Genomic DNA, 230,686 nt, shown 5'->3' with positions numbered 1-230,686 from the left:
CCAGATCTCGAAGAATGGTCGCTATCCGTTCCTGTTCGGTGCGCAGGAAGGCGCCGAACTCGTCACCGGTCAGGAAGGATTCGTCCCAGCGGTTGCGGTCGACGGCGCTGCGCCACTGCTCGGTGGCCACCATCTCGGTGACGATGTCGATGAGTTCCTGTTGTTCGCCCGGGTCGAGACCGGGTGGGGCGACATAACCGCGCCAGTTGACCAGGTCCACCTCGGGATAACCGGCCTCCTCGGCGGTGGGTGCCTCCAGCCCCTCGAGGCGCTGCGGCGCCACCACCATCAGCGGGCGGAGTCGGCCTTCGATGAGCAGGTCGCGAAAGTCGTTGTAGCCGCTGATACCGACGCTGGGGGTGCCGGGGGCGGTGGAGAGCAGGTTGATGGTGAGCTCGCCCCCACCGGCGTAGGCCGCATAGCGGATCTGGGCCGGATCGACGCCGGCGGCCAGCGCCAGCTGTGCGGCGACCATGTGGTCGATGCCGCCGGCGGATCCACCGCCGATGGGCAGCGCCGCGGGGTCGGCCCGCCATGCCTGCAGGAAGTCGTCGATGGTCCGGAACGGCGAATCCGCCTGCACGGTGATGACTTCGAAGTCCTCGGCGAGGCGCGCCACCGGCGTCATGGTGGACAGGTCGACGGGGGAGTCGTTGCGGATGATGCCGCCGAGCATCACGGTTCCGGTGACCATCATCGTGGTGGGGTCACTGTCGAGCCGGGACAGTTGGCTCAGGCCGATGGTTCCGGCGGCGCCCGGGACGTTGACCACCTGCACGTTGTTGACGATCCCGTCGCTGCGCAGGGCCTGCTGTGACTCCCGCGCTACGAGGTCCCAGCCGCCGCCGGCAGCGGCCGGCGCGATGAGTGTGAGTTTCGCGCGGGCGTTGGCTCCGGCGCCGGTTCGGCTGGCGTCGATGCCGGCGGCCACCACCAGAGCGCCGACGCAGAGGAGGGCAACCGTCCAGCGCAGCGCTGCTTTGATCTGCACCTTCGTTCCTTTCGGTGTGTTCTGTGCAGATCATCACGCACTGATGTGACCCAAGTCACTCTTGTGGCCGTAATGGAGGTTGTGGTCGTTGTGGTCGCGTCAAGCACTCATGCGATTGCGGCCCCCACCAGATGACCGATCGCGTAGGTGATCGTCAACGCCAGCCCACCGCCGATGAGGTTGCGCAGTACGGCCCGCTGCTTCGGGGCGCCACCCAGGGCCGCGGACACGGCTCCGGTGATCACCAACGCCACCAGGACGGCGACCACGGTGACGGGGACCCGCCACGTGGTCGGGGGCACAAGGATGGCGATCAGGGGCAGCAGCGCGCCGACCGTGAACGCCAGCGCCGACGACAGCGCCGCCTGCCACGGATTCGTCAGCTCGCCCGGGGTGATGCCGAGTTCGATCTCGGCGTGCGCGGAGAAGGCGTCGCGCGCCGTGAGCTCCTCGGCGACGGTGCGCGCGGTGCGGCGCGTCAGCCCCTTGCCTTCGTAGAGCGCGGCCAGCTCGTCGAGTTCGGCGTCGGGGTCCTCCCGGAGCTCTCGGCGTTCCTTGCTCAGTAGTGCCTTCTCGGTGTCGCGCTGGGTGCTGACAGAGACGTATTCGCCCAACGCCATCGACACCGCCCCGGCGGCGAGGCCGGCGATGCCCGCGGTCAGGATCGGGCCGCGCTCGGCGGTCGCCGCGGCCACGCCGACCACGATGCCTGCGGTCGACACGATGCCGTCGTTGGCGCCGAGAACCCCGGCGCGCAGCCAGTTGAGTTTGGCGGCCACGGAGCCGGTGTGCGGCTCGGCCGGATGGGACGGTGTGGTCACGGCGTCACGGTAGTCAGCGCCGAGCCTGCCCGGCTAGCAAGAGCAGGCTGCCCAAACCTGCGTGCGGCGGGCCGTGCCGCCCGCCGCAGGAGGTATTACGACCCTTGTGTCCCGTGGTTGCCGGTGATCGACTTGTGCCATGTTCACCAGTGGTGTGCGCGCCGGGGTGGGGCGAGCGCTGCACCGGATGCGCGCCGGGGTGGAGCCGGCCTTGGTGGTGCTCACGGTCGGAGCGCTGCTCGTCGGCGGTGTCGCTCGGCTTCTCGGGGCCCACGCCGTCGCGGACAGGTGCTGGATGGCGGGCACCATCGTCGCCATCCTGCCCGCCGTGGTGTGGGTGGTCGTCGCGCTGCGCGACCGACGGGCGGGAGTCGACCTGATTGCGGTGCTGTCCCTGGCCGGCACCTTGATCGTGGGTGAATACCTCGCCGGTGCGCTGATCGCGGTGATGCTGGCAAGCGGACGGGCGTTGGACGCCGCTGCCACTCGCCGCGCCGCCCGTGACCTCACCGCGTTGCTGCAGCGCGCCCCGCGCTTCGCGCGTCTGCGTGACGGCGATGAGGTCCGCGTGGTCACCGTCGCCGAGATCGACGTCGATGACGTCCTCATCGTCGCCTCCGGTGATGTGGTCCCGGTGGACGGACGCGTCGTCGAGGGTGACGCGGTGTTGGACGAGTCGGCTCTGACCGGGGAGCCGTTGCAGGTGGACCGATCCGTCGGTGACCTCGTGCGCAGCGGTGTGGTCAATGCCGGCAGCGTGTTCGCGCTGCGCGCCGAGGCGCGGGCCGAGGACAGCACGTATGCCGGCATCGTGCGGCTCGCACAACAGGCGGGTGCGGAGAGCGCACCGGTGGTGCGGTTGGCCGACCGCTATGCGGCGTATTTCTTACCCGTGACGCTCCTGGTGGCGGGGGCAGCGTGGCTGGCCAGCGGCTCGGCGGTCCGCGCCGTGGCGGTGTTGGTCGTGGCCACCCCGTGTCCGCTTCTGCTGGCGGCGCCGGTGGCCATCGTCTCGGGGCTGTCCCGGGCCTCACGGGTCGGGGTGGTGGTCCGGAGCGGAGGTGCGCTGGAGAACCTCGGTCACGCAACGACTTTGGTGATGGACAAGACAGGCACCTTGACGATGGGCCGGCCGCGTGTGGTCGACGTCGTCGCGGCGCCCGGTATCGACGCGGCAGAAGTCTTGCGTCTGGCCGCATCGGTCGACCAGGTTTCGCCGCACGTGCTGGCCGAAGCGATCGTGGCCGAAGCGCTCGGCCGCGGCCTGCAGCTTTCCCTGCCCGCCGACGTGACCGAGGAGCCCGGCTGGGGCGTCAGCGCGGTCCTCGACAACCGGCGGGTCAGCGTGGGGAAGACGGCCGGTGACAGCGCCGCCGTCGGTTGGACCGAGGGGGCGCTGAACCGCGCCCGGTTGGACAGCGCTGCGGTGGCGTGGGTTTGCGTCGAGCAGGACCCTGTCGGTGCGGTCTTGTTACGGGATCCGCTACGGCGTCAGGCTCCCCGAACGATGCGACGACTCCGTGAGGCCGGGTTCACCCGGCTGGTGATGCTCACCGGTGACCGTCCGGAGCCGGCGCGGGAAGTGGGCACCGTTCTGGGACTCGACGAGGTGTACGCCCGGCAGACACCGGCCGACAAGGTCGCCGCGGTGCGCGCCGAACGGGAACGAGCGGTGACTGTGATGGTCGGCGACGGCATCAACGACGCACCCGCCTTGGCGGCCGCGACGGTCGGCGTGGCGATGGGCGCGCGCGGAGCCACGGCGTCGTCCGAGGCGGCCGACATCGTGCTGACCACGGACCGCCTCGACCGCCTGGCCGATGCCATGGACACCGCGCGCTGGTCGCGTCGCATCGCGGTGCAGAGCGCAGGCGTCGGCATGGGGTTGTCTCTGCTGGCGATGGGGATTGCCGCGGTGGGTTGGCTCGCCCCCGCTCCGGGGGCGCTGCTGCAGGAGGCCATCGACGTGGCGGTCATCCTCAACGCGCTGCGCGCTCTCGGCGGCAGTCCGGATGCTCAGGTTCGGGTGTCGGCGGATACCGAGCGTCTGCTGGACCGATTCGCCACCGAGCACGACGAGTTGCGGCAGGCAGTGCAGACGATCCGCGACACTGCAGATCGGTTGGTCCACAGCGCCGATGCCGATTCGCTGCAGGCCGTGCGAGCGGCCCATGCCTTGCTCGAGGCACGGATACTGCCGCACGAGCGGGCTGAGGAGAACGAGCTGTATCCGGCACTGGCCGAACCGCTCCACAGCGCCGAAGCCACGGCAACGATGAGTCGCACGCATGTCGAGATCGCGCGGCTCTCCGATCGGATCGGCACGCACATCCAGGTCGCAGACGCAGCCGGTGGCATCCAGCCCTACCAAGTCGACGATCTGCTCGCCTGCCTCTACGGGTTGCATGCGTTGCTGCGCTTGCACTTCGTGCAAGAAGAAGAGAATTACTTCACCCTCTCGCAGCAGGACGCGGACGGCGGGCCGACGAGGGTGCCCGGGTCTCGGTCACCACTCAGCACCTCGCCCGACGACCCGACACAAGGCGTGCCGCTGCCCTCCAGCCGACCCGCGAAGGACGGCACATGACCGTCGACGAGATGGGTTGGTACATGAATTGCCGCGTGGACGAATCTGTCGCAACATCCTGTTAACGGCTTGCCCGCGACAGTGGGTATGCGCTGAGTTACCGTTCGGTTGTCGTCAGCGGAGGAGAGCCGCCCGGCCTTGCGGTGCTCATGCCCAGCCAGCGCTGTGCACACCCGGCAGACCGCTTTCCGGATCCGTGACGCCGCAGTAGATGGCGGGGGTCAGGAAAGGGCGATTCGAAGCGCATGGCCGACGAATTCAGGCATGACCACGACGAGGTGGCGCCGGACGATGCATGGGCGGAAGCCACGGCGAGTGGGCCGCGCACCGTCGTCTTCGCGCTCTACAACAAGGTGACGTTGCAGGATGTCGCGGCGCCGCTGGAGATCTTCGCCCGCGCCAACGACTTCGGGGCGAACTACCGGGTGCTGCTGGCCTCGCCGACCGGGCAGCCGGTGGGCACCACGGCCTACGCGAAGCTCGACGTCGATGTCGCGCTGGCTGAGGTGCCCCGCGAGATCGACACGCTGCTGGTCCCCGGTGGGGTTCCGGCGGACTTCACCTTCACCCCCGGCCTGCACGACATCCCCGAGGAGCCGACGCCGGACTGCGTCCCGGACGCGATGAAGATGGTGGCCGAGCTGGCCCCGCGAGCGCGCAGGGTCGCCTCGGTGTGCACGGGGTCGTTCGTACTCGCTGCGCTGGGACTGCTCGACGGGCGCCGGGCCACCACACACTGGGCACACTGCCAGACGCTGGGCCGCAGCTATCCCCAGGTCGAGGTGGATCCCGACTCGCTGTTCGTCCAGGACGGCCGCTACATCACCGGGGCCGGCATCACCGCCGGTATCGACCTGGCGCTCGCCCTGGTGGAAAGTGACTACGGCCCGAACGTGGCTCGCCGGGTGGCCCGGTGGATGGTGGTGTTCCTGCAGCGGCCCGGCGGTCAGGCCCAGTTCAGCGTCTGGGCCGAGGCGGCCCGGCCGGTCTCCGGAGGCCTGCGCGACATCCTGGACTCGGTCGTCGCCGACCCGGGCGGCGACCATTCGACGGCCGCCATGGCCGGTCGGGCGGTGGTCAGCGAGCGGCACCTGGTCCGGATGTTCCGCGACCAGGTCGGGATGACACCGGCCCGTTTCGTCGAGAAGGCGCGGCTCGAAGCTGCCAAGGTGCTGCTGGCGACGAGCGACCACAGCCAGGACGCGGTGGCCCGACGCGCCGGGTTCGGCACGTCGGACACGTTGCGGCGCACCTTCCGTCGCAATTTGGGGGTCTCACCCGGGGTATACCGGAACCGCTTCCGCACCACCGGAATCGACCAGTGACTCGCGTGCGCCGACCGGCCGCGCGCAGTGCGCGGCGAGGTAGTCGCGCACCTGGGCGCCGTAGCGCAGGCCGCTTCTCTGAGACGCCGCATGGAAGGACTCCCCGGCGAGCACCAGTCCCACCGCGTTCTCCAGCCGGACCTCGTGGACGTACTCGCGCAGCGACATGCCGACCTGGGCTTTGAAGACTCTGGCGAGATGCCGTGCACTCAACCCCACTCGAGCGGCGACGGTGTCGAGGTCGTAACGTCCGGCCGGGTCGGCGTTCACGGTGGCCATCAGACGTTCCAGCTCGGGGTGTTGGGGTCTGGGTGTTCGTGCGGCCACCGAAATCTGGGGATGGCCCTCCATTCGCCGGCCCATGATGACCAATTCCTTGGCGATCTGCTGTGCGGCGCCGGAGCCGTGGTCGTCGGCGACGAGCGCCAGCGCCAGGTCGATGCCGGCCGCGACGCCCGCCGACGTCCACAGCTCCCCGTCGCGGGTGTACACCGAATCCCGCTCCACGACGGTCGAGGGGTGGCGCGCTGCGAAGCTGTCGAGGTGGCGCCAGTGGGTGGTGGCCCGGCGTCCCTCCAGCAGGCCTGCCGCGCCGAGTGCGAAGGCTCCGGCGCAGACCGAGGCCACCCGCCGTGCGGCCGGCGCATGCGTGCGGAGCAATTGCTGCAGGTCCTGGGGGACACCGTCGCTGACGAAAGCCGCGCCACCGGGTACGAGCAGGGTGTCGATCTCCGGGGGCAGCTCAGCAGCGGGACGCGTCTCGAACGACAGGCCCGACGAACATCGGACGCTGCGCGACGTACCGCACGAGTACAACGCGACCGGGTACGCACATCCGAGAGTGCGGGCGACGTCGAAAACCTCCAGCGGACCGGTCACATCCAGGGTGCGTACGCCGTCGAAAACCAGCACCGCGATGCGGCGCGGGCGGCGTTTGTGGCACATTGAATCATGGTTGGCGCGTCCGCATCGCCGCGCGCGCCGATGTCCGGATTTTCGCCTGTTCTGTCCGTCTCGGCCGGCCCAGATCTGCGATGTCTGCTTCTGCGCACGAGATGTCCACCCTCGTCAGCAACCGAAAAGCCTCGTTCACCAATCGGAAACACCTCCCACTCAACGTGGTTCCCGGATCCAGCGTCGACACGCGGCGTTGGGCACACCGGACAGACAACCGAACGAGGTGCAACTTCATGGATTCGCGATCTGCGTTGACGCTGAGCATCGGCGTCCTCGGCGGCGTGGCGGTGGCGTTCACCGCCACCGTGATCACGGTGCCGATCTGGGTGGTGTTCCTGGCATGGGCATCGTTCTACTTCGTCGGCGGCGGCCCGGCCGGTTGGGTGCGCTCGGTGGCGTCCAACCTGGTCGGCGTCGTCATCGCGGTGGCCAGCCTCTACGCCGCATACCTGCTCGGCGGCAGCCTGACCGCCACCGCCATCGCAGTGGGCGTCGGGAGCGCGCTGATGGTCCAGGCGTCCTGGGTCGGTCTGCTGTCGACGACCCCGGCGGTGGTGGTCGGCTTCGCCTCCACGGTGTCCACGGTCGCCGGAACCGGGGCGCTGGTCCACGAGACCAGCATCTCCCATCCCGGCCTGGTCGCGGCATGCGCCTGCGTGCTGGGCGCAACGTTCGGCATCGCCTCGGAATACCTGGCGAACGTGATGACCAAGACGGCGCCGGCGCAGCGCCCCGACACGAAAGGTGCCACCGCATGAAGTTGCAGCATTACCTGGGCGGCCTGGAGGGCCTTCCCGAACCGCTGAACCTCGAGAAGCGGGTCTTCGTCGAGGACTGGGAGAAACGGATCTTCGGCATCCACGTCGCGATGATGGGTCTGAGTAACCATCTGGGATCGGCGTTGCCCGAATACCCGATCGCCGACGTGCCCACCGCGTTCCGGGACGAATGGACGTGGGCGAGCTTGCGTACGGGCGCGGAAGGCATGAACCCGTTCGACTACTTCAAGTTCCGTTACTACGAGAAATGGCTCGGTGGGATCACCCAGTTCTTCATCGACAACGGTTACGTCACCGAGGACGAGATCGCGGCCAGGGCCGGGGAGCCCTGGTCGGCCGAGGGCGGTGACACCGCCATCGACGATCAGGTGATCGACTACCTGCGCCGCGGCGACAGCCCTCGTCGCGACACCGCGCACCCGAAGTTCGCGGTCGGCGATGCCGTACGCATCGCCGACGTCCCGGCCGGCGACCACACCCGGCTGCCGGGCTACCTGCGGGACCGGATCGGCACGGTGACACGCATCTTCGAAGGCGATTACGGCTATTTCGTGCACACCGGCGACGGCATCGGCGATCCCATGCCGATCTACATCGTCGAATTCACTCCCGGGGAACTGTGGGGTGTTCGTGCCGAGCCCGGGGCCAACACCCTGTACGCCGAGCTGTTCGAGGCCTACCTTCAACCCGCCGAGGAGATCCAGTGACCGATCAGTTTGCCTATCCCTCCGACCGCGAACAGGCCAGCGCCGACAAGGTATCCGCGTTGGAGCGCCTGCTGATCGAGAAGGGAGTGATCACCAGCGCCACCGTCGACAAGGTGCTGGCCTACTTCGAATCCGAGATGACACCGCTGAACGGGAAGAAGATCGTCGTGAAGGCGTGGACCGACCCGGACTTCGCCACGCGCGTCGTCGGCGACACGCCCGCGGCGATCGCCGAACTGGAACTGCCCGAGGGAATGGCGGGTGCCGAGGGTGAACACCTGCAGGCGGTCGCCAACGGCCCCGGTGTGCACAACCTGGTCATCTGCACACTGTGCTCGTGCTTCCCATGGCCCGTGCTCGGCCTGCCGCCCTACTGGTACAAAGACCCGGTGTTCCGCGCCCGCGCCGCGCGCGAGCCGCGCACCGTGCTCGCCGAGATCGGTGTCGAGTTGCCCGAGGACACCGAGATCAAGGTCTGGGATTCCAGCGGTCACTCCCGGTGGTTCGTCATTCCGGAACGGCCCTCGGGCACCGAGGATTTCAGCGACGAGCAGCTGATGGATCTCGTGACCACCGAGTCGATGATGGGCGTCGCGTTGGCGGGGCAGGCATGAAACTGCACAGCACCTGCACCACCGATCAGGCGGCACCCCAGTTCGACCACGAGTGGCAGCGGCGGGCATTCGGTCTGGCGTTGGCGCTGTCCGAGTTCGGGCACTATCCGTGGAGTGAGTTCCAGCAGAGCCTGATCGACACGATCGGGGCCTGGGAACAAGCCCCCGGCGACACCCGTGGCGAGTGGGAGTACTACGACCACTGGGTCGCCGCGCTGGAATCCGTTGTCGACCAACATGGAATCCTTCATCTCCCGGTCGCCGTCGACGACGGCGGCCATGCCGCAGCCGAGCACGACCACTGATCACACAAAGGAACAGCGATGCACATCGAACCCGGAATCGTCGAAGGTTCCAAGATCGTTCTGAGTTACCTCACCGCCGGTGGTGCCGGCGCCTATGCTGTGACCGCGGCGTGGAAGCACGTCAAGGAACGGGGCGCAGCGTCACTGCTGTTCGGCGCCTTCGCGACGACGGCGCTGACGCTGGTCTTCTTCCAGGTCTTCCCGCACTTCCCGGTCGGGGTGTCCGAGGTGCACCTGATCCTGGGCTCCACCTTGTTCCTGGTGTTCGGCGCGGCTCCGGCGGCGTTCGGGCTTGCCACCGGCCTGCTGCTGCAGGGTGTCCTGGTCGCGCCTTTCGACCTGCCGCAGTACGGCATGAATGTCACCACGCTGCTGGTCCCGCTGTTCGCCCTGCAGTATGTCGCGCAGCGGACCGTCGCACCGGACACCGCCTACGTCGACCTGAAATACCGCCAGGTGCTGGCGATGTCGACGACCTATCAGGCCGGCATCGTGTCGTGGGTGACGTTCTGGGCGCTCTACGGTGAGGGTTTCTCGATGGCGACGCTCGCCAGCATCGCCACCTTCGGGGTGGCCTATCTGACCGTGATCGCGCTCGAACCGTTGGCCGACCTGGCCGTCTTGGCCGGAGCGAAAGCGTTGCGGCAAGCCAGGACCGGTGCGTGGCTGGAGCCGAGGCTGTTCAACCCCGCCTGACCGCGATCGGACGCCGCGGCCGTCTCCCCGTTGTGCGGGGAGGCGGCCGTCAGCGGCGTTGCAGCGTGATGATGGTGATGTCGTCGTCGCTGTCGTCGGTGCGGGTGCTGTCCCAGATCAGCGCCGCCGGGGTTTCCCCGACCCGGCCGAGAACTCGAGCCAACCGGTCGATTCCATCGTCGATCGCCTCGCCGCGCCGCTCGACCAGACCGTCGGAGAACATCACCAGACCGTGACCGTGTTCGATGCCGAATGTGCTGAGCCGGTAGGTCGCCCCGCGCGCACCGATGGGTGGCGACAACCGGATCGACGCCTGCCACGCCTGCCCGGAGCTGGTCAGGTACGGCATCAGGTGACCGGCGGACGCGGCCTCCACGTCACCGGTGTCCAGGTCGACGCGGGCCACGATCACCGTGGCGAACACCCCGGGCAGCATGTGCAGGCAGAACGCGTTGAGCTGGTGCAGCGCCTCCGCCGGCGTCGCGCCGGTGAACAGCTGCGCGCGCAATGCGTTCCGCAGCTGGGCCATGGTTCCGGCTACCGTGATGCCGTGGCCGGCGACGTCGCCGAGCAGCATGACCAGCCGGCCGTCGGGGAGTTCGAACGCGTCGTACCAGTCGCCGCCGACACGCCCACCGGCGGCGGGCTCGTACTGCGCTGACAGCTGCCAGTTCTCGAGCGTGGGAATGGACTGCGGCATCAGGCTGCGATGCATGACCTCAGCCACCCGGAGCGCGCCCCGCGTCCGCCGATACAGCGACTCCACCAGATGCCTGCGCAGCGCCGCCGCGGACTCCGTCTCGCTGGGCGTCCAGGGTTCACCGCGGCGGCGCACGACCTCACGCCACCGCTCGAACGACTTGCGGGGGCTCAGCCGTACCTCGTCACCTTCGGCGACCGCGATGGCCTTGTTGTGGGGGTCCCCACCCCAATCCACCGATCGGAGCACCTCACGCCGGAACCAGGCGACGTACTGACCGTCGGGCAGGTTGAGCACCAGCGTGCCGGCGGCCACGGCCGGATCCAGGTCGACGTCGGGCAGCTCGTGGGCCAGCCGGTCGGTGGCGGCGATCTCGTCGTGCCCGATGCGCGCCCACCCGACGACGTCCTTGACCGTGTCCTGTGCGGGCACCATGCCGCGTGCCACGGTCTGCCCCTCGAGTTCGACGACGACGCCATCGGCGGGTACCAGGTCGAGCAGGCTCGGCGCGTCGAGCAGCGTCGTGACCAGCGGGGTGTCGTCGTCGAGCGTCGCGACGATCAACTCGCCCAGGACCTCCTGCGCAGCCAGCCGCTTCTGCAGCTCGTCCTCTTCGTACTGGTCGACCAGCCGCAACGACAGTGTCGAGCCCAGGAACTCGGCGGCGGCGCGGCTGCCGAACGGCGGCAGGTGCGGGCCCGAATAGTGGTGGCACGCGATGAGCCCCCACAACCGTCCGTGGCGCAGCAGCGAAATCGACATCGAGGCACGCACACCCATGTTCTTCAGATACTCGATGTGGATCGGGGAGACACTGCGCAGCGTGGCATAGGTCAGATCCAGCGGAAGGCCGGTCGCCGCATCGGTCCCCGGCACCAGGGGCGCCGGCGTGTAGTCGACGTCGGAGATGAGCCGGATCCAGTTCTTCTCGTACAGCGCGCGCGCCTGCGCGGGGATGTCGGTGGACGGATAGTGCAGGCCCAGGAAGGAATTCAGGTCGGCGCGTTTCGACTCGGCTACCACCTCGCCGTTGAAGTCGTCGTCGTAGCGGTACACCATGACGCGGTCGAAGCCGGTCAGGTCGCGCACCGCGCGGGCGGTGGTGTCGTAGAGCTCTGACAGCGTGCTGGCGCGGTTCAGGTCCTCCACCGAGCTGCGCACCGCTTGATAGGTGTTGGGAAACGAGTACGGCCGCTCGCCGTGGGCGATCTCGAGTTCGACCAGCAGCCCACCTGGATCCCGGTGCAGGATCGCGTCGAACTCCTTGGCCTCACCCGCGACGTCGATGACGCACTCCACCGGGTTGCGTTGACGCAGGTCGCCGAAGTTCGCGCTCGCCTGCTCGAGGATCGCGGCCTGGTCGGCACCGATCAGACTGGAGAGGTGGCGTCCGAGAACCGCGTCGACAGCGCGGTCCAGCAGGTCGGCGACGTTCGCGCTGACGTGGCGCACCGTGAAGTCGTGCTCGTCGACGACCGCGAGCACTCCGCGGGGTTGGATGCTGCCCGGAATGTGGATCGGCTCGCGGGCGCAATTGTCCAGGTCGATCGGCGTGCCGGGCGGGAGAAGGCCCTCGCCGGGCGAGTTCGTGGCGCCGGACGCCTCAGGTGCCATCGGGCATCGCCCTCTCCGGGGAGAACTGATTCACCTGCATACGCATGTGTCTGGTGAGGATCCTTCGCCAACTCGTCGGACAAATCGCGACATTCGCCATGCTAACCAGACGGTCCGACACCGGACGGCGCTGCTACTATCTGCGTATGAATGCAGATAATAGGGAAATGGAAGGGAGGCTGCCCGAAGAACAGGCGGTGCTGATCGTCGAGGTGTTTCGCATGCTCGCTGACCCGACCCGAATCCAGATCCTGTGGGCGCTGGTGTCCAGCGAGCGGTCGGTCAACGACCTCGCCGACCACGTCGGCAAGCCGGCGCCGTCCATCTCGCAGCATCTGGCGAAGCTGCGGATGGCGCGACTGGTCCGCACGCGCCGCGAAGGCACGTCGGTGTTCTACCGACTGGAGAACGACCACGTCCGTCAACTCGTCCTCGATGCGGTGTTCAACGCCGAGCATGCCGGTCCGGGAGTGCCCGGACACCACCAGCAGGACAGAGCGGTGAAACCGTTACCGGGTTCGGCGTGAACCCGGCCGACCGAAGGGAATCAGACATGAGCGAAGGCAACATCGATACAAGCGGTCGCCGGGCCGATGGGGTCCACACCCACGAGCACGCGCACGGCTCCACCAGCCACACCCACGCCCACGTGGGGCACGACCATGAGCACGTCGAACACGAGCACAGCCACGTGCACGACGGCGCCGAGCACAGCCATCGGCACGTGCACGACAGTGGCGTGACCGGGGACCATTCCCACGCGCACGCCTGAGCGGTCACCGCGAGGCGCGCCGCCAGGCCCGTCCACTCAGCAGCCTCAGCCCGTTGAGCGCGACGAGGATCGTCGAGCCCTCGTGGCCTGCCACGCCCAACGGCAGCGGCAAGTGGCCGACGAGATCCCAGGTGACCAGCACGACGATGATGCCGGCGGCGATGACGAGGTTGGCCACGACGACGCGTCGGGCGCGGCGGGCCAGCGCCACCACCGTGGCGATCGTGGCCAGGTCGTCGCGCACGGTCACGGCGTCGGCGGTGTCGAGCGTGAGATCGGCACCGGAGCGGCCCATCGCCACCGACGTGTGTGCAGCCGCCATGGCCGGGGCGTCGTTGACCCCGTCCCCGGCGACCAGGACGTGATGACCGCGGTCGCGCAACTCGTCCACGACGTCGACCTTCTGCTCGGGCAACAACTCGGCGCGTACATCGGCGATGCCGACACGGTTGGCGAGAAGCTCTGCCGCCGTGCGATTGTCGCCGGTGAGCAGAACCGGCGACGCCTTGGTGAGCGCAGTCATCGCGCGGACCGCCTCGACGGCTTCGGCGCGGAGGTGATCGCGGATCTGCAATACCCCGACGGGATGGCCGTCGTGCAGGACGAGCACCGCGGTGCCGCCGTCGGCCTCGGTCCGCGACACCGCGTCGGGACGCAGTTCCCCGGGGCTGACGACTTCGACGACACGACCGTCGATCTCGGCCCGGACGCCGCGACCGGGCAGGGCCTGGAACCCTCGAGCCGACGCTATCCGCAGCCCGCGGGCGCGGGCCTCGGCCACCACCGCGCGCCCGAGGGGATGCTCACTTCCACTCTCGGCCGCGGCCGCCAGTGCGAGGACGGCGTCTTCGGTCATGTCGGCGGCGAGGGTGACCACCCCGGTGACCTCCGGGGCGCCGGTGGTCAAGGTGCCCGTCTTGTCCAGTGCGATGAGGTCGGTTCCGGCCAGACGTTCCAGCGCCAGAGCCGATTTGATCAGTACGCCGTGGCGTCCGGCGTTGGCGATGGCCGACAGCATCGGCGGCATCGTCGACAGCACCACCGCGCACGGAGATGCCACGATCATGAATGTCATCGCGCGCAGCAGAGTGGACTGCAGGTCAGCGCCGGCAGCGAGCGGAATCGCGAACAACGCCACCGTCGCGACGACCACCACCGCCGAGTAGCGCTGCTCGATGGTCTCGATGAACAACTGGGTCTTGGCTTTGGTCGCCGAGGCCTCGGCGACCATCGCCACGATGCGCGCCACCACGGTCTCCGAGGGATCGCGGGTAGCCCGAATCCGCAGTGCCCCTGACCCGTTGACGGTGCCGGCGAAAGTTTCGTCGCCGACGGTCTTGACTGCGGGGAGGGGTTCGCCGGTGATGGTGGACTGGTCGACCTCCGAGGTGCCCTCGACGACCACGCCGTCGGCGGACACCCGCTCACCGGGTCGCACCACGACCACGTCGCCGATCTGAACCTGCCGGGCCGCGACCGTCCGCTCTGTGCCGGACTCATCCAGCACCACCGCCTCCTGAGGGGACAGTTCCAGCAGGCCGTTGACCGAGTCCTGGGTGCGTGTGGTCGCCACGTCCTCCAGGGCGCCGGAGGTGGCGAAGATGATGATCAGCAATGCGCCGTCGAAGACCTGGCCGATGGCGGCCGCCCCGACTGCCGCGAGCACCATCAGCAGGTCGACGTCGAGCGTCTTGTCGCGCAGAGCGAGCAGGCCGTCCCGTGCCGGTGCCCACCCCCCGGCGGCGTAGCACGTCAGATACAGCGCCCACCAAAGCCACTGCGGCCCATCGAGAACCTGCATAGCGGCGCCCGCGACGAACAGACCCACCGACAGCGCCGCCCAGCGCACCGAGGAGACCGCCCACGCCGCCGCCACGGCACGTCGTCGTGGCGAGGTGTGGTGGCGGGCGTTCTCGCGGTCGGTCGCAGGCGACCGAACTTCGATACTCACGTAGACCTATATACATGTAGAACTCTACATATGTAACCCCTTTGCCCCGATGCGTGCTTGAATGGTCCGCATGGGACATGGTGTCGAGGGCCGTTCCACGCCCCCTGCCACCCTCGATGCGACCTCGGCGTTGACGGTGGCCGAAACGCTGCAAGCGCTGGCCTCCCCGAAGCGGCTGTTGATCCTGACCCGCCTGCGCCACGCGCCCTGCACGGTCACCGAACTGTCCGCCGACGTGGGCATGGAGCAGCCCGCGGTGTCGCACCAACTGCGGTTACTGCGCGCGTTGGGCCTGGTCGCCGGAGACCGCACCGGGCGCAACATCGTCTACCGGCTCTACGACAACCACGTCGCCCAATTGCTCGACGAGGCGATCTACCACATCGAACACCTCCGGTTGGGCGCGCGCGACACCACCGCGTGAGGCGTCTTGACCAAATCTTGAACAAAGGGCTAGAAGAACCACATCCGGTGTCGACAGGCTCGATGCTGTGATCGACCAACCGAAACCCACCAAGCCCAACCCGTTCGTCCTCGTCGCCGCGGCGGCGATCGTGGGCGTCACACTCACGGCCTGCGGCAGCTCCGGCGACGACCAAGCGGCCCCGGCGGCTCAGAGCGGCGGCTCCACCACGTCGGCCGCCCCCGCGCCGGCAGCCCGGGACGAGCACAACCAGTCCGACGTCATGTTCGCCCAGCACATGATCCCGCACCACCAACAGGCCATCGAGATGAGCGACATGCTGCTCGCCAAGGACGGCATCGACGAGCGGGTGGTGGACCTGGCAGGCCAGATCAAGGGTGAGCAGGCGCCGGAGATCGAGGAGATGCGCAGCTGGCTCGACCAGTGGGGGATCGCGGAAATGCCGATGGCGGGCACCGACATGCCCGCCCATGACATGCCGGGCCACGGCGGCGGTGCGGGCAATGGGATGGGTCCCGACGGCTCGATGATGCCCGGTATGGGTGCGATGCCGATGGAAGGCATGATGTCCGCGGCGGACATGGCCGAGCTGCAGAACGCGCAGGGTGTCGACGCCGCGAAACTGTTCCTGGAGCAGATGATCCGCCACCACGAGGGCGCGATCACCATGGCCCGCAACGAGATCGACAGCGGAAGCTATCCCGCCGCGATCGAGCTCTCCGAGCGCATCGCCGTCGACCAGCAGCGCGAGATCGACACGATGAGGCAGATCCTGGCCACACTCTGACCCGTCACCGGCCGTTGCCGATGCGGTATCCCACCCCGCGCACCGTGATGATGTAGCGCGGCCGGCTGGCGTCCTCACCGAGTTTTCGGCGCAGATGGCCGATGTGGACGTCGATCAGGTGGTCGTCGCCGAACCACGGGTCGTCACGGACGATCTCCAGCAGCTGCCGACGGCCCAGCACGACCCCGGGTCGGGCCGACAGCGCGTCGAGCAGGTCGAACTCGGTGCGGGTGAGCAGGATCGGGGTGTCGTCGAGGAACACCTCGCGGGCGGCCACATCGACGGTCAACGCGCCGATGCTCCGCGTCGAGGGCTGCCCACCCGGTGCTGCTTGCGCGTGCAGCCGGCGCGGCCGCCGCTGCATGGCCCGGATGCGGGCGACGAGCTCGCGCGGGCTGAACGGTTTGGTCACGTAATCGTCGGCGCCCACCGTCAGACCCAGCACCGTGTCCATCTCGGTGTCGCGGGCGGTGAGCATGACCACGTAGGCGTCGGAGAACGTGCGCAGCTGGCGGCACACCTCCAAGCCGTCGGTGCCGGGCAGCCCGACATCGAGGATGACGACGTCGGGGTCGAACTCGCGGGCCAGCGCGATCGCCGCGTCCCCGTCGGTCGCGACGGCCGCATCGAACTGCTCACGCTGCAGGTAGCTGACCACCACGTCGGCCAATGGCGCCTCGTCGTCGACGACCAGCGCCCGATACCCCGGCGATGCGGTTCCGCGCCTGCTGTCCATCACCACATAGTGCCCGGGTCCGCACGGTGTCGATGGGTTCGGGGAACTATCGGCGGGGGATACGCGACGATTACAGCGTGAACTGTGACGTGGCTCGGGAGGCGCTGTCGGCCCGCATCGACGGCGAGCGGGAACCGGTGCCCGCTGCGAGGGTCGACGAACACCTCGAGGGGTGTGCCGAGTGCCGCGCCTGGCGCGACGGGGTGACGGCACAAGCCGCCGTGCTACGTGGCCTGGCCAGTCCGGCTCCGGTCGCCGCCGTCGGGGCCGGATCCTCCCGCCGGGCGCGGGGACCGCTCGCCGGCATCGGCTGGCAGCGGTGGGCGCTGTTGGCCGTCGGGCTGGCCCAGAGCGCCGTCGGCGCCGCGCAGGCGGTCGGCCTTCAGCTCGGGCTGCACCCGGGCCCCCACACCGGCGGTGGCCATCTTCTCAACGAATCCACGGCGTGGACGCTCGCCATCGGTCTGGTGATGGTCGCCGCGGCGCTGCGGCCCGGCCTCGCCGCCGGACTGACGGTCGTGCTGTCGGCGTTCGCCGTCGTGCTCGCGGGCTATGTCGTCGCCGACGCGCTCGCCGGAGCAGTCACGCCCGAGCGGGTGATGAGTCACCTGCCGATCCTGCTCGGGGCGGTGTTCGCGGCGCTGGTCTGGCGGCATGAGGCGTCGTCACCACCCTCGCCCGACCACGCGCAGCGACAACTCGAGATCGACCTGCCGCCGAACGCGTCACACGGCCGTCGCCGGGGGCATCTGTGGCCCACCGACGGCTCGGCGGCCTGACGGCACACCTCAGCGCATCACCGCGAACATGATCGCCATGCCGGCGGCCATGGTGACCTGGCCTGCGATCCCGAAGAACCAGGTCGTGGGTCTGGCGGGCTCGCCACGCCGGCCGGCGAAGTACACGTACAGCCAGACCACCGCGGCGATCGCGAAGCCGACGGTGAACACCCAGTTCAGCCCTGTGACGAACGGCGGCGTCGCAGCGCTTGGTGACGCCATGTCCACATCGGGCATGGCGTGGCCACCGTGATGATGACCGCCGTGGCCCCCGGCGGGAACCGAGCCCGCGGCCGGCGCGGGCGCCAGATCCCCGCTCATCACCGCGTACATCCAGGCCATGGCCAGCATCATCGCGGCGTGATAGGCGTTCGCCATGCGGTGGCCGGCCTGGGCGAACACGATGATGACGAAGTACACCGTCGCGAGAAGGAAGAACACCATCGGGCCGGTCGTCGGCAGTGCGGCGCTCTGTGGCCAGGCCATGGCGATCATCGCCACCGCCATCACGATGTGCAGCGCGCCGCTGACCACGTAGCCGGCCGTGCGTCGGTGCACCCAACTCGCGATGGCGAACATGACGGCGGTCGCGACGAACAGCGCGGTGACCACCCCGCGCAACAGCAGATCGTCGATCATCGGGCGAGCTTCTTCGGCACGAGGGCACAGCTTCCGTCGTGGGACAAGGGTTCGAGTGCAATGGTCGGCGCACGACACCGAAAAGTTCCGCCGCGCCGTCATCGCCTACGACCGGCGGTCGTAGACTGGTCGGATCACGTGATGTCGGTGAGAAGGTTCCCAAGCGACGATGCAGACCACTCGAGCGGATAGGCCGGCGACAGCTCGGCAGACGCTGGCGCCGGTGCTGCTGTCGTTCGGTGCGGTGACCGCGGCGCTGCTCTGGTACGCCGCCACCTCGCGCGCCCAGGTCTACGCCGTCACGGGCAACTCGTATCCCGGGGCGGTGACCGCGGTCGCCGAGCCACTCGGCTTCTTCGTCGCGTCGCTGCTGGGGGCGTTGTCGATCGCCGGACTGACCTATGTCGTGATCTCCGCGCGCCCCGACAACAGCGGTGTCATCGACGAGCGGTCCTTTCTCGTGCACGTCCTCGTCGAGCGGACCGCGGCGCTGTGGGCCGTCGCCGCCACCGCGATGATCGTCATCCAGGCGGCCAGTGACGCCGGGGTGTCGATGAGGCAGGTGCTCGCGGGTCCCTTCCTGCTCGACGCGGTGCTGGCCTCCGAGATGGCACGGGCGTGGATCGCGGTCGCGATCGCAGCGGCGGTGGTCGCGGTCACCGTGCGGCTCTCGGTGCGGTGGACCGCGCATGCGGTGCTGCTGATCCCCGCGCTGATCGGCGTCGTCGCGGTCCCCGTCAACGGCAACGCCGCCCAGGGCCCCGACCACGACTACGCCACCAGCGCGGCGATCGTCTTCGCCGCGGCGCTGGCGGTGCTTGCCGGCCTGTGGCTGGTCGCCGCGCTGGCACGGCCCGACGAAGCAATGCTGTGGCGGGTCCTGGTCGTCCGGACAGCGCTCGGGGCCGTGGTGCTGGGCTACGGCGCCGCGCTGCTGGGGGTGCTGCTGGGCCCCGCCGGTCCGACGGGGTCGGGGTACGGCCGGGCCGGTACGGCGGCGGCGCTGCTACTGATGCTGATGTGGGCCCTCGACGTCGTCGCGGTGTCGTGGCGGGGTCCGTTCGGGCTGTCCCGGGTGGCCGGCGTGTTCGGCGCCGCGGGTGCCCTGGCTGTGATGGCCCTGGTGGCGGTGATGGCGACCCAGCCGGCCGCGCGGTTCCTCACCCACGAATTCACCACCTGGGACATCTTCCTGGGATACGAGCTGCCCGCGCCGCCGAGCGTGGTGACCATGCTGACCGTCTGGCGGTTCGACACGTTCCTCGGCGTCGGAGCGCTGGTGCTGGCCGCGCTCTACACGCTGGGCTATGTGCGGCTGCGCCGCCGGGGTGACACGTGGCCGGTCGGGCGGCTGATCGCCTGGTGGGCCGGGTGCCTGGTGCTGCTGGTCACCACGAGTTCGGGGGTCAAGGCCTACGGGTCGGCGATGTTCAGCGTGCACATGGCCGAGCACATGACGCTGAACATGTTCGTCCCGGTGCTGCTGGTGCTCGGTGGCCCCGTCACGCTGGCCTTGCGTGCGCTGCCCGCCCACCGACCCGACCAGCCGCCCGGCCCACGGGAATGGCTGCTGTGGCTGGTGCATTCGAAGTTCACCTCGTTCCTGGCCCATCCGATCACCGCGTTCGTGCTGTTCGTCGGCTCGCTGTACGCGGTGTACTTCACGCCGTTGTTCGGCGCGTTCGTCCGGTACCACTGGGGCCACGAGTTCATGAGCCTGCATTTCCTGCTCGTGGGCTACCTGTTCTTCTGGGGGATCATCGGTATCGACCCGGGACCCCGGAAGCTGCCCTTCCTCGGGCGGCTGGGGCTGTTGTTCGCGGTCATGCCTTTTCACGCGTTCTTCGGCATTGCCACGATGACGATGACCGAGATCATCGGCGGGCAGTTCTACCGGTCGGTGGACCTGCCGTGGTTGGCCAGCCTCGCCGACGACCAGAACGTCGGCGGCGCCATCGCCTGGGGATCCAGCGAGCTACCGGTCATCATTGTCGTGGTGGCGCTGGTGGTGCAGTGGGCCCGCCAGGACCGCCGCGCGGCGACGCGGTCTGACCGCCACGCCGATTCGTCCTACGCTGACGACGAGCTCGAGGCATACAACGCGATGCTGCGGGAACTCGCCCGGCAGCGTCAGTAACCGCACGACATGCCGGGAACGATTGCCGGTTGCCCGACGACCATGACAGCGAGGGCCGGCATCGTCCGTCGGCCGGAGGGAGATGGTCAGTGCTGAGACATCGGTCCGAACCAGTGGAGCGGATGCTGCGCCACCTCGAGCGCCGCGTGCTCGACGACGTCTGGCTGGATCGGCTGCGGTCGACCGCGATCGGTGTGCTCGCTCCGGTGCTCGCGGTGACGGCGACGGTGTGGTGGATCGACCTGTTCGTCGACCCGCCGGCAGGGATGTCGCTGGTCGTTCCCACCGTGGTGCTGATGATTCTCGCCCTGGCCGCGGGCACCTCACTGATCGCCCGGGCGACCAGACGGTTCCGGTGGTGTTGTGCCGCCGCCTATCTGTGCGGTCTGGGCACCGTCGTGGGTCTGGGGGGTTTCTGGTGGGTGCGCACCGGCGCGACCGGCCCCAACCTGAGCTGGTTGGTCGGGGCTGCCGACGTCGCAGTGCTGTGCCTGGCCGTCGCCTGGCTGACGCTGCTCGCCGCGCCGGTGCACCGCACCCACCCCGACATGCGTGGCTAGACCAGCGTTGAGCGCGCCGTCAGGTGCGTTGAGGCTGCGCTCAGCGCGGAAAAGTTCGAGTGGGGGCCGCAGCTGACGCAGTCTCAACGGTGCCGCCGCAACCGGTTTCGGCGCTCAGGAACCTCATGCGCCTCGTCGTCGACTACTAGAGGGAAGGCCGCCACCCGCGGCACCGTCGAACAAGAGGCCTGATGTCGACCATCGAGAATGACGCCACCGAGGCGACCGACCTGATCGAAGCGCCGCCCGCCACGAATGACAGAAGGCCAGGCGCCTACCGGTCGTTCTTCCTTCGTCTGCACTTCTACGCCGGGCTGTTCGTCGGCCCGTTCCTGCTGGTGGCTGCCATCACAGGGGGCCTCTATGCCCTCGCGCCGAGCCTGGAGCAGTGGATCTACCGCGATTATCTGCACTCCGACACCCGCGGCGAGTTCCAACCCGTGGCCGACCAGATCCGGGCAGCCCAGCAGGTACGACCCGATCTGACGGTCACCGCGGTACGCCCGGCCGCCGAGCTCGGTGACACCACGCGGGTCATGTTCACCGACGCCACCCTCAGCTCGTCCTCAGAGCGGCGGGGCGTGTTCGTCGACCCGGTCACCGCCGAACCGGTCGGCGAACTCACCGTGTACGGCAGCAGCGGGGCGCTGCCCGTGCGCACCTGGCTGTCCAACCTGCATCGCAGCCTGCTGATCGGCGAGCCTGGCCGGGTGTACAGCGAACTGGCCGCGTCGTGGCTGTGGCTCATCGCCGTCGGCGGTGCGGTGTTGTGGGTCGGCCGGTACCGGCAGATGAGGAAGCGGGGCAGCAGTCGGGCACGGTTGTTCGGCGTCGACCGGTCGCTGCTCGGACGGGCCCGCACCCTCAACTGGCATGGCGCGGCCGGGATTTGGATCGCGGCGGGGCTGTTGTTCCTTTCGGCGACTGGGCTGACCTGGTCGAAGTATGCCGGCGATCACGTCTCCGAGATCAGGACGGCACTGTCCTGGACCACCCCCGCGGTGGCCACGGATCTGGCGCCGGCGGAGCCGGCGGCCGAACACGGCGACCACGCCGGCCACGGGCACGGCGGAGCGCCCGCGACCACACCCGACGCGGACGCAGCGGTGACGGCCACCTCTGTCGGCCAGGTCGACGGCGCCCTCGCGGCGGCCCGCGCCGCCGGAGTCGGCGGCAAGGTCGAGGTGAGCGTCCCGGCCACGGCTGACACCGCGTTCACCGTGGCCCAGACCCGTCAGCCTTGGGTGCTGTCGAACAACTCGGTGGCCGTCGACGGCGCGACGGGCACGATCACCGACGAATCCTGGTTCGCCGATTGGCCGCTGGCGGCCAAGCTGTCCGCGTGGGGGATCCAGCTACACATGGGCACCCTGTTCGGGCTGCCCAACCAGCTGGTCCTGCTCGGGCTGGCCGCGGTGCTGGTCACCGTCATCGTCCGCGGATATGTGATGTGGTGGCGGCGACGCCCGGTCACCGGCGCGCGCCGGGTGGGTCGGCCGCCGGCACGCGGGGTGCTCACCGGGCTTCCGCCCGCGGCCGCCGTCGCCGTGGTGATCACCGCGGCAGGTGTCGGCTTTTTCATGCCGCTGCTGGGTCTGAGCCTGCTGGCGTTCCTGGGCGTCGACGTCGTCGTCGGTGCGGTGCAGCAGAGGCGCGCCGAAATGCGTTGAGGCTGCGCTCAGCGCGGAAAAGTTCGAGTGGGGGCCGCAGCTGACGCAGTCTCAACGTCTCATTCGCGGCTGATCAGGTTCTCCTTCAGCTTCGCAATGGCGAAACCCCACCCTTGCTCGACCGTGGGCTTGGGCGGGATCGAGATCTCCTCGGGGTTGGTCCGGAAATCCAGCAACACCGGACCGTCGTGTTCGAGCGCCTCGGCAACGGCTTCTGCGACGTCGTCGGCATGGGTGACCGTTCGTGCGCGCAAGCCGCAGGCGGTGGCGACCGCGGCAAGGTCAGGATTGTCGAGCTCGGTGCCGTATTCGGGCAATCCGCTCTGTTCCTGCTCGAGTTTGACCATGCCGAGCCGACCGTTGTTGAACACGACGAACGTGACGGGCAGGCGGTAGGTGACCGCTGTGCGCAGGTCCCCCAGCAGCATCATCAGACCGCCGTCGCCGCAGAACGCGATGACCTGGCGGTCCCGGTCGAGCGCGGAAGCGCCCAGCGCCTGGGGCATGGCATTGGCCATCGAACCCAGGTTGTAGGACCCCAACAGCCGCCGCCGGCCGCGCATCTCGACGAATCGGGACAGCCACACCGTCGACATCCCCGTGTCGGAGGTGAAGATGGCGTCCTCGGCAGCGGCGGCGTCGATCGCCGCGGCCACCACCTCCGGGCGGATCAGCTCGTCGGGGTTGTCGAGCTTCTTGCGGATCCGGCCCAGCAGCTTGCGGTCGTGGTCGGGGTCGGTGAGTCGGCGCTGGGCGGCGTGCCACAGGTCGAACTCGTGCCGGTGGTGGTCGAGAAACGCGGTGTCCGATCGACGCTGGAGCTGGGGAAGCAGCTGAGCCAGTGTTCCTTTCGCGTCGCCGATGAGCGCCGCGGTGACGGGCAGCCGTCGGCCGACGTGCTCTGGTCTGGTGTCGAGCTGCACCACCTTCTTGTCCTGTGGCAGCCAGTCTCGGTACGGGAAATCTGTTCCCACCAGCAGCAGAGCGTCGGCCTGGTGCAGAGCCAGGTGAGCGGCCGGATTGCCGATCAGACCGGACTGGCCCACCTGGTACGGGTTGTCGCCTTCCAACCCTTCCTTGCCCTTCAAGGTCAGCACCATTGGCGCGGCAAGCGATTTCGCCACCGCCAGGACCTCGTCGCGGGCGGTGCGCGCGCCGCAGCCGACGAGCATCGTCACCTTCTCGGCGTCATTGAGCAGCGCGGCGGCAGCCTCGACGTCGGCGGGTGCGGCGACCTGACCGGAGTGCGGTAACGCGAACGACACGTGATGGTCGGGGACGTCTTGATCGCCGATGTCGCCAGGAACAGTCAGGACGGCCACCCCGCGGCGGGCCAGCGCCGTGTTGACGGCCTGCTGCAGCAGATAGGGCAGCTGTCCCGGGGCGGTGACCGTGGCGTGGTAGACCGCCACGTCGGCGAAGACAGCGTCGTTGTCGACCTCTTGGAAGAAGTTGCTCCACATCTCTGACGTCGGTACCTGACCGCAGATCGCCAGCACTGGGGCGTGGGATTTCTTGGCGTCGTAGAGCCCGTTGAGCAGGTGCAGCGAGCCCGGCCCGACGGTGCCCATGCAAACCCCCAGCGAGCCGGTCAGCTGGGCTTGGGCGCCAGCGGCGAACGCTGCCGCCTCCTCGTGACGGACTCCGATCCACTCCAGCGTGTCTTGGCGTCGGATGGCGTCGGTGATGGGATTGAGCGCGTCGCCGACAACGCCCCACACCTGTCGGACGCCGAGTTCGTCGAGTGCCGAGACGAGCGTCGAGGCAACGGTGGGCATGATTCTCCTCCTGAGTGGGCGATCGCGGTCACAGACGTTGCAGGCGCGCGGGGGCGAACGAGTCCGGGTCGGCGGCCTCCCAGTCGGCTCGCCACGACGGCGGCGGATCGTCGAGCAGGACCTTGCCGGGCAGCCATTCGTAGATTTCGGCGTAGGAACGTTGCTCGGTGGGCGACAACCGCTTCCGCAACAGGTGCGCCGACAGATCAGCTGGATCCGACACACCCATCGACCCCATCAGACGCATCGCCTCGGCGACCGTTGCTTGCTGATAGCGGTAGACGCGTTCACTCTTGTCGGCGACGTCGAGGGCCCGTGCCCGACGTGGATCCTGGGTTGCCACACCGACAGGGCACTTGTTGGTGTGGCAGCGCTGGGACTGGATGCAGCCGGTGGCCATCATCATCGAGCGGGCGGCGTTGGTGTAGTCGGCGCCCTGGATCAGGCGCTTGACGATGTCGGTTCCGGTGGCCACCTTGCCGCTGGCGCCGATCCGGATGCAGTCCCGCAGTCCCGTGCCGACCAACGCGTTGTGCACGGTCATCAGTCCGTCGGTCAAGGGCAGGCCGACGTGGTCCTCGTACTCCAACGGTGCTGCGGCGGTTCCCCCCTCGGCACCGTCGACGATGATGAAGTCGGGGGTGATGCCCTCGCTGAGCATTGCTTTACAGATCGCCAGGACGTCGGTGCGCGACCCCACGCAGAGCTTGAAGCCGACAGGCTTCCCCTCGGCGAGGTCTCGCAGCCGAGCGATGAAGCCCACCAGCTCACGCGGGGTGTGGAACGCGCTGTGAGCTGCCGGGCTGACACACTTCTGGCCCGCGGGCACCCCGCGGTAGCGGGCGATCTCCTCGCTGACCTTGGCGGCCGGTAACACGCCCCCCACACCGGGTTTGGCGCCCTGGCTCAACTTGATCGAGATGCACTTGACGGCCTCGTGGGCGGCCTTGTCAGCGAACTGCTCAGGGTCGAAGTGACCGTCCTCGGTGCGGGTACCGAAGTAGCCGGAACCGATCTCCCACACCACGTCCGCGCCGCCCAGGTGGTACGGCGTCAGCCCCCCTTCACCGGTGTCGTGGGCGAACCGCCCCTTCTTGGCACCGTTGTTCAACGCGCGCAGGGCATTGCCCGACAACGACCCGAAGCTCATCGACGAGACGTTCATCAACGCCATGTCGTAGGGCTGTCGGCAGTCCGGACCTCCGATGCGGACTCGGTACGGTGACGGCGGCTGCTCGATGGGGGCGGTCGAGTGAACCAGGTACTCGTATCCGGTGTCACCGATGTCTCTTTCGGTACCGAACGACAACTCCGAGGCCGTGCCCTTCGCGCGCTCGTAGATCAACGAGCGGACGTCGCGGTCGTAGGGCCGGCCGTCGAAGTTGCGTTCGATGAAATACTGCTGCAGCTCGGGGCGCAGAGCTTCGAGCAGATACCGCATGTGCCCCAGCACCGGATAGTTCCGCAACACTGCGTGCCGCCGCTGGAGCAGGTCGTAAACCCCCACCGCGGTCAGTGCAGTGAACACTGCCGCGGGAACCCACCAGAGCCAGGACCACGCAACGGCCGCAGCTATCAGTGCAACCGACAGCGCGCCAAGTGCCGTGACCACCCCGACCCGGACCATGCTGCGCCTCGCTTTCCGGGCTGAGCGCCCGTCGCACCCACCAACGGCCGGATCTCGGCTACCCGAAACTGTCGGCGGCCATCCGTCCAGCTGTGACTGCACAGCAAGATTTCAGGCTCTTCTTAAACTTGTGCCCAGCGACGAATGCAGGGATACGTTGAGACTGCGCTCAGCGCGGAAAAGTTCGAGTGGAGGCCGCAGCAGACGCAGTCTCAACGTCTCATTCTCAACGTCTCATTCTCAACGTCTCATTCTCAACGTCTCATTCTCAACGTCTCATTCTCAACGGGTTTCGGCGCCCACGGGGACCTCCGCGTCGTCGGCGTCGACGCGTCGACGACGACGCCGGGCCAGCACGGCCTCGACGGCGAGCACGACCAGCAGCGACACCCCGAACGCCGGGTAAATCACCCCGAGCACCACCGCGGCCACCGTCACCGTCACAAGCGCCTTCTTCGGGGTGGCGGCCCGAGTCGCGTCACTGGCCGGCGCCGGCAGCCCGGAACTGCCGGCCGGGCGTCGCGTCCACCACATCAGCAAACCTGTTGCCACACTGAGCAATACGCCCAGGCAGGCGGCGGTCGCGACGACCCGGGTCACCAGGCCGAACTGGTTACCCATGTGCATCGCGATGCCGAAGCTGGTCAGCCGCGACAGCGCACCGTCCTGCGCAGCGGTGGCGTCGGTGATCGTCTGGCCGGTGAACTGGTCGAGGTACAGCGTGCGCTGCTCGGAGAGCTTCTGCGGCCAGGCGTTGACCACCGCGTAGCTGCCGTACACGATTCCGCCGTCGACGACGGAGTCCGCCGGCGCGATGATCGCGTAACCGGTCACCATGCCCTCGTCCTCGGCGATCTGGTCGATGTCGGCGTAGCTCAGAGGTGCGGCGCTCGGGCCGGCCGGCTGCGACGCCGGGATGGGTTCGTCGACGGCCGCCCAGGCCACGCGCCGGCCGAGCCGGTCGTAGTCACCGAGTTGCGCCGGCGTGGAGGCGGCCTCGACCTCGGTCGACGGCGCGACCTGCGCCGAGAACGCCCGCCAGTTCTCACCCCAGTACCGCGACCAGGTCAAGCCCGACAGGATGTAGCCGATCAGCACGACCGCCAGTACCACGCCGGTCAGCGCGTGCAGGTCCCGCCAGCGGATGCGGCCACCCTTGCCCCAGCGCACCGTCAGCAGGGGCTTGGTGCTCTCGATGGCCCGCGGCCACCACAGGTAGATCCCGCTGGCCAGCAGCACCAGGATCCAGACCGCGGTGACCTCCATCCACAGGTTGGCGATGCCCACCGGGATCGTCGCCTCGGGATACGACGACGGCGCGATGAGGTGGCCCAGCGATGGCAGGTGCACCTGCGGGCCGTCGTTGCCGAACATCCGGTGCACCTGGTTGGCGAACCCGACCAGTCCGGAGAGTTGGTCGCGTTGGCCCAGGTACTGCCCGGTGTAGGGGTCGACGAAGACCTGGGTGAGGTTCGCTTCGCCGTCGGGGTAGGTGGGCGCGGTCGGGTCGACGAGGTCGACGCGGGTGGAGCGATCCGGCCCGCTGGGCGGTGTGACCGCGTCGACCTCGTAGCTGTCCGGAACGTGTTGCAGGGCAGCGGCGACCTGCGCGTCGAGCGGCACGGTGTCGGGCCCCGGCGTCACCGTGACGAGGTCCCGGGACAGCCAGCTGTCCAGCGGCTGGCTGTAGAGGATCACCAGACCTGACAGGGCCAGCACGATCAGGACGGGCGCGGCGAACAGCCCGATCCAGAAATGCAGTCGCCAGATCCGTCGCAGCACTGCGGCATCGGCTCGGCGGGTGGAGCTCAGTGTCGTCGTCACGCACAGATAGTCGGGAGAGGGTGCAGTTTGGTTCCCGCCCAACCCCGTTGAGACTGCGTCCACTGCGCCAAAGTGCGAGTGAACCCCGCAGCTACCGCAGTCTCAACGCCGGTCGGGGGCGGAGCCGAAATTGCGCAGCCGCAAACTGTTCGAGACGACGAAGAACGACGAGAACGCCATCGCCGCGCCGGCGATCAACGGGTTCAGCAGACCGGCCGCGGCGATCGGGATCGCGGCCACGTTGTAGCCGAACGCCCAGATCAGGTTGACCTTGATCGTGCGCATCGTGGCCGCGGCCAGGCCCAGCGCGACCGGCACGGTGGTCAGGTCGTCGCGCACCAGCACGACGTCGGCGGCGCTGATCGCCACGTCGGTGCCACGCCCGATGGCCATGCCGAGATCGGCGCAGGCCAGGGCGGGGCCGTCGTTGATGCCGTCGCCGACCATCGCGACCACCCGGCCCTGCTCGCGGAGCTGTTCGATGACGTCGACCTTGCCGTCGGGCAGTACGTCGGCGATCACCTCGTCGATACCCACCCGGGCGGCCACCGCCCCCGCGGACGCGGCGTTGTCTCCGGTCAACAGCACCGTGCGCAGGCCGCGGGCGTGCAGCGTGGCGATCGCGTCTGCGGCCGAATCCTTGACAGTGTCCGACACCGCGACGGCGCCGCAGGGCTGCCCGTCCACCTCGACGAACACCACCGTCTCACCGCGCGACTCGGCGGTGCGCCGGGCGGCGGTCAACGTCGGTGACAGCCCCGACGACGCGATCCATGCCGGTTTGCCGACGCGCACCGTGCGCCCGCCGACGCGCACCGTGCGCCCGCCGACGCGCACCGTGCGCCCCCCGACGACGCCGGAGACGCCGCGGCCGGGAACCGACCGGAAGTCGTCGACCTCACCGTGGTGGGGTGCCGATGCGCTTATGGCCAGCGCCACGGCGTGCTCGGAAGCGGCTTCCACGGCGGCCGCGAGGGCAAGCACCTCTTCGCCGTCCCAGCCCTGCTCGGCGGTGACGGCGCTGACCGTCAGCCGACCGGTGGTCAGCGTGCCGGTCTTGTCGAACACGACGGTGTCCACCGCCCGTGTCGCCTCCAGCGCGCGATGGCCCTTCAGGAAGATACCCAGCTGAGCGCCGCGCCCGGAGGCCACCATCATCGCGGTCGGGGTGGCCAGACCCAGCGCGCACGGGCAGGCGATGACGAGCACCGCCAGCGCCGCGGACACGGCCTGGTTGGCACCGCCTCCGGCGAGCAGCCAGCCGACGGCGGTCAGCGCCGCGATCACGAAGACGCACGGCACGAACACCGCCGATACCCGGTCGGCGAGTCGCTGCGCGTCGGCTTTCTGCGCCTGCGCCTCCTCGACCAGGCGCACCATCCCCGCGAAGCGGGTGTCGGCGCCGACGGCCGCCGCCTCGACGACGAGCCGACCGTCCAGCACGATCGTGCCGCCGATCACCTGGTCACCCGGATGCACCCGCTGGGGCTTCGCCTCACCGGTCATCGCGCTCATGTCCACCGCCGCCGACCCGTCGACGACCAGGCCGTCGGCGGCGATTGTCTGGCCGGGGCGGACCACGAACCGGTGCTGCTCGGCGAGTTCGTCGGCCGGGATCACCAGCTCGGAACCGTCGGCCAACAGCAGCGTCACGTCCTTGGCGCTGAGCTCGGCCAGCGCGCGCAGCGCACTGCCGGCCTTCGATTTGGCGCGGGCCTCGAAATACCGGCCGGCCAGCACGAACACCGTCACGCCGGCGGCGACCTCGAAGTAGATGGCGTCACTGCCGACCAGGGCCTGCCAGATGCCGGTCGCGGTGACGGAATGGTCACTGCTGAACACCGTGTACAGCGACCACACCGAGGCCGACAGGATGCCCACCGAGATCAGCGTCTCCATCGACGCGCCGCCGTGGCGGGCCATCCGCAAGGCCTTCTGGTGGAATGGCCACGCCGCCCACAGCACCACCGGCGCGGCCAGCGCTGTCAACACCCACTGCCAGCCGGTGAACCGGGTGCTGGGGACCACGGCGAACATCACCGACAGGTCGGCCAGCGGCACGAACAGCACCGCGGCCACCGCGAGCCGCAACATCAGGGCCCGGGCGTGCTCGGCGTCGGGATCATCGACCCGGGCCGTGCCGGACTCGCGAGGGGACGCGTCGCAGCCGGCTTTGCGCACGACATCGCACAACACCGTGTCGTCGATGCCCGCAGGCGCCTCGATGGTCGCCACCCGGGTGCCGAAGTTCACCGAGGCCCGCACCTCGGGCAGCTTGTTCAGCGCGGTCTGCACCCGGGCCGCGCAGGACGCGCACGACATGCCCGACACGTCGAGCTGCACCCGCGCGCGGTCCATCGTGGCAACCGGCACGTCGTTGCCGGCCGGGGTCTGTGTCGACGTCGTGGTGCCCACCTCCTGCGGTTACCTGGCCTGTCCAAGTAGTCGTGCCGATGCGGCGAAGAGTTCCGCCCGGCCATCGCTTACTCTTTCCTGGTGGCGACCGCCGGCGACGAAGACCAAGTTACTCAGCTCGCCAAATCGGCCGGTCGGGGCGACCGGGTGGCGCTCACCCAGTTCATCGAGGCCACCCGCCGTGACGTGTGGCGCACGGTCGCCTATCTGGCCGATCCGGCCAGCGCAGACGACCTCACCCAGGAGACGTACCTGCGCGCGATCAAGTCGCTGCCGCGGTTCAGTGGCCGCTCGACCGCCAAGACCTGGCTGTTGTCCATCGCCCGACGCGTCGTCGTCGACCAGATCCGGTACAACACGTCACGCCCGCGCCCGGCCTACGTCGTCGACCTCGACGACGTCACCGCGGGCGGCGGGCGAATCGAGAACATGGTCGAGATCCGAATCCTGCTCGACGGGCTGGACCCCGAGCGGCGGGAGGCGCTGGTGCTGACCCAGGTGCTGGGGATGACCTACGCCGAGGCCGCCGAGGTCTGCGGGTGCCCGGTCGGCACCATCCGGTCCCGGGTGGCCCGGGCCCGCGACGACTTGCTGCGTGCGGCCGCCGAGGACGACCGCGCCGGGTAGCCGATTCGGGGACCGATGCGCATCGCCCTGTTCGTCACCTGCCTGGCCGACGCGCTGTTCCCGCAGGCGGCCATCGCCACCGTCGAACTGCTCGAGCGGCTGGGGCACGACGTGCTGTTCCCGCCGGGCCAGACGTGCTGCGGACAGATGCACGTCAACACCGGCTACCTCACCGAGGCCACCGCATTGGTGCGCCGCCACGTCGAGGAGTTCGACAACGCCGGGTATGACGCCGTGGTTGCCCCGTCGGGGTCCTGCGTTGGCTCGGTGCGCCACCAGCACGCGATGGTCGCCCGCCGCGCCGGGGATTCCGGCCTGGCCGAGCGGGCCGCCGCCCTGGCCGCACGGACGTGGGAACTCTCGGAGTTCCTCGTCGACGTCCTCGGTGTCGACGACGTCGGCGCCTACTATCCGCACCGGGTGACCTACCACCCGACCTGCCATTCGCTGCGGCTGCTGCGTGTCGGCGACAAACCGCTGCGCCTGTTGCGCAACGTGCGCGGCCTCACCCTGGTCGAGCTTCCGGATGCCGAGTCGTGCTGCGGATTCGGCGGCACGTTCGCGCTGAAGAACGCCGACACGTCCACCGCGATGCTGGCGGACAAGATGGCGCACATCATGGCGACCGGCGCGGAAGTGTGCAGTGCCGGTGACTCGTCATGCCTGATGCACATCGGGGGCGGCCTCTCGCGGATCCGGTCCGGGGTGCGGACGGTGCACCTGGCCGAGATCCTGGCCGCGACCGAGACGGTGAGTCCGCGATGACGTTCCTGGGCATGCCCGGCAGCGGCAATCTCCGCGGCGACGAGCCGTTCCCCGAGGCCGCGCGCCGGGCACTGCGGGACACCCAGATGCGGCGCAACGTCGGTCATGCCACCCACACGATTCGTACCAAAAGGCTTGGCGCAGTAGGCGAGTGTGCCGACTGGGAAGAGCTGCGCGAGGCCGGCAGTGCGATCAAGGCCGACGTGCTGGCCCGGCTGCCCGAGCTGCTCGAAGAACTCGAGGCCAACGTGACCGCGCGTGGGGGAGTGGTCCACTGGGCGCGAGACGCCGACGAGGCGAACGCGATCGTCACCTCCCTGGTCCGCGCCGCCGGCGCCGACGAGGTGGTCAAGGTCAAATCCATGGCCACCCAGGAGATCGGCCTCAACGAGCACCTCGAAGCGCACGGCATCACCGCCGTGGAGACGGATCTGGCCGAGCTGATCGTGCAGCTCGGGCACGACAAGCCCAGCCACATCCTGGTTCCGGCGATCCACCGCAACCGCGCCGAGATCCGCGAGATCTTCACGCGGCAGATGCCTGATGCCGGCGAACTGACCGACGACCCCCGAGTGCTGGCGATGGCCGCTCGGCGTCACCTGCGCCGAAAATTCCTCTCGGCCAAGGTCGCGGTCAGCGGCGCCAACTTCGGGGTCGCCGAGACCGGCACGCTGGCGGTGGTCGAGTCCGAGGGCAACGGCCGGATGTGCCTGACGCTGCCGCACACGCTGATCACCGTGATGGGGATCGAGAAGGTGGTGCCCACGTTCGCCGACCTCGAGGTGTTCATGCAGCTGCTACCCCGCTCGTCGACCGCAGAGCGGATGAACCCGTACACCTCGATGTGGACCGGCGTGCATCCCGGCGACGGTCCGGCCGAGTTCCACCTGGTGCTGCTCGACAACGGCCGCACCAGAGTGCTCGCCGACCAGGTGGGTCGCGACGCGCTCAAGTGCATCCGCTGCAGCGCCTGCCTGAATGTGTGTCCGGTGTACGAGCGCACCGGCGGGCACGCCTACGGGTCGATCTACCCCGGCCCGATCGGCGCCATCCTGAGTCCGCAGCTGACCGGCACCACCGGTCCCCACGACCCGAACGCGTCGCTGCCGTACGCGTCGTCGCTGTGCGGGGCGTGTTTCGACGCGTGCCCGGTGCGCATCGACATCCCGTCGATCCTGGTACATCTGCGGGCGGCTCAGGTCGACAGCGAACGCGGCGGCCTACCGGGCGGCCAGCACGCCGCGATGACGGCGGCGGCGTGGGCGATGTCGTCGCCGCGACGGTTCGCGCTCGCCGAGAAAGCGCTGTCGGCCGGCCGGATGGTGGCCGGCAGCGACCACCGGATCACCGCCCTGCCGTGGCCGGCCTCCCGCTGGACCGCCAGCCGCGACCTCCCCGAACCCCCACCCGAGACCTTCCGGCAGTGGTGGGCCCGCACCCGGGGACGGTCTTCGGGATGAGCAACGGTGACGCGAAAACGGTGATCCTGCAGCGTGTTCGTGCTGCCCTGGCCGAATCCGGCTCGGCGTCGGGCGACGTGCAGCGCCGCTACGACCGTCGACCCCTGCGCGGGAGCGGCGATGTCGACCGGTTCACCGAGACCGTCGACGAGTACCGCGCCCGGGTGCACCGGATCGACGAATCCGGCATCGCCGCCACCATCGCCGGCCTGCTCGCGCCCGGCGGACACGTCCTCGCACCGGCCGACCTGCCCCGGCGGTGGGTCGACGGACTCCAGGTGGCGTTCGACGACCCGGCCGACCCGCTACCGGTCGGACGTCTCGACGAGGTGGACGCCGTCGTGACCGGCTGCGCGCTCGGCATCGCCGCCACCGGCACCATCGTCCTCGACGGCGGAGTCGCCCAGGGCAGACGGGCCCTGACGCTGGTTCCCGACCACCACATCTGTGTCGTCCGTGCCGATCAGGTGGTCGACACCGTGCCGCAGGGTTTCTCCGCGTTGGATCCGCACCGTCCGCTGACGTTCATCTCCGGCCCCAGCGCCACCAGCGACATCGAGCTGAACCGTGTCGAGGGCGTGCACGGACCGCGCACCCTCGATGTCCTCGTCATCGGGTGAGCCTGCCCGGAGGGTTCTCGTCTGCGAGCGGAACGCCTGACGCCTGTGGTAATTTCGCGAGCACGCCACAGGTTGCTCTCGGGTGATCGGGAAGCCCCGAACAGTGCGCGCCGCCGAGGTCGTGCCGTTCGCCCATCGTCCCGCGGCGACCGCATCGAACCGCACGGGTGGGTGGTACTGCCACGATGACGACCGACATCGCAGCCATGCTCGACGCCCACGGCCGCGACCGCACCGGCCTGCTGGACATGCTGTGGGAGGTGCAGCGGCGCACCGGATACATCCCGGCCGAAGCCGCGGCGACGATCGCCGACCGGCTCGCGATCTCCGTCGAGGACGTGCTGGAGACCGCGACGTTCTACCACTTCTTCCACAACGCGCCGGCCGGCCGCCACCGAATTTATTTGAGCAACACGGTCATTGCCAAAATGCACGGGTATGACGAGGTGTATGCGGCGCTGGAACGCGAGACCGGTGTCCGGTTCGGCGAACCCGCCTCAGCGGAGTTCGGGTTGTTCGAGACCGCGTGCATCGGGCTCAGCGACCAGGAACCGGCGATGCTCATCGACGGAGTCGTGTTCACCGACCTGACCCCCGAGTCCGTCGGCGAGATCGTTGCCGGCCTCAGGGGCGGCAGCACCCCCGAGGAGCTGGCCAACCCGCGAGGGCTGGCCCGAGATCACCGCGCTTACGTCGAGGCGCTGTCGGGCAGCGCCGTGCACACCACCGGCCCGGTGTTCTTCCGCGGCGAGACCGACCACGAAAGGTTGCTGGCACGATGCCGGGCGCAGTCCTCCGACGAGGTGATCGCCACCATCACCGCGTCCGGCTTGCGGGGCAGGGGAGGAGCGGGATTTCCCACCGGCACCAAGTGGCAGACCTGCCGGGCGGCGCCGGGGGCGACCAAATACATCATCTGCAACGCCGACGAAGGTGAACCGGGAACCTTCAAGGACCGGGCGCTGCTGACGCACGAACCCGACACGGTGTTCGCCGGGATGGCCATCGCCGCGCACGCCGTCGGTGCAGCCGGTTCAGACAGTGCCGCCGTGCCTGTCCAGGGGATCGTCTACCTGCGGGCCGAATACGCCTACCTCGTCGCCTACCTCGAGGGTCGGCTCGCCGCGCTCCGGGAACGCGGCGTGCTGGGTCATGGCTCCGGCGGCTTCGACATCCGGATCCAACTGGGAGCCGGCGCCTACATCTGCGGAGACGAATCCGCACTCATCGAGTCGTGCGAAGGCAAGCGAGGCACTCCCCGGCTCAAACCGCCGTTCCCCGTCCAGCGCGGCTACCTGGGAATGCCGACGGTGGTGAACAACGTCGAGACCTTCGCCGCCGCGGGCCACATCATGGACCACGGAGCGGACTGGTTCGCCGCGGTGGGTGCCCCGGGCTCGACCGGCACGCGGCTGCTCAGCGTGTCCGGCGATTGCGCCGCACCCGGCATCTACGAAGTCGAGTGGGGCACCACGCTGCGCGCGGTCCTCGACATGATCGGCGCGCACGATGCGCGCGCGGTGCAGATCAGCGGCCCGTCCGGGGAGATGCTGTCCGTCGCCGCCGACGCGGACCGCGCGCTCGGCTACGACGACCTGTCCTGCAACGGCTCCTTCATGGTGTTCAACGGTGACCGCGATCTGCTCGACGTGGTGGGTGACTTCATGCAGTTCTTCGTCGACGAGTCGTGCGGCATCTGTGTCCCGTGCCGGGCCGGCAACGTGCTGCTGCGGCAGAAGGTCGCGCTGGTGGCAGACGGGCAGGCGACGTCGTCGGACCTCGACGAGATGGTGGCCTGGGGCGGGGTGGTGGCGCACACCAGCCGCTGCGGGCTGGGCGCGACGTCGCCCAATCCGATCCTGACGACGCTGACCAAGTTCCCCGAGATCTACCCGGTGCGGCCCCGCGCGACGGTCGCGGACCTGTTGCCCTCCTTCGACCCGGAGGCCGAACTGACCGATCACGGTGCCGCAGTCGCGCAACTCGCCCCCCAGGAGTCAGTGTGAGCATTCAGATCGAGATCGACGGCGTCACCGTGACCGCCGACGAAGGCGCGACGCTCGTCGACGCCGCGGCCGCTGCCGGGGTGTACATCCCCACCTTGTGCTACCTCCCCGACCACCCCGCCCTGGGGACGTGCCGGGTGTGTTCGGTCAAGGTCGACGGCCGGGTGATGGCGGCCTGCACGGTGACCGTCACCGACGGGATGCGAGTCGAGGTCGCCGAACCCGAGACCAGCGCCGCACGCAAGGCGCTGGTGGAGATGTTGTTCTCCGAGGGCACGCACAACTGCCCCAGCTGCGAGAAGTCCGGCCGGTGCACGCTGCAGGCCGTCGGCTACGAAGTGGACATGGTGGTCTCCCCGTTCCCCTACCAGTTCCCCCGCCGGGTCAATGACCATGCTGCGCAGTCGATCTGGCTGGAGCGAGACCGGTGCATCTTCTGTCAACGCTGCGTGGAGTTCATCCGCGACCGCGACACCGGCAAGAAGATCTTCTCCATCAGCGGCCGCGGCACCCACGCCCGCATCGAGATCGACGCCGAGCTGGCCGACAAGATGCCGCCCGAGCAGATCCAGCAGGCCGTCGACATCTGTCCGGTGGGCACGATCCTGCACAAGGGCGTGGGCTACGACCAGCCGATCGGCCGTCGGCGTTACGACGTCGAATCGGTCAAAGACCGGGCCCTCGACGCTGCGCGAGGAGCCGACCGGTGACCGCGTCGGAACCGATCGAGGTAGCCTCCCACGAACTTCCGGCGACGGCACTGGATCCCGAGATCGCCGCCGCCAGGGCCGGAAAGATCAAGGTGTCGATGATCAGCCTCTGCGGCTGTTGGGGATGCAGCCTGTCGCTGCTCGACATCGACGAGCGGATGATCGATCTGCTCGACAAGATCACCATTCTGCGTTCGTCCTTCACCGACATCAAGCGCATCCCGCAGCGCTGCGCCATCGGCTTCATCGAGGGTGGGGTCGCCAACGACGAGAACATCGAGACGCTGCGGCACTTCCGGGAGAACTGCGATGTGCTGATCTCGGTGGGCGCCTGCGCGATCTGGGGTGGCGTGCCGTCGCTGCGCAACCCGGTCGGCCTCACAGACTGTCTGGCCGAGGCCTACCCGCGGTCGCCGACCGCGCCCCCCGACGCGATGCCGGTGGTGCCCTACCACCGCCGGATACCCGTGCTGACGAACAACGTCCACCCCTGTCACGAGGTCGTGCACATGGACTACTTCATCCCGGGCTGCCCGCCGAGCGCCGACGCCATCCTCACCGTGCTCGAGGACCTGGTGCACGGCCGCCCCGTCGACCTGCCCACCTCGCTCAACCACTTCGAGTGAACGGGGATCGATGACCATGTCCTCCCGCAAGACCATCGTGATCGATCCGGTCACCCGAATCGAGGGGCACGGCAAGGTCGTGGTCGAACTCGACGACAACCACAACGTCGTCGACGCCAAGCTCCACGTCGTGGAGTTCCGCGGCTATGAGCGCTTCATCCAGGGGCACCCGTACTGGGAGGCGCCGGTGTTGATGCAACGCATCTGCGGAATCTGCTTCGTCAGTCACCACCTCGCCGGCGCCAAGGCACTCGATGACATGATCGGGGTCGGGCCGGCGTCGGGGACCGCGCTGACCCCCACCGCGGTCAAGATGCGCCGGCTCGGGCACTACGCGCAGATGCTGCAGTCGCACGTGACGGCCTACTTCTACCTGGTGGTGCCCGAAATGTTGTTCGGCATCGACGCCGCACCCGAACAACGCAACTTCATCGGACTGATCGAAGCCAATCCAGAACTGGTCAAACGTGTTGTCCGGCTGCGTAAATGGGGCCAGGAGGTCATCGAGGCGGTCTTCGGCAAGCGGATGCACGGCATTTCGTCGGTTCCCGGTGGGGTCAACAAGTGTCTGACCGCGGCCGAGGTCGAGCGGTTCCTGCACGGCGACGACGGGCTGCCATCGGTCGATCAGGTCATCGACGACGCCCAGCTGGGCCTGCAGATGTTCCACGACTTCCACGACGCGCACCGCGCACAGGTCGACCGGTTCGCCACTGTGCCCGCCCTGAACATGTGCCTGGTCGACGACGCCGGCAACGTCGACTACTACGACGGGCACCTGCGCGTGGTCGACGGGAACAGGGACGTCATCCGGGAATTCGATTACCGCGACTATCTGGCGCACTTCTCCGAGCGGGTGGAGCAGTGGAGCTACATGAAATTCCCCTATCTGACCGAACTCGGGCCTGACGCGGGTTCGGTGCGGGTCGGTCCGCTGGCGCGGATGAACGTCACCGACACGCTGCCGACCCCGCTGGCCGCCGAAGCCCTGCAGCGGTTCCGTGCCTACACCGACGGGTCGGCCAACTCCATGACCCTGCACACCAACTGGGCCCGCACCATCGAGATCATCCACGCCGCCGAAGTCGTCAAAGACCTGCTCAACGACCCCGACATCGTCGCCGGCGACCTGGTCGTGTCGCCGGGCGAGCACGCCTGGGTGGGCGAGGGGGTCGGTGTCGTCGAAGCCCCGCGCGGCACACTGGTGCACCATTATCGCGCCGACCGCGGCGGCAACGTGACCTTCGCCAACCTGATCGTGGCCACCACCCAGAACAACCACGTGCTCAACGAGACCGTGCGCAGCGTGGCCGAGGCTTATCTGGGCGGGCAGGCCGAGATCACCGAGGGCATGATGAACGCGATCGAGGTGGGCATCCGGGCCTATGACCCCTGCTTGAGCTGCGCCACGCACGCGCTGGGACAGATGCCGCTGTCGGTGTCGCTGGTCGACTCGGGGGGCCACGTCATCGATCACCGCGTCCGCTGAAGGCCCCATGTCCGCTGAAACTCTCTGCCTACCCAGGGATCTGCTGTCCTGCGAGTCCTCGCTCGTGCTCGGGATCGGTAACGCAGGGCGCCAGGACGACGGACTCGGCTGGGCCTACGTCGACGGCCTGCAAGCACGCCTGGCCGCGCGTGGTGGCCCGACGCCGCAGCTGCGGCACACCTATCAGCTCAACCTCGAAGATGCCGATCTGATCCACCACTACCGGCGCGTGCTGTTCGTCGACGCCACCAAGGACAGCGCCGTCGACACGTTCGCCGTGACCAGGCCGCAGGCGAAGATGGATCTCACGTTCACCTCGCACGCCATCTCGGTGCCGGCCATCCTGGCCACCGCGCGGCAGTGTTTCGACTCCGTGCCCGAGGCGTACCTGCTGGCGATACGCGGCTATCAGTGGGAGCTCGCGCAGGGATTGAGTGACGCCGCCCTGCACAACCTGGGGGCGGCGCTGCACGCCACGGTGGACACAGTCGACACGGCTGCCGTCGACAGGTGACCTTAGCCCCTCCCGCGCAGTTGCTACCCGCCGTAGTACTAGAGGTATGAGCAACACAACGGATGCGCAGCCTGTCTTCGACGTCGACGTCACCTCGCACGGGGAATTCCCCGGCGCGGCCGACTACGCGCGGACCAAGATCGGCGAGCTGGGGCGGCTGGCCCACCGACCGGTGCTGTATGCGCGGGTGAAGTTGGCCCGCCACCACGACCCGGCGGTGCAGAACCCCGTGGTCGCGCAGGGAAACCTGGACGTCAGCGGACGGGTCGTGCGGGCACAGGTGCACGGGGCGAGCGCCCGAGAGGCCATCGACCGGCTCGAAGCTGCCCTGCAGCGCCAACTGGAACACCTCGCCGAGCACTGGGAGCTACCCAAGAAGGGTGCACGGGCACCGCGGCGCCCCTGGGCGGAAGAGCATCGGCCCGGGCATCCGATCCGATCGGCGGACGAGGCGGAAGTCATCCGGCGCAAGACGTTCGCGATGGCGCCCTGCACCGCGGACGAAGCGGCCGACGAGATGGATCTGCTCGACTACGACTTCCATCTGTTCACCGAGAAGGCCACCGGCGCCGTCGGAGTCATCTACCGCGCAGGCTCCACCGGTTACCGGTTGGCGATGGTGGCGCCGGATCTCGCCGAGGGGTTGGGCGAGTTCCACCGGCCGGTCACCGTCAGTGATGCGGCGCCGCCCTGTCTGCGCGAGCAGGACGCCGTGGAACGGCTCGCCCTTCTCGCTCTGCCGTTCCTGTTCTACATCGATGCCGCCCAGGGCCGTGCCAGCGTGCTCTACCGTCGCATCGACGGCAACTACGGCGTGATCACCCCGGCCGTCGACTCGGCGTGAACGTCCCGGGTGCGCGCTCGATCCGGGACTTTGTGCCCTAGCGCGAAGGACCCGGCGCGGCGTGTGGTTGAGCAAGATCCTGCCGTCCGAGCGAGGTGAACATGAGTGTCGCGCATGAAGTCGACGAACCGACTCGTCGGTTCGCCCGTGTTCTCGGTCCCTATTTCCTGGTGCTCTCGGTGGTGGTGGCGGTCCGGGCGCCGGACATGTCCGCGCTGCTGGAGGAGTTCGCCGCCTCGACGCTGTGGCCTTTCGTGATGGGGGCTTTCGCGCTGCTGGGGGGCATCGCGATCGTGGCGTTCCATCAGCGCTGGCACGGTGCCCCGGCGATCATCGTGTCGCTGGTCGGTTGGCTGCTGGTGGCGCGCGGGCTGTTCCTGTTGGCCTTCCCGGACACCGCGGCCGCGCTCGCGCAGCGCCTCGTCGACATGCCCCCGATCTGGCTGCCGGCCTATGCCGTGATGGCGGTACTGGGCCTGTATCTGACGTTCGCGGGGTATCGTCGCGTGCCAAAAATTCTGCAGCACAACCCGTCCGGGGCCGCCGCAGCACCTTCGCGCGCGACATGACCGACGGTCACGGCATCGTCGTCGCGGTCGACGGCTCGCCGTCTTCCGACGCAGCCGTCGACTGGGCGGCACGTGACGCCGCACTGCGGCACGTACCGCTGACCATCGTGCACGTGCAGCCCGCCGACGAGGTCGGGCCCTGGCTGGATTTCCCGGTCGCGTTACCGCAGGAGTACCTGGCCGAGCGCGACCGCCGGTCCCAGGAGATCGTCGACGACGCGTTGGGGGTGGTCGTCGACGCCGTCTCGGAATCCCGCGAGTTCCCGGTGCACACCACGGTGCTCACGGGTGCCAGGATGCCCGCACTGATCGAGGTGTCCACTGGGGCCGACATGATCGTGCTCGGGCGCCGGGGCGTGGGCGGATTACGGGGACTGCTGCTGGGCTCGACCAGTTCGACGTTGGTGCAGCACGCGCATTGCCCGGTCGCGGTCATCCACGCCGACCGGCCCGACGGGGGTTTTTCTGCGACCGCGCCTGTCATCGTCGGTGTCGACGGTTCACCGGCCTCGGAATCCGCCACGGCGATCGCCTTCGACGAGGCCTCGCGCCGCGGCGTCGACCTCACGGCGGTGCACACGTGGATGAACAGCGCAGACTTCCCGTTCGACGTGCCGACCGACGAACTGGCGACCCAGGCCGACGAGGAATTGGCGCAGCGTCTCGCCGGGTGGTGCGAGCGCTACCCGGACGTGACCGTGCACAGGGTCGTGGGTCAGGACAATCCGGCGCACCGGTTGATCGAGGAGTCGCAGACCGCCCAGCTGTTGGTGGTGGGAAGTCATGGCCGCGGCGGCTTCGCCGGGCTGCTTCTGGGGTCGGTCGGCTCGGCGGTCGCGCACGCGGCGCGAATACCGGTCATCGTCGCACGTCGGCCCTGAGCAGGTCGGCCGCACCGCCGCCCTGAGTCGGTCGGCCACGCCGCCGGCGCGACGCCGGAGGGCCTTCCGGCCCTTTCGCCCGAACGCGTTTCGCGGCAGGGTGGCGCACATGACCGGCACGCCACCCTGGACCACGCCTGGAAACCTCAGCGCCGAGGTGCACGAGACGCACACCGGTCTGGTGGCGCTGATCGGTGACCGGGCCTACAAGACCAAGAAGGCTGTCGTCACCGACTTCCTCGATTTCAGCAGTGTGGCACGCCGCGAACAATCCTGCGCTCGTGAGGTCGAGCTCAACCGCAGACTGGCTCCGGACAGCTATCTGGGCATCGGCCGTTTCGACAGCCCGGAGGGGCCGTCCGAACCGGTCATCGTGATGCGGCGCTATCCCGAGGCCGCCCGCTTGGCCGTCCTCGTCCGCTCGGGCGTACCGGTGCACGCCGAACTCCGCGCCATCGCCGCCGTGCTGGCGCGATTTCACGCCACCGCCGAGCGTGGCGGGGCGGTCGACGCCGAGGCCACCGTGGCTGCGCTGACCGAGCGGTGGCAGGAGAATCTGACCGAACTACGGCGCCACGCCGGTGCCGTACTGGCCGAGGCGACACTGGCCGACGTCACCCGGCTGGCCACCCGCTTCCTGGCCGGCCGCGGCGGGCTCTACGCCTCGCGCATCGCCGGGCGCCGGGTCGTCGACGGCCACGGTGACCTGCTGGCCCAGGACATCTTCTGTATGCCCGAGGGTCCGGTCCTGCTCGACTGCCTCGAATTCGACGACCGCCTCCGGTATGTCGACGGGGTGGACGACGCCGCCTTCCTGGCCATGGATCTCGAATACCTGGGCCGGGCGGATCTCGGCGAGTTCTTTCTCGACGAATACCTGTGCAGCGCCGACGATCCGGCTCCGCGATCGCTGCGCGACTTCTGCGTCGCCTACCGCGCGGTGGTGCGGGCGAAGGTCGACTGCGTGCGGGTCACCCAGGGTCACCACGACGCCGCGGCCGACGCCCGCGCCCATCTGGACATCGCGCTGGCGCATCTGCAGCGGGCGACGGTACCGCTGGTGATCATCGGCGGCGGACCCGGAACCGGCAAGACCACACTGGCTCATGCGCTGGCCCCGCGCCTCGACGCCGTGGTGATCTCCACCGACGACGTGCGGCGTGAGCTGCGCGAAGCCGGCACCATCTCAGGTGCGGTCGGTGACCTGCACAGCGGGCTCTACGCACCACAGAACGTCACCGCGGTGTACGACGCAGTGCTGCGACGTGCGCACGCAGCACTCGGAACCGGACGGGCGGTCATCGTCGACGGTACGTGGCGCGACCGGCGGCACCGCGACCAGGCGCGGTCTGTCGGCGCCGAATGTCATTCGCCGGTAGTCGAATTCGCCTGCACAGTACCGATTTCTGAGGCTGTGCAGCGAATCTCGACGCGTACTGCGACCACCTCCGACGCCACCCCGGAAATCGCCACCGCGCTCGGCGAGGGTGAGCAGCGGTGGCCGGAAGCCCTGCCGGTCGACACGTCGGTGCCGGTGTCCGACACGGCGGCCGAGCTGGAGCGGGTGTGTCGGCTCGCCGGGTGAGGGGCACGTCCGATCGCCGAATGAGCCTTGGTCATCGTGCCTGCAGCTGCTCACACACCGAAGCCACCCACGATGCGACGTGCTCCGGGTCACGCCAGTCGCCGGCTCGGGTCTTGGCCATGGCGTGTGCCAGCAGCCCCCGAGCTCCCGGCTGCAACCGCCCGCCGAACGTCACCTGACCGCGGGCATCGACCAGCGCCGACAACCTGGCGATCTGCTTGGTGGGCGGAATCTTCTCGCGCGCAGCGGAATCGTCCAACGGTCCGCTGCACACCAGCCAGACCGGCAGCGTCTGCAGCACGGCTGCGTTGCGGCGCACGAAGCGACTCGCGTGGCGATGCCACCGGCTGTTGTACAGCGATCCCGCGACGATCACCGCGTCGATCTCGTAGAAGTCGGCCACCCCATCGGCCGGAGAGATGATCACACTGCACCCCTCGGCCTCCAGGGCATCGCCGATCATGTCCACCAAACCCGCCGTGCCGCCACGACGGGACGCGAACACGATCAGCACCCGCGGGCGCGACCCGGTCACGATTGCCGTTGGGGTGCCGTCATGACCGGACCACCAGGGCCGACGAGTGTGCGTGCCGAAACACCGGATGACCGTGCGGACCGACGATCTGGGCCAGTTCGTCGGTCCCGTCACTGCCGATCACCGCCAGCTGCACCCGCTCGTCGTGCTTTTTCAGGAAGTGCGCGATGTCCCCCTCGTCGGCGATCGGGTAGACGTGTACACCGGGGTAACGCTGCTGCCAGGTGGTCACCTGATCGTCACCCAACGCCAGCACCGGCGCATGACGCAATTCGGCTTCCTGCATGGCCCGCTCCACGACGACGGTGTGTTCGGGACGTCCGTCCAGCGTGACGACGATCCAGTCGATGTCGTGGTCTGCTTCGTCGTCCTGCGGCCGGATCACGGCGACCGGACACTGCGCATTCTCCGCGATCTCGGTCGCGGTGGAACCGAGGATCGAACGCGCATAGCGGTCGATCCCGACGGTGCCGACACAGATCAACTCGGCCTGCGCAGACCGCTCCACCAACGCGACCGCGGCTGGGCCGTCGACGAGGTCAGTCCGGACGTCCACCGCCTTGCCGGTCGCTTCGACGGCGGCACAGGCGGATTGCAGTGCTTCGCGTCCGCGATGGACGTCGGCGTTGTAGTCGTCGGTGCCCAGGTGCTTCGGCTTCGTCGCGTACAGCAGCTGCAGAGGCACTCCGCGAGCGAGCGCTTCGTCCACCGCCCACAGCGCGGCGTTCACTGCTGCGTCGGACCCGTCGATCCCCACGATCACCGGTGATGTCGTCGTCGTCATCATCCGCTCCCTGTCAGCTGCGTATTTCCGTTCACGCTATGACGATGGCGGGCAACGCCGTAGGGCCCTTCGTCACCTGTGGCACGTGGCGGCAGGGTTAACGTCGCTGCGGGGTTGGTGTTCACCGGCAGGTAACCGGCGGGCGTTAGGGTGCTGCGACGATGGAGGAGATCAGCGCTGGGGCAAGCCCGTGACCGCATACCGCCACACGCCTGCGCTCATGGCCGACGACACCCGCGCGGAACTGTTCGGGTTGCTCGACGGTATCGACGGCCTGCTGCAGCGGCTGGAGCAGGCGGGTGAGACCTGGTCGCACTGGATCGACGCCGTCGACGTAGATTACCGGGCGAGCGCGCGCAACCTCGCCCATTACTGGGCCATGCGTGGCGTGGATCTGCGGGACCTGCAGCAGCGGCTGGCCGCATTCGGGCTGTCGTCGCTGGGTCGCAGCGAGCCCCACGTGGAGGCGACGCTGCGGCTGGTGCGCTCGGCGGTGGCGGCCATGATCGAGGACAGCTGGTGTCCACCGCCGCCCTGTGCGGTCGGCGCCGAGGAGAGCCGGGCGGTGCTGGACCGTCGAACGGTCGAACTGCTCGGCGCGGCGCCACCCGGTCGCTCGACACGCATCATGGTGACGTTGCCGTCGGAAGCCGCCACGGATTCACAGCTGGTTCACCGCCTCGTGGAACGGGGGATGAACGTCGCCCGGATCAACTGTGCGCACGACGACCCCGAAGCCTGGCGGGCGATGGCGCGGCACGTGCGCGCGGCCGCCGAGCAGACGTCACGCAGCTGCCTGATCGCCATGGACCTCGCGGGTCCGAAGCTGCGCACCGGCCCGATTGCGCCCGGGCCGCGCGTGGTCAAACTGCGGCCCCACCGCGACGACCTCGGCCACGTCATGGCGCCCGCCCGCGCCTGGCTGACCTCCCAGTCGTCCCCGGCTCCACCCCCGGAGCCCGGAATGGTGACGCTGCCGGTCCCCACAGAGTGGCTCGCGCGCCGGACGGACACGGATGTCCTCGCGCTCTACGACACCCGCGGGGCGAAGCGCACCCTGTTGACGTCGCAGCGCGGTGTCGGCGGCATCGTCGTCAGCACCGACAAGACCTCCTATGTGGCCAGCGGGACGGTGTTGCGCGTCTACGGCGCCGACGATGCCGCCGAAGTCGGTCCGCTGCCGCAACACGAGCAGAGCCTGGTGCTGCGTCCGGGCGACACCCTGCGGCTCACCCGGGACTGCTCGCCGGTCTCGCCCGAGCCTGCGGGCACGCCGAGCATCGGGTGCACGCTGGCTGAGGTGTTCGATCACGCTCGGGTGGGCGAGAAGGTGTTCTTCGACGACGGCCGGATCGGCGGTGACGTGGTCGCTGTCGATCCCGACGTGGTGGAGGTGAGGATCGGGCGGGCGGCGCCGGAGGGCACGAAACTGCGTGCCGCCAAGGGCATCAACCTCCCCGATACCGCGCTGCCGGTGCCGGCGCTGACCGTTAAGGACATCGACGATCTGCGTACTGTCGCCGAGATCGCCGACGTCGTCCAGATGTCGTTCGTCCAACACCCGTCCGACGTGGTTCGGCTGCACGACGAGCTGGGACGGCTCGGGGGCGACGGGGTCGGTGTCGTCCTGAAGATCGAGACGCGCCGCGCCTTCGAGCGACTTCCGCACCTGCTCCTGACCGCGATGCGCCGTCCCCGGGTCGGGGTGATGATCGCGCGCGGTGACCTGGCCGTCGAGGTCGGCTACCAGCGGCTGGCCGAGGTGCAGGAGGAGACGCTGTGGTTGTGTGAGGCCGCCCATCTGCCGGTGATCTGGGCGACCCAGGTCCTCGATCAGATGTCCAAGAGCGGTCTGCCGTCCCGGGCCGAGATCAGCGACGCCGCGATGGGGGAGCGCGCCGAGTGCGTCATGCTGAACAAGGGGCCCCACATCGACGACGCCGTGGAGGTGCTCGACGACATCCTCACGCGGATGGCCGACCACCACTACAAGAAGACCGCCCTGCTGTCTCAGCTGCACTCGTGGTACCGCGATCCAGCCACCGCCGACGTGCCGTGAGCTCCCCTCAGGGTTCCAGGCGGATCTTGAGATGGTCGTCGGCGCGAGCCAGGGCGGCGGCGTAGGCCTGCGGTGCTGAGGCCAGCGGCATTGCCGCAGTGAAAATCCCGTCTACGCAGAGCCGGCCCGACTGCAGCAGCGGGATCAGCTCGGGCCAGGTCTGCTGGACCGGTGCGGTGGTCATCCGCAAGGTCAGGCTGCGCAGCAGGCACATCAGTGCAGGCAACGGGTAGGGCGTCAGGTCGTGGACGCCGATCACCGAGACCGTGCCGCCGGTGCGGACACAGGACAGGGCGTCGTCGAGGGAGCCGTCGGTGCCCACGGCGTCGATCACGCTGTGGGCGCCGAGTCCGTCGGTGGCCTCGAGGACGGCGTGCGCGCCAGGAGGGGCGACCGCGTGCCCACCTGCCACGGTCGCCTGCTGGCATCGCCAGGCGACCGGGTCGACCACGAAAACACGTGCGGCACCCAGCGCATAGCTGCTGCGCAGCGCGCACTGACCGACCGCACCCGCTCCGATGACCGCCACCGTCCCGCCGATCGGGATGTCGGCGCGCTTGGCGCCGGCCCATCCGGTGGCCAGGTTGTCGGTCAACAACAGGGCCTGATCAACGGTGATGCCGTCCGGCATCGCCAACAGCTGGAAGTCGGCGTCGGGTACCGCGAGCAGATCCGACTGCGCGCCACCCAGCAGGCCCGACCCGAAGATCTGCGGACCCCGCACACAGGCCACCGGATCCCTGGTCCGGCAGCCCGCACAGCGGCCGCAGCCGGCGACCGAGGACACCAGGACGCGGTCCCCGGGCCTGAAAGACTGGACTGCCGAGCCGGTTTCGACCACCACGCCGATCGCCTCGTGGCCCAGTGCCACGGGTTCGGTGACCGGATAGTGCCCCTCCAGGAAATGCAGGTCCGAACCGCAGATGGCGGTCGCGGTGACCTCGACGACGGCGCCGTCGGGCCCGGGAAGCGCGGGGTCGGGGCGCTGCTCGACGCTGACTCGACCGGACCCGTCGACCACCACCGACCGCACGTCAGACCGTCTCGTCGGCGCGGACGTGGAATTGGGACCAGTCCGGGTTCTGGAGGAACGCGCGGTACTCGCACAGTCGCCAGGGGCTGACCGTGTGGATCTCGCCGTCGGCATTCTTGAAGTAGGAGTGCGCGATCGACGGGTGGGCCCACACCGTTTTGGCGATCTGCTCCTGAGTGCGCCGGTGCCACTCCTCGGTGGGCCCGGGCAGCGGCTCCATCGCGCGCGCCCCAGCCCCGATCAGGTGCTCGAGACAGGAGTTGATGTAGGCCATCTGCAGTTCGGAGTGCATGATGAGGCTTCCGCCGTGCGCCAGATGGGTCCCGGGCCCGTACATCATGAACAGGTTCGGGAACTCGGGCACGGTGACGCCGAGGTAGGCGTAGGGCCGCCGACCCCATTCGGCGTGCAGATCGGCGCCGTCGCGGCCGGTGATGGTCAGGGGGGCCAGCAGTTCGGTGGCGCGGAACCCGGTGGCGTAGACGATGACGTCGGCGTCGTGTGCCTCACCGTCGACGGTCACCACACCGCTCGGCGTGATCCGCTCGATCGGGGTGCGCACCAGACGCACGTCGGGCCGCTTGAGCGTGGTCAGCCAACTCCCGTTGTCCTGCAGCGTGCGTTTTCCGGTGGCCGGGTAGTCGGGCAGAACCCGGGCCAGTAGGTCCGCGTCGTCACCGACCTGGCTGGTGATCCACTCGGTGAACATCATCCGCGCCAGGGCATTGACCTCGCTGACCGCGTTGGCCTGGTCGGGGTAGTCCGGATCGACGCGTGCCGCGTCCAGCCCCTTGTCCGCGCCGGGCCACAACAGCAGGAAGCGGTACCAGCGGGCGTAGAACGGGAGATGGTCCATCGCCCATCTCGCGCCGTCGGGCACCCGGTCGTGGTACATCGGGTTCGGGAACATCCACTGGGCGGTCCGTTGGAAGACGTCGAGGTGGGCGACCTGCTCGGCGATCGCCGGCGCGATCTGGAAGCCGCTGGCCCCCGCCCCCACCAGGGCGACCCGTTTGCCGGTCAGGTCGACCTCGTGGTCCCAGCGGGCCGAGTGAAAAGACGGCCCGCCGAACGTGTCCCGGCCCGGCAGGTCCGGCAGCTGGGGTCGGTTGAGTTGTCCGACCGCGGTGATGACCGCGTTGGCGGTCTGCGTCCGGGTCCCGTCGGCGGTGCGCACCGTGAGCGTCCAGACTGCCTTGTCGTCGTCCCAGACCGCGGAGACGACCTCGGTGTTCCACTGGACGTGTGGCTCCAGCTCGTGACGGCGCATCACGTCGTCGAAATAGGCCGCGAGCTCGGGTTGCTCGGCGAAGAAGTGCTCCCAGTGGTTGCTGGGTTCGAAGCTGTAGCAGTAGAGGTGGTTGGCCACATCGACGCGAGCGCCGGGATAGCTGTTCTCCCACCATGTTCCGCCCGGGCCGCCGTTTTTCTCCAGGATCACGAATGGAATCCCGGCCTGGCGGAGACGGATCCCAGCGAGGAGGCCGGATTCGCCGCACCCGATGACGGCGACGCGGAAATCCTGCGTGTGGGCGGGGTCCAGCGCCGCGGGTCGGCGCGGGTCGGCGGCGTCGAGGTCGAGTTCCTCGAGAACCAGCGCCAGGTTGTCCTCGTCCACCGGTTCGGCGGCCGCCCAGTCCAGCATCTCCTTGACCAGCGCAGCCGGCAGGGGTTCCGGGACTGGGCAGCCGCGGTCGCGATACTGCACGATCGCCGGCAGGGCGGCCGCGCGAGCCCGGGCCTTGTCCTCCTCGCTCATGAAGCCCTGGATCTCGTTGAGGAACAGGCCGGCCTGCGCGAAGTCGCGGACGAAGCTCGGGTCACCGGTCAGATGCACCATCGACAGCAACAGGGTGGGAATGCTGACCTCCTCCAATGCCGCGGCGATCTCGCTCGTCGGCGTGGAGAAGGGGCGTGCGGAGTGAAACGACCTCGTCACGGGCGACCTCTCAATATTTCGCTACGAAAAGTAGCGTAACGGGAGCGGGTGGTGCGGCTCAAGACCCGGACCATCGGCCCGCCGCGGGGGGACCTTTGCCCCTGTGCCCGCGACCGGAGGCCGATGAGAATCGAACACGATCATCCGGATCGTCACCACGGTCCCGGTCTACCTGTACACGGAGTCGGCAATGCAGACCTTCACGCTCGGATTCGGCGTCTGGTTTCAGCGACTGGTCGCCCGAAACCCCCTGGTGCGCAGCAGCGACCGCGTCGAGACCATCGCTGTGCTGCTGATCGTCGCGCTGGCCGTCCTGGCCATCCCGGTGGCGGGCGCTGCCGGAACCGCGCTGCACGACGATCTGGCGCGGCAGTTCGCCGCTCAGCGCAGCGAGCGCACCGAACTGCGGGCGACAGCGGTCAGCGACAGCACATCCGTCTCCCAGGCTTCCGGGACATCCTTTCGTACCCGGATCCAGTGGCAGTTCGTAGGCATCACCCGCACCGACTCGGTCCGAACTGCCGAGCTGCATGCCGGCGACCCCGTCGACATCTGGGTCGACAGAGACGGTCAACGGGTGCCTGCGCCGCTGACCGACGACGAAGCGGTGAGCCAGGCCGTGGTGGCAGCGCTCACGGGGTGGTTGACGGTCGCGGGAACCGGCGTCGGAGCCTGGGCGCTGCTGCGCCACCGACTCGACCGGGCCCGGTACACCGAGTGGGACCGCGCGCTCGACGACCTGGCCGGCAACGACGACGGCCGAACCAATCGGGCCGGTTAGGAGAAGTGCTGTGCCGGCCTGGACATCAGTGACGCCGCCACGCGGTCCTGTAGTGGTCGGTGTCGACGGGTCGCGCTCGGCGCTCAACGCGGTGACCTGGGCAGTCGCCGAAGCCGTGGACCGCGACGTGCCGCTGCGGATCGTGCACGCGCTCGCCGCGGAGCCCGAATCCCGACCCGGGGACATCGCCGTCGTTTCGGCCGTCCTCGCCCGAGCCGAAGACGCCGCGCACCAGGCGGACGATTCAGTGTCCACGGAGGTGGTGACGTTGCCGGGCCGCGCGGGTGACGTGCTGGTCTGCGAGTCGCGGCGGGCGTCGCTGATCTGTGTCGGGTCCCACCCCCGGCCCTGCGACGAGTCAGCACTGTTCAGTCCGACCGTGGCGCGGCTGGCGCAGCGGGCCGCCTGCCCCGTGGCGATCATTCGCAGCCGGCGGGACGGCACGCCCCAGACCGACGGTGTGATCACTGTGGTGCTGTCCGACGAGCCCGCCAACGACGACGTCGTGCGGGCCGCGATGCACGAGGGCAGATTGCGCGGCGCCACCGTGCGCCAGATCGACCAGCGGACCGACAGCTGGGTTCGCCGATATCCCGACGTGCACGTCGAGATCGTCACCGACGCCGCAGGATTGCGGTCCCACGTTGACAACACCGAGTCCGACCCGCGGATCGGACTGGCGGTGGTGGGCCCGGCCGACACCGAGGCGTTGGGGTCGCTGACGATCCCCAACAGCCACCCCATCCACGGATTTCCCGACTGCTCGGTGCTGGTCGTCCGAGGCTGAGTAGGCCTCTGAGCGAGTCTCGAGCTGTGCGGATCTCGACCTGAGCGGGGCTCACGCGGTGAACTCGAGCACTTCGTCGAGCGGGCGCCGTGGCGTGGCCGGCCCGGGATCGTCGACACCCGGGGCGAGCCCGACCCGGATCAGCACCTGCGGGGCGGCGTGCCGGTCCACCAGCGTCGTCACGATCTGCCGGCTCGCCGGCACCTCGGTGATGTGGGTCAGCGTGCAGGTCGCCATCCCGGCCATCGTTGCGTCCAGCAGTGTCGCGGACAGCGCCTCGCCGCAGCGCAGCATCGCCTCGCGGTTGTCGTCATAGGTCGACAACACCAACACCTTGGCGTGGTCGGTGGCCACCTCGACTCGCCGGTCACCGGAAGAGACCTTCGGGAAATCCTGCCGGCCGAGTTCGACGCGTTCGTTCTCGGCGGCCGAGATCAGCGCGGCCACCGGAATGCCCTCGCTGACACCGACATCGGTCGTCCAGCCGACCAGCTCAGCGTGATAGGGCGAATCGTAGAGGCGAAGCTCCTCGGTCATCCGCGACGCCTCGGCCAGCTGCGGGCGGAACTCGTCGGCGATGACATCGACGCGCACCCACACCGAGTTCGCGGTGTCGGTCAGCCGCTGCAGGAACGACTGCCAGTCCGGCGGTGTCGCGAACGGCAGTCGATCGGTGCGGCGCTGCCGGATCGCCTCGGCGCGACGGCGGTGACCGTCGGTGACGAAGTCCATCGGGCTGAAGCTCAGCGACGCCAGATGCTCGGGATTGTTGGGGTTGGGAAATCGCTCCACATGGGCTCGCCATCCGGCGGCGGCCATCGCGACGCGGAGGTGGTCGAGTACCGCCCCGCAGCTGATCAGCGCCTCCCGTCCGGTGGTGTCCGTGTGCCGGGGCGCGCGGTCCGGATCGAGGAACAGGTGCACGGCCTGGCCGTCGACACCGTCGACGATGAACCGCCACGGCTGGCTGTTGTGCAGCGACGGCGCGCGGCACGCCAGCTCCACGGCATCCGAGATGACCTCGGTGTCCACGACGGCAAAACCCATGTCGACCTCCTCGACTCACTACCAGTGTGACCCGGAGCAGCAGTCGGTGACCAGGGCCAATGGTCCCCAGCGGAAGGTCTGGGTGATCTGCGTCGTCGAGGTGGCGACTACGAGTCGGGTGCGCCGCGGACCACCACCACCGGCGCCGGTGAGAACTCGACCACCGCGGTGGACACCGAGCCCAGCAGCATGCCGGCGATACCGCCCCGGCCACGACTCCCGACGACCACCAACTGCGCGTTCTTCGACTCGTCGATGAGCCAGCGCGCGGGCCGGTCGCACACCAGGTGGCGACGGACCTCGACGTCGGGGTAGGTCTCCTGCCAGCCCGCCAGGCGTTCGGCCAGAAGCTCGTGGCCCTGGTCCTCGTGGGCTGCCCAGTCGGCTCCCAGTGTGCCGAAGACGCCGAGATCACACCAGGCGTGCAACGCGACCAGCGGTACCCCGCGGCGGGAGGCCGCATCGAACGCGAACGCCGTGGCCGTCTCCGACGCCGGTGACCCGTCGACACCCAGCAGGACTGGCCGCGCCCCGTCCTCACGGCCTCGGGCCGGACCCGCCTTGATCACCGCGACCGGGCAGTGCGCGTGCTGCAGCAGGCTTCGGCTGACCGAGCCCAGCACCGCGCCGCCGATCGGGCCCAACCCGCGGTTGCCCACCACCACGAGCGACGAATCCGCCGACGCCGCAGCCAGTTCGGGCACGATGCCGTCGTGGCTGATATGAGCGCGGACACGGGGCGGTTCGGCGTCACCGAGGGCGGCGTGCAGTGCCTGCTGTGCCCGCTCGATGACCGTCTGGGCATTGGTGTCCTGCCACTCGGCGTAGGCGTACTCCAGGGACTGGATGGGCCAGGTGACCACCATCGGCGAGATCACGTGCATCAGCGTGATCGCCGTGGCGCGCAGCACCGCCTCTTCTGCCGCCCACGCGACCGCGGCCAGCGACTCGTCGGAGCCGTCGACGCCGACGAGGATCCCGTGTCCGGCCGAGAGCTTCGTCGCGCTCGACGTCGTGTCCGGTGCCATGCTCAACTCCTGTGCAGCGGGGCAGGCGAACGCGCCGACAGCTACGAGCGAGTCGGCAAGCGGCGGGCACCCTCCCTGGCCACACTGTATCCCGTTGACGAACCTGCAAACACGGCATTACGGGAATCTCGGGCGAGCGCGCTCAGCGAACGGACTCGAGCAGCACCCTGCGTTCGGCGGCCGCGATGACCCGCCGGGTGGTGCCCGCCGCGTCCGGGTTCACCGACACCGACGTGATCCCCATCCGCACCAGGTGCTCGGCGAACGCGGGATTGGTCGAGGGTGCCTGACCACACAGCGACGACGTGATCCCCATTCTGCGCGCGGTGCCGACGATCTGACCGATGGCGTCGAGCACCGCGGCGTCGGACTCGTCGAACAACTCGGCGCACACATCGGAGTCGCGGTCCACGCCGAGCACCAGCTGGGTCAGGTCATTGCTGCCGATGGACACCCCGTCGACACCCATTCCGATGTACTCGGGCAGCCAGTGCACGACGGAGGGGACCTCAGCCATCACCCAGCGGTGCAGCCCCCGCTGCCGGCCCAACGGGCTGGCGTCGACCAGCGACAGACATTCCTCCAACTCCCAGCGGGTGCGCACGAACGGGATCATCAAGGTGACGTTCGGCGACTGCTCGCGCACCCGCGCCAGGGCCTCCAGTTCGAGGGCGAACAGGTCGGGTTCCTTGACGTAGCGGTAGCACCCGCGGTAACCGATCATCGGATTGTGTTCGACAGGCTCGTACACCTCGCCGCCGGCCAGGCCGCGGAACTCGTTGCTGCGGAAGTCGGTCGCCCGGTAGACCACCGGCCGCGGCGCGAAGGCCGCGGCGATCCGTCCGACGGAGGCGACCATCTTGTCGACGAGCTGGCCCTGTTCGCCATGGGCGATGAGGTCGCGCGGGTGGCGTCCGCCGAGCGCCTCGGTCAGCATGAATTCCGCGCGGAGCAGACCGACGCCGTCGACATCCTGTGCCGCAACGGTTTCAGCGGTCTCGGGCATGGCCAGGTTGACGTACACCCGGGTGCCGGTGGCCGGCGATGACGGCGCCGCTGCGGCGCCGTCCGCCGACATCGGGCCGCGCGCGGTCACCGAAACCGTCGGCGCCTCGACCACTCCTGAGACCACCTCGCCGCGTGCTCCGTTCACTGTGACCACGGTGCTGTCGTGCAGGTCGCGGGTGGCGGTGCGGGCGCCCACCACACAGGGGACCCCCAGTTCGCGGGCCACGATGGCGGCGTGACAGGTCATCCCGCCGGTGTCGGTCACCAGCGCCGCGGCCCGCCGAATGGTGGGCAACCAGTCCGGGTTGGTCATCTGCGCGACCAGGATCTCGCCTTCCTGCAACCGATGTCCCTCATCGGGCGATTGCAGCACCCGCACCTTGCCCGATGCCGTGCCGGGTGCTGCGGCCAGGCCCCGGGCCAGCACGATGTGCTCCTCGGTGGCCGGTGGTGCGGTGTGGCCCAACGTCGTGATGGGCCGGGCCTGGACCAGGTAGGTGCGCCCCGCGGAGATCGCCCACTCGGTGTCCTGCGGGCAGCCGTTGTGCCGCTCGGCCGCGACGGCCAACTCGGCGATCGCGCGCAGTTCCGACTCGTCGAGAACACGCGAGTCGGCGGTGGCGTCGTCGAGGTCGACGTTGGCGTCGTGCCCGTCGCCACCCCGGACGATCTTGAAAGCCTTGTGGCCGATACGGATGTCGAGCGGCGCGAGCGTTTCTTTGGCGACGATGTAGGTGTCGGGCTCGACCTCGCCGGAGACCACCACCTCGCCCAGCCCGTAGGCACCCTCGATCACCACCCGGTCGCGGGCACCGGTGCTCGGGTCTGCGGTGAAGGCGACACCGGCCTTCTCGGAGTTCACCATCTGCTGCACGACCACCGCCATCGCGGGGTCGGCGGTGAAGCCACGGGTGGCGCGGTAGGTGATGACCCTGGGGCTGAACAGCGACATCCAGCAGCGGTTCACGGCCTCGAGCAGATTTTCCTCGCCGGCCACGTTGGTGATGGTGGCGTTCATCCCCGCGAACGACGCGTCCGCACCGTCCTCACCGGTGGCCGACGAGCGCACCGCCACGACGACCTCACCGCCGGCGGATGCCCCGAGCTCGCGGTACGCCTCGAGAACCAGCTCGCGAACCGCGTCGTCGACACCGGCTTTCTGCACCAGGCTCTGCATCTGTTCGCAGAGCTGATTCAGCCGGCCGGTGTCCGATCCGGTGTCGAGTGCCTCACGGTGCAACGCACTGAGGTCGGCGGCCACGCCACCGGAGCTCATGGAGTCCCGGTAGCAGTCCCGCAGCAACACGAACCCGGGCGGCACCGGGAGCCCGGCGGCGACGAGTTCACCCATGTTCGCACCCTTGCCGCCGGCCTCTTCGGCGTCGTCGATCGTCAGCGCCGAGATGTCGCGGACGTAAGCGTCTTTGCTTCGAATGTCCATGGCTTCACCCTGTTCCTCGGCGTGGGTCCGGCGTACCGTCAGAGGACCACAGCGTGCCCGCCGAAGGTCCCCGTTGCCCAGGGCACAAGGTCCCTGTTCGGTGCCCGGTGGGTACGAGTGACTTCTGTCCCTTTCGTTTTCCGGCCCGCCTCGGTGGTATTGGACGGCGGAAGCAGAGGAGGACAGCAATGAAGCTGCCGGTCTTCGTGGACTCGCGCTATCACGACGCGGTGATCTTCGATGTCGAGGGTGTCGTGGCGGACACCGCAGCGCTGCACACGGCAGCGTGGAAGGCGACGCTCAACGACTTCCTGGCGCGCAGGGCCGTCGCCGAGGGCGCACCGCCTGCGATGTTCACCGACGCCGACTACCACAAATACCTGGGGCACCGCTCGGAGGCTGCAGGTGTCACCGACTTCCTTGTCACACAGGGTATCTCTCTGCCGACGGGTCAGCCCGGTGATCACGCCGAGGGGACCGTGTGGGCGCTGGTGAACCGGACGTCGCAGTTGTGTGCGGACATGCTCGCCGACGGAGTGCGCGTGTTCGAGTCGACGGTCGAATTCGTGCACCAGCTGCAGGCAGCGGGCATCGCCACGGCCGTGTTCGCCTCACGGTGCGACTGCGCCCGCATCCTTGACGCCGCCGGACTCTCGGATCTGTTCGCCGTCCGCGTGGACGGACCCGCCACGCGGGAAACGGCGGCCGGGGCGCCCATCCGGACCGACACCCTGCAACGCATCCTGCACGACGCCGCGGACCGGCTGGCGGTCAGTCCGCGACGCTGCGTCGTCATCGGCGACACCGCCGCGGGCGTCACCGCTGGACGCGACGGTGGCTTCGGTCTGGTCATCGGAGTGGACCGCGACGGCGATGCCGACGAACTGAGCCGCTGCGGCGCCGACGTCGTGGTCGGTGATCTGGTGGCGCTGACGGTGCGCGACAGCCATCAACGGGTGTCGGATCTGCCCGACGCCCTCGAGTCCTACACCGACATCGCGCCGCTGGCCGAAACGCGCAGGCCGGTGGTGCTGCTGGACTTCGACGGAACGGTGTCCGACATCGTCGCCGATCCGAATGCCGCAACGCTGTTGCCCGGCGCGGGCGACACACTGGCCGCGCTGGCTGCGCACTGTCCCGTCGCCGTGGTGAGCGGCCGCAGCCTGGCCGACATCCGGCAGCGCATCGGGGTGCCCGGACTGTGGTACGCCGGCAGCCACGGCTTCGAACTGGTGTCCCCGGACGGCGCCCACCACCAGAACGAGGCCGGGCTCCAGGCCGTCGATCTTCTGCAGAGCGCCGTCGCGGCGCTGCACGAGCGGCTGGACGGTATCGACGGCGTGCTGATCGAGGACAAGCGGTTCTCCGTGGCGGTGCACTATCGCAACGTCGACGACGACCGGGTCGACGAGGTGATCGCCACCGTGCGCATCATCGGCCAACGTGACGGCCTGCGGGTCACCGGAGGGCGCAAGGTCGTCGAACTGCGACCCGACGTCGATTGGGACAAGGGCAGGACCGTGAACTGGATCCTGGCTCAGATCGACGGCGCCGATCTGCAGTTGCCCATCTACCTGGGCGACGACCTGACCGACGAGGACGCCTTCGACGCGATCCGGCAGAAAGGTGTCGGGATCGCCGTGCGCAGTGCCGAATCGGGTGACCGGCGGACCGCGGCGCGGTTCGCCCTCGAGGATCCCGACGCGGTGTGCCGCTTCCTGACCCGTCTCGCCGAGCAGCTGGCCAGCGCGCAGGACAGCACCAACGATCCGTGGACGTTGATCTTCGGTGGTTATCAGCGCGATGACGAGAGACTGCGTGAAGCGCTGTGCACGATGGGCAACGGATACATGGCGGTACGGGGTGCGGCGCCCGAGTGCGCCGCCGGCGAATTCCACTATCCGGCCACCTACGTCGCCGGTGTCTACAACCGGCTCACCGATGAGATCGCCGGTGTCACCATCGACAACGAAAGCCTGGTCAACCTGCCGAACTGGCTGCCGGTGCAGTTCCGGATCGACGGCGGACCCTGGTTCGACATCGACAGCGCCGACATCTCGGCGTATCGGGCCACCGTGGATCTGCGCCGTGCGACATTCACCCGCGAATTCGTGTGGCGTGATCCGCAGGGGCGCGCCACCCTGGTCACACAGCGGCGGTTGGTCGCCATGCACCAACCGCACGTGGCTGCGCTGGAAACCACTCTGCAGGCCCAGAACTGGGCCGGCCGGGTCGAGATGCGCTCGACCGTCGACGGTGACGTCACCAACAGCGGCGTGGAACGCTACCGCCAGCTCGCGTCTCGGCATCTGAGGATTCTCGACGTGCACACCCTGTCGGACGACGCGGTGGCGCTGGCTGCCGAGACCGTCGAGTCCACGATTCAGATCGCCGTGGCGGTGCGGCATACGGTTCGCCACGCAGTGCACGGTGCCACCGCGCCGGTCACCCAGATCACGCCGGTCGTCGAGGACCGGCGGGCGGGCCATGACGTGGTGGCCGACCTCGGCCAGGGTGGGGCGGTGACTCTGGAGAAGGTCGCGGCGGTGTTCACCAGCCGCGATCACGCGATCTCGGGACCGGCGGTCGCCGCCGAACGGGAGCTGCGCCGCACCGGCGACTTCGCCGAGATCGAACGGGGACACCGGCTGGCCTGGGCGCACCTGTGGGAGCGGTTCAGCATCGACATGGGCCACGACCCCGACCTGTTGCGCCTCATCCGGCTGCACCAGCTGCACCTGCTCAACACGGTGTCCCCGCACACCGCAGACCTCGACGTGGGGGTGCCCGCCCGGGGGCTGCACGGGGAGGCCTACCGCGGCCACGTGTTCTGGGACGAGTTGTTCGTCTTCCCGGTGACGAATCTGCGGCTGCCGAAGGTGACCCGCGCGCTGTTGATGTACCGCTTCCGGCGGCTGCCGGAAGCGCGGCGTGCGGCGGCAGAAGCGGGATACGCCGGCGCCATGTATCCCTGGCAGTCGGGCAGCGACGGTCGCGAGGAAAGCCAACGCCTGCACCTGAATCCGCGGTCAGGGCGCTGGAATCCCGACGCGAGCGCCCGCGCCCACCACATCGGCCTCGCGATCGGCTTCAATGTCTGGCAGCACTACCAGGTCACCGGTGACATCGGGTTCCTGATCGACTACGGCGCCGAGATGCTCGCCGACATCGCCCGGTTCTGGGTCAGCCTGGCCGAATTCGACACCGCCCGCGACCGGTATGTGATCAAGGGCGTCATCGGACCCGACGAGTTCCATTCCGGCTACCCCGGCCGCGACTACGACGGCGTCGACAACAACGCCTACACCAATGTGATGGCGGTGTGGGTGATCGTGCGGGCGCTCGAGGCGCTGGACCGGATGCCGATGTACTACCGCTTGGCGCTGCTGGAGTCGCTGGGAGTCGACGACGAAGAGTTGGTGCGGTGGGAAGACGTCAGCCGCCGCATGTACGTCCCGTTCCACGACGGTGTGATCAGCCAGTTCGAAGGCTACGCCGACCTCCAGGAACTCGACTGGGACGGCTACCGTGCCCGCTACGACAACCTGCAGCGGCTCGACCGGATCCTGGAGGCGGAGGACGACAGCGTCAACAGGTACAAGGCGGCCAAACAGGCCGACGTGCTGATGCTGTTCTACCTGCTCTCGGCTGACGAACTCTACGAACTGTTCGACCGTCTGGGGTATCGATTCACCCCCGAGCAGATCCCGAGAACCATCGACTACTACCACCGGCGAACCTCGCACGGCTCGACACTGAGCAACGTCGTGCATGCCTGGGTGATGGCCCGAGGCAACCGCCACCAGGCCATGGAGTACTTCGCGCAGGCGCTGGCATCCGACATCGTCGACATCCAGCGCGGCACAACGGCGGAAGGCATCCACCTCGCCGCGATGGCCGGCAGCATCGACCTGCTGCAGCGATGCTTCACCGGCCTGGAGATCCGATCCGACCGCATCGTCATCGGTCCGCTGTGGCCCAAATCCCTTGGTCCGCTGGAGTTCACCTTCCGCTATCGCGGACACCGGCTGCGGCTGCAGGTGGCCGGACGCGGCGCCACCCTGCGCGCCGAGCCCGGTGACGCCGCACCGGTGACCGTGGAATGCCGCGGCGAGATCCAGGTGCTCGACGCGGGCGCCGCGGTGTCCTTCAGCGGAGCGGCCCCACCGCCCTGATGCCCTGCAGGAAATGACCGTGAAGGGTGACGGCGCAGAAAGTGACGGCGCAGAAAGTGACTTTGTGCCACATCGGGTCACGTGGCCGGCGGGTTATCGTCAGCTCATGACCGATGACGTTCACCCGATCTCCATCATGTCGGAGACCGAATGCTGGAATCACATGGCCGGAGTGAGCCTGGGCCGACTCGTCACCAGTGTCGACGGGCAACCCGAGATCTTCCCGGTCAACTTCGCCGTGCAGGGCCGCAGCATCCTGTTCCGTACTGCCGAGGGCACCAAGCTGATCAGTACCGCGATCAACAACCACGTGCTGTTCGAGGTGGACGACCACACCGTCGTCACCGGCTGGAGCGTCATCGTCAAGGGTGTGGCGCGCTCGCTGCGCAGCGACGAGGACATCGCCGAGGCCGAACGCGCGCAGCTGCTGCCGTGGACGTCGACGGACAAGCCGCATTTCGTGCGGATCAAGCCGCTGAGTGTCACCGGGAGGCGGTTCGCGTTCGGCTCGGAACCGAATCGGGCGACCAGCACGGTCTGACCTGTGCCGCCACGGGTAGGGACCTCGGTCCCTACCGGCGTCGGCCCCGGTGTAGTGCGATGAGGAGAGCAAGGCGCCGCGTCCACCGGTGAACGGAGTACCTCGATGACCACAGCGAGACGGGCATCCCACACCCCGAAACGGCAGATCTACCGGAATCGACGGGAAGCAGGACGGGTGCTCGCCGGCCTGCTCGGCGCCTACCGCGGGCGGGAGGGCGTCATCGTTCTCGGGCTGGCCCGCGGCGGCGTGCCGGTGGCCTGGGAGGTGGCCGCGTCACTCGGCGCCCCGCTGGACGCCTTCATCGTGCGCAAACTCGGTGCGCCCGGGCATGAGGAGTTCGCGGTCGGTGCGCTGGCCAGCGGCGGCCGGGTCGTCGTCAACGACGACGTGGTACGGGCTTTGCGTGTGACGCCCCAACAGTTGCGCGAGGCGGCCGAACGCGAGGGTCGCGAACTGCAGCGTCGCGAAGCGGCTTACCGCGGCGGGCGCGCACCGTTGGAGTTGGCCGGCCGCACGGTGATCCTGGTCGACGACGGGCTCGCCACCGGCGCCAGCATGTTCGCGGCGGTCCAGGCGCTGCGCGACATGTCGCCCGCCGAGATCGTCGTGGCAGTACCCGCCGCGCCGGAGTCGACATGCCGCGAATTCGCCGGCCTGGTCGACGATGTCGTGTGTGCGTCGATGCCCACCCCGTTCCTCGCGGTGGGGGAGTCGTTCTGGGATTTCACCCAGGTCAGTGACGACGAGGTGCGCCAGCTGCTGGCCACGCCGACGGTGGGCATCGCGACCGCGAGGATCCGCATCGCCGAGACACCCGCCGAGGTTGTCGAGCGGTGCGCCGTCGACGCGCCCGCCGGAGTGCCACCTGCCGAAGCGCTCGAGGAGATCATCGGTGACGCGCGCGTCGTGCTGATCGGCGAGAGTTCGCATGGCACAGCCGAGTTCTACCGGGCACGGGCGGAGATCACGAAGTGGCTGATCGAGGAGAAGGATTTCTGCGCGGTGGCCGCCGAGGCCGACTGGCCGGACGCCTATCGGGTCAACCGCTACGTGCGGGGCCTCGGACACGACGCCTCGCCCGAGGAGGCGTTGCGCGGGTTCGAGCGCTTTCCGGCATGGATGTGGCGAAACACGGTGGTGCGCGACTTCGTGGACTGGCTGCACGCGCACAACTCCCGGCAGCGAGGGGAGGGCCGACGCCAGACGGGTTTCTACGGACTCGACCTCTACAGCCTGCACCGGTCGATGCGTGAGGTGATCGACTATCTGGACACCATGGACCCGGTCGCGGCGGCGCGGGCCAGACAACGCTACGCGTGCTTCGATCACACCAGCGCCGACGACGGTCAGACCTACGGCTACGCCGCAGCGTTCGGTGCGGGCCTGTCCTGCGAGCGAGAAGCGATCGAGCAATTGGTCGAGCTCCAACGCAACGCTGTGGAATATGCCCGCCGAGACGGCCTGCTCGCCGAAGACGAGTTGTTCTATGCCCAGCAGAACGCCCAGACCGTGCGCAATGCCGAGGGCTACTACCGCGCGATGTTCGGCGCCCGCGTCACGTCCTGGAATCTGCGCGACCGCCATATGGCCCAGACCCTCGACGCGCTGCTGGCCCACCTCGACCGTCATCAGGATGCCCCGCCGGCACGAATTGTTGTGTGGGCGCACAACTCCCACGTCGGAGACGCTCGAGCGACCGAGGTGGGGGCCGACGGCCAGCTCACACTGGGTCAACTCGCCCGTGAGCACCACGGTTCGGCGGTCCGGCTGATCGGTTTCACGACCTATACGGGCACGGTGACTGCCGCCAGCCGGTGGGGCGGGATCGCCGAACGAAAAATCGTGCGTCCCGCGCTCAACGGCAGCGTCGAGGAGCTGTTCCACGAGGTCGAGCGGTCGGAGTTCCTCATCTCGCCCATGCTCAGCCGCGCCGCCGCCGAACCGCTCGACGTGGTGCGGCTGGGCCGCGCGATCGGGGTCATCTACCTCCCCGACACCGAACGGCAGAGCCACTACTACCACGTTCGTCCGGGCGAGCAGTTCGACGCGCTCATCCATCTGGACCGGACGACGGCGCTGGAGCCGCTGGAAGCCGGCAGCGTGTGGAGCGCCGGGGAAACCTCCGAGACCTATCCGACCGGTCTGTGACGCACGTGAGCAAAGGAAACGAGGTCTCATGAGCCGGTCTCCGCTGACCGTCCGCGCGTCGATCGTCACGCTGACGATGAACCCGGCTCTGGACGTCACCGCCGACGCCGAGGAGGTGCGCCACACCAGCAAGATCCGTTGCGGCGACGAGCGCTACGACGCGGGTGGGGGCGGGGTCAACGTCGCGCGCTTCGTGCACGCACTGGGCGGTTCGGTGGCGGCGGTGTTCTCGGCAGGCGGATTGACCGGCTCACGCCTGATCGATCTGGTCGACGAGGCCGGTGTGCCCAACATCCCTGTGCCCGTTGCCGGGTCGACACGGGAGAGCTTCACGGTCAACGAGCGCAGCACCGGCAAGCAGTACCGGTTCGTGCTGCCGGGGCCCCGGCTGACCGCCGACGAGCAGAAGCGTTGCCTGGACGTGCTGCGCGCGACCGCCGCCACGGCGCAGTACATCGTGGCCAGTGGCAGTCTGCCGCCCGGGGTTGCCCCCGACTTCTATGCCCGTGTCGCCGACGTCTGCGCCGGGTCGGGCTGTCGGTTGATCCTGGACACCTCCGGCGGCGGGCTCAGCCACGTCACGTCCGGGGTGCATCTGCTCAAGCCCAGTGTGCGCGAGCTACGCGAGTGTATGGGGCGGGCGCTGTCGACCGAAGGCGATCAGGTGGCCGCCGCGCGGGAACTCGTTCACCGCGGCCTCGCCCAGGCGGTGGTCGTGTCACTGGGTCCGGACGGAGCACTGCTGGTGACCGACGACGACAGTCACCGGTTCCCGGCGCTTCCGGTGCAGGTGGTCAGCGGCGTGGGCGCCGGCGATGCGATGGTCGCCGGCATCACCGTGGCCCTGAGCCGGGGATGGTCACTGACCGAGGCGGTGCGGTACGGCATCGCCGCGTCGGCCGCAAAACTGCTGACGCCGGGCACGTCGTGCTTCACCGCGGCCGATGTCGACCGATTCTTCGGACGCGTGGCGGGACCCGCCAGTGCCGTGCGCGTGACGGCTCTGGCTGACTGAAGAACGAACAGCGCCGACCGGACGACAGCGCCGACCGGACGACCGCGCCGACCGGACGACCGCGCCGACCGGACGACCGCGCCGACCGGACGACGGCGCCGACCGAAGGTCCAGTGCGGCCCCGAGGGCAGTGCTGCCCCGAAAGCGGTGAAGCCGGCAGCCCGTAGGGGCCACCGGCTTCGGTGTGTGGGATCGCCACGTCAGCGATGAAGGTCCTCGTGGCGCTGTGCGATCGCGAGCAGCTCGTCGCGAACCGTGGATTCCGGCAGGGCGTAGATCCGCGCGTAGAGCCGTCGCCGGTTCACGGCACGCTTCACGTCTGCGCGAAACTGACCGAAGGACATGTCTATTCACTCCTGTGCTGGTTTCCGGATAGCGGAAACATGTTTGCTGTCTGGCGCCCTCCAGTTGAGGATCACCCAATGGAGGAACGCCAAGATCGTCCTTGTTAATTCTGCGTAAATCAACTTTCCAGGTGTGATTTTGGCGACAGAAGCGCATGAACTGCGCCTCTGGAGGGGCGCCGACGCCGTCGTTGTGATCCGGGTGACACCGCGGGCTCCACGCTCGAGTGGGTTTGCTGGGCGACGCGGCTTCGCTGCGTTGGGCCACCACGCATCTGCGGATCACCTCGCCCGCCGACGGGGTGATCTGCGACGGCCGCGCCACAGCCCGACCGCACCGTGACCGAAGTAGTGCGATGAGCCGTTCGTGCCACGGTGCTGCGGTACGCTCACGCCATGGAGGTACTACGGTCTGTAGTTGTCCTGTTGCACATCGTCGGTTTCGCGATCACCTTCGGCGCTTGGGTCGCCGAAGCCGCGGCGGGCAGATTCCGCACCACCAGGGTGATGGACTACGGCTTGCTCGTGTCGTTGGTCACCGGGCTCGCGCTGGCAGCCCCGTGGCCGGCCGGAATCGAGCTGAACTATCCGAAGATCGGGGTGAAGCTGGTGATCCTGGTGGTCATCGGCGGACTGCTGGGCATGGGCAACGCCAAACAGCGGCGCACCGGCGAGGCGGTGCCGCGCGGAGTGTTCGCCGCCGTGGGGGTGTTGACGTTGGCCGCGGCCGCTGTCGCGGTGCTGTGGTGATCACTGTTCGCCCAACCCCAGGAGTTCGGTGACCTGGTGGTCGCGTCCGGCCGTGTAACCGCCGTCGACCGCGATCGCCTGGCCGCTGACGAAACTCGCGTCCCCCGACACCAGGAATGCCGCTAACGCCGCCACCTCCTCGGGTCGGCCGAACCGCCGCAGCTTGTGTTCGTGTCGGAGGCCCTCGCGTGGCCCGTCCATCCCTGGCAGACCCATGACCGATTCGAACAGTGGCGTCTCGATGAAGCCGGGGCAGATGGCGTTGACCCGGATTCCGCTGGGGCCGTAGTCGATCGCGGCGTTCTTCGTCAGCAGCACGACGCCGCCCTTGGAGGCGTTGTAGGCGCTGCCGCCCGCGGTGCCCTCGAGTCCCTCGACGCTGGCCAGCGTGACGATGGAGCCACGCTCGCCGTCGACTCTGCTCTGGTTCAGCATCTGTGCGAGGGCCGCGCGCATCACGACGAACGTGCCCTTCAGGTTGATGTCGACGACCCGGTCCCACTCGTCGTCGCCCAGCAGGTGCATCGGTCCGCCTCCGCCCACCCCGGCCGAATGGACCACGGCGTCGAGGCGACCGGCGGCGTCGACCACCGCGCGCACCGCGTCCTCGACGGTGGCGGCGTCGAGGACATCGCCGCGCCGGTAGCGTCCTTCAGCGAGGTGCGGCGGCGCCTCACCGGCCACATCGACACCGACGACGTCGGCGCCCTCGGCGGCGAGCCGGGCCACGGTGGCTGCGCCGATACCCGAGGCTGCGCCGGTCACGAGCACACCCTTGCCGCGAAGTCCGTTCACGCCTCGCAGTATGGCCCACCCGATCATCGGGTGCGGCCGGGTTCATACCATCGACAGATGGGGTCTCCACCGTCGCCGCACGTGCCGTTCACGACCCACGGGCACAAGGGTGTGCGCATCGCCGCCGACCGGCACGGCGACCCGGCCGCCCGGGCGGTGGTGTTCCTGCACGGGGGAGGACAGACCCGGCGGTCCTGGGGCCGGGCGGCCGGCGCGGTGGCCGAACGCGGATGGCAGGCGGTCACCGTCGACCTGCGCGGACACGGCGAGTCCGACTGGGCCGCCGACGGTGACTATCGGGTGGCCAGTTTCGCCGCCGACGTCCGGGAGATCCTCGAGCAGTTGCCGCCGCATCCCGTCCTGGTCGGCGCCTCCCTCGGCGGGCTGACCTCGATGCTGTTGGCCGGTGAACTCTGCCGCGGAATCGCCTCGGCCGTGGTGCTGGTCGACATCGTGCCCGACATGGATCCCTCGGGCGCGGAACGGATCCATGCGTTCATGGCCGACAAGATGGTCGACGGTTTCGGGTCCCTCGGCGAGGTGGCCGACATGATCGCCGAGTTCAACCCCCACCGGCCGCGGCCGACCGACCTCGACGGCCTGCGAAACAACCTGCGCCGACGGGGCGGTCGCTGGTATTGGCATTGGGATCCACGGTTCATCGACGGTACGGCGGCGCATCCGCCGCGCGAGGTGGAGGACACCGACCGCCTGCACCGCGCGGTCGCGGCGATCCTGGCCGACGCGGTGCCGATGCTGCTGGTGCGCGGGCAGGTCAGCGACCTCGTCAGCCGAGATCGCGCCGACGACTTCCTGGTCCGGTTTCCGCAGGTCGAGTTCGTCGACGTGGAAGGAGCAGGACACATGGTGGCGGGGGACCGCAACGACCTGTTCGCCGATGCCGTGCTGGCCTTCCTCGACCGCCACCGCCCACCGGAGAGGTGACCTCCGGCGACGCCGCGGCGCTAGGGTGTGACCGGAGCCACACCCGCGGCCGCATCGAACAGGCCGCCACGACAGGAGGATTGATGACTGCACGGTTGGCCGGCAAGGTAGCTCTCGTCAGCGGCGCCGCCCGGGGGATGGGGGCTTCGCATGCCCGCGAGATGGTCGCGCACGGCGCGCGCGTGGTCTGCGGTGACATCCTCGATGCCGAAGGCGAACGGGTCGCCGAGGATCTGGGTGACGCGGCCCGCTACATCCACCTCGACGTCACCAGCCCCGACGACTGGGAACGCGCGGTGGCCGTCGCCCTCGCCGAGTTCGGCGGCCTCGACATCCTGGTGAACAACGCCGGCATTCTCAACATCGGCACCGTGGAGGACTTCCCGCTCTCGGAATGGCAGCGCATCCTCGACATCAATCTGACCGGTGTCTTCCTCGGCATTCGCGCCGTCACACCGGCCATGAAGGCCGCAGGCCGAGGCTCGATCATCAACATCTCGTCCATCGAGGGGATGGCGGGCACGGTGGCGTGTCACGGCTACACCGCCACCAAGTTCGCCGTGCGCGGGCTCACCAAATCGACCGCTCTGGAGCTGGGCGCGTTCGGGATCCGGGTCAACTCGGTGCATCCCGGCCTGGTGAAAACGCCCATGGCCGATTGGGTTCCGGAGGACATCTTCTCCAGCGCGCTGGGCCGCATCGCCCAGCCGCGCGAGGTCAGCAACCTGGTGGTGTACCTGGCCAGTGACGACTCGAGCTATTCGACCGGCTCCGAGTTCGTCGTCGACGGGGGCACCATCGCGGGCCTGCCCCACAAGGACTTCTCGGCCGTCGACGTCGATCAGCAACCGGAATGGATCACCTAAGCAGAGTCGTCGCCGCCCTGGTCCATCCGCCTGCCCAGCTCCGCGCGCGAACTGATCTGGAGCTTGCGGTAGATCTTGGTCAGGTTGTGCTCCACCGTCTTGGCGCTGATGAACATCGCTGCGGCGATGTCCTTGTTGGTCGCCCCTGACGCCGCCATCTCGGCGACCCGCTGCTCGGACGGCGTCAATTGGCTCAGATCCTCCGACGGCGCCACCACGGTACGCGCCAGCTCGGCCTCGGCGCGGCGCGCCCACAACGGTGTGCCCAGCCGCTCGAACACCTCGCGCGCCTCGGCCAGATTGGTTGCCGCCGTGTTCTTCTGGCGTAGCCTGCGCTGCAGCTGACCCAGGATCAGCTGCGTCCTGGCCCGCTCGAACGGCATCGGCAACGACTCGTGCTCGGCCAACGCGCGGTGTGCGGTCTCCTCGGCGGCGGTCACATCGCCACGCGCCGCCAGCAGCATCGCCCGGCACCGCGCCCCGACCGACTTCATCCAGGCACGGTCGTGCCGCGCCCCGTTCTGTTCCAGCGCGCGGGTGAGCGTCTCGGCATCGTCGAGCCGGCCCACTCCCACCATCGCCTCGATCACGTCGGGCAAATGCCAGGCATACATCTGCTCGGTGCAGGGCATCTGGTCCGCCAGGAAAGCCGGATCCAGCGCGTCGAGCGCTTCCCGGTGGTTTCCCAGCGACTCCTCGAGAAAGCACAGCGTCATGCCCGGCCAGTCGGCGATGTGCGACGAGCTGCGATTCCGCATCGCGGTCAGCACCCAGCGGGCGTCGGCGCGGGCAGCGTCCTCACGGCCGGCGTAGGCGGCCACCGCAGCGCGCACCGTCATCGGGATGATCAGCACATCGTCGCCGCCGAGCTGCTCGGCCCGCTCCACCGCCTCCGCCGCCTCGACGGCGGCCTCAGCGACCTGCCCACGCCAGATGTGGTTGATCGCCAGAAACCCTGCGATGGCCATCATGTCGCTCTCGGCGCCGCGCTCGATGCAGACGCTGCGGACCGCGGTCAACTCGTCATGCGCCTGCTCGAGCCGGCCGGTCCACGACAGCGCCAAGGCGTGGACGAAGGGCGCCCGGAAGATGATCGGCACATCCAGCGCGCTGTCATAGGACTGCATCGCCCGGTCCAATGAGTCCTCGTCCAAGCCGCGGCCGCACTGGAAGTTCACATGCACCGACCAGGCCAACGCGGCGCTGGTGATCGCCGGCACCCCGAGCTCCTCGGCCAGCTTGACCGCATCGCGGACGTGCCGGCGTGCATCGTCGAGCTCGCCGATGCTGTTCAACGCGAAGGACAGTCGCAGCAGCACCTGCACCATGAGCGCCGGGATCCCCGCGGCGTCGTCGAGCGCGCTGCGCAGCAGTTCGACTGCCTCGGCGTGTTCGTTCTCGTACATCCGCACGGTGGCCAGCAGGCTCGTCGCCATGGCGCGCAGCATGCCCGGTTCCATCGTCGCGGCGTCGTCGAGCAGCGCCCCGGCCCTGGCGGTGTTGCCGGCCAGGAAGTGGTTCTCCGCCGACTTCATTCGGCGCAGCACCGTGTCTCCGCCGAGCCCCAGAGCCAGGTCGACGAGCTCAGCGGCCGCCGCCGGCGCTCCGCGCGACCGTGCGGAGTCCGCAGCCTGGTCGAGCGCCGTGAGGATCTCCTCGTCGCCGTGCGCCGACGCCAGCGCCAGATGACGGGCTCTGAGCTCGGGCTGGGTTTCCAGCGCGGCCAGCGTGCGGTGCATCGCGCGGCGCGCCGGCGGGCCTGCGTCGCTGTAGACACCGCTGGCCAACAGCGGGTGGGTGAACCGCACCCGGTGACCGTCGAGGCTGAGAATGCCGGCCGCCTCGGCGCGCTCCACGCGGCGCGCCAGCTCGTCGGCATCGACGTCATTGGCCTTCGCGAGCAACTCGATCGTCGGCTCGGCGACGCAGGCCACGCTCAGCAACAGCGCGCGCTCGGCGTCATCGAGCGCCGCAATGCGCCGCCGGACCAGATCGGTGAGCGTGGCGGGGAGCGGCTGCTCGGGGCCGGCCTGGTCGTCCTGCAACGCACGCGCGAGTTCCAGGGCGAAAAACGGGTTGCCGCCGGAGGTTTCGGCGATCCGCAACACCGTCGGTCGGGAGAACGTGCGGCCCAGGCGATCGGAGATCACCGCGTGCAACTCCCGGGTGTCCATCGGCTGCACCGCCACCCGGCCCAGCCGGTCGGGCCGGTCGAGCTGCAGCCACCGTGCCACCTGGCTGTCCCCGGCGGTGCACCGCTCGGTCATCAACACACCGAAAGCGCCGTTGAGCCGGCGCGCCGCGAACTCGACGGCGGTGCGGCTGGAGCTGTCCAGCCACTGCGCGTCGTCGATCGCCAGCAGCACCGGGGTCCGGTCGTCGGACCGGTGCATCTGATCGAGAACCGAGACGAACGCTGCGGCCACCACCCGCTGGTCGGTCGGGGGGCCTTCGGCGCCTGCGCGCAGCAGCACCCGGTCCAAGGCCAGGCGCTGCAGCGCCGGCAGGTTCGCAAAGTGCTCGGCGTCCACCTCGCTGAGCAGATCGGCCAGCGCGGCGAACGCCATCACCGTTTCGGCCTGGCCGACCCGCGCGGTCAACACGCGGAAGCCGCGGGCGCGCGCCTGGCGCAGCAGCGACAGCCACAGGGTGGTCTTTCCGATGCCGGCCTCGCCCTCGATCACCAGCGCGGTGGGCCCGTCCGTCACCGCATCCAGGAATCCAGCAACCTGGGGATCCTCGACCGGGCGCAGGCTAGCGGTGGGCACGGCACTCATCATCGCAGCCGGCAAAGACCCTTGCATTCAATCGGACATTCTGGGGTCGCAGCCCGCCGATCCGCTCAGCGCAGCGAGACGACAACCTTGCCCCTCGCTGTCCGGTCCTCCAGCGAGGCGATCGCCGCGGCGGCATCCTCGAGCGGAAACACCACCGGTTCCGGGGCGCCGACCCGACCGGACGCGAGCAGCGGAAGCAGTTCTGCCCACTGCTGCTGCAGGTAGCCGGGATGGCGCATCGTCCACGCGCCCCACCCGACGCCGACCACGTCGACGTTGTTCAACAGCAGCCGGTTCACCTTCACGGTCGGGATGTCGCCGCCGGTGAACCCGACCACCAGGAGGCGTCCACCCGGCGACAGCGAACGCAGCGAGTCGGTGAAACGATCACCGCCCACCGGGTCGACCACGATGTCCACCCCGCGGCCCTCGGTCAACTCCTTGACCGCGTCCTTGAACCCGTCGGCCAGCACGACGTCGGAGGCGCCGGCCGCCCGGGCGACATCCGCCTTCTCCTCGCTGCTGACCACCGCAATGGTGCGGGCGGCGCCGAATGCCGGCGCCAGCCGTAACGTCGACGTGCCGATCCCACCCGCGGCGCCGTGTACGAGCACCGTGTCGCCGTTGCTCAATCGGCCGCGGGTCCGAAGCGCGAAGTGCACCGTGAGGTCGTTGAACAGGACGCCGGCGCCGGCTTCGAACGACACCGAGTCCGGCAGCCTGAACAAGCGCTCCGGCGGCAGGGTCACGACTTCGGCCATCGCGCCGCACAGCATCGTCAGCCCCGCGACCCGATCGCCGGGGCGGACGTGGGCCTCTTCGGGGGCGCTGCGTACCACCCCGGCGATCTCGGCACCAGGGATGTAGGGCATCTCGGGCTTGTACTGGTAGAGCCCGCGGGACTGCAGGGCGTCGGGGTAGGCCACCCCGGCGGCGTGCACGTCGACGACGACCACATCGTCACCGCCGGCGGGTTCGTCGATCTCGACGACGTGGGCGGCCTGCGGTCCGTCGAGCCGGGCTATCTGTATCGCACGCATCCGACCATTTAACGCCCCCGTGGCTCACCGTCGGCGACGGTGTCCGCCGGTACAGTCTGGTCCACCGACGCCGTCGGTTGGTCCACCGACGCCGGCCGGCGTGGTTCGATCTCGCCACCGGCGTGGTTCGATTTCGCCACCGGCGTGGGGCACGGCAACGTTGCTGGAACCGAGGAGCATGCGCATGGCACGAGGCGGCACCAGGGTGCGCGGCGGTGGTTACGCCGCCGACGGGCTTCCCCCCGGACGGTTCGTCGACGTGCGATCGGTCGACGGCGTGCGGCTGCACACCGAGGTCTTCGGCCCCGAGGACGGCTATCCGGTCGTGTTGGCCCACGGCATCACCTGCGCCCTGCGGGTGTGGGCGCACCAGATCTCCGAGCTGGCCCGGCACCATCGGGTCATCGCCTTCGACCATCGCGGTCACGGACGCAGCGGGGTGCCGCCGCGGCGTGGCGGCTACAGCCTCGACCACCTCGCCGCCGACCTAGACGCGGTGCTGGCCGCCACGCTGCAGCCCGGCGAGCGCGCGGTGGTGGCCGGGCACTCGATGGGCGGCATCGCCATCACCTCCTGGGCCGAGCGTCATCCGGACCGCGTGTCCGAGCGCGCCGACGCCGTCGCGCTGATCAACACCACGACCGGCGACCTGCTTCGCAACATCAACCTCCTGCCGGTGCCCGCGCAGTTCTCCGAGGCCCGGGTGCGCGCGGCCGGCACCCTGCTCAAAGCGTTCGGCGGGGCGCCGCTGGTCCGTGCGGCCGACCGGCCCAGCCGCCGTTTCGTGTCCTCGATCGCCGTCGGCCGCGACGCCGACCCGGCGGTCACGGATCTCGTCTACCAGTTGTTCAACGCCACTCCGGCGGCCGGGCGCGGCGGCTGGGCCCGGGTGCTGGTCGACCATCTCGGACCGCGGCACATCGGCCTGAAGAACCTGACGGTGCCGACGCTGGTGATCGGCAGCAGCCAAGATCGCCTGTTGCCGATGGTGTCGTCCAGGCGGATCGCCGCGACCGCACCGAACCTGGCGCGTTTCGTCGAACTCGATGGCGGCCACTGCGCGATCCTGGAACGTCCCGCCGACGTCAACGCGCAACTGCAGTGGCTGATCGACTCTGTCCGTCAGGAAGGCCGCGCGAGCTCCTGATGCGCCTCGGCGGCCGCGCGCAGACCTGAACGCACCGCCCCGTCGAGGAACCCCGTCCAGACGTCGGCGGTCTCGGTGCCGGCCCAGAAGATGCCGCCGCAGGCGCGTCGCAACCACCGGCCGTGCGCCGTCCACGCCCCCGGCGGGACCGCTGCGGTCGGCCCGCCCGGCGCGAAGTCCTCGGCGCTCCAGCAGTGATCGAGATAGTCGACCGGCCGGGTCGCGGGCGGGCCGAACAGCGACGCGAAACCCGCGAGCGCGACCTCACGCCGATCCGCCGGCGGCAACGGGTCGAAGCTGCGCGCGTCGGTGAACCCCAGCAGGATGCCCGGCCCCGCGTCGCCGTCGCCGCTGACGTCGGGGCTGACGTCGAAGGTGATGAAGACGGGCCCCTCGTCGGAGAGCGCCTCACCCGAGTAACCGTCGGCCCGCCAGAACGGGGTCTCGTACGCGGCGTAGGCCTTGCTCAGGTTGCCCTGCGGCCAGCTCCGGATCAGCGCGGCCTGCTCGGGTGGCAGCGGCGGGTCGAACTCGATGCCGCCGCGATGCGCGGGCGGGACGGCGACGACGACAGCGCGGGCGGTGACCTCGCCGCCCCGGCAGCTGACGGTCAGCGTCGTGTCAGGGTTACGCGCGATACGGCCGACCGGCGCGTCGAGCCTCACCCGCTCGCCGAGCGCATCGGCCATCCTGATGGCGATCTGCTGAGTGCCGCCCGGATACCGGTCCTGCTGGGCTCCGCCCTCGACGTCGAGCATCCTGTTCAGTCCACCCGCGGCCTTGACGTAGCGCACCGCGTGCAACATCGACACCGCGTCGGGTTCGGCGCCCCAGGTCACCCGCGACATGATCGCCATCAGGTCACGCGTGGACGCGCCCGCGTGCACCGAGCGCAGCCACTGCTCCAGCGACACCCGGTCCAGTTCCTCGGCGACGGGGGACGCCCACGGCTCCGCGACACTCACCCTGCGGCTGATGCGATCGAATCTCCACTGGATGCGTGAGACGTCGAGCAACTCGAGGATGGACAGCCGAGGGATCGTGCTGCGATAGGAACGCACCTTGCCGCGCCAACGGATCAGGTTCTTGCCACGTCCGTAGGTGGGCACCGAGTCACAGCCCAGCTCGGCGGCCAGAGCCAGCACGGCGTCCTGCGTGGGCCCGACGAATGTCGCACCCAGGTCGACCGGGGCGCCGGCCAGCATCGCGGTGAAGGAGCGGCCCCCGACCCGGTCACGGCCCTCCAGCACGAGCACGTCGTGTCCCAGCCGGCTCAGCTCCCGCGCAGCAGACAGCCCGGCGAACCCCGCCCCGACGACGACGACATCCACGACCTCACCCGCGCCTGCATCCACGTCCCCATCCTCGCGTATTCGATGCGGCCGTCGGGGCAGAGCGTTGAACTCTCGTCCGATTCATTGAGCCGGATTGTCGACGCGTGCGGTCCCGGACCCATATCGTGGTACGTGGCGGGACCAAAGGAGGTTGCGGGTGCATCAGGTCAGTCCGGCGGCAGACGACTTCTCCGACGTCTTGATCATCGGAGCGGGCATCTCCGGGATCGGTGCGGCGTACCGGATCCAGGAGCGCAACCCACAGCTGAGTTACACCATCCTGGAGCGACGGTCGGCCATCGGGGGCACCTGGGACCTGCACCGCTATCCCGGTATCCGCTCCGACAGCGACATCTTCACGCTGTCGTTCCCGTGGGAGCCGTGGACCCGGCCGGAGAACGTCGCCGACGGCGAGGACATCCGCACCTATCTGGTCGACGCCGCGCACAAGCACGACATCGACCGTCACATCCAGTTCGACACCCGGGTGCTCTCGGCGGACTGGGACTCGTCGACCGACATGTGGACCGTGCAGACCACCCATGACGGTGCCGCCCGCACCTACCGGGCGCGGTTCCTGTTCTTCGGCACCGGCTACTACGACTACGACGAGCCCTATCGACCGGACTTCGCCGGCATCGAGAACTTCGCCGGGCCGGTGGTGCATCCCCAGCTGTGGCCCGAGTCGTTGGATTACACCGGCAAACGGGTCGTGGTGATCGGCAGCGGCGCGACCGCGATCAGCATGATCCCCGCGGTGGCGCGCAAAGCCGGCCATGTCACGATGCTGCAGCGCTCACCGACCTATCTGCTGTCGGGCCAACGCATCAACCCCGTGGTCAACCTGCTGCGCAAGGTGCCCCCGCGCAGACTCGGTTACCGGCTGGCCTGGTTGTACAACGTGCTGTTCATCGTCGCCGTCTACGGCATCGCGCGCAAAGCTCCGGGATTCAGCCGGAAGGCGATCCGCGCTGTGGCCAAGCACTACCTGCCCGAGAACTATCCCGTGGACACGCATTTCAAGCCGACCTACGATCCGTGGGACCAGCGGCTGTGCCTGATCCTGTCCGGTGATTTCTACGATGCGATCGCCGAAGGGCGAGCCGAGGTGGTGACCGACGAGATCGACCACATCGACGAGTCCGGCGTGGTGTGCAAGTCCGGCACACGGATCGACGCCGACGTGCTCGTCACCGCCACCGGGCTACGGCTGCAGGCACTCGGCGGTGTCGCGCTCAGTGTCGACGGGGCGGAGGTCCAGCCCGCTGACCGGTTCGTCTACAAAGAGCATCTGCTCGAAGACGTTCCCAATCTCGCCTGGTGCGTCGGCTACATCAACGCCTCGTGGACGCTGCGGGCCGACCTGACCGCTCGGGCGGTGGCGAAACTGTTGGCCTACATGGACTCCCACGGTTACACACACGCCTATCCGCACCTCGGTCGCACGCCGATGGAGGAGAAACCGGCGTGGGACATCAACGCCGGCTATGTGCGCCGTGCCGTGCACGTACTGCCCAAGTCGGGCACCCACCGGCCCTGGAATGTGCGGCACAACTACGTCCTCGACGCGATCGACCACCGCCTGGACCGGGTCGAGGAATCGATGGTGTTCGGCCGGGCCGCGGTGCGGGCGGTCAAGACAGCGTAAGGAGTAGGCCATGGCCGGCAGCGAAGCCACCGGCAGCGACGGCGGCCTCGACACCGACCGCCTCGACGCTGACCGACGTCACGCAGAACATGCCGACGTCATCATCATCGGTGCCGGAATCTCCGGAATCGACGCCGCGTACCGCATCCGGGAGAAGAACCCGGACCTGACCTACCTCATCCTGGAGCGGCGCGAACGGCTCGGCGGGACCTGGGATCTGTTTCAGTATCCCGGAATCCGTTCCGACAGTGACATCTTCACCTTGTCGTTTCCATGGGAGCCCTGGAAACGCGAGGAGATGATCGCCGACGGCGGACACATCTGGCAGTACCTGGCAGACACGGCGCACAAGCACGGCATCGACGACCACATCCGGTTCAACACCCTTGTCCAGTCGGCGGATTGGGACTGGACCACGCACACCTGGACCCTTCGCGCCGACCGGGGCGGGACGGCGGCGGTGTACACGACCGGCTTCGTGGTGTTCGCGAGCGGATATTACGACTACGACGAACCGTACGTGCCGAGCTTCACCGGAATCGAGGACTTCGCCGGCGAGGTCATCCATCCGCAACACTGGCCGCGCGGGCTCGACTACACCGGCAAGCGCGTGGTGGTCATCGGCAGCGGCGCCACCGCCGTCAGCATGATCCCGGCGCTCACCGAACGCGCCGCACACGTGACGATGCTGCAGCGCACCCCCTCGTACATGTTCTCGGTCAGCCGAGTGGTCCCGCCGATCAACGCGATCCGGCGGATGTTGCCGGCGAGGGCGGGGGCTTGGGTGGCCCGGTGGATACTGGCCCTGTTCGGCTCGTTGATCTGGCTCGTCTCACGCACCGCACCGGGCCTGAGCAAGCGGCTGCTGCGTCGCACCGCGTCTCGGTCACTTCCCCCCGGGTACGCCGTCGACACGCACTTCAATCCGCCCTACAACCCCTGGGACCAGCGGCTGTGTTTCATCCTGGACTCCGATCTGTACAAGGCGGTGGCCGCCGGGGACGTCGAGATGATCACCGATCACATCGACCACTTCGATCGTGACGGCATCGTGCTCGCGTCCGGGCGCCGGGTCGACGCCGACGTCGTCGTCACCGCGACCGGCCTGCAGTTGCAGGCGCTGGGCGGGGTGGCGGTCAGCGTCGACGGTGAGAAGGTCGCGCCCAACGAGCGGTTCATCTACCGGAGGCACATGCTCGAGGACGTCCCGAACGCGGCGTGGTCGCTGGGCTACACCAACGCCTCGTGGACGTTGGGCGCCGACCTGACCGCGCGGTCGGTGGCAGACCTGTTGGCCTACATGCGGTCCCGCGGCTACACCTACGCCTATCCGCATCTGGGGGACGCCCACATGCCGGAGCAGCCGGCATTCAACCTGCAGGCCGGTTACGTGCTGCGCGGCGCCGACGCGTTACCGAAATCGGGCACCCGCAGGCCGTGGATGCTGACGCACAGCTATCTGCGGGACGTGCTGAACCACCGGCTCGGCGACTCCGACCGGTCGTTGGTGTTCGGGCGTGCCGGCACACCGCAGTCCAGGAGCGCGTGACCCGGCTCGAACGTCACGGCGCGACGGACAACCAGTCGGCGAAGCCTGACGGGTCGTGGCGGCCCAGGGCGCCGTGCTCGAACAGTCCCCACCCTTCACGCTCGACACCGTCGGCGTCGCGGCACACCGCCCGGCCGACGTGATCGATGACCCCGAAACCCGCCCGCCCGATGACGGCGGGATCGGTCATGTCGTAGGTGAGGCGTTCGGTGAACGCCGCTCCCTTCCACATCCCGTGCAGCCAGTCGGAGTCGCCGCCGTATCCACCACCGACATGGATCGGCACGGCGAGCTTCGACTCGACGTCGAAGTGCACCGGGCTGCCGTCGGATGCGGTGGCGTCGATGGACGCACCGGTGGGGATGCGGGTGCCCGAGCGGTAGCTGACGGTCACTCTCGGCCAGCCCAGCTGTTCGACGCGGCCGTCCTTCCAGATGCGGGTGCAGTCGTTGAGCGAGCGGAACCCGTGCGGATCCTCCTGGATGATCAGCACGATGCCGAAGTCGTCGAACGCCATCGGTACGTAGAGCCACCACATGCCTTCGAACGGCGGATCGTCTGGCCGGCCGGCGGGCTCGGCCTCGCCGACCGGGCGGATGCCCCACGACCGGTCGCGGGTGCCGATCCAGCGGGTCGGGTCGACCTCGATCTCCTGGCCGTCGATCAGCAGTCGGCCGCTCCAGGTGCCGGCCTGGGCGAACCGCTGGGCGTCGAGCGTGATGCGGTTGCCGCGCCGCATGATGTGCGGCTGCTCCTGTACCGCGTCGAACAGGCCCTCCCAGGTCAGGTCCGCGGCGATGCCGTCGGTCTCGTCGAGCACGATGCGGAGCTTGCGCAGCGGCTCGATGACCTCGACGCGGTAGGCGCCCACGTGCTGGTTGAGTCGGTCCTGGTCGATCGCGTCGGACAGGTGTACTGCGGTCTGGGTGTCGCCGCCTCCGCCGTATTTGCCGCTGTCGCGGCGTGAGACCAACAGGAACGCGTCCTTGACCCCGAGGTTGGGGTAGTACCCGATGCCGGTGATGACGAAGATGTCGCCGCTGCGGTCGTGGGCGTTGAAGTAGGAGCGGTCGTAGAAGTTGCGGTCCGAGGATCCCGGCCACGCGATGGGCTGGGGGAGTTGGTGGACCGGGTATTCGTCCATGGGTCCGAGCATCAGCCGGCCTCCCCGATCATGCGCTTGAGCAACGGCGCGTGGTAGAACAGCGTCTCGATGTCGTCCGGTTTCTCGATCTCCCCGAAGTGCACCCGGCGCGCTCCGGTGCGCATGAAGACGCAGGCCCACACCACCCCGGAATAGACGTAGAACCAATCCAGGTCGCCGACGTCGACACCGGTCAACTCCCGGTATGTGGCCCGGACATCGTCCTCACGCAGGAAGTCCGGCATGCCCGGCAGTCCCGCGAGGCCGGTGAGTTCCTGAAAGACCATGTGCGCGTAGCTGATCCAGGCCAGATCGAACTCGCGCGGGCCCACGGTGGCCATTTCCCAGTCGAGCACCGCGACCGGGCTGAAGTCGCGGTACATCACGTTGCCGATCCGGGAATCGCCCCAGACCAGCACGGGTTCCTGCGCCGCCACGTCGGCCGGGAAATGCTCCTCCAGCCAGTCCAGCGCGCGCTCCACGAGGGGTGAGCGGCCGATGTCCGGGACGCTGAACGCATACCAGTTCTTCAGCCACCCGAAGTGGCGGTGCAACGCCGTCTCGCCCGGCGGGTCGACGTCCTGGAGGAAGCCGAACACCTGACGGGCGTTGGGGATCGAATGCAAGGTCGCCAGGATCTCGACAGTGTTGTCCTGGAGCCGGCGTTGCTGCTCGGGGCTGGCGTCGTAGAGCCAGTTGTCTCCGAATGTGTAGGGCATGACGTCCGGGGGGACCTCCCCGTCGATGCGGTCCATCAGGAAGAACGGCCGTCCCAGGACCGTGCCGGTGTCTTCGAGCCAGCGCACCGGCGGCACCGCGACGTCGGTCAACTCACCGACCAGGCGCATCACTTCGTGCTGATGGTCGAGGCGGTAGTGGTCGAAAACCGGCACGTCGGCCTCGGTGGGCGCGACGCGGGCAACCCAGCGCTGCTCCACCGGTCGTCCGCCGTGCGTCCAGCGCCCCGACAGTAAGATGGTCTCCGAGGACATGCCGTTGGAATCCACGCCGCTTTCCACGGTGATCTCGGGTGTGGTGTTCGGTAGTACAGTGGATAACCACTGCGAAAGAGCCGCAGGGACATTCGTCAGGTCACGACTGGACCGCTGGAGCCGTTCGACGTCCTCAACGGCTGGATCACTGGGCACAGACCGGTCCTTCCGCCACAGTTACGATACCGGGGGTAGCGATATGAAAGCAGACCCGTTGTCGGCTGGCAAGCCCCCGGGTGCAGGCCGTCCCCGCGACCCTCGTATCGACGCTGCCATATTGCGCGCCACCGCGGATCTACTTGTCGAAATCGGCTATTCCAACGTCACCATGGCCGCCGTCGCCGATCGGGCCGGAACCACCAAGACCGCGCTGTATCGCCGGTGGTCGAGCAAAGCGGAATTGGTGCACGAGGCGGCGTTCCCGGTGACTCCGTCGGCGATGCAGGCCCCGCCCGGTGACATCGCCGCCGACCTGCGCGCGATGATCGAGGCCGCCCGCGACGTGTTCACCAGCCCGGTCGTGCGGGCGGCGCTGCCCGGGCTCATCACCGACATGACCGCTGACGCGGCGCTCAGCGGGAGGGTCAGCGCCCGCTTCACCGAACTGTTCGCCGCGGTGCGGGATAGGCTCCGCGATGCCGTCGACCGCGGTGAGGTCCGCGCCGAGATCGACCCCGACCGGCTCGTCGACCTGATCGGCGGCGCCACGCTGCTGACGGTGATCCAGTCGCCGGACACCCTGCCCTCCGCGCGGTGGGTCGACGACGTCACCTCGATCCTGCTGCACGGGGTGCTCGCCGGACCCACGACGTAACCGATTTGTCGCCGTCCCCCGAAGACCGGCGCGCCCCCGGCTGTCGTTTGGGTTCACCCGGTCACAACAGCCACTGAGCCAGTGGGTGGACCAGGTAACGCAGCGAGAACGCTTCGTACACCGCGCCGATGATCAGCAGAACCGCCGCGAGCACAGCAAGCCGGCCGAGTTGTCGCAGCCCGTAGAGGTAGCCGCCGCGTCGGTTGTCCGCACCGGCGGTGGCGGGCCGGATCCAGTGCCTGCCGAGCAGGTACACACCCAGCAGCAGCACGAGGTACGCCTGGAACTCGATGACCAGTGTCAGGGAGTGGGGGATGAGTGCGACCCATCCCAGGTCGCTGGCCGGAACCAGCGTGATCCCCGTGGTGAAGGCCCAGTAGGCGAACAGTGCGAGCCCGGCAAACGGCACGACCAGGGACGGCAGAACGATGGTCAACACGCTCATCCTGATGACGTTCACGCCCAGAATGGTCACGGCGAACAGCCAGGGACGGTCGATCAGCGACTGCACCAGATCCGTGGTGCCGTTGTCGTCGAGGCGGGTCGCCTGCGCTCGGCTGAGGTGCGGGAAGGTCAGGCCGACGATGAAGCCGGCCAGGAACAATCCGTACACGGCCACATTCAGAGCCAGGTAAGCCCGGAAGTTGTCCGCCACGATGGCGACACCCGGCCACCGCAGGAGCCGACTGGTGACCTGCTGGTCAGATGTCATCGCTTGCCTTTCGATTTCCGTGGTCGGGTCCCGCGCGGCGTCGCCGTTCATCGCCCAGCCGCACGAGGATACGATCACTAGTACGCTGTGTTAGACCGACACTAACACAGTGTGTTAGTGAAGCCTTGTCGGTCGGTGACAGCAAAGGAATCGCCCTTGCACACGCGGGAGAAGATCCTCAAAGCGGCGGCAGAGATGATCGCCGAAGACGTCACGACGACACTCAGTGTCCGAGCGGTGGCGGCGCGGGCCGGCGTGAGTACGGGCTCGTTGCGGTTTCACTTCCCGACCCAGCGAGCGCTGCAGGACGAGTTGCTGACGCGGATCTACGAGCACTTCATCCCCGACGACCCGATCCGGGATCCGTCCCGCCCCGCGCGTGACCGGTTGGTGGAGTGCCTGCGCCAGGTGCTCGCTCCCGCCGGGGTCGGGATGGAGGCGCGACAAGCCTGGGCGACCATGTATCAGAACTTCATTGCAGCGGAGCCGACCGAGAAGGTCCGCGCGGCGTATCAAGCCTTCGATCGCACGTCGGCACGACGCGTCGAATACTGGTTGAGCGTGCTCGCCGACGAAGGGGTGCTTCGCACCGGGGACCGCACCCTGCAGGCGCGATTCCTGCTCACCGTTCTCAACGGCCTGGCTCTGGAGCGTGCACTACCCAGCGGCGACTCGGTCTTGCACACCGAAACCGAGACGCTCTACACCGCCGTGGACGCCGTGCTCGAGCCGGGCGCACCGTGACCGTGCATGCCGGCAAGCAGGTGTCAGCCGGGGTTCATCTGCTCCTTGTTGCGCTGTGTCACCGCGCGGAACGTTGCGTCGAGAGCGTCGAAGTCGCGGTGCTGGGCGACCGCGATCGCCGCTTCGGCCGCCAGCGCGGGGTCGGTCACCGCTGCTGAGCCGGTGGTGTAGATCTGCTTGAGGCTGCGCATCGTCGAACGGGGGACGTCGGCGATCTGGGTGGCCAGCTCGACAGCGCGGTGCAGCAGCGTTTCATGGGCGACCACCTCGGTGACCAGTCCGATCCGTTCGGCCCGCACGGCATCGACGACCTCGCCGGTCATCGACAACCGCCGTGCCATCGCAGCGCCCACCAGCTGCGGCAGCCGCGCGGTCATCCCGCCACCGGGCAGGATGCCGACCCGGGCGTGGGTGTCGGCGAACACGGCGCGCTCGGAAGCGATGAGAAAGTCGCAACCCAGGGCGATCTCGAGTCCGCCGGTGAAGGTGGCCCCGTTGATGGCGCCCACGATCGGGGTGTGCGTCGCCGCCACCGCCGCGATGGAACTGTGTGACTGGAATTCCTCGAAATAGCGCAAGCCGTCGCGCGCGGCCTCCTTCAGGTCGACACCGGCGCAGAACGCCGGGTCGGTCCCGGTCAGCACTACCGCGGACACCGCTTCGTCGGCGTCGGCGTCGGTCAGCGTGGCGTAGAGGGCGCGGTTCAGAGCGCCGCTGAGCGCGTTGCGGGCCGCGGGGCGGTTGAGGGTGATGACCCGCACGGGGCCACGGTCCGCGGCGCGGACGGTTTGGCCTGGGTCCGCGGTGCGGACGGTTTGGCCTGAGTCCGCGGTGCGGACGGGTTGGCCTGGGTCCGCGGTGCGGACGGGTTGGTGCTCGGTCACGTCGCAGTCGTATCAGAGGAAGCGGTTGGCGGCATTGGCCAGGTCGAGCAGCGGTTGGGGCAGCGCGCCGAGAAGGAAGGTGACGGCGGCCGTGACGGCGATGACGCCACTGGTCAACACGCTGGGTACCACGACCTCCGGCGCGTCGTCCGGACGCTCGGTGAAGAACATCAGCACGATGACGCGCACGTAGAAGTAAGCGGCGATCGCACTGGCGATCACGCCGACGACCACCAGTGCGATGGCCCCACTTTCACCCGCCGCCTTGAACACCGCGAACTTGCTGACGAAGCCGCTGGTCAACGGGATTCCGGCGAAGGCCAGCAAGAACAACGAGAACACGAGGCCCGCCGCGGGATAACGCCTTCCCAGCCCGGCCCACCGGGAGATGTCGGTGTCCTCCTTGCCCATGCGGTCGCGGACGAGACCGACCACCGCGAACGCGCCGACGGTGGAAAAGCCGTAGGCGAATAGATAGAACAGCGTCGCAGACAACCCGGCCGGGGTGCCTGCGACCACGCCGGTGAGGATGAACCCGGTATGTGCGACTGCCGAATACGCCAGAATCCGTTTCACGTCGGCCTGGGTGACGGCGGTGATCGTGCCGACCAGCATCGTCAGGATCGCCACGGCCCACAACACCGGCTGCCAGTCGTCGCGCAGCTCTGGCAACGCCACGTAGAACACCCGCAGCAGTGCTCCGAACGCGGCGATCTTGGTGGCCGCCGCCATGAACGCGGTGATCGGGGTAGGCGCTCCCTGGTACACGTCGGGAATCCACGAATGAAACGGCACCGCACCGACTTTGAACAACACCCCGACCAACACCAGTCCGGCCCCGATGAGCGCCAGCGCGGGCTTTCCCGTACCCGACGTGACCGCATCGGCGATCCCGTCGAAGCGCAGAGTGCGCGCGTAGCCGTACAGCATCGCCGAGCCGTAGAGGAAGAATGCTGACGCAAACGCGCCCAGCAGGAAGTACTTCATCGCCGCTTCCTGTGACAGCAAGCGGCGGCGGCGGGCCAGACCGCAGAGCAGATACAACGGCAGCGACAACACCTCCAGCGCGACGAACATCGTCAGCAGGTCGTTGGCGGCGGGGAACAACAGCATTCCACCGACCGCGAACAGTGTCAGCGGGAACACCTCGGTCTGGATCAGTCCCGCCCGGGTGTCCTGCTTCTCGGCCACGCCGCCGGGGACCACCGAGGCTTGCGGCGTGAACGCATCCAAGCCGCCCGACTGCCCGTCGGCGGGATCGCAATCGCCAGAACGGATCCGGCGCTCGCCGATGAGCAGTATTCCGAGCACGCCGACCAGCAGAATGGTGCCCTGCAGCAGCAGGGCCGGCCGGTCGACGGCCACCGCGCCCAGCATCGCCGTAGCGCCGTTGCCGTCGCCGAGGTCGCCCGCCAGCACGACGACGGCGACCAACGCGGCGACGAGGGCCGCCAGGCTGACCCCGATCTGCACCTGGTAGCGAAGGCGGCGCGGCACGAACGCCTCGATCAGCACACCGAGCACCGCCGAACCCAGCACGATCAGCATCGGGGACAGCAGGCCGTACTCGATCGACGGCGTAGGGATGGTCATCTCGGGAACCCCTCTGCGATCGCAGGACTCGGGTCTCGCTGATCGATCGAGGTCAGCGTGTGCGACACCGCCGGATCGATCACGTCGAGCGCAGGCTTGGGATAGACCCCGAGCACCAGCAGCAACGCGATGAGCGGTGCGACCACGACGATCTCGCGAGGCACCAGATCGGGAAGCTTTGACTCACCGTCGGCGAGGTCACGGGGCAGGGGACCCGTCATCATCCGCTGGTACATCCACAGGATGTAGATCGCAGACAGCACCAGAGCGGTGGCGGCGAGCACACCGAACACGGGATAGCGGGTGAAGGTGCCGATGAGCACCAGGAACTCACTGATGAACGGCGCCAGCCCGGGCAGCGACAGCGTCGCCAACCCGGCCACCAGGAACGTGCCCGCCAGGACGGGCGCGACCTTCTGCACGCCGCCGTAGGCGCTGATGAGACGCGAACCGCGGCGCGACACCAGGAACCCCGCGATCAGGAACAGTGCGGCGGTCGAGATGCCGTGGTTGACCATGTACAGCGTGGAGCCGGCCTGTCCCTGGCTGGTCATCACGAAGATGCCCAGGATGATGAACCCGAAATGCGAGATCGAGGTGTACGCGATCAGGCGCATGACGTCGGTCTGGCCGATCGCGACCACAGCGCCGTAGATGATCCCGATCACCGACAGCGTGATGATCACCGGTGCGAACAGCGCGGCCGAGTCGCCGAACAGCGGTAGACAGTATCGGATCATGCCGAACGTGCCCACCTTGTCCATGATGGCCATCATCAGCACCGCGCTGGCCGGGGTGGCCTGCACCGCGGAGTCGGGCAACCACCGGTGCAACGGCCACAGCGGCGCTTTGATCGCGAACGCGAACATGAAGCCACCGAAGAGCAGATGCATCACCATGGGGTTCAGCGCGAAGTCGCCGTCGGCGATCGCGGCGACGATCGCGCGGAAATCGAACGTGCCGCCCTCGAACGCGTCGCTTCCCGCGGTCGCGACGTAGAGGCCGACCACGGCGGCGAGCATGATCAGCCCACCGAACAGGTTGTAGAGCAAGAACTTGACCGCCGCGGCGCCGCGTTGCGCACCACCGAACCCGCCGATCAGAAAGTACATCGGGATGAGCATCGCCTCGAAGAACACGTAGAACAGCAGAATGTCCAACGCCATCAACGAGATCAGGACCATGCCTTCCACGGCCAGCATCAGCGCGAAGTACACGTGCACCGACCGGCCGCCCCAGCTGATGTCGTCGCGGGTGTCGTTCCATCCGGCGACGATCAGGATCGGCATCAGCACGGCGGTGAGCACCACCAGGGCCAGCGCGATCCCGTCGACACCGAGTTGGTAACCGGTGCCGAACGACGGTATCCAGCGGTGGGATTCGACGAACTGGAACTGCGCCCCCGCCGGGTCGAAGCCGACGGCCACTACCGCCGTGACGGCCAGCACCGCCAGCGAGACCCCCAACGCCACCCACTTGACCAGGTCCCGCTGTGCGGCGGGCAGAACCATCACCGCGACCGCGCCGACCATCGGGACGGCCCACAGCACAGTCAGCCAGGGAATCGAGCTCACCACAGGTTCACCGCCAGGATCGTCGCGACCACCAGCGTGGCGCCTACCAGCATCGACAACGCATACGATCGGGCAAAGCCGGTCTGCGTGTTCCGCAACCCTCGGGATATCCGCGACACCCCGCCCGCCAGGCCTCCGGCCACGCCGTCGACCACTTCGTCATCGATCTCGACCAGTTCCTCGGTGAAGACCCGACCCGGTCGCATCAACACTTTCTCGTTGAATGCGTCGCCGTAGAGATCCTGGCGCGCAGCGGCGGTCAGCGCCGAACCGGTGGGCGGCTGCTCGGCGACCGGTCGGGAGCCGTACATCCGGTAGGCGATCACGATGCCGACTGCGACGACCGACAACACGATCACGGTGACCACCCACACCGGCAGCACGTGGTGGACTTCATGAGCGCCCACCACCGGCTCCAGCCAGTGCTCGAGCGTGCCTCCGACGGCGAGCGCCGCGCCCGCAGTCACCGACCCGACCGCCAGCAGAATCATCGGCCAGGTCATCACCGACGGCGCCTCGTGCGGATGCGATGTCTCGGCCCAACGCTTCTCGCCGAAGAACGTCATCAGCATCACCCGTGTCATGTAGAAGGCCGTGATGCCGGCGCCGAGGATGGTCACCGCGCCCAGCACGACCCCCTTGACGCCGCCGGCGCCCAGCGCGGCCTCGATGATGCCGTCTTTGGAGAAGAAGCCGGCCAGCGGTGGGATGCCGATGATCGCCAGGTACCCCAGTCCGAACGTCACGAATGTGACCGGAAGCGCTGTGCGCAGCCCGCCGTAGCGCCGCATGTTCACCTCGTCGTCCATCGCATGCATCACCGACCCGGCGCCGAGGAACAGACCCGCTTTGAAGAACCCGTGGGTCAGCAGGTGCATGATCGCGACCGCGTAGCCGACCGGCCCGAGTCCGGCTGCGAGCACCATGTAGCCGATCTGGCTCATCGTCGATGCGGCCAGCGCCTTCTTGATGTCGTCCTTGGCGCAGCCGATCACCGCACCGAACAGCAACGTGACCGCGCCGACGACGACCACCGCGGTCTGGGCGTGCGGCGCGAGGTCGAACACCGGGCCCGACCGCACGATCAGGTAGACACCGGCGGTGACCATCGTCGCGGCGTGGATGAGCGCCGACACCGGCGTGGGACCTTCCATGGCGTCACCGAGCCACGACTGCAACGGCACCTGGGCGGACTTGCCGCAGGCCGCCAACAGCAGCATCAAGCCGATCAGCGTCAGCATGGACTCGCTCAACTGCGGTGCCGCGTCGAACACACCGTTGAACGACACCGACCCCACCGCGGAGAACATCAGCATCAACGCCACCGCCAACCCGATGTCACCGACCCGGTTGACGACGAACGCCTTCTTGGCCGCCGTCGCTGCCGACGGCTTGTGCGACCAGAACCCGATCAGCAGATAGGACGCCAGGCCCACGCCCTCCCAGCCCATGTACAGACCGAGGTAGTTGTCGGCGAGCACCAGCAGCAGCATGGCCGCGAGGAACAAGTTGAGATACCCGAAGAACTTCCTGCGCTCGGGATCCTCGGCCATGTAGCCGATGGAGTAGATGTGGATCAGAGACCCGACCCCGGTGATCAGCAACACGAAGCACATCGACAGCTGGTCCAGGTGCAGGCCGAAGTCCACCTGCAACTCTCCGACGGGAACCCACGAGAACAGCGTCTCCGTGATGCGGCGGTCCTCGGCGGGTCGGCTGACCATGTCGGCGAACAACACTGCGGCGCAGACGAACGAGGCCAGCGACGCGGCGGTTCCCACCCGATGGCCCCACGGGTTGCTCCGCCGGCCGGACAGCAACAACACCATCGCCCCGCCGAGGGGGAGCGCGATCAGCAGCCACACGGGTACGGTCATCGGCGCCTCAGTGTTTTTTCTTCTTCGCGCAAGCGCTCATCAGGTGTTTTTTCTTCTTCGCGCAAGCGCTCATCAGGTGTCCTCTGTTCTTCGCGCAAGCGCTCATCAGGGTTCTCTCTTCTTCGCGCAAGCGCTCATCAGGGTTCTCTGTTCTTCGCGCAAGCGCTCATCAGTGCCTTCTCTTCTTCGCGCAAGCGCTCATCAGTGCTTCAGCAGGTTCGCCGCGTCGACATTGGCAGAGCGGCGCGACCGGAAGATGGTCATGATGATGGCCAGCCCGATCACGACTTCACAGGCAGCGACCACCATGGTGAAGAAGGCCACCACTTGTCCGTCCAGCTGGCCGTGCATCCGCGAGAACGTGACGAAGGCGAGGTTGGCGGCGTTGAGCATCAACTCGACACACATGAACATGACGATGGCGTTGCGACGCAACAACACTCCGGCGGCGCCGATGGTGAACAGCAGCGCCGACAGATACAGGTAGTAGTCAGGACTCATCGATCACGCCCGCGCGAGTTGTCGTCCTGGCCCTCCGTGGGCACCCGCCGCACCTGCAGAGTCGCGCTGACCGACAACGAGGATGCCGAGCCGTCGGGCAGACGGGCCGGGACGTCGACCGCGTTGTGGCGGGCGTAGACACCCGGGTTGGGCAGCGTGGTCGGATACCCACCAGGGGCGAAACGCTCGATCGCCAGCTCGCGCTGGGTTTTACGTCGCTCGGTGCGTTCACGGTGGGCCAGCAGCATCGCGCCCAGCGTTGCGGTGATCAGCAGCGCGCCGGTCAGCTCGAACGCCCACAGGTATTGCGTGAAGATCAGCGCGGCCAGACCCTCGACGTTGCCGTTCTGGTTCGCGGCGTCCAGGCCCACGAAGCCCGCGACTGCGACGTTGCCGATACCGGCGATCAGCAGGACCCCGAAACCGATACCGATGCAGATCGCCGCGAGCCGCTGTCCACGAAGGGTTTCCACCAGCGACTCCGACGAATCCACCCCGATCAGCATGAGCACGAACAGGAACAGCATCATGACCGCTCCGGTGTAGACGACCACCTGAACCACCCCCAGAAACGGGGCATCCTGCGCAATGTAGATCACCGCGAGCGCAATCATCGTGGTGGCCAGCGAGATCGCCGAATAAACCGCCTTGGGAGCGGCGACCACCCCGATCGCCCCTACCACGGCCACCAGGGCCAGCACCCAGAACAACACGGCTTCACCCATTGGTGCTCCTTACGTGCGCGACGCCATTGTTGTCCGTTACGTGCGTGACGCCATTGTTGTCCGTTACGTGCGTGACGCCATTGTTGTCCGTTACGTGCGTGACGCCATTGTTGTCCGTTACGTGCGTGACGCCATTGTTGTCCGTTACGTGCGCGGCGCCATTGCTGTCCCGTCGGTGTGCGGTGCTCTGACGGGTGATGTTGCCGAGGTAATAGTCCTCATCGGTGCTGCCCGGGGCCATCGGGTGCGGCGGTTGCTGCATCCCCGGCTCGAGCGGCGCCAACAACTTGTCCTTGCCGTAGATCAGGTCCGCGCGATTGTCATCGGCCATCTCGTAGTCGTTGGTCATCGTCAGCGCCCGGGTAGGGCAGGCCTCGATGCACAGGCCGCAGCCGATGCACCTCAAGTAGTTGATCTGATAGACGCGCCCGTAACGCTCGCCGGGGGAATACCGTTCGGCGTCGGTGTTGTCGGCGCCCTCGACGTAGATGGCGTCTGCCGGGCAGGCCCAGGCGCAGAGTTCGCAGCCGATGCACTTCTCCAGGCCGTCGGCGTAGCGGTTGAGTTGGTGCCGTCCGTGGTAGCGCCGGGCCACCCGGCCGGGCTTTTCCGGATACTCCTCGGTGATCGGCTTCTTGAACATCGACCCGAACGTGACGGCGAATCCTGCAAGCGCATCGAGGAATTTAGGCATGTGATTGCTCCTTGGTCGTGTGCGCCGCCGGCAGGGGAGGCACCGGGAAGGCGCCGGCCTGCGCCCCGGCGGCCGGGGTTGCGGGCGCCGGGGGCGGGCTCTCGGTCCGCGGGTTGCTGCGGATGTTGAGGAGCACCACCATGACGGCCAACCCGGCGACCCCCACCAGCGCGGTCACCCAGTCCCGCACGCCGGGCTCGACCAGCGTATGGATGACGGCGACGATCATGATCCAGCCCAGCGCCACCGGGATGAGCAATTTCCATCCCAGCACCATGAACTGGTCGTAACGCAGTCGGGGCAGCGTCGCACGCAGCCACATGAAGATGAACAGGAACAGCCATACCTTCGCGGTGAACCACAACAGCGGCCACCACCCGGCGTTCGCCCCTTCCCAGATGCTCAGCGGCCACGGCGCCCGCCATCCGCCGAGGAAGAGGGTGGTGGCCAGCGCCGATACGGTGGTCATGTTGACGTACTCGGCCAACATGAACATCGCGAACTTCAGCGACGAGTACTCGGTGTGGAACCCGCCGACCAGCTCACCTTCGGCTTCGGGCAGATCGAAAGGCGCACGGTTGGTCTCGCCGACCATCGACGTCAAATACACCACGAACGAGGGCAGCAGCAGGAAGACGAACCAGGTGCGATCCTGCGCCGCCACGATGCCCGAGGTGGACATCGTGCCCGAGTAGATGAACACCGTCGCGAAGGACAGCGCCATCGCGATCTCGTAGGAGACCACCTGAGCCGACGACCGCAGTCCGCCGAGCAGTGGATACACCGAGCCGGAGGCCCAGCCTGCCAGCACGATTCCGTACACCCCGATGGACGTCACCGCCAGGATGTAGAGCACCGCGACCGGCAGGTCGGTCAACTGCAAGGCGGTGCGGTGACCGAATATCGACACCTCACCGCCCAACGGGATCACCGCGAACGCCATGAACGCCGGGATCACCGAGATGACCGGCGCGGCAAGATAGATCCACTTGTCCACCCCGGCGGGTACGAGTCCCTCCTTCAGGGCAAGCTTGATCCCGTCGGCCAGCGACTGCAGCAACCCGTGCGGACCGACCCGGTTAGGCCCGAACCTCATCTGCATGCGGCCGAGTAGCTTGCGCTCGATCAAGATTGCCGACAACACCGTCAGCACCAGGAACGCGAACACACCGAGCGCCTTGGCAAGGATCAACCACCAGGGATCGTGACCGAACAAGGCCGGATCTGGATAGGTCGCCGCGTGTGGATAGGTCGCCGCGTGTGGATAGGTCGCCGCGTGTGGATAGGTCGCCGCGTTTATATAGGTCATTGCGTCACCCGCGCGATCGCCACCGGTTGGCCGACGGTCACCCCGAGGGTGGCGTGAACGGCGCTGCCCGCGGAGTTCAGTGGCAGCCACACCACCCCATCGACCATGTCGGTGATCTCGACGGGAAGTGTCACCGCGCCACGTTCGGTGCTGACGGTCACCGGCTCACCGGCGGCGACGCCCACGTCACTGGCCGTCGCGGCGGACAGTCGTGCCACAGCCGGTCGGGCTGTGCCCGCGAGGTGCGGCTCACCGTCCTGCAGGCGACCGGCATCGAGCAGCATCCGCCATCCGGCCAACACCACCTGACCCGCATGCGGGCGAGCCGGTTCGGGGGAGATCTGCGGTGCCGCCACCCGCTGCCCGGACCACAGACCCAGGCGGGCCCGATCGGCGTCGGCGGCGTCGGCAGTGGGCAGTCCGAGGTCGACTCCGACCTCGTCGGCCAGGAAGTTCAGCACCCGCGAGTCGGGGATCGCGTTGGTGCGCAGTGCCGCCTCGAAGCGACGCCGGCGGCCCTCCCAGTTGAGGTACGAGCCGGTCTTCTCCACGGCCGGCGCGACGGGGAACACCACGTCGGCGCGCTGCGTGATGTCGCTTTCCCGGAGCTCCAGGCTGACGACGAACGGCGCGGCCTGGACCGCGGCCAGCGCTGCCGCGGGATCGGGTAGGTCGGCGAGTTCGACACCGCCGACCAACAGTGCCTGAAGTTCGCTGGCGCGGGCGGCGGCCAGAATGGCTTCGGTGTCGCGCCCCACGGTGTCGGGCAGACGGTCCACGCCCCACGCCGCTGCTGTGGCGGCGCGGGCTCGCTCATCGGCCACAGGTCGCCCCCCCGGCAACAGGTTCGGCAGCGCGCCGGCTTCCAGTGCGCCGCGCTCCCCGGCGCGGCGCGGGACCCAGGCCAGTCGCGCGCCGGTGGACTCAGCGAGCCGGCCGGCCGCCGACAGGGCGCCCGGCGACGTCGCGAGGCGTTCACCGACCAGGATGAGCGCTCCGGGCATCGAGAGCAGCTCGTCGCGCTCGAGCTCGGACAACGCGCCCGCCTCTTCGCCGGGACGTGCGCTGATCAAGGTTCCGGCCAGCTTCTCGAGACCCCGGGACGCGAACGGGGCGATCGACAAGACCCGGAGAGCATTGCGCCGCAAGGCTTTCCGCAGCCGCAGGAACACGATCGGTGACTCCTCTTCCGGTTCGAACCCGGCGAGGAGCACGGCGGGGGCCTTCTCCACGTCGGAGTAGGTGACCGTCATCGGCGACCCGGCGACATGGTGGGCCAGGAACTCGGCCTCCTCGTGGCTGTGCGGTCGCGCTCGGAAGTCGATATCGTTGCTGTTCAGCACGATGCGGCTGAATTTGGCGTACGCGTAGGCGTCCTCGACGGTGGTTCTGCCGCCGACGAGCACGCCTGTTCGTCCCCGTGCCGACGCCAGACCTGCGGCAGCGACGCCGAGCGCCTCGGACCAGGAGGCGGCCCGCAGTTCGCCGCCGTCGCGCACCAGTGGAGTGGTGAGGCGATCGCCCACACCGGTGTAGGTGAACGCCCATCGGCCCTTGTCGCAGTTCCACTCCTCGTTGACCTCGGGGTCGTCGCCGGCCAGTCGGCGCAGCACCGCGCCGCGCCGGTGGTCGGTGCGCTGCGCACAGCCCGAGGAACAGTGTTCGCACACACTCGGGCTGGACACCAGGTCGAACGGCCGGGCCCGGAACCGGTAGGCGGTCCCGGTCAGTGCGCCCACCGGGCAGATCTGCACGGTGTTGCCCGAGAAGTACGACTGGAACGGCTCTCCGGGCGCGATACCGACCTGTTGCTGCGCGCCGCGCTCGAGCAGGTCGATGAAGCGGTCCCCGGCGATCTGGTCGGAGAAACGGGTGCATCGGGCGCACAGCACGCAGCGCTCGCGGTCCAGCAGCACCTGTGACGAGACCGCGATCGGCTTCGGGAACGTCCGTTTGACGTCCTCGAACCGGGTTTCCGCGCGGCCGTTGGACATCGCCTGATTCTGCAGCGGGCACTCACCGCCTTTGTCGCACACCGGACAGTCCAGGGGGTGGTTGATCAGCAGCAGCTCCATCACACCCTGCTGCGCCCGGTCGGCGGCCTCGGACGTGAACTGGGTGCGCACCACCATGTCGGGGGCGACGGTGGTGGTGCACGAGGCCAGCGGCTTTCGCTGGCCCTCGACGTCCACCAGACACTGACGGCAGGCGCCGACCGGCTCGAGCAGCGGATGATCGCAGAACCTCGGTATCTGCACTCCCATGAGTTCGGCGGCCCGGATCACCAACGTGCCCTTGGGCACGCTTACTTCGGTGCCGTCGATCGTCAACGTCACCATCTCGACCGGCGGTGCGTCGTGGCTGTGTTCGGCGAGCGTCATACCCCGACCCCTTCCGGCGCGGACAGCATGGAGGCGTGCGGGTCGAAGGGACAACCCCCGTCGAGGTGGGTCTCGTACTCGGCGCGAAAATACTTCAGCGACGAGATGATCGGGCTGGCCGCACCGTCTCCGAGCGCGCAGAAAGATTTGCCCAGGATGGCGTCGGAGATGTCGAGGAGCTTGTCCAGGTCGGCTTCGGTGCCGGCGCCTTCCTCGAGGCGCCGGTAGATCTGTGCCAACCAGAAGGTGCCTTCGCGGCACGGGGTGCACTTGCCACAGGACTCGTGTGCGTAGAACTGTGTCCAGCGGCGCACCGCGCGAACCACGCACGTGGTCTCGTCGAAGATCTGCAGCGCCTTGGTGCCCAGCATCGACCCAGCGCCGGCCATCCCCTCGTAATCCAGTGGTACGTCGAGATGTTCGTCGGTCAGCAGCGGTGTCGACGACCCGCCCGGGGTCCAGAACTTCAGCCGGTGTCCGGCACGCACACCGCCGGCGTAGTCGAGCAGTTCGCGCAGCGTGATACCCAGTGGCGCCTCGTACTGCCCGGGGTTGGTCACGTGCCCCGACAGCGAATAGAGCGTGAAACCGGGTGATTTGTCCGAGCCCATCGACCGGAACCAGTCGACACCGTGGAGCAGAATCGGCGGCACGCTGGCGATGGATTCGACATTGTTGACCACCGTCGGACAGGCGTACAGGCCGGCCACCGCGGGGAACGGCGGCCGTAGCCGAGGTTGCCCGCGGCGCCCTTCGAGCGAGTCCAGGAGCGCGGTCTCCTCACCGCAGATATAGGCCCCCGCACCGGCGTGCACGACGAGTTCCAGGTCGAACCCCGACCCGTGGATATCGGTGCCCAGGTGACCGGCGGCGTAGGCCTCGGCCACCGCCTCCTGCAGACGTCGCAGTACCGGTACCACCTCGCCGCGCACATAGATGAACGCGTGGTGTGCCCGGATGGCATACGCCGCGATGATGGCACCCTCGATGAGGAAGTGCGGGGTGGTCAACATCAGCGGGATGTCTTTGCAGGTGCCGGGTTCGGATTCGTCGGCGTTGATCACCAGGTAGTGCGGCTTGGCGGCGGCGTCCTCCTGGCCGGGGGCCTTCTGGTCGGTCCGCGGGCTGCGCACCTGCGGGATGAAGGACCACTTGGTGCCGGTGGGAAACCCTGCGCCGCCGCGGCCGCGCAGGCCCGCGTCTTTGACGGTGGTGATGACGTCGTCGGGACTCATCGCCATGGCGCGCTGCAGCGCCTGGTAGCCGCCGTGGCGCAGATAGGTCTGCAACGACCACGGCTCGGGGTCATCCCAGAACCGGCTCAGCACGGGCGTGAGGGGGGTGTGTGCAGTCACTGCGAGTCGGCCGCCTTCGGATCGGTCTCGGGCGTGGCCGGTCGGGCCGGCACGTCGGCGGACGGCGCGGGCGCCGGCTGATCCCGCACCGCTTCGGCGGCTTCGGCTTGATCACTTCCGGGGTCGCCGGACACGCTGTCGGTCGCCGGCCGGTCGGGCGGCGGTGCAGCCATCCCGCGTTCGTGAGCGCAGCGCAGGCCGGCCAGGGTGGCCGGGCCGGCGGGCGCCGCGGTGTCCGGACTCCCGGAGTGAGACAGGCCCGCAAGAGTTCTCGCGGTTTCGCGGAACGTGCACAGTGCTGGGCTGCGCGAGGGTACGGGCGGGTTGCCCGAGCGCAGGGCGTCGACGAGGTCACGGGCGGACGACGGGGTCTGGTTGTCGAAGAACTCCCAGTTGACCATCACCACGGGTGCGTAGTCGCACGCCGCGTTGCACTCGACGTGCTCGAGGGTGACGACGCCGTCGTCGGTGGTCTCGCCTGGGCGGACGCCGAGGTGGTCGGTGAGCGTCTCCAGGATCGCGTCACCACCCATGATGGCGCACAACGTGTTGGTGCACACCCCGACCAGGTAGTCGCCGGTGGGGGTGCGCCGGTACATCGAGTAGAACGTCGCCACCGCGGTGACCTCGGCGTCGGTCAGCCCCAGTTCGGCGGCGCAGAAGGCGATTCCGGCCGGGGTCAGACAGCCGTCTTCGGCCTGCACCAGATGCAGCAACGGCAGCAGGGCCGAGCGTGGATGGGGGTAGCGGCCGATCACGGTCGCCGCATCTGCGCGTAGCCGAGTGGTCACCTCGTCCGGATAGCGGGCGGGGCCGTGGATCGGCGGGCCGGGCTCGTCAGGCTGCTGGCCGAGTTCGAGAAAGATAGTCACCTGTCCACCCCGCCCATCACCGGGTCGATCGACGCCACCGCCGAAATCGCGTCGGCAACGAGTCCGCCCTCGCACATCGCCGCCACCGCCTGGAGATTGGTGAACGAGGGATCCCGGTAGTGCACCCGGTACGGTCGGGTGCCGCCATCGGAAACCATGTGGACACCGAGTTCCCCGCGCGGCGATTCCACCGCGACGTAGACCTGACCCGCCGGCACCCGTATTCCCTCGGTGACGATCTTGAAATGGTGGATCAGCCCCTCCATCGAGTGACCCATGATCTTGGCGATGTGCTCGGCGGAGTTGCCCAACCCGTCCGGTCCGAGTTTGAGGTCGGCGGGCCACGCGAGCTTCTTGTCGGTGATCATCACGGGTGCACCGCTGCTCTGTTCGAGTCGCTGAATGCACTGCTCGACGATGCGTAACGACTCGCGCATCTCCTTGACCCGGATCAGGTACCGCCCGTAGGCGTCGCAGCGGTCATCGGTGATGACGTCGAAATCGTATGTCTCGTAACCACAATAGGGTTGTGACTTACGCAGGTCGTGGGGCAGTCCGGTGGATCGCAGAACCGGGCCGGTCACCCCCAGCGCCATGCAGCCGGTCAGGTCGAGGTAGCCGACACCTTGGGTACGGGCCTTCCAGATGTAGTTCTCGTTGAGTAGGTCCTCGAGATCGCGCAGGCGTCTGGGCAGCAGGTCCATCAGTTCGTGCAGCTGCGGCAGCGCCTCGACCGGAAGATCGACTGCCACCCCACCGGGACGGATGTAGGCGTGGTTCATCCGCAGCCCGGTGATCGTCTCGAAGATCGACAGGACGAGCTCGCGTTCGCGGAACCCGAGGAACATCGCGGTCATGGCGCCCAACTCCATGCCGCCGGTGGCCAGTGCCACCAGGTGGCTGGAGATCCGGTTGAGCTCCATCAACATCACGCGGATCACCGAAGCGCGCTCCGGGATCGCGTCGGTGATGCCCAGCAGCGCCTCCACCCCCAGGCAGTAGGCGGTCTCGTTGAAAAACGGTGACAGATAGTCCATTCGGGTCACGAACGTCACGCCCTGCGTCCAGGTGCGGTACTCCAGGTTCTTCTCGATGCCGGTGTGCAGATACCCGATCCCGCAACGTGCCTCGACGATCGTCTCGCCCTCGATCTCCAGGATCAGGCGCAGCACGCCGTGTGTGGACGGATGCTGGGGGCCCATGTTGACGACCAGACGCTCGCCGGCGTGCTCCCCGGCGTTCTGCCTCGCCGCGGTGACGACCTGATCCCAATCTTGACCGCCGACGACGACCACCCGCTCGGGTGGGTTCTTCGATGTGGTCATCAGTTGTAAGCCCTCCGCTCGTCGGGCGGAGGAATCTCGGCTCCGTGGTACTCCACCGGTATGCCGCCCAGCGGGTAGTCCTTGCGTTGGGGGTGTCCCACCCAGTCGTCGGGCATCTCGATGCGCGTCAAAGAGGGATGGCCGTCGAAGATGACGCCGAAGAAGTCATAGGTTTCGCGTTCGTGCCAGTCGGTGGTCGGATACACCCCGTACAGCGACGGGATGTGCGGGTCGGAGTCGGGTGCCGTCACCTCGAGGCAGATCCGGCGGTTGTGCGTGATGGAGCGCAACGGGTAGACGGCGTGCAACTCACGTCCCTCGTCGTCGGGGTAGTGCACACCGCTGACACCCAGGCACAGCTCGAATCGCAGATCGGGATGGTCGCGTAGCTGCTGGGCCACTGTGACGAGGTGCTCGCGGCGGATCTCCAGAGTCAGCTGGTCGCGGTGGACCACCACCCGCTCGACGGCATCGGAGAGCGGCACCGTCGCCTCCAGCGCAGCGCCCAGTGTGTCGACGACGTCGTCGAAGTAGCCCCCGTAGGGACGCGGTGAGCCGCCGGGCAGGGCCACCGGTCGCACCAGACGTCCATAACCCGACGTGTCGCCGCTTCCTCGGGCCCCGAACATGCCGCGGCGCACGCCGATGACCTCCGGCCGGGTTTCACCGCTGTCCTCGCCGCTCACCTGAGCAGCCCCTTCAGCTCGATGGTCGGCGGTATCGCCAGCGCGGCCTGCTCGGCTTCCCGGATCGCCTCCTCGCGATTGACGCCCAGCGGCATCTGCTGGATCTTGTCGTGGAGTTTCAGAATGGCGTGCAGCAGCATCTCCGGCCGCGGTGGGCACCCGGGAAGGTAGATGTCGACCGGAACCACATGGTCGACGCCCTGGACGACCGCGTAGTTGTTGAACATCCCACCCGAGGATGCGCAGACCCCCATGGCCAGCACCCATTTGGGCTCGGCCATCTGGTCGTAGATCTGGCGCAGCACCGGCGCCATCTTCTGGCTGACCCGCCCGGCCACGATCATCAGATCGGCCTGCCTCGGCGTCGCCGAGAAGCGTTCCATGCCGAACCGGGAGATGTCGAAGCGCGGCCCGGCGGTGGCCATCATCTCGATTGCGCAGCAAGCCAGGCCGAACGTCGCCGGCCACAGCGACCCTTTGCGCACGTATCCGGCGACCTTCTCCACGGTCGACAGCAGGATGCCGCCGGGCAGTTGTTCCTCTAGTCCCATACCAGCCCTCCGCGCCGCCACTCGTAGGCGTACGCCACCGAGACGTTGAACAGAAACAGGCCCACCGCGACGACGCCGAAGGCGCCCAGATCGTCGAACGCCACCGCCCACGGGTAGAGGAACACGATCTCGATGTCGAAAATGATGAACAACATCGCGGTCAGGTAGTACTTGATCGGCATCTTCTGCTGGGTCGCTCCGCCGGCGCCGCTCCGCAGTTGCCCGGCCGCCGCAGGCGAGGACGTGGCCATCGGCTCGATGCCGCACTCGTAAGCCTCGAGCTTCGCGCGGTTGTACCGCTTGGGTCCGATGAGCAGGGCAATGCCTACCGACCCCACGGCGAAGACAGCGGCTATCGCACCAAGCACCAGTATCGGCGTGTACAGGCTCATACTGCGCAGGCGCTCCTCGGGGCTGTCGATGTGAGCTAGCCCACAGCGTAGCCCTGTTTCGGATGCCTGCCACTCATTTTGGTTAGTATCGCTATTGGCGCCCTTCGGCGATGCCTCCTTGTCTCGAATAGGTAAGTGGGCCAGTCACTTTCATGTTCAGTGCGCGGGCAGGTCCCGAATTCGGCGCGGCTGGGCGGCGTGTTCGACGCCCGGCTGGGCCGCATGTTCCACGCCCGGGCGCACCTCTGTCTGCGCGCGGCTGGGTCACCTGTTCCACGCGCGGTCGAGTCGCGGTTTGCGGTCAGGCCGTGGTCCGCAGAAGCGCCGCCACCGCGTCACCCAACCGGATCGGGTCGATGGGGTGCGGGACGGCTGCTTCGGCGCGCGACCACCGGGCCAGCCAGGCGTCGTCGGGCCGGCCCGTCAGCACCAGCACGGGCGGGCAGTCGGCAAGCTCGTCCTTGAGTTGCTTGGCGATGCCCATGCCGCCGACCGGGGTGGCCTCCCCGTCCAGGATGGCGAGGTCGATGCCGCCGGCGTCCATGTGCCGAACCACCATCGGGCCGGTGGCGACGTCGAGATAGGTCAGCTCAGGCAGTTCAGGGTGTATGCGTTTGCCGAGTGCGAGGCGAACCTGCTCCCGGATTCGCGGGTTGTCGCTGTAGACCAGAATCCGCAGCGGCGGCCCGGAGGGCCCGCGGGACGGCACTGCCATGCGCGTGATGGTAGCCGCGGGTGAGCACGGCGTCTGCCGAAACGGCTGCCTGACCGCCGTGCCCGCCCGGCGGGGCGTCCTCAGGCTGAATCCCGTACCAGCGGCGCAAGCTCGGCCGGATCGAAATACTCGTCGATGCGGCTGATCAGACCATCTGCGTCGATCTTGATGACGATGCACACCCGCATCGCGAGGACGCCGCCGCGGTGGGTGGTGGCGTGCAGGATGTGCTGCTGGACGAAGCCGCCGGGGAACAGCTGGCGGTCGAGGATCTGATAGCGCCGCTCGACGGTGCTGTCGATGAACCAGCTGATGATCCGCAGCGAGCGGTCGCGGTCGTTGTCCCGACGGTCACCGCTCTTCCACACCCGCACATCGGTACCGAACAGCTGCGTCACCGCGGCGACGTCGCTGCGTTCGATGGCGCCGAACAGCTGCTCGGCGAGTCCTAGGACGGCGGGTTCACCGGTGGTTGACATGACGCTTGACCTCAACTCCCGTTCAGGTTGAACACTGGCAGGCATGGATCAGAGCCCCACACTGTCCCGATTCGACGAGTTCTACAAGCACCGGACACCACCGTGGGTGATCGGCGAGCCCCAACCCGCCGTCGTCGCGCTCGCCGACGCCGGGCAGATCGGCGGGCGGGTGCTCGACATCGGATGCGGAACCGGCGAGCACACCATCCTGCTGGCCGGCGCCGGACATGACGTCGTCGGCCTCGACGGCGCCCCCACAGCGGTGGACCAAGCCAGACGCAACGCCGCAGCAAAGGGCGTGGCGGCGCGCTTCGACGTGGCCGACGCGTTGAACCTCGGCGCCGAGCCCACCTACGACACCATCATCGACTCGGCGTTGTTCCACGTGTTCGACGACGCCGACCGAGCGCGCTACGTCACGAGCCTGCAGGAGGCGACCCGACCGGGGTCGGTCGTGCACCTGCTGGCTCTGTCCGACGCCGGGCGCGGGTTCGGTCCCCAGGTGGCGGAAGCGACGATCCGCGACGCGTTCCGTGACGGCTGGGTGGTCGAGGAGCTCAGCACGACCAGCTACCGCGGCGTCGTGACCGACCTTCATGCCGACATGCTCGATCTGCCCCTCGGCAGCACGGTGGACGAACCGGCGTGGCTGGCCCGCATCCGGCGCCTGTGATCGGGTCAGTCCGCGTCGGCGTAGCCGGGGTGGTCGAACGACAGGCGGTGGCGAACCAGCAGCTGCAAGACGGCGACAACCTCGTCGCCCCGGTCGTCCATCCGCCCCGCGCGGATCGCATCGGCCAGCGCCGCCTCGTCGGTGAAGCCCAGTTCTGCCAGCGCATCACGCACCGGTCCGGCGTTCTCGCCGCTCAGCTCACGCTGCACCGTGCGCAGCACGTTCACCGCCACCCGGACGTGGAAACCCACCGACCCCGAGCAGGCGTCGCGTACCTCGGCATCGAGAAAGTCGGCGACGGCGCCGACCAGCTCCGCGGCGGTGGGTCGCCCCGACAGCGACGCGCTCATCGCGGACCCCCTCCGGTCAGCAGGTCGAGAAGGTCCCATTCGGTCTCGCTGACCCGTCGGCCGATCGCGGCGAGCTCCACCGACTTCGTCTGTCCGGACAGGTGCCGCTCGGCCTGGTAGCGGCAGATCACACCCCAGCGCAACGTGGCCACTGCCAGCCACCACCGGAACGTGTCCCGGTCCACCGCGGTGCCGGCGGCTTCTTCGTAGGACACCAGGAACGTCTCGACGCCGCCGAGCCCGCCGGCGCCGAGGGACGAGGGCGCACCGAAGCGCCACGCCCGCACGCAGAACCAGGCCAGATCTTCGTACACCTCGCCGAGGTGCGTCAGCTCCCAATCCAGCACCGCCGCAAGACCCGAATCGTCGACGATGAGGTTGCCCATCCGGAAGTCTCCGTGCACCAACCTCGTCGGCGAGGGGGCGGGCCGGCTCTTCTCGAGCTCTCGGAACGTCCATTCGAACGTCGCGGTCGTGTCGCCCATCTCGTCGAGTCGTTGACGCCAGTCGGTGAGTTCATCGACACGGCTCAGCCCGATGCCGTCGAAGTCCGCGCGGTGAACGGCGGCCAGCGCCTGCGCGCACTGCCGCAGCAGTCGTGCGCGGCGGACGTCGTCGAGGCCGCGGTAGATGCGGCGCACGATCGTCTCCCCGGAGACGGCTGCACAGATCAGATACGGGTTGCCCAGCGCGGCAGCAGAATTGTCGGCGGCCAGGATGCGCGGAACCGGAGCGCCGGCTGCGGCGGCGCGCTGCTGGACTGCGGCTTCCAGTTCCATCGAGGCGTGCATGTCGTCGGGTGGGCCGGTCCGCAGGATGAGAGCGGGGGCGTCGGCGGAGCTGGTCGAGAACGCCCACGTCGTTCGGCTCGCGCCACCGGTGAGCCGCTGCAGATCTGAGACCTCGACCTCGCCGAGCGCAGGCGCGAGGACTTGTTGCAGGCTTGCGGCCAGGTCGTGGCTCACCTGGCTGCTCGCCCGAACCCGAAGAGCCGCTGCGCCACCCGGCGGATCTGGATCTCCTCGGCGCCCTCGGTGATCCGATAGCGGCGGTGGTGGCGATAGATGTGCTCGAACGGTTCGTGGCGGCTGTAGCCCACCCCGCCGAACACCTGCATGGCCCGGTCGGCGGCTTCACACACGAGGCGGTTGGCCCGGTAGTTCGCCATCGACACCTTGTCCGACACTTCCATGTGATGGTTCGCGTCGAGGTGGCTGGCGGCGTAGTAGACGAGCAGCCGCACCATCTGCGCCTCGGTCTGTAGTTCGACCAGCGGCCACTGCACGGCCTGGTTGACCGCCAACGGCTTTCCGAAGACCGAGCGTTCACCGGCGTAGGCGACGGCGCGGTCGATGCAGTACTGGGCCGCTCCCAGGCTGCTGGCGGCCTGCCGGATCCTGTTCTCGTGCAGAAACGTCTGACCGACCTCGAGGCCGCGGTCGAGTTCGCCGAGAACCGCGTCGGCGGGGACCCGGACGTTGTCGAGTTCGACCTCGCCGTGGTCGGTGGGCATGTTGAACGTCCACCAGTAATAGGGCACCGAGAAGCCCGGGGCGTCGGTCGGTACCAGAAAGGCGGTGATGCCCCGGGCCTGACCGGGCTCGCCCGAGGTGCGCGCGAACACCAGGTCATGGGTGGCTCGGTGGACGCCGGTGTTGAACCGCTTGGTGCCGTTGATGATCCACCCGTCGCCGTCGCGCTCGGCGCGGGTCTCCAGCCACGTGGCATCCGAGCCGTGGTTCGGCTCGGTCAGGCCGAACGCCATCGAGCGCTCACCGGTGATCAGCGCTTCGGTCCACTCCTTCCTCTGCGCGTCGGTGCCGAACCGGTCCATCATGATGACCTGGGGAAAGTTGCCGACGATCGAGGACTCGTCCTGCAGGTCGTTGTGCAGCCCGAGGCCCTTGTGGGCCAGATGCTCGCGGATGATCGCCATGTCGATGTTGCTGCCGTCGCGCCCACCGAATTGCGACGGGAGTCCGTAGCGTAGCCAGCCGGCAGCGTCGGCACGGCGGCGCATCTCGCCGAGCAGCTCCTCCCACTCCCGCCGGGGAACCCCGCCGTTGTCCCAATCGGTGCGGGCGTGCTCGCGGCGGTGGTCGAAGTACTGGATGTGCTCACGCTCGAGCGGTTTGATCTCCACCTCGATGAACTCGTCCATGTCGGCGAGTACGCCGGGGAGATGGTCGGGAAGGCTGAAATCCACGTTGACTCCTCGTTGTTCTTAGAGTGCGATGCCCTTGCAGTTCAACACCCGTACAGTGTTTTCTTCCAGATGCGCGACAGCGTCGCGATGGCGTTCTCGTCGTCGATGTCCAGCCCCAGCTCCGAGTTGCCGGCGACGACGGTCGTGAAGTTCTCGAACAGCAGGGCGATCGCCGCGGCGGTCCACTCCGGATTCAACTCGCCTCCGTAGCCCTGCTCCTGGGCGCGTCGCACCGAAGCCGCGATGATGTCCATTCCGAATCGGCGGAACTCGTTCTGTACCTCGGCGAAACGCGACTGCGTGGCTGCGAGCTGCGCCACGGCGATCATGATGCCGATGTTCTCTGTGAACATCGTCCAGTATCCCGACACCACCGTGGTGAAGAACGCGTCGTCGTCGGCTGAGGTGGGCAACGCGAGGCGCAACCCCGACGGTGTGACGACGTCGTGCAGGAATGACTCGGCCAGCGCGGCGAGCAGATCCTCCTTGTCGGTGAAGTACCGGTAGAACACCGCCGGCGATTTGCCGGCCGCCGAGGTGATGTCGCCGAGAGTGGTCCCGTGAAAGCCACGCTCGGCGAACAGTGTGCGGGCCGCCTGCGCGATCGCCTCCCGGGTCTGGCGTCCCTTCGCGCTGAGGTTCCCCGGATCGGGCACCGTGTTCAGTCCAGGATCCGGTCGCCGGCTCGCAGCAAGGCGCTCGGCAGTTCGTGGCCGACCGCCCGCTGCGCTACCTGGGCGGCTGTGATCGCTGCGTCGAGGTCCACGTCGACGTGAACGCCGCTGTCACGCAACAGGTATGCGAGGTCTTCGGTGGCGATGTTGCCGCTGGCCCCCGGCGCGAACGGGCATCCGCCGAGGCCGCCGATCGAGGCGTCGAGCCGGGTGACGCCGGCGCTGACGGCGGCGTACGCGCTGGCCAGGCCGGCGCCGCGGGTGTTGTGGAAGTGTGCGCCCAGGGGGACCTCGGCGATGCGCGGGCGCAGCGTGTCGATCAAGTCGGCGACCCGGCGGGGAGTGGCCGTGCCGATGGTGTCGGCGATGGCCAGGCGGTCGGCGCCGGCGTCGACCGCCGCAGAGATGACGTCGAGTACCCGTTGAGGGGGTGTCGGTCCGTCGAAGGGGCAGTCCCAGGCGGTCGCGATGATGACCTCGACGGCGACATCGCTGTCGTGGGCGATCGCGACGATCTCAGGGATCTGTGCGGTCGCCTCCGCCGATGAGCGACCGACGTTGGCGCGGCTGTGTCCGTCGGCCGCGGAGACGACGTACTCGATGGAGCCCAATCCGGCCGCGATCGCTCGTTTGGCCCCGTTGGGGCTGGCCACCAGCGCGGAGAATTCGATGTCGGGGAACTGTGGCAGCTCGGCGGCGAGCTCGGCGGCATCCGCCAGAGCGGGCACCTTCGACGGGGAGACGAACGCCGTCGCCTCCATCTCCCGCACCCCGGTGGCCGCCACCGCGGCGAGCAGTTCCAGTTTGGCGGCCAGCGGGATGGGCCGCTCGATCTGCAGGCCGTCCCGCAGGGACACATCGCGGATGTCGACGTGGACGGGTAACTCCGCGCGTTGACTCACAGCACGCCCTCCGTTCGCAGCTGGTGCAACTCGGCCTCGGTGTGGCCGAGCAGATCACCGAAGATCTCGTCGTTGTGCTGGCCGGGATGAGCTGAGCCGGCTCGGCGGATCGTGCCGGGCGTCTCGGTCAACACCGGTATGACGCCGGGGCCCTTGACGTTTCGACCGATGCGTTCGTCCCAGTGGTCGGCGATCATGCCGCGAGCCAGCAGTTGGGGATCTTCGACCACTTCGGCGACGGTGTTGATCGGTCCGGCGATCACGCCGGCCTGAGACAGCGTGGCGATGATGTCACCCGGCTCCCGGCTGCCGGCCCAGGCGCCGATGATCTTGTCCAGTTCGTCCTGGTTGCGCCCGCGCGCACCGTGATCGGCGAACCGCTCGTCGGCGGCCAGCTCGGGTTGTCCCATTGCCTGGCACAGGCGGCGGAAGACGGTGTCCTGGTTGGCGGCGATGACCACCCAGCTGCCGTCGGCGGTGGGGTAGATGTTCGACGGCGCGATACCTTCCAGCCGAGTACCGGACGGCCCCCGCACGACACCGCCGACGTCGTAGTCGGGGATGGTCGATTCCTGCACGGCCAGGCATGCTTCGGTCAGCGCCGCGTCGACCACCTGCCCGTCGCCGGTCACCGTGCGCCGGTACAGCGCCGCCAAAGCGCCCTGCGCGGCGAACATTCCGGCGAGGCTGTCGCCGAGCGACAGCGCCAGCCGTGGCGGCGGCCCGCCGGGGAAGCCGTTCATGTGACGCAAGCCGCTGGCCGCCTCGGCGACCGAGGCGTAGCCGGCCTTGTGCGCGTCGGGTCCGGTCTGGCCGTATCCGGATACCCGGACCAGGATGATGCCGCGGTTGCGTTCGCGCAGCACGTCGTAACCCAGGCCCCATTTTTCGAGCGTTCCCGGGCGGAAGTTCTCGACGACGATGTCGGATTTCTCGACCAGCTCGAGGAACAGGTCCCGGCCACGGGGCACCCGGAGGTCGAGCGTGACCGCCTTCTTGTTGCGCGCGTGCACCGTCCAGAAGAAGTGATGACCGTCCAGTTCGGCCTGACCCCAGGTGCGCAGCGGATCCGGCGCCCCCGGTGGCTCGATCTTGATGACCTCGGCGCCCATGTCGCCGAGCAGGCGGCCGGCGAACGGTCCGGAGATCAGGGTGCCGACCTCGAGGACCCTGATCCCATCGAGCGGACCGGTGGGCGGCGACATTGCGCTCACTGCGGCCTCGCGAACTGGTGCCGCACGAGCCAGTCGGTGACGATCCCGACCGCTTGGCGCAGCTTGTCGCGCTGGTCGGCGCCGGCGTAATAGTGGTTGGCGCCGGGGATCTCGAACATCTCCTTGTCGTCGTGGCCGATCGCCTCGAAGATCCGGCGGGTGTGGCTGGGTGTACAGGCATCGTCGGCGAGGTTGCCGATCACCAGCGCCGGAACCGCGATGTCCGGGCCGCACTTGACGGCGTCGCCGTGTGCGTCGTCGTAGCTCCACTGCGAGAGCCAGCTGCGCAGCGTGCAGAATCTGGCGAGGCCGACCGGACTCATGTTCACCACTCGAGGATCACCCAGATAGCAGGTTCCCGGTGTGCGTTCGTTGGGATCGACCAGCGGATCCAGCCAGCGGGGATCGGCCATCGTGCCGTGCACCACGAACGCGAACTCGTCCTGCGGAGGACCGGCCGTCCGCAGCTCGGCCAGTTTGTCCTTGACCCAGCCGGTGATCCGCCGGTTGCGTGCGATCTGGGCGGAGCGGTAGCGCTCCAGGAACTCCGCCGTGTAGGGCGGCTGGTTGGGGTTGGCCGGGTCGTACAGGTCCAGCTCCGGGTCACGTCTGGTGGGATCGGACTCGTCGAGGATCGACGCATCCAACCACTCGGTCATGGTTCCGTGTCTGCTGATGTGCGCCGCGAGCAGCATGATCCCGTCGGCGGGGATCAGACCGAGTTGAGTCAGGTCAGGGCCGTCACCCGACGGGCTGGCCGTGACGGTCGGCCGCTGCGCCTGCTGCTGGTAGAACGCCGACAGCGAGCCGCCGCCGCTCCAGCCCGCCAGAACGACCTTGGTGTAGCCCAGGCGTTCCTTGGCGTCTCGGATGCATTCGCCGAGGTCTTCGACCACTTTCTCCATCAGCAACGCGGAGTCGGTGCCCCGGAACCGGCTGTTGCAGTAGATGACGTGGTGCCCGGCGCGGGCGAGCGCATTGATCATGGGCAGGTACGCGCCGCCTCCGATCGGGTGCATGAACACCAGCACGGTGTCCGACGCGCGGTGCCGGGGTTTGAGCAGATAGCTCTCCAGCACCACCAGCTCGGCGATACCGCCGTAGACGTCTCGTACTGCTGAGTTGTTCTGATAGGCAACCAGATACGGGATCCGGTCGTAATCGTGTCTGGCCGGAGCGGGACGCTCGGTGGTGGGGGCGCTCATCAGGTTCCTCGCTTCTTCGCGCAAGCGCTCATCAGGTTTGTCGCTTCTTCGCGCAAGCGCTCATCAGTGCTGCCCGACGTCGTTGGCCAGGATCTCCGCTGACGGGATCAGGCGGCGACGTGTGTCGATGGCGATCACCTGCCAATCCACGGAGTGGAACTCGTCGAACTTGCGGCGCGCCCGTTCCCGCGCCTTCTCCGGGGCGCCGTGGTGGACGCCCTGCGGCGCGTGGGACACCAGTCCCGGTGGCATCGGGATCCCGTAGAGCGAGCCGCCGTGGAAGAACGCGATCTCGTCGAAATCCACGTTGCGGTGATACCACGGAGTGCGCTCGGTGCCGGGCACACCTTCGGCGGGTTTGGGCAGAAAGTTCATCACATAAACCCCGGTGGCCTGCATGAACAGGTGCACCGTCGGCGGCAGGTGCACGCTGTCGGAGGTCACGACGTTGTAGTCGTCGATGTTGAACGTGAACGCGAAGTTGTCGCCGCGCCATCCTTCGACGTCGAGGGGATGGTGCTGGTAGTACAGCGTCGTCGTGTCGACGCCGTCGACGGGGGAGTGCCTCAAACGGACTTCGTATTCGCCCTCGACGTGCGGTCCGTCTCCGTCCTCGCAGGGTCGGGGCTCGGGGATGACCACCTGGGACGGATCGAACGGGAAGTGGCGTCCGAGGTTTCCGGGGGGCGGCACCCGGAACTCGTCGGTCGCCTGGATCATCAGCCATGTCGAGGGTTCGGCGGGAACCTGACGCCAGGTGCACGCCTTGGGCAGGTAGATCCAGTCGCCCTTGCGGTAGTGCAGGGGGCCGAACTCCGTCTCGAGGCGACCGGTGCCCTCGTGGACGAAAGCCAGCAGGTCGCCGTCGATGTGGCGGACGAAGAACGGCATCGCTTCGGAGCGCCGCGACAGCAGCACCTGACAATCGGCGTTGGAGAACATCAGCAGGGGGGCGCCGTGCGCGTCGGTGGCGTCGGAGGGCTTCAGTTCACTGGACAGCACGTCGAGTGGCCGCAGCGGTCCGACGGTGCGGTAGGCGGTCGGATCGTGGCGGCGATACAGGTTGGCGGTGCGCCCCGTGAAGCCGCCGCGACCCAGTTCGTCGTCCTTGAGACCGTCGAGGTCGGCGTGCAGGCGCCGCGGTGTCTTCCCCTTGCGCAGGTGAACGAACGATTCCATGACCCTCCTCCATCAAAGTAAAACTGAAATTACTTTTGTTTTTTCTGCGGGTCAATGGCGTTGTCGGCTCCTCAGTCCATGAGGTCCACTCGGACGGTGAGGTGGTTGGTCCCGAAGGTGCGCACCCCGATGCTGTTGAACTGCGGCAGCTCACGCAGTCGCGCCTCGGTGTCGTCGTCGGGGAGCAGGTGCGCCGTGCCACGGTGCCAGCGTCCGTTGACCCGCACCCGCACCCGGGGGTCGGCCATGATGTTGCGCACGTAGTGCGATCTCTCGCCGAATTCGGAGACGAACCAGAACGAGTCGCCGACGCGCCGCCCACCCACCGGTGTCCTGCGCGGCTCACCGGATTTGCGCCCCGTCGTCTCGAGCAGGGTCTGGAACGGCATTCGTCTCATCACCTGATTGGCGACGTTCTTCTGGAAGAACCGGGTGATGCGGTCCCGGACGGTGTCGGCCATGACAGGCCCCTTCGTGCTCGGTACGGTCGTTCACACCATTGCGGTGCGCGGAATCGGCACCCCTATTGTCAGCGCTCCGGCGAGCTCTCGGCTGGTGTCGTAGTCGAACACCACATGCCCGGCGATCACGTCGACGTCGCGTTTGATGCGCTGCAGCGGATTGTCCAGGAAATGAGCACTCGCCCCGGATGCCCCGAGGAGGTCGGCGATCACCGACCGTGACTCGTGGACCACGTGGGCCGCGGCGAGCCTGGCCTGGCCACGCACCTCACGTGCGACCGGCTCGTCCGCGTCGACGAGCTCGTCGATCCGCGCGACGGTGTCGGCGACCAGTGCGCGCAACGCCCGCAGCCGCACCTGCGCATGCCCCAGGTGGGCGGTGGCGATCGGTTTGTCCTTCTGCATGACGCCCTCATAAGCCAGGAAGCGCTCGGCGAGGCGTTCGGCATAGATCTCGGTCGCGCGCTCGGCGCTGCCCAGTGCGGGCATCGCGGCCAGCAGGGCCAGCGCCGGCACCATCGGCCAGCGGTAGGTCGGGCAGTCGTGCACCGCAGCCCCGGGGGCCGCGCCGGAGTAGATGTCGGCCACCGAGACGATGCGGTGCTCGGGGACGAAGGCGTCGTCGATCACGACGTCGTTGGAGCCCGTCGCGCGCATCCCGTCGGTGTGCCAGACATCCTCGATCCGCGCGTGGGCCATCGGCAGGAGCGCCAGGACAGGCCGGATGCCGTCGCGGTCCTCGCGCAGCACGCCCACCATGATCCACTTGCCGTCCATCACACCCGTCGCCCACGACCACCGCCCCGTCAACCGCATGCCGCCGTCGCACGCGGTGCCGTGACCAGTCGGGGCCAGCGGGGCGGGTGCGAGGAAGGGCCGGGTCGCGAAGGCTTCCGCCTGCGCCTGCTCACTGAACAGCGCCAGCATCCAGTTGTGCAGGGCGTAGAACCCGATGGTCCATGCGCTCGAGGCGCACCCGTGTGCCATCTGGCGGACGGGTTGCAGGATCTCCCGAAACGGCGCTTGGGTGCCCCCGTAGCGCGCGGGAACCAACAGCTCGACGAAGGCGGCGACAGCGGGGTCGGACACCGTGTCGGGCGGTAGTCGCCGAAGCCGCTCGCCTTCAGCGGCCCGTTCGGCCAGGCGGGTGACGAAATCCGGCGTGAACGCAGCGCAGGCGACCGACGAGAGCATGCGCAGAACGTACCATACTGTTTGGTATGGAAAGCGTCATTGTGTGAGCATCAGGTCCAGAAAACGCTGCCGTTGATCTGTGAGCCGCTCGTCGGGCGGGGCGGCGAAGATGTGCAGAAACCCGATGCCGGCTGCGAACGTCGCGTTGGCCCGCAGGTCGGCGTCCGCCGCGGAGAAGCCGGCGTCGACAAAGGCTTGCCGCACCGCCATCAGTACCCGCTGGTCAGCGGCATGGACGCTGTCGGCAGCCGCCCGGTCGGTCCGGGCCCATTCGCGCATGGCCCGTTCGAGGTTCCATTGCCGCAGTCCGGTCAGCGAGGCCATCATCCTGCTCAACCGCTCGCGGGGGGCCAGATCGGCCAGCGCGCCGAAATCGCTGCGATCCCGATCGCGAAGCTCGGCCCACGCATGCACGACAGCGGTGCGATAACTGGCCATGTCTTTGAAATGCCAATAAAAGCTGCCCTTCGTGACCCCCAATCGGGCGCACAACCGGTCGATCTTGAGCGCCTCGAGACCGTCCTCGGCCAGAATGGAGAAACCCGCCTGAATCCAGTCGTCGACGGACAATCTGCCGGAGTTGGAGGGGCTGCTCGCCATCAGCGGAGCCTACTGAACGCGCGAGGGCCGAACTGTGGTCACCGTTTCGTCAGTCCGCCACCTGGCAGCCTTTCGACCGGTCCATTTGCCCGGTCGTCAAATTGGCTTCATGCGTCAGAATTGCAGCGTTGGGCGTGGCCGGGCTTTATCCCGTCCAATTCTCATGTTTTACTGCAATCGCGACAACTGAAGATTCTCGACCCCTCCGCACGCTATTCGGCAGATTCGGAGTGGTCAGACGGCGCGGTGAACCCATTGCTGTACCGTCGGCGACCAGGTCGGGATCCCAGGACAACCCGCTCCAGGCGGTACCGGAAGATGGATGGATTGACGGTATGAGACTTCTTGACAGGATTGCTGGGCGCTGGGCGCGCCGGCTCGGTGTGGCGGCCATGGCCGCGGCCCTGCTGCCCGGCTTGGTCGGCGTGGTCGGCGGTTCGGCCACCGCCGGGGCGTTCTCCCGGCCGGGTCTGCCGGTGGAGTACCTGATGGTGCCGTCGCCCTCGATGGGGCGCGACATCAAGGTGCAGTTCCAGAGCGGCGGCCCGAACTCGCCCGCGCTCTACCTGCTCGACGGCCTCCGCGCGCAGGACGACTTCAACGGTTGGGACATCAACACCCAGGCGTTCGAGTGGTACCTCGACTCCGGGATCTCGGTCGTGATGCCGGTGGGCGGGCAGTCCAGCTTCTACTCGAACTGGTACAAGCCGGCCTGCGGCAACAACGGCTGCCTGACCTACAACTGGGAGACGTTCCTGACCCAGGAGCTGCCCGGCTGGCTGCAGGCAAACCGGGAGGTCAAGCCCACCGGTACCGCCGCGGTCGGTCTGTCGATGGCAGGCGGCTCCGCTCTGGTGCTCGCTGCCCACCACCCGGACCAGTTCACCTACGCCGGCTCGATGTCGGGCTTCCTGAACCCGTCCGAGGGCTGGTGGCCTTTCCTGATCAACATCTCGATGGGTGACGCCGGCGGCTACAGCTCCGACGACATGTGGGGTCCGGCCGAGACCGATCCGGCCTGGCAGTACAACGACCCGATGGTGCAGATCCCGCGGCTGGTCGCCAACAACACCCGCATCTGGGTGTACTGCGGCAACGGCCAGCCCAACGAGCTCGGCGGCGGCGACCTGCCCGCCACGTTCCTCGAGGGACTGACGATCCGCACGAATGAGACCTTCCGCGACAACTACATCGCGGCGGGCGGCAACAACGGCGTGTTCAACTTCCCGAACAGTGGCACCCACAACTGGGCGTACTGGGGAGCGGAGCTGCAGGCCATGAAGCCGGACCTGCAGGCTCATCTGCTCTGATCCCCACGACGAACAGAAGCCCTCGGCCCCACGGCCGGGGGCTTCTTTCGTGCGAGGCTACTGTGGCGGTCATGGCGGAATTCAACGCGATGGTGGCCCATGAGGATGCCGAGGGCGGCATCGTGCTGCGCGCGGAGGTGCTCGACGAATCCTTCCTGCCCGACGGTGACGTCGAGATCGCCGTGGAGTACTCGTCGGTCAACTACAAGGACGCCCTGGCGGTCACGCCCAAGGGCGGCGTGGCACGGTCTTATCCGCTGATCCCCGGCATCGACCTGGCGGGAACGGTGAGCGCGAGTTCCTCGCCGGACTTCGCGGTGGGAGACCGGATCGTCGCTCACGGCTACGACATCGGCACCGCCCGGCACGGCGGCTACGCCGAGAAGGCCCGGCTGCCCGGCGATCACGTGGTGCGCCTCGATGCGCTGAGCACCGGGGAGGCCGCGGCCATCGGTACCGCCGGATTCACTGCTGCGATGAGCGTCAACGCGCTGCGCACCGGGGGTGTCTCACCTGCCGACGGTCCGGTGCTGGTCACCGGCGCCACCGGCGGGGTGGGCAGCGTCAGCGTGGACCTGTTGGCCGGACTCGGCTACGAGGTGGTGGCCTCGACCGGCAAGACCGATTCCCATGACTGGCTGATGGACCTGGGCGCCACTGAGGTGATCGGGAGACTGCCCGGGGAGGGGGAGAAGGTCCGCCCGCTGGGCAAGTCCCGATGGGCCGGGGTGGTGGACAGCGTCGGCGGTGACACCCTGGCTTACGCGCTGAGCACGCTCAATTACGGCGGCGTGGCGGCGATCTCGGGTCTGGCGCGCTCGGCCGACCTGCCGACGACGGTCATGCCGTTCATCCTGCGCGGAGTGACGCTCGCCGGCATCGACTCGGTGCAGTTGCCGATCGCCGCGCGCAGGCAGGTGTGGGGCCAGCTCGAGGGTGAGCTCAAGCCCCGCCATCTCGACCGGCTCACCACGGACATCTCGATCCGTGATCTTCCCGATGTGCTCTCGACCTTCATCGGGGGCAGCGTCACCGGCCGCACCCGCGTCATCGTCAAGGGCGAGTTGGGCTAGCGCGCAGACTACTTCAGCTGCGCCGAGGTCAGGTTGAGCAGCCGGCGGGCGACCACCAGCTGCTGAATCTGCTGGGTGCCTTCGAAGATGTCGAGGATCTTCGAATCGCGGGCCCACTTCTCGAGTAGCGCCTGCTCGGAATACCCTGTGGTGCCGGCCATCTCGACTGCCTTCAGGGTGATGTCACTGCCCACGCGCGCGGCCTTGGCCTTGCCCATGGAAGCTTCCTTCGAGTTCGGGATCTTGTTGTCGGCCTGCCACGCCGAACGCACCGTCAACAGGTAGCCGGCCTCCCAGTCGGCCTCCATCCGCAGGAATTCCGCCGCCGGCGCGCTCTGGGCGTGGGCCGGCTTGTCGTAGGAGATTTCGATGCCGGCGTCGGTGAGGATCTTGCGGAGCTCCTCCAGCGCGGCACGCGCCACGCCGACGGCCATCGCGGCGACGATCGGGCGGGTGTTGTCGAAGGTCTCCATGACGCCGGCGAAGCCCTTCTCGACATTGATGTCGGGGCTGCCCAGCAGGTTGTCCTTTGGTACGCGCACATTGTCGAATCGGATGGCCGCGGTGTCGGAAGCCTTGATGCCGAGCTTGTTCTCGAGTCGCTCGACGGTGACGCCGGGGTAGTCGCGCGGCACGATGAACGATTTGATCGCGGCCCGGCCCTTGGTCTTGTCCAGCGTCGCCCACACCACGATGTGGCTGGCCCGAGAACCTGCGGTGACGTAGATCTTCTCGCCGTTGATGACGTAGTCGTCGCCGTCGAGAACAGCGGTGGTGCTCACCGCGGCCGAGTCCGAGCCGAAACCCGGCTCGGTGATCGCCATCGCCGCCCACACGTCCTTGCCGAGCTTCTCCAGCTGTTCGGGGGTCGCCACCGACGAGATCGCCGCGTTGCCAAGCCCCTGGCGGGGCACCGACAGCAGCAACGCCACGTCGCCCCAACTCACTTCGAGCGCATTGAGCAACGCCGACATGTTGGCGCCGTTGATGTTGCCCTTCGGCCCGTCTGCGCCACGGAATGCATCGGTGCCGGCGAACGAGATGGTCTTGGCCTCGGAGATGCCTTCGAACAGGTCGGCCAGCGTGTCGAGTTCGACGGGGTAGGCATGCTCTTTGAGGTCGTACTTGCGCGAGATCGGCCGCAGCATCTCCGCCGCGCCCTGGTGGCCCTTTTCGATGACCGCCTGCAGCTTTTTCGGCATCTCGAGATTGATTGCCATATCAGGTCTCCTTACGGACTGCCGGGGTTGAAGAACGCTGTTGTTGATGGATGCCGTTGTTGATGGATGCCATTGTCGGAGAACGTCGTAGAACGCCGAAGAACGCCGGCGCCAAACACCGGTGTCACAGAACGAGGACGCCTTCGGCGACGCCGATGGCCCGCAGGTCGCGGTACCAGCGCTCGACCGGATGTTCCTTGGTGTAGCCGTGGCCACCGAGCAGCTGCACCCCGTCGAGGCCGATCTGCATGCCCTTGTCGCTGCCGAGCTTCTTGGCCAGCGCAGCCTCGCGGGCGAACGACATGCCCTGTTCGGCGCGGGCGGCGCCGCGCCAGGTGATGAGCCGCAGCCCGTCGAGTTCGATCGCGATGTTGGCGCACATGAACGCGACCGACTGGCGGTGCGCGATCGGCTCGCCGAAGGCTTCCCGCTCCTTGACGTAGGGGACGACGTAGTCGAGCACGGCGTGCGAGGTGCCGACGGCCAGCGCCGCCCAGCCCAGCCGGGACAGCGCGATCGCCTCCGAATAGATCCGCGCGGAGTCGTCGGCACCGGCGTCGTCCTCGCCGAGGCGCGCGCTCAGCGGAACCATGACCTTCTCGAGCTTGACGCGACCGAGCGCGGCCGCCCGGATACCCATGCTCGGATCGGCCTGCACGGTGAGCCCGTCGGTGTCGGCCTCGACGATGAACAGCGTCGGCTTACCGTTGAGCTGTGCGGCGACGATGAAGATCTCGGCGTCGGCGGCCGCGGGGACCAGCGACTTCTCCCCGTCGAGGCGGTAACCGCTGGGGGTGCGCACCGCCGTGGTCTTCAGCGCGGTCGGGTCGAACAGGGGATGCGGCTCGGCGATCGCGACACACGCCTGCGGCACGTTCTCGCCGGCGAACTCCCGCAGATAGGTGGCCTGCTGGTCGGCGCTGCCCCAATGCGTCAGCGCGGACGCGACGCCGCCGGGCGCCAGGATCGGCAGTGCCAGACCCATGTCGCCGTAAGCGAGGGCTTCGGCGACCAGCGCGTTGGTGACCGTGCTGCGGTGTTCGGCGATTCCCTCGAAGTCCTCAGGGACGTTGATGGCCGTGATGCCGAGCTCGGCGGCTTTCGCGATGAGGTCGGGCGGGTAGACGGCCGCCTCGTCGGCGTCGTGAGCGGCGGGCCGCAGGATCTCCTCGGCGAACTCGTTGACCGTCTCGACGATCATCTTCTGGTCGTCGTCGGGTGTCAGGTCGAAATAGTCCGAACCGCTCGCGGGCCGCGGTGCGCCGAGCCGGGTCGGCGGCTTTGCCAGACCCTGAACGCGTTTGAACTGCCGCGTCGATGCGCCGGCCGCGGAGAACACGGTTCGCACTCCGTACCGGAGGCCGCGGTTGAGTGGATCGCGCAGGTTGTACTTGTCCAGGAACTCCTGCCCCAGCAGCGGAGTGATCAGGGCCAACCCGATGTCGGTGGCGGAGCGCTTGTGCTTCTGCAGGCCCACGGCGCTCTCGGCGCCGGTCCGCTTGGACGGGAGGGTGTTCGTCATGGTCAGCTGCCCTCGTGTGGTGGTCCGCGCTGCGCGGTCTGCGCAACTGACTCCAGAGTAAGGTACGCGATCTGACCGTCCAGTAAGTTGCGTGCAGGTGTAACGCACTTCACAGTGAATCTCGCTCTTGGGCTGCCCGTGTGCGAAGGGGGTCCCGGAACGGCCGGCGCACGACCACGACCGGGAACCGCCCGTCGCCGCCACCGACCCGCGATTACCGTGCCGGCGCTGCCACCGACCCCGCGATCACCGGGCCCGCGCTGCCGCCGGTCCGTCGCCGTCAGCGCGTCAACGCCGCCAGCACCGCCTCGTGCAAGGCGCCGTTGGTGGCCACCGCGCTTCCGCCGTGCGGGCCAGGCCGTCCCGCCAGATCCGTGAACGCGCCCCCGGCCTCGCGGACCAGGATGTCGAGCGGCGCGAGATCCCACAGCTTGACCTCCGGCTCCACCGCGACGTCCACCGCGCCCTCGGCGACCAGGCAGTACGACCAGAAATCCCCGTAGCCGCGGACGCGCCACACTGCGTCGGTGAGCTCGACGAACCGTGAGCGGGCGTCCTCCCACCCGGTGGTCAGGTCCGAGTAGGACAGGCTCGCCGCGTCGAGAGAGGTGACCTCCGACACCGACAGCCGCCGCGTCGAGTCGCCGAACGAGGCGAACGCGCCCCGACCTTCGGCGGCCCACCAGCGCCGCCCCAGGGCCGGGGCGCTGATGACACCGACCGCCGGCACGCCGTCGACGAGCAGCGCGATCAGCGTCGCCCACACCGGCACCCCGCGGACGAAATTCTTCGTGCCATCGATCGGGTCGACGACCCACTGTCTGCCGCGGAACTCGCGGGTGCCGCCGAACTCCTCACCGAACACCGAGTCGTCCGGCCGGAGCTCGGCGAGCCGTGCGCGGAGCAGCTTCTCGGCGTCCAGGTCGGCGTCGGTCGCCGGCGTCATGTCCGGTTTGGTCTGCACGCGCAGGTCCACCGCGCCGAATCGCTGCATCGTCAACGCGTCGGCCTCGGCGGCCAGCTCGAGAGCGAGCGTCAGGTCATCAGACGCGGAGCTCTCGGGGGTCGGGGAGGTCTCGGGGGTCGGGGAGGTCATAGCAGTGGTCCTACCATGTCGGGTGTGGCGGAAATCGCGGTCATGCTGCTCATCATCGGTGCCATCGCGCTCCTGGCTGCCCCCTGGATCATGCGGCGGCGTGGCGCGGGCAGCGACTGGGTCCCCGGCACGCTGCTGGTGACCGGCGTCAGCCCGCGCCCTGACGGTGTCACCGGCGAGCAGTACGTCACCATCACCGGAGTCATCAACGGTCCGACGGTCGACGAGTACGTCGTCTACGCGCGACTGGCCGTCGACGTGAACGAGTGGCCGACGATGGGCGCATTGATGGACGTCATGTACTCGCCGAAGAATCCGGAGAAGTGGGGCTTCGGCCGGCCGCCAGAGCCGCTGCCGCCGAACGAGCCGCGCGGGCCCGAAAGCTGATCGCCGCGGCGGCGTCGTCAGCCATGCCCGATCCGTAACAGCTCCGCCAGACTCGTCAACTTGACCCGCGGGCGGCCCGTGGGTTCACCGGCGGAGCGTTCGTGGGCATCGATGAGCTGCCAGTGGTCGTCGGTGACCAGCTTGGGCTGGCGCTGCAGCAGCCACCGCTCCAGCTGCTCGGCGTGATCGTCGGGACGTTCGACCGGCTGGCCGTCCTGCAGATCGGCGACCAGCGTGTCGACGGTGTCCTGGGAGTCCTTCTTGTTGCTCCCGATCACGCCGGACGGTCCGCGCTTGATCCATCCCACGACGTACTCGTTGCGGCTGCCCTGTACCCGCCCGTCCTCGTGCGGGATCGTGCCGGAGCGCTCGTCGAACGGCAGCCCCGGCGTGGGTAGGCCCCGGTATCCGACCGCGCGCACGACCAGCTGTGCGGGCACCTCCTCGCGCTCACCGGTGTCTTTCGCGGTCACCCGGCCGTCGGCGCCGCTGATCAGCTCGTTGCGGCCCAACACGATCGAAGCCACCCGCGGTTCGGTTCCGTCGCCGGCCTTGATCTCGATCGGCGAGGTGCGGAAACGGAAGACGATGCGGCGCTTGGCTCCCCGCGGACCCCGCTCGGCGTAACCCCGCAGCACCTTGACGTTGTTGCGGACCGTCTTGCCGGCGGCCTCGAGATCCTCCTCGGTGATGTCGGCCAGGTCCGCCGGGTCGACCACGACGTCGACGTCGCCCAGCGCGTCCATCTGATCGAGTTCGCGCAGTTCCATCGTCGTGAAGGGAGCCTGCAGCGGACCGCGTCGGCCGACCACGAGGACTTCTTCGACGCCCCGGTCGTGCAGCGAATCGAGCGCGTGGTCGGCGATGTCGGTGGCCGCCAGCATGTCGGGGTCACTGACCAGGATGCGGGCCACGTCGAGGGCCACGTTGCCGTTGCCGACCACCACCGCGCGTCCGCTGGACAGATCCGGGGTGATCTCACCGAAGTGCGGATGGGCGTTGTACCACCCGACGAAGTCGACGGCGGCCACGCTTCCCGGCAGATCTTCACCGGGGATGCCGAGCAGCCGGTCGGACTGGGCGCCGACGGCATAGATGACGGCGTCGTACCGTTCGGCGAGTTCGCTCGGCTGGACGTGCTCGCCCACCTTGACGTTGCCGAAGAACCGGAAGCGCGGGTCGGCGCTCGTCTTGTCGAACTGCGCGCTGATCGACTTGATCTTCGGATGGTCGGGGGCCACCCCGGATCGAACCAGCCCCCACGGCGTGGGCAGCATCTCCAGCATGTCGACGCGCACATCGCGTTCCGACTCGGGCGCCGAGCCGAACCTCAGCAGGGACGCCGCGGCGAAATAACCCGAGGGTCCGGAGCCGACGATCGCCACATGGTAGGGGCGCAGTGAGGGCATTGGGGCTGCCTTCCGTCGCTGCCCGGCCGCGGCGCAAGGGGCTGTCGCGACGCTGCCGGACGGGGTTCAGCTCCGATGCTAGATCGCACCCCACGCTGTTGACGGCGGTCACGAAGAATCCGGCGCGTCTCCGGGCGGGCAGCGGGGGCGGCGCGGGCTGCATGAGTGAGTACGCTGAATTCCCGTGGATCCAGACCGCCAAGCCGACATCGCTGCCCTCGACTCCACGCTCACCACCGTGGAGCGTGTGCTCGACGTCGAGGGTCTCCGCGGTCGCATCGAGAAACTCGAACACGAAGCGTCCGACCCCAGCCTGTGGGACGACCAGGCCCGGGGGCAGAGCGTCACCAGCGAGCTGTCCCACGCCCAGAACGAGCTCCGCCGCGTCGAGGACCTGCGTCGACGTCTCGAGGACCTTCCGGTGCTGTATGAGCTCGCGGCCGAGGAGGGCGGCGCGGACGAACTCGCCGAGGCCGACTCCGAGCGGGCCCAGCTTCGCGAGGACATCGCCGCGATGGAGGTGCGCACACTGCTGTCCGGTGAATACGACGAGCGCGAGGCGCTGGTCAGCATCCGCTCCGGCGCGGGCGGTGTCGACGCCGCCGACTGGGCCGAGATGCTGATGCGGATGTACATCCGGTGGGCCGAGCAGCACGACTATCCCGTCGAGGTGTTCGACACCTCGTACGCCGAGGAAGCCGGCATCAAATCCGCCACCTTCGCGGTGCACGCACCGTTCGCCTACGGCACGCTCTCGGTGGAGCAGGGCACCCATCGCCTGGTGCGGATCAGCCCGTTCGACAACCAGGGCCGCCGCCAGACCTCGTTCGCCGAGGTCGAGGTGCTTCCCGTCACCGAAACCACCGACCACATCGACATTCCCGAAGGCGATGTCCGCGTCGACGTCTACCGCTCCAGTGGTCCCGGCGGTCAGTCGGTGAACACCACCGACTCGGCGGTCCGTTTGACCCACATCCCGACGGGCATAGTCGTGACATGCCAGAACGAGAAATCGCAGCTGCAGAACAAGATCTCGGCGATGCGCGTTCTGCAGGCCAAGCTGCTGGAACGCAAGCGGCAGGAAGAACGCGCCGAGATGGACGCCCTCAAGAGCGACGGCGGCAGCTCATGGGGCAACCAGATGCGCTCCTACGTCCTGCACCCCTACCAGATGGTGAAGGATCTGCGCACCGAGTACGAGGTCGGCAACCCCACTGCGGTGCTCGACGGGGACATCGACGGTTTCCTGGAGGCCGGTATCCGATGGCGCAACCGCCGCGATGACGACTGACACGGTGGTCGCGCTCGGGTTCGCCGAGGCCTGGCGCGGCTTCTGGACCGGCGACACCGGCCTGTGGATCCTCGGCCGCGGAGTACCGATCGCGCTGCTCCTGATCGGAGGGCTGCTGGCCGCCCGGTTCATCAACTGGACCGCCCAGCGGGTCACCCGGCGCATCGACGCGCAGTATCAGGAAAGCGATCAGCTGGTCCGCACCGAGAGCGCCAAGCACCGTCAGGCCGTGGCGTCGGTGATCTCGTGGGTCTCGGTGGCGTTGCTGTTCGTCATGGTCGGCGTCCAGATCACCGACATCCTGGCCATTCCCATCAGCTCGCTGGTCGCGCCGGCCGCGGTGATCGGTGCCGCACTCGGCTTCGGCGCCCAGAAGCTGGTGCAGGATCTGCTCGCCGGGTTCTTCATCATCACCGAGCGCCAGTACGGCTTCGGTGACCTGGTCCAGGTGAACATGCTCGGCGCACCCAACGAGGCCGAGGGCACCGTCGAGGAGGTCACGCTGCGTGTGACCAAGCTGCGCACCAGCGAAGGCGAGGTGTGGACCGTTCCCAACGGCAACATCGTGCGGTCGCTGAACATGTCAAAGGACTGGGCGCGTGCCGTCGTCGACATCCCGGTGCCGACCACCGCCGACCTCAATCACGTCAACGAGGTGTTGCACGGGGTGGGGGAGCGCGCGATGGAGGACGACGAGCTGCGGGCCCTGCTGCTGGACACGCCTCAGCTGATGGGTGTGGAGAGCATCGAGCTCGACACCGTGAACCTGCGCATGGTCGCGCGCACACTGCCGGGCAAGCAGTTCGAGGTGGGTCGCCGGCTGCGAATCCTGATCATCGCGGCCCTGGCCACCGCGGGCATCGCGACCAAGGACCACACTCCGACGGTGAGCAACATCAGTCCCACCGGTGAGGAAACCGCCGTCGACGGCGGTGCAACCGAGCGCGCGGAGCAGAGATCGTGAAACCGCCCGCTTTCCTGACCAAACTGGTGAAACGGTCTGACCGTCATTCGCACGCCCACCTCATCGGCGGCCGGGTCCGGATCTCGACCGTCGGGCTGATCATCGCGTTCGTCGCGTTGTTCTGGGTCTACGACAACTACTCGGCCCCGTTGCAGACGCCGGCCGAGCCCACCAACCAGGTGGTGCCGCCCGGGTTCGTGCCCGACCCCGAATACACCTGGGTGCCGCGCACCAACGTCGCGCCCCGAACCACCGAACCCACCACGACGACCACCACGACCACGACGACCACCACGACCACGACGACGCCGTCGGAAGAGACCACCGGCCCGGGCGACACGACATCGCCGACATCGCCCACGGCGCCAGAGGGCCCCAATCCGGCCGGGCCGACGACCACGGTCATCGATCCCGACGGAACCGGACCGTCGGATGCCCAGACGTTCACGCAGGTGCCGCCGGAGACGCCGACGCCGGCTCCCGCGACGCAGCCGACACCGTAGCTCCAGGTTGTTCCGATGCCACCCCGCTACACTGGCGTGCCGTGATGATCACCCTCGACCGTGTGTCAAAGCAGTACAAGTCGTCCGCCCGCCCAGCGCTCGACAACGTCTCGGTCAAGATCGACAAGGGTGAGTTCGTGTTCCTCATCGGGCCATCCGGGTCGGGCAAATCGACGTTCATGCGTCTGCTGCTGGCCGAGGACCAGCCCTCGTCGGGCGACATCCAGGTGTCGAAGTTCCACGTGAACAAGCTGTCCGGGCGCCACATCCCCGGCTTGCGGCAGGTGATCGGGGTCGTGTTCCAGGACTTCCGGTTGCTGCAGCAGAAGACCGTGTTCGAAAACGTCGCGTTCGCCCTCGAGGTGATCGGTAAGCGCTCCGACACGATCAACCGGGTGGTGCCCGACGTGCTGGAGATGGTCGGCCTGTCCGGCAAGGCAAACCGGATGCCGGCAGAGCTGTCCGGGGGTGAGCAGCAGCGCGTCGCGATCGCGCGGGCGTTCGTCAACCGGCCGCTGGTGCTGCTGGCCGACGAACCGACCGGCAACCTCGACCCGGAAACCAGCAAGGACATCATGGATCTGCTGGAGCGGATCAACCGCACAGGAACCACGGTGGTGATGGCCACCCATGACCATCACATCGTCGACTCGATGCGCCAGCGCGTCGTCGAACTCGAACTCGGCCGGCTGATTCGCGACGAGCAGCGCGGCGTCTACGGAATGGATCGTTAAGTGCGCTTCGGCTTTCTCATCAACGAGGTCGTCACCGGCCTTCGTCGCAACGTGACGATGACGGTCGCGATGATCCTCACCACCGCGATCTCCATAGGCCTGTTCGGCGGCGGTCTGCTGGTGGTGCGGCTGGCCGACCAGTCACGCGAGATCTATCTGGACCGGGTGGAGAGCCAGGTCTTCCTCACCAACGATGTGTCGGCCAACGACCCGTCCTGCGACGCCGACCCGTGCAAGGCGTTGCGCTCGCAGATCGAGGCGCGTGACGACGTGCGGTCGGTCCGGTTCCTCAACCAGGAGCAGGCCTACGAGGACGCCATCGCGAAGTTCCCGCAGTACAAGGACGTCGCCGGCAAGGACGCCTTTCCCGCGTCGTTCGTCGTCAAGCTCGAGAACCCCGAGCAGCACCAGCAATTCGACGAGGCGATGGTCGGCCAGCCCGGGGTGCTCAACGTACTGAACCAGAAGGAACTGATCGACCGACTTTTCGCGGTACTCGACGGCATCAGCAGCGCGGCGTTCGCGGTGGCACTGGTCCAGGCCATCGGTGCGGTGTTGTTGATCGCCAACATGGTCCAGGTCGCCGCGTACACCCGAAGAACCGAGATCGGCATCATGCGACTGGTCGGTGCGACGCGCTGGTACACCCAGCTGCCGTTCCTGCTGGAGGCCATGCTGGCCGCGTTCATCGGCGTGGTCATCGCGATCGTCGGATTGATCGCGGTGCGGGCTCTGTTCCTCGAGAACGCGCTCGACCAGTTCTATCAGGCAAACCTGATCGCCAAGATCGACTACGCCGACGTGCTCTACTACAGCGCGCCGTGGATGTTGTTCCTGGGGCTGGCGATGTCGGGCATCACCGCCTACGTCACGCTACGGCTGTACGTGCGAAGGTAGCCGATGGCGAAAAAAGCCAAGTCCGTCAAGGACAGCAACAACCAGGTGGTGGCGACCAACCGCAGGGCGCGGCACAACTACGCGATCCTGGAGACGTTCGAAGCCGGGGTGGCGTTGATGGGCACCGAGGTCAAGAGCCTGCGCGAGGGGCAGGCGTCGCTGGCTGATGCGTTCGCCACCGTCGACGACGGTGAGATCTGGCTGCGCAACCTGCACATCCCCGAATATCACCACGGCACGTGGACCAACCATGCGCCGCGGCGCAATCGCAAACTGCTGCTGCACCGGCGGCAGATCGACACCCTCGTCGGCAGGATCCGCGACGGGAACCTGACGCTGGTGCCGTTGTCGCTGTACTTCACCGGCGGCAAGGTCAAGGTCGAGTTGGCGCTGGCACGGGGCAAGCAAGCACACGACAAACGTCAGGACATCGCGCGCCGCGACGCAGAGCGCGAGATCACCCGTGAGATGGGGCGCCGCGCCAAGGGCATGACCTGATCGGCGTCGTCGCCGCGCTCGTCGCCGCCATGGGCTACGGCGTCAGCGACTTCGTCGGCGGCATCGCATCACGCCGGGTCGCCGCGCTGCGGGTCGTGATCGTCTCCTACCCGGTGGCGCTGGTGGTTCTGGTCGCCGCAGCCGCGCCACTCGGCGGCACCATGAGCACCGCCGCGGTGGTGTGGGGTCTGCTGTCGGGTGTCGGGCAGGCATTCGGGGTGTGGTGGTTCTACGCCGCACTCGGTTCGGGCCCGATCTCGGTGGTGTCTCCGTTGACGGCGATCCTGGTGGCCGGACTGCCCGTCGGGGTGGGGCTGACGTTGGGGGAGCGGCCCAGCGCGCTGGCCGGGGTCGGCGTGGTGCTGGCGCTGATCGCGGTGGTGTTGGTGAGCCGGGAGGCCTCCGATGAGCCGCTTGCGCGAAGAGAATTCGGACCCGATGAGCCGCTTGCGCGAAGAGAATTCGGGCCCGATGAGCCGCTTGCGCGAAGAGAATTCGGGCCCGATGAGCCGCTTGCGCGAAGAGAGTTCGGCCCCGATGAGGATGCTCGCCCCCACCGCTTCACCATGAAGGTGGCGTGGCTGACCGTCGGCGCCGGGGTGGCCTTCGGCATGAACTTCGTGATCCTGGACCAGATCCCCGTCGAGGCGAATTTGTGGCCGTTGGTGCTGGGCCGGGTCGCAGCGACGGTGGTCGTGCTGGTTGCTGCCCTGGCCACCGCCAATCTCGCGCGGATCCGGGGAGTGCCGCTGCGGTTGGCGCTGCTGGCGGGCGTACTCGATGCGGTCGCGACGGTGACGTCGTTGCTGGCCCTGCAGGCGTCCCTGCTGTCCCTGGCGGGGGTGTTGATCGCGCTCTATCCCGCGGCGACCGTCCTGTTGGCGATCGTGGTGCTCCGCGAGCGGGTCACGTCGTGGCAGGCCACCGGCATGGTGCTCGCTCTGTTGGCTGTCGCGCTGATCACTGCCGGTTAGTTACCGTCTCTGATGCGGGGCATCACCGAGGGGAGTCGGTGGCTGCAACGGAGGAGGTGGGGTCGTCACAGGCTACCGAGCACGGGGTGCACTGGTCATCATCGCGGTTGCGTTGGTGGTGGCCAACGTGCTCGTGTTCGGTGACAGCGAGACCGGGCGCTGGATTGCGTTGGGGATGCGGTCGGCGGCGAGCGCGGCCGCGATCGGCTACGGGGTGATCGTGGCGCGCCGGGCGACCGGCGCGAACCGCTGGTGGCGGTTGCTGGCGGTGGCGGCGGTCGCGAGCCTGTGGATCGGTGAACTCGAATGGCTGCTGAACGGAGGACGGTCCAGTTGGTGGGCGGCCGCCGCCTACTTCGCGTTCCTGGCGTTCGCGTTGGCGGCGGTGCTGGCCCTCGCCCACGGCTGTGGTGACGTGATCCGGCGGTGGGTGCGCACCGACGTCTCCAGCATCGTCACCACCGTGCTCGACGGTCTGGTGGCCGCCATCTCGTTCACCGTGCTGGTGTTGCTCGGAAACCTCGGGGCGCAGTCGAGCGCGTCGCTGCCGCGATCGGGCTCCCCCGGGATCGAGGCGGTGTTCGCCATCCTCGAGCTCACGGTGGTGGTCATCGCCGCCGTCGTCGGAATGGTCTACGAGCCAGATCAGCCAGGCCGGTCGAACTACCTGCTGCTCGGATCCGGGGTGGTGCTGATCGGCTCAGCCGATCGCATCGTGGCCTACTTCGCCGCCGCGGATCCGTCCCGTGGCGCGATCACAGCGGGACTCGGATTCGTACTGGGACCGTTGCTCATCGCTTACTCCCTGCGCGACGGCCAGGACGAGCGACCGGGGGCTTCCGAGCTCCGGCCGATGGACTGGGCTCAACTGACCCTGCCCTACGCCGGGTTCCTCGGCGTGACGGTTTTGCTCGCCGCCCATCTGCTCACCGGCCACCAACTGAGTCCGGGCGAAATCGCTGCCACCGTGACGATGGTGATCTTCGTGGCCGTCCGCCAGGTGCTCGTCACCGGCGCTCAGCGGGTGCTCACCCGTCGGCTCTACGAGGCCCAGCACACGCTCGCCCATCAGGTGCTGCACGACCCGCTGACCGGTCTGCCCAACCGGTTGTTCTTCGCGCAGCGGCTCGATGAGGCGATGCACGACCGCCGCTTCGTGCTGATCTTCGTCGACCTCGACGACTTCAAGGAGGTCAACGACCGTTTCGGGCATGCGGCTGGTGACGACCTGCTGTGCGCGGTCGGCGAGCGGCTGGCGCGCTGCGTCGGGGACGGCGACATGTTGGCCCGGATCGGCGGAGACGAGTTCGCGATCCTGATCGGCGGGGGGTCGGAGTCCCCCGACGTGGTGGCTGAACGGCTCCGGGTGGCGCTGCGTGAACCCTTTCCCGTGCACGGGTCGTCGGTGCGGGTGCGGGCCAGCATGGGACTGGTCCGTCCAGGGCTGGACGGGGCGCCGCAGACCTCCGACGACCTGCTGCGCCAAGCTGACGTCTCGATGTACGCGGGCAAGCGGCTCGGCAAGGACACCGCCATCGTCTATCAACCGTCGGCGGGGGTCCACGCCGACTTCCCGACTGCCCTGCGTGCGGCGTCCGGTGGGGTACCGACCGGTTTCAGCCTCGCCTATCAGCCGATCGTGTCGGTGCCCGACCAGGTTGTGGTCGCCGTCGAGGCACTTGCCCGCTGGACCGCCCCCAACGGCATCCACATCCCGCCCCAGACGTTCGTCGCGGTCGCCGAGTCCGCGGGTCTGGGAGCGGTGCTCGATGCCCTCGTGCTCGACCTCGCCTGTCGCGAGGTGCAGGCGGCCGGCCTGGGCGCCGACATCCACGTCAACATCGGCGCGGCCCGGCTGGGAAACATCGATTTCGAGCGGCGGCTGCGGCACACGCTGGACCGGTACCAGGTCGCGCCCGAGCGGTTGGTCGTCGAGATCACCGAGACGGTGCCGATCGTGGACCTGCCGGACGCCGCAGCCCAGATCGCCCGGCTGCACGCGGGCGGTGTGCGCGTCGCCCTGGACGATTTCGGCGCCGGTTACAACTCGCTGACCTATCTGCACGCATTACCCGTCCACGTCGTCAAGCTGGACCGCAGCCTGGCCGTGGTCGCCGATCGCGCTCGCGATCTGGCGCTGTACCGCTCGGTCATCGGACTGTGCGCCGACCTCGGTATCGACGTCATCGCCGAGGGCATCGAGTCGACCGAGCAACTCGCGACCATCGCCACCGCCGGGTGCCGGATGGCGCAGGGGCGGCTGTTCGGGTGGCCTGCGCCGATGACCCAATTCGCCGCGCAATGGCAGGGCCGGCTGACCGGCAGCGGAGCCGATTCGCCGGAGATCTCGCAGAAAGGGGACTAAGTTTCGGGCCGTGAACAGCACCGACCGCCCCGTCACCGTCCTGCCCAAAGCCGAGGTGCTTTCGGGTCTCTTCGCCGTCTGGGCAGACCTCGAGAAGTTGCTTGCCGACCTGTCGGACAGCCAGTGGAAGACGGCGACGGCGCTGCCGGGGTGGACCGTGCAGGACGTGGTCTCCCACATCATCGGGACCGAGTCGTTCCTGCAGGGGCTGCCCGCACCGGACATCGACATCGACGTCTCCGCTCTCGGACACGTCCGCAACGAGATCGGGGCGATGAACGAATCCTGGGTTCACTCGATGCGCGCGCACAGCCCCGAACAGATGCGGGACGAATTGAAGGCCATTCTGCAAGCGCGGCGCACGGCGCTCGAGGATATGAGCGAACAGGTCTGGAACGAGGTCACCTTCACCCCGGCCGGGCCGGACAGCTACGGCCGGTTCATGCGGATACGCATCTTCGACTGCTGGATGCACGAGCACGACATCCGCGACGCGATCGGCACGCCCGCCTCCGACCGCGAGCTGGCCACCACCACGGCCCGGCTGTCCCTCGACGAGATGGCGGGCAGCATGGGCTTCGTGGTCGGCAAGCGTGCCGGTGCGCCCGACGGGTCGCGGGTGGCGATCGAGTTGACCGGTCCGCTGCAGCGCACGATCAAGGTGCAGGTCGACGGGCGCGCCAAGCTCGTCGAGGACTTCGGCGGGGCGGATCCGACCACGACGATCACGATCGACGGCCTGCTGTTCACCCGGCTTGCCGGCGGCCGAACACCGGCAGCGGAGCACGAGGCCGACATCGAATTCGACGGTGATGACACTGTCGGCCGGCGCGTCGTCGAGAACCTGAACTACGTGATCTGAGCGGGCCGGTCCGCGCGGTTCCTGAGCTGCCTCGGCGAGCCGCGCTGCTTCTGGCAGTTCTCGTGCCGTGCCGCTCCTCGCGCTCCCTTGCCGAGCCGCCGTGTTGCCTCGCGCTCCCTTGCCGAGCCGCCGTGTTGCCTCGCGCTCCCGTGCCGAGCCGCCCTGGTCCTCGCGCTTCCTTGCCGAGCCGCCGTGATGCCTGGCGCTCCCGTGCCGAGCCGCCCTGGTCCTCGCCGAGTGTGAATCCTTTGCGAATCCGCCCGGCCGTTTTTCGCACTGGTTTCACTCTCGGCGGGGTGGGGCGCGCGGGAACAGGTACTCGGTCGGCGAGTGGGGCGCCGCGGGAACAGGTCCTCGGTCAGCGAGTGGGGCGCGCGGCGGGAGCCAATCGGTCGACGAGTCGGGCGCGCGGCGGGAACCAATCGGTCGGCGGATGGGCGCGCGGGAACAGTTAATCGGTTGGCGGTGTTGGATTCGTCGGTAGTATGGAGTGTCCGCCGACGGTCGGCGGGTGTGCCGAAGTTTTCACAGACAAGGGGCTGAACGGTTTCGACTTCGCGCATCGAATCAAGGGAAGCGTGCCGGTGCAGGCAATTGACCACCGTTAAGCGTCGTTGCAACCAATTAAGCGCCGATTCCAATCAGCGCGACTACGCTCTCGCTGCCTAAGCGACAGCTAGTCCGTCAGACCGGGTAATCCCTCGACCCGGATCCTGGCGTCATCTAGAGGGATCAACCGTTGAGTCCGGTCGCGGGACTCATCGGGACACCAAACAGCGACTGGGATCGTCATCCTGACTTGTTCGCGTGATCAGGGGATCCGAGTAGAGGCATAGCGAACTGCGCACGGAGAAGCCTTGAGGGAATGCCGTAGGACCCGGGTTCGATTCCCGGCAGCTCCACAAAGAAGGGGCCGCAGAGATGCGGCCCCTTCAGTCTGTCCGGCTCCGGACGGCGGCCGAAGCGATGACGATCGAGTCGGTGGGGGCTGTTCGTCGACGTGCGTCCGGAGCACGGCGAGGCGTGTACGGGTCGCCCAACCCGGTGAGGCGGTATCCCCGCGGAGTCATACTGCGCCGGCAGTTGCCACGCCGCGCGGACGGCCGCGCCGGACCCAGGTCCGCCACAGATACGCCGCCACCGCCGCGGAGGCGGCGAGGGCGATCATCCCGTCCAGGCGGGTGGCGTTGATCACGAGAATCATCGCGACGAGGACCGCCGCCACGACGTTGAGCAACAAGGTCACCCGCCGTCCTTCCCGATAGGAGAGGCGGGCGCAGGCGATCGTGGCCGCCAGAAAACTCGCGAAGACGGCCACCGCGTAGAAACCGACGAGATTCTGCTCGCGTCCGCTGGCGGCCACCAGAATCGCCGCGGCGACCAACACGAGTCCCACACCCCATTCCGGTATGAGGAAGCGGTTGATTCGACCGAATCGGGGTGGCACCAGCCCCGGGCCGTTCTCGCCGATGGTCGCCAGTGCCTTGAGGACTCCCGACCCCGCGAGATACGACGACGCGGCGGCGGACAACAGCAACAGCGCGCTGCTGGCTTGGAAGGCCACGAACAACGGTCCACCTCCGGTGGCCTGCCGGGCCACCTCGGCGATCAGCGTCGAATCCGCCGGCGGCAGGCCGGTGCCGAGGTACACCGTGAGCGCGGTGAAGGCGATTGTCAGCGTGCCGACGATTCCGACCATTGCCCACAGGGTGAGGCGCCCGAGCCGCCGCCGGCCTCGGTCGTGGAGTTGAGGCACTTGAGCGATCGCGTTCGACGGGGCCTCGACACCCGTTGCCAACGCCATTCCGAGCGGGATGGCGAGCAGCACCGGGCCCAGCCCGGCGCCGACCAGAAGCGGTGTCTGTCCCACCGAGGTGTGGCCCGGGTTGGCGGCATGCGCTGAAGTGCCGACGACGCCCGAGGCGATGACACCGATCGACAACGCGATGAACGCAACGGTGGCGGTGGCGAAGACGACGCGTCCGACTTGGCCGAGCAATACGGTGCCGGCGACGAGGACGACGAGGCCGAGTCCGAGGGGTGTCCGCCACGACTCCAATGCCGGCAGGTAGGCGATCAGCGCCGACGCCCCGGCCGCACAGCTCACCGCCACCGTGAGTGTGAAGTCGATCAGCAGCGCACCCAGTGGGATGAACGCCCAGCCTTCGCCGAAGGCGTGCGCGACGCCCTCTGGGCCGCCACCCCCGCTGGGGAACCGGCCGATCAGATAGTGATAGGTCGCCGAGATCACCGCGATGATGGCGATGACCGCTGCCATCGCTGGAAGCAGGCTGCTGAGATTTCCGTGCAGACCTCGCAGTGCCGCCTCGATTGCGTAGGCGACGGACGAAACCGGATCTGCCATCACGGTGAACGCGAACGCGAGTGTCAGCGCTGTCCCGCCGGTCCGCTGTGCCACAACGAGGATTGTCGATGCTTGGTCAAGCCCGCGCTCAGGCGGTGCTCACGTTGTCGGCGAGGTGGCCGGCGGCGGAGGGCGCAGCGCTGTCGGCTGCTGGCCCCGCGATGCGGGTGCAGAGCAGTCTGCGTCGACGCCAGGATGCCAAGATGGACGAGTGGCTGCCCGTGACCGCGACGAAACCGGTCGCCCGCGCAACGACCGTCCGCGCGATGCGCTGGGCCGTCCGCTCCCGCACGGCAGCACCGGTGTCGCCCGGATACCTGAGGACCTCGAACTGGCGCCGCACGATTCGCTGAGCTACGCCCAGCGACTCCTTGACCAGGGCTTCCCGTTCCACGCCCACGATGTGCTCGAGGCGGCCTGGAAGACAGGGCCGGACAGCGAGAAGCATCTGTGGAAGGCGCTTGCGCAGCTCGCGGTGGGTGTCACCCACATCCAGCGGGGCAACGCCAAGGGTGCGATCACTCTCCTTCGGCGCGCATCGGACGGCCTCTCGGCCGGCGGAGAGGCCCCCTACGGCATCGACGCCGCCGGGCTGGCGGCCCACGCCACGGCGCTGAGCGAGGACCTCGCCGCGGGAGCCGATGTCGCTCCGCAGCGCTTGAAACCCCGTCTGGTGGCCGGGCCGGGGTAGCCATGTGCTCAACTCAGCCCGCCGCCGGCGCACATCGCGCACCATGGAAGCGGTGGGGAACCGGCGACAGATGACGAGCACGGCACCCGAGCCCGACCCGACGAGACACACCGTCCTGCCCGAGGCCGACGGCGGTTCCTACCGTTCGCTGCGTCGGCGGCCGGTCACCCGTGCCGAGCGGTACGCCCTCGGTAAGAGCCTGCGCAAGCGTGTGAAACGCCGGACACTGGCCGACTGGGCCGCGCAGCCGGACCGGCCCGACCCGGTCCGTCTGATCGAACTGAACCACCAGGGCCGGCTGCCCTCGCTGATCCCGATCCGGGTGGGTCGCATGATCGCCTCCCCGTACGGCTTCCTGCGGGGCACCGCGGTGGTGATGGCCGATGACGTAGCACATCTCCCGTCGACGGGCATCACCCCCGTGGTCTGCGGCGACTCCCATCTCGGCAATTTCGGTTTCTACGCCTCCCCGGAACGCGACCTGGTGATCGACCTCAACGACTTCGACGAAGCGCACCCGGGCGGTTGGGAATGGGATCTGCGGCGGTTGGTGGCCAGCATCTGGGTCGCCGGACGGCACAACGGCACTTCCGAGGATGACTGCGGTGCCGCGGTGCACTCCTGTGTGACGGCCTACCGTCGGGAGTTGCGTCGCCTGGCCGACGAGCCGCTGTTCTCGCGGTCGTTCACCCGGCTGGATGTCGACCGGTTGGCGGGGCAGGCGGCCGGCCCGCTCGCCGACCAGGTGCAGCGGTCGGCCAAACGGGCACGCAACCGCACCAGCGACCGTGCGCTGCCCCGGTTCACCCAGGAGGTCGACGGCCAGCGCAGGATCGTCGAGGAGCCTCCGCTGATCACCCGCCTTCCGCAACGCGAAGCCGACGCGTTGGCGGTGGCGCTCGACGACTACCTGCCCACACTGTCCACCCACTGGCGCCGGGTCCTGGGCGGCTACACCCTGCTCGACGTCGCGCAGAAGGTGGTCGGCGTGGGCAGTGTCGGACTGCGCGCCTACGTCGCGCTGCTGGAGGGATCGTCGTCCGAAGACGTCGTTTTCCTGCAGCTCAAGCAGGCGCGCCGATCCGTGCTGGCGCGCTATGTACACGGCGAATCCGCCTGGCACGCCCACCAGGGGCAGCGGGTGGTCGAGTACCAGCAGGCGTTGCAGACCGTCAGCGACCCGCTGCTGGGCTGGACCACGATGGGCGGCGTGCAGTTCTACGTCCGGCAGTTCCGGAACATGAAGGGCACCATCCCGTTGGACGCGATGGACTCGACGGCGCTGGTCGACTACACCGCCGTGGTGGGCCAGCTGCTCGCCAAGGGGCATGCCCGCACCAGCGGGGCGTCGATGATCGCCGGCTACCTGGGGCGCTCGGACCGGGTCGCCGACGCGCTCAGTGGGTTCGCCCGGCGGTACGCCGACCAGACCGAAGCCGACCACGCGGCGCTGGTCGAGGCTGTGAACAGTGGCCGGTTGCCGGTCGAGCGCGGGGTGTAGCGCATGACGGTGCCGGCGCGTCCGGACGGCATCACAGCTGAGGTGTTCCGACAGCTGACCGGCAACGCCGCCGTGACGGGTGTCAAGGTCATCCACGCCGATCACGGCACCGCGGTTCGCGCCCGCCTGGAGGTGACTGGGCCAGCGGGAACACCGGCGCGGGTGTTCGCCAAACTGACTCCGACCCGGCCGGTGGAACGGTTGTTCAACGTCGCGATGCGGCTGGGGCGCAACGAAGTCGAGGTCTACCGCCGGGTGGGCGCGGAGCTCGGTGAGGTCGCGCCTGTGGTGTATGGAGCGGCCTCCGCGCGGGGCCGTTCGCTGGTGCTGATGGAGGACCTGGCGTCGCGCGGGGCGCGCTTCGGCGACGTCGCCGGCTCCTGCGCGCCCGACCAGGCGCGCGCTGTGGCCAGGGCGCTGGCGCGATTCCACGCCGCCTTCTGGGAATCGCCGCGTTTCACCACCGATCTCGCCGTCTTCGCGCCGCCGGCGGCCCGCTCGGTGACGTGGGGACCGCGAACCTGGCGACTGCTGGCCGCGATCCCGCGCCGCTATCACGACCTGCTACCGCAGGAGGTGCGCGCCGAGGCCCACCTCCTGCGTCGGCGACGGCGCGCTGTCGCCGAGGTCATGCGGGAGCTTCCGTTGACTCTCGTGCACGGCGACACCCACCGCGGCAACATCTGTTTCGTCGGTGATCGCCCGATCCTGTTCGACTGGCAGGTGGCAGCTCAGGGGCCCGGTGTCAAAGATCTCGCCTATTTCGCTGTCACCTCGCTGGACACCGACGTGCGGCGCCAGATCGAAAGGGAGCTGCTCGCAGAGTATCTCGAGACGCTGCGGGTGCACGGTGGTCCCCGGTTGGCGCCTGAGCCGACCTGGGCCGACTATCGGATGCTCGCCGTGACCGCTTTCATCGCAGCCGGGGTCACCGCCGCGTTCGGGGCGCGCCTACAGGGTGAGGCCGTCACCCGCACCGGCCTGGACCGCGCCGTGTGCGCGGTGCAGGACCTCGGGTCGTTCAACGAACTGTGGCGACGTGTTAGTCGACGCTGATCCGTCAGTGGTGCGCGGCGTCGGCGCGCTCGGCGTGTGCGCGAACCAGACGGGGGTAGCGGGCGCGGTCCGGCCGGAAGATGTCATGCGGCGACTCGTCGAACTCGACCAACTCGGCCTCGGGGAACAGCTCGCGATACCGGGCCCAGTCGCCGTCGCCGACCAGCACGCTGCCACCGCTGCGCACCGCGAGCAGCGGGATGCCGTTGTGTGCCAACGCCGTCCACAGCGATTGCGGTCGTGCCGCCTCGAACGTCAGCTGCGCGGCCGCGACGTCGAGGCGGTCCGCGACGGCTGAACCACGCCAGCGCCCGGTGAGCAGCCGGTGTGCCTGGTCGGCGGTGAGCACCTTTTCTTCGGGTACGTAGTCGCCGATCGACACCGAGCGCACCCGGTGGGGGTGCGCGAGTGCCCATCCGATTCCGTAGGTGGTGCCGCGGGAGAACGTCACGAGGTGCACGTCGCCGTCGGTGACGGCATCGACCACGGCGCCCACGTCGTCACGCAGGGTCGCGAAGTCGTAGCCGACGGCCGGTGCACTGCTGCGGCCGTGGCCGCGTAGTTCCACCACCACCGTGCGGCGCCCGAACAGCGGCAGCACCGCGCGGTAGTCCTCGGCGGTGTCGGTCATGCCGGGGACGAAAACGATTGGTGCACCGAGATCGTCCCCGCCGGAGTCCATGAAGTGCAGGCGCGCGTCCCCGTGCCGGGTGTAACGGGAGGTGACCGCGAATGCGTCGCCGCTCACCGTGGGGCGTGCCTCGACTCCCGCTCGGCGGCGTGGTCGTCGATCGCCTTGCCGATCGCGTGCGCGGCCCGGTCGACGAACTCGGTTCCGCTGGCGGTGACCCAGTCGCACGACGCTGCCGGTGCGGTGAGCTGGCCGGTGAAGTGCGGCATCACGTACTGGGCGAACAGTTCGTAGCTGTGCATCTTGGCGGCGGGGGGCGCCCAGTCGTGGTCGAAGAGCAGGAAAGCGCCGAAGCCGCCGTCGCTCGCCTCGACGAGTTCGGAGATCTTGGCGACCGCGTCCTCCGGTGTGCCGATGACCGCGAACCCGGATTCCCGGTTGTTGGCGATGATCTCGGCCGGGGTGTCGCCCTGCACCGGTCCGGCGGGCAGGATGTGGCTGAAGTAGCGGGAGAATTCGGCGATACCGTATTCGACATCCCGCTCAGCCTGCTCGCGGGTGTCGGCCAGATGCATCGGTCCGACCAGGCGCCATTTGGAGCGGTCGGCGACGTGCCCGTGTTCGAACGCGACCTCTTCCCACGTCGACCAGTGTTGGGCGAGCAGGTCCATGCCCTGTTTGGCGGTGGCCGCAATCGAGAGCATGCCGATGCCGTGCCGGCCGGCCCCGCGCGGACCCGTCGGTGAAAAGGACGCTGCTACAGCGACATCGAAGCACGGGTCGCTATAGGGTTTCAGTTGCAGGCGGGCGTCCTGCAGTGTGAATCCGTCGGTGTGCATCGTGACGGTCTCGCCGCGCAGCAGCCGCATGATGGCATCGAGGCACTGCTCCATGCGCGGGCGCTGTTCGTCGGCGGGGATGCCCAGCATGTGCGCATCGGAGGTGAGTTGCCCGGGACCGCAGCCGAGCATCACCCGGCCCCGGGTGAGGTGGTCGAGCAGCACCATGCGGTCGGCCAGCATCAGGGGGTGGTGGTAGGGCAGCGAGCTCACTCCGGTGCCCAGCTTGATGTGCTTGGTGCGTTCGGCGGCCACGCCGATGACCACCTCGGGGGAGGCGATGATCTCGAAACCCGCCGAGTGGTGCTCGCCGATCCACGCCTCGTGGAAGCCGAGGCGGTCCATCGCCACGATCAGGTCGAGGTCACGCTCGATGGCGAGGGTCGGATTCTGTCCGACGGGGTGGAAGGGGGCCATGAAGTTTCCGAAGCGCATGCGACGATTCTGGCCTGCAGTCGCGGCTCGTCGGTCCGGATTGCGGCGATCTCACCGAAGCGGCCGCAGCACCACGATGCCCGGCACGGTCGCGACGTAGTCGAGCAATGGCGTGTCCACCACCTGCTGATCCCTGCTCAGCGACGACGCGTTGCGCAGCACCGGCCCGTCCGGGCCTGTCAGGAACAGCCCGACGTGCGTGACGTCGAGGCCGCCGTCCTCGGCGTATGCGCCGATGTAGTCACCGGGCCGCAACTGGGCCAGTACCGCGCCGTCGACACGTTCGGCCGGAATGTAGGTGACCTCGCGGCGCGTCACCGGCAGCCCGGGCAGATAGGTGCCGCCGTCGTCACGCCGGTTCAGGTTCTTGGTCACCGTGACCGCGTCGCCGCTGACGTCGGCGGTGACGTCGGTCGCGATCGGCGGTGAACCGGCCGACCAGTCGGTGAAGAAGTGTCTGCGGGTGGCGAACCCGACGAGCCCGTCCTGGTAGCGCACCGCGGTGAGGGCATCGATGAACTGGTCTCGGTTCTCGGCGCGTTTGAGGGCCTCGACGTAGTCGGCCAGCGTGAAACAGTCCACCCTCTCGAGGTCGATGACGAGCTGCTCGGGTACTCCCTGCGAACCGACGAGAGTGTTTGCGCCGTAAGCGGTGCCGAGGAAACGCTGGGACAGCACGGCTGCCGGCGGTGGCGCCCCGGCCGCGCCGGGCGTTTCGCGTCGGACGTCCAGCAGCCGGTCGAGGATCTCGGCGCTGCGGGGTGACATCCGGACCTCGGCCGAGGTGGGTGTGTAGGGCTCGGTGTTCGAGCCGGTGTACTCGGAGACAGGAACGGGCGCATCCTGCGAGTAGCCGACGGGCAGCAGCATGTCACCGGAGGTGGTGTTGTAGTACACGCTCCACCGGTGGTAGGCGTCCAGCGCCCTGGGGTGGGCCGCGATGACGGCGGCGTAGTCGTGCACGGCGCGCACGTAGTTCTGAGAGTTGTTGTACCGGTACAGCGCGTGGTCGGGGTCGCGGTCGAAGCCGTTGGCGGCGAGGTAGCGGCCGGCGGCCATGATGCTGTCGCGTGGTGCGAGGATGTCGCCGCCGGCGCCGTAGGCCGCGAACGTGGCGGGCATGAACTGCATCGGTCCCTGGGCTCCCGCCGTGCTGACGCCTGCCACCCGCCCGAACGCGGTCTCGATGAAGTTGATCGCCGCCAGGTAGTTCCAGCCGACGCCGAACTCCGACTGCGCCTCGCGGTAGTAGCCGATCAGCTCCTGCGCCGGACGCGGCTCGACGATGCGCCAGGCGGGCAGCGTGTCCTTCGGGCGACCCATCGCCGACAGCTGGCGCCGCGCGTCGATGTTGCGGTCGACGACCTGGTGCAGTCCTGCCGGGATGTGAGGACGGATCAGGGAATCCCATTCGGGATGGCGGCCGAGTATCCGATAGGCCGCCTGTTGTCGATGTGCCGCCGCGGCCAGCAGATCGTCCGGCGACGCCGGATCCCGCAGCGCGAACTCGTCGGCGACCAGGTCGGCGGCGATCTGGGCGGGTTCGGCCGCCAGCGGCCGGTCCTGCGTGACCGTCGACGGCGGCGCGGCCGCACGTGTTTCGGCGGTGGGCGCGGTACGAGTCGGCGCGCCCGCGCAGCCGGCAAGCGACAGCGCGACGACGACGAGAATCAGCGCGACGCGGAGCATCGCCGGAGATGCTACCGCCGCGTCCTGAACGTCAACTGTCGTCGAAGGCCTAGCTGCCGGACTTCTTAGTCAACGCCTCGGGTTTGTGCACGGCGTCGTTGCCGCTCTTGTCGCTGCGCACCAGGTACTGGGGTTCGTCCTGCGAGGCGCGAACCGTGCGGCCGGCGGCCTCGGTATCGGACGTGATCTTCTTCTGCACGGTCCCCTCGGCGGTACTGCCGTGGCTCTGCCAGGTGACCTTGTCACCCTTCTTGAACTGTTCGGTCATGGCGCGGGGATACCCAGAGCACGACCGTTTCACCGGTTCGGCGTCGGCGCGGCAGAAGGGCGCCCGAACGGCTTTCATCGCCGAATGTGTTTCCGTGCCGGACCAGGGTGGAATAATGCGGAGATGCCGGATCCGGTTCGCGCCTCCGCCCCTCGGGCCGGGGAGGCCGTCGCCTCCGCCGCCCTCGACGTCGGCGGCTTCCGTTTCTGGTTTGTCGGTCAGCGCTGGGAATGGTCCGATGAGCTGGCCAGGATGCACGGCTACGAACCGGGCGCGGTCACGCCCACCACCGAGTTGGTGCTCTCGCACAAACACCCGGACGACCGCCGACACGTCCAGGAGTTGCTCGACCACGCGCTGCACCACGGTGGTTCGTTCTCCAGCCGCCACCGGTTTCTCGACACCCACGGACGCGAACACAGCGTTCTCGTCATCGGCGACCGGATGTGCGACGACCGGGGGGCCGTGATCGGCACCGAGGGTTACTACCTCGACCTGAGCGGCACCCTGGACCGCGCCCGCAAAGACGTCCTCGACGAGTCGCTGCCCGACCTGTTCGCCGCGCGGGCCGCCATCGAACAGGCCAAGGGCGCGCTGATGCTGGTCTATCAGGTCGACGCCGATCAGGCGTTCAAGCTGTTGCAGTGGCGGTCCCAGCAGACCAACACCAAGTTGCGGGCGCTGGCTGCGCAGATCGTCGCCGAGCTGACATCGGTCGACTCGTCGTTGGACGCCCTCCGGCGCGAGTTCGACCATGTGCTGTTGTCCGTCCATCAGCGGATCGGCAGCTGAGGTGGGTCTTCTCGACATCACGCAGGACGTCAGCGACAGCGCTGTCGTCGTGCACGCCCGCGGTGAAGTCGACTCGGGCACAGTGGATCTGCTCGGTGAGGCGCTGGCCGCCGGGCTTGCCGCCGCCGGCGCGCCGCCCGCCCGGATGCTGGTGCTCCAACTCGACGACGTCACCTACTTCGGAAGCGCCGGCCTCAACGCCGTGCTCAGCTGCTACGAGCAGGGCGTCTCCGACGGGGTGGCGGTGCGGGTGGTCGCCACCAACGCCGAAGTGGTCAGGCCCATCGAGGTGACCAAACTCGACGGTCTCCTCCGCCCTTATCCCACTGTGACAGACGCGTTGATGTCGGGCTCCGGGTGACCGGCCGGCAAGCCGGGGACGGCGCGCTGCCCGATTTCTTCGCGGTGGGCGGCGACGTCGGGCGCGAGCACGCCCGCGTCGACTGGGCGGCAACACCGCTCGGTCCGGTCGAGGGATGGCCGCAGAGTCTGCAGACGTCGGTGAGCGTGATGCTCTCATCGAAGTTCTCGATGTGGATGGCCTGGGGGCCGGACCTGACCTTCTTCTGCAACGACGCGTATCGGCGTGACACGTTGGGTCGTAAGTACCCGTGGGCGTTGGGTCAGCCGTTCCGGGTGGTGTGGCATGAGGTGTGGAACGAGGTTGAACTCCGTATCCGGCGGGTGCTCTCGACCGGGGAGGCGACCTGGGACGAGTCGCTGTTGTTGTTCCTCGAGCGGTCCGGTTACCCCGAGGAGACCTATCACACCTTCTCCTACAGTCCGTTGCGTGACGACGACGGCCATGTCGTCGGATTGCTCTGTGTGGTCAGCGAAGACACCGTGCAGGTGATCGGCGAACGGCGGATGGCCACGTTGCGCGATCTCGGGTCCGCCCCGAGCGCCGCACGGAACGAGCAGCAGATCGTCGGCTTCATCGACGGCCAACTCGCCCGTAACGCGCGAGATCTGCCGTTCACGCTGACCTACCTGTTCGATGCCGGCGGAGCGGCACGACTGGCCGGTTCGAGCGGGTTCGACGGGGAGCACGCAGCGGCGCCGGCGGTTCTGGCCGAGGACGGAGCGTGGCCGCTGAGCGAGCTCCGCCGCGGCGAGATCGTCACGGTCGAACTCAGCGGCGACGCGTATCCGACTCTGCCGACCGGCGATTGGCGGGAGCCGCCGGTGCAGGCGCTGGCCGTGCCGTTGCTGCAGCAGGGTGAGTCGCCGATGGGGTTCCTGGTTTCAGGCCTGAACCGGTACCGCCCTCTGGACGAGGGGTACCGCGGCTTCGTCTCCCTGGTGGCTGCGCGCATTGCCGCCGACATCGGGCTGGCCCGCAGCTACCGTGCCGAACAGTTGCGGGCTGAGCAGCTCGCCGAGCTGGACCGCGCGAAGACCGCCTTCTTCTCCAACGCCAGCCACGAGTTGCGTACTCCGCTCACGCTGATTTTGGACCCGGTCGACACTCTGCGACGAGACGACCGATTCGACGAGGACACCCGCCATGAACTGGACATCATCTGGCGCAGCGCTTTACGGCTGAGCAAGCTGGTCAACGCGCTGTTGGATTTCTCCCGAATCGAGGCTGGCCGCGCCCAAGTCCGTTACCAGCCGGTCGATCTCGGCGTACTCACTGCCGAGCTCGCCAGCGTCTTCCGGTCGGCCGTCGAGCGGGCGGGTCTGTTGCTGGTCGTGGATTGCGCACCGCTGGCCGAGCCGGTCTATGTCGATCCCGACATGTGGGAGAAGGTGCTGTTCAACCTGCTGTCGAACGCACTGAAGTTCACCTTCGACGGCACGATCTCGGTGCGGGTGGGCCGAGAAGGTGATCAGGCCACGGTCGTCGTCGCCGACACCGGTGTCGGGGTCCCCGCCGACGAAGTTGCGCGTCTGTTCGAACGGTTTCACCGGATCGAGAACACGCGGTCGCGCTCCCACGAGGGCAGCGGGATCGGCCTGGCTCTGGTCAAGGAACTCATCGGATTGCACGGCGGCTCGATCGACGTCGACAGCGTCGAGGGGGAGGGCACCGTCTTCACGATCCGGCTTCCGTTGGGTTCCGCGCACCTGCCTGCCGACGCTGTCGCTGTGGGGTCCACGGTGCGTGCCGCGCAGGGCGGGGACGCTTTTGTCCAGGAGGCGTTGAGCTGGTCACCCGAGTCAGCCACGCACCCCGGAGCCGACCTCTCCTCGACGCCGGGACATGACGTGCAGGGACCGCCGATGCGCGTGCTGGTCGCCGACGACAACGCCGACATGCGTGACTATCTGAGCCGGCTGCTGCGCTCCGACGGTTACGTCGTCGAATCGGTCGCCGACGGCGGCACGGCACTGAAGGCGGTGCGAGCGGCCGCGCCGGACCTGGTCATCAGCGATGTGATGATGCCGGTACTGGACGGCCTGGGGCTGGTCGCGGCGCTGCGGGCGGACCGGCGGACCGCGTCGGTGCCGGTGCTGTTGCTCTCGGCTCGTGCCGGGCCGGAGGCGTCGGTCACCGGGCTGCGCGCCGGTGCCGACGACTATCTGGTCAAGCCGTTCGCCGCCACCGAACTGTTGGCCCGGGTGCGGACCAACATCGTGCTGGCACGGATGCGTGACCACCACGCCCGCTGGCGTACGGCGCTCATCGACTCGTTGCAGGAGGCGTTGTTCGTCTGCGACGAGACGGGCGCGGTGACCGAGATCAACACGACCTTCGCCGACATGCTCGGTTACGACAGCGCCGGCCTGCCCTATCCGCCGGCCTACCCGTGGTGGCCGTCGGCAGAAAGTGATCCGGACGCCCACCGCGAGGTTTCCGACGCGTTCGCAAGTCTGATGCACAAGTCGCACGGGACGCTGTCCGCGGTTCCGGTGACCCACCGTGACGGCCATCGGCTGTGGGTGACGGCGACGTTCACCCACGCCGAGGATCCCGACACGGGCCGCAAGGTGATCGTCGGGACGTTGCGCGACGTCACCGCGGAGCACTACGTCGTGCTGCGGGAGACCGCGCTGGCAGCGCTGAACGAGGAGCTGGCTCAGGCGGACACCCTCGCCGACGCGGTGGCCGCCGCGGCCGAACAGTTGCGTGCGGTCTGGCGCGCGCGTCGGGTCGTGGCCGCGACGTGGCGCGGCGGGGAGGCGGATGTGCCGACGCTGGTGTGTGCGGGGGAGGCCGCAGAGTGGGGGGCCCTGTCGGACGAGCACCGCGGGCAGATCGCGGCGCTGCACGATCGTGAGCTGCTCGAACCCGAGTCCTTCGAACCGGGGGAGGCCGGTATCGCTCTGCAGCATCCCCAGGGCGTCCTGGTCATCCACCTCGAGTTGACTGAGCGGCGACACTTCACCGCGGATGACTGCACACTGTTGACGGTGCTTGCCGGCCGGCTCGGCCAGGGTTTGCAGCGGGTGCACCAGATCGATCAGCAACGCGAGACCGCGCTGGCGCTTCAGCACGCGATACTCGGCCCCCCCACGTCCGACGGATTCGCGGTGCGGTACCAGCCGGCGACCCGGCCGCTGCAGGTCGGCGGCGACTGGTACGACGTGGTCGACCTCGACGACGGCCGGATCGGGTTGATCGTCGGTGACTGCGTCGGGCACGGCTTGTCGGCGGCCACCGTGATGGGGCAGCTGCGCAGCGCGTGCCGGGCTCTGCTGCTGGAGAACCCGAGCCCGGCGGCGGTGCTCTCGGCGCTGGACCGCTTCGCGACGCGGCTGCCCGGAGCGCGGTGCACCACCGCGTTCTGTGCGGTGTTGAGCCCCGGGTCGGGGGAGCTGGCCTATTCCTGCGCCGGACAGCCGCCGCCGATTCTCGTCGACGGTGGTGGCGCTGTGGCTCTGCTGGACAGCGCGCGAGCCACGCCGCTCGGGGTGACCGCTCACGGTGCCCGGCCGGAGACTCACACGGTGCTCCCGGCCGGGGCGACCCTGCTGCTCTACACCGACGGACTGGTCGAGCGCCGACGTCTGTCGATCGACGAAGGCATCGACCGCGCGGGCGACCTTGTGTCACAGCATCGCGGCGACGCGCTCGACGCTCTGGCCGACCGGTTGATGACGACGCTGGCGCCACCAGGCGGGTACCGCGACGACGTCGCGGTACTCGTCTACCGGCAGCCCGCCGCGCTGGATCTGGAGCTCGGCGCCGACGTGGGGGAACTCGCCCAGAGCAGACACGCCCTGCGCGACTGGCTCGACGAGGCCGGCGCGGGCGCCGACGAAGCTCTCGATGTGCTGATCGCGGTGGGGGAGGCGTTGGCCAACGCGATCGAGCACGGACACCGCGACCATCGGGAGGGCACCGTGTACCTGCACGCGGTAGTCGTGGCCGAGCGGGTCTACGTCACCGTCACCGACACCGGGTCGTGGAAGACACCGCAGGCGGTGCCCGCCCGGCATCGAGGTCGGGGGCTGGAACTGATGCGGGCGTTGATGCAGGACGTCACGATCGAGTCCCGGCCCGCCGGCACGACCGTGCAGATGCACCGCAAGATCGCCTGATTCAGTCCTGCCGCTCGTCCCGGCGCTGCCGGGCGCGACGTTTGCCTTCGTGCATCGCGGCGACCCGGGCGACCGGGATGCGGTGTCCCTCGTCGACGAGGTCCTCGGGCAGCCGCTGCGGCGCCGGCATCGTCTCGGCCCACGGGTCCCCACCCGACAGCAGACCCGGCGCCGTGTGCACGGTGAACTCACGCGGGTCGGCGCGGTCCAGATCTGACCACGCCAACGGGAAGGACACCGGGGTGCCCGGCCGTAATCGCGGGCTGTACACCGCGGCGACCGTCGCGCCGCCGGCGCGGGTGGCATCGACGAAGACCTTGCCGGCGCGCTCCTCGACGAGAAACGCGGTGGTGGCGGCGGACCGGTCGAGAGCCTCGCTGCGCGCGGCCAACGCACGTGTCGCGGCGGCGACGTCGTCGGCCGCGGCGCCGCCGGCGACCGGAACGACGATGTGCAGGCCGCGGGAGCCGCTGGTCTTCACCGCCCCGGAGAGCCCGCAGGCGGTGAGCGCGGTGTGCACCTGATTCGCCACCGCCACGACTGCGGCGAACGGAGCGCGCGCCGGCGGATCGAGGTCGAGGACCAGATGTGTTGGCCGGTAGATGTTCTCGGCCGGGCCCAGTGTCGGGTGGTATTCGACGGCGCGTTGGTTGGCCAGCCACAGCAGTGTCCGTCGATCGTCGCACAGCGCATAGCGGATCGATCGTCGCGACGCCTCGGCCCAGATCTCGACGGTGCGCACCCAGTCCGGCGTGTACTTGGGCACGTTCTTCTGCATGAACGGGGCCCGCCCCCGCAACGCCCGCAGCACGGTCAGCGGGCGACCGGCAAGGGCGGGCAGGATTCGGTCGGCTACGGCATCGAGGTAGTCGACGAGGTCCCGCTTGGTCGCGTCGGCGTCGGGACCGAGCGGCTGGTCGAGATTGGTCAGGTCGACTCCGGCCCGCTGCTCTCCGGCGCTCATCGGTCCAGCCTAGGTTCCGGCACACGGCAGAAGCTGTGAAACGCCTGTCAGAACGGCCTGCGGCGCGCCGTTGACAGCCGATGCTTTGACGGGCTAGATGTATGACACGCGACACACGTTGTGTCACGCCGGCAGCGTCGTTGCGGGGTGAGGCCCGCGCCTGAGCAGGGGGCAGTGCACGTGGCGAAGTCGACTGCCGGCCGATCGGGCGTGGCCCGAGCGATCCGCGTTTTGGCGGTGCCGATCATTCTGGGCTGGGTGCTGCTGACCGTCGTCACCAACGTCGCCGTGCCCCCTCTGGAGAAGGTCGGCGAAGAACACACCGTCGGGTTGAGCGCCCAGGATGCGCCGTCGATGGTGTCGATGAAGCGGATCGGGGCCGACTTCGAGGAATTCGACTCCGACAGCAACGCGATGATCGTGTTGGAGGGCGAGCAGCCCCTCGGCGGGGACGCGCACCGGTACTACGACGGCCTGGTCGACCGGTTGCAGGCCGACACCGCGCACGTGCAGCACGTGGCGGACTTCTGGGGAGATCCGTTGACCGCCTCGGGTGCCCAGAGCACCGACGGCAAATCTGCCTACGTGCAGGTCTACCTGCGCGGCAACCAAGGGGAGTCGCTGGCCAACGAGTCTGTCGCCGCGGTACGGGACCTCGTCGCCACGACGCCGAGCCCGCCGGGCGTCACGACCTACGTCACGGGTGGTGCTCCTCTGGTGGCCGATCAGCACCACGCGGGCGACAAGAGCGTCTTCCGGGTCACCCTCATCACGATCGGCGTGATCGCCGTGATGTTGCTGGTGGTGTACCGGTCGCTGGGCACCATGGTGCTGATCCTGCTGATGGTGTTCGTCGAACTCGGCGCTGCCCGCGGAATCGTCGCGTTCCTCGCCGATCAGGAGATCATCGGGCTGTCCACCTTTGCGGTCAACCTGTTGACTCTGATGGTCATCGCCGCGGGCACCGATTACGCGATATTCGCGATCGGTCGCTATCAGGAAGCCCGGGGCGCCGGCGACGACCGGGAAGCCGCCTACTACACGATGTTTCACGGCACCGCCCACGTGGTGCTGGGCTCGGGGCTGACCATCGCCGGAGCCATGCTCTGTCTGAGTTTCACCCGGTTGCCCTACTTCCAGACCCTGGGCGTGCCCTGCGCGGTCGGAACGTTCGTCGCCGTCGTGGCGGCGCTGACGCTGGGCCCCGCGGTGGTCACGGTGGCCAGTCGATTCGGACGCTTCGAACCGAAGCGCGCGATCAGCTCGCGCGGTTGGCGCCGGGTCGGGGTGACAGTGGTCCGGTGGCCAGGTCCGGTGCTGGCCGCGACCATCGCTCTGGCGTTGGTCGGGCTACTCACCCTGCCCGGGTACCGAACCAATTACGATGCCCGGCAGTATCTTCCCGCTGACATTCCGGCCAACGTCGGCTACGCGGCGGCCGAACGGCACTTCGGTGCCGCGCGGATGAACCCCGAATTGCTGATGGTCGAAAGCGATCATGATCTGCGCAACTCGGCAGACTTCCTCGTCATCGACAAGATCGCCAAGGCGATCTTCCGGGTGCCCGGTGTCGCGCGGGTGCAGACCATCACCCGCCCCGACGGCAAACCGATCAAGCATTCGACCATCCCGTTCCAGATGAGCATGCAGGGCACCACGAATCAGTTGAACCAGACCTATCTGCAGGACCGGTTCGCCGACATGCTGGTGCAGGCCGACGAGATGCAGACCACGATCGACACGATGGCTCAGATGTCGGCCATCACGGAGCAGATGGCCGACACCACCCACCGGATGGTCGCCAAGACCAAGGACATGACGCTCGACATCGTCGAACTGCGTGATCATCTCGCCGACCTCGATGACTTCATCCGTCCCATCCGCAGCTACTTCTACTGGGAGCCACACTGTTACGACATCCCGGCATGCTGGGCGCTGCGGTCGGTGTTCGACACCCTCGACGGCATCAACCCCCTGACCGACGACATCCAGGACCTGGTCCCCGAACTCGAGCGCCTCGACGCGCTCATGCCCCAGCTGGTGGCTCTGCTGCCGCAGCAGATCGAGTCGATGCGGACGATGAAATCGATGATGCTGACGATGTACCAGTCGCAGAAGGGCATGCAGGACCAGCTCGCCGCGGCGCAGGAGAACTCCGATGCGATGGGCGACGCGTTCGACACGGCGATGAACGACGACTCGTTCTATCTTCCGCCCGAAGTCTTCGATAACGACGACTTCAAGCGCGGGATCGCGAATTTCATCTCGCCCGACGGCAAGTCCGTCCGATTCATCATCAGCCACGAGGGTGACCCCGCGACCGTCGACGGTATCTCGCACGTGGTGCCGATCAAGACCGCAGCCAAAGAAGCCATCAAGGGCACCCCGCTGGAGGGGGCGACGATCTATCTGGCCGGCACCGCGGCCACCTACAAGGACATGCGCGACGGGTCCAACTACGATCTGCTCATCGCCGGGATCGCGGCGGTGACACTGATCTTCAGCATCATGCTGGTCATCACCGGCAGTGTGGTGGCCGCCGGGGTGATCGTCGGCACGGTGCTGCTGTCGCTGGGGGCTTCGTTCGGGCTCTCGGTGTTGGTCTGGCAGCACCTTCTCGGCCTCGAGCTGCACTGGATGGTGCTGCCGATGTCGGTCATCCTGCTGCTGGCCGTCGGATCGGACTACAACCTGCTGTTGGTGTCGCGGTTCAAGGAGGAGTTGGGCGGTGGCCTGAAGACCGGCATCATCCGGGCCATGGCCGGTACCGGCTCGGTGGTGACGTCGGCGGGATTGGTGTTCGCATTCACGATGGCCTCGTTCGCGTTCAGCGATCTCAAGGTGATGGCGCAGGTCGGGACGACGATTGCCATGGGGTTGCTGTTCGACACGCTGATCGTGCGCTCGTTCATGACACCGGCGGTCGCCTCGCTGCTCGGCAGGTGGTTCTGGTGGCCCCGCCGGGTGCCCGACCAGGCGTCTCAGCGAAGGCTGGCCGCGATCGGATGCGGCCCGAGCACCGTCACTCCAGCCGCGCCGCGCTGACCGGCGACGGGTACCGTTGCCACCCATGAGCGAGGGGACGCGATGAGCGGCGGCCTGTTCGCCCTCCTGGACGACGTCGCGGTGCTGGCCCGGCTGGCCGCCGCGTCGGTCGACGACATCGGGGCGGCCGCCGGCCGCGCCACGGCTAAAGCTGCGGGCGTGGTCATCGACGACACGGCGGTCACCCCGCAGTACGTCCACGGCATCGCCGCGGAGCGCGAGCTGCCGATCATCAAGCGGATCGCCATCGGGTCGCTGCGCAACAAGATCGTCTTCATCCTGCCCGCGATCATGCTGCTGAGTCAGTTCGCGCCGTGGCTGCTGACCCCGATCCTGATGCTCGGTGCCACCTTCCTGTGTTACGAGGGCGCCGAGAAGGTCTGGGGCAAGATCACCGGGCACGGCGGGCACGCCGTACCGGCCGCCGCGGCCGGGCCCGATGCCGAGCGGTTCATGGTGACCGGCGCGATCCGCACCGACCTGATCCTGTCGGCCGAGATCATGGTCATCGCGCTCAACGAGGTGGCCGACCAGTCGTTCCTGCCCCGACTGATCATCCTGCTCGTGGTCGCGGTGGTCATCACCGCGGTGGTGTACGGCGTCGTCGCGGGAATCGTGAAGATGGACGACGTGGGGTTGCGCCTGACGCAGCGGTCGTCGGCATTCGCCAAGAAGGTGGGCCGCGGCCTGGTTGCCGGCATGCCGAAACTGCTCGGCGCGCTGTCGCTCGTCGGCACCGTCGCCATGCTGTGGGTGGGCGGGCACATCCTGCTGTTGGGCACCGACGAACTCGGGTGGCATCTGCCCTACGAGCTGGTGCATCACGCCGAGGAGTATGTGCACCACGTCGCCGCCGTGGGCGGGGTCCTGGCATGGCTGGTGAACACCGCCGCCTCCGCGGTGGTGGGCCTCGTGGTGGGAGCCGTGGTGGTGGCGGTCGTGCACGTGCTGCCGTTCGGCAAGAAGGATCCGGCGGCGCCGGCAGATCGAGCCGACCACGGCTGAGCCCCTGGACGTCCTAAGGTAGCGCCATGCAGGTCGCCGGAATCGCCGCGACGTTCGTGTGGCTGGGAATGGTGCTGGCGATCTCCTTCCTGGAGGCGCCGCTGAAATTCCGTGCGCCGGGGGTGACGCTGCAGATCGGTCTCGGCATCGGGCGGCTGGTGTTCCGTGCGCTCAACGTCTGCGAAGCACTGCTGGCGGTGACGGTGATTGTCGCGGTGTGGGCGGGTGGCGCCTCGACACTGGGCGTCGCGGCGGCGGCGGTGGCAGTGGTGATGCTGGCCGTGCAGATCGTCGCGGTGCGGCCGGCGCTGACGCGCCGATCGGATCAGGTTCTGGCCGGCGCCGAAGGGCCACGCTCCCACGCGCATCTCGTGTATGTCGGTCTCGAGATCGTCAAGGTGATCGCGCTCGCCACCGCGGGTGTTGCGCTCTCGGCGACCGCATCCTAGGTAGGTAACCCTACCCTCACCTGGCTCGGGTAGGGTCAGCCACCACGATGACCGATGTGCTGCCGATCCTGCCCCGCGAGCTCACCGACCTCCGCGAGGAGGTGCGCGTGGTGCCGCCTCCGCCGACACCGCAGCTGCGCGAACCCTTCTCGGTCAGGCTGGTCGAGCCCGACGCCGACGCGGAGATGATCGCGGAGTGGATGAACCGTCCGCATCTGGCCGAGACGTGGGAGTACGACCGGCCGGTGACGTGGTGGAGTCGTTATCTCCAGGCGCAGCTGGCCGGTGAGTACTCACGACCGTTCCTCGGCGTCTTCAAGGGCGATCCGCTCGGCTACATCGAGGTCTACCGCGCGGCCAAGGACTCCATCGCCCCGTGCTACGACGCCGACCCGTACGACCTCGGACTGCACGCCGCGATCGCCGACCTCGACATCGTCAACCGTGGTTTCGGTCCGCTGCTGCTGCCTCGGCTGGCCGCCAACCTGTTCCAGAGCGAACCTCGCTGCAAGCGCATCATGTTCGACCCTGACCACCGCAACACCGCGGCGCGCCGGCTGTGCGAATACGCCCGCTGCGACTTCCTCGGCGAGCACCAGATGTCCAACCGCCGGATGGCCCTTTACGCGCTGAACCGGCCCGCCGACGGGCAGTGACTCACTCGGGCGCTGCCCCGATCATCGCGTCATAACCGTCGTAGTCGGGGCGCATCGCCGCGGCGACCAGCTCCCACAGCACCTCGTCGGTGCCGCCTCCCACGCGGGCCAGCTTCATGTCTTTCCACCACCGGCCCAACGGAGTCTCGTCAACCAGATATCCGGCGCCGCCGAACAGATGCATGCACTCCGACAGCACCTCCTCACCCAGCCGAGCGGCAGTGACCTTGACTGCGGCCGCGGCCCGCAGATCCAACCGGCCCTGTGCGGCGATACCGTGCAGGCCGTGACGCAGCAGGTCCACCCGGGCCTGCAGGTCGGCCATCCGCATCCGCAGCGCCTGGTGTTCGAACAGCGTCGCGCCGAACTGTGTGCGTCGCATCATGCGGGCGTGGGTGATTGCGAGGACGCGCTGGCACGACGACGCCACCTGACCCGCGATCGACATGCGTTCGTGTGCCAGACCCCACGAGATGGCCGCCAGCCCGGTGCCGGCGCGGGCGACGAGATGGTCGGCGGGCACCCAGGTGTCGATGTGGACCGCGGCGGTGTCCAGGGGGCCCGCCCCGACCTTGCGCCACGGTGGCTGCACCTGGACCTGTGCGGTGGGAACGGCGATGACGAGGACATTGCCGTGCCGGCTGGCGGGGTCGTGGTCCACGCTGCGGGCGACGACCATGATGTGATCGGCGACGGGGGACAGGGAGACGAACTTCTTGACGCCCCGTACCTCGAACCCCTCACCGGCGGAACGTGCCTCGGTCTGGACGATCTGCAGGTCGGAGCCGCCGGACTCCTCGGACGCGCCGATGCACAGCACCGACTGGCCGTCGACGGCCTGTTCGCAGACGTTGCGGAGGTGCTCGGACTTGCCGAACCTGCGCAGGATCGCGATCGCCGAGTCGTGCAGGCTCACACCTACGCCGATACCGGCCGACCCCAGCCGGCCCAGGCTGAATGCCAGCTCGTTCAGTTTGGCGACGTCGGGGTGCTGGCCGCCGCGCGGACCCCACTTCGCGCGGAACACCCCCGCGGAGCCCAGATGCTCGATCAACTTGCGGGGAAACTGCTCGGCCGCTTCGGCGTCGGCGGTCCAGCCCGTGACGGTGTCGTCGAAGACCCGGCCCAGCAGGTCGCGGTAGTCGTCCAGGCCGACCGCTACCGGGACCGTCATGTGCGCACCGCCTCCAGAGTGTTCTTGACCTGCAATCGGCGCAGCTTGCCCGACGTTGTCCGCGGCAGCGATCCGGGCGCGACGAACACCACGTCGGCCGGGACGACGCCGCACTGTGAGGCCACCCGCTGCACCAGCTCGGTGCGCGCGCCCGCCTCGTCGGCCCCGCGGAACTCCGCGGTGATGACCAGCCCCGGCCGGGCCGAGTCGGTGCCGGCGCCCACGGCGACGACACCGCCCTCCCGCACGCCGCGGACCTGCGCGGCCACACGTTCGATCTCGCTGGGGAACAGGTTGCGCCCGGCCACGGTGATGAGCTCCTTGACCCGGCCGCACACGACCAGGCCGGAATCGGTCAGGTAGCCCAGGTCGCCGGTGGTGAACCAGTCGTGGATGGGCAAGGGTTCCTCGCCGAGATAGCCGCTCATCATCGATGTGCCGCGGATCTGGATCTCGCCGACGTCACCGCCGGCGGCGTCGCTGCGTTCGGTGGGTACCACCCGCAGCTCCATCCCCGGGATCACGTCACCGACCAGGGCATGCCGTTGGGTCGAACCCGTTGTCGCATCGACGGTTTCGTCGACCAGTAGTCCGGTTCCCGGGCGGGGGATCGTGACCGCGCAGGAGGCCTCGGCCAGGCCGTAGGACGGGGCGGCCGCATGCGGGTCCAGACCGAAGCGGCCGAATTCGGTCAGGAACAACTCGTAGCCGGCGCAGTCGATGGGTTCGCCGCCGTTGAGCGCGAAACGCAGTCGGCTCAGGTCGACGTCGGAGACCCGGCGGGAGTACCGGCCGAGCACCGAATAGGCGAAGTTCGGTGCCGCCGTGAGGGTTGCGCCGCTGTCGGAGAGCCAGCGCAGCCAGCGGAACGGAGACGCCGAGAACGCTCCTGTCGGCGCCAGCCACATCTCCGGGCCGCTGACGAAGCCGGTCAGCAAAAAGGTCAAGCCCATGTCGTGGTACAGCGGCAGCCAGGTGCAGCCGACGTCGCGGCCCGGGTCCACTGCGGTGTGCTGCAGAACCCCGGAGACGTTGTCGAGCACCGACGACGGGGGCAGCACCGCGGTGCGCGGGGTTCCGGTGGACCCGGCGGTGCCCTGCAGGACGGCTGGGGTGTCGGCGGGGGTCGGTTGAGGCAGCAGAGTGGACGAGCGTCGGGGATGCCCCGCCGCGACCGCGTCGTGCACGGTCAGTCCGGAGTCGCAGTCGCGCAGCAGGTTCAGGCAGTCGCCGTGGCTGAACACCTGCGTCACGCCGATGTCGGTGAGGCGGGTGGTGGTCGCCTTGGCCCACTGGCGTTCGTCGGCGCCGCGCACCGGGCCCGGCAGGATGGCCACCGCGCGCCCGGCCAGCCACGCCCCCTGAATGGCGGCGACGATCTCGACCGTGGGTTCGCCGATCAGGCCCACATCGCCGTCGCCACTGTCGAGAACTCGTTCGGCGATGTTCTCGGCGCGGCAGTGCACTTCTTGCCAGGGGTGGCGCCGCCACTCGGCGTCGTCGCGGTTCAAGATCACCAAATCGTGTGGCGACGAGGTCATCGTCTGCCGTGCTGCGGTCGCGAGCGCACTCACTGCTCGGCCGGGGCTTTCGCGAGGATCGCAGCCTCGAGGTCGCCGACGGTGTTGCACGTCAACAGGTCCTCTTCGGACAGGACCACCCCGATCTTGTCCTCGATCGCGACCATCCCGACGGCGAACGCGACCGAGTCGAGGCCGACATCGTCGATCAGGCGTGAATCACGGTTCACCCGGGTGACGTCGACGTTGAGGTCGTCGCGCAGGATGTCGGCCAGCGCGGCGCTGATGCGGGGCGGGATGGGCGTCTCCATGCGGCGAGACGTTACACCGACTACTAAAGGTAGGCTACGCTTACCTCGATCGCTCACCCTTGCTACTGCGATCGCGACCCGAGGCCGATTCAAGGCACGCATTCGTGTGGCATCCCGTGGTGTCGCAACACCTCGAACTGGTGGCGTGCCGTCACTCCAGCAGAAGGCCACCCTGGGTGCGGCCGTGGTCCAGCGCGAGCATCGCCGGAACGGTTTCGCAGGTCACCAGGCCGTGGGTGACGGTCAGTTCGTCGATGACGGGGTAGCTGGCTGCGATGCTCTCGGCGGTGTCGACGATCACCGTGCTCACCGGCACGTGCCGGGCCAGTTGAAAGAGCTGATCACCATGTGGCGCCTGTGCGCCGTGGTACCCCCAGATGCTCCGCAGCACCGTGGCGCCGTTGGCGTGGTCGGTCTGCATCAACCTGCTCACCAACGCGCGGTGGACGGGGGTGCCGTCATGGCGGCTGTCTTCGTCGGTGCGCACCGTCACCTTGAGGTAACCGCCGGGCACCCTCCCTGGTTCGGCAATGACGTGGCCGGCGTTCTTGCACACCACAATCCGCTCCAGTGTGATCAGCGGGTCCGCCAGGTGCGGCCGCAGTTCGGTCAATGCGGCCTCCGCCTGGGCTGCGGTGCCGACGCCCACCACGATCAGCGGTACGTCGGCGTTGCGGCTGAAGAACCGCGCCCGCCGCCGCTCGCCGGAGACGGTGCCGTCGACCCCGAGAAACACCTCGGCGGAAAGGAATCCGAGTCGGTGGAACACCTCGCAGACCCGCAGATAGCCGGCCGCACCCGCGACGCGCTGCCGACGGCCCAGATACACCGACAGGCGCACGTCGTCGCTGGATGCGGGGTCGGGTAGGGTGCGGCCGCGCTCGAGGGTCAGCACGCCACGGTCCACTACCCCGGCGACCTCCTCGGCCAGCGGAATGATGCGGTCCGCGCTGTCCACGGCGGTGAGGGTCACGGGCGGGTCCTCGGACAGGCTGAGCGAGCGATCGCTGCGCACCACATGGGCCGGGCCGAAGCTCGCGATACCGCGCAGCATGACGCTGGTGGCGATCGATTGCTGGTCGTAGCGGTCCAACAGCTCCTCGGCCAGAAAGCGACCGCCGTGCCGCTCGCGTTCGGCGAAATATGCTGTGAGGGTGAGGATCTCCTGACCTATCGGGTTCACAGCAACCCCGCGATCGTCTGCCCGGCGTAGGCCGCGGGCAGGCCCAACGCGATGCTGACCACGATGTTCGCCACCGCCGGTGCGAGTTGGCGCTCCTCGGCCAGTCGGTGCGTCTCGAGCATCCACGTGGAGAACGTCGTGTAGGCACCGACGAAGGCGGTGCCGGCCACCAACGCCAGGTGTGGGCTCAGGGCCAGGCCGGCGACGAAACCCAAGAGCAGCGCGCCGGTGAGATTGACGGCCAGCGTGCCGGCCGGAAAGCTGCCGCCCGAGCGGCGCGACACCGCGCGGTCGACGGTGAAGCGCAGCAGCGAGCCCAGCCCGCCGCACACCAGCACGCCCAGCCAGCTCAGCGCCGTCGTCATCGCCGCATCCACCCCCGGCGCACCAACACCGTGGCTAGGTAGACAGCGAGCAGGCCCAGTGCGACGCTTGCCGCGGTGTAGCCGACCGCCAGTCCGTAGTGGCCGTGCTCGAGCATGGCGATGGTCTCGACCTGCATCGTCGAGAACGTGGTCAGACCGCCGCAGAAGCCGGTCCCCAGAAACGGTCGCCGGTAGCTCGACAGCGGCAGCCGTTCCAGCAGTCGGGTGACGAACACGCCGAGCAGGAACGCGCCCACGATGTTGACGGTGAACGTCGGCCACGGCCAGCGGCCGGGATCCGGGGCGGCGAGCTCTTCGAAACCCGCCCGAGCCAAGGTACCCAGCGCACCGCCTGCGAACACCGCAGCCAGTTCCCGCCGGTCGACAGCCATCACCGAAGAGTATGCACAGCAGACCCCCGCCCGGGTACTGCGACGGGCCGCCGCGTAGCAGAATCGAGGACATGGCTGCGAACCCCCGGGCCGGGCAACCGGCACAACCCGAAGACCTCATCGATGTCGCACAGGTGGTGACCGCCTACTACTCCGTGTCGCCCGATCCGGACGACGTCGACCAGCAGGTCGCCTTCGGCACGTCCGGGCATCGCGGCTCCAGCCTCGACGCGGCCTTCAACGAGGCGCACATCCTGGCGACCACGCAGGCCATCGTCGAGTACCGGGCCGCCCAGGGCACCACCGGGCCGCTGTTCATCGGCCGCGACACCCATGCCCTGTCCGAACCGGCGTGGGTGTCGGCGCTCGAGGTACTCGCGGCCAACGACGTTGTCGTCAAGATCGATTCGGCCGATCGCTACACCCCGACCCCGGCGGTCAGCCACGCGATCCTGACCTACAACCGGGGACGTGAGACGGGACTGGCCGACGGCATCGTCGTCACGCCCTCGCACAACCCACCCCGCGACGGCGGCTTCAAGTACAACCCGCCCCACGGCGGGCCCGCCGACACCGACGCCACCGGTGCCATCGCGACGCGGGCCAACGAGATCCTGCGCGACGGTCTCAAGGAAGTGCGCCGCGTGCCCCTGGCGCGTGCCCTGGGCGCCGCGGAGCGTCACGACTACCTGGACGCCTACGTCGCCGACCTGCCGAACGTCGTCGACATCCACGCCATCAAAGCCGAGGGCATCCGCATCGGCGCCGACCCGCTCGGCGGCGCCAGCGTCGACTACTGGGCGGCCATCGCCGACCGGTACGACCTCAACCTCACGGTGGTCAACCCGCTCGTCGACGCGACCTGGCGGTTCATGACGCTCGACGGCGACGGCAAGATCCGGATGGACTGCAGCTCGCCGAACGCGATGGCTTCGCTGGTGCACAAAGTCGTCGGCGACGCTGACCTCTACCAGATCGCCACCGGCAACGACGCCGACTCCGACCGGCACGGCATCGTCACCCCCGACGGCGGGCTGCTGAACCCCAACCACTACCTGGCCGTGGCGATCGACTACCTGTGCACGCACCGGGCCACCTGGCCCGCCGGAACGGCGATCGGCAAGACCGCGGTCAGCTCGTCGATCATCGATCGCGTGGTGGCGGGGCTGGACCGCAACCTGATGGAGGTGCCGGTCGGGTTCAAATGGTTCGTCGACGGACTCCTCGGCGGCACGATCGGCTTCGGCGGCGAGGAGAGTGCCGGAGCGTCCTTCCTGCGCACCGACGGCACCGTCTGGACCACCGACAAGGACGGCATCATCTTGGCGCTGCTGGCCTCGGAGATCCTTGCTGTCACCGGCTCGACCCCGTCGCAGCGCTACGCGCAACTGGCCGACAAGTACGGCGCACCGACCTATGCCCGCATCGACGCGCCGGCAGACCGGGAGCAGAAGGCGCGGCTGGCCAAGCTGTCACCCGAGCAGGTCACCGCCACCGAACTCGCCGGCGAGCCGATCACCGCCAAACTGACCACCGCCCCCGGAAACGGGGCGCCCCTCGGCGGGCTGAAGGTGACCACCGAGAACGCCTGGTTCGCCGCGCGTCCGTCCGGCACCGAGGACGTCTACAAGATCTATGCGGAGTCGTTCCAGGGCGCCGACCACCTCGCGCAGGTGCAGGAGGCGGCGCGCGACGTGGTGAACAAGGTCATCTCTTGAGGCCGGTTCGTTCGTGACACCGGGGTCCCGCGGCGTTCCGCCGGCGGCCTCGGCCGAAGCCAAACAGCGGCTGCCCCGCGAAGTCTGGGTGCTGGTCGTCGCCAATGTGGTGGTCGCGCTCGGCTACGGCGTGGTGGCGCCGGTACTGCCGCAGTACGCGCGGCACTTCGGGGTGAGCATCAGCGCGGCGACGTTCGTCATCACCGCGTTCGCCGTGATGCGGTTGATCGGTGCGCCCCCGGCCGGTCTGCTCGTGCAGCGGCTGGGGGAGCGGCGCATCTACATCAGCGGTCTGCTGATTGTGGCGCTGTCGACCGGGGCGTGCGCGTTCGCGCAGACGTATTGGCAGCTGCTGCTGTTCCGGTCGCTGGGCGGTGTCGGCTCGGCGATGTTCACCGTGTCGTCGCTGGGCCTGATGATTAGGATCTCGCCGCCGGGTGCGCGCGGCCGCGTCGCGGGGTTGTTCTCGTCGGGCTTCATGATCGGCTCGGTCGCCGGGCCGATCCTGGGCAGCCTCACCGTGGGCCTAGGGCTGTCCGCACCGTTCCTGATCTACGGCGCAGCGCTGCTCGTCGCCGCCGTCGTCGTGTTCGTCAGCCTGCGCAACTCGACAGTCGTGACCGGCAACGACCAGGCCGACGACCCGGTCCCGGTGCGCGCTGTGCTGCGGCACCGCGCCTACCGGGCGGCGTTGTTCTCCAACTTCGCGACCGGGTGGGCGTCGTTCGGGCTGCGCATCGCGCTGGTGCCGCTGTTCGTCGTCGAGGTGCTCGACCGCGGCGCCGGAGCGGCGGGAGTGGCGCTGGCCGCGTTCGCGGTCGGCAACATCTCCGTGGTGATCCCGAGTGGATACCTCTCGGACCGGATCGGGCGACGCAAATTGTTGATCGGTGGGTTGGCGGTGGCGGCGGTCTCGACCGCGGTCGTCGGCTTCACCCCGTCTTTCCCGCTGTTTTTGGTCGCGGCCTACGTTGCCGGCGCGGCGACCGGGGTGTTCGTCTCCCCGCAGCAGGCCGCGGTGGCGGACGTGGTGGGCAACAAGTCTCGCGGTGGCACGGCGGTGGCGACTTTCCAGATGATGGCGGACTTCGGCTCGATCGGCGGGTCGCTGTTGGTGGGCCTGATCGCGCAGTACACGTCGTTCGCGTGGGCATTTGCCATCAGCGGGTTGATCCTGGCGCTCGCCTCCCTCGGCTGGGTGTTCGCCCCCGAAACCCGGCCCCGCCCCGCTGCCGAACCCACCGAAGCCCGCCCGCTGGGTCCCGAAGCCGGAGGTGAGGTGCCGTGACCAGCGATTTTGAGCGGCTACCCCTGGTGGTGTAACTTCGGTGGGCACAACTTCACGGGGCTATGGCGCAGCTGGTAGCGCACCACACTGGCAGTGTGGGGGTCAGGGGTTCGAGTCCCCTTAGCTCCACCAATTGAAAACCCGCTCCGATCATTGGCCGAGGCGGGTTTCATGGTTTGCGGGGCGGTGGCCTACGCTCGCCGGTTGTCCTAACTCTGTCCTATCGCGGTCGAGAACACCGCCGACGCGGCGGTGAGCCGGTCATCGGTCACGCGCCCGTAGACGGCCTGCGTCATCCGCTCGGTGTGGCCGTGCCACGCTGCGACGACGTCGGCGGCGATCCCCGCCGCACGCATCCGAGAGATGTTGGAGTGACGCAGCTTTCCGAGCGTGATCGCCTTGAGTCCCGCAGCCTTGCGCTGCGCGGCGAACTCGCGGCTGTACTCGCGCACCGGCAGCGGCGTCCCGTCGGCCCGCGACAGCAGCAGGTCGGCCTCGGCCAGCGGTCGCCCCACGGCGAGGTGCTCGCGCAGATGGGCCGTGCGCATGGCCTTGAGCATCGACAGTTCGTGTGGCGGCAGCGGCAGATCGCGGGCACTGCGGTCTGTCTTGGTTCCCACGATCATGTCGCGCCCGTTGACGTCGACCCGAGCCTGCCGGATGCGCAGCGCCCCGGCCTCAAGATCGACGTCGCACCAGCGCAGCCCGCCGACTTCCTCGCGCCGCAGCCCGAGCAGCGTGAGCGCGAAACACCCAGCGAGGCGGTGGGCGGCGACGTGCTCGATGAACGCCGTCATCTGCGCGGGTATCCAGATATCGCCCGCGTCGGTGGCCGTGACCGACTTCTGTTCGGGCGACTCAAGATCGGCTGACGGATCGTAGGTCAGCCAGCGCATCCGCTTCGCGTGAGCCATGACCGACTTGAGCCGGACAATCGCACGGCGCTTGGTGGCCGGTGCGAGTGCCTTGCCGCCCTTCCCGGTCAGCGTGGCTGACCAGTCGGCCAGCGCGGCGGGCGTGAGCTTCTGCACCGGCACCGCGCCGAACGCCCGGCGGGCGTAGGCGAGCGACTCACGGTCGGCCCGAACGGTGTTCGGCCCGATCGACGGGTCGGCCTCGCGCAACTTGAGCCAGTGGTCGGCGACCTCATCGAATGTCTGGACCGACTTGGGTGCCCATGTCGCCGATGCCCACTGCTGGCGCTGCTCGGTGACCCACTGCACGGCCTCGCCCTTGGTGCGGAACACCTTGGTAGGCCGGACCTGCTTGCCGGTCATCGGGTCAATGCCCAACGTGGGCCGGGCACGCCAACCCTTGCCGTTCGGCAGCCGCTTGATCGAGTTGTCGGTGCGATCACCGCGCTGCTTTGGCTGACGGGCGGGCTGTGTGTCGGCTGCGGTGCCGGTGCTCATCGGTCGCTCTCCTGTTGGTCGGTGGTCGGCTCGGCGGCGTGAGGTTTCCGGGGGCGGCGTAGTTCGTCGGGTTTGAGCAGACCGGCGGCTTTGCACCGCCGGACCCATCCCTTGACAGTCTCAGCGGATACTTCGCGCCCGAGGGCGCTCGCGGCGCGGACGGCGACCTTGTCATAGAGATTGCCACCCTCGATGCTTGCCTCGCGCACCCACGCAACTACTTGCGTAAGAAACTCCGGGGACAACGGGGGCCGTCCGACGCGCTTGACGCCGGACTCGGGCGGTGAGAATCCCGGCGGCGCGTGCCGGACCATTGCGTCGACAACGCCGTCGGTGAACCGGAACCGTTCGATCCATTCATGGCCGTCCGGGGTGCCGGTTGCCGCGTCGAGGGTCCGGCGCAGCTTGCGAGCGGCGTCGGCAGCCTCGGCGGTATCTCGCATCGCCGCCACGCGGGCGAGCCGGTCAGTGTTGATGCGCCGCAGTGTGTCCGACGTGATCGGCACGCTGTCGACCGATGTCACCCGCAGATCGGTGATGACCGGCCCGTCGGCGGTGTCGCGCCACGCAATCTCGTAGGTGTGCGCATGATCGTGGCAGGTGATCGTCACCGGACGCTCGGCGTCGGCATCAACCTCGACCCCGACCACCTCGCCTGCCCGGCGCGGTGAGTAATCGCGCTTGGTCCCGCTCATATTTTCTCACCCTAGACGAAACCGCACAACGGTGCAAAATAGACACTATGACGATGACCACAGCCATCAAGGCGACTCCCACTCTGGACGAATTGCGCAGCGGGCCACCGACTCTGAGCATCGAACAGGCCGCACGCTACCTCGGCGTGAGTCGCGCCTATGGCTACACAATGGCGCGTGAGGGGCGGTTGCCGACGATCAAGCTCGGCGAGAAGCGCGTGCGGGTGCCCGCACTGGCACTGCTCAAGATGCTCGGCGGTGACGGGTAAAGGCCAACTGGCGCAACGCGATTGACCACGATATGCGTGCGCCCCGCCGGTTGACGAGACCGAGCGGGGCGACTTACCACCGATGAGAGGCAGCCGAGCAAGTGACCGCCACGGCTAAGACTAGCGGGAAGAACAGCGGCAGTCCCTACCCGAACAAGCCCGCGTGGGTTGATCGCGTGAATGCCGAACAGGCTCGCGACGACCGTGACCATGTCGCCGCTGAGCAGTACCGGGTGCGCAACGATGTCACGGCCTCGGACGGGGTGGCGGCTGCGGATGATGCGCTGGCCGACCTGCGCCGCGTCATGGCCGACAACGCCGGCGTGCTGACGTCGAGCGGGATTCTGGCCCACGTCGCCGGGTTCGCCGACGCACGCGGCGCTGAGCGGTACGCGACCGTGCTCGGCGTGCTCATGCGCACGGTGCTGGCCGTGCCACCGCAGGTTGTCCTGCCGCCCATCATCGGCGGCGAGGTGTCGCTGAACATGCTGCTGACGGTGGTCGGCGGCAGCGGTGCGGGCAAGGGCACCGCTGACAAAACCGCAGCCGCAGCCGTGCGCCTGTCGGTCGGCGGTCGCCGGGTCGCCCCGTCGCTGCCGATGATTCCGGTCGGCACCGGGGAGGGGATCAACCGCACATATGCCCACGCCGAGCGCGATAAGGACGGCAGCGGTCAGGTCGAGTTGAAATGGCACACCGACCGCGCCCTGTTCGGCTGCCGCGACATTGCCACGGTCGCGGCCCTGACGGCGCGTCAAGGCTCGACGCTGGTGCCCGAGTTGCTCAAGGCGTACATGGGTGAAGAACTCGGGTTCGCCAACGCCGACAAGGACCGGCGCGTCATCCTGCCGATGCACAGCTACCGGCTGTGCCTGTCGGCTGGCGTGCAGCCCGACAACGGCGCGGTACTGCTCAACCCGCAGGCGCAGCGTGACGGGGTGCCGCAGCGGTTTGTGTGGACGCCAGTGCGGCCCGGTGTCGCACGAGCACGACGCAGCGCCGACGCCGATCGGGTCGAGCCGATGACGGTGGCGGTGCCCGACTTCGGCATCGACCCCATGGACTTTCACGCCGAGGCCGACGACGCTGACCTCTATTCGCCCGCCGCGCTACAACTGGTGCCTATGAGCGTCGCGTCGCCCATCGTTCAACAGATCATCGACGCCGACGCGGCCAAGGACGCCGACCCGTTCGGGCGCAGTGACGACCCGCTGGCCGGTCACCGCCTGCTTGCTCAACTCAAGGTCGCCGCCGCGCTCGCGGTGCTGCACGACCTCACCTACGTCGGACCCGAGGACTGGCAGCGTGCCGAGCGACTTATCACCGTCTCGTCGGCGGTGGCTAAGGTTGTCGCCGTCGAGTCGCTGTCTGCCGCCGAGCGCGACGCTGTGCGTCAGGGACAGATTGACGGTCACCGGCTGGCCGCTGCCGACGACGCCCGGCAAACCGCCGCACTGCACACGGTCATGGGCCGGGTGACCCGGTTCCTCGGTGAGCAAACAGATTGGGTTTCTCAGGGCGCGGTGACCCGTTCGGTTACCGGGAAGCTGCGCCGTGACCTCCCCGACGCGCTGCTGGCGCTGCTCGATAACGGCACTATCGAGCGTCGCAAGGTCGAACGCGCTGCTCAGAGCGTTATTCAATATCGAATGCGGGTGTCGTGACTGTGGAACCGGGGTTGGCACCCTTGGCACAGGTGTTGGCACCCTCGACACCGCCGTTTGCCCAGTTCAGAAGGGGCTTGGCACCCTTGGCGCCCCTTGGCACTCCCCGCGCAGGTTCTCGTAGCTTGAGAGTCCCATACGAATTCGCCCGATTCGCTTTGCTGCTCAACTATTTGAAGCTGTGTGAGAGGCCGCGTTCTTGTGCGACTAGGTGCCAAGGGTGCCAAGGGTGTCACGCCCCCTCTGGCCTGCGGTTATGGGTGCCAACCCCCTGTGCCAAGGGTGCCAACCCCTGCGACGCGGTGGGCGGTGTCAACGAGGCCGCGAGGGCGCTCGCCGAGCCTCGGCGGTGGGCGGCGTCAACCGACACACCGCCCGCCCGTCGGCGAGCCGCGCCGAGCTAACCCGACCGCCCCGCCTGTCCGATCTGGACTGTCCGACCGACTGAACCGAGAGGGACCGTCACCATGAGCAATCCGTCGCGTATGAAACCCGACGCCGACGAGCGGCAACGTGCACTCAAGGCGATGGAGTTGCGAGTGCAGGGCCACCCGTACGCACAGATCGCCGCCGCGCTCGACTACGCAGACGAGAGCGGTGCCCGGCACGCGGTGTCGCGGCTGCTCGCTCGCCGCGAGGCCGAGTCGGTTGATGAAATGCGGGCGGTGCATGGCGCGAGGCTAGAGGCCGTGCTGTCGAGCTTCTGGCCCGCCACGAGGTCCGGTGACACCGACGCGGCGCGGGTCGTGTTGCGCACGCTCGACGGCCTCGCCAAGTTGTACGGCCTCAACGCCCCGACCCGCGTCGCGGCCGGCCCGCCGGTCAGCGCCGTCGAGTTCGCCGAGGAAGCTGCGCGGCTGATCGAGTCGATTGCGTCGATGGGCGCGACCGATGACCTGTTGCGCTCGCTGCCGGGTGGTGCCGGGCAGGCTGTACTCGACGGTGACCAGAGACGGCAGTGCGAGATCACGGCCACCGACGACTACGAGGGTTGGTCGAACATCGGGCCGTAGTCGGCCCCGGAGCCTGGCTAGTCAGGCCGGGCCAGGCCCTCATGCTGCACGAACATCGCCGCGATGCGAAATCAGGACAATCCAGTCGTTGTGAAAGAGGAGGTACTCCTAAAGTTCACGCGCAACGACCGTGTCATAGAGGCCCAGGTGACGTAACCCTTCGTGGCTATCAATGCCGGTATAGGACAGCGATGAATCCTCATAGCGGCGGAACGCAAACACCGCTTGGTTCATGTGGGCGCTGTTGAACACATTTAGCGATACCAGCAGATTGAAGTCATCGACGCTCAACCCGGTGACAGTCTTAAAGAGGTCGGGTTCGAGCTTCGTGATGACGTCCTTCAAAGTGTTCTCGCGAAAGTCTGTGAGGTACATGAACGCCGGAATTCGAGTCGCGAACTTGATCAGTTTCTCTTGAATTTGTTTGCGTTTCGACTTGTATTCCTTCTCTTCGTCGGTGAGTTCCTTCTTCTCCTTTGCAGTGATATCCTCACCTTTCGCTTTCTTGGTTTCCTTCACCTTCTCGCTCTTGTTGATGACAGTTTCAAAGACGTCGCTGCCGAGCGCCCGGAAGCCCTCAATGTTCATCACCGCCTCGAGCGCATCTGGGTTTTCTAGGATCTTGCGGAGTGTGTCGTTGTCGACGTTGACAAGCAGTGCTGATTCCCACTTACGTGCAAGCAGCGTTGCCGACGTGCCCGCCATAGCAATATCGAGGATGCCGCCAGCATCAACTTGAGTCATGTGGGAACCGTCGTAGGCAAGTACTGGAAGGAAGCTCACAAGCTCCCTCACCGCGTCCTCTGGGTTCGGTGCCTCGGGTGACAATCCAACGCCGTACTCAGCGATCTGACGGAGGGCGCGTGTGGGCGCAAAGTCAAATACGAAGCAGACCGGCTTGAAGTTCTCCTCCTGGTTTGGATCGTCGCCATTAGGGTTCCTAATTGACCACGGAGACTGGACACGAAACGCAGCCTGGAAGTAGGTCTCTGGCGAATTCAAATTGCGAAGCATAAGCATTGAACACCATTGCGGGACTGTCACACCCGTAGTGAGCTTTCCACAAGAGAGGGTTATGGTTTTCGAGTCATGCCCGTTCCCGATTGCCTCGCGAACCGGAGGGAGCGCAGCTAGTCCCACTCCGGCGCCTGGTCCCGCCACCGTAAGCACCTTGTAATCGTGGAAGAAGACGTTCTGCTTCTCTGCCAAGAGGTTGGCCATTGCATGGCACGAGGCAACAGATGGAAGAAACCAGAAAGAGTGATTCAAGTAAGGCAGAAGTCGAACGTCGGAGTACGGAAACGGCGGCTTCTTTGCTCCTAGCTTCAGGTTGTCGACCTGTGTAGAGGCGTACGCGCCACGAATGATGTCAAGCCATTTCTGTACATCGTTCTTGTGCTTGAACTCGGCCGCAGCGCCCTGGCCCGTTGCTGAGAAAAACTCACCCAAGTCGAATTCGTCGAACTCGCCTTGCTTGGCGATGGCCAACAGTTCGTCGGGCATCTGGTACGTAAGAAGTCTCATCTCGGGCAGCGCCCCGTACGGGTTCCAGGCACCAGGGTGCTCCTTCGCCCATAGTTGCTTTGCCTGCTGCTCGTCCGTGTAGGTCCAGTTGAAGATCTGCTCTTCGATGAACTCGCCGGTCGCGAGTGCTTTGAACGGCGTGCCTGATAGGTAGAGGTAAGCCTTGGTGGTAATGGGCAGGAACTCGGTCTCGTTTTCGCCCAGCTCGTCCAGCTCCTCATTGAAGCTGTCCAACTCGGGGTTGTACTCGGCGGCTGCTTCCTTCTTGGCCTCCGACTCGTCCTCGCCCTCGAACAGCTCCTTGGCACTGTCGCGCCATGCGCCGAAGTGGTACTCGTCAAAGACCACGAGATCCCAATTCGTTTCGTGCACCCAGGTGTTCTTGGGCTTGATGTTGCCGGACTTGTCCCTGCCCAAAAGATCCTGGAAGGAACCGAAGTACACGAGTGGCTTCGTCATATCGGCGGTGGTGGGATCCGTTCCAGTAGCCTTTGATAGGTACTGCCATCCGGTGAAGTCAGCGTGAGAGTCGAGGTCGTTCTGCCACGCATCTTCGACCGCCGGCTTAAATGTAACTACCAGCACCTTCATCGCGCCGAGCTTCTTCGCGAGTTGATATGTCGTGAATGTCTTGCCGAACCGCATCTTCGCGTTCCATAGGAAGCGCGGCACGGCGTCTTCATCCTCATTCCAGATAGAATTGAAGTAGCCTAATGTCTTCTCGACGGCCTCCGATTGTTCGGGACGCATTGCAAACGTCTCATGATGTGTGCCGACCAACTCCTGGCCGGTACGTAATTCAGTTATTACCGTTTGCACGTCCGGAAGCGTGCATTTAACCCACTCCAACTCAGGATTGGCGAAACCCTTCGCCTTCAGTCGATTCCGGACCTGATGGTCGGTGAACACTGATCCATCTTCGCGCTCCGCCGACTCGTCGAGTTGAATCGTGAAGTTCTTGATTGCCGCAGTCTTGAGCTGCTGCGCTACGCGGGTTTTTACTCCGAGTGTTGTCTGACCGATCTTTAGTAAACCCGCATGAGCGTCATCGTCTATGGAGTATGCGTAGATACGCAGTCGAGCTTCAGGCTTCTCAGGGAGAAGTTCCTCGACGGATTTACTCACTGCTCAAGTCCATCGGTCGAACCATACTCTCTATGAAGGCAATCTCATCATCGGTGATTCCGTACTTTGCGTACAGCTGATCATCAGACCATGGCTTCGAAAAATCTTGCATAGGAACGAATGTGTAGACAGGCCTAGTCGCGTGTTGGGACGGCTTGTGCAGTAGCACTAAAAATCTGACCAGGCGCGTTGCGATATACGTACAGACGTTCTTCGCCTGCTCTTCCGAGGCGAGAGGGCCAATATACAGATATGTTTCCGACGACACGCTGCCTGGCTCGCCGACGAAAGGCTTGGGAAGAATCGGATGCGGGAATGAATCACTTCCGCTTCCCGCGTACGCAAGGAAGACCTTCCAACGATCAATAACATCAATGCCGTGGCTAACTTCGCTCCGTGGGACATACCCCACGCCGCCGTTTCTGTAGAGCCGAAGGTCACCTTTCGACTTTTCGGTTTTCCCGCGGAATGTCGTATCGAACCCGAAAGGCTTTCGTGAGCTGACTAACGCGCTGAACTGCTTTTCCTTGGGTAAGACGAGAGGTGAGGTTGCTCCGGTCTCGACCTCCATAACCTTCTTGAGGATTGACACGCCCTCGTTGTACCGAATGAAGATATCGGCGCCCGGCTCCAATAAGGGCCGAGAGGCGCTAGACAGCACCGTTCCCTTATCGTGTGTCGTGACGCGCACATCGCCCTCGGCGTCCCGGTCCCAAAGAAAGAAGCAGACCCCACCCTTTACCTGTGTTCCGGGAAATACATCGTTCGAGTCCGGGTAGTCCTCTATCACACGAAGTCGCTTATCCGACAGCATTGACTCACGAAAGTCGTCAAGGCCCTTGCCGCCAGCGAACCAGCGAGCTGGAACCACCATGGTGAGATATCGAGGTTCCAACTTCTTTGCTTGCTGGACAAACAAGTGATAGATCGGTGCCGCGCTTGTCCCATATCCGCCATCGCTTAGTTGATACGGCGGGTTGCCAATGATGACGTCGAAATGCATGTTGTCTCCAAAAAGTTCAGCCATCCTGGCTTTAATGTCGTCGGCGTGAATAAAGGCGTACGCGTGCGTTTCGAGGCCCTCGGCACGGTCAAAGTTTTTCTGATTTGCACCGCAATACTTGCACCTGCCGTTGGTGCCCTTGGTGACGGGTTTGCCGTTGTTGTCCGCAGTCTCGACGAACTCTGTGGCTCCAACCCAGCTGTGTTCAAGAGGCTCGAACCATATGTTTCCGACCTCGGACGTGAACGAGGGTGCGATCGAGTGAGTGCCGCTCGCTGACTTCGAGCAGTAAACACTACGCCGGGCAATCAGGCTCGTGATCTGTGTAATTCCAATACCGAAGACTTGATTCACGAGGATATGGTCAACGCGCTTTTGGAGATCAGGAATTTCATCTCTCAGTCCATCGGTGAGGCGCTTCGTGATCTCGCGAAGGAACACACCCGACTTCGTGAAGGGGTCGAGGAAGGTTACCGATCTATCCGCCCAGATGTTAGCGCCGCCGTTAGCGTCAGCCCATGCGTCCGCAACTAGGTCAAGCATCTGGTTAGCGAACTCCGGCGGAGTGAACACCTCGTCATTCGAGAGGTTCGCGATGCATGTAAGCACGTCTGGGTTGCGATTATGCAGGGTGTATGCGGCTTGTTCAGTCACTAGTGCTACCTTCCGCAGCAATGTCGGCTACCGATAGAAAGCCGTGATCGCGAACGGGAGTAAAGATCTCGTGTTTGCCTAGATCACTAAAGAGAGTGTCATCGTCACCGAAGGAAGAAACCCTCGTCATTGTGTCGAAACGGAAGTCGCGACGGTGATACTTGCCCTTGCCGACGTAAGACCACTCGGGGAAGGTGATTGGTTCGGGTCTGGCCTCTCGCGTGGTCATCGACAGTGCGTCGCCGTGCACGATGTTGGCTTCCACGACTCGCTTGGCCGCTGTGTACCACTCAGACCCGACATCGACCGCGAGGTACTCCGTGAGAACGGCGAGTAGGTCACGTCTGCAATCGTCGACGTTATCGTTGAGCAATTCGACGCCATAGATCGACATGAGCGCCAGAAGGGCTTGATGACGCTTCTCGAAGTCGCTCCTACCATATCGGGCGTGTACCACCGCGAGCTTGCGCGTGAGTACCGGAACCAGGAAGTTTCCGGAACCGCACGCGGGTTCGAGGAAGCGGGCGTCGATGCGGGTCGATTCGCCCTTAACGAGATCGAGCATCGCCTCGACCATCCACGAGGGTGTGAAAACTTCGCCGTGGTCCGCCACTCGCATCTTCGACTTCACCAGTCCAAACGTCACAACGCAAGACTATAAGTCGGAGGGGGCGGAGCGCCCGTAGTCTCGGGCCGTGCCTCTTCTCCCAGTGGCCTGGCCGGGCGGATATGCCCCTGACCGTTTGCATCGCCATGCCGCCGGCCTGTCAGTCTCTCCACGCCAACCGTCGTCAAGTCAGCAGAAATAAGTAGCCGCCGAGCCGCGTGCTGGATGGCCCGGCAGCCCTTCGAGCGTGCGTGCGAACGCTTGGTGCGTGTCCTAGCGGTGTCCTAAGACTCCCGATTACGCGCAAACACGCCGTAGACACATGAGTACGAAATCGAACGGTTGACGTGGACGAATCGACACCCGATGGACGCCACGATACGGGCCAGCACACCCGGTTTCACCCTGGCAGTGTGGGGGTCAGGGGTTCGAGTCCCCTTAGCTCCACTTTTTGACCTCAGGTTCGCGGGTCGACTCTTCGCGCATTCTCGGCAATTTTCGATTCGACCGTCATCTGCCGCACGGCACCACCTGAACACGAAGTCCAGTGACACCTATCGCTAGCCCGCGGCGGCGTGCGGTTCGAGATGTCCGCGCTCAGGCGGCTTGGCCGTCTGGAGGTGCGGGTCCGCCGGGTTGGCCGGGGCTACTGGATTTGTCGGGTTTGTCAGGATCGCCGGGGTCGGCGGAGCCGTTGCATTCTTCGGGTTCGCCGGCGTCGTCGCTCGGCGATGGTTCGGTCAACTCATAGTTGATCGGCTCGTCGTCCATCGGCGGGCCGTCGGTCAGCGCGTGGTTCATCGGCTCGTGGTCGATCGGCTCGTCGCCGGTCAGTTCATGGTCGATCAGCGCGTGGTCGATCAGCGCGTGGTCGATCAGCGCGTCGTTGATCAGCTCGTCGGTGATCGGTTCGTTGTCGATCAGTTCATAGGTGATCGGTTGGTCGTCGATCAGCTCGTCGGTGATCGGTTGGTTGTCGCCGCATTGGGTGTCGTTCGGCGGATCGGAAGGGCGGTTGTGGGCACGGTCTGATTCCGCGCCATCGCCCTGCAGGCCGACGCCGGGATCGCCCGAACGCCTCGATGTCGACGGGTTCGCTGGCTGCTGGTCGGGGGGTCGGAGGAGTCGTTCGGGGCGGTGGTAGGTGTTGATGCGGGTTTGGCCGGTGTCCAACGCTGGTGGGGGGATCCATTCGACGTCGCCGCGCTCGTTCATCCGGGTGCTCCAGCCCTCGGGGCCCACGGCGCGGTTGTCGGGTCCACAGGCCAGGCCGAGTTCGTCGACGTTGGTGTTGCCGCCGTCGGTCCAGTCGGCGACGACGTGATGGGCTTGGCTGCCGTAGGCGCCCACCGTGCAGCCGGGTTTGGTGCAGCCCCCGTCGCGGGCGATCAGCATGATCCGCTGGGCGGGGGAGGCAACCCGGCGGGCCCGAAACAGTGCCAGCGCCGACCCGGTGGCCTTGTCGAACACCGCCAGGCTGTGATGGGCGTGGGCGGCCAGGCGGATCACCTCGGCGATCGGGAGGCGGGTGCCCCCACCGGTGACTCCGATCCCGGCCCGGGATTCCAGGTCTTGCAGGGTGGTGCGGATGATCACCGACACCGGCAACCCGTTGAGCTGTCCGAGCTGACCACTCATCAGCGCGATCCGCAACACCGCGACCAGCGCATCATGCTGGCGCTGGGCCAGGCTGCGGTGGTCGTTGTCGATCTGGGCCTGCGACGGGGTTCCCGAGACACACGGTTCGGGGTCGTCGGGGTTACACATGCCCGGGGCGGCGTACTTGGCGAAGATCGCCTCCAACAGCGCCCACGCCTCGGGGGTGAGTTCCCCGCTGATCGGGGTCATCGCATCGCCACGCTGTCGACCCTTGGTCAGTCCGCGGCGGCGGGCGCGTTCGGTGTCGTCGGGTTCGGGGCCGTCCTGATCGAGCAGGAACAACGCCAACTCCGCGGCATCGCTGACGTCCTTGGGTCCGGCCCCGGCCGCCAGGCGCACCAGATCGGTTTCGAACTCCTCACGGGTGCCGGCGTCGACGAAACCGGGCAGCTTGGCCACCGCCTTGGCGATCACCACCACATGCTCAGCGTTGATCACACCCTGGGCCTGCGCGGCCGCGGTCGCCGGCAACACCGGCGGCAAGGTTTCCCCGACGAGCGACTGCCGCGGCCCCAGCAGCGCCGCCTCACCCAACCGCCGCCCCGCCTCGGCGGTGGAGATCCGCCACCGCACCGCCAGCACCTGGTTCCACGACTTGGCGCCCATCTCCTTCGCGGTGGTCTCGACCTGCAGACGCGCCAACAACCGATGCCGCAACGCCGGCAGCTGACACCACACCGTTTCCAACTCATCAAGAGCCTCGACCAGATCCGCACGACCCAGCAGATCCACCCCAGCACCGGCCGCCTCATCAACCGCGGCGCGCACCGCTGCGACCGCCTCCGACAACGCCGACCCTGACATGATTCGAACATACATTCGACCACCGACAAAACCGGAGCTCCGATTCTGTGATGTATCAGGAGATCGGTGACAGTTCTGCCTCAGGACATCGGTGACACTGCACAGCGATGTCGAGACAGCGCACTATGTCGAGCAGGCGTGCGCAACGGAGACTGCGACGGCGCATTGCACCGTCGCGCTTGTCGCCTCACCTCACTGAGGCATCGTCACCGTGGCGCTTGGTGATCGCCGTGATCGGCGGCGTTGCCTCGATGGCCCGGCGGGCCAAACAGCTCAGTTCAGACCGCGTGCTCGTCGGCGACGGTGAGGGCCGTGTCGAGGATGCGCAAACCTTCGGCCACCTCGTCGTCGGTCACGTTGCACGGCGGCACCGCGTGGATGCGGTTGAAGTTCGCGAACGGCAACAGCCCACCGGACTTGCACGCGGCCAGCACTGCGGCCATGGCCGGGCTGGAACCGCCGTACGGGGCCAACGGTTCACGCGTCTTCTGGTCGGCCACCAGCTCGATCGCCCAGAACACCCCGAGGCCGCGGACCTCACCGACGCTGCGATGCCGGGCGGCGAGCTCACGCAGGCCGGGCCCGAGGACGTCCTTGCCGATGCGCGCCGCGTTGTCCACCATGCCTTCGTCGTCCATCGCGGTGATGGTGGCGACGGCACAGGCGGTCGCCAGCGGATGGCCGGAGTACGTCAGCCCACCCGGGTACGCCCGGTCGGCGAATGTCGAGTAGATGGCCTCGTTGATGGCGACCCCGCCGAGCGGGATGTAGCCGGACGTCACGCCCTTGGCGAAGGTGATCAGATCGGGCACCACGTCGAAGTTGTCGATCGCGAACCACTTTCCGGTGCGGCCGAATCCGGCCATCACCTCGTCGGCGATGAACACGATGCCGTAGCGATCACAGATCTCGCGCACGCCGGCCAGGTAGCCGGGCGGGGGCACCATGATGCCCGCGGTGCCCGGCACCGACTCCAGGATGATGGCCGCGAACGAGTCCGGGCCTTCCATCTGGATCAGCCGCTCGAGGTGTTCGAGCGCGCGCTGGGTTTCCTGCTGCTCGTTCTCGGAGTGGAAGGTCGACCGGTACAGGAACGGTCCGTTGAAGTGCACCACCCCGGAGCTGGCGTAGTCGTTGGGCCAGCGCCGCGGGTCGCCGGTCAGATTGATCGCGGTGTCGGTGCCGCCGTGGTAGGAGCGGTAGCGCGAGAGCACCTTGTAGCGGCCGGTGTGCAGCCGCGCCATGCGCACCGCGTGTTCGACGGCGTCGGCGCCGCCGTTGGTAAAGAAGATCCGGTTCAGGTCACCCGGGGTGCGTTCGGCGACCAGGCGTGCCGCCTCGGACCGCGCGTCGTTGACATGCTGAGGTGCGATCGTGCACAGCTTGGCGGCCTGTTCGGCAATGGCGGCAACGACTTTCGGATGCTGGTGGCCGATGTTGGTGTTCACCAGCTGCGAGGAGAAGTCGAGCAGCCTGTTGCCGTCACCGTCCCAGAGATAGGAACCCTGGGCGGCGAGCACGGTCATCGGTTTGATCTGTGCCTGCGCGGACCACGAATGGAAGACGTGCTTGCGGTCGAGCTCGTAGGCTCGCTGCCCGCGCGCAATCGCGGTGTCGAGGTCCTCGCCGGTGGGCAGAGCTTCGAAGGTAGTTGTCACAGCGGGGGTTCCGTTTCGTTCGTGCCGGGCGAGCGCGCGCTCGATGCCTCAGATTATGTCGTGTCGGTGTGCAGACGCGCGCGCTCGCGGTGATGACAGGCCGGGGTCAGGCGTTCTGGGGGAAGCCGAGGTTGAGCCCGCCGTGGGAAGGGTCCAGCCAGCGGGTGGTGATGGCTTTCTGGCGGGTGAAGAACTGCACGCCGTCCATGCCGTGGGCGTGGCTGTCGCCGAACAGGGAGTTCTTCCAGCCGCCGAAGCTGTAGTAGGCCATCGGGACGGGGATGGGGACGTTGATGCCGACCATGCCGACCTGCACTTCGTTCTGGAACCGGCGCGCCGCGCCGCCGTCGTTGGTGAAGATGGCGGTGCCGTTGCCGTAGGGGTTGGTGTTGATCAGCTCCAGGGCCTCGTCGTAGGTGTCGACGCGCACCACTGACAGGACGGGGCCGAAGATCTCGTCGGTGTAGACACTCATGGCCGGAGTGACGTTGTCCAGCAGGGTCGGTCCGAGCCAGAAGCCGTCCTGGCCGCCGTCGGGGGCGACCTGACGGCCGTCGAGGACGACCTTCGCGCCGTCGGCCTCGCCGGCGTTGATGTAGGAGGCGACCTTGTCGCGGTGAGCCTGGGTCACCAGCGGGCCCATGTCGGAGTCTTTGGTGCCGTCGCCGGTCTTGATGGTCGCGGCGCGCTCGGCGATCTTGGCGACCAGGTCATCGGCGATCGGTCCGACCGCGACCGCGGCAGAGATGGCCATGCAGCGTTCGCCCGCGGAGCCGAACCCGGCGTTGACCATGGCATCAGCGGCCAGGTCGAGGTCGGCGTCCGGCAGGATCACGGCGTGGTTCTTGGCGCCGCCGAGGGCCTGGACGCGCTTGCCGGCCGCGGTGCCGGTGGCGTAGACGTACTGGGCGATCGGCGTGGAACCGACGAACGACACCGACTTGACCGTCGGATTGGTCAGCAGTTCGTCCACGGCGGTCTTGTCGCCCTGCAGGACGTTGAACACCCCGGCGGGCAGTCCGGCTTCCTTCCAGAGCTCCGCCAGCCACAACGCTGCCGACGGGTCCTTCTCCGAGGGTTTGAGCACGACGGTGTTACCACAGGCGATGGCCAGGGGGAAGAACCACATCGGCACCATGGCCGGGAAGTTGAACGGGGAGATGATCCCGACCACGCCCAGCGGTTGGCGGATGGAGTGCACATCGATGTTGGTGGAGGCGTTTTCGGTGTAGCCGCCTTTGAGCAGGTGCGGGATGCCGCAGGCGAACTCGACGACCTCCTGGCCGCGCGACACCTCGCCGAGAGCGTCGGAGAGCACCTTGCCGTGTTCGGCCGTGATGATCGCGGCCAGTTCGTCTTTGCGCTCGTTGAGCAGTTCGCGGAAGCGGAACAGCACCGCGGTGCGCTTGGCCAGCGAGGTGTCACGCCACTCCGGGAACGCCGCGGCGGCGGCGTCGATGACCCCACGCGCGTCCTCGACGGTGGCCAGCGCCACCTGCCCGGTCACCTCACCGGTGGCCGGGTTCGTCACCGGCGCGGTGGCACCTGAAGACCCGGTGAAAACCTCGTTGTCAACCCAATGGGAAATCACCTGGGGAGCCACGGTGCACGCCTTCCTGTCGTCTACTCGGACTTTGCTTCTATCGTGACCCATGCTGAGCCGCCACGGTGGTGACAGATTGCTTCGAAAAAGGGCCCACCCTTTACACTGTGTCAATGCCGTTGACCGTGGCCGAGGTGGTCGCGCTGCCGGTGGTGCAGCGCGGCGAACCCGAGGTGCTGAGCCGGTGCCGCTGGCACGAGTCGATTCGCTGGGTGCACGTCAGCGACCTGGCCGACCTGTCCTCGCTCCTGCAGGGGGGCGAGCTGGTGCTGACCACCGGCGCCGCGCTCGCCCGCTCGCCGCGGCCCTACCTGACCGGCCTGGCGCAAGCCGGTGCCGTCGGCGTGATCGTCGAGGTCGGCACGGAGGTCTCCACACTGCCCAGCCAGGCCGGCGCCATCGCCGACGAACTCGGGCTTGCGCTGGTCGTGCTGCATCGGCGCGTCAGGTTCGTCGAGGTCACCGAGGCCGTGCACCGCAAGCTCGTGGCCGAGCAGTACGACGAGGTCGCCTTCGACCGTCGGGTGCACGAGACGTTCACCGAACTGAGCATGAAACGGGCCTCGATCAACGGCATCGTCGACGCCGCGGCGCGCATGCTCGCCGAGCCGGTGGTACTCGAAGACCTGTCGCATCAAGCGATCGCGGCGTCGGCGACGATTCCCGCCGACCTGCTCGACGACTGGGAGCGCCGGTCCCGGCGCAGCCCGGCAGGCGCACATGCCGAACCCTGGGCGGTGACCGGCGTGGGCCCGCGATCGCAGGAATGGGGCCGGCTCGTCGTGCCCCGGGCGCCGGGCGAACCGACGCGGGCGCGGATGGTGCTCGAACGTGCCGCCGCCGCGCTCGCCATGCACCGGATGATCGAGCAGGACAGAACGGGACTGCAGCACCAGGCCCAGAGCGGGCTGATCGACGACGTCCTGCGTGGCCGGATCACCGACGAGCGGGATGTCGCGGCTCGTGCCCAGGCGCTCGGTCTGCGCCGGACGGCCAGCTATGTGCCCGTGACGGTCCGGGCGGTCCGACCCCACATCCCGACCGATCCGGTCGCCGATCATCGTCGGAACATCGCGCTGCTGGACACGGTCGCGCACACGGTGAACGCCGGCGGCCATTCGGCTCTGTTCTCCCTGCAGGGTGACGGGGAAGTGGGAGCGGTTCTGGCACTGCAGGATTTCCGCGGCAACGGCGCGGACAAGGCGCTCACGGCGCTCGGCGTCAGGCTGCGCGAGGAGGTGCGTCGCGTCGACGGGTCCGAATCCGTGCTGGCGGCGGGATCGCCCGCCGAGCAGGTCACCGACGCTGTCGCGGCGCTCGCGGAATCCGCTCACGTCGCCGAGGTCGCGTTGGCGATGCCGACCGGCGGACGGGCGTACTTCCGTGCCTCCGACGTCCGGCTGCGTGGACTGGTGACGTTGTTGCGTGAGGACGATCGGCTCCAACGCTTCGCCGAGACCGAGCTGAAAGCCTTGTTGGACAACGATACCGAGGCGAGGCCCGATCACCTGACCGTGCTGCGCGAGTACCTGCGGCTGGCCGGGAACAAGGCGGCACTCGCAGAGCGCCTGCACATGAGCAGGCCTGCGCTCTACAAACGTCTCGCGGCCATCCGCGCCGCACTCGGAGTCGACCTCGACGACGGTGAGTCGATGACGTCACTGCACGTCGCGCTGATGATCCTCGACGCGCGCGGGACCGGTCGCTGACAGCGATTGCGACGGCCGCCAGGCCAGGAACCCGACGACCAACCCGAGGAACGGAATCGCGGCCAGGATCGCGCTCAGCGTCACGCTGCCGCCCGTGACCAGCGTGAAATTGGACAGCACCAACCACAGGCTGGCCAGCAGGCCCACGACGGCCAGCGCCGGCGCGATGCGCGTCGGGAACACCCGGCCCGCGGCCCGGTCCGGGTGGCGCAGAAAGAAGACCAGGACTGCGACCGACGTCGTGAGCATCAGCGTCACCATGCCGACGGTGGCCACACCGGCCATCGAGCCGAAGACGCCGACCAGCGGATCGATACCCAGCACGGCGAGCACGGCGACGATCACCGTGGCGGTGATGGTCTGCACGACCGACGAGAACGACGGCGCATCGTGGTCATCGTGCACCGCGCCCAGCCGCGCAGGCAGCAGCCCTTTGCGGGCCAGCACGAACTGGTAGCGCGCGATGACGTTGTGAAAGGACAGCACGCAGGCGAACAGGCTGGTGAGCAGCAGGACGTTGACGACATCGCGCCCGAGGGAACCCATCGTGGCGCCGGTGGTGTCCAGCAGCATGTTACCGTCACCGTCGAGGGTCTGCTGCGCGACGTCGGTGACCTGGTCCGGGCCGATCGCGACGACGAACGCCCACACGGTGATCGCGTAGAACGCCCCGATGATCAGTACTGCGGCGTAGGTGGCGCGGGGGATGGTCCGCTCGGGGTCGCGCGCCTCGTCGCGGAACACCGCCGTCGCCTCGAAGCCGATGAAACCGGTCAGGGCGAACAGGATGGCGATTCCGATGGTGCCCTGGCTGAACACGGCTGGGTCGAACGACGCGAAGGTGATGCCGGCGGGACCGGGATCGGCGACCATCAGCACGTCGAGCAGCACCACGACGCCGATCTCGAGGGTCAGCGCGACGCCGAGAACCTTGGCGCTCAACTCGATGTGGCGGTAGCCCAGCACCGCCACGATCGCCAGGACCGCGAACGAGTAGACGGGCCAGGGGATCACCGGTCCGTTGTAGTGGGCGACGGTGTCGGAGATGGCCCAGCCGATGTAGCCGTAGATGCCGATCTGGATGGCGGTGTAGGCGATGAGTGCGACGACCGCGATGCCCTTGCCCATGCGCTGGCCCAGCCCGACGGTGACATAGGAGAAGAACGCTCCTGCCTCGGGCACGTGCGGGGTCATCGTCACGAATCCGACGCTGAAGACCAGCAGCACCAGCGCGGCGATGGCGAAACCGACCGGTGCGCCTGCCCCGTTGCCGAGTCCCATGGCCAGCGGCATGTTGCCGCCGATGACCGTCAGAGGGGCTGCTGCCGCGACGACCATGAAGACGATGCCGACGGGGCCCAGGTGGCCGCGCAGCCGCCGCCCCTGCGATCCGGGCGAGGTCGCGGAGGACGTGGCGGAGGGGTTGGTGGTCACGGGGTCTCCTGGGGTGGGCGGGGCGGGACGGACAGGGCTCGGCGCAGCAGGTCGTGGTCGAGCGCGTGGACGGTGAAACCGTTGCGGCCGGTCATGGTGGTGGCGGCGACCAGCGCGTTGACGATGGCCTCCTCGGTGGCTTCGATCGTGAGGTCGAACAGCCGGGTCATCAGCTGCGGGGCGACCATGCGCAGCGGTACCTCGTGGCGGGCGACCGCGGTGTCCTCGTCCCACGCATACGGCGGGATGCCGCGGTTGCCGGTGGCGAACGCGAGCATCAGGTCGCCGCTGTACTGTTCGCCGGTGCCGCCGAGTCGGCCCACCGCCAGTGCGGCCCGCTGGGCCAGCCGTGTGCACTGGTGGGGGAGCAGCGGGGCGTCGGTGGCGACGACGACGATGATCGAGCCGGACCCGGGTTCGTAGCGGTCGGGCAGCGCGGGCAGCGGGACGTCGTCCCCGGTGATCAGCTCGCCGACGGGAACGCCGTTGATCCGAAGACGTTCGCGCCGGCCGTGATTGGCCTGCACCAGCACGCCCACGGTGTACTGGCCGGTGGCGGTGCCCGTCACGCGGGAGGCGGTGCCGATGCCGCCCTTGAATCCGTGGCAGATCATCCCGGTGCCGCCGCCGACGTTGCCCTCTGCCGGCGGCGCACCGCTGGCGTGGTCGAGCGCGGCCCGCACATGGTCGGGACGCACGTGAAAACCGTTGATGTCGTTGAGCAATCCGTCGTAGGTCTCGCCGACGACGGGCAGCGACCAGTACAGTCCTTCGCCACGCGCGCGGACCTGGGCGGCCACCAGCTCGTCGCGGACCACCCCCACGCTGTGGGTGTTCGTCAGCCCGATGGCGGTCGTCAGCTCGCCCGACTCCCGGATCCAGTCCAGACCCGTCATCTCGCCGCTTCCGTTGAGGCGGTGCGAGCCCGCGAACACCGGCTCGGTCCAGATGTCGTCGTGCGGCACGATCACCGTCACGCCGGTGCGCACGGCGCTGGCTCCGTCCGCCTGCAGCGTGGTGTGTCCGACGCGCACGCCGGCGACGTCGGTGATGGCGTTGTCCGGTCCCGGGGGATGTTCCCCGATGACCACGCCGAGGTCTCTGGCCCGCATCGCTACCGTTCGTTCTCCGCTAGTTTTTTTCACGTTTGGAAAATAACTATGCGCCCGTGTGACCCAGCGCGCAACAGAACGGGCAAAATTGGGTGGACCGCAGTGGGCAAGGGAGGTGATGCGGGATGGGGCGACCGAACCGGCAGGCAGAGCGACGCCGCGACATCATGGACGCCGCAATCGCCCTGATCGAGCGCCATGACCTGGCCACCCTGAAGCTCGCCGATGTCGCGGCCGAACTCGGCCTGACCACCAACGCGGTGCGGTACTACTTCAAGGACATGACGCAGCTGCTGTCCGAGCTCGCGCTGCGCTCCGACGTCCGATTCTTCGAGGACCGCTTGCGGCTCGGCGACGAGACCCATGACCCCGCGACGCAACTCGCCATGACGATCGCCGCCGGCCTCCCCACCGGACCGGAGGACGCGGAATGGCGTGCCATCTGGCGGGCAGTCCTCGCTGCGGGCTTCGAGCTCGATCGGCGGCACGACGTGCAGGGCATCTACCACCGGCAGGTCGGTCTCTACACCGATTTGCTGGAGCGTGGGGCCGCCGCCGGCGTATTCGAATTACAGAGTCCCGCAGCAGATATCGCGATGACGCTGATGTCGATGGAGGACTACCTCGGTTACCGCATCGTCGCGCGCGACCCTCAGGTGAACCGGGCCACCGCGCTGCGCCTGATGCGCCAATACGCGGAACTGGCCACCGGCTCACCGCTACCCGCCACGGTCTGAGGCGGGTTTAGAGCCGGCTCCGGCGGCAATACGGCTCACGACTGCCCGCGTCGCACCGCCGCCGCACGCCGGATGCGACGTAGGGTGGCCGAAGCGTCGAGGCAGGGGAAAGCGTTCGTGTTCGAGACCGTGGCGTGGGTGCTGGCGATCTGGGCGATGACGGTTGCCGTCGTCTACGCCGCCAACCGCGTGGTCTCCGGATCACCCGCCCTGACCCGGTTGCCGTTCCAGTCCGGGTGGTTACCGCACGAGCATGCGTTGTCGCGGTATCACGTGCGCTGGTATGCGGCCACATTGGTCTTTCTGGCCTTCGACGTGGAGATGCTGTTCATGTACCCCTGGGCGGTGGTCGTCGCGGAGCTCGGCGTCTCGGCCATCGTCGAGATGTTCGCGTTCCTCGCGGCTCTGTTCGTCGCCGTCGTGTGGGCATGGCGGGAGGGGGCGCTGCGTTGGGCGTGAGGGATCTCGTGGCGCGCTGGGCGGTGCGGCGGCCGCACGTCCTTCCCGTCGAGGTGCCGGGGCAGTGGCGGTTACGGGCACTGCTGGACCACGAACTGGCACTGAGGGACTGGCCGGTCGCCTCCTCGCCGGCCGACGCCGACATCTTGGCCGTGTGCGGTCAGCCAGGGCCGGAGCTGTCCTCGGCAGTCGACGTGGTGTGGGATCAGATGCCCGGCCCCCGGGTCCGAACGCCGGTGACCGACGGAGACGGCATCGGGTCCGCGCTCGACGGGGCCCTCGCCGCGCTGCGCGACACCCACCGAGACGATCCGCGTGAGCCCGGACCTCCTCACGGCGGCGGGGATTCGGGGGAATCGGACATGGAGTCCCACGCGCACATGGAGTCCCACGCGCACATGGAGTCCCACTCGGACATGGCGCCCGCCGGGATTCCGCTCGCCGAGGGGGCCGAGGACCGCGACGGACTCGAGATGGACGTGCTGCACGTCAGATTGGGCCCTATTCTGCCGCACTGGCCCGGTGGCTTCGTGTTGCGTTGTGAGTTGCACGGTGACGTCATCGCCGGCGCTGACGCCGTGAGCCTGGACGCCGGGCAGTATCCGGCCGCAACCGGAGACAGAGCGCCGGCGGCCAGACAGTGTGACCACATCCTCGACGTGCTGGACCTCGCCGGCTGGCCGGGTGCGGCGCAACGAGCCCGCCGGGCACGCGACGCGCTGCTCGTCGGCGCCGACCCGGCCGAGACGACGGCGCTGCTGGACGACCTGGAGCTGGCAGTGTGCCGATCCCACGTGCTGCGCTGGTCGCTGAACGGATTGGCGACCCTCAATCCCGACGATCTGCGCCGTCGCGGCCTGCCTGCGACCTGGGCCGGCGACGCCCACGACCGGCTGCTGCGGCAGATCAGCCAAGCCCGCGAGGACACTGCCCCGGAAGTCATCGACGCGGACATCCTGGGCTCGCTGCCCGACATCGCGGCCGGGCTCGACGTCGCAGCTGCGCGTGTGGTGATCGCCGGTTTGGGCATCGACACGGCGGAACACGGGACACGATGACCGAACCATCGAGCATTGCGGTGTCCGCCGTCTGGACGCCTCTCGCAGCGGTGCTGTTGGCCGCACTCGCGTGGTACGCCGCCGGGCTCACCGCCGGGCTGAACGCGTCCGCGCCCGTCCGGACCGCGCTGATCGCGCCGTGGTCGGAGGCGGCGCGATTGATGCGCCAGGCCCGCCGCGGCACCGTGGCCGCCGACCGCCTGCTGGGACGCATCGGTGTCACGGGCATGCTCGCCGCGGCTCTGCTGATGGTCACCGTCATTCCGCTGGGCGGGTGGACCCTGCTGGATCTCGACGTCGGTGTCGTGTGGTTCAACGCCGTCGACGTCATGGTGTGGGCCCTGGTGTGGATGGCGGGGTGGGGCCCGAACTCGGTTCACCCGTTGATCGGTGGGTACCGGTTCCTGGCCCATGCTCTCGGCTACGAGCTGCCGCTGATGTTCGCGTTGGTGGCACCGGCCATCGCCGCGCAGAGCCTGCGGGTCGGCACCGTCGCCGCAGCGCAGCAGGACCTGTGGTTCGTCGTGTGGATGCCGGTCGCGTTTGTGGTGTATTGCATTGGTGTGGTGGCTTTTTCGGTGTCGGGACCGTTCCGTGCCGCGCGTGGTGACGACATCGCCGGCGGGGTGACCGCGGAGTTGTCGGGGGCGGACCGGCTACTCTTCGAAGCGGGCCGCTATGCGTTGCTGGCGGCGGGCGCCGCTTTCGCCGTGCCGATGTTCCTCGGCGGTGGTGCCGGCCCGCTGCTGCCGGACTGGTTGTGGACCGTCGTCAAGACGGTGGCCGTCCTGACTGTCCTGGTATGGGCCAAGCAGCGGATACCGGCGGTGCGGCCGGACAAGTTCCTGGAGCTCGGGTGGCTGGTGCTGCTGCCCGCGGTGGTTCTGCAAGACCTCGTCGTCGCTGTCGTCGCCGTGTGGAGGGGCTGATCATGATCACACACATCGTCTTCTGGGTGGCGGCGGCGATTGCCGTCGCGGCCGGTGCCGCGGTGTTCTGGGTGAACTCGATGGCGCGGGCCACCTATGCGCTGGCGGCGTCGTTCGTTGCGGTGGGCGTCGCCGTGCTGCTGATGCAGCAGAACTACATCGGGGTCATCGTCATCTTGATGATGGTCATGGAGATGGCCGTCATGGCGGTCTACATGGTGATGTTCATGGGGATGAACCCCGCACTGATGCCGATGAGCATGGTGCACGGCAAACGTCTCTCGCTGGCGATCGCGATCGCGGTCTTCGCGGTGCTGTCGGCCGGTGCGCTGCTGGTGGACTGGCCGGCCCGGCGGGGGGTGCCGGCCCCGGACGTCACGGCCGCCCTGGGGGAGGCGCTGATGGATTCGAAGATGCTGGTGATGATCGTCGTCAGCCCGGTGATGGTGGCCACCATCATCGCGGGGGTGGTGCTGGCCAACCGGCGCACCCGCTACGACCGGTTTGGTGACGATCTCGATCGGCGCCCGGCCCGCGACCCCCAGCCGGGCGGGGTGGGGCGATGACGCTGCAGACCGTGCTGATCGTCGCCGCGGCCATCTTCTCCGTCGGCCTCTATGGTGCGCTGTCGCAGCAGGTCGTCGTCATGGTGATGATGGGACTGGAACTGATGATCAACGCTGTCATCCTGGCCGGCGCCGCCTCCTGGTGGTTCCTGGCACCCGATCCGACCGGGCAGGTGCTCCTGCTGGTGGTCATCGCGGCGATGACCGTCGAGATGGCCATGGGATTCGCGGTCGCGACGATGCTGCACCGAGACCGGCAGGCCGACATGACCGACATGGCGACGGACCTGTCCGGGTGATGCCGCCATGACCGCCGGCGAAGCCATGCTGTGGGCGCTGGTCCTGCTGCCCGCTGCCGCGGGTGCCGCGCTGCTGTCGGGCCCGTTGTGGGGTGCGCGACCCGGCCAGGCGTGGGGCGCGGTCTCCGTCGGTGTCTCCGCACTGGCGCTGGGACTCTCGCTGGGGTGTGCGGTGGCCCGCCCCGCGGTGTCGGTGCCGTTTGTCGCGGGAGCCGACTTCGGCCTGCGCGTCGACGGTCTGGCCGCGGTCGTGACACCCGCGATCGCTGCGGTGACCGTGCTGGTGTTGGTGTTCGCCGGCGCGGAACGCGCGTTGGCACGCGGACGGTTTCACGGCGCGATGCTCGTGTTCGCCGCGGCGGCGATGCTGACGGCCACCGCATCGACGATGCCGGCGCTGCTGCTGGCCTGGGAGGTGATGGGCGCGGCGTCGTATGTCCTGATCGGATTCCGGTGGCGTGAGCAGAGCCGGGTGTCGGCCGGGCTCGCCGCGTTTGTCACCACTCGCTCGGCGGACCTCGGCCTCTACCTCGCGGCCGGGGCCGCCCTGGCGGGTGGGGCCGGTCTCGCGCTGGCCGACCTCGCCGATGCCGAGGCCGGATGGCGGCACGCGATCGCCGCCGGTGTGCTTGTGGCCGCCCTCGGGAAAGCGGCACAGCTGCCGTTCTCGTTCTGGCTGTCGCGGGCGATGCACGGGCCCAGCCCGGTCAGCGCGCTGCTGCATTCCGCGGCGATGGTGGCGATGGGCGCCTATCTGCTACTGCGGGTGGCTCCGTTGTTGGCGGCGACCGGTTGGGCCGACACCGTCGCGGTGGTCGCCGGCGCCGCCACCGCGGTGTTGCTGGGAGTGGTCGCGCTCGCCCAGCGTGACCTCAAACAGCTGCTCGCCGCCTCGACATCGGCTCAGCTGGGTTTCGTGGTGATGGCCGCGGGTCTGGCAGCAGTCAGCGGGGGAACGGCTCAGCTGATCGCCCATGCCTTCACCAAGGCGGGGCTGTTCCTCGCCGCCGGTGCGTGGTTGACGCTGGTGGGCAGCAAGCAGCTGTCCGACCTCGCCGGGGCGGGGCGACGCTGGCCCCTGCTCGGCACCACCGCGACCGTCGCCGCGCTGGCGCTCGCCGGGGTTGCGCCGCTGTCGTTGTGGGCCACCAAGGACGCGGTGCTGGCTGCCGCCCTGGCGCGCTCACCGTGGCTCTACGGCGCGGGACTGCTCGCGGCGGTGTTGTCGGCCGCCTACGCCGCGAAGATCGTGCGGGTGATCTGGCAGGCCGGACGACGGTCCGGTGATACCGCGCCGGACGACGCCTCAGCACGACTGACGCTGCGCGAACGTGCCGTGCTGCTCGTGCTCGCCGTCGGTGCCGCGGTGGCGGGAGTGCTGGCTCTGCCACCGTTGCGCGCGGCGTTCGGCCGGGTGGTCGGCGCCGGTGAAGCGCCGCATTCGTCGGTCACCGAGTTGATCGTGTCGGCCGCACTCGCCCTGGTCGTCGTCGCGGTGGTGCTGCGTTTCGGGATGCCCGAACCGCGTTGGGCGGCGGGGTGGTTGGGACTCGAGCGCATCGCAGACGCCGTCGTCGTGCGGCCGACGACGGTGGTGGCTGCGGCGTTGGCCAGATTCGACGACCGGGTCCTGGACCGCGGTACCGACGCGGTGGGCACGGCGGTGATGCGGATGGCCGGCTGGTCGGCCCGCGTCGACGGTCTGGTCCTCGACGGAAGCGTCGCGGCGGCCTCGACCGGCACCATGGGGCTGTCCCGGCGAACCGGCCGGTTCGAACTGCGGGGCATCGACGGTGCGGTCGAGACGCTGGCCGCGTGGATCGCCCGACTCGGTGCACTGGCCCGCCGGCCGCAGAGCGGTCAGCTCTATCACTATTACGCGCTCGCCGTCGTTCTGGTGATGTGCGGTGCCCTACTTCTGCTGGTGGTGACATGACGTGCTGAGCCTGCTGGTCTTCCTTCCCCTTGCCGCCGCCGCGGTGCTCGTCACCGCGCCGCGGATCACCGACGCCGCGGCGCGCCGGCTGTGGGTGGCCGTCGCCGCGGTGGAAGTGATTCTGACGGTGGGAATCTGGGTCACCTATACGGCTCCGGAACCCGGCCGGCTGGCCTTCGACGAGCAGGTGCCGTGGATTCCGGGCGTCAACAGCAGCTACCACGTCGGGGTCGACGGACTGTCCCTACCGCTGGTGATCATGACGGCGGTGCTCTTCCTCGCCTGCGCGGTCTACAGCCTGCGTGGCTCCGAACGCAGTCGCGCCCAGGCGGCGCTGTTCCTGTTCCTGCAATGCGTGAGCATCGGCCTGTTCGTGGCCGCCGATCTGATCCTGTTCTTCGTGTTCTTCGACCTGTCGATCGTCGCGATGTACTTCGTCATCACGGGGTGGGGCCACGGCCAGGCGGGCCGCTCGGCGATGAAGTTCTTCCTCTACACCTTCCTCGGCTCGCTCGCGCTGCTGGTCGGCTTCATCGGCCTCTACATCGCGGCGCAACCCCACACGTTCGACATGGTGGATCTGACCGCGGCCACCCCGTTGGCGGGCAGCCCGGTGACCGGCGGGCTGGTGCTCGGTGCGATCCTGCTCGGGCTGGCGGTCAAGACACCGACCTTTCCGTTCCACACCTGGTTGCCGCCCGCGCACACCGACGCACCGGCGATCGGGTCGGCGGTGCTGGCCGGTGTGCTGTTGAAGATGGGGACCTACGGCTTCGTGCGGATCGCCATGCCGATGCTGCCGCAGTCGTGGCGCAGCTGGGCGTGGGTGATCGTGGCCGTCGGCATCGTCTCGGTGCTCTACGGGGCGCTGGTGGCGTTGGCGCAGAAGAACCTCAAACGAATGATCGCCTACACCTCGGTCAACCACATGGGCTACATCGTGATGGCCCTCGGTGCGGCCGGGCTGATCGCCGGCGGCACCGCCGAGGCCCGTTCCATCGCCGTCACCGGTGCGGTGACGCAGATGGTCAGCCATGGGTTGATCACCGGGGCCCTGTTCCTGCTCGCGGGTGTGCTGTACGACCGCGCAGGCACCTACGAGCTCGACGCTTACGGTGGCCTGGCCGGCGCCGCGCCCAGACTCGCCACCCTGTTCGCTGTCGGTGCGTTCGCGTCACTCGGGTTGCCGGGGTTCTCCGGTTTCATCGCCGAGTTCCAGATGTTCACCGGCAGCATCGCCGCAGCGCCGGTTACGGCCGTGGCTCTGCCCGGCATCGTGATCACCGCGGCGCTGTTCCTGCGCGCGTTCCAGCAGGTGTTCACCGGTCCGGCCGACGGTCGCAGCGACGGTTTCGTGGATCTGCGCGTACATGAGACCGCCTCTACGGCAATGCTTCTCGCGCTGTCGCTGGTGATCGGTGTGCTGCCGGGGCCGCTGTTGGCGCTCATCGAGCCGGCCGCGGGCACTGTCATCGGCCTGCTCGGGCGGTGACGGCCATGCACGTGCTGGCGATGCTGCCCGAGGCGCTGGTGTTCGCCGGGGCGCTGATGGTCTTGATCGTCGGCTCGTATCTTCCCCGACGGCGGCTGTGGTGGACCCGGGTCATCGCGGTCGCGGCCCTGATCGGTGCGCTGATCGCCGGAGCCGTCCAGATGGCCGGGTCGGACTCCGCGGCGTTCGCCGAAACGTTCGTCGTCGACTCGGTCACCGGCGTCGCCAGAGTGATCGCCCCGTTGGCGACCGTGCTGGTGATCCTGGTGGCCGGTGAGGAGATCAGCGGAAGCGCGCGGGAGAGCGAGAGTTACGCGCTGTTGCTCAGTGCGACGGCGGGAGTTCTGGTGTTGGCGGGCGCGCAGGACCTGCTGGTGCTCGCGGTCGGCTTCCTGCTGGCCAGCATCCCGCTGTACGCGCTCATCGGTATGGGTCGTTCACCGGCCGCCGCGGAGGCGGCCATGAAGACGTATCTGCTGGGGGCGTTGTCGGGCATTCTGCTGCTGCTCGGTATCACGCTGCTCTTCGGTGGGACGGGGACCACCGCGTACGGCGAACTTCGCGGCCTGCTTGCGGAGATCCCGGCGCCGATCGTGGTGGCCGGGTCGGTTGGCGTCGTGGCCGGTCTGCTGTTCAAGGCCGGGGGAGTGCCGCTGCACTTCTGGGTGCCGGACGCGGCGCAGGGCGCCCAGGGCTTCGTGGCGATGTTCGTGACGACGGTGCCGAAGATCGGTGCGGTGATCGCGCTCTACCGGTTGGTCGAGATCCTTCCCGCCGGGCTGGCCTGGCCCGGTCTGATCGGCGGGATCGCCGTCGCCAGCATGACTTTGGGTAACCTGGCTGCCTTCTGGCAGGATGATCCACGGCGGCTGCTCGGCTGGTCGACGGTCAGCCAGGTCGGCTTCCTGCTGGTGCCGGTGGCCGCGGCGGGCCGCAGCGATCTGACACTTCCGGCGATGCTGTTCTACCTCGTCGGGTACACCGTGACCAACATCGCCGCCTTCGCGGTGACCACGGCGGTGCCGGACGCACGGGAGCTGTCGGCCTACCGCGGAATCGGCCGAACGCAGCCGTGGTTGACTGGAGCGCTGATCGTGGCGCTGCTCGGTCTGCTCGGCACTCCGCCGCTCGCGCTGTTCGTCGGCAAGTTGACGACCGCCAGCGCAGCGTGGGAAGCCGGCGCGGCGTGGCTGGCCATCGCGGTGTTCGTCAACACTCTGCTCAGCCTCTTCTACTATCTGCGCTGGATCGTGCCGTGCCTGCAAACGTCTGCTGAGATGGAACGCTCTGTGCCGCAGCATGTGTCAGCGCGGATTGCAGTGGTCACGGCGGGGTTCAGCGTGGCGATGGGCGTGGCGGCGGGGTTGGTGTTCGGCTTGGTGGGATAGCCCCTGACCGCGAACGGCCCCCTCGTCGCCGAGGGGGCCGTCCGGTCAGTCAGGCGGCGACTCAGTCGTCGCTGCCGGAATCGCTGCCCGAATCCGAGCCGCTGGAGGTGCTGCCGGAATCCGAGCCGCTGGAGGTGCTGCCGGAATCCGAGCCGCTGGAGGTGCTGCCGGAGTCGTCGGCGTCGCTGCCGGAATCGTCGCCGGCCGCCTCATCGGTGGCATCCTCGCCGGCTTCGTCGACGGCATCCTGTACCGCGTCGTCGACCGCGGCGTCCTCGTCGACGACGTCTGCGTCAGAGACATCGTCGTCCGTGGCGTCCTCGTCGACGGCCTCGTCCTCGGTCGCGTCTTCGCCCGTGGCGTCACCCTCGGTGGTGCCGTCGACCTCGGTGGTGCCCTCAACGGTGTCGTCGTCGACGGCCGGAGCCTGGTCCTGCTCGGGCACCGTCTCCTCGGTGGTCTCAGGGGCGGCAGCTTCTTCAGCGGCCCCCTCGGTGCCCTGTTCGTCCGTGGCTGTCTCGGTGGCGCTGTCGACGTCGACCGGGATCAGCTCGCCGTTCGGCAACTCGGTGGACGACGCGGAGGTCAGCGTGACGTCCGCGGTGGTTTCACCGGTCTCGGCGCCTTCTTCGTCCTGCGCCGGGGCGAAGATCTCGGCAATCGCCTTGGGCAGTTTGACGAAGAACGCGTCGATGGGTCCGTCCTCGCTGAACAGGCCCGGGAAGGTCTCCCACTCGGCGGCGACGCTGGGCTGGTAACCGTTGAGGAACGCGTTGAGCACCTTGGCCGGAGCGTTGACCACCTCGCTGATCGCGGTTTCCCAGTCGCCCTCATAGAGCGACCCGGAGATCACGTTCAGGATGTCGGTGAACTGGTACATCGCGGTGATCGGCGGGCTCAGAAGCGAATAGGCGTAGCCGGTGGCGGCGTTGCCTCCGCCGACGAAGACGGCGTCGAGCACCTCGCCGATCTTCTCGGCGCCGAAGCCGCGCGCGATGTCACCGGGGATCTCGAACGCCGGGAACAGCGGCCAGCCGGCCTCGCCCAGTCCGAAGACGCTCCAGCTCACCACATCGCGGAACGCCATGGTGAACTGGCCGTTGAGCAGGTTGTTCCACGCCGACTCCAGCACCGCGGGCAGCTCGTTGAAGTGTTCGGTCACGCCGGCCGCGGACCCCGACAGACCGCTGCCGATCGTCTCGGCGTACCCGGGCAGGTCGGTGAAGAACTGAGTCAGGCCCGGCACCGGGTTGAAGACGATGCTGGCGACTTCGTCGTACAGCACCGGACTGGTGGCGATCTGCCACAGCGCCGGCAAGGTCACCATGCCCAGATCGGAGCTGCGCGCCACGACGTTGTCGAACGTGGACGAGATCGTGTCGCCCCACACCCCGATCGGATCGATCCAGGCGGACAGTTCCACCGCCCGGTCCTGCACCGCAGCGGGCATGGCAGGCGCTGCCGGGTTGATCGCGATGGCGGATGCCCCCACGAGGGCGACACCGGCCATGAGCAGCTTCTTGTCGCGGCGAGCCGGCGGGGTGGGCGCAGACCAGATGCCCGGGTCTGAGTCGGCACGTAGGGCCAATTGCACGGTTTCTCCTGTTGATCACGAACTTCGACGATGAGCCAGTTCAGGCCACCGGGGAGGTTAGTGCAGGCTTACCTAATCAACAAGAGCTACGTCATCGACAAGAACGGCTCGACAAGAAGTACACCCCGCTCAGGTGAGGAAGCGTTCGGTGTAGGACGAGAAGCGCCGGCGCAACTCGTCGGCGTCGAGTCCGAACATCTGCGCTGACGTGTCGACCCGGCCGTGTCTGCCCCTGCGGTGACCGGCCAGATAGGCCGAGATCGCCGAGCGGGCCGCGTCGGTCAGCGGCTCGGCGGCAACGTCGTACAGCATTTCCGCGGTGCCCATCTCGTCGGCCATGAAGTCGTCGAACCGCACGTCGAGCGAGCGCTCTGCGGAGATGGCGTCGCGGTCACCGACGCACTTGTCGAGAAGCCGTTCGAGCCGATCAACCCACGCCGCCGCGATCTCCTCGACGTTCACGGCGTCGGTGTACATGCGCGCCGAGTAGGTGATCATCGCGATCATCGACAGCGCCACCGGCACGGGATCGCGGTGGGTGAAGGCGACCACGGACCCAGGCATGACGTGCTCGATGACCGGCAGCTGGCCGAGATGCTGGGGCGACTTCAGTACCCACCGACGTCCGCCGCGGAGGAACTGCAACGCCTTGAGCTGAACGACCAGGTATTCGTAGGACGTGGTCTGGTCGTGGCTCCAGTAGTACTCGGTCCACCGGGGAACATGGGCCAGCGTCTCCATCAACATCGTCGAGAAATCGTTGGCCAGCAGCTGAATTTCCTCGTGCGCATGGTCGGTGGTCATTTCGTGCATCAGCGCGAAATTCGGCATCAGTGTGTCCATCGTCTGCACCGCGACGTCCATCCGCGCGATCCTCGGATCCGGGTCGAGGTCGGTTTCGACCGGCAGCGGAAACGGTTCGACGCTCTCCCAGTAGGGGAGGCTGCGAAACGTGGGCGCCGCGGCGAGCATGTTGTGCAGGTGGGTGGTCCCTGACCGGGGCAGGCCGGCAATGACGACCGGCGGCTGCAGTTCGATGTCGTGGATCTGCGGATGGCGGCGAACGAGATCCGTCAGCAGCAGCCGGTTCTTGAGGCACTGCAGTAGCTGCATGTGGAAGTTCACGATCCCCACGGGGTGCATATCGATCTCGTTGAGTTCGGCGACATAACGCTCCAGCCGCTCGCGGTAGTCGTCGGGGCCGAAGTCGGTCAGTCCGGTGGCCTCGCGTGCCCGTCGATGCATCACCTCGGTATCGAGGGGGCAGTCGGGCGCCAACGTGGCCATCATCTCTCGGAGCTGTTGCGCCTGCGGTGTGTAGCGCGGTGCGGCGAGGTCATCAAGCGAGACGGCGGTGTCTGTGGCATCGGTCACAGCGATTTATGTTACTGTCAGTTTCGTAATGACGACAGAGATCGGGCGTCCCCGGAATCGCGGCATCGACGACGCGGTGCTGAGGGCCACCGTCGAGCTGCTCACCGAATCCTCCTACGCCGACCTGTCCGTGGACGCCATCGCCGCCCGTGCGGGTACCAGCAAGCCGGCGATCTACCGGCGCTGGCGCGGCAAGGCGCATCTGGTGCACGAAGCGGTGTTTCCGCGCACCGAGACCACCGAACTGCCTGACACCGGATCGCTCGAAGGTGACGTCCGGGAGATGCTGCGTCGGACGCTGACCGTGCTCAGTACACCGGCGGCACTGGCGGCGCTGCCGGGCCTGGTCGGTGAGATGGCCTCGGACCCGACGTTGCACACCGCCCTGCTCGAACGGTTCGGCGACGTCCTCGTCGGCGCCCTCACCGACTACATCGATGCGGCCGCGCAGCGCGGCGACATCCGTCCGGGCATCACCGCCGCGGACCTGGCCGAGGCGGTCGCGGGGATGACCTTCCTGGCCCTGCTGACCCGCGGCGCGCTTCTCGACGAGATGTGGACGCAGCGCACGGCCCGCCTGATCACGAAAGGAATCAGTCCATGAGCACCGATGCCGATGCCGGCTCTACCGGTGAGGTCACTGTCGCCTGGCGAGAACTGCTCGACACCCTTCGCAGACTCGACGACTCGTTCATGACCGGACCCAAAGCGGTGCGCGACGACCGCCATGTGGCGGACGGCTATCGCATGATCGCCACCACTCTCGGCGTCGCATTCGACACCTACCTGTTCGCCGATCCCACTCGGCCGAGGTGGCTGGAGCTCAACTCGCCGTTCCGGCCGGACCGCCGCTGGGGCGGAGACAACACCGACGCCATCTATTACATGTGCCCGATCGACCCCACCCGGCGCTACCGGATCTCGGGCAATCGCGGTGACAGCGTGTACTTCTCGATGACCGCCTACAACGAACCCTCTCCCGGCGCATGGTCGGACCGCATCGTCACGATCCTGCGTGACGACGACCTCGATGTCGACTCCGACGGCAACTTCACCTTCGAGTTCGGCCCACAGCCCGACGCCGCGGTCCTGATGACCCGCGACTATCAGGCCGACCCGCTCACCGGTCGCGCAGTTTCGTGGTCGATCGAGGCGCTGGATCCACCCGCGCCGTTCCGGCACGGCTCGGACGAGACGGCGGCGGCGCTGCGGGCCAGTGCGGCCTGGTTGCGCACGATGTTCGCGATCGTGCCGCTCGCGGTGGGCGTTCGAAACTCCGACTCGCACCAACTCGGACACGAGACATCGTTGACTGTCAACGATTTCGCCGAGCCATATCAGGTTCCCGATGCCAATTTCGGCTGGTCGGCGCGCGACGCCTGCTACTCCTACGGCAGTTTCGATCTCGCCGAGGACGAGGCGTTGGTCATCACCCACCGGCCGCCGAACTGCAGGTTCTGGAACATGGTGATCTGGAACCAGTTCATGGCGGTACCCGGGGTGACCGACGCCCGCAGTTCGGTCAACGGCTTCACCGCGGCACCCAACAGCGACGGTTCGGTGACGATCGTGGTCTCCCGGGCCAGCACGCCGCATCCCAATTCGCTGACCACGCTGGACTATCCGCGCGGGAACCTGGCGTTTCGCTGGTTCCTCGCCGATGCGGTGCCAGTGCGCCCCGAGGTGCAGCTGGTCGACGTCGCCGACGCGCCGACGGCGGTGGCCTGACCTCAGCGGCAGTCATCGAGGCCGAGGCGCCTGCACGCCAGCAGCACTGCCCTCGGCGAACGATTTGTCGGCGGTCCGCTCGCGCAAAGCGCGGTCGATCGGCACGGTTGATCCGATGCAGGACGTCGACGAGATCGGATCCCCCCGCGGCGGGGCGCGCAGTTCGTCGTGAGATGCCGCGTGCGTGTCGTGGGTCACCTGGTGATGCGGTAGGGCAGGCCCGCGAAGCGAGTCATCGCGCACCTGGTAACGCGAGTCAGGAGGCGAGTCGTGAAGCGAATCATGGTGCCTGGACACGTGGACACCGCCGGTGGTCGACTGCAGCGAGGGCAAGATGGGTAGGAGATACCCATGAAGTTGGTGACGTTCAACATCCTGCACGGACGTACCCCTGGCGACGACGTCGACCTGGGGCGATTCGCGCAGTGTGTCGCCGACCTGGATGCCGACATCCTGGCGCTGCAGGAGGTCGACGCCGTGCAGCCGCGGTCGGGAATGGCCGACCTCACCGCACTCGCCGCCGAGGCCATGGGAGCGCGCAGCCACCAGTTCGTCGCGGCGATCGCGGGCACCCCGGGCGCGACGTGGATCGCCGCCACCGGCGAGGAACAACCCGGTACGGCCGCCTACGGCGTCGCGCTGCTGTCGCGGTACCCCGCGCTGAACTGGCAGGTGGTTCGGCTGCCCCGGATCCCGTTCCGTTTCCCGATGTATCTCGGTGCACCGGGGCGGGTGCAGGTTGTCGACGAGGAACCTCGAGCAGCGGTGATCGGTCAGCTCGACACTCCGGTCGGTCCACTTTCGGTGGTCAACACGCACCTGTCGTTCGTGCCGGGATGGAACCGTCACCAGCTCCGACGGCTGATGCGTGACGTGCGGGTCCTGCCGGGGCCGCATCTGGTGACCGGCGATCTGAACATGGGTGTCGACTCCGCGCAACGCTGGTCGGGGCTGCGTTCACTGGCCTCGGCGGCCACCTTTCCGGCCGAGGCGCCGACCACGCAGCTTGACCACGTCCTCACCGACGATCCGAACCTCGTCACCGTCAGCTGTGCGGCACCTCGGCAACCGATCTCCGATCATCGCCCGCTGGTGGTGCAGTTGCGTCACCGAGACGCCTGAGCTCGCGCCGTCGAGACGCCTGAGCGGGGGACTTTCGTCCCTGCGCAGCAGGACCGTGGACCCCTCGCCGGTGCCGCGTGCGCCGGTAGCGTGGAATCGGATGCGGCGACGATGCCGCCGGCGCGAGGTGAGGAGCACACGACGATGTCCGAGCAACCTTCGGGGTCCCACCAACCAGCGACGCTCAACCAATCGGCACCACTGGGCATCGTCGTCGCCGTCGACGGTTCTCCCGAGTCGAGGGTCGCTGTCGACTGGGCGGCCCGCGATGCCGCGATGCGGCGGGTCCCGCTGACGCTGGCGCACGTACTGCCGGGTGCTGCCATGCAGTCCTGGATCCAGGCCCCGCTGCCTGCCGAGTACTTCGAGGACGAGAAGAACGCCGCGCGCGACATCCTGCGCGACGCCCTCAACGTCGTGGAGGCCGCCACGGTGGGCGCCGAACTGTTCTGCGTCAACCAGAAAGTGCTCTCGGGTCAGCCGACCGCGGCGCTGGCCGACCTGACCAAAGACGCCGAGATGATCGTCGTCGGTCGAAGGGGGATCGGCAAGGTCGGGCGGCTGCTGCTCGGTTCGGTCAGCGCCGGGCTGACCCAGCATGCGCACTGCCCGGTCGCGGTGATCCACGACGAGGACCCGCTGATCCCGCACCCCGACCAGGCGCCCGTCGTGGTCGGCATCGACGGCTCACCGGCGTCCGAGCACGCCACCGCCATCGCCTTCGACGAGGCGTCACGTCGCGGTGTCGACCTCGTTGCTGTGCACACCTGGAGCGACGCCGGTTACGAGCTGCCCGACGAGGGCTGGTCGGAGATCCAGCCGGAGGAAGACTGCCTGTTGTCCGAGCGGCTGGCGGGTTACCGCGAGCGCTATCCAGATGTGTCGATCCGGCGGGTGCTGCGTCCGGACCGGCCTGCCCACGCGTTGCTCGAGGAAGCCGAGCACGCCCAGCTGCTGGTGGTCGGCAGCCACGGTCGCGGCGGCTTCGCCGGCATGCTGCTCGGCTCGGTGGGCTCACAGGTGGTGCAGTCCGCCCGCATCCCTGTCATCGTCGCCAGGCGCTCCTGACGCGCGACCGCGGCCGAAGGCGGGGCACGGTCAGCCGGCTTCGGACGCCCGGGCGTAGCGGCTGACGTGATGGTCGGTCGAGCCGAACTCGAACTGCAGCGCGGTCAACCGCTTGAAATAGTGCCCGATCGCGAGTTCTTCGGTCATCCCCATGCCGCCGTGCAGCTGAACGGCCTGCTGACCGACGAACTGCGCGGCCCGGCCGACGGTCACCTTCGCCGCCGACACCGCGCGAGTGCGGGTGGCGTCGTCGGCGTCCAGCTTGAGGATGGCCAGTAACGCTGCCGCTGCGGCCTGCTCGACGTGCATGTACATGTCCACCATGCGGTGCTGGAGCACTTGGAAGCTGCCGATCGGCTGCCCGAACTGCTGGCGTTGCTTGCAGTATTCGACGGTGTCGGCGAGGACCTTACGCATGCACCCGACCGCCTCGGCGCACACCGCCGCCGCGCCCTCGTCGCGGGCCCGGGTCAGCCAGGGCCAGGCGACGCCCTCCCCGCCGACAAGGGAGCCGGACGGCAGACGAACACCTTCGAAAGCGATGTCGGAGGCGCGCCGGTCGTCGACGGTGCGGTAGTGGTGCAGGGTCAATCCCGGCGCCGAAGACCCCACATCGACCAGGAACAGCGATATCCCGTCGGCGTCGGTGCGGGCACCGGAGGTCCGCGCGGTCACGAGTACGTGGCCGGCCAGCGGGGTGCTCGCTGAGACGATCTTGGTACCGCGGAGCACCCAGTCGTCTCCGTCGCGATCGGCCACGGTCGTCACGTCGCGCCAGTTCTCGCCGGAGGTCGGCTCGGTGGCGGCGACCGTGACGATCGCAGTGCCCGAGGCGATCTTCTCCACCAGGCCGGCGGCGGCCGCCCCGCCGGCGCGCCGGAGCAGGCCGGCGGCGACGACGGCGGTGTCGACGTACGGTTCGATGACGAGCGCATGACCCAGCGCCTCGGCGATGAGCATCATCTCGACGGGGCCACCGCCGATGCCGCCGTACTCCTCGGGCAACGCGGCACCCAGGATGCCCAGCTCCTCGGCGAACGCCCGCCAGATGTCGGGCTGCCAGCCCAGGCCCGTCTTGGCGGCCGCGCGGCTCTTCTCCAGGTCGTAGCGGGTGGCCAGGAACCTGATCAGCCCGTCGCGGAGCAGTTCCTGCTCGTCGTTGAGTGTGAAGTCCATCTAGAGTCCCAATGCCGCTTTCGCCAGGATGTTGCGTTGAATCTCGTTGCTGCCGGCGTAGATCGAGCCGGCGCGGTCGTTGAAGTACCGCAGGGGAGCGACGGCCTGCCAGGGCTCGCCGCTGACGTAGTCGTGCTGCGGGGGCGTGAAGTCGGCGATCGGGCCACCCGGGCATGTCGCGTGTGGTTGGTAGACGCGTCCCCGCGGGCCGGCGGCCTCCATCGCGAGCTCGGTGAGCGCCTGGCTCAGTTCAGTGGACAGCACCTTGAGCATCGACGACTTCGCGCCGGGGTTCCCGCCCGCGGCGACCACGGCAAGCACCTGGTATTCGAGGATCTCGAGCACCTCGGTACGGATCCGCAGCTCGGCCAGCTTGTGCGCGAAGGAGGGGTCATCGAGAAGCCGCCCGCCGCCCGGGCCGGGTTGTCGGGCCGACACCGTGGCGATGTCCTCAGCCATCACCTGCAGAGCCGGGGCCGTCGCACCCCCACCGCGCTCGAACTCCAGCAGATACTTCGCCACCGTCCAACCGTCGTCGACGTCGCCGATGACGTTGGCCTTGGGGACCCGCACGTCGTCGAAGAACACCTGGTTCTGGACTTCTTCGCCTGACGTCATCACCAGCGGACGAATTTCGATCCCAGGAGTGGACATGTCGACGAGCACGAAGGTGATACCGCGTTGCTTCTTGTCGCTGCGGCTGGTGCGCACGAGCGCAAACATCCAATTGGCTTCCCGCGCATGGGTGGTCCAGATCTTGCTGCCCGTGCAGACCAGGTGGTCACCGTCGTCGCGGGCGGCCATCGACAGCGCCGCCAGGTCCGATCCCGCCTCCGGTTCGGAGTAGCCCTGGCAGAAGAACACCTCGCCCGTGAGAATGCGGGGCAGGAAGAAGTCCTTCTGTTCGTCGGTGCCGAACTTGATGATCGCGTGGGCCACCATGCGGATGCCCATGGGTGACAGCGACGGTGCTCCGGCGAGCTGCGACTCGCGGCTGAAAATGTAGTGCTGGGTCAGGCTCCAGTCGCAGCCGCCGTGAGCGACCGGCCAGGCCGGTGCGGCCCAGCCCCGTTCGTGCAGGATGCGCTGCCACTCCATGCTGGCGTCATGGTCGGCGTACACGCTGGTCATCAGCTGCCCGGCGCGTCGAAGCTCGGGCGTCAGCTTCTCGGCGAGAAAGGTGCGCACCTCGTCACGGAACGCGAGATCGGCGGCCGACCACTCCAGATCCATCGAATCCCCTTTTCGTGTATGGGCTCCCCGACAGAGTAAACCTAGTTAGTTAAGTCACGGAACTGGGGTGAGTGGTGGCCGGAGTTCGGCGGCTCCGGACCGCCCCATGGTGCTGACCCGCCGGTGGCTGTCGGCCGCCCTACGGCGCTGACCCGCGCGTGGCCCTCGGTTGCCCTACCGTGCTGACCCGCGCGTGGCTGTCGGTCGCCTTCACGGCCCGGCCCCGCGCGTGGCTGTCGGTCGCCTTCACGGCGCGGCCCCGCGCGTGGCTGTCGGTCGCCTTCACGGCGCGGACCCGTCCACGGCGTGCGGTGGTAGGTTGTTCGTGTTGCCACAGTCCGTGATGGCAAATCCCCTCATTACCCATCACGGCTGTGGCGACCCCGCGTCAGTGCGATCGCATGTTTGCTCATCGCCGGAGGTAGCGGTGGTCGTGTTCACGGAGGGGCGTTTAGTGGCAAATATGAGGCACATAACCGTGGACGACGGGTTCGGCTGGGACGACGAAGTCGATGTCATCTGCACCGACACAGCTCCCGGCGGTCTGGCCACCGCCATTGCCGCCGCACGGGCGGGTGGAGCGGTGATGCTGGCCAGCGCGGAGTTGCCCGCGTCCGAAACCGACTGGTTCGGCTCGCATCAGCTCGACGACCCGACCGCCACCTACCTCCACGAGTTGACCGCCGACATCGAGCTCGAGTCGTTGCCTCGGCCGTCGGTCGATCTCCCGGTTCGACTCGCGAGTCCACTCCCGCACGCAGACGAAGGCAGGAAGCGCCGGATCGACACCTTCGACGGTGCTCACCTGCGCGACTGGGCGATGCAGTGCATCCCTGCGCGTACCGGATACCTCTACACGCGAGTCACAGGCTGGGACACCGCGGCGTGGCAATCCGGCGACGGCAGTCGGCTGGCTGTCAGCGAGATCGGTGCGATGTCACCCGATGTCGATGATGTCGGAGGTTCGGTGTCGAGCTGGCTCACTGCCGCAGCCGAGGACGCAGGCGTCTCCTTCGACCGGTCCACTGTTCTGCAGAGGCTGGTCTTCGATGACGGGGTCGTTGTCGGTGCAGAATTCGACACCGCGGAAGGGGCCCTGACGGTACGGGCCCGACACGGTGTGCTGCTGTGTCGGGCGGTAGAGCCGCTCGCGTCACCGACACTGCCGCAGGGCGCGGAGGTGCGGGTGGCCCTGGTCGGTCGGCTCGCCAGCCGCTTCGGTCGCGTGGAGCTGCTGACCGCAGACCCGGCGGTCGCCGCGGCGGCGGGAGCCTGCGTGCAGCTCAGCGGCTCCGCACGTCATCGCGGAGCGTGATCGCGGTCCTCAGGCGGAGAACTTGATTGCCAGACGGCCTTTGGAAAGCAGCGATTCCAGTGCTGCGCCCGCGATCGGGCGCGAGAGCAGGAAGCCCTGCGCGCGATGGCAGCCGTGGCGCAGCAGCGTCAGCGCCGCGGCTTCGGTTTCGACGCCTTCGGCCACCAACTCCAACCCGAACGCTTCGGCCAAGGCGATGATCGCGCGCACGATGGCGAGATCGCCGGGATCAGAACCCAGTTCGCGGACGAAACCGCGGTCGATCTTGAGCGTGTCCACCGGCAGTGACTTCAGATGGGAGAAGGCGCTGTAGCCGGTTCCGAAGTCGTCGATGGCGATCTGCACACCGGCGGCCTTCAGCGCTGCCAGCGTGATCCGCGTGGTTTCGATGTCCTGGACCACCACATTCTCGGTGATCTCCAGACAGACCGATCCCCGAGCGAGACCGAATTCTTCGAGGATGCCGGCGACCGATTCCACGAAGCCGTCGATCACCAATTGCACCGGAGAGACGTTGATGCGCATGACGATGTTCTTCCCGAGCCCACGCGACTGCCACGCCGCGAAATCCGCACATGCCGAACGCATCACCCACCGGCCGAGTTCACCGGCGAGATTGATGGACTCCGCGACACCGATGAACGCATCAGGTGCCAGCAATCCGCGGGTGGGGTGCTGCCAACGCACGAGAGCTTCGGCGGCCAGGATCTCGCCGGTGCGCATGTCGACTTCGGGAAGGTAATGCAGTAACAGCGCCCCGCTTTCGATGACGTTCTGCAGGTGCAACTCGATGTCGTTGCGGAACTCGTTCTTCATCGCCATGTCGTCGGTGAACACCGCGACCTTGTTGCCACCGGAGTTCTTGGCGGTCAGCACCGCCTGGTCGGCGCGACGCAGCAGGTCCGACGTCGTGTCGACGCCCGGCGTGCCCTGTGCCACACCGATACTCACGGTGCGGGTGAGTACCTCGCCGTCGATCGAGACCTGTTCGCGCAGCGCGGACTGCAGCTGATGAGCCAAAGCGGTGGCAGCGGCTTCGTCCATCGCTGCGCGGGGCACCACGACGAACTCGTCGCCGCCCAACCGGGCGATCAGGTTCTCCCCGTCACCGGATCGGCGAAGGCGCTCGGCCAGCACGCGGATGAACCAGTCGCCCGCGGTGTGCCCGAGGTAATCGTTGATCGCCTTCAGCCGGTCCAGATCGAAGAACAGCGTCGAGACCGGACCCGGCTGGCCGGCCGTCAGTCGTTCGTCCAAATGAGACAGCAGGGCGCGCCGGTTGTGCAGACCGGTCAGGTCGTCGTGTTCGGCGAGGTAACGAAGCCGCTCTTCGGCCAGTACCCGGGCCTGAACCTGGGCGAACAGCGACGCGATCGTCTCCAGCGCGTTGAGTTCGTCGGTGCTCCACTCCCGGTCGCCGAATTTGATGAACCCGAGGGCGCCAGTGGTGACATTGCCCGACAGCAGGGGTGCGGCGGCCATCGACGTCGCGGGCACCGCGCGACTCTCCTCGATCCGCCGCTGGTAGTCATCGGTGGCTGGTTCTGGACGCAGCACCACCGGCTTCTTGGCGTTCTCCGACACCGCGAACACCGGATCGGCGTCGGCGAAGTAGACGATCTCCAGCGGGTCGGGGTCAGGAATGTTCGGCCGGATCGGCCACTCGGCGATCAGTCTGGAGGCCCTGATCTTGTGGTCGTTGTAGCGAAGGAAGCTGACGTCGACGCCGAGGTAGGACACCAGATCGGCCAGCACACGTTGGCTGACCTCGACGGAGGTGGTCGCATTGGCGGCCATCAACTGGGTTGCCACCGATTTGACCATCAGGTCGAGGCTGCGCGGTGTGCCGTTCATGGACATTGTGCAGTCAGGATAAGCCCGGTGCCGTGTGAACGAGCGGTCGCCTGCGGCTACGGACCGAGGCGGGCGGTGCGGTGACGAGTCGCAGGGCCAGGATCTGGGTCTCGCCGTCGGCCGCAGTCGTCAAGTGACGAAACCGTTGCTGCAACTCGGCCAGTTGGCCGGCGAATTCCGGTGAGAGACCGTGAAGGTCGGCGCCGTTGTGTGCGTAGAGGAAGGCGGGGGAGACGGGTTGGACCGCCAGGCCGTGGTGTTGTGCGGTCAACCAGACCGCTTCGGCCGCCGCTCCGCCGTGCGCATAGCCGGTCAGTGACGGATCGCTGCCGATGATCACCGCCAGTGACGAGCTGTTCACTATCCGGTCGCGGGTGTCGGCGCCGAGCCTGGAACCGGCTCCCCAGGATGCCAGCAGCTCCATGACCTCGGTGCGCCTGAGGATGTCGAGCGTCGCGAAATCGGCTGGACTCAGTTCGAGGCTGCGCACATCAATGCCGGTGTCGGGGGATTCATCGCCGGGCCAACGCAATTCGGAGGTCATCTCGCGGTGCAGTTGGGTGGTCAGGTAGCGGATGCGGTCGGCGCCGGACAGCACCTCGCCCGCCGCGTCGAGGTCGGTGCGATCGGTCAGCAACACCAGGCGAGCACCTTCGCGGTGTGCGGCGGTGCTGAGAGCCTCGGCGATGGTGTCGGTCAAGGGCGTTGGGGTGCCTCGGTGCCGGTTGGTCTCCCGTCTCTCGAGAAGCGGGTACAGCGCCGCGAGCTCGGGGTCGGCGTCGGCGCCGCCCAGGTCGATCACCGCGGTGAGCGGAGAGGCGGTCTGGTGTTCGGCGAGGTGCACGTCGCCGAGGACACCGCGAGCGGCGGCGGCCACGCGGGCATTGAAGGTCGCGGCGCCTACGGCGACGGCGCTGCCGCGAAGGTTGACGTCCATCAGCGTGGTGCGCTCGGGAGTGAGGTGGATCGTCACCGTTGCGGCACCGGTCTCGATGCGCCACGGCTGCGCGTTGCCCCCCGACGGTGCCTGATTGGCGGCCAGCGCCACCGCGTGAACCGCGTCGCGGGCGTGCGCCGGTCCCGGTTCGTCCGCCTCGGCCGGTGCGGCTGGTGTGTTGCGGGGATCGACCAGCTCTTCCATGAAGGTCGACATGTCCACACGTACCCGTCCGGACGGAAGGCGCTCACCCAGACCGATTCTGCGTACCGCCTCGGCGACTGCGGATGCGCCGATCAGCACGTCACCGGCGAGCTGCGGCCAGGTCGCCAGCGTCTGGCCGACCTCGACCAGGGACGCTGCGGCGCGTGGTGACAGACTCGCGCCCTCGATGATCCGCAGCACGTGCGGGACCTTGTCCTTGTTGTCCAGCCCGGCCAGGGTGGCGGCGTCGAGTCCTCCGAGCAGCCCGTGGAACACAGGTCGGTCGGGTTCGGAGTCGAAGCGTTCGACGTCGACGAGACCGCGGTCGCTGGTGGCCATCACCACCGGCAACCGGTGCCGGCGTGCGGCTTCCCGGACCAGCGCCTTGACATCGAGGGAGTCGCACTCCTCGACCACGACGTCGAGCCCCTCGAGGAATCCATCGATGCTGTCTGCGGTCACCCCGCGATCATGTACGCGCACAGCGACATAGGGGTCGATCTCGGCGACCCTGCGAGCGGCCACCGTAGCTTTGTTCACGCCGAGGTCGAAAACCGTTGCCGGCACCCGGTTGAGGTTCGACAACTCCAGCTCGTCGAAGTCGGCCAGTCGCAACTCCCCACACAACCCCTGCATCGCCAGCGTGTGAGCGATGGCATGGCCGACGCTGAGCCCGATGATTCCGATCCGCAGTGAGGACAGGTGCTGTTGCTCCGCGATGGTGATCAGGTCGCGGTTGCGGTCGGTCCGGGTTCGCAGATAGGACCGGGGGCCCAGGACGGAGACGAGCGTCCGCCGCCACGGGTAGTAGGCCCAGCGCCGGGGTTCGTCGACGAACTCCAGCCCCGGTGTCGGCAGCAGCTCCGCCAGTGTCCGTGCCTGTTCGGCCACGGTGTCGACGACGGTGACGGTGGGATCGCTGCGCAGGAAGTCGATCAGAGCGCCGTCGTCGGGCAGGGTCGGGTCGAAGACCACGGCGCTGTTCGCATCGCGATGCCGCTCGTGGAATCCAGCAGCATCGGTCCCATGCGTAGCAGAAGGCTCAGACGTCACAACGCATCATCATGCACCGCGGCGAGTGCGGGCTCTGCAGGCCACGCCCGTTGGAGGTCCAGGACCTCGGTGATGATCTTCGAGACCTGCGTGGGTTCGGCGTGTCGAATGAAGGTGTTGCGGTCCCACCACATCATCTTGGTCTGGTAGCGCGAGTCGGGGTACGGCGTGGCCGGAATGGATGCGACCACCCCGCCGGAGGAGCGCCACTTGTCGAGTACGTGCGCCGCCGATGTGGCCATGCAGAATTGCAGCTCCAGCGCGGCCATGGCATGGAAGGCGGTCCGTGCGAGCACTCGGGTGACACGTCGACTCTTGTCCGCGTCGTCGGTGACGAATGCCGTCTTCATCTCGAGTACCCCGAACGGCACGCGGTCGTCGATCATCTTGCGCACCGAGGCCAGGCCCGGCTGCCCCGCCCATTCGACGACGGCATGGGAATCGTCAGCACCGGTGAGAGGGCCGATCGCACGAACTCCGCCGATCACGCGCCCGGTCCGGTCGAGAGCGGCCCAGAACAGCGCGGTGTCATGGCCGTCGCTGATCTCGTCGATGTCCAATGCGCTCTGCACACCGTGCTTGCGGTAGCTTCGATCGGCACCGCGGAGGTATTCGTGCCAGAGTTCGGGATCAGCGGACGGATGCGACATCACCAACGTGCAATCGGCGTCGGCGTCCCACCAACTGTGGGTGGCCACGGCCTGACCGAGGGGGCGATCAGCGACTTGAAGAACGGTATTCGGCATGTTTTTCCCGTCTTGAGTGACCGGCGCATCAAAGCTGGGTCATCGATGACTGGCCATGAGTAACCGGTTTTGTTTGAATACGGCAGGATAAGTATGTCGCCTCGCGCCGCAAATTCCAGCTAGTGTGACTAGATTTTCCAGGGCCGCGACCGCTGGTTATCCAAGATCCTGGTAGAGCAGTACCCGAACGCCAACTTTGGCAACCTCTTTATTTGCAGTGTGAACTGGTTGAGGCGCTACAATTCTATTTCAGCGAACCCGGCTGCCACGGCGATTCACCTTTTGGCAGCGTTTTCTGCAAATGCATGTAAAGCGACGCTAACTTCGCATCGCGACGCTGTTATTCCGAAACGTCGGTCGCGCCGAGGGTTGATCATGTCCGCGCGTGCGGCACGATGACTTGTCCGGTAATGCGTTCGCTGGTTTGTGTCGGGCAACCGCGCGCCGACGCGGTGCACACGGCGCCGGCGTCGGCTGAGCCGACTGGGCTGAGGTGTCGGCTGAGCCGACTGGGCTGAGGTGTCGGCTGAGCCGACTGGGCTGAGGTGTCGGCTGAGCCGACTGGGCTGAGGTGTCGGCTGAGCCGACTGGGTTGATGTGTCGGCTGAGTCGACTGGGTTGATGTGTCGGCTGAGTCGACTGGGTTGATGTGTCGGCACAGCCGACCGGGCCGATGTGGCCGGGGCGCCGCGCGGCTGTGGCACTGTGTAACGGCGCACGGGTACTCGCCGTGCACGTCCCGTTCCGACGTCGAAGGAGACGCCGTGCAGAAGTTCAATGGACTATCGGAGTTGGCTGCCGCAGAGGGCGCAGAACTCGGGCCCACCGAATGGTTGGAGATCACCCAGGATCGTGTCGACCTCTTCGCCGACGCCACCGAGGATCATCAATGGATTCACGTCGATCCCGAGCGGGCCGCCAATGGCCCCTTCGGCGGGACGATCGCGCACGGATTGTTGACGCTGTCGCTGCTGCCCCACTTCACGCATCAGCTGTACACCGTCGACAACATCGCGATGGCCATCAACTACGGCTACAACAAGGTCCGGTTCATCACTCCGGTGCGGGTCGGAGCCAGGCTGCGCGCCCGCGCGGTGATCGCCTCGGTCGCCCAACTCGACAATGCCGTGCAGGCGACGCTGAACACGACTGTCGAGATCGAGGGTGCCGAGAAGCCCGCTGCCGTCGCGGAGTCGATTGTGCGCTTCCTGGGCTGAGCACCTCCGACATGTGTCAGTAACCGTTGACGTACGTCAAAAACGCTCGTAGATTGCGTGACGACGTGAGGAGCGACGGTGGATCAGGCACACCAGCAGGTCGCCGTGATCGGCGCGGGGATCAGCGGTTTGACGGCCGGCAAGATGCTCAAGGATTACGGCGTCGCCTACACCACGTTCGAGACCTCCGACCGCATCGGGGGGAACTGGGCATTCGCGAATCCCAACGGACACAGCAGCGCCTACCGGTCGCTGCACATCGACACCTCGAAGCATCGCCTGTCGTTCAAGGACTTTCCGATGCCCGAGCATTACCCGTCGTTTCCGCACCACACGCAGATCAAGGCCTACCTCGACGACTACGCCGACGCCTTCGGGCTGTCCGAGCACATCGAGTTCGAAAACGGTGTCGTACAGGCCGAACCCGATACCGGCGGCGGGTGGCGCCTGGTCGACCAGGCGGGCGCGCAGCGTCACTTCGACCTGCTGGTCGTCGCCAACGGGCATCACTGGGACCCGCGGCTGCCCGACTTCCCGGGTACCTTCGCCGGCGAGTCGATGCATTCCCATTCCTACGTCGACCCGACGGCGCCGCTGCATCTGCGCGGAAAACGGATCCTCGTGGTCGGCATCGGCAACAGCGCCGCCGACATCACCGTCGAACTGTCGTCGAAGGCGCTGGACAATCACGTCACGCTGTCGACGAGGTCCAGCGCGTGGATCGTGCCCAAGTACATCGCGGGCCGTCCCGGCGACACGTTGTTCCGGACCTCGCCGCATGTTCCGCTGTCCTGGCAGCGCAAGGCAATACAGCTGATCGCTCCGATGTTGGGCACCGACCCGACGATGTACGGGCTGCCGCCGGCCGATCACAAGCTCTTCGAGGCGCATCCGACGCAGTCGGTCGAACTACCGTTGCGGCTCGGTTCGGGCGACGTGGTGCCCAAGCCGAACGTCGCTCGCCTCGACGGTGACACCGTGCACTTCGTCGACGAGACCAGCGACGTGTTCGACGTCATCATCTACGCCACCGGTTACAACATCACGTTTCCGTTCTTCGACCCGCAGTTCATCAGCGCGCCGGGCAACCAGCTGCGGCTCTACAAGCGGATGTTCAAGCCAGGTGTCGAGAACCTGGTGTTCATGGGCTTCGCGCAGGCGGTCCCGACGCTGTTCCCGTTCGTCGAGTGCCAGGCGCGCCTGCTCGCCGCGTACGCCGTCGGGCAGTACGCGTTGCCCTCCGTGAACCAGATGGAGCGGGTGATCGACGCCGACCAGCAACTGCATGCCGGACACTGCACCGACCGGCCGCGCCACACCCAGCAGGTCGACTACTTCGTCTACGAGCACGATCTGCGTTGCCGCGAGATCCCGGCCGGGCGGGAGCGCGCCCGGCGGCCGGCGCGGGTCGGGTCATGATCCCGGTCGAGGTCGACTTCGTCAGCGGTGGCGACGTCTGCAGCGCATGGCATTTCGCCGGTGAGGGAAGAGATTCCGTCCGCAGGCCGGTGGTGGTCATGGCGCACGGGTTCGGCGGGACGAAGGATTCCGGCCTCGCGCCGTTCGCCGCACGGATCGCCGGGGCGGGAGCGGACGTGTTGGCCTTCGACTACCGGGGTTTCGGCGCCTCGCAGGGCCGGCCCCGACAGTCGCTGTCGGTTCGTCGCCAGATCGCCGATTATCACGCCGCCGTCGATGCCGCCGCCGCGCTACCCGGTGTGGACCCGAGCAAGGTGGTGCTGTGGGGCGCGTCGTTCTCCGGCGGCCACGTCCTGCGCGTGGCTGCGGAGCGCGACGACGTCGGCGCGGTCATCGCGATGACCCCGTTGACCAGCGGGATGGCGGTCAGCCGAGCGGCGATGAAGTCGCGCGATCTGACCACCTCCCTTCGCTGGACCCTGACCGGGATCCGGAGCAAGGTGTCGGTCACCCGAGGTGGAGCCCCGACCATGATGCCGCTGGTGTCACCCGTGGGTGGGGGCGGGGCGCTGGCGTTGGACGGAGCTGACGAGAGCTACCGTGCGATGGCCGGCCCCACCTGGCGCAACGAAATCGACTGCTCGGTGGGGCTCGAGGTGTTCGGTGTCCGAACGGCTGCGGCGGCCAAGCGGTTACGGTGCCCGCTGCTGGTACAGATCGCCGATTTCGACTCCTACGTCCCGGCCGACGCGGTGGCTGCCACGGCGGCACACGGTCGAGCACAGGTCCATCACTATCCCTGCGACCACTTCGACGTGTGGCCCGGCCACGACTGGTTCGAAAAGGCCGTCGGCGACCAGATCGCGTTCCTGCGCCGGACCGTCGCTGCTCAGTAGTGCGTCGAACCCTGGTCGACGGGTATCGCGCTGGCAGTCACGTACTTGGACTCGTCACTGGCCAGCCAGCACACCGCATCGGCGACGTCCTCGGGTTGCACGGCCCACGTCGGCAAGAACGGGGTCATCATGTTGGCCAGCTGGGGATTGGTGTCCATCGCCGCACCCAGCGCCGTCACCATGTCGCCGGTGGCCATGGCGGTGAGGACCGGGCCGGGGTGGACGCTGTTGACCCGGATCGAATGCCGTCCGAGTTCGGCGGCGAAGGCGCGCGCCATCCCCGTCACCGCGTGCTTGCTGGCGGTGTAGTGGATCATGAACGGCTGCAGCTTGATTCCGGCAGCCGAGCTGATCAGGATGACCGACCCGCCGCGACCGCCGGCGATGATCTTGTCGGCGCCGGCCATGACCGTGTTCCACGTGCCCGTGACGTTGATGTCCATCACGTCGCGGAAGTCCTTGGGGCTTATCATGTCCCATGCCTGCGGCGCGGTCACCCCGGCATTGGCCACGATGACGTCGAGGCGACCGAGTGCGGCGACGCCCGCTTCGACGGCCTGGTTCAGGCCGTCGGCGTCGCGGGTGTCGACGGCCGAGGCCACGATGCGTCGGCCCGTCGCCTCCACGAGCCGGACGGTGTCGGCGAGATCGTCGGGGGTCGCGGGATCGTAGGGGACGCAGTCCGGCAGCGGGCCGGCGATGTCGACGGCGATGATGTCGGCGCCCTCGCTCGCCATCCGGACGGCGTGGGCGCGGCCCTGGCCCCGGGCTGCGCCGGTGACGAACGCGACCCGGTCCTCCAGGCGCCGGTTCACCGGGCGTCTCGCTGCGCCGCCTTGACGAGGTTGGATCCGACGATGAGCCGTTGGATCTCGCTGGTGCCTTCGTAGAGGCGAAGCAGCCGCACCTCGCGGTAGATCCGTTCGACGGGAACGCCCCGCATGTATCCGGCACCGCCGTGCACCTGAACCGCGAGATCCGCCACCTCGCCGGCCATTTCGGTGCAGAACAACTTGGCCGCCGACGGAGCGACCCGGCGGTCCTCGCCGGTCAGCCAGAGCCGCGCCGCCTCGCGCACCATCGCCCGACCAGCCATCACCCCGGCCTGCTGATCGGCCAGCATCGCCTGGACCAGTTGAAAGTTACCGATCGGGGTGCCGCCCTGCGTCGCAGTGGCCGCGTAGGCGACCGACTCGTCGAGCGCGCGCTGGGCGGCGCCCACGGCCAGCGCCGCGATGTGGATGCGCCCGCGGGCCAGCGAGGTCATCGCCGCCCGGTAACCGTGGTCTTCGCTGCCGCCGATCAGCGCCTCATCGCCGACCCGGACGTCGGTGAGGTTCACGTCGGCCGTCCAGGCGCCCTCCTGACCCATCTTCGCGTCCTTGGCGCCGACCTCGACTCCGGCAGTGTCGGCGGGCACCAGGAACACCGCGATACCCGGTCCTGCGTCGTCGGCGGGGCGGGTGCGGGCGAACACGATGAACAGGTCGGCGACCGGTGCGTTGGTGATGTACTGCTTGGCCCCGTCGATCACCCACGACGCGCCGTCGCGAACTGCCTTGGTCTTCAATCCGGAGGGGTTGGAGCCGGCGCCCGGCTCGGTCAGCGCGAAGGACGCGACCACCTCGCCCGAGGCGATGCGTTCCAGCCATCGGCTCTTCTGCTCGTCGGTGCCGAATCCGACGAGCACCTGGCCGGCGATGCCGTTGTTGGTGCCGAACATCGATCGCAGCGCCAGGGAGGTGTAACCGAGTTCCATGGCCAGTTCGACGTCCTGGCCGATGTGCAGGCCGAGGCCGCCCCACTGCTGCGGAATCGCATAGCCGAACAACCCCATCTTCATGGCCTGGTCGCGCAGATCGTCGGGCACCCGGTCCTCGGCAAGGATTTCCTGCTCGCGGGGCACGACCGCGGTGCGGACGAAGTGCCGAGTCTGGCCCAGGATGTCCTGGAAGTCGTCGTCACTGACTTCGGCGGTAGTCATCGGTGTTCGCTCTCCTCGGTGGCCTGCGTCTCGAATATCGTATATGAAATACGATAACGTCCGACGGTGTCGGGAGACGAACAGAGGGTTGGTGACAGACGTGCCATTGCTGACGGGAAAGACCGCGGTGATCACCGGAGGGGCGCAGGGGCTGGGATTCGCGATCGCCCAGTGCTTCGTCGCCGAGGGGGCCCGCGTGGTGCTGGGTGACGTCAACGGCGAGGCCACTCGGACGGCGGCCACACAACTGGGTGGTGAGTCCGTTGCCCGGGCCGTTCAGTGCGATGTGACCAGCGCCGCCGAGGTGGAGGCCCTCGTGGCTGCCGCAGTCGACGGTTTCGGCGGGTTGGACATCATGGTCAACAACGCGGGAATCACGCGCGACGCCACGATGCGCAAGATGACCGAGGAGCAGTTCGACCAGGTCATCGCGGTCCATCTGAAGGGGACGTGGAACGGTCTGCGCGCTGCGGGCGCGGTGATGCGCGACGCCAAGAGCGGAGCGATCGTGAACATGTCGTCCATCTCCGGCAAGGTGGGCATGGTCGGGCAGACCAACTATTCGGCAGCCAAGGCGGGCATCGTCGGGATGACCAAGGCGGCGTCCAAGGAACTGGCCTACCTCGGCGTGCGCGTCAACGCGATACAACCGGGTCTGATCCGTTCGGCAATGACAGAGGCCATGCCGCAACGGATCTGGGATTCCAAGGTGGCCGAGGTGCCGATGGGCCGGGCCGGCGAGCCCGAAGAAGTAGCCAGGGTCGCGCTGTTCCTGGCCTCCGATCTGTCCTCGTACATGACCGGCACGGTTCTCGAGGTCACCGGCGGGCGACACCTGTGACAGTGGACGCGGTCATCTGCGAGCCGGTGCGCACGCCGATCGGCCGTTACAACGGGATGTTCACGAGCCTGACGGCCGTCGACCTGGGTGTCACCGCGCTGCAGGGCCTGCTCTCCCGCACCGGTGTGGCGCCCGATGCGGTCGAGGACGTCATCGTCGGGCACTGTTATCCGAGTATGGAGGCGCCGGCGATCGGTCGGGTGATCGCCCTGGACGCCGGACTGCCGGCGAGTGTGCCGGGCATGCAGATCGACCGCCGCTGCGGGTCGGGACTGCAGGCGGTGATCCAGGCCTGCCTGCAGGTGGCGAGCGGAGCCAACGAGCTCGTCGTCGCCGGCGGCGCCGAATCGATGAGCAATGTGGTGTTCCACTCCACCGACATGCGCTGGGGCGGTGCTCGTGGCGGCATCACCGTGCACGACGCGCTGGCGCGCGGCCGCACCACCGCAGGCGGCAAGAATTACCCGGTGCCCGGCGGCATGCTCGAGACCGCCGAGAACCTGCGACGCGAGTACGGCATTCCGCGCGAAGAACAGGACGAACTCGCCGTGCTGTCGCACCGGCGGGCAGTCGCAGCCCAGAAGACGGGGCAGCTCGCGGGGGCCATCATCCCGGTGACGGTGTCGACCCGCGCCGGGCAGGAGGTGATCGACACCGACGAGCATCCCCGCGCCGACACCACCGTGGAAGCACTGGGCAAACTCAAACCGGTTCTCGGCAAGAGCGATCCGGAGGCGACGGTGACCGCGGGCAACTCCAGCGGACAGAACGACGCTGCGTCGATGTGCCTGGTGACCACTCCGGCGAAGGCCGCGGAGCTGGGACTCACTCCACTGGTTCGGCTGGTCTCCTGGGCGGTCGCGGGGGTGGCGCCGCACCTGATGGGCATCGGTCCGGTACCGGCCACCGAGGCAGCGCTAGGCAAGGCCGGGCTCACGCTGGCCGACATGGACCTCATCGAGCTCAACGAGGCGTTCGCCGCTCAGGCACTGGCCTGCCTGCGGGAATGGAAGTTCGGCGACGCCGATCTGGAGCGCACCAACGTGCACGGGTCGGGCATTTCGCTGGGCCACCCGGTCGGAGCCACCGGTGGGCGGATGCTCGCAACGCTGGCGCGCGAACTGCACCGTCGCGGTGGCCGTTTCGGCCTGGAAACGATGTGCATCGGCGGCGGCCAGGGGCTGGCCGCGGTGTTCGAGACCGTCACCGCGAAAGGGGCGTAGCCATGACCAAACTGGCCCAGACGCTCGGCCTGACCGAGTTCCAGACCGAAATAGTCGCCACCGTGCGGCAGTTCGTCGACAAGGAGATCATTCCCAGCGCACAGGAACTCGAGCACGCCGACGAGTACCCGCGGGCCATCGTCGACGCGATGAAGGAGATGGGCCTGTTCGGGCTGATGATCCCCGAAGAGTTCGGTGGGCTGGGGGAATCGCTGCTGACCTACGCGCTGTGCGTCGAGGAACTCGCACGCGGCTGGATGAGCGTGTCAGGCGTGATCAACACCCACTTCATCGTCGCCTACATGATTCGGCAACACGGCACCGACGAACAGAAGCGCTACCACCTGCCCAAGATGGCCACCGGAGAGTCCCGCGGCGCGTTCTCGATGTCCGAACCCGAACTCGGCTCCGATGTCGCGGCGATCCGGACCCGGGCGAGGAACAACGGCGACGGCACCTACACCATCGACGGCCAGAAGATGTGGCTGACCAATGGTGGGAGCTCCACGTTGGTGGCGGCGCTGGTTCGCACCGACGAGGGCGCCGACAAGCCCCACCGCAACCTGACCGCGTTCCTGGTCGAAAAGCCCAGTGGTTTCGGTGAAGTGGCGCCGGGACTGGTCATCCCCGGGAAGCTCGACAAACTGGGCTACAAGGGGATCGACACCACGGAGCTGATCTTCGACGGCTATCAGGCCGACGCCACGGATGTTCTCGGCGAGGCGCCCGGTCAGGGGTTCTTCCAGATGATGGACGGTGTCGAGGTCGGCCGGGTGAACGTCTCGGCGCGCGCCTGCGGCGTGGGTATCCGCGCTTTCGAGCTCGCCGTGCGGTATGCCCAGCAGCGCAGCACCTTCGGCAAGCCGATCGCCGAGCACCAGGCCATCGCGTTCCAGCTCGCCGAGATGGCGACCAAAGTCGAGGCAGCCCATCTGATGATGGTCAACGCGGCCCGCATGAAGGACTCCGGGGAACGCAACGACGTGGCGGCCGGTATGGCGAAGTACTTCGCCAGCGAGGTGTGTGCCGAGGTCACTCAGCAGAGTTTCCGGATCCACGGCGGCTACGGCTACTCCAAGGAGTACGAGATCGAGCGGCTCATGCGCGACGCGCCGTTCCTGCTGATCGGCGAGGGCACCAGCGAGATCCAGAAGAACATCATCAGCAAGCGGTTGCTCGCGGACTACCGGGTGTGACGGGATGAGCGTCCCCGATTTCGCCGTGCGTCCGCAGCTCGCCGAGGATGTTGCACGCTTTGTCCGGCGGCGGATCTTCGACGGGTTCTACGCAGCCGGGGCCTACGTGCGTCTGGACCAGCTCGCCGCGGAGCTGGGTGTCAGCGTCACCCCGGTGCGCGAGGCGCTGTTCGAACTCAAGGCAGAAGGGTTGCTCGAGCAGCAACCCCGCCGCGGTTTCGTGGTGCGTCCGGTGACGCACCGCGACGTCACCGACGTGTCGAACGTGCAGGCCTACCTCGGCGGGGAACTGACGGCCAGGGCGGCGGTCGGTATCACGGAAGCCCAGTTGCGCGAGCTCGAGCAGATCCAGAACGAGTTGGAGCGTGCCTACGCCGCCGACGACGGGGAACGCGCGGTACGGCTGAACCACGAGTTCCACCGGGCGATCAACGTGGCCGCAGATTCGCCGAAGCTGGCCCAACTGATGTCGCAAATCACCCGCTACGCACCGGAATCGCTGTTTCCCGCCATCAGTGGGTGGCCCGAGAAGTCCAACGCCCACCACCGCCACATCCTGTCCGCGCTCCGCGCTCGCGACGAGTCTGCGGCGCGCAGCGCGATGTCGGAGCATCTGGCCGCCGGAGCCGAGCCGTTGATCGCCCACCTGACCCGCCGCGGCGTGATCGAGTGATGTCGGTGTCGCCGCCCACCCGCACGGTCGCGGCGCGATGACCGAGGAGGGGAAAGCGCCGATGCGGGTCCTCGACGGGGTACGGGTGCTGGATTTCGGCCGCTTCATCGCCGCACCGTGGTGTTCGGCCCTGTTGGCCGACATGGGCGCCGACGTCATCCGCGTCGAGAAGCGGGACGGTGGGGAAGATCGGTGGGTGCAGTCGGTCACCGAGACCGGCGAAGGCGCAACCTTTCTGCAGTGCAACCGCAACAAGCGCTCGCTGACGTTGGACACCACGACCGACGAGGGCAGGACGGTAACCCGTCGGCTGGTGGCCGGCGCCGACATCGTCATCGCCAACATGCCTGCCGCGAGCATGCGGGCCAGTGGGCTGGATTACGACTCGCTGCGCGCGGTCAAGCCGGACATCATCCTGGCCAGCGCCACCGCTTACGGCGAGGGCGGTCCTTACAGCGACCGCATCGGGTTCGACGGGGCAGGACAAGTCATGTCGGGGGCGACCTACCGTCAGGGGCTGCCGGACCGACCCATTCGCACGGTGGTCCCGTACGCCGACTTCGGCACGGCGCTGACGATGACCATCGGCGTGATGATGGCGTTGTATCACCGCGACCGCACCGGGGTGGGTCAGCATGTCGAAGGAGCATTGCTACCCACCGCGCTGATGCTGTCCAACGCCTTCCTGATCGAACGTGACCTGCTGGGAACCGACAAGCCCCGCATGGCCAACCAGGGCACGTCCGTGGCGCCCTGCGATCTGTATCCCACCCGCGACGGCGGGTGGGTACTTCTGCAGGTGGCCGGTCAGCCCATGTTCAGGCGGTGGTGCCGGTTGGTCGGGCGCCCCGAACTTGCCGATGACCCCAGGTTCGCCGACGACGACCTGCGGTGGCGTCACGGTGATGAACTCAACGACATCATGAGTCGGTGGTGCGCGGACAAGACCAAGGCCGAGGTCCTCGGACTGCTCGAGTCGGCGAAGCTGCCGGCCGCGCCGATGCACTCCACCGCCGATGTCCTCGACGACCCGCACGTCGCGGCGATGGGATACCTCAAGCGGGTCGACTTCCCCGGCGCTGCGCATGACGTGCCGATCATCGAGACACCGTTCCGGCTCTCGCAGACCCCGGGTGAGATCCGCAGGCGTGCACCCCTGCTGGGGGAGCACTCCGACGAGGTGCTCCGCGAGGCGGGCTATTCCGACGCCGACATCACCGGCCTGCGCACCCGCCGGGTCATCTGAGCAGAAGCATCGCCCGCAACCGGGCCGCGTCGACCTTTCCGGTTGCCCCGCGGGGCACCGCATTCTCGTCGTCGAGCAGCGTCCACACCGTGGGCACCTTGAAGGTGCTGAGCACCGACCTGGCTGCGGCGCGCAGGTCTGCGACGGTCGTGGGTGCGTCGCACACGACGGCGGCGCCGACCCGCCCACCGGCCGGGCCCGCGACGTTGGTCACGAACGCCGCCCGGACACCGGGCAGGCCGCGCAACGCCCGCTCGACCTCGCTCGGATACACCGTGGCTCCGCTGACCTTGAACATGTCGTCCGCCCGGCCGTCGAAGAACAGGAAGCCGTCGGCGTCGAGGTGGCCGAGATCGCCGGTGGTGTAATAACCGTCGGGCGTGAAGACGTCGGTCCTGCTGCGCCGGCAGATGCCCCGCATCACGTGGGGTCCCCGGATCTGGATCATGCCGGATTCGCCGGTGGCCACCGGTGTGCCGGTGTCGGGGTCGACCACCCGCACCGTCATCCCGTCGAACGGCTTTCCACAGCTGCCCCAGGCGGATTCGGGCATGTCGGTGTCGGCCGGGTAGCCACAGTACGGGCCGAACGACTCGGTCATTCCGAACAGCCGGGCCCTGGACCCCGGCCGGGAGCGCTCGCCTGCGGGAAGCAGCGCGTCGAGGCTGCCGGGCTTCAACGCGCTGAGGTCGGCTGTCGCCGCGTCGGCCAGGTCGCGGTGTCGGGCCAACGCCTCGGCCTGGTCCGGCCAGCCGCGGAACAGCGTCACCCGTTCGGCGGCCAGCAACCGCAACGTCGAATCCGGTTCGGGCACCGCCTCGGTCACCAGGGTGGCGCCCGCTACCAGCGCCGACAACAGGCCGCCGGCGAATCCGCCGACCCAGAAGAACGGCATCGGCAGGTACAGCCGGGTGTCGGCGTCCACGCAGCGGGCCGCCAGGCCTGACCGCACCGCATCGACGGCGTTGCCGTGCGAGTGCCGGACCCCCTTGGGGGCGCCGCTGCTGCCCGAGGTGAACAGGATGGCCAGCGGGTCGGCCGGGCGCACGGTCCGCGCCAGCACGTCGGCGACCCGGTGTGCGGGCGCGCCTGTCGTGGCGGGCAGCGCCGCAGCAGAGTGCACGGTTCGCAGCGCGGGCAGCTCGCCGACCGGCGGCAGGTCGTCCAGATAATGCCGCCCCCGGAACTCGTCGACCGCGATCAGGTGCTGCACGGCCGCGGTCCGGAGCGCCGCGCTCAACTCCGGCGGGGTGGACAAGGTGCTCAGCGGAACCAGCACGGCGCCGATCCTGGTCAGCGCGAACGCGATCCGGGCCCAGGAGACGCCGTTGGGCATCAGCAGACCGACCCGGCAGCCCTTGCCGATACCGGCGTCGAGGAACGCGGCGGCCAGTTCGAGGGTCTGGATGTCGAGCTCGCGGTAGGTGAGCCGCTCCCCGGGGTCCACGACGGCGTCCTTGGCGGGGTGGCGGCGGGCTGCATCGCGCAGCAGGGCGTCGAGCGTGTCAGACATCGAACAGCCCTACCAGTGCGGCGAGATCCACCTTGCCGCTGGAGCGCAACGGGAGGTCGGTGCGCCGGATGGTGGTGAACCGGCGCGGGATCTTGTAGCTGGACAGCCGGGTGCACAACCCGTTGCGCAGCCGACTCTCATCGACCGGATGTCCGCCGTCGGTGGCGATCACCGCGGCGACGACCTGACCGCGCTCCGGGTGGTCGAGGCCGAGAACGTGGACGGTGGCATCGACACCGAGCGCCTCACAGACTTCGGTCAGTGCGTTCTCCACCTCTGAGGGCGCCACATTCGCCCCGGATGTCTTGATCATCGAACCGGCACGGCCGAGGAAGTAGAACAGCCCGTCGTCGTCGCGGCGCACGAGGTCCCCGGTGTGGAACCAGCCGTCGGGGTCGAAGCAGTCCTCGCGACGTCGGCCGTGGTAGCCCTCCATCAGAAACGGCCCTCGAAGCAACAGTTCTCCCGCGGAGGCCTCCGCACCGGTGTCGGGGTCGACGACCCGGGTCTCGAATCCGGGGGCGGGGCATCCGTAGCCACCGCGCCGGGATTCGGGCTGGTCGGACTCGTCTCCGCTGATGAGCACCACGCTGCCGGCCTCGGTCATGCCGAGCATGTTGTGACGCAGCTGTGGATCGGCGGGGCGGACGTCGGGCGACATGATGGGGTACAGGTTGCCGCGCCGCACCGAGCTCAGGTCCCGTGCCGGGAAGCTCGGGTGCCGGGTGAGGTGCGCGATGCCACCGACGAAACCATTGGTGAGGGTTGGCTTCTCGGACTCGATCAGGTCCAGTGTCACCGCCGCGTCGGTGGCCGTGGAGCAGACCAGCGTGGCCCCGGCGACCATGGTGGCCAGCAACCCGAACGCGAACCCGCCGATCCAGAAGAACGGCGAGTTGCAGAACAGGCGGTCCTCACCCTGGAACCGGCGGATCGTGTTGAGGTTGTGTTGATGGGCCAGCAGAGCCTCGTGTGTGTGCACGACGCCCTTGGGGGCGCTGGTGGAGCCCGACGTGTAGATCACCGAGAGCACATCACATCCATCGACGTCGTCTTCGAGCGCCGCCACCGCGGCGTGGTCGCCGCCCGGCATTTCCGACACGTCCTCGGTGAACACGATGTGGCGCAGCGCAGGCACCACCGCGCTCATGATCGGGCCGGGCACCGGCAGCGCCTCGCCGAGCGCCTCGGTCAGCCGATGCACGTAGTGGTGCGAACGATGGGACCTTGTCGCCAGCAGCACCGCCACATCGCTGTCGAGGAGCTGGGCCCGCAGTTCCGGAGCGGTGCTGAACGTCGAGAACGGCACCACCACCGCGCCGATCCGGGCGGCTGCCAGCATCGCGACCACGAACTGTGCCCCGTTGGGGTACAGCAGACCGACGTGGGTGCCCTTGCCGACCCCGAGCGCGATCAGGCGCGCCGCCAACGCCGATGAGCGGGCGGTTGCCTGGGTGTAGCTGAGGCGCTCGTCGTCACACACGAGCAGTGCCTTGTCGCCGAGGCCGGCCCGGGCGTGCAGCAGCGCAGGGATCGTCACTTCAGCCGGGACCATGCGCGTCACACCCGGGCGAAGTGTGACCGTACGGCGGTCAGGTCGGGCTTGCCCGAAGGGGTTCGGGGGAGGGAGTCGACCACCATGATCTCGGTGGGGACCTCGTAACGCGCCAGCCGGGTGTGCAGGAAGTCGATCAGGTCGTCGACGGAGGCGTCGGCTCGTAGTTCGACCAGCGCCACCGGCGTCTCTCCGAGTCGCGGGTCAGGCTGCCCGACCACAGCGGCGCCGGTGACTGCGGGATGCTGCTCCAGCGCCGCGCGCACGTCGTCCGGCATCACCTTGAAGCCGCCCCGGATGATCGCCTGATCGGACCGCCCGAGAATCCACAGGAATCCGTCGGCGTCGATGCGGGCGATGTCGGTGGTGCGCAGCCATCCGGCATCTGGGCCGAACTGCGCAGGGATGACCTCCAGGAGCCCTGGCTCGTCGGGCCCGAGCGGCGCACCGGTGTCGGGGTCGACGACCCGCAGTTGTGCGCCAGGGTTGGCGCGCCCGACACTGCCTCGTTTGGCCTGCCAGTGATCCCGGTGGTCGGCCGGGGTCCAGCCGGCCACGCCGCCACCGAATTCCGTTGCCGCGTAGGAGGTCAGCACGGGAATGCCGAATTTCTCGGTGAACGCGTCGGCATCGTCGGCCGACAGCGGTGCGGTTCCCGAGGTGACCGCGCTGACCCCGGCGAGGTCGGCGCGGGTCAGATCCGAGTGCAACACCATCCGCAGTGCGGCCGGGACCAGCGACACTGCGCGGGGCCGGTACTCGCGCACCGCGCGCGCCCACGGGTCCAGTTCGAACCGACGCAACAGCACGAACGGCCGGGCTTCGGCGATGCACAGCAGCACCCGGAACACCCCGCCGACGTGTACCAGCGGAGCGTTGACGATGGCGACGCCGCTGCGCACCCGCGTCGGTGCGTCGGCCTGCTCCGGATCGGCGCCGATGACGCTGCGGGCCAACATGTCGTAGGTCAGGTCGACCCGTTTGGGCGGGCCGGTGGTTCCGCTGGTCAGCATCGACACCGCGACGCCGGGCCGGCCGGGGTCGTCGGGCGCGGTGCCTTCACCGACCTCGGGTGGGGTCTGTAGATCGCTGATGGCAATCCTGGTCGCGGCGGACTCGCCGGCCAGCGCGGTCAGGTCACCGGCCAGGCCGACGAGCACCGGCAGCCGCAACGCCTCGATGTCCGCGCGGGTCCGCTCGTCGCCGCGGCCCGGGTTGATCGCCACCACGGTTCCTCCCGCCGAGAGCACCCCGAGCAGGGCTGCGACGTGGGCGGGCTCGTTGCGCAGCATGATCCCGACCCGGCCCCGGCCGGCCAGTGCCGCCACCCTGCGGGCGAGGGTGGCCACCTCGGCGAAGGTGTGCCACCGGCCGTCGAATTCGAGGGCCCGCGCGGCGGGGTCGAGGTCGAGCACCGCGTCGATGCGTCGCGACAGGGGGTGGCCCATCAGCGGATCCGGGGTGTCGACTTCGGGATGGGCCGCTCGGCGAGTTCGGCCTTGGCGAGCGGGTTGCCCAGCCGGGTGTAGATCAGGCCCTGGTCCATCGCCGCGCGGTAGGGCTTGTCGAGAGATTCCCAGATCGCCTTGACGGTGCCCTGGGTGGCGGTCGGCGGCTTGGTGGCGATGCACGCCGCGATGTCGTGGGCGCGGTCCCAGAGTTGTTGTTCGGCGACCACCTCGGTGACCAGCCCGATGCGCAGCGCGGTCTGCGCGCCGACCCGCTCGTCGTTGCCCATCAGCGCCATCCGCAGCGTGTCGCCGAGCCCGACGCGGCGCATCAGCCCGACCGGCTCGAGCGCCGAGACCAGCCCGGCGCTGACGTGGGAGTCGAAGAACGTCGCACCGTCCGAGCAGATCACCACGTCGGCCTCGTTGACGAAATACAGCGCGCCCGCGGTGCACATGCCCTGCACCGCGCAGACCACCGGCTTCCACATCTTCTGCCACTTCGGGCTGAGCAGCTCGCCGGGATCCTCGTGGTTCCACACGATGTCGGGCTGCCCGTACCTGGACTTGACGTCCAGGCCAGCCGAGAAAGCGCGCTCGCCCGCGGCGCGCAGCACCACCGCGTTGATGCCCTCGTCGGCCTTGATCAGGTGCCAGACCCACCGCATTTCCTCGCACATCCGTCGGTTGAACGAGTTCAGCGCCTCCGGCCGGTTCAGGGTGACCGTCGCGACCCGGTCTCGGTGGTCCAGGTCGAGCAGTACGGTTTCGAAGTCCTCCATCGGTGAACCCTTACCGGCACTGCCAATTCGGGGCCCGCTTCTCCCGGAACGCCAGCGGACCCTCCTGGGCGTCCTCGGTACGCACCACCCGCTCGCGGAACGTCTCGGCGAGGATCTCCCCCTCCAGCAGCGGCAGGTCCAGCGTCTTGTGGATGGCCAGCCGCGTGCCGCGCACGGCCAGCGGGGCGTTGGAGTTGACGAGGTCTGCGATCTCGTGGGCCCGCTCGAGCAGCCGCTCGTGTTCGACCACCTCGGTGATCATCCCGAGCTCGTAGGCGCGCTGCGCGTTCATCCGTTCGTGCTTGCCCGTCAGCGCCATCCGCAACGCCACCGAGCGCGGCAATGCCCGGGCCAGTCGCACCATCTCCCGGGCGGCCACCAGGCCGATACTGACGTGCGGATCGAAGAACGTCGCCCTGTCCGAGGCGATCACGATGTCACCGGTGGTCACCCAGTCCAGGCCGGCGCCGCAGCAGATGCCGTTGATGGCCGCCAGTACCGGCTTGGCCATCCGGCGAAACGGGGGAGTACCCTCCTGCGGGGCCTCCCACTGGTCGTAGGTGGACAGATAGGGCCGCTCGTAGATGACCTTGCCGTCCTCGGGGATCTCGGTGACGTCGGCGCCGGTGCAGAACGCCCGGCCGTTGCCGGTGACGATCATCAACCAGATGTCGTCGTCACTCTCGGCTTCGTCGTAGGCAGCGCGTAACTCGGTGATCATGTGTGGCGACAGCGCGTTGAGCGCCTGTGGGCGATTCAACGTGATGGTCGCGGTGTGTCCGGTCACCTCATAGGTGATGGTGTCGTAGTTCTCGGCTGTCCCCACGTGGTGTCCTTCGCTCATCTGCCTTGGAACTCCGGTGTGCGCCGGTCCCGGAAAGCGGCCAGACCCTCCTTGAAATCAGCGGTCCGACAGCTCAGTTCGACGCTGGCCAGTTCATGGGCCATCGACTGGCCCAGTGTGGCGTGCAGGCCGTAGTTGATGGCCTGCTTGGCCAGCCCGATCGCCACCGTGGGCCCGGAGGCCAGCCGCTCGAGCAGCTCGTCGGTGGCGGTGTCGAGCTCATCGTCGGCGACGGCGTCGTGGATCAGTCCCCACTGCGCCGCCTCGGATCCGTTGACCTTCTCGCCCAGCAGCAGCATGCGTTTGGCCCTGCTCACCCCGGCCAGCCGCGGAACCAGCCAGCTCGCCCCGGAGTCCGGGCTGAAACCGCGGTCGACGAAGGGTTCCCACAGCGTGGCTTCGGTTGCCGCGACGGCGAAGTCGGCGGCCAGGGCCAGATTGGCGCCCAGGCCGACCGCCCACCCGCGCAGCCGGCACACCACCGGAAGCTGCATGGTCGCGACGAGCTCGACGAGCCGGTTGGCCGTGTGCGGGATCCGCCGGGTGAGGTCGCCGGTCCTGGGGCGGCGCCCCTCGCTGTTGGTGGCCACCCAGTCGGCGCCGGCGCAGAAGTCGCCGCCGGCCCCGGTCAGGCACACCGCGCGCAACGAGTCATCGGTGGCGGCGGTGGTCATGATGGCGACGAGCTCGTCGATCATGGTGTGGCTCAGCGAGTTACGTCTGGACGGCCGGTCCAGGGTGATTCGCAGGACCGAGCCGTTGCGGCTCTGGCGCACCGCGCCCGCGTCGGCGTCGTCACGCACCGGCTGCCGTCCTCTCCGCACCCGGCGGGCTATACAGATAGCCATACCGTTGGTAGTTCGATTACTATCCTGTACAACTTAGCAAGGAAAGGCCGTCTGCGGAACAGTGTCAGTGCAGCGCATTCGCCAGCCCCGGGTGGCAGAGCTCGTGGCGTCTCGGCTGCGCGACGACATCCTCACCGGCCGGCTGGCCGAGGGTGACGTCCTGCCGTCGCAGGAGGCCCTGTTCGCCGAATTCGGCGTCAGCCCTCCGGCGGTGCGCGAGGCCATCCACATCCTGGAGTCCGACGGTCTGATCTCGGTCCGGCGCGGCAACGTCGGCGGGGCGGTGGTGCATCTGCCGTCGGCCGAGCGCACCGCCCAGATGATCAGCATGGTGCTGCAGACACGGGCGGCGACGCCGGGTGACGTCAGCGAGGCGCTGCTGCACCTGGAACCGATCTGCGCCGGGCTGTGCGCGGCCCGCGCGGACCGCATGACCGAGGTGGTGCCACATCTGCAGGCGGCGATAGACGCGCAGTCCGAGCAGTTCGACACTCCGGCGCGCTACGTCCCCAACGCCCGCCGGTTTCACGAAGAGCTCGTCTCGCGGTGCGGCAACGAGCCGATGATCCTGCTCATCGGCGCGCTGGAGGTGATCTGGTCGGCGCACGAGTCGGCGGTGTGGAGCGACGAACACCATCCCGACGACCCGATGAACCCCACGACGATGCGCGCCGCGTTGCGCGATCACCACCGGCTGCTCGGCGCGATCGCCGACGGCAACACCGCCCGCGCCCAGCGCCTGGCGGCCGCCCACCTGGCCGCCGCCCGGCGCACCACGCTGGCGGCCGGTGCGGACCGGACCATCGAAGCCAAGTTGATCTCGAACCGCGACTGAACAGGGGATCCGATGACCTCCACCGCCGACGACCGCGTGCTCTTCGACGCCGACCGCGACAGCCGCATCGCGACGATCACGCTGAACAATCCCGCGCAACGCAACTCCTACGACGCCTCCATGCGCGATCTGCTGGCCCGCCACCTCGACGAGGTGGCCGACGACGACGACCTCACCGTGGTGCTGCTGCGCGGCGCAGAGGGGGTGTTCAGCACCGGCGCCGACATGAACAACGCCTATGGCTGGTACGGCTCCGAGAGTGCCGACACATCCGACGGTGCCCGCAGGGCGCGACCCAGCCAGCGGCGCCGGCTCACCGTCGACCGCAGGTCGTTCGGCTTCTATCACAACCTGATGGGCTTCCCGAAGGTCACGGTCGGCGAGATCAACGGCTATGCGCTGGGTGGCGGCTTCGAGATGGCGCTGATGACGGACATCTCGGTGGTCGGACGCGCCACCCGGATCGGAATGCCGGCCACGCGGTTCCTCGGGCCGGCGCTGGGCAGCCTGCACATGTTCTTCCACCGCCTGGGTCCGGTGCTGGCCCGGCGACTGCTGCTCACCGGTGACATCATCACCGCCGGTGAGATCGAGCACCTCGGGGTGTTCACCGACACCTGCGATGGGGCAGCTGTGACGGCGCGGGCGCGCTACTGGGCCGAGAAGGCCGCGAAGATGCCGGCTGACGGCGTCGTGATGGCCAAGGAAGCGTTCCGGCTGGTCGAGCAGACCCAGGCCTATCAGGGGGAGGAGGTGGCCAGCTATCTCTTTCACGCATTCGGCACGAATCTGCAGTTCGCGCCGGGGGAGTTCAACTTCGTCAAGACCCGCGCCGAGCACGGCACCAGGGCGGCGTTCCGGCTCCGTGACGAGCACTTCTTCGTCCCCGAACCCGCCCGGGAACCGGGCCAGACATCCGAGTGAGTCGGCTCACCCTACTGCCCGCACTACAGTATCTGTTAGTTTTGTAACGTCGCATTCCGTTGAAACCGAGGTCGAGATATGCCCACACCCGTCATCGTCGGTGCCGCCAGGACGGCCATCGGCCGGTCTTTCAAGGGCACGCTGGTCAACACTCCGCCGGAGACCCTGATCACCACGGTGCTGCCCGAGGTGGTGCGCCGCTCGGGAGTGGACCCAGCCGAGATCGATGACATCATCTTTGCCGAATCGCACTACGGTGGTGGAGATCTGGCGCGCTACGCGGCCGATGCCACCGGCCTGACGGATATTCCCGGCCAGTCGGTCAATCGGCACTGCGCCGGCAGCCTCACCGCGATCGGCAATGCCTCGGCCCAAATCGGCTCCGGGATGGAGCGGGTGCTGATCGCCGGCGGGGTGCAGTCGCTGTCGATGACCCCGCTGGTCAACTGGCGCATCCCCGGTCCGGAGCTGAAGTTCGAAGAGAAGTGGATGCCGCCCACTCACGTCGAGACCCCGGACGCGCCGACTCGTGACATGTCCATCACGGTCGGCTGGAACACCGCGCAGTCCTACGGCATCAGCCGCGAGGAGATGGACGCGTGGGCGGCGCGCTCACACCACCGCGCCATCGCGGCGATCGATGCCGGCAAGTTCGCCGACGAGATCGTGCCGCTGAAGGTCACCCAGTTCGACGGATCGGTGGTCGACTTCAGCGTCGACGAGCAGCCCCGCCGCGACACCACCGTGGAGAAGCTGGCCGGACTGAAAGTGCTGCATCCCGAGATCGAGGGCTTCTCGATCACCGCGGGCAACGCCAGCGGCACCAACGACGCCGCGGCCGGCGTCGCGGTGGTCGAGCGCGACTACGCCGCGGCCAACGGGCTCGATGTGATGGCCACCGTCAAGGCCTGGGGGGCGGCCGGGGTCTCGCCCCGCGACACCGGGCTGGGTGCGGTCAAGGTCATCGGCAAGGTGCTCGATCGCGCCGGGCTCACCCCGTCGGACATCGCGCTGTGGGAGATCAACGAGGCGTTCGCCTCGGTGCCGATCGCCGCCTGCAAGGAGTACGGCCTCGACGAGGAGCTGGTCAACTTCTCCGGCAGCGGCTGCAGTCTCGGCCACCCGATCGCCGCGTCCGGCGCTCGCATGGTGACCACGCTGATCTACGAGCTGCAACGCCGCGGGGGCGGAATCGGTATGGCGGCCATGTGCGCCGGCGGTGGCCAGGGCGGCGCCGTCATCGTCGAGGTCTGAGACTCCGGTCGAGGTCGCAGATCCTGGGGTCTATGTGCGGGAGGCGGCCTTACCCCGGGTTCCGGCACCAGGACTCTTGGCGGGCTTGCGGGGTGTCTTCGTATTCGCCTCGAGCAGTCTGGCGGCGTGATCGAGAATGCATTCCAGTCCGAACTCGAAACTGCGGTCGTCGGACGCGACGCGATGGTGCCCGGCCTGGACGATGGTCGCCAACAACGGTGTGCTGTCCGGGTCCACCGATTCGTCGATGTCGCGGGGGCTGTCCTCGGCGGCGAGGTTCTTGTCCCGGAGACGCTGGAGCACCACCGACCCCCGGACATGCGTCGACATGGCCGAATAGGTGTCGAAGGCCTGTTCCGGTGACAGTCCGGCCTCGACCAGGCTGTTGATGGCCTTTTCCACTTCCTGCACGCCCACCTGGGCCGTCCGGGGGCTCAGTGCGGAGCGGATCAATATCAGATCGCACAGGATCGGGTTGCCGTTGAAGGTCTCGCGCATCGACCGGGCGTGGTTGGCCAGCGTCTGGCGCCAGTCCTTGGCCTCGACATACGGGGTGGCGAAGGCGTACTGGCGCAACGCGCGGTCGGTCATCGCGTTCAGCAGGTCGTCCTTCTTGCGGAAATACCAGTAGATGCTGGTGACGCCGACACCCAGATGTTTGCCCAGCAACGGCATGCTCAGGTTGTCGATGCCGACCTGTTCGGCCAGTTCGAACGCGCCCTTGATGATGTCGTCGGGATTGATGGAACCGCGCTCACGCCGCTGGCGTTTCTCTGCGGTCGCCTGCTTCGCCACTGAGGGCACCTCCGTCACTTCGTTGCTGCGCGCACGACTCCCCGGTGCGGGATGATTGTCCGGAATGAGTCGACAGCGCGTGTCGTGAACTGCGTCTTTGCGTCCAAGTCGCTGCCTCGCCGTAGCTGTGACCTTACCGGCAGACATCGGAGGGGGAACGGCCGCCGTCGATTCACCCTACTACTGTAAGTCCTATAGTAAGCTTTTCCAGCGATACCCGGCGATATCCTGTCCGTCGAGCGTGGCGGAATGCGAAAGGGGCACAGTGTCAGACGAGGTTCTGCTCGAGCGTCAGGGACGGACGCTGATCATCACGATCAACCGGCCGGAGGCGCGCAACGCCTTCAATCTTGCAGTGGCGCAAGGCTTGGCCGATGCGGTGGACGAACTCGACGACACGCCCGAGCTTTCGGTGGGGATCATCACCGGCGCGGGCGGCAACTTCTGCGCGGGAATGGACCTCAAGGCGTTCATGGCCGGTGAGGTGCCCGCGATCGAGGGGCGCGGGATCGGTTTCACCGAGCGCCCGCCGCGCAAGCCGCTGATCGCGGCCGTCGAGGGCTATGCGCTGGCCGGCGGTACGGAAATCGTGCTGGCCACTGATCTGATCGTGGCGGCCAAGAACGCGAAGTTCGGCATCCCCGAGGTCAAGCGTGGTCTGGTCGCCGCTGGGGGCGGGTTGCTGCGACTGCAGAAGAAGATTCCATATCAAAAGGCGCTCGAACTCGCGTTGACCGGCGACAGTTTCACCGCCGAGGAGGCGTCCGCGTGGGGGTTCGTCAACGTGCTGACCGAACCGGGTGAGGCGTTGGCCGGCGCACTGGAGTTGGCCGAGCGGATCACCGCCAACGGTCCGCTCGCGGTCGCGGTGACCAAGGAGGTCATGACCAAGTCCGCCGACTGGACGGAGGCGGAGATGTGGAAGAAGCAGGGCGAACTGGTGTTTCCGGTGTTCTCGTCCAAGGACGCGATGGAAGGGGCCACTGCGTTCGCCGAGAAACGCAAGCCGAACTGGACCGGTACCTGACCTGCTCGGGAGGTCTCCGATGAACGCCGGTGTCACCGTCGCCGTGGTCGGCGGTGGGTGTGGGATGGGGTTCGGTGCCGACATCATCGTCGACGGCGGTGACGACTGATCGATCGAGGGGCGGCGAATGGCCACGGCGGCGGAGGCGCGGGACTGGGCGCGGGTAGCGCTGCGCGGAATCGGAGACTCGCTGTACACGCCGTTCTGCGGGCCCGACGGGGACGACATCGACTGGGCCGCCTACCGGCATCTGGTGCGCCACTGCGTCGGCGACCTGAACCATGAAATGCTCTGGTGTACAAGTGGTGTAGCCGAGTTCTGGTCGTTGACCATCGAGGAGCGCAAGCGACTTCTCGAGGTGGCGATCGAGGAGGCACGTGCGATCAACCCCGAGGTGGTGGTGCAGGCCTGCGCTGCGGCGACGGCGGCCAAGGACTGCCTCGAGCTGACTCGCCACGCCGAGGCGGCCGGAGCGGACATCGTCTACCTGCAAACACCGATGATGGAGACCCACGGCGGCGAGGGTGTGCTGAACTTCTTCCGCTACGTCGCCGATCGCACCGACATCGCGCTGGGGATGTTCAACTCGCCGTCGTCAGGGTATGTGCTGACCGCCGACGAGAGCGCCCGCATCGTCGCCGAGATCCCTGCGGTGTGCGCCTCCAAGGAGGGCGCCTTCCGGCCCGCGAACAGCAGGCGGCTACACGATCTGGCGCCGGAGCTTGTGATCTGGGAATGTGACACCACCGTCTACCGGGCCGGCTGGTTGCACGAGGGGATCGTGTGCGCCGCGCAGCTGGGCACAGCCGGCTACCTGATGGAGACTCCGCAGCGGCGGGTCTTCACCGACTACTGGAACCTGATCTGGGACGGCAAGCTGATCGAAGCGATGGACTACGCACGGGTCAGTGGCATGGATCAGTTCGAGGCCGATCGGGGTCCCTGGTTCACCTGCTATCCGGGCCGTCCCGACTACTTCACCCACTGGGGCGGTGCGTTCAAGTATGCCGCGTCCGTACTGGGGCTGCCGATCGGCAACCACCCCGAATCGCGACCTCCGCAGGCGGCTCTGCCCGAGGCTGCGAAAGCCCAGATCCGCAATGCCTACCGGCGTTTCGGGCTGGCCGAGCACTGAGCGCGACCCCTCGAACGCGCCTTGTCGAAGGATGTACCGATAGGTGTACAGTATGAGCAAATATCGCGGCTGAAGTGCGAGGGGCTGATCGAGCGATGAGGACGTCGCGGTGACCGTTTCCGACACGACGAGTCCCGTTCTGTTCGAGCTGCGCGACAGCGGCGTGGCCGTGGTGACGCTCAACCGGCCGGACCGGATGAATGCCTGGGGCGGCGGTTTGGCCGGTGCGTTCTATCGCTGTATCGATCGTGCTGCGCGTGATCCGGACGTGCGGGTGGTGGTGCTGACCGGCAACGGCCGGGCGTTCTGTGCGGGTGCGGACATGGGGGATCTCGACGCGATCGGCGAAGCGAGCACTTCGTCGGATACCGACGTGACGCAACTGGTCGGCGAGCGGCATCCGTACTTCGTCACCGGGGTGAACAAGCCGATCATCGCGGCGATCAACGGCGCCTGCGCCGGGATCGGACTGACCCAGGCCCTGATGTGCGACATCCGCTTCGCCGCCGCGGGCGCGAAGTTCACCACCGCGTTCGCCCGTCGCGGTCTGATCGCCGAGTACGGCATCTCCTGGATCCTGCCCCGTGTGGTCGGCTGGAGCTCCGCGCTGGACCTCCTGCTCAGTGGACGCACCTTCTACGCAGAGGAAGCACTCGAGCTGGGGCTGGTCAAAGAGGTCGTGCCCCCCGACGAACTGCTTCCGCGAGCCTTGGCTTACGCCGACGACATCGCGCGCAACTGCGCGCCCACCGCGTTGGCGGTCATCAAGCGGCAGGTGTACGACGACGCGCTGCGCGACATGGTCGCCACCAGCGCTCAGGCCGAAAAACTCATGCACGAATCGATGCAACGCCCCGATTTCATCGAAGGCATCACCGCATTCTTCGAAAAACGACCGCCGAACTTCCCGCCGTTGGAGGAGGAAAAGCCATGACCGCACATCCCGTGCAGCCACTGGACTACCGCGCGATCGACGTGGACAACCACTACTACGAGCCGCTGGACGCGTTCACCCGGCATCTGCCCAAGGAGTTCAAGCGTCGCGGGGTGCAGATGCTCACCGAGGGCAAACGCACCTTCGCTGTGATGGGGGGTGTCGTCAACCATTTCATCCCCAATCCGACGTTCGATCCCATCATCGAACCGGGGTGTCTGGATCTGTTGTTCCGCGGCGAGATTCCCGACGGTGTCGATCCGGCCTCGCTGATGAAGGTCGACCGGCTGTCTGAGCACCCCGAGTACCAGAATCGCGATGCCCGGGTGAAGATCCTCGACAAGCAGAACCTCGAGACCGTCTTCATGCTGCCGACGTTCGCCTGTGGCGTCGAGGAGGCGTTGAAAAGCGACATCGAGGCGACGATGGCCTCGGTGCACGCGTTCAATCTGTGGCTCGACGAGGACTGGGGATTCGACCGTCCCGACCACCGTTTTTTGTCCGCGCCGATCATCTCGTTGGCTGATCCCGACAAAGCGGTCGAAGAGGTCGAGTTCGTGCTGAGCCGAGGCGCCAAGATCGTCTGCGTGCGGCCCGCGCCCGTGCCCGGGTTGGTCAAGCCGCGCTCGCTGGGTGATCCCGTGCACGATGCGGTGTGGGCCCGGCTCGCCGAGGCTGGCGTGCCGGTGGTCTTCCACCTCTCCGACAGCGGATACCTGGCCATCGCGGCGCTGTGGGGTGGCCAAGACACCTTCGAGGGATTCGGCAAGAAGGATCCGCTGGACCAGGTGCTCCTCGACGACCGGGCCATTCACGACGCGATGGCCTCGATGATCGTGCACCAGGTGTTCACCCGGCATCCGAAGTTGAAGGTGGCCAGCATCGAGAACGGGTCCTACTTCGTCTACCGGTTGATCAAGCGGCTGAAGAAGTCCGCCAACACCGCGCCCTCTCACTACAAGGCGGACCCGGTCGAACAGCTGCGCAACAACGTGTGGATCGCGCCCTACTACGAAGACGACGTGAAGCTGCTCGCCGAGACCATCGGGGTGGACAAGATCCTGTTCGGATCCGACTGGCCGCACGGAGAAGGCCTGGCCGACCCGATGACGTTCACCGCGGACATTCCCCAGTTCCCGGAGTTCAGTACCGAAGACACCCGGAAAGTGATGCGCGACAACGCGCTGACGCTACTGGGCAAAGACGCTCTGATCACCGCGTAGCGGTCATCGGACCAGGTCTGTGCACGTGAGGAGCGAATAATCATGGGGGAGTGGACTATCGGTGATGTCGTCGACGCCATCGCCGATGTCGTCGGAGACCGGCACATGACGGTGTGCGGCGAGCGCACGACGACCTACGCCGAGATGGCAGAGCGCACCCGCCGCTTCGCGAACTTTTTGGCGGAGCGCGATTTCGGTGTCCACTGCGATCGTGATCAGCTCGACGGCTGGCAGTGCGGCCAGGACCGGGTCGCGTTGATCATGTACAACGATCGCTACCCGGAGGTGGTGATCGGGGCGTTGAAGGCGCGTTGCGTGCCGGTCAATGTGAACCATCACTACACCCCGCGTGAGGTGGCAGAACTCCTCGACTACGTCAAGCCCCGGGCGGTGGTCTGTCACCGCGCACTGGGCGCCAAGTTCGCCGATGTGCTGCCCCCGGCGGGCGCGGAGCTGATGATCGCGGTCGACGACGGCAGCGACGCCCCGGCGCTACCCGGTTCTGTCGATCTCGACGATGCAATCACCGCAGGTGATCCGGACAGCCGGATCAAGGGTTCACCCGACGACCTGATGATGTACTGCACCGGCGGCACCACCGGTCGACCCAAAGGTGTGTTGTGGCGGCAGAGCGACACCTACGTGTCATCGATGCTTGGCGCAGACCATGAATCGGCCACCGAGATCCACCACAAGGTACGTGACAACCAGGGCCCGCCCTGGTTCGCGGTGTCTCCGCTGATGCACGCCGCGGGCCTGTGGACGGTGTTCTCCGGGGCTCTGGCGGGTCTACCCGTGGTGCTCTACGACGATCGCGCGAAATTCGATCCGAAGACGGTGTTACGGACCGCTGAACGGGAGAAGGTCGGGCTGATGACCATGGTGGGCGACGCCTATGCTGCTCCGTTGATCGAGGAGCTCAACCGCGGCAGCTACGATCTGTCCACGCTCTACGCCGTCGGAACCGGCGGCGCGGCAACCAATCCCAAACACGTTCAGGCGTTGCTGGACAAGCTTCCGCATGTGACGATCATCAACGGTTACGGGTCGTCGGAAACCGGCAACATGGGGTTCGGGCACAACCGGATGGGGTCCAGCCGCGAGACGTTCGACCTGCGCGAGGGCGGGACGGTCGTCTCGGCTGATCTGGCCAGGTTCGTCGAGCCGGGCGACCCGGAGATCGGCTGGGTGGTGCGCAAGGGGCGAATCCCGCTGGGCTACTTCGGCGACCCCGATGCGACACGCGCGACGTTCCCGGTGGTGCAGGGGCAGCGGGTGGTGGTGTCCGGAGATCGGGCCAGCCTCGAGGCTGACGGCACGCTGCGGTTGTACGGCAGGGACTCGTTGGTCGTCAACACCGGCGGCGAGAAGGTGTTCGTCGAGGAGGTCGAAGCTGTGCTGCGCGCGCACCCCGGCGTGGCCGACGCCCTGGTCGTCGGGCGCGACAGCGACCGCTGGGGCCAGGAGATCGTGGCTCTGGTCGCCACCCGACCCGGCATCACGGTGTCGGGCGATGACCTGCGCGTCGCCTGCACCGCGGCGCTGGCACGGTTCAAGACGCCCAAGGAGTTCATCGTCGTCGACGAGGTGCGCAGGCTCGGCAATGGCAAGGCGGACTATCGCTGGGCGAAAGCTCTTGCCGCCGAATCGAACACGATGGTGGTCCCGTGACGCAATCGGTTTCCCCGACAGCCAACCCCAGAGTCATCGACTGCCTGGTGAACGTCCACTTCGGCGAGACCGCCAAGCAACCGGAGTTCATGCTCAAGGTGCGCGACGACTATTTCAAGGGACCCCAGTCCCTCTATGACCAGGTCGAGCTACCTGCTCTGCTCGACGAGATGGACGAGCACGGCGTCGTCAAGGCGATTCTGATGGACAATCTGGTCAAGCCGTCGGTGACTGCCCGCGAATTCGTCGAGAAGCGACCCGACCGGTTCGCGCTGGCCATCGGCGGGGTCAACCTGCTGCGCCCGGTGCCGGCGCTGGCCGAGCTGACCGCCGTGCGCAGGGACCTGCCCGTCGCCTACGCCGCGGTCGGCCCGAGCTTCTGGGGCGACGGCATGTACCCGCCCAGCGACGCGGTCTACTACCCGCTTTACGCCAAGTGTGCCGAGCTCGGGCTGCCGCTGTGCGTCAACACCGGGATCCCCGGTCCACCGATCCCCGGAGAGGTGCAGAACCCGATCCACCTGGACCGGGTGTGCGTACGATTTCCCGAACTGAAGTTGTGCATGATCCACGGGGCCGATCCGTGGTGGGACATCGCGATTCGGTTGCTGATCAAGTACGCCAACCTGCGCATCATGACGTCGGCATGGTCACCCAAGCGGTTGCCCGAAAGCCTATTGCACTACCTGCGTACCCGCGGCAAGACCAAGGTGATCTTCGCCTCCGATTGGCCGGTGTTGCGGCAGAGTCGCGTCGTACCTGAGGCGCTCGCGCTCGAGCTGCCGCCCGAGGTCCTGGACAACTATCTGTTCAACAATGCCGAGAGCTTCTTCTTCGGACAGGAGACCGACTGAGTATGGACCGCTACGAACTGCGCAGGCTGGACTACAGCCTGTCCGAAGACCATCAGGCATTGCAGGCGGCCTACAGGGACTTCTTCGCCTCCCGGTGCCCGATCGAGACAGTGCGCGCGGCCGAGGGGTCAGGGTTCGACAAGAATCTGTGGGAGCGGCTGTGTGCCATGGGCGCAACGACCATGGCGGTGCCGGAGTCGGTCGGCGGTGACGGGGCGACGCTGGTGGACCTGACGTTGGTGGCCGAGGAGATCGGTCGGTCGCTGGCCCCGGTGCCGTGGATCGACCACGTCTGTGCTCAACGGCTGCTGGCCCGGCTCGGCGAGGTGAACGCCGACGTGGTCAACGGCACAAAACTGCTCGCCCTGGACCCGCGGCAGGACGCCGTGACGGGCAGGCGGCTGATCCCGGCCGGGTCGGTCGCTGGACAGGTGCTGGTCCGGGACGGGACCGAGATCGTCGCCTTGACCTTCGCTTCTCGGCCGGCCCGTGTCGACAACATCGGCAAGCTGCCGATGGCGTGGGTCGACCCGGCAACTGCCGACAGCCGCACCGTGCTGGCCGATGGGGCCGACGCGCTCGCCGAATACCAGCGGGCACTGGACGAATGGCGGTTGCTCACCGGCGCGGCTCTGGTCGGGCTGGTGGAGGAGACGATGACCATCGCCACCGAGTTCGCCAAGACCCGCTACACACTGGGGGTACCGATCGGGACGCTGCAGGCCATCTCGCACCCGCTGGCCAACATCGCCATCACCGTGCAAGGTGGACGCAACCTCGCGCGGCGCGCGGCCTGGTTTTCGGACAACGAACCGGCCGAGCGGCGCGAGCTGGCGCCGTCGGTGTTCGTGTTCATGGCCGAGGAGGCGGCCAAGGCGGCGACGATGGCGGTCCACGTGCAGGGCGGTCTGGGGGTGTCCGCCGAGGCGGCCGCTACGGCCTATCTGGTGCGGGCTCGGGGCTGGGCGATCGCCGGGGGTGACCCCGCGACCACCGCGAAGTACATCGCCGCGGTCGTGGCCGAACGGGAAGGACGGAGCTGAGCAATGGATTTCTCCCGGGTGCAGTTGTCCGACGAGGACCAGAAGTTCCAGGACGACGTTCGCGAGTTCCTCAGCGAGATCGTCACCGAGGACGTCATCCGGCGCGACCGCGAGACCGGTGACAACTTCGACGAGGGCGTGCATCTCGCGCTCGGGGCTGCCGGCTACCTCGAGCAGGAATGGAAACCGGATTCGGACAAGGCTTTCACCCGGGTGCGGCGCCGGATCTGGGAATTGGAGAAGCGCCGCGCTCATGTGCCGTGGGTGACCTCCGGCACGACGGCGATGATCGCCCGGTCGGTGGAGAAGTTCGCCTCGCCCGAGCTGAGGGAGGAAGTGCTGCCAGGGGTCTACAGCGGGCATGTCCGCATGTGCCTGGGCTACACCGAGCCCGAGGGCGGCTCGGATGTGGCCACCTGCAAGACCAGGGCGGTGCGTGATGGTGACGGGTGGATCATCAACGGATCGAAGATGTTCACCACCGGCGCGCACAACTGTCAGTACGTCTTCCTGATCACCAATACCGACCCGACGGCTCCCAAACACAAGAGCCTGACCATGTTCCTGGTTCCGCTGGACTCCCCGGGGGTGGAGATTCAGGGCATCCGCACCGTGGACGGAGACCGCACCAACATCGTCTACTACAGCGACGTGCGGGTCGACGATCGCTATCGGTTGGGCGCGGTCAACGACGGCTGGACGGTGGTGCGCGAGCCGCTGAACGCCGAGCACGGCGCGGTCGACGCGGCCGACGACGGGTTGGCGGACGTGTCGATCATGATGCACCAGGCGATGTTCATGGCCACCGCGGTGGACAAGGCCGCGCAGCGGTGCGCGGTCGACGACGGCGCGGTGGCTTACCGGCTGGGCCGCAGCGTCGCCCGGATGGAGGCGGCCCTGTCCGCGCCGAGCATCTTCGGCCGGGTCGCCCTCGCACAGACCATGCGCGACATCTCTCCGGATTTGATGGACATGCTGGGCGCGGCCTCAGCGCTTCCCGACGGTGCGGACGGAGCCGCCGACGACGGGGCCGCCGAATACATCTACCGGTTCGCACCACTCGTCGGCATCTACGGCGGCACGCTCGAGGTGTTCCGGAACATGATCGCCCAGTACGTGCTGGGACTCGGCAAGCCCGCCTATGCCGCGCCGACTGCCACGAAGGAGTCCTGACGTTCAGTCGCCGAGGGTGAACTCACCGCGAAAAATCCCGCGCGTTTTCGCACTCAGTTCACGCTCGGCGTGAGGAACTGGGCCGCTGGTTGGGCGTGAGGAACTGGGTCGCTGGTTGGGCGTGAGTAACTGGGTCGCCGGTTTGGCGAGAGGAACTGGGGTTGGGCGTGCAGGTGAGCTGCTAGGTGCTCAGGATGGTCGCGCCCGCCGTGCCGGGTGCGCCATAGAGCTGGGCGAAGCCGACCTTGGGCTCGCCGGGGATCTGGCGGTCGCCGGCCTGGCCGCGAAGTTGGCGGACGATCTCGTGGATCTGCCGCAGTCCGGAGGCGCCGATCGGCTCCCCGTTGGCCAGCAGTCCACCGTCGGTGTTGACCGGCATCGACCCGCCGATCTCCGTGGCGCCGTCGGCGAGCAATTTCTCCTGGTCGCCGTCGGCGCAGAACCCGGCCTCGGCCATGTGGATGATCTCGGCGCCGGCGTCGGTGTCCTGCAACTGGATCACGTCGACGTCAGAGGGTTCGATTCCGGCCTTCTCGAACGCTGCACGGGCGGCGTACACGGTGGGCGCCACGTCTTCGTCCACCGGGGCGAAGGTGGTGTTCA

198 protein-coding genes, 1 tRNA gene, 1 other RNA gene and 4 pseudogenes (2 of these 204 running past the window's edge) are annotated in these 230,686 nt (G+C 68.0%); 107 read left to right on the top strand and 97 right to left on the bottom strand.

Going from position 1 to position 230,686, the window contains the following annotated elements; all coding sequences use genetic code 11:
* Both ACEWX3_RS20525 and ACEWX3_RS20520 read right to left on the bottom strand, forming a co-directional pair.
* A protein-coding gene (locus ACEWX3_RS20525) for a tripartite tricarboxylate transporter substrate binding protein (RefSeq protein ID WP_207068987.1) crosses the window boundary here: on the bottom strand, window positions 1-991 show its 5' portion. 11 nt of this gene lie to the left of the window's left edge; only the first 991 of its 1,002 coding nucleotides appear in the window; the start codon lies at window positions 989-991; its stop codon lies off the left edge, out of view.
* Between the two features lie 107 nt (window positions 992-1,098).
* Window positions 1,099-1,812: a VIT family protein gene (locus ACEWX3_RS20520; RefSeq protein ID WP_207068986.1), complete on the bottom strand. Its 714-nt coding sequence runs from the start codon at window positions 1,810-1,812 to the stop codon at window positions 1,099-1,101.
* A 139-nt stretch (window positions 1,813-1,951) separates the two neighbouring features.
* Here ACEWX3_RS20520 and ACEWX3_RS20515 point away from each other — a divergent pair, with 139 nt between their 5' ends.
* Entirely contained in the window at window positions 1,952-4,399 is a 2,448-nt protein-coding gene (locus tag ACEWX3_RS20515) for a heavy metal translocating P-type ATPase (RefSeq protein WP_374157515.1), read from the top strand.
* A gap of 245 nt (window positions 4,400-4,644) precedes the next feature.
* Window positions 4,645-5,724 carry a GlxA family transcriptional regulator gene (locus tag ACEWX3_RS20510; protein ID WP_207068985.1) on the top strand — a complete coding sequence of 360 codons (1,080 nt, stop codon included), beginning with the start codon at window positions 4,645-4,647 and terminating at the stop codon, window positions 5,722-5,724.
* On the opposite strand, the gene ACEWX3_RS20505 is transcribed toward ACEWX3_RS20510, so the two are convergent.
* Window positions 5,674-6,669, bottom strand: coding sequence for a GlxA family transcriptional regulator (locus ACEWX3_RS20505; RefSeq protein ID WP_374157514.1), 996 nt, complete (start codon window positions 6,667-6,669; stop codon window positions 5,674-5,676). The two genes, ACEWX3_RS20510 and ACEWX3_RS20505, sit on opposite strands and share 51 nt — an antisense overlap.
* A 245-nt stretch (window positions 6,670-6,914) precedes the next feature.
* On the opposite strand from ACEWX3_RS20505, the gene ACEWX3_RS20500 reads away from it, so the two are divergent.
* From ACEWX3_RS20500 to ACEWX3_RS20480, 5 genes are read left to right on the top strand one after another with little or no spacing between them, the layout of a single operon-like run.
* Window positions 6,915-7,439 carry a DUF1097 domain-containing protein gene (locus tag ACEWX3_RS20500; protein WP_374157513.1) on the top strand — a complete coding sequence of 175 codons (525 nt, stop codon included), beginning with the start codon at window positions 6,915-6,917 and terminating at the stop codon, window positions 7,437-7,439.
* Window positions 7,436-8,167: a nitrile hydratase subunit beta gene (gene nthB, locus ACEWX3_RS20495; protein ID WP_207068982.1), complete on the top strand. Its 732-nt coding sequence runs from the start codon at window positions 7,436-7,438 to the stop codon at window positions 8,165-8,167. Before ACEWX3_RS20500 ends, nthB begins: the two co-directional genes overlap by 4 nt.
* Window positions 8,164-8,781 (top strand): nitrile hydratase subunit alpha, encoded by a 618-nt coding sequence (nthA, locus tag ACEWX3_RS20490; protein WP_374157512.1) that lies wholly within the window; start codon window positions 8,164-8,166, stop codon window positions 8,779-8,781. Before nthB ends, nthA begins: the two co-directional genes overlap by 4 nt.
* The gene (locus ACEWX3_RS20485) at window positions 8,778-9,086 is read left to right on the top strand and encodes a nitrile hydratase accessory protein (protein ID WP_207068980.1); all 309 of its coding nucleotides are present in this window, start codon (window positions 8,778-8,780) and stop codon (window positions 9,084-9,086) included. The genes nthA and ACEWX3_RS20485 overlap by 4 nt, the downstream gene beginning before the upstream one ends.
* 18 nt (window positions 9,087-9,104) lie before the next feature.
* Window positions 9,105-9,782 (top strand): energy-coupling factor ABC transporter permease, encoded by a 678-nt coding sequence (locus ACEWX3_RS20480; RefSeq protein WP_207068979.1) that lies wholly within the window; start codon window positions 9,105-9,107, stop codon window positions 9,780-9,782.
* A 49-nt stretch (window positions 9,783-9,831) separates the two neighbouring features.
* Here the strand turns inward: ACEWX3_RS20480 and ACEWX3_RS20475 are convergent, their stop codons facing one another.
* A complete protein-coding gene (locus tag ACEWX3_RS20475; RefSeq protein WP_374157511.1) occupies window positions 9,832-12,096 on the bottom strand; it encodes a SpoIIE family protein phosphatase in 2,265 nt (754 codons plus the stop codon).
* A 167-nt stretch (window positions 12,097-12,263) separates the two neighbouring features.
* On the opposite strand from ACEWX3_RS20475, the gene ACEWX3_RS20470 reads away from it, so the two are divergent.
* Both ACEWX3_RS20470 and ACEWX3_RS20465 read left to right on the top strand, forming a co-directional pair.
* Window positions 12,264-12,623, top strand: a complete 360-nt coding sequence (locus tag ACEWX3_RS20470; RefSeq protein ID WP_374157510.1) for an ArsR/SmtB family transcription factor — start codon at window positions 12,264-12,266, stop codon at window positions 12,621-12,623.
* A 26-nt stretch (window positions 12,624-12,649) separates the two neighbouring features.
* On the top strand, window positions 12,650-12,868 hold the full coding sequence (locus ACEWX3_RS20465; RefSeq protein ID WP_374157509.1) for a zinc transporter Slc39a7: 219 nt from the start codon (window positions 12,650-12,652) through the stop codon (window positions 12,866-12,868).
* 4 nt (window positions 12,869-12,872) lie between these two features.
* Here ACEWX3_RS20465 and ACEWX3_RS20460 read toward each other — a convergent pair whose 3' ends face one another.
* Window positions 12,873-14,744: a heavy metal translocating P-type ATPase gene (locus tag ACEWX3_RS20460; RefSeq protein WP_374159908.1), complete on the bottom strand. Its 1,872-nt coding sequence runs from the start codon at window positions 14,742-14,744 to the stop codon at window positions 12,873-12,875.
* A gap of 145 nt (window positions 14,745-14,889) precedes the next feature.
* Between ACEWX3_RS20460 and ACEWX3_RS20455 the strand changes: the two genes are divergently transcribed.
* Together ACEWX3_RS20455 and ACEWX3_RS20450 are read left to right on the top strand one after the other, a co-directional pair.
* On the top strand, window positions 14,890-15,243 hold the full coding sequence (locus ACEWX3_RS20455; RefSeq protein WP_152516288.1) for a metalloregulator ArsR/SmtB family transcription factor: 354 nt from the start codon (window positions 14,890-14,892) through the stop codon (window positions 15,241-15,243).
* A gap of 67 nt (window positions 15,244-15,310) precedes the next feature.
* Window positions 15,311-16,030, top strand: a complete 720-nt coding sequence (locus ACEWX3_RS20450; protein ID WP_374157508.1) for a DUF305 domain-containing protein — start codon at window positions 15,311-15,313, stop codon at window positions 16,028-16,030.
* 4 nt (window positions 16,031-16,034) lie between these two features.
* Here the strand turns inward: ACEWX3_RS20450 and ACEWX3_RS20445 are convergent, their stop codons facing one another.
* Window positions 16,035-16,766, bottom strand: coding sequence for a response regulator (locus tag ACEWX3_RS20445; RefSeq protein WP_374157507.1), 732 nt, complete (start codon window positions 16,764-16,766; stop codon window positions 16,035-16,037).
* 77 nt (window positions 16,767-16,843) lie between these two features.
* Here ACEWX3_RS20445 and ACEWX3_RS20440 point away from each other — a divergent pair, with 77 nt between their 5' ends.
* Window positions 16,844-17,545, top strand: a complete 702-nt coding sequence (locus ACEWX3_RS20440) for a zf-HC2 domain-containing protein (RefSeq protein ID WP_207068974.1) — start codon at window positions 16,844-16,846, stop codon at window positions 17,543-17,545.
* A gap of 9 nt (window positions 17,546-17,554) precedes the next feature.
* Here ACEWX3_RS20440 and ACEWX3_RS20435 read toward each other — a convergent pair whose 3' ends face one another.
* On the bottom strand, window positions 17,555-18,184 hold the full coding sequence (locus ACEWX3_RS20435; RefSeq protein WP_374157506.1) for a DUF5134 domain-containing protein: 630 nt from the start codon (window positions 18,182-18,184) through the stop codon (window positions 17,555-17,557).
* 169 nt (window positions 18,185-18,353) lie between these two features.
* On the opposite strand from ACEWX3_RS20435, the gene ACEWX3_RS20430 reads away from it, so the two are divergent.
* From ACEWX3_RS20430 to ACEWX3_RS20420, 3 genes are all read left to right on the top strand, one after another.
* Window positions 18,354-20,321, top strand: coding sequence for a cytochrome c oxidase assembly protein (locus ACEWX3_RS20430; RefSeq protein ID WP_374157505.1), 1,968 nt, complete (start codon window positions 18,354-18,356; stop codon window positions 20,319-20,321).
* Window positions 20,322-20,410: 89 nt separating this feature from the next.
* Window positions 20,411-20,881, top strand: a complete 471-nt coding sequence (locus ACEWX3_RS20425; protein WP_374157504.1) for a hypothetical protein — start codon at window positions 20,411-20,413, stop codon at window positions 20,879-20,881.
* 191 nt (window positions 20,882-21,072) lie between these two features.
* Window positions 21,073-22,551 carry a PepSY-associated TM helix domain-containing protein gene (locus ACEWX3_RS20420; RefSeq protein WP_374157503.1) on the top strand — a complete coding sequence of 493 codons (1,479 nt, stop codon included), beginning with the start codon at window positions 21,073-21,075 and terminating at the stop codon, window positions 22,549-22,551.
* A 59-nt stretch (window positions 22,552-22,610) separates the two neighbouring features.
* On the opposite strand, the gene ACEWX3_RS20415 is transcribed toward ACEWX3_RS20420, so the two are convergent.
* The 4 genes from ACEWX3_RS20415 to ACEWX3_RS20400 form a co-directional block, all read right to left on the bottom strand.
* Window positions 22,611-24,329, bottom strand: coding sequence for a thiamine pyrophosphate-dependent enzyme (locus tag ACEWX3_RS20415; RefSeq protein ID WP_374157502.1), 1,719 nt, complete (start codon window positions 24,327-24,329; stop codon window positions 22,611-22,613).
* 28 nt (window positions 24,330-24,357) lie between these two features.
* Window positions 24,358-25,956, bottom strand: a complete 1,599-nt coding sequence (locus ACEWX3_RS20410; protein ID WP_374157501.1) for an FMN-binding glutamate synthase family protein — start codon at window positions 25,954-25,956, stop codon at window positions 24,358-24,360.
* Window positions 25,957-26,238: 282 nt separating this feature from the next.
* Window positions 26,239-27,780 carry a PepSY-associated TM helix domain-containing protein gene (locus tag ACEWX3_RS20405; RefSeq protein WP_374157500.1) on the bottom strand — a complete coding sequence of 514 codons (1,542 nt, stop codon included), beginning with the start codon at window positions 27,778-27,780 and terminating at the stop codon, window positions 26,239-26,241.
* A gap of 102 nt (window positions 27,781-27,882) precedes the next feature.
* Window positions 27,883-30,138 (bottom strand): heavy metal translocating P-type ATPase, encoded by a 2,256-nt coding sequence (locus tag ACEWX3_RS20400; RefSeq protein ID WP_374159907.1) that lies wholly within the window; start codon window positions 30,136-30,138, stop codon window positions 27,883-27,885.
* Between the two features lie 138 nt (window positions 30,139-30,276).
* On the opposite strand from ACEWX3_RS20400, the gene ACEWX3_RS20395 reads away from it, so the two are divergent.
* From ACEWX3_RS20395 to ACEWX3_RS20335, 13 genes are all read left to right on the top strand, one after another.
* Window positions 30,277-30,822, top strand: a complete 546-nt coding sequence (locus tag ACEWX3_RS20395) for a sigma-70 family RNA polymerase sigma factor (protein ID WP_207068967.1) — start codon at window positions 30,277-30,279, stop codon at window positions 30,820-30,822.
* Between the two features lie 15 nt (window positions 30,823-30,837).
* Entirely contained in the window at window positions 30,838-31,587 is a 750-nt protein-coding gene (locus ACEWX3_RS20390) for a (Fe-S)-binding protein (protein WP_374157499.1), read from the top strand.
* Window positions 31,584-33,047 (top strand): LutB/LldF family L-lactate oxidation iron-sulfur protein, encoded by a 1,464-nt coding sequence (locus ACEWX3_RS20385; protein ID WP_374157498.1) that lies wholly within the window; start codon window positions 31,584-31,586, stop codon window positions 33,045-33,047. The genes ACEWX3_RS20390 and ACEWX3_RS20385 overlap by 4 nt, the downstream gene beginning before the upstream one ends.
* Window positions 33,044-33,667 carry a lactate utilization protein C gene (locus ACEWX3_RS20380; RefSeq protein WP_374157497.1) on the top strand — a complete coding sequence of 208 codons (624 nt, stop codon included), beginning with the start codon at window positions 33,044-33,046 and terminating at the stop codon, window positions 33,665-33,667. Before ACEWX3_RS20385 ends, ACEWX3_RS20380 begins: the two co-directional genes overlap by 4 nt.
* 185 nt (window positions 33,668-33,852) lie before the next feature.
* Window positions 33,853-35,673 (top strand): NAD(P)H-dependent oxidoreductase subunit E, encoded by a 1,821-nt coding sequence (locus ACEWX3_RS20375; protein WP_374157496.1) that lies wholly within the window; start codon window positions 33,853-33,855, stop codon window positions 35,671-35,673.
* Window positions 35,670-36,383, top strand: coding sequence for a 2Fe-2S iron-sulfur cluster-binding protein (locus ACEWX3_RS20370; RefSeq protein ID WP_207068962.1), 714 nt, complete (start codon window positions 35,670-35,672; stop codon window positions 36,381-36,383). Before ACEWX3_RS20375 ends, ACEWX3_RS20370 begins: the two co-directional genes overlap by 4 nt.
* Window positions 36,380-37,009, top strand: coding sequence for an NADP oxidoreductase (locus ACEWX3_RS20365; protein WP_286183673.1), 630 nt, complete (start codon window positions 36,380-36,382; stop codon window positions 37,007-37,009). Before ACEWX3_RS20370 ends, ACEWX3_RS20365 begins: the two co-directional genes overlap by 4 nt.
* Window positions 37,010-37,019: 10 nt before the next feature.
* On the top strand, window positions 37,020-38,498 hold the full coding sequence (locus ACEWX3_RS20360; RefSeq protein ID WP_286183672.1) for a Ni/Fe hydrogenase subunit alpha: 1,479 nt from the start codon (window positions 37,020-37,022) through the stop codon (window positions 38,496-38,498).
* 7 nt (window positions 38,499-38,505) lie between these two features.
* On the top strand, window positions 38,506-39,012 hold the full coding sequence (locus ACEWX3_RS20355) for a hydrogenase maturation protease (RefSeq protein ID WP_207068961.1): 507 nt from the start codon (window positions 38,506-38,508) through the stop codon (window positions 39,010-39,012).
* A 46-nt stretch (window positions 39,013-39,058) separates the two neighbouring features.
* Window positions 39,059-39,856 (top strand): HPF/RaiA family ribosome-associated protein, encoded by a 798-nt coding sequence (locus tag ACEWX3_RS20350; protein WP_374157495.1) that lies wholly within the window; start codon window positions 39,059-39,061, stop codon window positions 39,854-39,856.
* 101 nt (window positions 39,857-39,957) lie between these two features.
* Window positions 39,958-40,425 carry a hypothetical protein gene (locus ACEWX3_RS20345; RefSeq protein ID WP_221348695.1) on the top strand — a complete coding sequence of 156 codons (468 nt, stop codon included), beginning with the start codon at window positions 39,958-39,960 and terminating at the stop codon, window positions 40,423-40,425.
* Entirely contained in the window at window positions 40,422-41,306 is an 885-nt protein-coding gene (locus ACEWX3_RS20340; RefSeq protein ID WP_374157494.1) for a universal stress protein, read from the top strand. The genes ACEWX3_RS20345 and ACEWX3_RS20340 overlap by 4 nt, the downstream gene beginning before the upstream one ends.
* 109 nt (window positions 41,307-41,415) lie before the next feature.
* A complete protein-coding gene (locus tag ACEWX3_RS20335; RefSeq protein ID WP_374157493.1) occupies window positions 41,416-42,891 on the top strand; it encodes an AAA family ATPase in 1,476 nt (491 codons plus the stop codon).
* A gap of 31 nt (window positions 42,892-42,922) precedes the next feature.
* Here the strand turns inward: ACEWX3_RS20335 and ACEWX3_RS20330 are convergent, their stop codons facing one another.
* Both ACEWX3_RS20330 and ACEWX3_RS20325 read right to left on the bottom strand, forming a co-directional pair.
* Window positions 42,923-43,426, bottom strand: a complete 504-nt coding sequence (locus ACEWX3_RS20330) for a flavodoxin domain-containing protein (RefSeq protein WP_207068956.1) — start codon at window positions 43,424-43,426, stop codon at window positions 42,923-42,925.
* A 19-nt stretch (window positions 43,427-43,445) separates the two neighbouring features.
* On the bottom strand, window positions 43,446-44,210 hold the full coding sequence (locus ACEWX3_RS20325; RefSeq protein WP_207068955.1) for a universal stress protein: 765 nt from the start codon (window positions 44,208-44,210) through the stop codon (window positions 43,446-43,448).
* Window positions 44,211-44,430: 220 nt separating this feature from the next.
* Between ACEWX3_RS20325 and ACEWX3_RS20320 the strand changes: the two genes are divergently transcribed.
* Entirely contained in the window at window positions 44,431-46,269 is a 1,839-nt protein-coding gene (locus ACEWX3_RS20320) for a pyruvate kinase (protein WP_374157492.1), read from the top strand.
* Between the two features lie 7 nt (window positions 46,270-46,276).
* Here ACEWX3_RS20320 and ACEWX3_RS20315 read toward each other — a convergent pair whose 3' ends face one another.
* Together ACEWX3_RS20315 and ACEWX3_RS20310 are read right to left on the bottom strand one after the other, a co-directional pair.
* On the bottom strand, window positions 46,277-47,302 hold the full coding sequence (locus ACEWX3_RS20315; RefSeq protein ID WP_221348686.1) for an alcohol dehydrogenase catalytic domain-containing protein: 1,026 nt from the start codon (window positions 47,300-47,302) through the stop codon (window positions 46,277-46,279).
* Between the two features lies 1 nt (window position 47,303).
* Window positions 47,304-49,241 (bottom strand): NAD(P)/FAD-dependent oxidoreductase, encoded by a 1,938-nt coding sequence (locus tag ACEWX3_RS20310; RefSeq protein ID WP_207068953.1) that lies wholly within the window; start codon window positions 49,239-49,241, stop codon window positions 47,304-47,306.
* Window positions 49,242-49,431: 190 nt separating this feature from the next.
* Between ACEWX3_RS20310 and ACEWX3_RS20305 the strand changes: the two genes are divergently transcribed.
* Complete coding sequence (locus ACEWX3_RS20305) at window positions 49,432-50,022, top strand: hypothetical protein (protein WP_221348682.1); 591 nt, start codon at window positions 49,432-49,434, stop codon at window positions 50,020-50,022.
* 52 nt (window positions 50,023-50,074) lie between these two features.
* A complete protein-coding gene (locus ACEWX3_RS20300; RefSeq protein ID WP_374157491.1) occupies window positions 50,075-50,809 on the top strand; it encodes a universal stress protein in 735 nt (244 codons plus the stop codon).
* A 51-nt stretch (window positions 50,810-50,860) separates the two neighbouring features.
* Here the strand turns inward: ACEWX3_RS20300 and ACEWX3_RS20295 are convergent, their stop codons facing one another.
* From ACEWX3_RS20295 to ppsA, 3 genes are all read right to left on the bottom strand, one after another.
* Window positions 50,861-51,856 (bottom strand): NAD(P)H nitroreductase, encoded by a 996-nt coding sequence (locus ACEWX3_RS20295; RefSeq protein ID WP_374157490.1) that lies wholly within the window; start codon window positions 51,854-51,856, stop codon window positions 50,861-50,863.
* A 107-nt stretch (window positions 51,857-51,963) separates the two neighbouring features.
* Window positions 51,964-52,884, bottom strand: a complete 921-nt coding sequence (locus ACEWX3_RS20290) for a universal stress protein (RefSeq protein WP_221348676.1) — start codon at window positions 52,882-52,884, stop codon at window positions 51,964-51,966.
* A 142-nt stretch (window positions 52,885-53,026) separates the two neighbouring features.
* The gene (gene ppsA, locus ACEWX3_RS20285) at window positions 53,027-55,333 is read right to left on the bottom strand and encodes a phosphoenolpyruvate synthase (RefSeq protein ID WP_374157489.1); all 2,307 of its coding nucleotides are present in this window, start codon (window positions 55,331-55,333) and stop codon (window positions 53,027-53,029) included.
* A 188-nt stretch (window positions 55,334-55,521) separates the two neighbouring features.
* On the opposite strand from ppsA, the gene otsB reads away from it, so the two are divergent.
* The 5 genes from otsB (at window position 55,522) to ACEWX3_RS20260 (ending at window position 64,309) form a co-directional block, all read left to right on the top strand.
* The gene (gene otsB, locus ACEWX3_RS20280) at window positions 55,522-59,508 is read left to right on the top strand and encodes a trehalose-phosphatase (protein ID WP_374157488.1); all 3,987 of its coding nucleotides are present in this window, start codon (window positions 55,522-55,524) and stop codon (window positions 59,506-59,508) included.
* A gap of 106 nt (window positions 59,509-59,614) precedes the next feature.
* Entirely contained in the window at window positions 59,615-60,049 is a 435-nt protein-coding gene (locus ACEWX3_RS20275) for a pyridoxamine 5'-phosphate oxidase family protein (protein WP_374157487.1), read from the top strand.
* A 105-nt stretch (window positions 60,050-60,154) separates the two neighbouring features.
* Window positions 60,155-62,200: an erythromycin esterase family protein gene (locus ACEWX3_RS20270; RefSeq protein WP_374157486.1), complete on the top strand. Its 2,046-nt coding sequence runs from the start codon at window positions 60,155-60,157 to the stop codon at window positions 62,198-62,200.
* 28 nt (window positions 62,201-62,228) lie between these two features.
* The gene (locus ACEWX3_RS20265; RefSeq protein WP_374157485.1) at window positions 62,229-63,215 is read left to right on the top strand and encodes a 1-phosphofructokinase family hexose kinase; all 987 of its coding nucleotides are present in this window, start codon (window positions 62,229-62,231) and stop codon (window positions 63,213-63,215) included.
* 740 nt (window positions 63,216-63,955) lie between these two features.
* Window positions 63,956-64,309: a Fe-S protein gene (locus ACEWX3_RS20260; RefSeq protein ID WP_374157484.1), complete on the top strand. Its 354-nt coding sequence runs from the start codon at window positions 63,956-63,958 to the stop codon at window positions 64,307-64,309.
* On the opposite strand, the gene ACEWX3_RS20255 is transcribed toward ACEWX3_RS20260, so the two are convergent.
* Window positions 64,310-65,131, bottom strand: a complete 822-nt coding sequence (locus tag ACEWX3_RS20255) for an SDR family NAD(P)-dependent oxidoreductase (protein ID WP_374157483.1) — start codon at window positions 65,129-65,131, stop codon at window positions 64,310-64,312.
* 30 nt (window positions 65,132-65,161) lie between these two features.
* On the opposite strand from ACEWX3_RS20255, the gene ACEWX3_RS20250 reads away from it, so the two are divergent.
* On the top strand, window positions 65,162-66,049 hold the full coding sequence (locus ACEWX3_RS20250; RefSeq protein ID WP_374157482.1) for an alpha/beta fold hydrolase: 888 nt from the start codon (window positions 65,162-65,164) through the stop codon (window positions 66,047-66,049).
* 83 nt (window positions 66,050-66,132) lie between these two features.
* Entirely contained in the window at window positions 66,133-66,915 is a 783-nt protein-coding gene (locus tag ACEWX3_RS20245; RefSeq protein WP_221348657.1) for a glucose 1-dehydrogenase, read from the top strand.
* On the opposite strand, the gene ACEWX3_RS20240 is transcribed toward ACEWX3_RS20245, so the two are convergent.
* Window positions 66,912-69,719 carry an AAA family ATPase gene (locus tag ACEWX3_RS20240; RefSeq protein ID WP_374157481.1) on the bottom strand — a complete coding sequence of 936 codons (2,808 nt, stop codon included), beginning with the start codon at window positions 69,717-69,719 and terminating at the stop codon, window positions 66,912-66,914. The two genes, ACEWX3_RS20245 and ACEWX3_RS20240, sit on opposite strands and share 4 nt — an antisense overlap.
* Before the next feature lie 38 nt (window positions 69,720-69,757).
* Window positions 69,758-70,732 carry an NADPH:quinone oxidoreductase family protein gene (locus tag ACEWX3_RS20235; protein ID WP_374157480.1) on the bottom strand — a complete coding sequence of 325 codons (975 nt, stop codon included), beginning with the start codon at window positions 70,730-70,732 and terminating at the stop codon, window positions 69,758-69,760.
* A 184-nt stretch (window positions 70,733-70,916) separates the two neighbouring features.
* On the opposite strand from ACEWX3_RS20235, the gene ACEWX3_RS20230 reads away from it, so the two are divergent.
* On the top strand, window positions 70,917-71,879 hold the full coding sequence (locus ACEWX3_RS20230; protein ID WP_374157479.1) for an alpha/beta fold hydrolase: 963 nt from the start codon (window positions 70,917-70,919) through the stop codon (window positions 71,877-71,879).
* On the opposite strand, the gene ACEWX3_RS20225 is transcribed toward ACEWX3_RS20230, so the two are convergent.
* The gene (locus ACEWX3_RS20225; protein ID WP_374157478.1) at window positions 71,855-73,234 is read right to left on the bottom strand and encodes a flavin monoamine oxidase family protein; all 1,380 of its coding nucleotides are present in this window, start codon (window positions 73,232-73,234) and stop codon (window positions 71,855-71,857) included. The genes ACEWX3_RS20230 and ACEWX3_RS20225 overlap by 25 nt on opposite strands.
* Before the next feature lie 136 nt (window positions 73,235-73,370).
* Between ACEWX3_RS20225 and ACEWX3_RS20220 the strand changes: the two genes are divergently transcribed.
* Both ACEWX3_RS20220 and ACEWX3_RS20215 read left to right on the top strand, forming a co-directional pair.
* Window positions 73,371-74,861, top strand: coding sequence for an NAD(P)/FAD-dependent oxidoreductase (locus ACEWX3_RS20220; RefSeq protein ID WP_207068935.1), 1,491 nt, complete (start codon window positions 73,371-73,373; stop codon window positions 74,859-74,861).
* Between the two features lie 10 nt (window positions 74,862-74,871).
* The gene (locus ACEWX3_RS20215) at window positions 74,872-76,410 is read left to right on the top strand and encodes a flavin-containing monooxygenase (RefSeq protein WP_374157477.1); all 1,539 of its coding nucleotides are present in this window, start codon (window positions 74,872-74,874) and stop codon (window positions 76,408-76,410) included.
* Window positions 76,411-76,423: 13 nt separating this feature from the next.
* Here the strand turns inward: ACEWX3_RS20215 and ACEWX3_RS20210 are convergent, their stop codons facing one another.
* Window positions 76,424-77,566: a hypothetical protein gene (locus tag ACEWX3_RS20210; RefSeq protein WP_207068933.1), complete on the bottom strand. Its 1,143-nt coding sequence runs from the start codon at window positions 77,564-77,566 to the stop codon at window positions 76,424-76,426.
* Window positions 77,566-78,702 carry a phosphotransferase family protein gene (locus ACEWX3_RS20205; protein ID WP_374157476.1) on the bottom strand — a complete coding sequence of 379 codons (1,137 nt, stop codon included), beginning with the start codon at window positions 78,700-78,702 and terminating at the stop codon, window positions 77,566-77,568. The genes ACEWX3_RS20210 and ACEWX3_RS20205 overlap by 1 nt, the downstream gene beginning before the upstream one ends.
* A 43-nt stretch (window positions 78,703-78,745) precedes the next feature.
* On the opposite strand from ACEWX3_RS20205, the gene ACEWX3_RS20200 reads away from it, so the two are divergent.
* A complete protein-coding gene (locus ACEWX3_RS20200; protein ID WP_207068931.1) occupies window positions 78,746-79,360 on the top strand; it encodes a TetR/AcrR family transcriptional regulator in 615 nt (204 codons plus the stop codon).
* 61 nt (window positions 79,361-79,421) lie between these two features.
* Here ACEWX3_RS20200 and ACEWX3_RS20195 read toward each other — a convergent pair whose 3' ends face one another.
* Window positions 79,422-80,072: a stage II sporulation protein M gene (locus tag ACEWX3_RS20195; protein ID WP_374157475.1), complete on the bottom strand. Its 651-nt coding sequence runs from the start codon at window positions 80,070-80,072 to the stop codon at window positions 79,422-79,424.
* Window positions 80,073-80,228: 156 nt separating this feature from the next.
* On the opposite strand from ACEWX3_RS20195, the gene ACEWX3_RS20190 reads away from it, so the two are divergent.
* On the top strand, window positions 80,229-80,816 hold the full coding sequence (locus ACEWX3_RS20190; RefSeq protein ID WP_374157474.1) for a TetR/AcrR family transcriptional regulator: 588 nt from the start codon (window positions 80,229-80,231) through the stop codon (window positions 80,814-80,816).
* A 23-nt stretch (window positions 80,817-80,839) separates the two neighbouring features.
* On the opposite strand, the pseudogene ACEWX3_RS20185 reads toward ACEWX3_RS20190, so the two are convergent.
* From ACEWX3_RS20185 to ACEWX3_RS20105, 17 genes and pseudogenes are all read right to left on the bottom strand, one after another.
* Window positions 80,840-81,592 (bottom strand): annotated as a pseudogene (locus ACEWX3_RS20185) (enoyl-CoA hydratase); the annotation flags it as partial.
* Between the two features lie 120 nt (window positions 81,593-81,712).
* Window positions 81,713-83,293: an NADH-quinone oxidoreductase subunit NuoN gene (nuoN, locus tag ACEWX3_RS20180; protein ID WP_374157473.1), complete on the bottom strand. Its 1,581-nt coding sequence runs from the start codon at window positions 83,291-83,293 to the stop codon at window positions 81,713-81,715.
* Complete coding sequence (locus ACEWX3_RS20175; protein ID WP_374157472.1) at window positions 83,290-84,870, bottom strand: NADH-quinone oxidoreductase subunit M; 1,581 nt, start codon at window positions 84,868-84,870, stop codon at window positions 83,290-83,292. The genes nuoN and ACEWX3_RS20175 overlap by 4 nt, the downstream gene beginning before the upstream one ends.
* Window positions 84,864-86,744: an NADH-quinone oxidoreductase subunit L gene (gene nuoL / locus ACEWX3_RS20170; protein ID WP_374157471.1), complete on the bottom strand. Its 1,881-nt coding sequence runs from the start codon at window positions 86,742-86,744 to the stop codon at window positions 84,864-84,866. The genes ACEWX3_RS20175 and nuoL overlap by 7 nt, the downstream gene beginning before the upstream one ends.
* Window positions 86,745-86,945: 201 nt before the next feature.
* Window positions 86,946-87,245: an NADH-quinone oxidoreductase subunit NuoK gene (gene nuoK, locus ACEWX3_RS20165; RefSeq protein ID WP_207068925.1), complete on the bottom strand. Its 300-nt coding sequence runs from the start codon at window positions 87,243-87,245 to the stop codon at window positions 86,946-86,948.
* On the bottom strand, window positions 87,242-87,970 hold the full coding sequence (locus ACEWX3_RS20160; protein ID WP_207068924.1) for an NADH-quinone oxidoreductase subunit J: 729 nt from the start codon (window positions 87,968-87,970) through the stop codon (window positions 87,242-87,244). Before ACEWX3_RS20160 ends, nuoK begins: the two co-directional genes overlap by 4 nt.
* Window positions 87,971-88,163: 193 nt before the next feature.
* Window positions 88,164-88,664: pseudogene (gene nuoI, locus ACEWX3_RS20155) on the bottom strand (NADH-quinone oxidoreductase subunit NuoI); the annotation flags it as partial.
* Window positions 88,657-89,973, bottom strand: coding sequence for an NADH-quinone oxidoreductase subunit NuoH (gene nuoH / locus ACEWX3_RS20150; protein ID WP_374157470.1), 1,317 nt, complete (start codon window positions 89,971-89,973; stop codon window positions 88,657-88,659). The pseudogene nuoI and the gene nuoH, both read right to left, overlap by 8 nt.
* The gene (locus tag ACEWX3_RS20145; protein WP_374157469.1) at window positions 89,970-92,354 is read right to left on the bottom strand and encodes an NADH-quinone oxidoreductase subunit G; all 2,385 of its coding nucleotides are present in this window, start codon (window positions 92,352-92,354) and stop codon (window positions 89,970-89,972) included. Before ACEWX3_RS20145 ends, nuoH begins: the two co-directional genes overlap by 4 nt.
* The gene (gene nuoF / locus ACEWX3_RS20140; protein WP_221348631.1) at window positions 92,351-93,709 is read right to left on the bottom strand and encodes an NADH-quinone oxidoreductase subunit NuoF; all 1,359 of its coding nucleotides are present in this window, start codon (window positions 93,707-93,709) and stop codon (window positions 92,351-92,353) included. Before nuoF ends, ACEWX3_RS20145 begins: the two co-directional genes overlap by 4 nt.
* On the bottom strand, window positions 93,706-94,581 hold the full coding sequence (gene nuoE / locus ACEWX3_RS20135) for an NADH-quinone oxidoreductase subunit NuoE (RefSeq protein WP_221348629.1): 876 nt from the start codon (window positions 94,579-94,581) through the stop codon (window positions 93,706-93,708). Before nuoE ends, nuoF begins: the two co-directional genes overlap by 4 nt.
* The gene (nuoD, locus tag ACEWX3_RS20130; protein ID WP_207068919.1) at window positions 94,578-95,906 is read right to left on the bottom strand and encodes an NADH dehydrogenase (quinone) subunit D; all 1,329 of its coding nucleotides are present in this window, start codon (window positions 95,904-95,906) and stop codon (window positions 94,578-94,580) included. Before nuoD ends, nuoE begins: the two co-directional genes overlap by 4 nt.
* Window positions 95,906-96,592 carry an NADH-quinone oxidoreductase subunit C gene (locus tag ACEWX3_RS20125; protein WP_207068918.1) on the bottom strand — a complete coding sequence of 229 codons (687 nt, stop codon included), beginning with the start codon at window positions 96,590-96,592 and terminating at the stop codon, window positions 95,906-95,908. Before ACEWX3_RS20125 ends, nuoD begins: the two co-directional genes overlap by 1 nt.
* Window positions 96,589-97,143 (bottom strand): NADH-quinone oxidoreductase subunit B family protein, encoded by a 555-nt coding sequence (locus ACEWX3_RS20120; protein ID WP_152516343.1) that lies wholly within the window; start codon window positions 97,141-97,143, stop codon window positions 96,589-96,591. The genes ACEWX3_RS20125 and ACEWX3_RS20120 overlap by 4 nt, the downstream gene beginning before the upstream one ends.
* Complete coding sequence (locus ACEWX3_RS20115; protein WP_152516344.1) at window positions 97,134-97,535, bottom strand: NADH-quinone oxidoreductase subunit A; 402 nt, start codon at window positions 97,533-97,535, stop codon at window positions 97,134-97,136. Before ACEWX3_RS20115 ends, ACEWX3_RS20120 begins: the two co-directional genes overlap by 10 nt.
* A 301-nt stretch (window positions 97,536-97,836) precedes the next feature.
* Window positions 97,837-98,250 (bottom strand): hypothetical protein, encoded by a 414-nt coding sequence (locus ACEWX3_RS20110; RefSeq protein WP_374157468.1) that lies wholly within the window; start codon window positions 98,248-98,250, stop codon window positions 97,837-97,839.
* Between the two features lie 80 nt (window positions 98,251-98,330).
* Entirely contained in the window at window positions 98,331-98,729 is a 399-nt protein-coding gene (locus tag ACEWX3_RS20105) for a DUF4440 domain-containing protein (protein WP_207068916.1), read from the bottom strand.
* Between the two features lie 43 nt (window positions 98,730-98,772).
* Between ACEWX3_RS20105 and ACEWX3_RS20100 the strand changes: the two genes are divergently transcribed.
* A complete protein-coding gene (locus tag ACEWX3_RS20100; RefSeq protein ID WP_374157467.1) occupies window positions 98,773-99,402 on the top strand; it encodes a class I SAM-dependent methyltransferase in 630 nt (209 codons plus the stop codon).
* Window positions 99,403-99,407: 5 nt separating this feature from the next.
* Here the strand turns inward: ACEWX3_RS20100 and ACEWX3_RS20095 are convergent, their stop codons facing one another.
* From ACEWX3_RS20095 to ACEWX3_RS20045, 11 genes are all read right to left on the bottom strand, one after another.
* Window positions 99,408-99,752 (bottom strand): DUF6285 domain-containing protein, encoded by a 345-nt coding sequence (locus ACEWX3_RS20095; RefSeq protein WP_207068914.1) that lies wholly within the window; start codon window positions 99,750-99,752, stop codon window positions 99,408-99,410.
* Window positions 99,749-100,717, bottom strand: coding sequence for a phosphotransferase family protein (locus ACEWX3_RS20090; protein WP_286183659.1), 969 nt, complete (start codon window positions 100,715-100,717; stop codon window positions 99,749-99,751). Before ACEWX3_RS20090 ends, ACEWX3_RS20095 begins: the two co-directional genes overlap by 4 nt.
* Window positions 100,714-101,958 carry an acyl-CoA dehydrogenase family protein gene (locus ACEWX3_RS20085; protein WP_207068913.1) on the bottom strand — a complete coding sequence of 415 codons (1,245 nt, stop codon included), beginning with the start codon at window positions 101,956-101,958 and terminating at the stop codon, window positions 100,714-100,716. The genes ACEWX3_RS20090 and ACEWX3_RS20085 overlap by 4 nt, the downstream gene beginning before the upstream one ends.
* 41 nt (window positions 101,959-101,999) lie before the next feature.
* Window positions 102,000-102,614: a TetR/AcrR family transcriptional regulator gene (locus ACEWX3_RS20080; protein WP_207068912.1), complete on the bottom strand. Its 615-nt coding sequence runs from the start codon at window positions 102,612-102,614 to the stop codon at window positions 102,000-102,002.
* A gap of 5 nt (window positions 102,615-102,619) precedes the next feature.
* Window positions 102,620-103,534: a hydroxymethylglutaryl-CoA lyase gene (locus ACEWX3_RS20075; protein ID WP_374157466.1), complete on the bottom strand. Its 915-nt coding sequence runs from the start codon at window positions 103,532-103,534 to the stop codon at window positions 102,620-102,622.
* Complete coding sequence (locus ACEWX3_RS20070; RefSeq protein WP_374157465.1) at window positions 103,531-104,739, bottom strand: CaiB/BaiF CoA transferase family protein; 1,209 nt, start codon at window positions 104,737-104,739, stop codon at window positions 103,531-103,533. Before ACEWX3_RS20070 ends, ACEWX3_RS20075 begins: the two co-directional genes overlap by 4 nt.
* A 5-nt stretch (window positions 104,740-104,744) precedes the next feature.
* Window positions 104,745-105,953, bottom strand: a complete 1,209-nt coding sequence (locus ACEWX3_RS20065; protein ID WP_374157464.1) for an alpha/beta fold hydrolase — start codon at window positions 105,951-105,953, stop codon at window positions 104,745-104,747.
* Window positions 105,954-106,016: 63 nt separating this feature from the next.
* Window positions 106,017-107,132, bottom strand: a complete 1,116-nt coding sequence (locus ACEWX3_RS20060; RefSeq protein WP_374157463.1) for a homogentisate 1,2-dioxygenase — start codon at window positions 107,130-107,132, stop codon at window positions 106,017-106,019.
* Between the two features lie 71 nt (window positions 107,133-107,203).
* On the bottom strand, window positions 107,204-107,593 hold the full coding sequence (locus tag ACEWX3_RS20055) for a nitroreductase/quinone reductase family protein (RefSeq protein WP_374157462.1): 390 nt from the start codon (window positions 107,591-107,593) through the stop codon (window positions 107,204-107,206).
* Between the two features lie 30 nt (window positions 107,594-107,623).
* Window positions 107,624-108,787, bottom strand: coding sequence for an acyl-CoA dehydrogenase (locus ACEWX3_RS20050; RefSeq protein ID WP_374157461.1), 1,164 nt, complete (start codon window positions 108,785-108,787; stop codon window positions 107,624-107,626).
* A 36-nt stretch (window positions 108,788-108,823) separates the two neighbouring features.
* Entirely contained in the window at window positions 108,824-109,387 is a 564-nt protein-coding gene (locus ACEWX3_RS20045; protein WP_207068906.1) for a TetR/AcrR family transcriptional regulator, read from the bottom strand.
* A gap of 335 nt (window positions 109,388-109,722) precedes the next feature.
* Here ACEWX3_RS20045 and ACEWX3_RS20040 point away from each other — a divergent pair, with 335 nt between their 5' ends.
* A complete protein-coding gene (locus ACEWX3_RS20040; protein ID WP_374157460.1) occupies window positions 109,723-110,697 on the top strand; it encodes an esterase family protein in 975 nt (324 codons plus the stop codon).
* A 71-nt stretch (window positions 110,698-110,768) separates the two neighbouring features.
* Window positions 110,769-111,770: an MDR family oxidoreductase gene (locus ACEWX3_RS20035; protein WP_374157459.1), complete on the top strand. Its 1,002-nt coding sequence runs from the start codon at window positions 110,769-110,771 to the stop codon at window positions 111,768-111,770.
* Between the two features lie 8 nt (window positions 111,771-111,778).
* Here the strand turns inward: ACEWX3_RS20035 and ACEWX3_RS20030 are convergent, their stop codons facing one another.
* The 3 genes from ACEWX3_RS20030 to hisN form a co-directional block, all read right to left on the bottom strand.
* Window positions 111,779-112,990 (bottom strand): acyl-CoA dehydrogenase family protein, encoded by a 1,212-nt coding sequence (locus tag ACEWX3_RS20030; RefSeq protein ID WP_374157458.1) that lies wholly within the window; start codon window positions 112,988-112,990, stop codon window positions 111,779-111,781.
* Window positions 112,991-113,114: 124 nt separating this feature from the next.
* Entirely contained in the window at window positions 113,115-114,512 is a 1,398-nt protein-coding gene (locus ACEWX3_RS20025; protein ID WP_374157457.1) for an acyl-CoA dehydrogenase family protein, read from the bottom strand.
* A gap of 280 nt (window positions 114,513-114,792) precedes the next feature.
* Window positions 114,793-115,608: a histidinol-phosphatase gene (hisN, locus tag ACEWX3_RS20020; protein WP_374157456.1), complete on the bottom strand. Its 816-nt coding sequence runs from the start codon at window positions 115,606-115,608 to the stop codon at window positions 114,793-114,795.
* A gap of 24 nt (window positions 115,609-115,632) precedes the next feature.
* Here hisN and ACEWX3_RS20015 point away from each other — a divergent pair, with 24 nt between their 5' ends.
* Complete coding sequence (locus ACEWX3_RS20015) at window positions 115,633-115,995, top strand: hypothetical protein (RefSeq protein ID WP_207066293.1); 363 nt, start codon at window positions 115,633-115,635, stop codon at window positions 115,993-115,995.
* Window positions 115,996-116,012: 17 nt separating this feature from the next.
* Here ACEWX3_RS20015 and ACEWX3_RS20010 read toward each other — a convergent pair whose 3' ends face one another.
* Window positions 116,013-117,404, bottom strand: coding sequence for an FAD-dependent oxidoreductase (locus tag ACEWX3_RS20010; RefSeq protein WP_374157455.1), 1,392 nt, complete (start codon window positions 117,402-117,404; stop codon window positions 116,013-116,015).
* A gap of 184 nt (window positions 117,405-117,588) precedes the next feature.
* On the opposite strand from ACEWX3_RS20010, the gene prfB reads away from it, so the two are divergent.
* The 10 genes from prfB (at window position 117,589) to ssrA (ending at window position 127,397) form a co-directional block, all read left to right on the top strand.
* Window positions 117,589-118,695 carry a peptide chain release factor 2 gene (prfB, locus tag ACEWX3_RS20005; protein ID WP_152516366.1) on the top strand — a complete coding sequence of 369 codons (1,107 nt, stop codon included), beginning with the start codon at window positions 117,589-117,591 and terminating at the stop codon, window positions 118,693-118,695.
* A complete protein-coding gene (locus ACEWX3_RS20000) occupies window positions 118,685-119,659 on the top strand; it encodes a mechanosensitive ion channel family protein (protein WP_374157454.1) in 975 nt (324 codons plus the stop codon). The genes prfB and ACEWX3_RS20000 overlap by 11 nt, the downstream gene beginning before the upstream one ends.
* Complete coding sequence (locus ACEWX3_RS19995) at window positions 119,656-120,162, top strand: hypothetical protein (protein WP_374157453.1); 507 nt, start codon at window positions 119,656-119,658, stop codon at window positions 120,160-120,162. The genes ACEWX3_RS20000 and ACEWX3_RS19995 overlap by 4 nt, the downstream gene beginning before the upstream one ends.
* Window positions 120,163-120,206: 44 nt before the next feature.
* On the top strand, window positions 120,207-120,896 hold the full coding sequence (gene ftsE, locus ACEWX3_RS19990; protein WP_207066301.1) for a cell division ATP-binding protein FtsE: 690 nt from the start codon (window positions 120,207-120,209) through the stop codon (window positions 120,894-120,896).
* Window positions 120,897-121,793 carry a permease-like cell division protein FtsX gene (ftsX, locus tag ACEWX3_RS19985; RefSeq protein ID WP_374157452.1) on the top strand — a complete coding sequence of 299 codons (897 nt, stop codon included), beginning with the start codon at window positions 120,897-120,899 and terminating at the stop codon, window positions 121,791-121,793. It abuts the gene before it with no gap.
* A gap of 3 nt (window positions 121,794-121,796) precedes the next feature.
* Window positions 121,797-122,291, top strand: a complete 495-nt coding sequence (gene smpB / locus ACEWX3_RS19980; protein ID WP_152516370.1) for an SsrA-binding protein SmpB — start codon at window positions 121,797-121,799, stop codon at window positions 122,289-122,291.
* Between the two features lie 29 nt (window positions 122,292-122,320).
* The gene (locus tag ACEWX3_RS19975) at window positions 122,321-123,265 is read left to right on the top strand and encodes an EamA family transporter (RefSeq protein WP_374157451.1); all 945 of its coding nucleotides are present in this window, start codon (window positions 122,321-122,323) and stop codon (window positions 123,263-123,265) included.
* A 115-nt stretch (window positions 123,266-123,380) separates the two neighbouring features.
* The gene (locus ACEWX3_RS19970; RefSeq protein ID WP_374157450.1) at window positions 123,381-125,630 is read left to right on the top strand and encodes a putative bifunctional diguanylate cyclase/phosphodiesterase; all 2,250 of its coding nucleotides are present in this window, start codon (window positions 123,381-123,383) and stop codon (window positions 125,628-125,630) included.
* Between the two features lie 10 nt (window positions 125,631-125,640).
* Window positions 125,641-126,492, top strand: a complete 852-nt coding sequence (locus ACEWX3_RS19965) for a maleylpyruvate isomerase family mycothiol-dependent enzyme (protein ID WP_374157449.1) — start codon at window positions 125,641-125,643, stop codon at window positions 126,490-126,492.
* A 535-nt stretch (window positions 126,493-127,027) separates the two neighbouring features.
* Window positions 127,028-127,397: a transfer-messenger RNA gene (gene ssrA, locus ACEWX3_RS19960) on the top strand.
* Window positions 127,398-127,558: 161 nt separating this feature from the next.
* On the opposite strand, the gene ACEWX3_RS19955 is transcribed toward ssrA, so the two are convergent.
* Entirely contained in the window at window positions 127,559-128,911 is a 1,353-nt protein-coding gene (locus ACEWX3_RS19955) for an amino acid permease (protein WP_374157448.1), read from the bottom strand.
* A 157-nt stretch (window positions 128,912-129,068) separates the two neighbouring features.
* Between ACEWX3_RS19955 and ACEWX3_RS19950 the strand changes: the two genes are divergently transcribed.
* The 3 genes from ACEWX3_RS19950 to ACEWX3_RS19940 all read left to right on the top strand — a co-directional run bounded on the left by ACEWX3_RS19950 (window position 129,069) and on the right by ACEWX3_RS19940 (window position 132,105).
* Window positions 129,069-129,548 (top strand): DUF309 domain-containing protein, encoded by a 480-nt coding sequence (locus ACEWX3_RS19950; RefSeq protein ID WP_207066287.1) that lies wholly within the window; start codon window positions 129,069-129,071, stop codon window positions 129,546-129,548.
* 70 nt (window positions 129,549-129,618) lie between these two features.
* Entirely contained in the window at window positions 129,619-131,049 is a 1,431-nt protein-coding gene (locus ACEWX3_RS19945) for a DUF2252 domain-containing protein (protein ID WP_374157447.1), read from the top strand.
* 3 nt (window positions 131,050-131,052) lie between these two features.
* Window positions 131,053-132,105 carry a phosphotransferase gene (locus ACEWX3_RS19940; protein ID WP_374157446.1) on the top strand — a complete coding sequence of 351 codons (1,053 nt, stop codon included), beginning with the start codon at window positions 131,053-131,055 and terminating at the stop codon, window positions 132,103-132,105.
* A 4-nt stretch (window positions 132,106-132,109) separates the two neighbouring features.
* Here the strand turns inward: ACEWX3_RS19940 and ACEWX3_RS19935 are convergent, their stop codons facing one another.
* The 5 genes and pseudogenes from ACEWX3_RS19935 to ACEWX3_RS19915 all read right to left on the bottom strand — a co-directional run bounded on the left by ACEWX3_RS19935 (window position 132,110) and on the right by ACEWX3_RS19915 (window position 135,967).
* Entirely contained in the window at window positions 132,110-132,787 is a 678-nt protein-coding gene (locus ACEWX3_RS19935; RefSeq protein WP_374159906.1) for an alpha/beta fold hydrolase, read from the bottom strand.
* 62 nt (window positions 132,788-132,849) lie between these two features.
* Entirely contained in the window at window positions 132,850-134,010 is a 1,161-nt protein-coding gene (locus tag ACEWX3_RS19930; protein ID WP_207066284.1) for an LLM class flavin-dependent oxidoreductase, read from the bottom strand.
* A 51-nt stretch (window positions 134,011-134,061) separates the two neighbouring features.
* A pseudogene (locus ACEWX3_RS19925) lies at window positions 134,062-134,673 on the bottom strand (DUF1460 domain-containing protein); the annotation flags it as partial.
* A 135-nt stretch (window positions 134,674-134,808) separates the two neighbouring features.
* A pseudogene (locus tag ACEWX3_RS19920) lies at window positions 134,809-135,699 on the bottom strand (transglycosylase SLT domain-containing protein); the annotation flags it as partial.
* Window positions 135,700-135,748: 49 nt separating this feature from the next.
* Entirely contained in the window at window positions 135,749-135,967 is a 219-nt protein-coding gene (locus tag ACEWX3_RS19915; protein WP_207066282.1) for a DUF2945 domain-containing protein, read from the bottom strand.
* A gap of 123 nt (window positions 135,968-136,090) precedes the next feature.
* Between ACEWX3_RS19915 and ACEWX3_RS19910 the strand changes: the two genes are divergently transcribed.
* The 3 genes from ACEWX3_RS19910 to ACEWX3_RS19900 are packed head-to-tail and all read left to right on the top strand — an operon-like array spanning window position 136,091 to window position 141,247.
* Window positions 136,091-136,759 carry a PAS and ANTAR domain-containing protein gene (locus ACEWX3_RS19910; RefSeq protein WP_374157445.1) on the top strand — a complete coding sequence of 223 codons (669 nt, stop codon included), beginning with the start codon at window positions 136,091-136,093 and terminating at the stop codon, window positions 136,757-136,759.
* A 1-nt stretch (window position 136,760) separates the two neighbouring features.
* Window positions 136,761-137,120: an anti-sigma factor antagonist gene (locus ACEWX3_RS19905; RefSeq protein WP_374157444.1), complete on the top strand. Its 360-nt coding sequence runs from the start codon at window positions 136,761-136,763 to the stop codon at window positions 137,118-137,120.
* On the top strand, window positions 137,117-141,247 hold the full coding sequence (locus tag ACEWX3_RS19900) for a SpoIIE family protein phosphatase (RefSeq protein ID WP_374157443.1): 4,131 nt from the start codon (window positions 137,117-137,119) through the stop codon (window positions 141,245-141,247). The genes ACEWX3_RS19905 and ACEWX3_RS19900 overlap by 4 nt, the downstream gene beginning before the upstream one ends.
* Before the next feature lies 1 nt (window position 141,248).
* On the opposite strand, the gene ACEWX3_RS19895 is transcribed toward ACEWX3_RS19900, so the two are convergent.
* Entirely contained in the window at window positions 141,249-142,211 is a 963-nt protein-coding gene (locus ACEWX3_RS19895) for a DNA polymerase domain-containing protein (protein WP_374157442.1), read from the bottom strand.
* A gap of 180 nt (window positions 142,212-142,391) precedes the next feature.
* Here ACEWX3_RS19895 and ACEWX3_RS19890 point away from each other — a divergent pair, with 180 nt between their 5' ends.
* Genes ACEWX3_RS19890 through ACEWX3_RS19875 form a run of 4 tightly spaced genes read left to right on the top strand, consistent with a single transcriptional unit; the run spans window position 142,392 to window position 147,366 of the window.
* Entirely contained in the window at window positions 142,392-145,256 is a 2,865-nt protein-coding gene (locus tag ACEWX3_RS19890; RefSeq protein ID WP_374157441.1) for an RND family transporter, read from the top strand.
* 42 nt (window positions 145,257-145,298) lie between these two features.
* The gene (locus ACEWX3_RS19885; RefSeq protein WP_374157440.1) at window positions 145,299-146,261 is read left to right on the top strand and encodes a DUF808 domain-containing protein; all 963 of its coding nucleotides are present in this window, start codon (window positions 145,299-145,301) and stop codon (window positions 146,259-146,261) included.
* Window positions 146,262-146,287: 26 nt separating this feature from the next.
* Window positions 146,288-146,710: a hypothetical protein gene (locus ACEWX3_RS19880; protein ID WP_374157439.1), complete on the top strand. Its 423-nt coding sequence runs from the start codon at window positions 146,288-146,290 to the stop codon at window positions 146,708-146,710.
* Between the two features lie 47 nt (window positions 146,711-146,757).
* The gene (locus ACEWX3_RS19875) at window positions 146,758-147,366 is read left to right on the top strand and encodes a GNAT family N-acetyltransferase (protein ID WP_207066273.1); all 609 of its coding nucleotides are present in this window, start codon (window positions 146,758-146,760) and stop codon (window positions 147,364-147,366) included.
* 1 nt (window position 147,367) lies between these two features.
* On the opposite strand, the gene mbtN is transcribed toward ACEWX3_RS19875, so the two are convergent.
* The 6 genes from mbtN to crcB (ACEWX3_RS19845) are packed head-to-tail and all read right to left on the bottom strand — an operon-like array spanning window position 147,368 to window position 152,311.
* Complete coding sequence (gene mbtN / locus ACEWX3_RS19870) at window positions 147,368-148,540, bottom strand: mycobactin biosynthesis acyl-ACP dehydrogenase MbtN (RefSeq protein WP_207066272.1); 1,173 nt, start codon at window positions 148,538-148,540, stop codon at window positions 147,368-147,370.
* Window positions 148,537-150,114: a long-chain-fatty acid--ACP ligase MbtM gene (gene mbtM, locus ACEWX3_RS19865; RefSeq protein ID WP_374157438.1), complete on the bottom strand. Its 1,578-nt coding sequence runs from the start codon at window positions 150,112-150,114 to the stop codon at window positions 148,537-148,539. Before mbtM ends, mbtN begins: the two co-directional genes overlap by 4 nt.
* Window positions 150,111-150,473 carry an acyl carrier protein gene (locus ACEWX3_RS19860; protein WP_374157437.1) on the bottom strand — a complete coding sequence of 121 codons (363 nt, stop codon included), beginning with the start codon at window positions 150,471-150,473 and terminating at the stop codon, window positions 150,111-150,113. Before ACEWX3_RS19860 ends, mbtM begins: the two co-directional genes overlap by 4 nt.
* A gap of 49 nt (window positions 150,474-150,522) precedes the next feature.
* Window positions 150,523-151,545: a DUF190 domain-containing protein gene (locus ACEWX3_RS19855; RefSeq protein ID WP_374159905.1), complete on the bottom strand. Its 1,023-nt coding sequence runs from the start codon at window positions 151,543-151,545 to the stop codon at window positions 150,523-150,525.
* A 5-nt stretch (window positions 151,546-151,550) separates the two neighbouring features.
* Entirely contained in the window at window positions 151,551-151,919 is a 369-nt protein-coding gene (gene crcB / locus ACEWX3_RS19850; protein ID WP_207066269.1) for a fluoride efflux transporter CrcB, read from the bottom strand.
* A complete protein-coding gene (crcB, locus tag ACEWX3_RS19845) occupies window positions 151,916-152,311 on the bottom strand; it encodes a fluoride efflux transporter CrcB (RefSeq protein WP_373889045.1) in 396 nt (131 codons plus the stop codon). Before crcB (ACEWX3_RS19845) ends, crcB (ACEWX3_RS19850) begins: the two co-directional genes overlap by 4 nt.
* A gap of 71 nt (window positions 152,312-152,382) precedes the next feature.
* On the opposite strand from crcB (ACEWX3_RS19845), the gene pgm reads away from it, so the two are divergent.
* The 3 genes from pgm (at window position 152,383) to ACEWX3_RS19830 (ending at window position 155,449) form a co-directional block, all read left to right on the top strand.
* On the top strand, window positions 152,383-154,029 hold the full coding sequence (gene pgm / locus ACEWX3_RS19840) for a phosphoglucomutase (alpha-D-glucose-1,6-bisphosphate-dependent) (protein ID WP_374157436.1): 1,647 nt from the start codon (window positions 152,383-152,385) through the stop codon (window positions 154,027-154,029).
* Window positions 154,030-154,042: 13 nt separating this feature from the next.
* The gene (locus ACEWX3_RS19835) at window positions 154,043-155,317 is read left to right on the top strand and encodes an MFS transporter (RefSeq protein WP_374157435.1); all 1,275 of its coding nucleotides are present in this window, start codon (window positions 154,043-154,045) and stop codon (window positions 155,315-155,317) included.
* A 56-nt stretch (window positions 155,318-155,373) separates the two neighbouring features.
* Window positions 155,374-155,449 (top strand) — tRNA-Ala (locus tag ACEWX3_RS19830).
* A gap of 77 nt (window positions 155,450-155,526) precedes the next feature.
* Here ACEWX3_RS19830 and ACEWX3_RS19825 read toward each other — a convergent pair.
* Together ACEWX3_RS19825 and ACEWX3_RS19820 are read right to left on the bottom strand one after the other, a co-directional pair.
* Complete coding sequence (locus ACEWX3_RS19825) at window positions 155,527-156,729, bottom strand: tyrosine-type recombinase/integrase (protein WP_374157434.1); 1,203 nt, start codon at window positions 156,727-156,729, stop codon at window positions 155,527-155,529.
* Window positions 156,726-157,424, bottom strand: coding sequence for a hypothetical protein (locus ACEWX3_RS19820; protein WP_374157433.1), 699 nt, complete (start codon window positions 157,422-157,424; stop codon window positions 156,726-156,728). The genes ACEWX3_RS19825 and ACEWX3_RS19820 overlap by 4 nt, the downstream gene beginning before the upstream one ends.
* 53 nt (window positions 157,425-157,477) lie before the next feature.
* Here ACEWX3_RS19820 and ACEWX3_RS19815 point away from each other — a divergent pair, with 53 nt between their 5' ends.
* The 3 genes from ACEWX3_RS19815 (at window position 157,478) to ACEWX3_RS19805 (ending at window position 160,370) form a co-directional block, all read left to right on the top strand.
* Window positions 157,478-157,693: a helix-turn-helix domain-containing protein gene (locus tag ACEWX3_RS19815; protein WP_374157432.1), complete on the top strand. Its 216-nt coding sequence runs from the start codon at window positions 157,478-157,480 to the stop codon at window positions 157,691-157,693.
* Between the two features lie 176 nt (window positions 157,694-157,869).
* Entirely contained in the window at window positions 157,870-159,357 is a 1,488-nt protein-coding gene (locus tag ACEWX3_RS19810) for a hypothetical protein (protein ID WP_374157431.1), read from the top strand.
* 467 nt (window positions 159,358-159,824) lie between these two features.
* Window positions 159,825-160,370 carry a hypothetical protein gene (locus ACEWX3_RS19805; RefSeq protein ID WP_374157430.1) on the top strand — a complete coding sequence of 182 codons (546 nt, stop codon included), beginning with the start codon at window positions 159,825-159,827 and terminating at the stop codon, window positions 160,368-160,370.
* 108 nt (window positions 160,371-160,478) lie between these two features.
* On the opposite strand, the gene ACEWX3_RS19800 is transcribed toward ACEWX3_RS19805, so the two are convergent.
* The 6 genes from ACEWX3_RS19800 to ACEWX3_RS19775 all read right to left on the bottom strand — a co-directional run bounded on the left by ACEWX3_RS19800 (window position 160,479) and on the right by ACEWX3_RS19775 (window position 171,058).
* Window positions 160,479-163,019 (bottom strand): DEAD/DEAH box helicase family protein, encoded by a 2,541-nt coding sequence (locus ACEWX3_RS19800; RefSeq protein WP_374157429.1) that lies wholly within the window; start codon window positions 163,017-163,019, stop codon window positions 160,479-160,481.
* Window positions 163,012-164,676: an Eco57I restriction-modification methylase domain-containing protein gene (locus ACEWX3_RS19795; protein ID WP_374157428.1), complete on the bottom strand. Its 1,665-nt coding sequence runs from the start codon at window positions 164,674-164,676 to the stop codon at window positions 163,012-163,014. The genes ACEWX3_RS19800 and ACEWX3_RS19795 overlap by 8 nt, the downstream gene beginning before the upstream one ends.
* Entirely contained in the window at window positions 164,669-165,322 is a 654-nt protein-coding gene (locus ACEWX3_RS19790) for an N-6 DNA methylase (protein WP_374157427.1), read from the bottom strand. Before ACEWX3_RS19790 ends, ACEWX3_RS19795 begins: the two co-directional genes overlap by 8 nt.
* Window positions 165,323-165,880: 558 nt before the next feature.
* Window positions 165,881-167,761, bottom strand: a complete 1,881-nt coding sequence (locus ACEWX3_RS19785) for an HNH endonuclease signature motif containing protein (RefSeq protein ID WP_374157426.1) — start codon at window positions 167,759-167,761, stop codon at window positions 165,881-165,883.
* A 263-nt stretch (window positions 167,762-168,024) separates the two neighbouring features.
* Window positions 168,025-169,404, bottom strand: a complete 1,380-nt coding sequence (locus ACEWX3_RS19780) for an aspartate aminotransferase family protein (protein ID WP_207069299.1) — start codon at window positions 169,402-169,404, stop codon at window positions 168,025-168,027.
* Window positions 169,405-169,510: 106 nt separating this feature from the next.
* Window positions 169,511-171,058: a CoA-acylating methylmalonate-semialdehyde dehydrogenase gene (locus ACEWX3_RS19775; RefSeq protein WP_374157425.1), complete on the bottom strand. Its 1,548-nt coding sequence runs from the start codon at window positions 171,056-171,058 to the stop codon at window positions 169,511-169,513.
* Between the two features lie 62 nt (window positions 171,059-171,120).
* Between ACEWX3_RS19775 and ACEWX3_RS19770 the strand changes: the two genes are divergently transcribed.
* Entirely contained in the window at window positions 171,121-172,716 is a 1,596-nt protein-coding gene (locus ACEWX3_RS19770) for a PucR family transcriptional regulator (protein ID WP_374157424.1), read from the top strand.
* On the opposite strand, the gene ACEWX3_RS19765 is transcribed toward ACEWX3_RS19770, so the two are convergent.
* A complete protein-coding gene (locus ACEWX3_RS19765) occupies window positions 172,666-174,150 on the bottom strand; it encodes an APC family permease (protein ID WP_374157423.1) in 1,485 nt (494 codons plus the stop codon). The two genes, ACEWX3_RS19770 and ACEWX3_RS19765, sit on opposite strands and share 51 nt — an antisense overlap.
* On the bottom strand, window positions 174,147-175,262 hold the full coding sequence (locus tag ACEWX3_RS19760; RefSeq protein WP_322486696.1) for a P1 family peptidase: 1,116 nt from the start codon (window positions 175,260-175,262) through the stop codon (window positions 174,147-174,149). Before ACEWX3_RS19760 ends, ACEWX3_RS19765 begins: the two co-directional genes overlap by 4 nt.
* Window positions 175,263-175,387: 125 nt before the next feature.
* Between ACEWX3_RS19760 and ACEWX3_RS19755 the strand changes: the two genes are divergently transcribed.
* From ACEWX3_RS19755 to ACEWX3_RS19715, 9 genes are all read left to right on the top strand, one after another.
* Window positions 175,388-175,999 (top strand): TetR/AcrR family transcriptional regulator, encoded by a 612-nt coding sequence (locus ACEWX3_RS19755; RefSeq protein ID WP_207069159.1) that lies wholly within the window; start codon window positions 175,388-175,390, stop codon window positions 175,997-175,999.
* A gap of 156 nt (window positions 176,000-176,155) precedes the next feature.
* Window positions 176,156-176,458, top strand: a complete 303-nt coding sequence (locus ACEWX3_RS19750) for an NADH-quinone oxidoreductase subunit A (RefSeq protein ID WP_207069162.1) — start codon at window positions 176,156-176,158, stop codon at window positions 176,456-176,458.
* Window positions 176,455-177,516 carry a hypothetical protein gene (locus ACEWX3_RS19745; protein ID WP_374157422.1) on the top strand — a complete coding sequence of 354 codons (1,062 nt, stop codon included), beginning with the start codon at window positions 176,455-176,457 and terminating at the stop codon, window positions 177,514-177,516. Before ACEWX3_RS19750 ends, ACEWX3_RS19745 begins: the two co-directional genes overlap by 4 nt.
* Window positions 177,513-178,445 carry a complex I subunit 1 family protein gene (locus ACEWX3_RS19740; protein ID WP_374157421.1) on the top strand — a complete coding sequence of 311 codons (933 nt, stop codon included), beginning with the start codon at window positions 177,513-177,515 and terminating at the stop codon, window positions 178,443-178,445. Before ACEWX3_RS19745 ends, ACEWX3_RS19740 begins: the two co-directional genes overlap by 4 nt.
* Before the next feature lie 2 nt (window positions 178,446-178,447).
* Window positions 178,448-179,011, top strand: a complete 564-nt coding sequence (locus ACEWX3_RS19735) for an NADH-quinone oxidoreductase subunit J (RefSeq protein ID WP_374157420.1) — start codon at window positions 178,448-178,450, stop codon at window positions 179,009-179,011.
* Window positions 179,008-179,310: an NADH-quinone oxidoreductase subunit NuoK gene (locus tag ACEWX3_RS19730; RefSeq protein ID WP_374157419.1), complete on the top strand. Its 303-nt coding sequence runs from the start codon at window positions 179,008-179,010 to the stop codon at window positions 179,308-179,310. The genes ACEWX3_RS19735 and ACEWX3_RS19730 overlap by 4 nt, the downstream gene beginning before the upstream one ends.
* Before the next feature lie 7 nt (window positions 179,311-179,317).
* Window positions 179,318-181,246 (top strand): proton-conducting transporter membrane subunit, encoded by a 1,929-nt coding sequence (locus ACEWX3_RS19725; RefSeq protein ID WP_374157418.1) that lies wholly within the window; start codon window positions 179,318-179,320, stop codon window positions 181,244-181,246.
* A 1-nt stretch (window position 181,247) separates the two neighbouring features.
* Window positions 181,248-182,738: a NuoM family protein gene (locus ACEWX3_RS19720; RefSeq protein ID WP_374157417.1), complete on the top strand. Its 1,491-nt coding sequence runs from the start codon at window positions 181,248-181,250 to the stop codon at window positions 182,736-182,738.
* A 5-nt stretch (window positions 182,739-182,743) separates the two neighbouring features.
* Window positions 182,744-184,126 carry an NADH-quinone oxidoreductase subunit N gene (locus tag ACEWX3_RS19715; protein ID WP_374159904.1) on the top strand — a complete coding sequence of 461 codons (1,383 nt, stop codon included), beginning with the start codon at window positions 182,744-182,746 and terminating at the stop codon, window positions 184,124-184,126.
* 61 nt (window positions 184,127-184,187) lie between these two features.
* On the opposite strand, the gene ACEWX3_RS19710 is transcribed toward ACEWX3_RS19715, so the two are convergent.
* The gene (locus ACEWX3_RS19710) at window positions 184,188-185,720 is read right to left on the bottom strand and encodes a hypothetical protein (protein WP_374157416.1); all 1,533 of its coding nucleotides are present in this window, start codon (window positions 185,718-185,720) and stop codon (window positions 184,188-184,190) included.
* A 129-nt stretch (window positions 185,721-185,849) separates the two neighbouring features.
* Entirely contained in the window at window positions 185,850-187,094 is a 1,245-nt protein-coding gene (locus tag ACEWX3_RS19705; RefSeq protein WP_374157415.1) for a sulfotransferase, read from the bottom strand.
* 28 nt (window positions 187,095-187,122) lie between these two features.
* On the opposite strand from ACEWX3_RS19705, the gene ACEWX3_RS19700 reads away from it, so the two are divergent.
* From ACEWX3_RS19700 to ACEWX3_RS19685, 4 genes are all read left to right on the top strand, one after another.
* Window positions 187,123-187,698, top strand: a complete 576-nt coding sequence (locus ACEWX3_RS19700) for a TetR/AcrR family transcriptional regulator (protein ID WP_207069151.1) — start codon at window positions 187,123-187,125, stop codon at window positions 187,696-187,698.
* Window positions 187,695-188,822 (top strand): DUF1214 domain-containing protein, encoded by a 1,128-nt coding sequence (locus tag ACEWX3_RS19695; protein ID WP_374157414.1) that lies wholly within the window; start codon window positions 187,695-187,697, stop codon window positions 188,820-188,822. Before ACEWX3_RS19700 ends, ACEWX3_RS19695 begins: the two co-directional genes overlap by 4 nt.
* A gap of 351 nt (window positions 188,823-189,173) precedes the next feature.
* The gene (locus tag ACEWX3_RS19690; RefSeq protein ID WP_207066410.1) at window positions 189,174-189,944 is read left to right on the top strand and encodes an endonuclease/exonuclease/phosphatase family protein; all 771 of its coding nucleotides are present in this window, start codon (window positions 189,174-189,176) and stop codon (window positions 189,942-189,944) included.
* A 144-nt stretch (window positions 189,945-190,088) separates the two neighbouring features.
* The gene (locus ACEWX3_RS19685; protein WP_374157413.1) at window positions 190,089-191,012 is read left to right on the top strand and encodes a universal stress protein; all 924 of its coding nucleotides are present in this window, start codon (window positions 190,089-190,091) and stop codon (window positions 191,010-191,012) included.
* A 30-nt stretch (window positions 191,013-191,042) separates the two neighbouring features.
* Here the strand turns inward: ACEWX3_RS19685 and ACEWX3_RS19680 are convergent, their stop codons facing one another.
* Complete coding sequence (locus tag ACEWX3_RS19680; protein ID WP_374157412.1) at window positions 191,043-192,188, bottom strand: acyl-CoA dehydrogenase family protein; 1,146 nt, start codon at window positions 192,186-192,188, stop codon at window positions 191,043-191,045.
* Window positions 192,189-193,421, bottom strand: a complete 1,233-nt coding sequence (locus tag ACEWX3_RS19675) for an acyl-CoA dehydrogenase family protein (protein WP_207066407.1) — start codon at window positions 193,419-193,421, stop codon at window positions 192,189-192,191.
* A 463-nt stretch (window positions 193,422-193,884) separates the two neighbouring features.
* On the opposite strand from ACEWX3_RS19675, the gene ACEWX3_RS19670 reads away from it, so the two are divergent.
* Window positions 193,885-194,736: a hypothetical protein gene (locus tag ACEWX3_RS19670; RefSeq protein WP_207066406.1), complete on the top strand. Its 852-nt coding sequence runs from the start codon at window positions 193,885-193,887 to the stop codon at window positions 194,734-194,736.
* A 9-nt stretch (window positions 194,737-194,745) separates the two neighbouring features.
* Here ACEWX3_RS19670 and ACEWX3_RS19665 read toward each other — a convergent pair whose 3' ends face one another.
* From ACEWX3_RS19665 to ACEWX3_RS19655, 3 genes are read right to left on the bottom strand one after another with little or no spacing between them, the layout of a single operon-like run.
* The gene (locus ACEWX3_RS19665; RefSeq protein ID WP_207066405.1) at window positions 194,746-196,596 is read right to left on the bottom strand and encodes a bifunctional diguanylate cyclase/phosphodiesterase; all 1,851 of its coding nucleotides are present in this window, start codon (window positions 196,594-196,596) and stop codon (window positions 194,746-194,748) included.
* Window positions 196,597-196,603: 7 nt separating this feature from the next.
* A complete protein-coding gene (locus ACEWX3_RS19660; protein WP_374157411.1) occupies window positions 196,604-198,784 on the bottom strand; it encodes an Rv1355c family protein in 2,181 nt (726 codons plus the stop codon).
* Window positions 198,781-199,530, bottom strand: a complete 750-nt coding sequence (locus ACEWX3_RS19655) for a hypothetical protein (protein WP_207066403.1) — start codon at window positions 199,528-199,530, stop codon at window positions 198,781-198,783. Before ACEWX3_RS19655 ends, ACEWX3_RS19660 begins: the two co-directional genes overlap by 4 nt.
* 764 nt (window positions 199,531-200,294) lie before the next feature.
* Here ACEWX3_RS19655 and ACEWX3_RS19650 point away from each other — a divergent pair.
* From ACEWX3_RS19650 to ACEWX3_RS19640, 3 genes are all read left to right on the top strand, one after another.
* A complete protein-coding gene (locus tag ACEWX3_RS19650; RefSeq protein ID WP_374157410.1) occupies window positions 200,295-200,747 on the top strand; it encodes a MaoC family dehydratase in 453 nt (150 codons plus the stop codon).
* A 78-nt stretch (window positions 200,748-200,825) separates the two neighbouring features.
* A complete protein-coding gene (locus tag ACEWX3_RS19645; RefSeq protein ID WP_374157409.1) occupies window positions 200,826-202,166 on the top strand; it encodes a flavin-containing monooxygenase in 1,341 nt (446 codons plus the stop codon).
* Window positions 202,163-203,062 (top strand): alpha/beta hydrolase, encoded by a 900-nt coding sequence (locus ACEWX3_RS19640; protein ID WP_374157408.1) that lies wholly within the window; start codon window positions 202,163-202,165, stop codon window positions 203,060-203,062. The genes ACEWX3_RS19645 and ACEWX3_RS19640 overlap by 4 nt, the downstream gene beginning before the upstream one ends.
* Here ACEWX3_RS19640 and ACEWX3_RS19635 read toward each other — a convergent pair.
* On the bottom strand, window positions 203,056-203,877 hold the full coding sequence (locus tag ACEWX3_RS19635; RefSeq protein WP_374157407.1) for a mycofactocin-coupled SDR family oxidoreductase: 822 nt from the start codon (window positions 203,875-203,877) through the stop codon (window positions 203,056-203,058). The genes ACEWX3_RS19640 and ACEWX3_RS19635 overlap by 7 nt on opposite strands.
* A complete protein-coding gene (locus ACEWX3_RS19630; protein ID WP_374157406.1) occupies window positions 203,874-205,046 on the bottom strand; it encodes an acyl-CoA dehydrogenase family protein in 1,173 nt (390 codons plus the stop codon). The genes ACEWX3_RS19635 and ACEWX3_RS19630 overlap by 4 nt, the downstream gene beginning before the upstream one ends.
* Window positions 205,047-205,146: 100 nt before the next feature.
* On the opposite strand from ACEWX3_RS19630, the gene fabG reads away from it, so the two are divergent.
* The 5 genes from fabG to ACEWX3_RS19605 all read left to right on the top strand — a co-directional run bounded on the left by fabG (window position 205,147) and on the right by ACEWX3_RS19605 (window position 210,225).
* On the top strand, window positions 205,147-205,887 hold the full coding sequence (gene fabG / locus ACEWX3_RS19625; protein WP_286182865.1) for a 3-oxoacyl-ACP reductase FabG: 741 nt from the start codon (window positions 205,147-205,149) through the stop codon (window positions 205,885-205,887).
* The gene (locus ACEWX3_RS19620) at window positions 205,884-207,110 is read left to right on the top strand and encodes an acetyl-CoA C-acetyltransferase (RefSeq protein WP_374157405.1); all 1,227 of its coding nucleotides are present in this window, start codon (window positions 205,884-205,886) and stop codon (window positions 207,108-207,110) included. The genes fabG and ACEWX3_RS19620 overlap by 4 nt, the downstream gene beginning before the upstream one ends.
* Window positions 207,111-207,112: 2 nt before the next feature.
* The gene (locus ACEWX3_RS19615) at window positions 207,113-208,306 is read left to right on the top strand and encodes an acyl-CoA dehydrogenase family protein (RefSeq protein ID WP_207066395.1); all 1,194 of its coding nucleotides are present in this window, start codon (window positions 207,113-207,115) and stop codon (window positions 208,304-208,306) included.
* A gap of 4 nt (window positions 208,307-208,310) precedes the next feature.
* Window positions 208,311-208,979, top strand: coding sequence for a GntR family transcriptional regulator (locus tag ACEWX3_RS19610; protein WP_374157404.1), 669 nt, complete (start codon window positions 208,311-208,313; stop codon window positions 208,977-208,979).
* Between the two features lie 61 nt (window positions 208,980-209,040).
* Window positions 209,041-210,225 carry a CaiB/BaiF CoA transferase family protein gene (locus ACEWX3_RS19605; protein ID WP_374159903.1) on the top strand — a complete coding sequence of 395 codons (1,185 nt, stop codon included), beginning with the start codon at window positions 209,041-209,043 and terminating at the stop codon, window positions 210,223-210,225.
* On the opposite strand, the gene ACEWX3_RS19600 is transcribed toward ACEWX3_RS19605, so the two are convergent.
* From ACEWX3_RS19600 to ACEWX3_RS19575, 6 genes are read right to left on the bottom strand one after another with little or no spacing between them, the layout of a single operon-like run.
* Window positions 210,218-211,738 (bottom strand): class I adenylate-forming enzyme family protein, encoded by a 1,521-nt coding sequence (locus tag ACEWX3_RS19600; protein WP_374157403.1) that lies wholly within the window; start codon window positions 211,736-211,738, stop codon window positions 210,218-210,220. The genes ACEWX3_RS19605 and ACEWX3_RS19600 overlap by 8 nt on opposite strands.
* Window positions 211,731-213,293: a class I adenylate-forming enzyme family protein gene (locus ACEWX3_RS19595; protein WP_374157402.1), complete on the bottom strand. Its 1,563-nt coding sequence runs from the start codon at window positions 213,291-213,293 to the stop codon at window positions 211,731-211,733. The genes ACEWX3_RS19600 and ACEWX3_RS19595 overlap by 8 nt, the downstream gene beginning before the upstream one ends.
* A gap of 5 nt (window positions 213,294-213,298) precedes the next feature.
* Window positions 213,299-214,741, bottom strand: a complete 1,443-nt coding sequence (locus ACEWX3_RS19590; RefSeq protein WP_374157401.1) for a class I adenylate-forming enzyme family protein — start codon at window positions 214,739-214,741, stop codon at window positions 213,299-213,301.
* Window positions 214,741-215,523 carry an enoyl-CoA hydratase/isomerase family protein gene (locus tag ACEWX3_RS19585; protein ID WP_374157400.1) on the bottom strand — a complete coding sequence of 261 codons (783 nt, stop codon included), beginning with the start codon at window positions 215,521-215,523 and terminating at the stop codon, window positions 214,741-214,743. Before ACEWX3_RS19585 ends, ACEWX3_RS19590 begins: the two co-directional genes overlap by 1 nt.
* A gap of 10 nt (window positions 215,524-215,533) precedes the next feature.
* Window positions 215,534-216,349: an enoyl-CoA hydratase/isomerase family protein gene (locus ACEWX3_RS19580; RefSeq protein ID WP_286188531.1), complete on the bottom strand. Its 816-nt coding sequence runs from the start codon at window positions 216,347-216,349 to the stop codon at window positions 215,534-215,536.
* Between the two features lie 14 nt (window positions 216,350-216,363).
* Window positions 216,364-217,170 carry an enoyl-CoA hydratase/isomerase family protein gene (locus tag ACEWX3_RS19575; RefSeq protein ID WP_374157399.1) on the bottom strand — a complete coding sequence of 269 codons (807 nt, stop codon included), beginning with the start codon at window positions 217,168-217,170 and terminating at the stop codon, window positions 216,364-216,366.
* A gap of 106 nt (window positions 217,171-217,276) precedes the next feature.
* Between ACEWX3_RS19575 and ACEWX3_RS19570 the strand changes: the two genes are divergently transcribed.
* The 3 genes from ACEWX3_RS19570 to ACEWX3_RS19560 all read left to right on the top strand — a co-directional run bounded on the left by ACEWX3_RS19570 (window position 217,277) and on the right by ACEWX3_RS19560 (window position 220,228).
* On the top strand, window positions 217,277-218,050 hold the full coding sequence (locus ACEWX3_RS19570) for a FadR/GntR family transcriptional regulator (RefSeq protein WP_374157398.1): 774 nt from the start codon (window positions 217,277-217,279) through the stop codon (window positions 218,048-218,050).
* A 12-nt stretch (window positions 218,051-218,062) separates the two neighbouring features.
* Complete coding sequence (locus ACEWX3_RS19565) at window positions 218,063-218,974, top strand: enoyl-CoA hydratase/isomerase family protein (RefSeq protein ID WP_207066386.1); 912 nt, start codon at window positions 218,063-218,065, stop codon at window positions 218,972-218,974.
* Between the two features lie 78 nt (window positions 218,975-219,052).
* Window positions 219,053-220,228, top strand: coding sequence for a thiolase family protein (locus ACEWX3_RS19560; RefSeq protein ID WP_374157397.1), 1,176 nt, complete (start codon window positions 219,053-219,055; stop codon window positions 220,226-220,228).
* 30 nt (window positions 220,229-220,258) lie between these two features.
* Here the strand turns inward: ACEWX3_RS19560 and ACEWX3_RS19555 are convergent, their stop codons facing one another.
* Complete coding sequence (locus ACEWX3_RS19555; RefSeq protein ID WP_374157396.1) at window positions 220,259-221,023, bottom strand: TetR/AcrR family transcriptional regulator; 765 nt, start codon at window positions 221,021-221,023, stop codon at window positions 220,259-220,261.
* 265 nt (window positions 221,024-221,288) lie between these two features.
* On the opposite strand from ACEWX3_RS19555, the gene ACEWX3_RS19550 reads away from it, so the two are divergent.
* From ACEWX3_RS19550 to ACEWX3_RS19515, 8 genes are all read left to right on the top strand, one after another.
* The gene (locus tag ACEWX3_RS19550; RefSeq protein ID WP_374157395.1) at window positions 221,289-222,050 is read left to right on the top strand and encodes a crotonase/enoyl-CoA hydratase family protein; all 762 of its coding nucleotides are present in this window, start codon (window positions 221,289-221,291) and stop codon (window positions 222,048-222,050) included.
* Window positions 222,051-222,177: 127 nt separating this feature from the next.
* Window positions 222,178-223,185, top strand: a complete 1,008-nt coding sequence (locus ACEWX3_RS19545; protein ID WP_374157394.1) for a dihydrodipicolinate synthase family protein — start codon at window positions 222,178-222,180, stop codon at window positions 223,183-223,185.
* A gap of 109 nt (window positions 223,186-223,294) precedes the next feature.
* Window positions 223,295-224,119 (top strand): enoyl-CoA hydratase, encoded by an 825-nt coding sequence (locus ACEWX3_RS19540; RefSeq protein WP_374157393.1) that lies wholly within the window; start codon window positions 223,295-223,297, stop codon window positions 224,117-224,119.
* Complete coding sequence (locus tag ACEWX3_RS19535) at window positions 224,116-225,342, top strand: amidohydrolase family protein (protein ID WP_374157392.1); 1,227 nt, start codon at window positions 224,116-224,118, stop codon at window positions 225,340-225,342. Before ACEWX3_RS19540 ends, ACEWX3_RS19535 begins: the two co-directional genes overlap by 4 nt.
* Before the next feature lie 42 nt (window positions 225,343-225,384).
* Complete coding sequence (locus ACEWX3_RS19530) at window positions 225,385-227,013, top strand: acyl-CoA synthetase (protein ID WP_374157391.1); 1,629 nt, start codon at window positions 225,385-225,387, stop codon at window positions 227,011-227,013.
* A gap of 89 nt (window positions 227,014-227,102) precedes the next feature.
* Entirely contained in the window at window positions 227,103-227,867 is a 765-nt protein-coding gene (locus ACEWX3_RS19525) for an amidohydrolase family protein (protein ID WP_374159902.1), read from the top strand.
* A 2-nt stretch (window positions 227,868-227,869) separates the two neighbouring features.
* On the top strand, window positions 227,870-228,910 hold the full coding sequence (locus ACEWX3_RS19520) for an acyl-CoA dehydrogenase family protein (protein ID WP_374157390.1): 1,041 nt from the start codon (window positions 227,870-227,872) through the stop codon (window positions 228,908-228,910).
* Between the two features lie 3 nt (window positions 228,911-228,913).
* A complete protein-coding gene (locus ACEWX3_RS19515; protein ID WP_374157389.1) occupies window positions 228,914-230,083 on the top strand; it encodes an acyl-CoA dehydrogenase family protein in 1,170 nt (389 codons plus the stop codon).
* A gap of 181 nt (window positions 230,084-230,264) precedes the next feature.
* Here the strand turns inward: ACEWX3_RS19515 and ACEWX3_RS19510 are convergent, their stop codons facing one another.
* Window positions 230,265-230,686: the 3' portion of a thiolase family protein gene (locus tag ACEWX3_RS19510; RefSeq protein ID WP_374157388.1), read on the bottom strand. Its footprint extends 724 nt past the window's final position; 422 of the gene's 1,146 nt are visible here — the last part of the coding sequence; its start codon lies off the right edge, out of view; the stop codon is at window positions 230,265-230,267.

The organism is Mycobacterium sp. G7A2 (assembly GCF_041902445.1).
GTDB lineage: Bacteria > Actinomycetota > Actinomycetes > Mycobacteriales > Mycobacteriaceae > Mycobacterium.
The sequence above is the reverse complement of the archived record's forward strand: the minus strand, read 5'-3'. Positions and strand labels throughout refer to the sequence as shown.

Coding starts and splice junctions, on each gene's coding strand:
- ACEWX3_RS20515 (WP_374157515.1), top strand. CDS start 1,952: ATGTTCACCAGTGGTGTGCGCGCCGGGGTGGGGCGAGCGCTGCACCGG.
- ACEWX3_RS20510 (WP_207068985.1), top strand. CDS start 4,645: ATGGCCGACGAATTCAGGCATGACCACGACGAGGTGGCGCCGGACGAT.
- ACEWX3_RS20505 (WP_374157514.1), bottom strand. CDS start 6,669: ATGTGCCACAAACGCCGCCCGCGCCGCATCGCGGTGCTGGTTTTCGAC.
- ACEWX3_RS20500 (WP_374157513.1), top strand. CDS start 6,915: ATGGATTCGCGATCTGCGTTGACGCTGAGCATCGGCGTCCTCGGCGGC.
- nthB (WP_207068982.1), top strand. CDS start 7,436: ATGAAGTTGCAGCATTACCTGGGCGGCCTGGAGGGCCTTCCCGAACCG.
- ACEWX3_RS20485 (WP_207068980.1), top strand. CDS start 8,778: ATGAAACTGCACAGCACCTGCACCACCGATCAGGCGGCACCCCAGTTC.
- ACEWX3_RS20480 (WP_207068979.1), top strand. CDS start 9,105: ATGCACATCGAACCCGGAATCGTCGAAGGTTCCAAGATCGTTCTGAGT.
- ACEWX3_RS20475 (WP_374157511.1), bottom strand. CDS start 12,096: ATGGCACCTGAGGCGTCCGGCGCCACGAACTCGCCCGGCGAGGGCCTT.
- ACEWX3_RS20470 (WP_374157510.1), top strand. CDS start 12,264: ATGGAAGGGAGGCTGCCCGAAGAACAGGCGGTGCTGATCGTCGAGGTG.
- ACEWX3_RS20465 (WP_374157509.1), top strand. CDS start 12,650: ATGAGCGAAGGCAACATCGATACAAGCGGTCGCCGGGCCGATGGGGTC.
- ACEWX3_RS20455 (WP_152516288.1), top strand. CDS start 14,890: ATGGGACATGGTGTCGAGGGCCGTTCCACGCCCCCTGCCACCCTCGAT.
- ACEWX3_RS20445 (WP_374157507.1), bottom strand. CDS start 16,766: ATGGACAGCAGGCGCGGAACCGCATCGCCGGGGTATCGGGCGCTGGTC.
- ACEWX3_RS20435 (WP_374157506.1), bottom strand. CDS start 18,184: ATGATCGACGATCTGCTGTTGCGCGGGGTGGTCACCGCGCTGTTCGTC.
- ACEWX3_RS20430 (WP_374157505.1), top strand. CDS start 18,354: ATGCAGACCACTCGAGCGGATAGGCCGGCGACAGCTCGGCAGACGCTG.
- ACEWX3_RS20420 (WP_374157503.1), top strand. CDS start 21,073: ATGTCGACCATCGAGAATGACGCCACCGAGGCGACCGACCTGATCGAA.
- ACEWX3_RS20415 (WP_374157502.1), bottom strand. CDS start 24,329: ATGCCCACCGTTGCCTCGACGCTCGTCTCGGCACTCGACGAACTCGGC.
- ACEWX3_RS20410 (WP_374157501.1), bottom strand. CDS start 25,956: ATGGTCCGGGTCGGGGTGGTCACGGCACTTGGCGCGCTGTCGGTTGCA.
- ACEWX3_RS20400 (WP_374159907.1), bottom strand. CDS start 30,138: ATGGACCGCGCGCGGGTGCAGCTCGACGTGTCGGGCATGTCGTGCGCG.
- ACEWX3_RS20390 (WP_374157499.1), top strand. CDS start 30,838: ATGCGCATCGCCCTGTTCGTCACCTGCCTGGCCGACGCGCTGTTCCCG.
- ACEWX3_RS20385 (WP_374157498.1), top strand. CDS start 31,584: ATGACGTTCCTGGGCATGCCCGGCAGCGGCAATCTCCGCGGCGACGAG.
- ACEWX3_RS20380 (WP_374157497.1), top strand. CDS start 33,044: ATGAGCAACGGTGACGCGAAAACGGTGATCCTGCAGCGTGTTCGTGCT.
- ACEWX3_RS20375 (WP_374157496.1), top strand. CDS start 33,853: ATGACGACCGACATCGCAGCCATGCTCGACGCCCACGGCCGCGACCGC.
- ACEWX3_RS20360 (WP_286183672.1), top strand. CDS start 37,020: ATGACCATGTCCTCCCGCAAGACCATCGTGATCGATCCGGTCACCCGA.
- ACEWX3_RS20355 (WP_207068961.1), top strand. CDS start 38,506: ATGTCCGCTGAAACTCTCTGCCTACCCAGGGATCTGCTGTCCTGCGAG.
- ACEWX3_RS20350 (WP_374157495.1), top strand. CDS start 39,059: ATGAGCAACACAACGGATGCGCAGCCTGTCTTCGACGTCGACGTCACC.
- ACEWX3_RS20345 (WP_221348695.1), top strand. CDS start 39,958: ATGAGTGTCGCGCATGAAGTCGACGAACCGACTCGTCGGTTCGCCCGT.
- ACEWX3_RS20340 (WP_374157494.1), top strand. CDS start 40,422: ATGACCGACGGTCACGGCATCGTCGTCGCGGTCGACGGCTCGCCGTCT.
- ACEWX3_RS20335 (WP_374157493.1), top strand. CDS start 41,416: ATGACCGGCACGCCACCCTGGACCACGCCTGGAAACCTCAGCGCCGAG.
- ACEWX3_RS20325 (WP_207068955.1), bottom strand. CDS start 44,210: ATGACGACGACGACATCACCGGTGATCGTGGGGATCGACGGGTCCGAC.
- ACEWX3_RS20320 (WP_374157492.1), top strand. CDS start 44,431: ATGGCCGACGACACCCGCGCGGAACTGTTCGGGTTGCTCGACGGTATC.
- ACEWX3_RS20305 (WP_221348682.1), top strand. CDS start 49,432: ATGCAGACCTTCACGCTCGGATTCGGCGTCTGGTTTCAGCGACTGGTC.
- ACEWX3_RS20295 (WP_374157490.1), bottom strand. CDS start 51,856: ATGGGTTTTGCCGTCGTGGACACCGAGGTCATCTCGGATGCCGTGGAG.
- ACEWX3_RS20290 (WP_221348676.1), bottom strand. CDS start 52,884: ATGGCACCGGACACGACGTCGAGCGCGACGAAGCTCTCGGCCGGACAC.
- ppsA (WP_374157489.1), bottom strand. CDS start 55,333: ATGGACATTCGAAGCAAAGACGCTTACGTCCGCGACATCTCGGCGCTG.
- otsB (WP_374157488.1), top strand. CDS start 55,522: ATGAAGCTGCCGGTCTTCGTGGACTCGCGCTATCACGACGCGGTGATC.
- ACEWX3_RS20275 (WP_374157487.1), top strand. CDS start 59,615: ATGACCGATGACGTTCACCCGATCTCCATCATGTCGGAGACCGAATGC.
- ACEWX3_RS20270 (WP_374157486.1), top strand. CDS start 60,155: ATGACCACAGCGAGACGGGCATCCCACACCCCGAAACGGCAGATCTAC.
- ACEWX3_RS20265 (WP_374157485.1), top strand. CDS start 62,229: ATGAGCCGGTCTCCGCTGACCGTCCGCGCGTCGATCGTCACGCTGACG.
- ACEWX3_RS20260 (WP_374157484.1), top strand. CDS start 63,956: ATGGAGGTACTACGGTCTGTAGTTGTCCTGTTGCACATCGTCGGTTTC.
- ACEWX3_RS20255 (WP_374157483.1), bottom strand. CDS start 65,131: ATGATCGGGTGGGCCATACTGCGAGGCGTGAACGGACTTCGCGGCAAG.
- ACEWX3_RS20250 (WP_374157482.1), top strand. CDS start 65,162: ATGGGGTCTCCACCGTCGCCGCACGTGCCGTTCACGACCCACGGGCAC.
- ACEWX3_RS20245 (WP_221348657.1), top strand. CDS start 66,133: ATGACTGCACGGTTGGCCGGCAAGGTAGCTCTCGTCAGCGGCGCCGCC.
- ACEWX3_RS20240 (WP_374157481.1), bottom strand. CDS start 69,719: ATGCAAGGGTCTTTGCCGGCTGCGATGATGAGTGCCGTGCCCACCGCT.
- ACEWX3_RS20235 (WP_374157480.1), bottom strand. CDS start 70,732: ATGCGTGCGATACAGATAGCCCGGCTCGACGGACCGCAGGCCGCCCAC.
- ACEWX3_RS20230 (WP_374157479.1), top strand. CDS start 70,917: ATGGCACGAGGCGGCACCAGGGTGCGCGGCGGTGGTTACGCCGCCGAC.
- ACEWX3_RS20215 (WP_374157477.1), top strand. CDS start 74,872: ATGGCCGGCAGCGAAGCCACCGGCAGCGACGGCGGCCTCGACACCGAC.
- ACEWX3_RS20210 (WP_207068933.1), bottom strand. CDS start 77,566: ATGCTCGGACCCATGGACGAATACCCGGTCCACCAACTCCCCCAGCCC.
- ACEWX3_RS20200 (WP_207068931.1), top strand. CDS start 78,746: ATGAAAGCAGACCCGTTGTCGGCTGGCAAGCCCCCGGGTGCAGGCCGT.
- ACEWX3_RS20195 (WP_374157475.1), bottom strand. CDS start 80,072: ATGACATCTGACCAGCAGGTCACCAGTCGGCTCCTGCGGTGGCCGGGT.
- nuoN (WP_374157473.1), bottom strand. CDS start 83,293: ATGACCATCCCTACGCCGTCGATCGAGTACGGCCTGCTGTCCCCGATG.
- nuoL (WP_374157471.1), bottom strand. CDS start 86,744: ATGACCGTACCCGTGTGGCTGCTGATCGCGCTCCCCCTCGGCGGGGCG.
- nuoK (WP_207068925.1), bottom strand. CDS start 87,245: ATGAGTCCTGACTACTACCTGTATCTGTCGGCGCTGCTGTTCACCATC.
- ACEWX3_RS20160 (WP_207068924.1), bottom strand. CDS start 87,970: ATGGGTGAAGCCGTGTTGTTCTGGGTGCTGGCCCTGGTGGCCGTGGTA.
- nuoH (WP_374157470.1), bottom strand. CDS start 89,973: ATGACCTATATAAACGCGGCGACCTATCCACACGCGGCGACCTATCCA.
- ACEWX3_RS20145 (WP_374157469.1), bottom strand. CDS start 92,354: ATGACGCTCGCCGAACACAGCCACGACGCACCGCCGGTCGAGATGGTG.
- nuoD (WP_207068919.1), bottom strand. CDS start 95,906: ATGACCACATCGAAGAACCCACCCGAGCGGGTGGTCGTCGTCGGCGGT.
- ACEWX3_RS20120 (WP_152516343.1), bottom strand. CDS start 97,143: ATGGGACTAGAGGAACAACTGCCCGGCGGCATCCTGCTGTCGACCGTG.
- ACEWX3_RS20115 (WP_152516344.1), bottom strand. CDS start 97,535: ATGAGCCTGTACACGCCGATACTGGTGCTTGGTGCGATAGCCGCTGTC.
- ACEWX3_RS20110 (WP_374157468.1), bottom strand. CDS start 98,250: ATGGCAGTGCCGTCCCGCGGGCCCTCCGGGCCGCCGCTGCGGATTCTG.
- ACEWX3_RS20105 (WP_207068916.1), bottom strand. CDS start 98,729: ATGTCAACCACCGGTGAACCCGCCGTCCTAGGACTCGCCGAGCAGCTG.
- ACEWX3_RS20100 (WP_374157467.1), top strand. CDS start 98,773: ATGGATCAGAGCCCCACACTGTCCCGATTCGACGAGTTCTACAAGCAC.
- ACEWX3_RS20095 (WP_207068914.1), bottom strand. CDS start 99,752: ATGAGCGCGTCGCTGTCGGGGCGACCCACCGCCGCGGAGCTGGTCGGC.
- ACEWX3_RS20070 (WP_374157465.1), bottom strand. CDS start 104,739: ATGTCGCCGCCCACCGGTCCGCTCGATGGGATCAGGGTCCTCGAGGTC.
- ACEWX3_RS20065 (WP_374157464.1), bottom strand. CDS start 105,953: ATGAGCGCCCCCACCACCGAGCGTCCCGCTCCGGCCAGACACGATTAC.
- ACEWX3_RS20060 (WP_374157463.1), bottom strand. CDS start 107,132: ATGGAATCGTTCGTTCACCTGCGCAAGGGGAAGACACCGCGGCGCCTG.
- ACEWX3_RS20055 (WP_374157462.1), bottom strand. CDS start 107,593: ATGGCCGACACCGTCCGGGACCGCATCACCCGGTTCTTCCAGAAGAAC.
- ACEWX3_RS20050 (WP_374157461.1), bottom strand. CDS start 108,787: ATGCTCTCGTCGGTCGCCTGCGCTGCGTTCACGCCGGATTTCGTCACC.
- ACEWX3_RS20045 (WP_207068906.1), bottom strand. CDS start 109,387: ATGGCGAGCAGCCCCTCCAACTCCGGCAGATTGTCCGTCGACGACTGG.
- ACEWX3_RS20040 (WP_374157460.1), top strand. CDS start 109,723: ATGAGACTTCTTGACAGGATTGCTGGGCGCTGGGCGCGCCGGCTCGGT.
- ACEWX3_RS20035 (WP_374157459.1), top strand. CDS start 110,769: ATGGCGGAATTCAACGCGATGGTGGCCCATGAGGATGCCGAGGGCGGC.
- ACEWX3_RS20030 (WP_374157458.1), bottom strand. CDS start 112,990: ATGGCAATCAATCTCGAGATGCCGAAAAAGCTGCAGGCGGTCATCGAA.
- ACEWX3_RS20025 (WP_374157457.1), bottom strand. CDS start 114,512: ATGACGAACACCCTCCCGTCCAAGCGGACCGGCGCCGAGAGCGCCGTG.
- hisN (WP_374157456.1), bottom strand. CDS start 115,608: ATGACCTCCCCGACCCCCGAGACCTCCCCGACCCCCGAGAGCTCCGCG.
- ACEWX3_RS20010 (WP_374157455.1), bottom strand. CDS start 117,404: ATGCCCTCACTGCGCCCCTACCATGTGGCGATCGTCGGCTCCGGACCC.
- ACEWX3_RS20000 (WP_374157454.1), top strand. CDS start 118,685: ATGACGACTGACACGGTGGTCGCGCTCGGGTTCGCCGAGGCCTGGCGC.
- ftsE (WP_207066301.1), top strand. CDS start 120,207: ATGATCACCCTCGACCGTGTGTCAAAGCAGTACAAGTCGTCCGCCCGC.
- smpB (WP_152516370.1), top strand. CDS start 121,797: ATGGCGAAAAAAGCCAAGTCCGTCAAGGACAGCAACAACCAGGTGGTG.
- ACEWX3_RS19975 (WP_374157451.1), top strand. CDS start 122,321: ATGGGCTACGGCGTCAGCGACTTCGTCGGCGGCATCGCATCACGCCGG.
- ACEWX3_RS19945 (WP_374157447.1), top strand. CDS start 129,619: ATGACGAGCACGGCACCCGAGCCCGACCCGACGAGACACACCGTCCTG.
- ACEWX3_RS19940 (WP_374157446.1), top strand. CDS start 131,053: ATGACGGTGCCGGCGCGTCCGGACGGCATCACAGCTGAGGTGTTCCGA.
- ACEWX3_RS19935 (WP_374159906.1), bottom strand. CDS start 132,787: ATGGACTCCGGCGGGGACGATCTCGGTGCACCAATCGTTTTCGTCCCC.
- ACEWX3_RS19930 (WP_207066284.1), bottom strand. CDS start 134,010: ATGCGCTTCGGAAACTTCATGGCCCCCTTCCACCCCGTCGGACAGAAT.
- ACEWX3_RS19915 (WP_207066282.1), bottom strand. CDS start 135,967: ATGACCGAACAGTTCAAGAAGGGTGACAAGGTCACCTGGCAGAGCCAC.
- ACEWX3_RS19910 (WP_374157445.1), top strand. CDS start 136,091: ATGCCGGATCCGGTTCGCGCCTCCGCCCCTCGGGCCGGGGAGGCCGTC.
- ACEWX3_RS19895 (WP_374157442.1), bottom strand. CDS start 142,211: ATGAGCGCCGGAGAGCAGCGGGCCGGAGTCGACCTGACCAATCTCGAC.
- ACEWX3_RS19885 (WP_374157440.1), top strand. CDS start 145,299: ATGAGCGGCGGCCTGTTCGCCCTCCTGGACGACGTCGCGGTGCTGGCC.
- ACEWX3_RS19880 (WP_374157439.1), top strand. CDS start 146,288: ATGCAGGTCGCCGGAATCGCCGCGACGTTCGTGTGGCTGGGAATGGTG.
- ACEWX3_RS19875 (WP_207066273.1), top strand. CDS start 146,758: ATGACCGATGTGCTGCCGATCCTGCCCCGCGAGCTCACCGACCTCCGC.
- mbtN (WP_207066272.1), bottom strand. CDS start 148,540: ATGACGGTCCCGGTAGCGGTCGGCCTGGACGACTACCGCGACCTGCTG.
- ACEWX3_RS19860 (WP_374157437.1), bottom strand. CDS start 150,473: ATGCGTGCCTTGAATCGGCCTCGGGTCGCGATCGCAGTAGCAAGGGTG.
- crcB (WP_207066269.1), bottom strand. CDS start 151,919: ATGACGACGGCGCTGAGCTGGCTGGGCGTGCTGGTGTGCGGCGGGCTG.
- crcB (WP_373889045.1), bottom strand. CDS start 152,311: ATGGCTGTCGACCGGCGGGAACTGGCTGCGGTGTTCGCAGGCGGTGCG.
- pgm (WP_374157436.1), top strand. CDS start 152,383: ATGGCTGCGAACCCCCGGGCCGGGCAACCGGCACAACCCGAAGACCTC.
- ACEWX3_RS19825 (WP_374157434.1), bottom strand. CDS start 156,729: ATGAGCACCGGCACCGCAGCCGACACACAGCCCGCCCGTCAGCCAAAG.
- ACEWX3_RS19820 (WP_374157433.1), bottom strand. CDS start 157,424: ATGAGCGGGACCAAGCGCGATTACTCACCGCGCCGGGCAGGCGAGGTG.
- ACEWX3_RS19815 (WP_374157432.1), top strand. CDS start 157,478: ATGACCACAGCCATCAAGGCGACTCCCACTCTGGACGAATTGCGCAGC.
- ACEWX3_RS19805 (WP_374157430.1), top strand. CDS start 159,825: ATGAGCAATCCGTCGCGTATGAAACCCGACGCCGACGAGCGGCAACGT.
- ACEWX3_RS19785 (WP_374157426.1), bottom strand. CDS start 167,761: ATGTATGTTCGAATCATGTCAGGGTCGGCGTTGTCGGAGGCGGTCGCA.
- ACEWX3_RS19775 (WP_374157425.1), bottom strand. CDS start 171,058: ATGGGTCACGATAGAAGCAAAGTCCGAGTAGACGACAGGAAGGCGTGC.
- ACEWX3_RS19770 (WP_374157424.1), top strand. CDS start 171,121: ATGCCGTTGACCGTGGCCGAGGTGGTCGCGCTGCCGGTGGTGCAGCGC.
- ACEWX3_RS19760 (WP_322486696.1), bottom strand. CDS start 175,262: ATGCGGGCCAGAGACCTCGGCGTGGTCATCGGGGAACATCCCCCGGGA.
- ACEWX3_RS19755 (WP_207069159.1), top strand. CDS start 175,388: ATGGGGCGACCGAACCGGCAGGCAGAGCGACGCCGCGACATCATGGAC.
- ACEWX3_RS19750 (WP_207069162.1), top strand. CDS start 176,156: ATGACGGTTGCCGTCGTCTACGCCGCCAACCGCGTGGTCTCCGGATCA.
- ACEWX3_RS19740 (WP_374157421.1), top strand. CDS start 177,513: ATGACCGAACCATCGAGCATTGCGGTGTCCGCCGTCTGGACGCCTCTC.
- ACEWX3_RS19735 (WP_374157420.1), top strand. CDS start 178,448: ATGATCACACACATCGTCTTCTGGGTGGCGGCGGCGATTGCCGTCGCG.
- ACEWX3_RS19730 (WP_374157419.1), top strand. CDS start 179,008: ATGACGCTGCAGACCGTGCTGATCGTCGCCGCGGCCATCTTCTCCGTC.
- ACEWX3_RS19725 (WP_374157418.1), top strand. CDS start 179,318: ATGACCGCCGGCGAAGCCATGCTGTGGGCGCTGGTCCTGCTGCCCGCT.
- ACEWX3_RS19715 (WP_374159904.1), top strand. CDS start 182,744: ATGCACGTGCTGGCGATGCTGCCCGAGGCGCTGGTGTTCGCCGGGGCG.
- ACEWX3_RS19700 (WP_207069151.1), top strand. CDS start 187,123: ATGACGACAGAGATCGGGCGTCCCCGGAATCGCGGCATCGACGACGCG.
- ACEWX3_RS19695 (WP_374157414.1), top strand. CDS start 187,695: ATGAGCACCGATGCCGATGCCGGCTCTACCGGTGAGGTCACTGTCGCC.
- ACEWX3_RS19690 (WP_207066410.1), top strand. CDS start 189,174: ATGAAGTTGGTGACGTTCAACATCCTGCACGGACGTACCCCTGGCGAC.
- ACEWX3_RS19685 (WP_374157413.1), top strand. CDS start 190,089: ATGTCCGAGCAACCTTCGGGGTCCCACCAACCAGCGACGCTCAACCAA.
- ACEWX3_RS19680 (WP_374157412.1), bottom strand. CDS start 192,188: ATGGACTTCACACTCAACGACGAGCAGGAACTGCTCCGCGACGGGCTG.
- ACEWX3_RS19675 (WP_207066407.1), bottom strand. CDS start 193,421: ATGGATCTGGAGTGGTCGGCCGCCGATCTCGCGTTCCGTGACGAGGTG.
- ACEWX3_RS19670 (WP_207066406.1), top strand. CDS start 193,885: ATGAGGCACATAACCGTGGACGACGGGTTCGGCTGGGACGACGAAGTC.
- ACEWX3_RS19665 (WP_207066405.1), bottom strand. CDS start 196,596: ATGTCCATGAACGGCACACCGCGCAGCCTCGACCTGATGGTCAAATCG.
- ACEWX3_RS19655 (WP_207066403.1), bottom strand. CDS start 199,530: ATGCCGAATACCGTTCTTCAAGTCGCTGATCGCCCCCTCGGTCAGGCC.
- ACEWX3_RS19640 (WP_374157408.1), top strand. CDS start 202,163: ATGATCCCGGTCGAGGTCGACTTCGTCAGCGGTGGCGACGTCTGCAGC.
- ACEWX3_RS19630 (WP_374157406.1), bottom strand. CDS start 205,046: ATGACTACCGCCGAAGTCAGTGACGACGACTTCCAGGACATCCTGGGC.
- ACEWX3_RS19615 (WP_207066395.1), top strand. CDS start 207,113: ATGACCAAACTGGCCCAGACGCTCGGCCTGACCGAGTTCCAGACCGAA.
- ACEWX3_RS19610 (WP_374157404.1), top strand. CDS start 208,311: ATGAGCGTCCCCGATTTCGCCGTGCGTCCGCAGCTCGCCGAGGATGTT.
- ACEWX3_RS19605 (WP_374159903.1), top strand. CDS start 209,041: ATGCGGGTCCTCGACGGGGTACGGGTGCTGGATTTCGGCCGCTTCATC.
- ACEWX3_RS19600 (WP_374157403.1), bottom strand. CDS start 211,738: ATGTCTGACACGCTCGACGCCCTGCTGCGCGATGCAGCCCGCCGCCAC.
- ACEWX3_RS19595 (WP_374157402.1), bottom strand. CDS start 213,293: ATGGTCCCGGCTGAAGTGACGATCCCTGCGCTGCTGCACGCCCGGGCC.
- ACEWX3_RS19590 (WP_374157401.1), bottom strand. CDS start 214,741: ATGGGCCACCCCCTGTCGCGACGCATCGACGCGGTGCTCGACCTCGAC.
- ACEWX3_RS19585 (WP_374157400.1), bottom strand. CDS start 215,523: ATGGAGGACTTCGAAACCGTACTGCTCGACCTGGACCACCGAGACCGG.
- ACEWX3_RS19565 (WP_207066386.1), top strand. CDS start 218,063: ATGACCTCCACCGCCGACGACCGCGTGCTCTTCGACGCCGACCGCGAC.
- ACEWX3_RS19560 (WP_374157397.1), top strand. CDS start 219,053: ATGCCCACACCCGTCATCGTCGGTGCCGCCAGGACGGCCATCGGCCGG.
- ACEWX3_RS19545 (WP_374157394.1), top strand. CDS start 222,178: ATGGCCACGGCGGCGGAGGCGCGGGACTGGGCGCGGGTAGCGCTGCGC.
- ACEWX3_RS19535 (WP_374157392.1), top strand. CDS start 224,116: ATGACCGCACATCCCGTGCAGCCACTGGACTACCGCGCGATCGACGTG.
- ACEWX3_RS19530 (WP_374157391.1), top strand. CDS start 225,385: ATGGGGGAGTGGACTATCGGTGATGTCGTCGACGCCATCGCCGATGTC.
- ACEWX3_RS19525 (WP_374159902.1), top strand. CDS start 227,103: ATGCTCAAGGTGCGCGACGACTATTTCAAGGGACCCCAGTCCCTCTAT.
- ACEWX3_RS19520 (WP_374157390.1), top strand. CDS start 227,870: ATGGACCGCTACGAACTGCGCAGGCTGGACTACAGCCTGTCCGAAGAC.
- ACEWX3_RS19515 (WP_374157389.1), top strand. CDS start 228,914: ATGGATTTCTCCCGGGTGCAGTTGTCCGACGAGGACCAGAAGTTCCAG.